The sequence below is a fragment of the Arthrobacter sp. MMS24-S77 genome (genome assembly GCF_054888235.1).
Map to the genome: position 1 here is coordinate 1,309,987 of NZ_JBTZRN010000001.1, position 230,686 is coordinate 1,540,672.

At 64.1% G+C, this 230,686-nt stretch carries 190 protein-coding genes, 1 tRNA gene, 8 pseudogenes and 1 riboswitch (2 of these 200 running past the window's edge); of the genes and pseudogenes, 115 read left to right on the top strand and 84 right to left on the bottom strand.

What is annotated here, in order from left to right; genetic code table 11:
* The 3 genes in view from ACX5I4_RS06010 to galT are tightly spaced (at most 53 nt apart) and all read right to left on the bottom strand, a layout consistent with a single transcriptional unit that may run on beyond the window.
* Positions 1-903, bottom strand: the 5' portion of a protein-coding gene (locus ACX5I4_RS06010; RefSeq protein ID WP_461835868.1) for an acetyl-CoA C-acetyltransferase. 336 nt of this gene lie to the left of the window's left edge; the window shows 903 of its 1,239 coding nt (coding positions 1-903); the start codon lies at positions 901-903; its stop codon lies off the left edge, out of view.
* A gap of 53 nt (positions 904-956) precedes the next feature.
* Positions 957-2,126: a galactokinase gene (gene galK, locus ACX5I4_RS06015; RefSeq protein ID WP_461835869.1), complete on the bottom strand. Its 1,170-nt coding sequence runs from the start codon at positions 2,124-2,126 to the stop codon at positions 957-959.
* Positions 2,123-3,277 (bottom strand): galactose-1-phosphate uridylyltransferase, encoded by a 1,155-nt coding sequence (gene galT / locus ACX5I4_RS06020; RefSeq protein WP_461835870.1) that lies wholly within the window; start codon positions 3,275-3,277, stop codon positions 2,123-2,125. Before galT ends, galK begins: the two co-directional genes overlap by 4 nt.
* 92 nt (positions 3,278-3,369) lie before the next feature.
* On the opposite strand from galT, the gene ACX5I4_RS06025 reads away from it, so the two are divergent.
* The 4 genes from ACX5I4_RS06025 to ACX5I4_RS06040 are packed head-to-tail and all read left to right on the top strand — an operon-like array spanning position 3,370 to position 7,559.
* Entirely contained in the window at positions 3,370-4,320 is a 951-nt protein-coding gene (locus ACX5I4_RS06025; protein WP_461835871.1) for an aldose 1-epimerase family protein, read from the top strand.
* Between the two features lie 41 nt (positions 4,321-4,361).
* Entirely contained in the window at positions 4,362-5,687 is a 1,326-nt protein-coding gene (locus ACX5I4_RS06030) for an AI-2E family transporter (RefSeq protein WP_461835872.1), read from the top strand.
* A gap of 3 nt (positions 5,688-5,690) precedes the next feature.
* Positions 5,691-6,929 (top strand): threonine ammonia-lyase, encoded by a 1,239-nt coding sequence (gene ilvA / locus ACX5I4_RS06035; RefSeq protein ID WP_461835873.1) that lies wholly within the window; start codon positions 5,691-5,693, stop codon positions 6,927-6,929.
* 12 nt (positions 6,930-6,941) lie between these two features.
* Positions 6,942-7,559, top strand: a complete 618-nt coding sequence (locus ACX5I4_RS06040; RefSeq protein ID WP_461835874.1) for a rhomboid family intramembrane serine protease — start codon at positions 6,942-6,944, stop codon at positions 7,557-7,559.
* 122 nt (positions 7,560-7,681) lie between these two features.
* On the opposite strand, the gene greA is transcribed toward ACX5I4_RS06040, so the two are convergent.
* Entirely contained in the window at positions 7,682-8,176 is a 495-nt protein-coding gene (gene greA / locus ACX5I4_RS06045) for a transcription elongation factor GreA (protein WP_461835875.1), read from the bottom strand.
* Positions 8,177-8,329: 153 nt separating this feature from the next.
* A complete protein-coding gene (locus ACX5I4_RS06050) occupies positions 8,330-8,788 on the bottom strand; it encodes a DUF4307 domain-containing protein (protein WP_461835876.1) in 459 nt (152 codons plus the stop codon).
* Positions 8,789-8,902: 114 nt separating this feature from the next.
* Between ACX5I4_RS06050 and mca the strand changes: the two genes are divergently transcribed.
* From mca to ACX5I4_RS06065, 3 genes are all read left to right on the top strand, one after another.
* Positions 8,903-9,808, top strand: coding sequence for a mycothiol conjugate amidase Mca (gene mca, locus ACX5I4_RS06055; protein ID WP_461835877.1), 906 nt, complete (start codon positions 8,903-8,905; stop codon positions 9,806-9,808).
* Between the two features lie 70 nt (positions 9,809-9,878).
* Positions 9,879-10,187 (top strand): hypothetical protein, encoded by a 309-nt coding sequence (locus ACX5I4_RS06060; RefSeq protein ID WP_461835878.1) that lies wholly within the window; start codon positions 9,879-9,881, stop codon positions 10,185-10,187.
* Positions 10,165-12,393 carry a thioredoxin domain-containing protein gene (locus ACX5I4_RS06065; protein ID WP_461835879.1) on the top strand — a complete coding sequence of 743 codons (2,229 nt, stop codon included), beginning with the start codon at positions 10,165-10,167 and terminating at the stop codon, positions 12,391-12,393. Before ACX5I4_RS06060 ends, ACX5I4_RS06065 begins: the two co-directional genes overlap by 23 nt.
* Positions 12,394-12,444: 51 nt before the next feature.
* Here the strand turns inward: ACX5I4_RS06065 and trhA are convergent, their stop codons facing one another.
* Positions 12,445-13,086 (bottom strand): PAQR family membrane homeostasis protein TrhA, encoded by a 642-nt coding sequence (trhA, locus tag ACX5I4_RS06070; RefSeq protein WP_461835880.1) that lies wholly within the window; start codon positions 13,084-13,086, stop codon positions 12,445-12,447.
* A gap of 242 nt (positions 13,087-13,328) precedes the next feature.
* Here trhA and ACX5I4_RS06075 point away from each other — a divergent pair.
* Both ACX5I4_RS06075 and ACX5I4_RS06080 read left to right on the top strand, forming a co-directional pair.
* Positions 13,329-14,089: pseudogene (locus ACX5I4_RS06075) on the top strand (isoprenyl transferase).
* Between the two features lie 372 nt (positions 14,090-14,461).
* Positions 14,462-15,736 (top strand): PhoH family protein, encoded by a 1,275-nt coding sequence (locus ACX5I4_RS06080; protein WP_269993222.1) that lies wholly within the window; start codon positions 14,462-14,464, stop codon positions 15,734-15,736.
* Positions 15,737-15,967: 231 nt separating this feature from the next.
* Here ACX5I4_RS06080 and ACX5I4_RS06085 read toward each other — a convergent pair whose 3' ends face one another.
* Complete coding sequence (locus ACX5I4_RS06085; protein ID WP_461835881.1) at positions 15,968-16,456, bottom strand: GNAT family N-acetyltransferase; 489 nt, start codon at positions 16,454-16,456, stop codon at positions 15,968-15,970.
* Between the two features lie 227 nt (positions 16,457-16,683).
* Entirely contained in the window at positions 16,684-17,454 is a 771-nt protein-coding gene (locus ACX5I4_RS06090) for a hypothetical protein (RefSeq protein ID WP_461835882.1), read from the bottom strand.
* A gap of 59 nt (positions 17,455-17,513) precedes the next feature.
* Between ACX5I4_RS06090 and ACX5I4_RS06095 the strand changes: the two genes are divergently transcribed.
* Positions 17,514-18,095 (top strand): prepilin peptidase, encoded by a 582-nt coding sequence (locus ACX5I4_RS06095; RefSeq protein WP_461835883.1) that lies wholly within the window; start codon positions 17,514-17,516, stop codon positions 18,093-18,095.
* Positions 18,096-18,258: 163 nt separating this feature from the next.
* Positions 18,259-18,732 (top strand): NUDIX hydrolase, encoded by a 474-nt coding sequence (locus ACX5I4_RS06100; RefSeq protein WP_461835884.1) that lies wholly within the window; start codon positions 18,259-18,261, stop codon positions 18,730-18,732.
* Here ACX5I4_RS06100 and ACX5I4_RS06105 read toward each other — a convergent pair.
* The 5 genes from ACX5I4_RS06105 to ACX5I4_RS06125 all read right to left on the bottom strand — a co-directional run bounded on the left by ACX5I4_RS06105 (position 18,720) and on the right by ACX5I4_RS06125 (position 24,081).
* A complete protein-coding gene (locus tag ACX5I4_RS06105) occupies positions 18,720-20,390 on the bottom strand; it encodes an MDR family MFS transporter (RefSeq protein ID WP_461835885.1) in 1,671 nt (556 codons plus the stop codon). The two genes, ACX5I4_RS06100 and ACX5I4_RS06105, sit on opposite strands and share 13 nt — an antisense overlap.
* Positions 20,387-21,055: a TetR/AcrR family transcriptional regulator gene (locus ACX5I4_RS06110; RefSeq protein WP_461835886.1), complete on the bottom strand. Its 669-nt coding sequence runs from the start codon at positions 21,053-21,055 to the stop codon at positions 20,387-20,389. Before ACX5I4_RS06110 ends, ACX5I4_RS06105 begins: the two co-directional genes overlap by 4 nt.
* Before the next feature lie 147 nt (positions 21,056-21,202).
* Positions 21,203-22,639: a class II fumarate hydratase gene (locus ACX5I4_RS06115; protein ID WP_461835887.1), complete on the bottom strand. Its 1,437-nt coding sequence runs from the start codon at positions 22,637-22,639 to the stop codon at positions 21,203-21,205.
* 98 nt (positions 22,640-22,737) lie between these two features.
* Positions 22,738-23,352 (bottom strand): carbonic anhydrase, encoded by a 615-nt coding sequence (locus tag ACX5I4_RS06120; protein WP_461835888.1) that lies wholly within the window; start codon positions 23,350-23,352, stop codon positions 22,738-22,740.
* A gap of 9 nt (positions 23,353-23,361) precedes the next feature.
* Positions 23,362-24,081 (bottom strand): DUF4245 domain-containing protein, encoded by a 720-nt coding sequence (locus tag ACX5I4_RS06125; RefSeq protein WP_461835889.1) that lies wholly within the window; start codon positions 24,079-24,081, stop codon positions 23,362-23,364.
* A 204-nt stretch (positions 24,082-24,285) separates the two neighbouring features.
* Between ACX5I4_RS06125 and glpX the strand changes: the two genes are divergently transcribed.
* Positions 24,286-25,305: a class II fructose-bisphosphatase gene (gene glpX / locus ACX5I4_RS06130; protein ID WP_184736742.1), complete on the top strand. Its 1,020-nt coding sequence runs from the start codon at positions 24,286-24,288 to the stop codon at positions 25,303-25,305.
* A gap of 255 nt (positions 25,306-25,560) precedes the next feature.
* On the top strand, positions 25,561-25,782 hold the full coding sequence (locus ACX5I4_RS06135) for a hypothetical protein (RefSeq protein ID WP_461835890.1): 222 nt from the start codon (positions 25,561-25,563) through the stop codon (positions 25,780-25,782).
* A 32-nt stretch (positions 25,783-25,814) separates the two neighbouring features.
* On the opposite strand, the gene ACX5I4_RS06140 is transcribed toward ACX5I4_RS06135, so the two are convergent.
* Genes ACX5I4_RS06140 through ACX5I4_RS06160 form a run of 5 tightly spaced genes read right to left on the bottom strand, consistent with a single transcriptional unit; the run spans position 25,815 to position 31,489 of the window.
* Positions 25,815-26,750 carry a lipid II:glycine glycyltransferase FemX gene (locus ACX5I4_RS06140; protein ID WP_461835891.1) on the bottom strand — a complete coding sequence of 312 codons (936 nt, stop codon included), beginning with the start codon at positions 26,748-26,750 and terminating at the stop codon, positions 25,815-25,817.
* 3 nt (positions 26,751-26,753) lie between these two features.
* Positions 26,754-28,004 carry a mannose-6-phosphate isomerase, class I gene (gene manA, locus ACX5I4_RS06145; RefSeq protein WP_461835892.1) on the bottom strand — a complete coding sequence of 417 codons (1,251 nt, stop codon included), beginning with the start codon at positions 28,002-28,004 and terminating at the stop codon, positions 26,754-26,756.
* A gap of 57 nt (positions 28,005-28,061) precedes the next feature.
* Positions 28,062-29,714, bottom strand: a complete 1,653-nt coding sequence (locus ACX5I4_RS06150) for an LCP family protein (protein ID WP_461835893.1) — start codon at positions 29,712-29,714, stop codon at positions 28,062-28,064.
* 12 nt (positions 29,715-29,726) lie between these two features.
* Entirely contained in the window at positions 29,727-30,305 is a 579-nt protein-coding gene (gene purE, locus ACX5I4_RS06155) for a 5-(carboxyamino)imidazole ribonucleotide mutase (RefSeq protein WP_461835894.1), read from the bottom strand.
* Positions 30,302-31,489: a 5-(carboxyamino)imidazole ribonucleotide synthase gene (locus ACX5I4_RS06160; protein WP_461835895.1), complete on the bottom strand. Its 1,188-nt coding sequence runs from the start codon at positions 31,487-31,489 to the stop codon at positions 30,302-30,304. The genes purE and ACX5I4_RS06160 overlap by 4 nt, the downstream gene beginning before the upstream one ends.
* Positions 31,490-31,674: 185 nt before the next feature.
* On the opposite strand from ACX5I4_RS06160, the gene ACX5I4_RS06165 reads away from it, so the two are divergent.
* The gene (locus ACX5I4_RS06165; RefSeq protein ID WP_461835896.1) at positions 31,675-32,262 is read left to right on the top strand and encodes a GtrA family protein; all 588 of its coding nucleotides are present in this window, start codon (positions 31,675-31,677) and stop codon (positions 32,260-32,262) included.
* Here the strand turns inward: ACX5I4_RS06165 and ACX5I4_RS06170 are convergent.
* A complete protein-coding gene (locus ACX5I4_RS06170) occupies positions 32,249-32,947 on the bottom strand; it encodes a TIGR03089 family protein (RefSeq protein WP_461835897.1) in 699 nt (232 codons plus the stop codon). The genes ACX5I4_RS06165 and ACX5I4_RS06170 overlap by 14 nt on opposite strands.
* A gap of 364 nt (positions 32,948-33,311) precedes the next feature.
* On the opposite strand from ACX5I4_RS06170, the pseudogene ACX5I4_RS06175 reads away from it, so the two are divergent.
* From ACX5I4_RS06175 to ACX5I4_RS06185, 3 genes and pseudogenes are all read left to right on the top strand, one after another.
* Positions 33,312-33,856 (top strand): annotated as a pseudogene (locus tag ACX5I4_RS06175) (WhiB family transcriptional regulator).
* Positions 33,856-37,200, top strand: a complete 3,345-nt coding sequence (locus ACX5I4_RS06180; RefSeq protein ID WP_461838664.1) for a glycosyltransferase — start codon at positions 33,856-33,858, stop codon at positions 37,198-37,200. Before ACX5I4_RS06175 ends, ACX5I4_RS06180 begins: the two are co-directional and overlap by 1 nt.
* Positions 37,193-38,881, top strand: a complete 1,689-nt coding sequence (locus tag ACX5I4_RS06185) for a DUF5719 family protein (protein ID WP_461835898.1) — start codon at positions 37,193-37,195, stop codon at positions 38,879-38,881. The genes ACX5I4_RS06180 and ACX5I4_RS06185 overlap by 8 nt, the downstream gene beginning before the upstream one ends.
* A gap of 38 nt (positions 38,882-38,919) precedes the next feature.
* Here ACX5I4_RS06185 and ACX5I4_RS06190 read toward each other — a convergent pair whose 3' ends face one another.
* On the bottom strand, positions 38,920-39,438 hold the full coding sequence (locus ACX5I4_RS06190) for a metallopeptidase family protein (RefSeq protein WP_461835899.1): 519 nt from the start codon (positions 39,436-39,438) through the stop codon (positions 38,920-38,922).
* 97 nt (positions 39,439-39,535) lie between these two features.
* Between ACX5I4_RS06190 and ACX5I4_RS06195 the strand changes: the two genes are divergently transcribed.
* The 5 genes from ACX5I4_RS06195 (at position 39,536) to ACX5I4_RS06215 (ending at position 44,586) form a co-directional block, all read left to right on the top strand.
* Complete coding sequence (locus ACX5I4_RS06195; protein ID WP_461835900.1) at positions 39,536-39,910, top strand: DUF3499 domain-containing protein; 375 nt, start codon at positions 39,536-39,538, stop codon at positions 39,908-39,910.
* A gap of 168 nt (positions 39,911-40,078) precedes the next feature.
* Positions 40,079-40,303: a Trm112 family protein gene (locus ACX5I4_RS06200; protein ID WP_461835901.1), complete on the top strand. Its 225-nt coding sequence runs from the start codon at positions 40,079-40,081 to the stop codon at positions 40,301-40,303.
* A gap of 42 nt (positions 40,304-40,345) precedes the next feature.
* Complete coding sequence (gene ahcY, locus ACX5I4_RS06205) at positions 40,346-41,827, top strand: adenosylhomocysteinase (protein ID WP_461835902.1); 1,482 nt, start codon at positions 40,346-40,348, stop codon at positions 41,825-41,827.
* A 121-nt stretch (positions 41,828-41,948) separates the two neighbouring features.
* Positions 41,949-43,253 (top strand): L,D-transpeptidase, encoded by a 1,305-nt coding sequence (locus ACX5I4_RS06210; RefSeq protein WP_461835903.1) that lies wholly within the window; start codon positions 41,949-41,951, stop codon positions 43,251-43,253.
* A gap of 100 nt (positions 43,254-43,353) precedes the next feature.
* Positions 43,354-44,586 (top strand): L,D-transpeptidase, encoded by a 1,233-nt coding sequence (locus ACX5I4_RS06215; RefSeq protein WP_461835904.1) that lies wholly within the window; start codon positions 43,354-43,356, stop codon positions 44,584-44,586.
* Between the two features lie 34 nt (positions 44,587-44,620).
* On the opposite strand, the gene ACX5I4_RS06220 is transcribed toward ACX5I4_RS06215, so the two are convergent.
* Positions 44,621-45,421 (bottom strand): RDD family protein, encoded by an 801-nt coding sequence (locus ACX5I4_RS06220; RefSeq protein ID WP_461835905.1) that lies wholly within the window; start codon positions 45,419-45,421, stop codon positions 44,621-44,623.
* Between the two features lie 191 nt (positions 45,422-45,612).
* Here ACX5I4_RS06220 and ACX5I4_RS06225 point away from each other — a divergent pair, with 191 nt between their 5' ends.
* Together ACX5I4_RS06225 and ACX5I4_RS06230 are read left to right on the top strand one after the other, a co-directional pair.
* Complete coding sequence (locus tag ACX5I4_RS06225; protein ID WP_461835906.1) at positions 45,613-46,605, top strand: stage II sporulation protein M; 993 nt, start codon at positions 45,613-45,615, stop codon at positions 46,603-46,605.
* 146 nt (positions 46,606-46,751) lie between these two features.
* Positions 46,752-47,882: a TIGR01906 family membrane protein gene (locus ACX5I4_RS06230; RefSeq protein WP_461835907.1), complete on the top strand. Its 1,131-nt coding sequence runs from the start codon at positions 46,752-46,754 to the stop codon at positions 47,880-47,882.
* Between the two features lie 3 nt (positions 47,883-47,885).
* On the opposite strand, the gene ACX5I4_RS06235 is transcribed toward ACX5I4_RS06230, so the two are convergent.
* On the bottom strand, positions 47,886-49,532 hold the full coding sequence (locus tag ACX5I4_RS06235; protein WP_461835908.1) for a dolichyl-phosphate-mannose--protein mannosyltransferase: 1,647 nt from the start codon (positions 49,530-49,532) through the stop codon (positions 47,886-47,888).
* 68 nt (positions 49,533-49,600) lie between these two features.
* On the opposite strand from ACX5I4_RS06235, the gene rsmI reads away from it, so the two are divergent.
* Together rsmI and ACX5I4_RS06245 are read left to right on the top strand one after the other, a co-directional pair.
* On the top strand, positions 49,601-50,524 hold the full coding sequence (gene rsmI / locus ACX5I4_RS06240; RefSeq protein WP_461835909.1) for a 16S rRNA (cytidine(1402)-2'-O)-methyltransferase: 924 nt from the start codon (positions 49,601-49,603) through the stop codon (positions 50,522-50,524).
* A gap of 189 nt (positions 50,525-50,713) precedes the next feature.
* Entirely contained in the window at positions 50,714-52,195 is a 1,482-nt protein-coding gene (locus tag ACX5I4_RS06245; RefSeq protein WP_461835910.1) for an NAD-dependent succinate-semialdehyde dehydrogenase, read from the top strand.
* 223 nt (positions 52,196-52,418) lie between these two features.
* Here ACX5I4_RS06245 and ACX5I4_RS06250 read toward each other — a convergent pair whose 3' ends face one another.
* Genes ACX5I4_RS06250 through ACX5I4_RS06260 form a run of 3 tightly spaced genes read right to left on the bottom strand, consistent with a single transcriptional unit; the run spans position 52,419 to position 57,515 of the window.
* Positions 52,419-55,001, bottom strand: coding sequence for a transglutaminase TgpA family protein (locus tag ACX5I4_RS06250; RefSeq protein ID WP_461835911.1), 2,583 nt, complete (start codon positions 54,999-55,001; stop codon positions 52,419-52,421).
* Positions 54,998-56,416: a DUF58 domain-containing protein gene (locus ACX5I4_RS06255; protein ID WP_461835912.1), complete on the bottom strand. Its 1,419-nt coding sequence runs from the start codon at positions 56,414-56,416 to the stop codon at positions 54,998-55,000. Before ACX5I4_RS06255 ends, ACX5I4_RS06250 begins: the two co-directional genes overlap by 4 nt.
* Before the next feature lie 22 nt (positions 56,417-56,438).
* Positions 56,439-57,515: an AAA family ATPase gene (locus tag ACX5I4_RS06260; RefSeq protein WP_461835913.1), complete on the bottom strand. Its 1,077-nt coding sequence runs from the start codon at positions 57,513-57,515 to the stop codon at positions 56,439-56,441.
* A 229-nt stretch (positions 57,516-57,744) separates the two neighbouring features.
* Between ACX5I4_RS06260 and ACX5I4_RS06265 the strand changes: the two genes are divergently transcribed.
* From ACX5I4_RS06265 to ACX5I4_RS06285, 5 genes are all read left to right on the top strand, one after another.
* A complete protein-coding gene (locus tag ACX5I4_RS06265) occupies positions 57,745-58,629 on the top strand; it encodes a TatD family hydrolase (protein WP_461835914.1) in 885 nt (294 codons plus the stop codon).
* A gap of 268 nt (positions 58,630-58,897) precedes the next feature.
* Complete coding sequence (locus tag ACX5I4_RS06270) at positions 58,898-60,043, top strand: transglycosylase family protein (protein ID WP_461835915.1); 1,146 nt, start codon at positions 58,898-58,900, stop codon at positions 60,041-60,043.
* Positions 60,044-60,150: 107 nt separating this feature from the next.
* Entirely contained in the window at positions 60,151-61,032 is an 882-nt protein-coding gene (gene rsmA, locus ACX5I4_RS06275) for a 16S rRNA (adenine(1518)-N(6)/adenine(1519)-N(6))-dimethyltransferase RsmA (RefSeq protein ID WP_461835916.1), read from the top strand.
* Positions 61,029-62,006 (top strand): 4-(cytidine 5'-diphospho)-2-C-methyl-D-erythritol kinase, encoded by a 978-nt coding sequence (locus tag ACX5I4_RS06280; RefSeq protein WP_461835917.1) that lies wholly within the window; start codon positions 61,029-61,031, stop codon positions 62,004-62,006. The genes rsmA and ACX5I4_RS06280 overlap by 4 nt, the downstream gene beginning before the upstream one ends.
* 66 nt (positions 62,007-62,072) lie before the next feature.
* Positions 62,073-63,914, top strand: coding sequence for an ABC-F family ATP-binding cassette domain-containing protein (locus tag ACX5I4_RS06285; RefSeq protein ID WP_461835918.1), 1,842 nt, complete (start codon positions 62,073-62,075; stop codon positions 63,912-63,914).
* A 673-nt stretch (positions 63,915-64,587) separates the two neighbouring features.
* Here the strand turns inward: ACX5I4_RS06285 and ACX5I4_RS06290 are convergent.
* Entirely contained in the window at positions 64,588-65,274 is a 687-nt protein-coding gene (locus tag ACX5I4_RS06290) for a TetR/AcrR family transcriptional regulator (RefSeq protein ID WP_461835919.1), read from the bottom strand.
* 189 nt (positions 65,275-65,463) lie between these two features.
* On the opposite strand from ACX5I4_RS06290, the gene ACX5I4_RS06295 reads away from it, so the two are divergent.
* From ACX5I4_RS06295 to ACX5I4_RS06360, 14 genes and pseudogenes are all read left to right on the top strand, one after another.
* Positions 65,464-65,535 (top strand) — tRNA-Gln (locus ACX5I4_RS06295).
* A gap of 154 nt (positions 65,536-65,689) precedes the next feature.
* Positions 65,690-67,189, top strand: a complete 1,500-nt coding sequence (gene glmU / locus ACX5I4_RS06300; protein ID WP_461835920.1) for a bifunctional UDP-N-acetylglucosamine diphosphorylase/glucosamine-1-phosphate N-acetyltransferase GlmU — start codon at positions 65,690-65,692, stop codon at positions 67,187-67,189.
* Entirely contained in the window at positions 67,186-68,166 is a 981-nt protein-coding gene (locus ACX5I4_RS06305; protein WP_461835921.1) for a ribose-phosphate diphosphokinase, read from the top strand. The genes glmU and ACX5I4_RS06305 overlap by 4 nt, the downstream gene beginning before the upstream one ends.
* Positions 68,167-68,513: 347 nt before the next feature.
* Positions 68,514-69,086 carry a 50S ribosomal protein L25/general stress protein Ctc gene (locus tag ACX5I4_RS06310; protein ID WP_461835922.1) on the top strand — a complete coding sequence of 191 codons (573 nt, stop codon included), beginning with the start codon at positions 68,514-68,516 and terminating at the stop codon, positions 69,084-69,086.
* Positions 69,087-69,204: 118 nt separating this feature from the next.
* Complete coding sequence (gene pth / locus ACX5I4_RS06315; RefSeq protein ID WP_461835923.1) at positions 69,205-69,789, top strand: aminoacyl-tRNA hydrolase; 585 nt, start codon at positions 69,205-69,207, stop codon at positions 69,787-69,789.
* 803 nt (positions 69,790-70,592) lie between these two features.
* Positions 70,593-72,890, top strand: a complete 2,298-nt coding sequence (locus tag ACX5I4_RS06320; RefSeq protein WP_461835924.1) for a helix-turn-helix transcriptional regulator — start codon at positions 70,593-70,595, stop codon at positions 72,888-72,890.
* Positions 72,868-75,627: a LuxR C-terminal-related transcriptional regulator gene (locus ACX5I4_RS06325; protein ID WP_461835925.1), complete on the top strand. Its 2,760-nt coding sequence runs from the start codon at positions 72,868-72,870 to the stop codon at positions 75,625-75,627. Before ACX5I4_RS06320 ends, ACX5I4_RS06325 begins: the two co-directional genes overlap by 23 nt.
* A 212-nt stretch (positions 75,628-75,839) precedes the next feature.
* Positions 75,840-78,626, top strand: coding sequence for a helix-turn-helix transcriptional regulator (locus tag ACX5I4_RS06330; RefSeq protein WP_461835926.1), 2,787 nt, complete (start codon positions 75,840-75,842; stop codon positions 78,624-78,626).
* A gap of 44 nt (positions 78,627-78,670) precedes the next feature.
* A pseudogene (locus ACX5I4_RS06335) lies at positions 78,671-78,976 on the top strand (helix-turn-helix transcriptional regulator); the annotation flags it as partial.
* Between the two features lie 550 nt (positions 78,977-79,526).
* Positions 79,527-81,305, top strand: a complete 1,779-nt coding sequence (locus tag ACX5I4_RS06340; protein ID WP_461835927.1) for a response regulator transcription factor — start codon at positions 79,527-79,529, stop codon at positions 81,303-81,305.
* 549 nt (positions 81,306-81,854) lie between these two features.
* Positions 81,855-83,240, top strand: a complete 1,386-nt coding sequence (locus ACX5I4_RS06345; protein WP_461835928.1) for a nucleotide sugar dehydrogenase — start codon at positions 81,855-81,857, stop codon at positions 83,238-83,240.
* Positions 83,241-83,271: 31 nt separating this feature from the next.
* Complete coding sequence (locus tag ACX5I4_RS06350) at positions 83,272-84,276, top strand: dTDP-glucose 4,6-dehydratase (RefSeq protein WP_461835929.1); 1,005 nt, start codon at positions 83,272-83,274, stop codon at positions 84,274-84,276.
* 191 nt (positions 84,277-84,467) lie between these two features.
* Positions 84,468-86,318, top strand: a complete 1,851-nt coding sequence (locus ACX5I4_RS06355) for an S-layer homology domain-containing protein (protein ID WP_461835930.1) — start codon at positions 84,468-84,470, stop codon at positions 86,316-86,318.
* Between the two features lie 285 nt (positions 86,319-86,603).
* Complete coding sequence (locus ACX5I4_RS06360) at positions 86,604-87,224, top strand: hypothetical protein (protein ID WP_461835931.1); 621 nt, start codon at positions 86,604-86,606, stop codon at positions 87,222-87,224.
* A 202-nt stretch (positions 87,225-87,426) separates the two neighbouring features.
* On the opposite strand, the gene ACX5I4_RS06365 is transcribed toward ACX5I4_RS06360, so the two are convergent.
* A complete protein-coding gene (locus tag ACX5I4_RS06365; RefSeq protein WP_461835932.1) occupies positions 87,427-88,587 on the bottom strand; it encodes a chitinase in 1,161 nt (386 codons plus the stop codon).
* 619 nt (positions 88,588-89,206) lie between these two features.
* Here ACX5I4_RS06365 and ACX5I4_RS06370 point away from each other — a divergent pair.
* Both ACX5I4_RS06370 and ACX5I4_RS06375 read left to right on the top strand, forming a co-directional pair.
* Positions 89,207-90,526, top strand: a complete 1,320-nt coding sequence (locus ACX5I4_RS06370) for a polysaccharide deacetylase family protein (RefSeq protein WP_461835933.1) — start codon at positions 89,207-89,209, stop codon at positions 90,524-90,526.
* Entirely contained in the window at positions 90,523-91,902 is a 1,380-nt protein-coding gene (locus tag ACX5I4_RS06375) for a glycosyltransferase family 2 protein (RefSeq protein WP_461835934.1), read from the top strand. Before ACX5I4_RS06370 ends, ACX5I4_RS06375 begins: the two co-directional genes overlap by 4 nt.
* A gap of 125 nt (positions 91,903-92,027) precedes the next feature.
* Here the strand turns inward: ACX5I4_RS06375 and ACX5I4_RS06380 are convergent, their stop codons facing one another.
* Complete coding sequence (locus ACX5I4_RS06380) at positions 92,028-93,092, bottom strand: hypothetical protein (protein ID WP_461835935.1); 1,065 nt, start codon at positions 93,090-93,092, stop codon at positions 92,028-92,030.
* 430 nt (positions 93,093-93,522) lie between these two features.
* Between ACX5I4_RS06380 and ACX5I4_RS06385 the strand changes: the two genes are divergently transcribed.
* The 6 genes from ACX5I4_RS06385 (at position 93,523) to ACX5I4_RS06410 (ending at position 101,448) form a co-directional block, all read left to right on the top strand.
* Positions 93,523-96,201: a LuxR C-terminal-related transcriptional regulator gene (locus ACX5I4_RS06385; protein WP_461835936.1), complete on the top strand. Its 2,679-nt coding sequence runs from the start codon at positions 93,523-93,525 to the stop codon at positions 96,199-96,201.
* Between the two features lie 122 nt (positions 96,202-96,323).
* Positions 96,324-97,658 (top strand): aminotransferase class V-fold PLP-dependent enzyme, encoded by a 1,335-nt coding sequence (locus ACX5I4_RS06390; protein ID WP_461835937.1) that lies wholly within the window; start codon positions 96,324-96,326, stop codon positions 97,656-97,658.
* Entirely contained in the window at positions 97,655-98,152 is a 498-nt protein-coding gene (gene sufU, locus ACX5I4_RS06395; protein WP_461835938.1) for a Fe-S cluster assembly sulfur transfer protein SufU, read from the top strand. The genes ACX5I4_RS06390 and sufU overlap by 4 nt, the downstream gene beginning before the upstream one ends.
* 68 nt (positions 98,153-98,220) lie before the next feature.
* Complete coding sequence (locus ACX5I4_RS06400) at positions 98,221-98,358, top strand: hypothetical protein (RefSeq protein ID WP_461835939.1); 138 nt, start codon at positions 98,221-98,223, stop codon at positions 98,356-98,358.
* A 541-nt stretch (positions 98,359-98,899) separates the two neighbouring features.
* Positions 98,900-100,462: a polysaccharide pyruvyl transferase family protein gene (locus tag ACX5I4_RS06405; protein ID WP_461835940.1), complete on the top strand. Its 1,563-nt coding sequence runs from the start codon at positions 98,900-98,902 to the stop codon at positions 100,460-100,462.
* Positions 100,459-101,448, top strand: a complete 990-nt coding sequence (locus ACX5I4_RS06410; RefSeq protein WP_461835941.1) for a glycosyltransferase family 2 protein — start codon at positions 100,459-100,461, stop codon at positions 101,446-101,448. Before ACX5I4_RS06405 ends, ACX5I4_RS06410 begins: the two co-directional genes overlap by 4 nt.
* Positions 101,449-101,498: 50 nt before the next feature.
* Here ACX5I4_RS06410 and nhaA read toward each other — a convergent pair whose 3' ends face one another.
* From nhaA to ACX5I4_RS06425, 3 genes are all read right to left on the bottom strand, one after another.
* Positions 101,499-102,806, bottom strand: a complete 1,308-nt coding sequence (nhaA, locus tag ACX5I4_RS06415) for a Na+/H+ antiporter NhaA (RefSeq protein WP_461835942.1) — start codon at positions 102,804-102,806, stop codon at positions 101,499-101,501.
* Positions 102,807-102,987: 181 nt separating this feature from the next.
* Entirely contained in the window at positions 102,988-103,209 is a 222-nt protein-coding gene (locus tag ACX5I4_RS06420; RefSeq protein WP_461835943.1) for an SCO4848 family membrane protein, read from the bottom strand.
* Between the two features lies 1 nt (position 103,210).
* Positions 103,211-103,708 (bottom strand): DUF2505 domain-containing protein, encoded by a 498-nt coding sequence (locus ACX5I4_RS06425; protein WP_345449620.1) that lies wholly within the window; start codon positions 103,706-103,708, stop codon positions 103,211-103,213.
* A gap of 159 nt (positions 103,709-103,867) precedes the next feature.
* On the opposite strand from ACX5I4_RS06425, the gene mfd reads away from it, so the two are divergent.
* Positions 103,868-107,581 (top strand): transcription-repair coupling factor, encoded by a 3,714-nt coding sequence (gene mfd, locus ACX5I4_RS06430; protein WP_461835944.1) that lies wholly within the window; start codon positions 103,868-103,870, stop codon positions 107,579-107,581.
* Positions 107,582-107,588: 7 nt separating this feature from the next.
* A complete protein-coding gene (locus tag ACX5I4_RS06435) occupies positions 107,589-108,392 on the top strand; it encodes a metal-dependent hydrolase (RefSeq protein ID WP_461835945.1) in 804 nt (267 codons plus the stop codon).
* A gap of 10 nt (positions 108,393-108,402) precedes the next feature.
* On the opposite strand, the gene ACX5I4_RS06440 is transcribed toward ACX5I4_RS06435, so the two are convergent.
* The 5 genes from ACX5I4_RS06440 to ACX5I4_RS06460 form a co-directional block, all read right to left on the bottom strand.
* Positions 108,403-109,935: an OmpL47-type beta-barrel domain-containing protein gene (locus ACX5I4_RS06440; RefSeq protein ID WP_461835946.1), complete on the bottom strand. Its 1,533-nt coding sequence runs from the start codon at positions 109,933-109,935 to the stop codon at positions 108,403-108,405.
* Positions 109,932-110,456 (bottom strand): hypothetical protein, encoded by a 525-nt coding sequence (locus ACX5I4_RS06445; RefSeq protein ID WP_461835947.1) that lies wholly within the window; start codon positions 110,454-110,456, stop codon positions 109,932-109,934. Before ACX5I4_RS06445 ends, ACX5I4_RS06440 begins: the two co-directional genes overlap by 4 nt.
* A gap of 1 nt (position 110,457) precedes the next feature.
* Complete coding sequence (locus tag ACX5I4_RS06450) at positions 110,458-111,303, bottom strand: COG1470 family protein (protein WP_461835948.1); 846 nt, start codon at positions 111,301-111,303, stop codon at positions 110,458-110,460.
* Positions 111,304-111,394: 91 nt separating this feature from the next.
* Positions 111,395-111,850, bottom strand: a complete 456-nt coding sequence (locus tag ACX5I4_RS06455) for a hypothetical protein (protein ID WP_461835949.1) — start codon at positions 111,848-111,850, stop codon at positions 111,395-111,397.
* A gap of 231 nt (positions 111,851-112,081) precedes the next feature.
* Positions 112,082-112,981, bottom strand: a complete 900-nt coding sequence (locus tag ACX5I4_RS06460; protein ID WP_461835950.1) for a helix-turn-helix transcriptional regulator — start codon at positions 112,979-112,981, stop codon at positions 112,082-112,084.
* Positions 112,982-113,161: 180 nt separating this feature from the next.
* Between ACX5I4_RS06460 and ACX5I4_RS06465 the strand changes: the two genes are divergently transcribed.
* The gene (locus tag ACX5I4_RS06465; protein ID WP_461838665.1) at positions 113,162-114,370 is read left to right on the top strand and encodes a multidrug effflux MFS transporter; all 1,209 of its coding nucleotides are present in this window, start codon (positions 113,162-113,164) and stop codon (positions 114,368-114,370) included.
* A gap of 52 nt (positions 114,371-114,422) precedes the next feature.
* Here the strand turns inward: ACX5I4_RS06465 and ACX5I4_RS06470 are convergent, their stop codons facing one another.
* The 11 genes from ACX5I4_RS06470 to ACX5I4_RS06520 form a co-directional block, all read right to left on the bottom strand.
* Positions 114,423-114,647 (bottom strand): hypothetical protein, encoded by a 225-nt coding sequence (locus tag ACX5I4_RS06470; RefSeq protein ID WP_268023648.1) that lies wholly within the window; start codon positions 114,645-114,647, stop codon positions 114,423-114,425.
* A gap of 68 nt (positions 114,648-114,715) precedes the next feature.
* Entirely contained in the window at positions 114,716-115,420 is a 705-nt protein-coding gene (gene deoC / locus ACX5I4_RS06475; RefSeq protein WP_461835951.1) for a deoxyribose-phosphate aldolase, read from the bottom strand.
* Positions 115,421-115,554: 134 nt separating this feature from the next.
* A complete protein-coding gene (locus ACX5I4_RS06480; protein WP_461835952.1) occupies positions 115,555-116,457 on the bottom strand; it encodes an FAD-dependent oxidoreductase in 903 nt (300 codons plus the stop codon).
* 164 nt (positions 116,458-116,621) lie between these two features.
* On the bottom strand, positions 116,622-117,968 hold the full coding sequence (locus tag ACX5I4_RS06485; RefSeq protein ID WP_461838666.1) for a patatin-like phospholipase family protein: 1,347 nt from the start codon (positions 117,966-117,968) through the stop codon (positions 116,622-116,624).
* Positions 117,968-118,432, bottom strand: a complete 465-nt coding sequence (locus ACX5I4_RS06490) for a hypothetical protein (protein ID WP_461835953.1) — start codon at positions 118,430-118,432, stop codon at positions 117,968-117,970. The genes ACX5I4_RS06485 and ACX5I4_RS06490 overlap by 1 nt, the downstream gene beginning before the upstream one ends.
* Positions 118,433-118,439: 7 nt before the next feature.
* Positions 118,440-118,922, bottom strand: a complete 483-nt coding sequence (locus ACX5I4_RS06495) for a hypothetical protein (protein ID WP_461835954.1) — start codon at positions 118,920-118,922, stop codon at positions 118,440-118,442.
* On the bottom strand, positions 118,919-119,920 hold the full coding sequence (locus tag ACX5I4_RS06500; protein ID WP_461835955.1) for an acetoacetate decarboxylase family protein: 1,002 nt from the start codon (positions 119,918-119,920) through the stop codon (positions 118,919-118,921). Before ACX5I4_RS06500 ends, ACX5I4_RS06495 begins: the two co-directional genes overlap by 4 nt.
* Complete coding sequence (locus ACX5I4_RS06505) at positions 119,917-120,954, bottom strand: alpha/beta hydrolase (protein WP_461835956.1); 1,038 nt, start codon at positions 120,952-120,954, stop codon at positions 119,917-119,919. The genes ACX5I4_RS06500 and ACX5I4_RS06505 overlap by 4 nt, the downstream gene beginning before the upstream one ends.
* Positions 120,951-122,987, bottom strand: a complete 2,037-nt coding sequence (locus ACX5I4_RS06510; RefSeq protein ID WP_461835957.1) for a hypothetical protein — start codon at positions 122,985-122,987, stop codon at positions 120,951-120,953. Before ACX5I4_RS06510 ends, ACX5I4_RS06505 begins: the two co-directional genes overlap by 4 nt.
* Positions 122,984-125,749 carry a GMC oxidoreductase gene (locus ACX5I4_RS06515; RefSeq protein ID WP_461835958.1) on the bottom strand — a complete coding sequence of 922 codons (2,766 nt, stop codon included), beginning with the start codon at positions 125,747-125,749 and terminating at the stop codon, positions 122,984-122,986. Before ACX5I4_RS06515 ends, ACX5I4_RS06510 begins: the two co-directional genes overlap by 4 nt.
* A gap of 164 nt (positions 125,750-125,913) precedes the next feature.
* The gene (locus ACX5I4_RS06520; RefSeq protein WP_461835959.1) at positions 125,914-126,921 is read right to left on the bottom strand and encodes a LacI family DNA-binding transcriptional regulator; all 1,008 of its coding nucleotides are present in this window, start codon (positions 126,919-126,921) and stop codon (positions 125,914-125,916) included.
* Positions 126,922-127,056: 135 nt separating this feature from the next.
* Here ACX5I4_RS06520 and ACX5I4_RS06525 point away from each other — a divergent pair, with 135 nt between their 5' ends.
* Positions 127,057-128,526 carry a sugar porter family MFS transporter gene (locus ACX5I4_RS06525; protein ID WP_461835960.1) on the top strand — a complete coding sequence of 490 codons (1,470 nt, stop codon included), beginning with the start codon at positions 127,057-127,059 and terminating at the stop codon, positions 128,524-128,526.
* 142 nt (positions 128,527-128,668) lie between these two features.
* Here ACX5I4_RS06525 and ACX5I4_RS06530 read toward each other — a convergent pair whose 3' ends face one another.
* From ACX5I4_RS06530 to ACX5I4_RS06540, 3 genes and pseudogenes are all read right to left on the bottom strand, one after another.
* On the bottom strand, positions 128,669-128,881 hold the full coding sequence (locus ACX5I4_RS06530; protein WP_461838667.1) for a hypothetical protein: 213 nt from the start codon (positions 128,879-128,881) through the stop codon (positions 128,669-128,671).
* Positions 128,882-128,901: 20 nt separating this feature from the next.
* Positions 128,902-129,159 (bottom strand): annotated as a pseudogene (locus tag ACX5I4_RS06535) (recombinase family protein); the annotation flags it as partial.
* Positions 129,160-129,330: 171 nt separating this feature from the next.
* The gene (locus ACX5I4_RS06540; RefSeq protein ID WP_461835961.1) at positions 129,331-130,068 is read right to left on the bottom strand and encodes a GntR family transcriptional regulator; all 738 of its coding nucleotides are present in this window, start codon (positions 130,066-130,068) and stop codon (positions 129,331-129,333) included.
* Between the two features lie 132 nt (positions 130,069-130,200).
* Between ACX5I4_RS06540 and argH the strand changes: the two genes are divergently transcribed.
* The 9 genes from argH (at position 130,201) to ACX5I4_RS06585 (ending at position 137,487) form a co-directional block, all read left to right on the top strand.
* Positions 130,201-131,700: an argininosuccinate lyase gene (gene argH, locus ACX5I4_RS06545; RefSeq protein WP_461835962.1), complete on the top strand. Its 1,500-nt coding sequence runs from the start codon at positions 130,201-130,203 to the stop codon at positions 131,698-131,700.
* Positions 131,697-132,617: an amino acid ABC transporter permease gene (locus ACX5I4_RS06550; RefSeq protein WP_461835963.1), complete on the top strand. Its 921-nt coding sequence runs from the start codon at positions 131,697-131,699 to the stop codon at positions 132,615-132,617. The genes argH and ACX5I4_RS06550 overlap by 4 nt, the downstream gene beginning before the upstream one ends.
* Positions 132,618-132,619: 2 nt before the next feature.
* Complete coding sequence (locus tag ACX5I4_RS06555) at positions 132,620-133,393, top strand: amino acid ABC transporter ATP-binding protein (RefSeq protein WP_332603717.1); 774 nt, start codon at positions 132,620-132,622, stop codon at positions 133,391-133,393.
* Positions 133,394-133,420: 27 nt separating this feature from the next.
* Positions 133,421-134,275: an ABC transporter substrate-binding protein gene (locus ACX5I4_RS06560; RefSeq protein WP_461835964.1), complete on the top strand. Its 855-nt coding sequence runs from the start codon at positions 133,421-133,423 to the stop codon at positions 134,273-134,275.
* Positions 134,272-135,114: a polysaccharide deacetylase family protein gene (locus tag ACX5I4_RS06565; protein ID WP_461835965.1), complete on the top strand. Its 843-nt coding sequence runs from the start codon at positions 134,272-134,274 to the stop codon at positions 135,112-135,114. The genes ACX5I4_RS06560 and ACX5I4_RS06565 overlap by 4 nt, the downstream gene beginning before the upstream one ends.
* Positions 135,101-135,961, top strand: a complete 861-nt coding sequence (locus ACX5I4_RS06570) for a polysaccharide deacetylase family protein (protein ID WP_461835966.1) — start codon at positions 135,101-135,103, stop codon at positions 135,959-135,961. Before ACX5I4_RS06565 ends, ACX5I4_RS06570 begins: the two co-directional genes overlap by 14 nt.
* A 480-nt stretch (positions 135,962-136,441) precedes the next feature.
* Positions 136,442-136,702 carry a hypothetical protein gene (locus ACX5I4_RS06575; protein WP_461835967.1) on the top strand — a complete coding sequence of 87 codons (261 nt, stop codon included), beginning with the start codon at positions 136,442-136,444 and terminating at the stop codon, positions 136,700-136,702.
* Positions 136,703-136,841: 139 nt separating this feature from the next.
* Positions 136,842-137,027 (top strand): hypothetical protein, encoded by a 186-nt coding sequence (locus ACX5I4_RS06580; RefSeq protein WP_461835968.1) that lies wholly within the window; start codon positions 136,842-136,844, stop codon positions 137,025-137,027.
* A gap of 160 nt (positions 137,028-137,187) precedes the next feature.
* Complete coding sequence (locus tag ACX5I4_RS06585; RefSeq protein ID WP_461835969.1) at positions 137,188-137,487, top strand: hypothetical protein; 300 nt, start codon at positions 137,188-137,190, stop codon at positions 137,485-137,487.
* Positions 137,488-137,804: 317 nt separating this feature from the next.
* Here ACX5I4_RS06585 and ACX5I4_RS06590 read toward each other — a convergent pair whose 3' ends face one another.
* The 4 genes and pseudogenes from ACX5I4_RS06590 to nirB form a co-directional block, all read right to left on the bottom strand.
* Entirely contained in the window at positions 137,805-138,683 is an 879-nt protein-coding gene (locus tag ACX5I4_RS06590) for a DUF4158 domain-containing protein (protein ID WP_461835970.1), read from the bottom strand.
* Positions 138,684-138,997: 314 nt separating this feature from the next.
* Positions 138,998-140,157: pseudogene (locus ACX5I4_RS06595) on the bottom strand (uroporphyrinogen-III synthase).
* Positions 140,158-140,167: 10 nt separating this feature from the next.
* Positions 140,168-141,202, bottom strand: a complete 1,035-nt coding sequence (gene cobA / locus ACX5I4_RS06600; RefSeq protein ID WP_461835971.1) for a uroporphyrinogen-III C-methyltransferase — start codon at positions 141,200-141,202, stop codon at positions 140,168-140,170.
* A gap of 5 nt (positions 141,203-141,207) precedes the next feature.
* On the bottom strand, positions 141,208-143,856 hold the full coding sequence (gene nirB, locus ACX5I4_RS06605; RefSeq protein ID WP_461835972.1) for a nitrite reductase large subunit NirB: 2,649 nt from the start codon (positions 143,854-143,856) through the stop codon (positions 141,208-141,210).
* A gap of 280 nt (positions 143,857-144,136) precedes the next feature.
* Between nirB and nirD the strand changes: the two genes are divergently transcribed.
* Positions 144,137-144,508, top strand: a complete 372-nt coding sequence (gene nirD / locus ACX5I4_RS06610; RefSeq protein ID WP_461835973.1) for a nitrite reductase small subunit NirD — start codon at positions 144,137-144,139, stop codon at positions 144,506-144,508.
* A 35-nt stretch (positions 144,509-144,543) separates the two neighbouring features.
* Here the strand turns inward: nirD and ACX5I4_RS06615 are convergent, their stop codons facing one another.
* The 6 genes from ACX5I4_RS06615 to ACX5I4_RS06640 all read right to left on the bottom strand — a co-directional run bounded on the left by ACX5I4_RS06615 (position 144,544) and on the right by ACX5I4_RS06640 (position 152,850).
* Complete coding sequence (locus ACX5I4_RS06615) at positions 144,544-146,292, bottom strand: phospho-sugar mutase (protein ID WP_461835974.1); 1,749 nt, start codon at positions 146,290-146,292, stop codon at positions 144,544-144,546.
* Between the two features lie 267 nt (positions 146,293-146,559).
* On the bottom strand, positions 146,560-148,215 hold the full coding sequence (locus ACX5I4_RS06620; protein WP_461835975.1) for a glycoside hydrolase family 32 protein: 1,656 nt from the start codon (positions 148,213-148,215) through the stop codon (positions 146,560-146,562).
* Positions 148,216-148,320: 105 nt separating this feature from the next.
* Positions 148,321-149,925: a glycoside hydrolase family 68 protein gene (locus ACX5I4_RS06625; RefSeq protein WP_461835976.1), complete on the bottom strand. Its 1,605-nt coding sequence runs from the start codon at positions 149,923-149,925 to the stop codon at positions 148,321-148,323.
* 547 nt (positions 149,926-150,472) lie between these two features.
* Positions 150,473-151,207 carry a YcnI family copper-binding membrane protein gene (locus tag ACX5I4_RS06630; protein ID WP_461835977.1) on the bottom strand — a complete coding sequence of 245 codons (735 nt, stop codon included), beginning with the start codon at positions 151,205-151,207 and terminating at the stop codon, positions 150,473-150,475.
* 115 nt (positions 151,208-151,322) lie between these two features.
* On the bottom strand, positions 151,323-151,925 hold the full coding sequence (locus ACX5I4_RS06635) for a hypothetical protein (protein WP_461835978.1): 603 nt from the start codon (positions 151,923-151,925) through the stop codon (positions 151,323-151,325).
* A gap of 106 nt (positions 151,926-152,031) precedes the next feature.
* Positions 152,032-152,850 (bottom strand): purine-nucleoside phosphorylase, encoded by an 819-nt coding sequence (locus ACX5I4_RS06640; protein ID WP_461835979.1) that lies wholly within the window; start codon positions 152,848-152,850, stop codon positions 152,032-152,034.
* 130 nt (positions 152,851-152,980) lie between these two features.
* Between ACX5I4_RS06640 and ACX5I4_RS06645 the strand changes: the two genes are divergently transcribed.
* The 3 genes from ACX5I4_RS06645 to ACX5I4_RS06655 are packed head-to-tail and all read left to right on the top strand — an operon-like array spanning position 152,981 to position 154,958.
* A complete protein-coding gene (locus ACX5I4_RS06645; RefSeq protein WP_461835980.1) occupies positions 152,981-154,396 on the top strand; it encodes an NAD(P)H-quinone dehydrogenase in 1,416 nt (471 codons plus the stop codon).
* Positions 154,397-154,438: 42 nt separating this feature from the next.
* A complete protein-coding gene (locus tag ACX5I4_RS06650) occupies positions 154,439-154,861 on the top strand; it encodes an LD-carboxypeptidase (protein WP_461835981.1) in 423 nt (140 codons plus the stop codon).
* Positions 154,785-154,958 carry a hypothetical protein gene (locus ACX5I4_RS06655; protein ID WP_461835982.1) on the top strand — a complete coding sequence of 58 codons (174 nt, stop codon included), beginning with the start codon at positions 154,785-154,787 and terminating at the stop codon, positions 154,956-154,958. The genes ACX5I4_RS06650 and ACX5I4_RS06655 overlap by 77 nt, the downstream gene beginning before the upstream one ends.
* 38 nt (positions 154,959-154,996) lie before the next feature.
* Here ACX5I4_RS06655 and ACX5I4_RS06660 read toward each other — a convergent pair whose 3' ends face one another.
* Together ACX5I4_RS06660 and ACX5I4_RS06665 are read right to left on the bottom strand one after the other, a co-directional pair.
* Positions 154,997-155,245: a type II toxin-antitoxin system RelE family toxin gene (locus ACX5I4_RS06660; protein ID WP_461835983.1), complete on the bottom strand. Its 249-nt coding sequence runs from the start codon at positions 155,243-155,245 to the stop codon at positions 154,997-154,999.
* Positions 155,242-155,508 carry a type II toxin-antitoxin system Phd/YefM family antitoxin gene (locus ACX5I4_RS06665; protein WP_461835984.1) on the bottom strand — a complete coding sequence of 89 codons (267 nt, stop codon included), beginning with the start codon at positions 155,506-155,508 and terminating at the stop codon, positions 155,242-155,244. Before ACX5I4_RS06665 ends, ACX5I4_RS06660 begins: the two co-directional genes overlap by 4 nt.
* 183 nt (positions 155,509-155,691) lie before the next feature.
* Between ACX5I4_RS06665 and ACX5I4_RS06670 the strand changes: the two genes are divergently transcribed.
* The 4 genes from ACX5I4_RS06670 (at position 155,692) to ACX5I4_RS06685 (ending at position 159,076) form a co-directional block, all read left to right on the top strand.
* Positions 155,692-157,449, top strand: a complete 1,758-nt coding sequence (locus tag ACX5I4_RS06670; protein WP_461835985.1) for an HNH endonuclease signature motif containing protein — start codon at positions 155,692-155,694, stop codon at positions 157,447-157,449.
* An 88-nt stretch (positions 157,450-157,537) separates the two neighbouring features.
* On the top strand, positions 157,538-157,762 hold the full coding sequence (locus tag ACX5I4_RS06675) for a Cif family virulence factor (RefSeq protein WP_461835986.1): 225 nt from the start codon (positions 157,538-157,540) through the stop codon (positions 157,760-157,762).
* A complete protein-coding gene (locus ACX5I4_RS06680; RefSeq protein WP_461835987.1) occupies positions 157,762-158,157 on the top strand; it encodes a RidA family protein in 396 nt (131 codons plus the stop codon). The genes ACX5I4_RS06675 and ACX5I4_RS06680 overlap by 1 nt, the downstream gene beginning before the upstream one ends.
* A 91-nt stretch (positions 158,158-158,248) precedes the next feature.
* Positions 158,249-159,076: a tyrosine-protein phosphatase gene (locus ACX5I4_RS06685; protein WP_461835988.1), complete on the top strand. Its 828-nt coding sequence runs from the start codon at positions 158,249-158,251 to the stop codon at positions 159,074-159,076.
* A gap of 213 nt (positions 159,077-159,289) precedes the next feature.
* On the opposite strand, the gene ACX5I4_RS06690 is transcribed toward ACX5I4_RS06685, so the two are convergent.
* Positions 159,290-159,538, bottom strand: a complete 249-nt coding sequence (locus ACX5I4_RS06690) for an SCO4226 family nickel-binding protein (RefSeq protein ID WP_461835989.1) — start codon at positions 159,536-159,538, stop codon at positions 159,290-159,292.
* 124 nt (positions 159,539-159,662) lie between these two features.
* On the opposite strand from ACX5I4_RS06690, the gene ACX5I4_RS06695 reads away from it, so the two are divergent.
* Complete coding sequence (locus tag ACX5I4_RS06695) at positions 159,663-160,988, top strand: DDE-type integrase/transposase/recombinase (protein ID WP_461835990.1); 1,326 nt, start codon at positions 159,663-159,665, stop codon at positions 160,986-160,988.
* A gap of 47 nt (positions 160,989-161,035) precedes the next feature.
* On the opposite strand, the gene ACX5I4_RS06700 is transcribed toward ACX5I4_RS06695, so the two are convergent.
* Genes ACX5I4_RS06700 through ACX5I4_RS06710 form a run of 3 tightly spaced genes read right to left on the bottom strand, consistent with a single transcriptional unit; the run spans position 161,036 to position 166,222 of the window.
* Entirely contained in the window at positions 161,036-162,598 is a 1,563-nt protein-coding gene (locus ACX5I4_RS06700; protein ID WP_461835991.1) for an FAD-dependent oxidoreductase, read from the bottom strand.
* Positions 162,595-164,811: a molybdopterin oxidoreductase family protein gene (locus ACX5I4_RS06705; protein ID WP_461835992.1), complete on the bottom strand. Its 2,217-nt coding sequence runs from the start codon at positions 164,809-164,811 to the stop codon at positions 162,595-162,597. The genes ACX5I4_RS06700 and ACX5I4_RS06705 overlap by 4 nt, the downstream gene beginning before the upstream one ends.
* Before the next feature lies 1 nt (position 164,812).
* Positions 164,813-166,222 (bottom strand): MFS transporter, encoded by a 1,410-nt coding sequence (locus ACX5I4_RS06710; RefSeq protein WP_461835993.1) that lies wholly within the window; start codon positions 166,220-166,222, stop codon positions 164,813-164,815.
* A 291-nt stretch (positions 166,223-166,513) separates the two neighbouring features.
* Here ACX5I4_RS06710 and ACX5I4_RS06715 point away from each other — a divergent pair, with 291 nt between their 5' ends.
* Complete coding sequence (locus ACX5I4_RS06715) at positions 166,514-167,923, top strand: MFS transporter (RefSeq protein WP_461835994.1); 1,410 nt, start codon at positions 166,514-166,516, stop codon at positions 167,921-167,923.
* 76 nt (positions 167,924-167,999) lie between these two features.
* Here the strand turns inward: ACX5I4_RS06715 and ACX5I4_RS06720 are convergent, their stop codons facing one another.
* The 9 genes and pseudogenes from ACX5I4_RS06720 to ACX5I4_RS06760 all read right to left on the bottom strand — a co-directional run bounded on the left by ACX5I4_RS06720 (position 168,000) and on the right by ACX5I4_RS06760 (position 180,277).
* The gene (locus ACX5I4_RS06720) at positions 168,000-169,808 is read right to left on the bottom strand and encodes an acetyl/propionyl/methylcrotonyl-CoA carboxylase subunit alpha (RefSeq protein WP_461835995.1); all 1,809 of its coding nucleotides are present in this window, start codon (positions 169,806-169,808) and stop codon (positions 168,000-168,002) included.
* Positions 169,809-169,957: 149 nt separating this feature from the next.
* A pseudogene (locus tag ACX5I4_RS06725) lies at positions 169,958-170,634 on the bottom strand (Maf family protein).
* 331 nt (positions 170,635-170,965) lie between these two features.
* Entirely contained in the window at positions 170,966-173,488 is a 2,523-nt protein-coding gene (locus ACX5I4_RS06730; RefSeq protein WP_461835996.1) for an MMPL family transporter, read from the bottom strand.
* 26 nt (positions 173,489-173,514) lie between these two features.
* On the bottom strand, positions 173,515-174,246 hold the full coding sequence (locus tag ACX5I4_RS06735) for a TetR family transcriptional regulator (protein WP_461835997.1): 732 nt from the start codon (positions 174,244-174,246) through the stop codon (positions 173,515-173,517).
* Positions 174,247-174,350: 104 nt separating this feature from the next.
* Positions 174,351-174,839: a YbjQ family protein gene (locus ACX5I4_RS06740; RefSeq protein ID WP_461835998.1), complete on the bottom strand. Its 489-nt coding sequence runs from the start codon at positions 174,837-174,839 to the stop codon at positions 174,351-174,353.
* A gap of 96 nt (positions 174,840-174,935) precedes the next feature.
* Entirely contained in the window at positions 174,936-176,348 is a 1,413-nt protein-coding gene (locus ACX5I4_RS06745; protein WP_461835999.1) for a dicarboxylate/amino acid:cation symporter, read from the bottom strand.
* A gap of 230 nt (positions 176,349-176,578) precedes the next feature.
* Positions 176,579-178,264, bottom strand: coding sequence for a DUF885 domain-containing protein (locus ACX5I4_RS06750; protein ID WP_461836000.1), 1,686 nt, complete (start codon positions 178,262-178,264; stop codon positions 176,579-176,581).
* 178 nt (positions 178,265-178,442) lie between these two features.
* A complete protein-coding gene (locus tag ACX5I4_RS06755) occupies positions 178,443-178,697 on the bottom strand; it encodes an acyl-CoA carboxylase epsilon subunit (RefSeq protein WP_461836001.1) in 255 nt (84 codons plus the stop codon).
* Complete coding sequence (locus ACX5I4_RS06760; RefSeq protein ID WP_461836002.1) at positions 178,694-180,277, bottom strand: acyl-CoA carboxylase subunit beta; 1,584 nt, start codon at positions 180,275-180,277, stop codon at positions 178,694-178,696. Before ACX5I4_RS06760 ends, ACX5I4_RS06755 begins: the two co-directional genes overlap by 4 nt.
* Positions 180,278-180,487: 210 nt before the next feature.
* Between ACX5I4_RS06760 and ACX5I4_RS06765 the strand changes: the two genes are divergently transcribed.
* From ACX5I4_RS06765 to ACX5I4_RS06800, 8 genes and pseudogenes are all read left to right on the top strand, one after another.
* Entirely contained in the window at positions 180,488-181,378 is an 891-nt protein-coding gene (locus ACX5I4_RS06765) for an SDR family oxidoreductase (RefSeq protein WP_461836003.1), read from the top strand.
* A gap of 47 nt (positions 181,379-181,425) precedes the next feature.
* Entirely contained in the window at positions 181,426-182,334 is a 909-nt protein-coding gene (locus ACX5I4_RS06770; RefSeq protein ID WP_461836004.1) for a biotin--[acetyl-CoA-carboxylase] ligase, read from the top strand.
* Positions 182,327-182,962 carry a PH domain-containing protein gene (locus ACX5I4_RS06775; protein ID WP_461836005.1) on the top strand — a complete coding sequence of 212 codons (636 nt, stop codon included), beginning with the start codon at positions 182,327-182,329 and terminating at the stop codon, positions 182,960-182,962. The genes ACX5I4_RS06770 and ACX5I4_RS06775 overlap by 8 nt, the downstream gene beginning before the upstream one ends.
* Complete coding sequence (locus ACX5I4_RS06780; protein ID WP_461836006.1) at positions 182,952-184,115, top strand: adenylate/guanylate cyclase domain-containing protein; 1,164 nt, start codon at positions 182,952-182,954, stop codon at positions 184,113-184,115. The genes ACX5I4_RS06775 and ACX5I4_RS06780 overlap by 11 nt, the downstream gene beginning before the upstream one ends.
* Positions 184,115-184,870: pseudogene (locus tag ACX5I4_RS06785) on the top strand (PP2C family protein-serine/threonine phosphatase); the annotation flags it as partial. The gene ACX5I4_RS06780 and the pseudogene ACX5I4_RS06785, both read left to right, overlap by 1 nt.
* 144 nt (positions 184,871-185,014) lie before the next feature.
* On the top strand, positions 185,015-185,620 hold the full coding sequence (locus tag ACX5I4_RS06790; protein WP_461836007.1) for a hypothetical protein: 606 nt from the start codon (positions 185,015-185,017) through the stop codon (positions 185,618-185,620).
* Positions 185,621-185,677: 57 nt separating this feature from the next.
* Positions 185,678-187,972, top strand: a complete 2,295-nt coding sequence (ligA, locus tag ACX5I4_RS06795) for an NAD-dependent DNA ligase LigA (RefSeq protein ID WP_461836008.1) — start codon at positions 185,678-185,680, stop codon at positions 187,970-187,972.
* Positions 187,969-188,796: an inositol monophosphatase family protein gene (locus ACX5I4_RS06800; protein WP_461836009.1), complete on the top strand. Its 828-nt coding sequence runs from the start codon at positions 187,969-187,971 to the stop codon at positions 188,794-188,796. The genes ligA and ACX5I4_RS06800 overlap by 4 nt, the downstream gene beginning before the upstream one ends.
* A gap of 53 nt (positions 188,797-188,849) precedes the next feature.
* Here the strand turns inward: ACX5I4_RS06800 and ACX5I4_RS06805 are convergent, their stop codons facing one another.
* A complete protein-coding gene (locus tag ACX5I4_RS06805; protein ID WP_461836010.1) occupies positions 188,850-190,196 on the bottom strand; it encodes an LLM class flavin-dependent oxidoreductase in 1,347 nt (448 codons plus the stop codon).
* Positions 190,197-190,531: 335 nt separating this feature from the next.
* Here ACX5I4_RS06805 and ACX5I4_RS06810 point away from each other — a divergent pair, with 335 nt between their 5' ends.
* Together ACX5I4_RS06810 and ACX5I4_RS06815 are read left to right on the top strand one after the other, a co-directional pair.
* Positions 190,532-191,044 carry a GNAT family N-acetyltransferase gene (locus tag ACX5I4_RS06810; protein WP_461836011.1) on the top strand — a complete coding sequence of 171 codons (513 nt, stop codon included), beginning with the start codon at positions 190,532-190,534 and terminating at the stop codon, positions 191,042-191,044.
* A gap of 57 nt (positions 191,045-191,101) precedes the next feature.
* The gene (locus tag ACX5I4_RS06815) at positions 191,102-191,482 is read left to right on the top strand and encodes a RidA family protein (protein WP_461836012.1); all 381 of its coding nucleotides are present in this window, start codon (positions 191,102-191,104) and stop codon (positions 191,480-191,482) included.
* Between the two features lie 77 nt (positions 191,483-191,559).
* Here ACX5I4_RS06815 and ACX5I4_RS06820 read toward each other — a convergent pair.
* Positions 191,560-192,233, bottom strand: a pseudogene (locus ACX5I4_RS06820) (response regulator).
* Positions 192,230-194,047, bottom strand: a complete 1,818-nt coding sequence (locus ACX5I4_RS06825) for a sensor histidine kinase (RefSeq protein WP_461836013.1) — start codon at positions 194,045-194,047, stop codon at positions 192,230-192,232. Before ACX5I4_RS06825 ends, ACX5I4_RS06820 begins: the two are co-directional and overlap by 4 nt.
* A 226-nt stretch (positions 194,048-194,273) precedes the next feature.
* On the opposite strand from ACX5I4_RS06825, the gene ACX5I4_RS06830 reads away from it, so the two are divergent.
* The 10 genes from ACX5I4_RS06830 to ACX5I4_RS06875 all read left to right on the top strand — a co-directional run bounded on the left by ACX5I4_RS06830 (position 194,274) and on the right by ACX5I4_RS06875 (position 206,798).
* Entirely contained in the window at positions 194,274-195,746 is a 1,473-nt protein-coding gene (locus ACX5I4_RS06830) for a CitMHS family transporter (RefSeq protein WP_461836014.1), read from the top strand.
* A 223-nt stretch (positions 195,747-195,969) separates the two neighbouring features.
* Entirely contained in the window at positions 195,970-196,266 is a 297-nt protein-coding gene (gene gatC / locus ACX5I4_RS06835; protein WP_078105822.1) for an Asp-tRNA(Asn)/Glu-tRNA(Gln) amidotransferase subunit GatC, read from the top strand.
* 4 nt (positions 196,267-196,270) lie between these two features.
* Complete coding sequence (gene gatA, locus ACX5I4_RS06840; protein ID WP_461836015.1) at positions 196,271-197,827, top strand: Asp-tRNA(Asn)/Glu-tRNA(Gln) amidotransferase subunit GatA; 1,557 nt, start codon at positions 196,271-196,273, stop codon at positions 197,825-197,827.
* On the top strand, positions 197,827-199,335 hold the full coding sequence (gatB, locus tag ACX5I4_RS06845) for an Asp-tRNA(Asn)/Glu-tRNA(Gln) amidotransferase subunit GatB (protein WP_461836016.1): 1,509 nt from the start codon (positions 197,827-197,829) through the stop codon (positions 199,333-199,335). The genes gatA and gatB overlap by 1 nt, the downstream gene beginning before the upstream one ends.
* Positions 199,336-199,647: 312 nt before the next feature.
* On the top strand, positions 199,648-200,247 hold the full coding sequence (locus ACX5I4_RS06850) for a DUF5666 domain-containing protein (protein ID WP_461836017.1): 600 nt from the start codon (positions 199,648-199,650) through the stop codon (positions 200,245-200,247).
* Between the two features lie 411 nt (positions 200,248-200,658).
* Positions 200,659-201,696, top strand: a complete 1,038-nt coding sequence (locus ACX5I4_RS06855) for an ABC transporter permease (RefSeq protein ID WP_461836018.1) — start codon at positions 200,659-200,661, stop codon at positions 201,694-201,696.
* Between the two features lie 37 nt (positions 201,697-201,733).
* Positions 201,734-202,675: a carbohydrate ABC transporter permease gene (locus ACX5I4_RS06860; RefSeq protein ID WP_461836019.1), complete on the top strand. Its 942-nt coding sequence runs from the start codon at positions 201,734-201,736 to the stop codon at positions 202,673-202,675.
* A 110-nt stretch (positions 202,676-202,785) separates the two neighbouring features.
* On the top strand, positions 202,786-204,450 hold the full coding sequence (locus ACX5I4_RS06865; RefSeq protein WP_461836020.1) for a type 2 periplasmic-binding domain-containing protein: 1,665 nt from the start codon (positions 202,786-202,788) through the stop codon (positions 204,448-204,450).
* A gap of 72 nt (positions 204,451-204,522) precedes the next feature.
* Positions 204,523-205,581, top strand: coding sequence for a LacI family DNA-binding transcriptional regulator (locus ACX5I4_RS06870; RefSeq protein WP_461836021.1), 1,059 nt, complete (start codon positions 204,523-204,525; stop codon positions 205,579-205,581).
* A 26-nt stretch (positions 205,582-205,607) separates the two neighbouring features.
* Entirely contained in the window at positions 205,608-206,798 is a 1,191-nt protein-coding gene (locus tag ACX5I4_RS06875; RefSeq protein WP_461836022.1) for a Gfo/Idh/MocA family protein, read from the top strand.
* On the opposite strand, the gene ACX5I4_RS06880 is transcribed toward ACX5I4_RS06875, so the two are convergent.
* On the bottom strand, positions 206,795-207,754 hold the full coding sequence (locus ACX5I4_RS06880) for a LysR family transcriptional regulator (RefSeq protein WP_461836023.1): 960 nt from the start codon (positions 207,752-207,754) through the stop codon (positions 206,795-206,797). The two genes, ACX5I4_RS06875 and ACX5I4_RS06880, sit on opposite strands and share 4 nt — an antisense overlap.
* A gap of 114 nt (positions 207,755-207,868) precedes the next feature.
* Between ACX5I4_RS06880 and tdh the strand changes: the two genes are divergently transcribed.
* The 11 genes from tdh to ACX5I4_RS06935 all read left to right on the top strand — a co-directional run bounded on the left by tdh (position 207,869) and on the right by ACX5I4_RS06935 (position 219,218).
* Positions 207,869-208,915 carry an L-threonine 3-dehydrogenase gene (gene tdh / locus ACX5I4_RS06885; RefSeq protein WP_461836024.1) on the top strand — a complete coding sequence of 349 codons (1,047 nt, stop codon included), beginning with the start codon at positions 207,869-207,871 and terminating at the stop codon, positions 208,913-208,915.
* 59 nt (positions 208,916-208,974) lie between these two features.
* Positions 208,975-210,171, top strand: coding sequence for a glycine C-acetyltransferase (locus tag ACX5I4_RS06890; protein WP_461836025.1), 1,197 nt, complete (start codon positions 208,975-208,977; stop codon positions 210,169-210,171).
* A 6-nt stretch (positions 210,172-210,177) separates the two neighbouring features.
* The gene (locus tag ACX5I4_RS06895; protein WP_461836026.1) at positions 210,178-211,578 is read left to right on the top strand and encodes a 6-phospho-beta-glucosidase; all 1,401 of its coding nucleotides are present in this window, start codon (positions 210,178-210,180) and stop codon (positions 211,576-211,578) included.
* Between the two features lie 54 nt (positions 211,579-211,632).
* Entirely contained in the window at positions 211,633-212,103 is a 471-nt protein-coding gene (locus ACX5I4_RS06900; RefSeq protein ID WP_461836027.1) for a pyridoxamine 5'-phosphate oxidase family protein, read from the top strand.
* A gap of 63 nt (positions 212,104-212,166) precedes the next feature.
* Positions 212,167-213,264, top strand: coding sequence for an NAD(P)/FAD-dependent oxidoreductase (locus ACX5I4_RS06905; RefSeq protein WP_461836028.1), 1,098 nt, complete (start codon positions 212,167-212,169; stop codon positions 213,262-213,264).
* Between the two features lie 11 nt (positions 213,265-213,275).
* On the top strand, positions 213,276-214,499 hold the full coding sequence (hutI, locus tag ACX5I4_RS06910) for an imidazolonepropionase (protein WP_461836029.1): 1,224 nt from the start codon (positions 213,276-213,278) through the stop codon (positions 214,497-214,499).
* Between the two features lie 250 nt (positions 214,500-214,749).
* Positions 214,750-215,667 carry an SIS domain-containing protein gene (locus ACX5I4_RS06915; protein ID WP_461836030.1) on the top strand — a complete coding sequence of 306 codons (918 nt, stop codon included), beginning with the start codon at positions 214,750-214,752 and terminating at the stop codon, positions 215,665-215,667.
* Positions 215,668-215,675: 8 nt separating this feature from the next.
* Entirely contained in the window at positions 215,676-216,626 is a 951-nt protein-coding gene (locus tag ACX5I4_RS06920) for an ROK family protein (RefSeq protein WP_461836031.1), read from the top strand.
* Positions 216,623-217,567 (top strand): 1-phosphofructokinase family hexose kinase, encoded by a 945-nt coding sequence (locus ACX5I4_RS06925; protein WP_461836032.1) that lies wholly within the window; start codon positions 216,623-216,625, stop codon positions 217,565-217,567. Before ACX5I4_RS06920 ends, ACX5I4_RS06925 begins: the two co-directional genes overlap by 4 nt.
* Positions 217,564-218,403 (top strand): class II fructose-bisphosphate aldolase, encoded by an 840-nt coding sequence (locus tag ACX5I4_RS06930; RefSeq protein ID WP_461836033.1) that lies wholly within the window; start codon positions 217,564-217,566, stop codon positions 218,401-218,403. Before ACX5I4_RS06925 ends, ACX5I4_RS06930 begins: the two co-directional genes overlap by 4 nt.
* Positions 218,404-218,426: 23 nt before the next feature.
* The gene (locus ACX5I4_RS06935; protein WP_461836034.1) at positions 218,427-219,218 is read left to right on the top strand and encodes a DeoR/GlpR family DNA-binding transcription regulator; all 792 of its coding nucleotides are present in this window, start codon (positions 218,427-218,429) and stop codon (positions 219,216-219,218) included.
* A gap of 4 nt (positions 219,219-219,222) precedes the next feature.
* On the opposite strand, the gene ACX5I4_RS06940 is transcribed toward ACX5I4_RS06935, so the two are convergent.
* Entirely contained in the window at positions 219,223-219,903 is a 681-nt protein-coding gene (locus ACX5I4_RS06940; RefSeq protein ID WP_461836035.1) for a histidine phosphatase family protein, read from the bottom strand.
* A gap of 100 nt (positions 219,904-220,003) precedes the next feature.
* Between ACX5I4_RS06940 and ACX5I4_RS06945 the strand changes: the two genes are divergently transcribed.
* Complete coding sequence (locus ACX5I4_RS06945) at positions 220,004-220,768, top strand: CPBP family intramembrane glutamic endopeptidase (protein WP_461836036.1); 765 nt, start codon at positions 220,004-220,006, stop codon at positions 220,766-220,768.
* Positions 220,769-220,892: 124 nt separating this feature from the next.
* Here ACX5I4_RS06945 and ACX5I4_RS06950 read toward each other — a convergent pair whose 3' ends face one another.
* Positions 220,893-221,531, bottom strand: coding sequence for a VOC family protein (locus ACX5I4_RS06950; RefSeq protein WP_028266517.1), 639 nt, complete (start codon positions 221,529-221,531; stop codon positions 220,893-220,895).
* 249 nt (positions 221,532-221,780) lie between these two features.
* Between ACX5I4_RS06950 and ACX5I4_RS06955 the strand changes: the two genes are divergently transcribed.
* Both ACX5I4_RS06955 and metX read left to right on the top strand, forming a co-directional pair.
* Positions 221,781-223,097 (top strand): bifunctional o-acetylhomoserine/o-acetylserine sulfhydrylase, encoded by a 1,317-nt coding sequence (locus ACX5I4_RS06955; protein WP_461836037.1) that lies wholly within the window; start codon positions 221,781-221,783, stop codon positions 223,095-223,097.
* Between the two features lie 160 nt (positions 223,098-223,257).
* Positions 223,258-223,373, top strand: a riboswitch (SAM riboswitch).
* Between the two features lie 13 nt (positions 223,374-223,386).
* A complete protein-coding gene (gene metX, locus ACX5I4_RS06960) occupies positions 223,387-224,508 on the top strand; it encodes a homoserine O-acetyltransferase MetX (protein WP_461836038.1) in 1,122 nt (373 codons plus the stop codon).
* Positions 224,509-224,529: 21 nt separating this feature from the next.
* Here metX and ACX5I4_RS06965 read toward each other — a convergent pair whose 3' ends face one another.
* A complete protein-coding gene (locus tag ACX5I4_RS06965) occupies positions 224,530-224,919 on the bottom strand; it encodes a hypothetical protein (RefSeq protein ID WP_461836039.1) in 390 nt (129 codons plus the stop codon).
* A 67-nt stretch (positions 224,920-224,986) separates the two neighbouring features.
* Positions 224,987-225,829 (bottom strand): SGNH/GDSL hydrolase family protein, encoded by an 843-nt coding sequence (locus ACX5I4_RS06970; RefSeq protein ID WP_461836040.1) that lies wholly within the window; start codon positions 225,827-225,829, stop codon positions 224,987-224,989.
* Between the two features lie 69 nt (positions 225,830-225,898).
* Here ACX5I4_RS06970 and ACX5I4_RS06975 point away from each other — a divergent pair, with 69 nt between their 5' ends.
* On the top strand, positions 225,899-226,552 hold the full coding sequence (locus ACX5I4_RS06975) for an alpha/beta hydrolase (protein WP_461836041.1): 654 nt from the start codon (positions 225,899-225,901) through the stop codon (positions 226,550-226,552).
* 74 nt (positions 226,553-226,626) lie between these two features.
* On the opposite strand, the gene ACX5I4_RS06980 is transcribed toward ACX5I4_RS06975, so the two are convergent.
* Positions 226,627-226,857: an RNA-binding S4 domain-containing protein gene (locus ACX5I4_RS06980; RefSeq protein ID WP_461836042.1), complete on the bottom strand. Its 231-nt coding sequence runs from the start codon at positions 226,855-226,857 to the stop codon at positions 226,627-226,629.
* 24 nt (positions 226,858-226,881) lie between these two features.
* Between ACX5I4_RS06980 and ACX5I4_RS06985 the strand changes: the two genes are divergently transcribed.
* From ACX5I4_RS06985 to ACX5I4_RS07000, 4 genes are all read left to right on the top strand, one after another.
* Positions 226,882-227,940 carry a DMT family transporter gene (locus ACX5I4_RS06985; protein ID WP_461836043.1) on the top strand — a complete coding sequence of 353 codons (1,059 nt, stop codon included), beginning with the start codon at positions 226,882-226,884 and terminating at the stop codon, positions 227,938-227,940.
* Positions 227,941-228,022: 82 nt separating this feature from the next.
* Entirely contained in the window at positions 228,023-229,408 is a 1,386-nt protein-coding gene (locus ACX5I4_RS06990) for a glycine--tRNA ligase (RefSeq protein WP_461836044.1), read from the top strand.
* 2 nt (positions 229,409-229,410) lie between these two features.
* Entirely contained in the window at positions 229,411-230,385 is a 975-nt protein-coding gene (locus ACX5I4_RS06995) for a GNAT family N-acetyltransferase (RefSeq protein WP_461836045.1), read from the top strand.
* 129 nt (positions 230,386-230,514) lie between these two features.
* Positions 230,515-230,686, top strand: the 5' portion of a protein-coding gene (locus tag ACX5I4_RS07000) for a YibE/F family protein (protein WP_461836046.1). The gene runs 1,262 nt beyond the window's last position; 172 of the gene's 1,434 nt are visible here — the first part of the coding sequence; the start codon lies at positions 230,515-230,517; its stop codon lies beyond the right edge, outside the window.

Genomic DNA, 230,686 nt, shown 5'->3' on the forward strand with positions numbered 1-230,686 from the left:
GGCGCTGACGCCGGTCGAGACGATGCGAGCCAGCGGTTCGAGGCCAAGCTCCCTTGCCCTGAAATCGCTCATGACCACGACGGCGGCAGCACCATCGTTGAGCGGGCAGGCGTTGCCCGCAGTCACCGTTCCTTCCGTGCGGAAGACAGGCTGCAGCGCGCTGACCGCTTCAAGGGTGACGCCGGCGCGGGGTGAATCGTCGCGGTCCACCACGGTGCCATCTTTGCGGGTGTACGGCGTGATCTCGCGGGCATAGAAACCGGAGGCAATGGCCGCCTCTGCACGGTTCTGGCTCTGCACTGCCCACCGATCCTGTTCCTCCCGGCTGATTCCGTGGCTTGTGGCGACGTTTTCGGCGGTCTGTCCCATCGCGATGTAGACGTCCGGCATCCGTCCGCCCATGCGGGGATCCGTCCATGGGGTGTTGGACGCGGCACGGGCGGCCGTGCGGGCACGCGCCGCTTCAAACAGGGGGTTATGCAGGCTGGTGTCCGTTTCCCCTGCCCCGACCCATTTCTGGTAGCGGGACACCGACTCGACCCCGGCCGAGACGAAGGCATGGCCTTCACCGGAGCTGATGGCGTGGAAGGCCATCCGAAGGGTCTGCAGGCTCGAGGCGCAAAAGCGGTTGATCGTGGCCGCGGGGACGGTGTCCAGACCGGCCAGGACGGTCACTACCCGTGCCATGTTCGAACCGGCCTCACCACTGGGTTCGGCGCAGCCCAGATAGAGGTCATCGAGGCCGCGGCCGTCCAGTGCTCCCGGATCGAAAGCCGGAATCTTCGCCAGCGCAGCAGTCACCATCGCCGCCGCGAGGTCATCCGGACGTTCGTCTTTCAGGGACCCTTTGAAGGCCCGTCCAATGGGGCTTCTGGCAGTGGAAACGATGACAGCCTCAGTCATGTCCCCAGCTTACGCCGGGGCCCGCGAGCCGAATGCGGGCGGATGCCCGCGAGTCAAACCAGGCGCGCTGCCCCCGCAGCCGGGGTCACGGTGAAGATATCCGGCGTCGTGAAACCTGCCGCCGCGAAGGCGCGTACGACGGCGTCGCGCACCTCCTGCTCGTGGCCCACCGGAGTGAGCGCGATAGCTGAGCCGCCGAATCCGCCTCCCGTCATGCGGGCGCCGATAGCGCCGTGGGCGCGGGACGTTTCCACCGCAAGATCGAGCTCCGGACAGGAGATTTCGAAGTCGTCGCGCATGGACACGTGGCTGGCGTCCAACAGCAGGCCGATGTGGGCGGGACCGTCCGTGGTGAGGCGCTCCACGGTCTGCAGCACGCGGTCATTCTCGGTGACAATGTGCCTCACGCGCCGGAAAGTCGTGCTGTCCAAAAGCCCGCTGGCTTCCTCCAGATCGCCGATCCCGACGTCGCGAAGGGCTGTGACTCCCAGCACCTGGGCGCCCAATTCGCAGGAAGCCCGGCGGGAGGCATAGCCGCCGTCCGCGTGTGAATGGGAGACCTTGGTGTCGATAACCAGCAGGACGAGCCCGGCATCCTGGGCGTCGAAGGGCACCAGCTGCACGCTTTGGTCGCGGCAGTCCAGGAAGACAGCGTGGCCCGAGGATCCGCGCAACGAGGCTGACTGGTCCATGATTCCGGTCGGGGCGCCCACGAAGTCGTTTTCAGCCTTCTGCGTTGCGAGCACCATGTCTTCGGCGCCCAGGTCCGCGCCGGTGAGGTCGTTGAGTGCCGAGATGACTGCGCATTCGATGGCGTGTGAGGAGGACAGTCCCGCGCCAAGGGGGACATCGGAATCCATGAGCAGATCGAAACCGGGGATATGGATCCCGCGCTGTTGCAGGGCCCAAGCCACGCCGAGGGGATACTTCGTCCAGCCCTTGGCGGATTCAGGGGCCAGCGTGGTGATGTCGGCTTCGACCAAACCTTGCTCGCCGAAAGTGGACAGCAGCCGAATGCGTGAATCGTCGCGGATCCGGACCGCGACTTTCGCGGTCTTGTCGATCGCGAAAGGAAGCACGAAGCCTTCGTTGTAGTCGGTGTGCTCCCCGATGAGGTTCACGCGTCCCGGTGCCTGCCACACGCCGTCGGGCGCTGAACCGAAAATCGCCTCGAAGCGCCCGAACAGGGCGCCCAGCGCGGGGGCGTCGGGAGTGGAGGTCATGCTGTGGCCCCTTCCGGAATGGCCCTGGTAGTTTCCCCACCACGAATCGGGGAATCGCTGGCGACGGCGCGCAGCCGTTCGGCCACGGATTCGGGCGTGGTGTCGTTGATGAAGGCTCCCATGGCCGCCTCGGACCCGGCAAGGTACTTGAGTTTGTCGGCGGCACGGCGCGGGGAGGTGAGCTGCAGGTGCAGGTGGCCGGACGGGCGCAGGGCCGCATCCAGGGGTGCCTGGTGCCAGGCGGAAATGTACGGCGTAGGCGTTGGATACAGGTCGTCCATGCGCTTGAGCAACTCGAGGTAGATGTGGGCCAACTCGTCGCGTTCTTCGCCCCTCAAGGCGGCGAGGTCGGGAACTTGCCGATGCGGTACGAGGTGCACTTCCAGAGGCCAGCGCGCGGCGAACGGTACGTAGGCACTGAAGTGCTCAGCCTCGAGCACCATGCGGCTTCCATCCTGCCGTTCGGCTTTGAGGATCGAGGACGTCAGCGATTCCTGGCCCTTGGAGTCGTCGAAGTGCCGGACTGCGGCGGCGCCAAGGCTTGCTGCCCGCGGGGTGACGTAGGGGTAGGCGTAGATCTGGCCGTGCGGATGGTGGAGCGTTACGCCGATGTCGGCTCCGCGGTTCTCGAACGGAAACACCTGCTGGATTCCCGGGAGGGCGCTCAGGGCCTCAGTCCTGTGTGCCCAGGCCTCGATAACGGTGCGTGCCCTGGTTTCGCCGAGCCCGGCGAAGGATCCAGTGTGGCTGGGGGTGAACGAGACAACTTCGCAGCGGCCGTAGGCTGGCCCCGAGGTTCCCCAAGCGGGCGTGCCGGGGATAGTGCCTACTGCTGGCCCCAGCGAGGGGAAGCGGTTTTCGAAAACCACGACGTCGTAGTCCGGCGCGGGGATTTCCGAAGGGTTCCCGGGGGTGGTGGGGCAGATGGGGCATTGGTCCGCGGGCGGCAGATGCGTGCGGCTTTGGCGGTGCGCCGCGACAGCGACCCATTCGCCGCTCAGCGCGTCATAACGCAACTCGCCTGGATCAGCGCGTGGCGGGAGGTCCCGGTGATCCGTCAGCGACCCGGGTTCACGCTCCGGTGAGCCGGCGTCGTCGAAATAGATCAGCTCCCGACCGTCGGCGAGGCGTGTACTGGTAAGGCGAGTCATGGATTTATGGTGGCACAAGGTGCTCAAAAAGGCAAAATATCTAACAAAATTGAACATTAAGCGATGGGGCCGGGATGCAGTACGGTGGTGCCATGCCTCCCACAACACCGTATTCCGCACCGGGCGAAGAGACCGTATCCCGGCGATTTGCCAGCGGTCGCCAATTCGAAATCCGGCGCGGCGACGCGCTCGCAGTCATCACCGAGCTCGCTGCCGGCTTGCGCATGTTCAGCCGCGCCGGCGTCCAGCTCACGGAAAGCTACGGTGACGATCAACTCCCGCCTGGCGCCACTGGAATCACCTTGGCGCCGTGGGCCAACCGGGTGGAGGACGGGGTGTGGTACCTCGACGGGAAGAAACAGCAGCTGGACATCACCGAGGTGTCCCGCAACAATGCCAGCCACGGTCTCCTGCGCAACGCGTCCTACGCCCTCGTGGAGGAGGACGAGTTCTCCGTAACCCTCGAAGCGGTGATCTTCCCGCAGCACGGCTACCCGTTCCTGGCCCGACATCAGGTCCGGTACTGGATTGATGCCGGGCTCGCGCTGCGTGTATCCCAGACGCTCATCAATGATTCGGTGGCCCCCGCACCGTTCGTGCTGGGAGCGCACCCCTATCTGCGCGTCGGAGACGTTCCGCCTGAAGAGATGGTGCTGACGGTTCACGCGGGCACGAGGCTCGTGGCCGACCAGCGGTTGATCCCGCGCAGTTCGGTGCCGGTCGACGGCGATTTCGATCTTGGCGGCGGCAGGACCGTGGGCAGCCTCGATATCGATGTGGCCTTCAAGGATCTGGAGTTCGACGGCGGCATTGCCCGCCACACGCTGTCTGCGCCCGACGGGCGGAGCGTCAGCTTGGAGCAGGACGAAAATTGCGCCTATGTCCATGTTTTCGTCACCGATACCTTTCCTGGCCGTTCGAAAGCCGTTGCGATCGAGCCCATGACTGGTCCTGCGAACGCCTTTAACTCCGGCGAAGGCCTCCGTTGGCTTGAACCGGGGGAGGCCTTCACCATGAAGTGGGGAATTGTGGGCGCGCTGTAGCCCGGTTTCCTATCCGGCACACCCTGGGGAATTATGGGGGCATGACGCCAGCACAGGACGCCACGCCAGGAACTGCCCCCGTTACAACTGGGCCCGGACCGCTCTCGGAGCACCACATTGCACAGGACATCCCCTACGGGGTCCGGATTGCCGCCGCCTGGGCATGGCGGGTGGGACTGATCATGTTGGTAGTGGGGACTCTCATCTGGTTGTTGGGGAAGGTCAGCTTCCTGATCATCCCGCTGATGGTGGCTTCCCTTCTTGCGGGCTTGCTCCACCCCGTCACCGCGTGGCTCAGGAAGCTCAAGATGCCGCAAGGAGTGGCTGTCGCCATCACGGTTGTGGGGTTCCTCGGAGTCATTGCCGGAGCCTTGGCCTTGGTGGGCAGGCAACTGGCTGTGGGATTCGGCGAATTGTGGCAAGAGGCCCTTACCGGTATCCAGCAAATCCAGACCTGGCTCGCTGAAGGGCCGCTGCATCTGACCGCGGACCAGATCGACAAGTACATCCAAGACGCCAGCTCGGCCTTGCAAAACAACAGCAGCAGCATCCTCAGCGGGGCCCTCTCGTTTGGCAGCACCGCCGGGCATTTTGCCGCAGGCATGGTCCTTGCCCTTTTCATCCTCATCTTTTTCCTCTTGGAAGGATCCAGGATCTGGCAGTTCATGGTGGGACTGCTGCCCCGGAACGCGCGCGCAGCCGCCGACGGCGCGGGCCGGCGCGGTTGGTCGTCCATGGTCAGCTACGTGCGCATCCAGATGTTCGTGGCGTTCGTGGACGCGGTGGGCATCGGAGTGGGTGCCGCAATCATCCAGGTTCCCCTCGCCTTGCCCTTGGCTGTCCTGGTGTTCATCGGTTCATTCATCCCCGTGGTGGGTGCCCTCGTGACGGGAGCCATCGCAGTGCTCCTGGCCTTGGTGGCCAACGGCCCGGTCAACGCCCTCATTATGCTGGGCATCGTCCTTTTGGTGCAGCAGCTTGAGAGCCACATCCTGCAGCCGCTTGTCATGGGCAAGGCTGTATCGCTGCATCCGGTTGCCGTGATCCTGTCCGTCGCCGCCGGTTCGTACCTTGCTGGAATCCCGGGAGCGCTCTTTGCCGTTCCGCTACTAGCCGTAGCAAATACGGCAATTCGCTATATTGCCGCCAGGACGTGGGAACATGATGAAGGACTGACGACGGCGTACGCTGGCGCGGGGACCGCAACACGGGACTCCGATGGGGATCCCACCATCAAGGAAATCCACCTTCCCGCGGCCATGACCGGCGCGCAGTCCAACAGCGGCAAAGGTGCCGCCAGCCAGAACGCGGCTGCGGAACGGACATCCCCCAAGGATGCCGCAGACCACACCAACAAAGGAGAATAACCCGTGAATACCCTCGATACACTGCCCGTCACGCTGGACGATGTCCTTAAGGCGCGGGAGCTGCTCGAGGGCATTATCACCAAGACGCCCATCGAGTCCTCACGGGCTCTGGGAGCGATGGTAGGCGGCCAGGTCTTCTTCAAGTGCGAGAACCTCCAGCGGGCCGGTTCCTTCAAGGTCCGTGGAGCCTACGTCCGGATGGCACGCCTGTCACCCGAGGAAAAGAAGCGCGGCGTCGTCGCGGCTTCGGCAGGCAACCACGCCCAAGGCGTTGCTGTGGCGGCGAAAAGCCTGGGAATCAAGGCACGCATCTACATGCCGCTCGGCGTCGCGCTTCCGAAGCTCGCCGCGACCCGCAGCCATGGAGCCGAGGTGATCCTCCACGGACACAACGTGGACGAGGCCCTCGCCGAAGCGCAGCGTTACGCGAATGAGACGGGCGCGGTCTTCGTCCACCCCTTCGACAACGTCGACGTCGTGGCTGGCCAAGGCACCGTTGGCCTGGAAATCCTGGACCAGGTCCCCAACGTCGACACCGTCCTCATGGGCGTCGGCGGTGGCGGCCTGCTGGCCGGTGTCGCCGTCGCGATCAAAGCAAGGGCCAAGGAACTGGGGCGGGAGATCCGGATCATCGGTGTGCAGGCAGAGAACGCCGCCGCCTACCCGCCGTCGCTGGCCGCCGATGCCTTGGTGCCGCTCAAGAAGGTTTCCACCATGGCGGACGGAATCGCCGTCGGACGTCCTGGCCAGCTGCCCTTCAGCATCATCCGCGAACTTGTTGACGACGTCGTCACCGTCAGCGAGGACTCCTTGGCGCGGGCACTCATCTTCCTGCTGGAGCGGGCCAAGATGGTGGTTGAGCCGGCCGGTGCGGTCGGCGTCGCTGCGCTCATGGATGGCAAGATCGAAAACCCGGGAACAACTGCCGTCATCCTCTCCGGCGGCAACATCGACCCCATGTTGATGCTCAAAGTGATCCAGCGTGGCCTCTCAGCGGCCGGACGCTACATGACCGTCCGAATGATGCTGGATGACCGGCCGGGTTCCTTGGCCACCATTGCCCGTATCATCGCTGAAAACGATGCCAATGTGACCGGTTTGGACCACACCCGGGTGGGCGGAGCGATCAGCATGGGCGACGTCTCCATCACGGTCAACCTGGAAACCAAAGGCCACGAGCACAGCGAGCAGGTCCTGGCGGCCCTTCGCGCCGAGGGCTTCCACCCGATCGTGGTGCACTGACGGGCAGCTGATATGGCGCTCTATACCAACGGAGACGGACGGGCACCCGCAAAGGATTCCCTGGCTACCCGAGCTCGGGGCGGGTTGCTGTTCATGGGTGGCTTCGTGGTGCTGTTGGCGGTGATCGAGTTGGTCAACACCTTGATGATGCACAGCCTCAACAGCACGTTCGGGCTGCGCCCCCGGAGCCTGGACGGCGTTTTCGACATCCTGACATTCCCGCTGCTCCACGCCAATTTCGGGCATCTCCTGTCCAATGCGCTGCCGCTGGTTATCTTCGGTTTCCTGGTGTTCCTCTCCGGCCTCCGGGTGTTCCTGACGGCACTGGCGTTCAGTTGGCTGGGTTCAGGCCTTGCAGTATGGCTGATCGGCGGGGGAGGCGTGACCGTGGGCGCCTCGGGCCTGGTCTTTGGACTCTTTGCCTTCCTGCTGGTGCGCGGTTTTTTCAACCGCAGCTGGCGGCAGATCCTGCTCTCGGTGGTGCTGTTCCTGGCTTACGGCGGCATCTTGTTCGGTGTACTGCCTACCATGATGGGTTTCGTCTCGTGGCAAGCGCACCTCGGCGGGGCCATCGGGGGAGTGGCGGCCGCCGTGCTGCTGCGCCCGCGCCCCTTGGCTCAGCCCAACTGACTGGCAGTTGTTGTCGTTTTGACGCGTCTTAACGACAACAAATGCGAGTCAGTTGGGGGACAAAAGCAAAACGCCGGCCCTCCCGCGAAGGGGAGGGCCGGCGTCGTTGTTTTGCGGGACTGTCAGCCGGCGTACGGCTTGGCGGAAACGATCTCCACCGGGATTTCCTTGCCGTTGGGGGCGACGTAGCTGATCTTGTCGCCTTCCTTGTGGCCCATGATCGCCACGCCCAGCGGAGACTTCTCGCTGAAGACGTTGAGATCGGAATCGCCGGCAATTTCGCGGGATCCGAGCAGGAAGGTTTCTTCGTCACCGGCGATGCGAGCGACGACGAGCATGCCGGGCTCGACGATTCCGTCATCGGCCGGAGCTTCGCCAACCTGGGCGTCGCGCAGGAGCACGGTCAGCTGGCGGATGCGGGCCTCGATCTTGCCCTGCTCTTCCTTCGCGGCGTGGTAACCGCCGTTTTCCTTGAGGTCGCCTTCCTGACGGGCGGCTTCGATCTTCTGTACGATCTCCGCACGGCCGGGGCCGGAAAGGTGGTCCAGCTCTGCCTTCAAGCGGTCAAATGCGTCCTGGGTAAGCCAAGCTGCAGGCGCGCTGTTGGTGGTCGACACGGACTTCTCCTTATGGATCTGACAAGCAAAGACCCCGCCGGTGCAGGCCACTCGTGGAACTCAGCAACCAACTCAGCGGGGTTAAGGTATTGATCCAGTGTAGTCAATCCTGTGGACAAACCCAAGCTCGCTGAGTCGCGGGTCACACCTTTGTTATTTGCCGTTGTCGACAATCCAGCAGTTGTCCACGACGGCGGACACGGCCTCGGACTCAGTGTGCAGGATAGTCCTTTGGACAGTTGTCTGGCCGCCGTCGGCGCCGTCCTTGGGGGCATTCGGGCCGATTTGGACGACCTTCCAGCCGACCACTGCGAACTTGGAGTCCATGGCCTTGACGGCGCATTTTGCCGTGGCATCAGGGCTTTTGGTGACCTGGAAATCGACCTCGGACTGGGTGGCGTCCGTGGAACTGTACCCGAGATCCTTGAAAGTCACGGACGATTGCGAGGAAGAGGTGGTGACCCAAGCCAGGAACCCGATACCGAGGGCCAGCGCGGCGATCACGATGTTGCGTTTGGTTTTCCCGCCGAAGGCGCGCTTTTGGCTGCCGTAGCGATTGGCTAGGCTGGTAGTTGCCGGCAGCGCCGTGCCCGATGGGTCCTCCGAAGTCACCCACCTAGTTTAGTGGGCTTCCGGCACCGGCGTTGCACACAGCGGAAACGCCTGAGCAGCAGCAGCCACCAGCAAGCCCAGAAGAGCATTACCCGGAAAGAGGAACCGTACCGGATGAGCACATCCAGCAGCCCCGACACGCAGCTCCGGCTGCTCGCCGTCCACGCGCATCCGGACGACGAATCAAGCAAGGGCGCGGCAACTATGGCGATGTACGCGGCTTCCGGCATCGAGGTCATGGTGGCCACCTGTACTGATGGTTCGCGGGGCGACATCCAGAATCCGGCCATGGAGTCGGCTCCGCACCCTAAGCGGGACATGGCGGGCGCGCGTCGCCTGGAAATGAAGGAAGCGGCCGCTGTGCTGGGAATCAAACAGCGTTGGTTGGGTTTCGTGGATTCAGGACTGCCCGACGGCGATCCGTTGCCACCGCTGCCTGCGGGCTGCTTCGCGCTTCAGCCCCTTGAGCGGGCGGCCGCCCCGCTGGTCCGGCTGGTCCGTGATTTCAAGCCACACGTCGTGGTGAGCTACGACGAAAACGGCGGCTACCCTCATCCGGACCACATCATGGCCCACAAGGTCGCCGTCGAGGCGTTCCATGCCGCCGGTGACCCAACGCGCTACCCCGGGACCGGCGAGAGCTGGGAACCCAGCAAGCTGTACTACGACCGCGCGTTCAGCCCCGACCGATTCCGTGCCTTGCATTTTGCGCTCGAAGAGGCCGGCCTGCAATCGCCCTACGCGGAACGGCTGGCTGCCTGGCTCGAAGCCGATGCCGAAGGCCATACTCCGCCGAGGCCGATGCACCAGACCACCACGCAGGTGGATTGCGGGGACTATTTCGAGGCCCGCGACGATGCCCTCCGGGCGCACCGAACCCAGATTGATCCGCTTGGCTTCTTTTTCGCTGTGTCCCCGGAGATGCAGCGCAGGGCCTGGCCGTGGGAAGACTACACGCTGGTCCACTCCCGGATCCCGGCCGAACTGCCTGAAAAGGACCTGTTCGCAGGGCTAAGATAGGATCGCCGGCGATTTCTATCACGCGTAGAAGTCGCCAACCGGCTGGAAACTCCCATAGAAGGTTTGAACCGTGCACCACTTTCTCATCGCCCTGGCCACGACTCCGTCGCCTACCCCGACCCCGTCGCTGCGCCCCGGCCTGTCGGAAGACCAGGTGACCCCGGGAACCTGGGGCTTCGTCCTGACTGCCTTCATCGTGGTGCTTACAACCTTCCTGATCGTGGACATGGTCCGCCGGATTCGCCGGGTCCGCTACCGGGCCCAGGTTGAAGAAGCCCAACTGGCCGCAGAGACCGGCGGCGCCGATGACGGCGGCGTCGCCTCGGGCAGGCCCGGTCCGGAAGACTCCGACGGCGATGCCGGCTCCGGAGCCCGCTGACCCGGGCACCACCCGGGAATGGCCGGGGGCATCCAATGCCCTCGGCTCCGAACCGTCCGCTTATCTGCGCCAACACGCGCACAACCCGGTGCACTGGCGGCCGTTCGGGGACGAAGCCTTCGCCTTCGCGGCGGCCCGCGATGTTCCCGTCTTTCTTTCCATTGGCTATGCTGCGTGCCATTGGTGCCACGTCATGGCCCACGAGTCCTTCGAAGACCAGGACACCGCGGACTACTTGAACGGCCACTTCGTGGCCATCAAGGTAGATCGTGAAGAACGCCCGGACGTGGATTCGATCTACATGGCGGCCACCCAGGCCATCAGCGGCGAGGGTGGTTGGCCGATGTCCGTCTTCCTGACGCCCGAGGGCCTGGCCTTCCATGCGGGCACGTATTTCCCGCCGGCACCCCAGCCCGGGCGGCCGTCCTTCCGGCAGGTGCTTGAGGCTGTCCACGAGGCATGGTCGGAACGCCGGGACGCCGTCGAGCAGAATGCCCGGGGACTCGCCTCCGGCATGGCCGACGCCCAACTGGCCACCGCAGTGTCGTTGGACGGACCATCCGAAATCCTGGACAGGAGCCTGCTGTCGGAAGCAGTGCGCGTTCTCGCCCGGTCGGAGGACCTCGACGGCGGTGGCTTCGGCGGCGCTCCGAAGTTCCCGCCGTCGGCAGTTCTTGAGTTCTTGATGCGACATGCTGCCGTGCCGTCGGACACATCCGACGCCGCCCGCGACATGGCCGGGCGCACGCTCGCCGCGATGGCCCGATCCGCTCTGTGCGACCAGCTCGACGGCGGCTTCGCCCGGTATTCCGTGACCGCCGATTGGTCCGTGCCGCATTTCGAGAAAATGCTCTATGACAATGCCCAGCTACTCCGCGCCTACGTCCACTGGGTCAGGCTGCGCGGCGACTGGGTCCTGCCGGCAGGCGAGGCTGCAACGGTGGCGTCGCGGGCAGCGGACTGGATGCTGGATTCGTTGGGCGTGGGCGATCCCGCAGCCCCAGAGGGGCTCGCGTCCTCGCTTGACGCCGATACCGTGGTGGACGGCGTGCATCATGAAGGGGCGTCCTACCTGTGGACCACCGAAAGCCTCGAAGCCGTGCTGGGCCCAGGGGATGTTGCGGTTGTGGCAAGCCTGATGAATGTCGGGGCATCGGGCACAGTCTCGGCGCTTGGATCCCCGCTCCATCCTGGGCGCCAGCTGACCGGGGCCGAATCAAGGTTGTGGAACCGTGTCCGGCCCGCGTTGCGTGCCGCGCGCTCCGCGCGCCCCCAGCCTGCCCGGGACGACAAGGTAGTGGCGGGCTGGAACGGCCTGGCCATCGCCGCGCTGGCCGAAGCCGGAGCAGTTTTGGACAGGCCGGAACTGATCGCCGCCGCGGAAAGCGTGGCCGCGTACCTGGTGCGCGTGCATTGGCGTCCTGCGGCAAGTTCCGGCGGGCCGAGTTCCGGTGCGCAGGTGCTGATCAGGGTCTCGCACGATGGCATTGCGCGAGGGATCAGCGGCCTGTTGGAAGATTATGCGTTTTGTGCCGAAGGCTTCCTGGCCCTCTATGCCGTGACCGGCCACCGCCGCTGGTACCGGTTTGCGGAAGAATTGATCCGCGGAGCCTGCGCGCGCTTCGTGGTGGACGGCACGTTGTCGGATTCCGTGGGGGAGTCGGCCCAGGTGTTCAACGCGCAGGGGCAGCACCCGGGGTTGGACCCCTTCGACAACGCGGCGCCCAGTGGAGCAGCGGCATTTGCCGGTGTGCTGCTGAGCTACGCTGCGTACTCGGGTTCGCACGGGCACAGGGTCATGGCGAGCAACATCCTGTCCCTCCTGCCGCCGATAGCCGGCCGGGCGCCGCGGGTGGCGGGCTGGTTGCTAGCGACCGCCCAGGCGGCCGTGGCTGGTCCTGTAGAGGCTGCTGTATCCGGCCCCGCTGGTCCGATGCAGCGGGAACTCCACCGTGCCCTGCTGGCCTCTCCAAGCCCGGGAATGGTGGTGGCCGTGCAGAGCGGGGAAGCCGGGGAACAGGCCGCCGACGACGGCGCGCTGCCGGACAGCCGCGCCACGGAACCGGAGGTGCCACTGCTTGAGGCCCGCACGGCCGCCGCGGACGGCTCACCGCAGGTGTACTTGTGCCGGGGGATGGTCTGTGACCTGCCGCTGCGCTCGGTCGAGGAACTGGGGCAGCGCCTTGCAGCGATGACGGAGAACTGAGGCTTCCTCGGCTGGGGCTGCCGGGGACCGCAACCACCTCAGGACCGCGAACTAGCTGAGCACGGCAATCATGATTGCGGCAAAATGCGCCGCGAAGGCCAGCACTGTGAGGGCGTGGAAGAGTTCATGGAAGCCGAAGTTCCGGGGGCTGAAGTTTGGTTTCTTGATTCCATAGAAAACCGCGCCAGCGATGTAAAGGGCTCCGCCGACGCAGATGAGGATCGCGGCGGGGGCATTTGCCGCGAAGAATTCGGGCAAATAGAACAAAGCGCCGCAACCCAGTGCAACGTAGATGGGCACGTAGAGCCAACGGGGAGCCGCGGTCCAGAGGACTCGGAACAACACTCCCAACAGCGCTCCGGACCAAATGACCCAGAGCAGGAGCACTGCCTTGGGGCGCTCCAGTAGCGACCATGCCAAGGGGGTGTAGCTGCCCGCGATCACCAACATGATGTTGGTGTGGTCTAGCCGTTTGAGGACCATTCTGGTTTTCGGCTCCCAATTGCCGCGATGGTAGACCGCGGACACTCCGAAGAGCAGTACACCCGTGAAAGCGTAGATGGCTGATGCGATCTTCCGGTCGGTCGTAGGTGCCAACGCCACCAAAGCGATCCCTGCTGCGACGGCGAACGGCGTGGCCACAGCGTGTATCCAGCCGCGCCACCTTGGCTTGATTGTGAGCAGCTCCGACATCGTTAAAGCGTAACCCGGGCCAGGATAAGTTACTGCCGAGTAGTGCCCTTTTCGATCGAGTTTCAAGACTCCGGTGTGCCGGCGGCCCAGCTGGGGAAGGTAGCCTTGGTGGTGCACCTTCGGCCGCGCTCCGGAGGTGGCGACTGTTGTTTGGGTGAGGCTGGCGGCCCACCCGGCCAGCCGCCGTCGTTGTTTGTTTTGCTTGTTAGTTGCCGTTCAAAGGAAGTCAGGTGAGTGTCCGGATGGAGTGGCCCGGCTTCCTCTACGGCTTCTACGAGCGCAAGCTGCTCAGATCGCTCGAGCAGGACAAGATTCCCGGCATATCGGCGTGATGGTGGATGGCAACCGCCGCTGGGCGCGGCAATTCAATGCTCCCACCAGCGAAGGCCACCAAGCAGGGGCGGACAAGATCCACGAGTTCCTGGGGTGGTGCCAGGAACTGGGAGTCAAAGTGGTCACGCTGTACATGCTGTCGACGGATAACATGAACCGCTCCGGCGAAGAACTTGAACTCCTTATGGGCATCATCGCCAACACCCTGGATCGGCTGGATGAGGACGCCGACATCTCAGTGCACGCCATGGGTGCGCCCGAGCTCCTCCCGGACTATCTCGCCGAGCGGCTCAACAAACTTACGGCCCGCACTCCGATCCGCGAGCGGCTGCACGTGAATGTGGCGGTCGGCTACGGCGGGCGGCGCGAGATTGTCGACGCCGTCCGGGAACTGCTGCACGACGCCGTCGCGCACGGCCGCGACATCGGCGAGCTGGCCGATGAACTTTCAGTGGACGACATCTCACGCTTCCTCTACACGCGCGGCCAGCCAGACCCCGATCTCGTGATCCGCACATCAGGCGAGCAACGCTTGTCCGGCTTCCTCATGTGGCAAAGCGCGTACAGCGAGTTCTACTTTTGCGAGGCACTCTGGCCCGCGTTCCGCAAGATCGATTTCCTTCGGGCTTTGAGGGACTACGCGGGCCGCCAGCGCCGCTTCGGTTCCTGACACGGCGTGTTCCCGGTGAGCTCCCGTTTACGGGAAGTTCACATTTTGTCTACACGAATCGCCGTTTGGGCTCACCGGAAATGTAATGGCACGGGAATACGTTAATCCCATCAGTAGGCAAACCGCCTGCTGATCGGGGAGGCCAGTAGATGGAGCGGATCATCGCACCAGTTACGTGGGGGGCCGCGCCCGGCCTTCCGGCCGAGCCGCCTCACGAATAAGCCGGGTTCGCCCGGGGCTGGAGTCGATGTGGCTATTTCTGAGCAACTGCCCGTAGTCGTTTCCGACGGGGAAAGTTCAGCTACCTCTCGCACCAAGCGGGCCAAAAGCGGTGGGACTGCGAAGTCCAACACCCCGACTGGCCGAAGCTATGTGATTGACACTTCCGTGTTGCTTTCCGATCCGCACGCATTGTTGCGCTTTGCTGAGCACGAAGTCATTGTCCCGATCGTGGTCATCACCGAATTGGAAGGCAAACGCCACGATCCCGAGTTGGGCTACTTCGCCCGCAAGGCGCTCAGGCTCCTGGATGACCTGCGCATTGAGCATGGCGGGTTGAATCAACCCATCCCGATCGGATCTGACGGCGGCACGCTGCGTGTCGAGATGAACCACGTCTCCACCGAAGTCCTGCCCGCAGGATTCCGGGGGGCCGACAACGACAGCCGCATTCTGGCCGTCGCCAAGAATCTCGCCAACGAAGGCCACAACGTCACGGTTGTCTCCAAAGACCTCCCCATGCGCGTCAAGGCCTCTGCCATGGGGCTGTTCGCGGACGAGTACCGCAACGAGCTGGTCAAGGACTCCGGGTGGACGGGCATGGCTGAGATCGAGGCCAGCGAGGACGAAATCACCACCCTCTACGGCCACGAACCGGTCTTCATCCCGGCCGCAGCCGAACTGCCGGTCAACACCGGCCTGGTGCTGCTCTCGAACCGTGGCTCTGCCTTGGGACGCGTTGGCGCGGACAAGCAGGTACGCCTGGTCAAGGGTGACCGTGATGTTTTCGGACTGCACGGCCGCTCGGCGGAGCAGCGGCTTGCGATTGATCTGCTCATGGATCCGAGCGTCGGAATCGTCTCGATTGGCGGCCGGGCGGGCACTGGAAAGTCAGCCCTCGCCCTGTGTGCCGGACTCGAGGCAGTCCTCGAACGCCGCGAACATCGCAAAGTGATCGTTTTCCGGCCCCTGTACGCGGTGGGTGGACAGGAACTTGGCTACCTGCCGGGTTCCGAGGCAGAGAAGATGAACCCCTGGGCGCAGGCGGTCTTCGACACCCTCGGTGCACTCGTCAGCCAGGAAGTCGTGGAAGAAGTCATGGACCGGGGCATGCTCGAAGTCATGCCGCTGACCCACATCCGCGGACGCTCCCTCCACGACGCCTTCGTGATCGTGGACGAAGCCCAGTCGCTCGAAAAGAACGTGCTCCTCACCGTGATGAGCCGCATCGGCCAGAACTCCAAGATCGTCCTGACCCACGACGTCGCCCAGCGTGACAACCTCCGGGTCGGCCGGCACGACGGCGTTGCCGCCGTCGTCGAGACCCTCAAGGGCCACCCGCTGTTCGGCCACATCACCCTGACCCGCTCCGAACGCTCGCCGATCGCCGCGCTCGTGACGGAACTGCTCGAAGGGGCTGAGATCTAAGCGCGGCTCGGTGTTGCCCGGAGAGAACCGGTCATCCTCGGCGTGCTAGCTCGTACCTCGCTTTTGACGCACGCTGCCGGATAGCCGGCTCTCTCCGGTGCGAGCGGCATGCCTTTTGGGCAGGACGTGAGGCTTCGCTCGTTCTTGGCTGGAAGCACGACGCTCGCTCACATATGTCGTCTTTCCTGCCGACGCTCGCTCACATATGTCGTCTTTCCTGCCGACGCTCGCTCACAAACCTAGGAACCTTGCCGTGCCTTCGTGGCCCTCTACCTTTAGCTTCCAGTCGGGCCGGATGAACGATTCCGGGGTGAGCCGGACTCTCTGGACGTCCACGACGTCGGTGCCCCAAGTGTGGCGATAGACGCCGTTCGGTTCATAGCCGAGGCTGCTGGAGACGCCAAGGGATTGTCTGTTCCATGCGGCAGCTTCAGATACAGCCACTACTGCGTTCAGGTAGTCGAAGGCGTAACTGAGGGCGGCCGCCCACATTTCCTTGCCGAGGCCTTGGCCCTGCGCGCTCTTCTTGAGCCAGGAACCGGTGGAAACCGTCTTCAACGATGCGAAGTTCTTCGCCTCCATGTCCTGGTAACCAATGAACTCGCTGAGGGCAGCCCTGACGGCCGCGGGGAAATCAGCGTCCCGGATAGGGCGCAAGACCAAGTGGGGCGTAGCCAGGGCAAGACCGAAGGTGGGCCAGATGGTGGTTAGCTCGTTCATCCGGGAAGCCTAACGGAAGGGCCGGGATAGCTTGTCATGTGTCAGCCGGGTCCGCTTTCTCATCAGTTGTGAGCGGGCGTTGGGCTGGAGGGGCCGATAGGTGAGCGGGCGTTGCGCTGGAGGGGCGGATAGGTGAGCGGGCGTTGCGCTGGAGGGGCGGATAGGTGAGCGGGCGTTGCGCTGGAGGGGCCGATAGGTGAGCGGGCGTTTGGTGGGAGGGCCGATGCCTAGGCGCGGGGACCGATGTCCCAGCTGATGTGCTTCCTGACATCGGTGAGGTTCATCGATTCGGCGAGGAACAGATCGTCCAGCATGTACTCGTCCACCCCCAGGATCAGCATCCAATGCCCCTGGCCGGTGGTATCGCCGTCGAGTGATTGGCTCAAAACGCACACGCCCGTTCCCGAGTCCACCCGCAAGAGCGTGCGTCCGGGAAAACAAAGGGGCTTGGCCGCATCCGACGCCACATAACTGTGTCCCTGCGTCGCGATGGTTTCCAGCGTCGGGCGTCCCTCGTGATCCACTTCCCGAATGGGGCCAAGGGCCACGCGGTTGGATTCGGGAAATTCCATGGGAACCGGCGCGTTCCCCGCGAGTTCAACGGGATCCAGGGCGGCCGCTAGCCGTCCGTTGCCGAAGGACGGCTCACCGTATGCCGCCTCGGGGCGTCGACGGACCAAACCACCGGAGTCGTAAACGGGGGTCACCAAATGGGCCGGCAAGAGCCAGGATTTCCGCTTGGAACCAAGGTACAGCCCGTCGCGGGAGTCGTTGATGCCCGTGGTGCTGTGCAGCAGCGTGCCATCCATGGTTTCTAGCCGAAGCGCTCCCGGCCGACGCAGCCAGGCGCGCACGGTGTCTCCTGCGTTCCCTGGCCGGTCCAGGTATTCGAACCTCAGGCTTGTCCATTTCCACGGGGAAGAGCGGCAGAGGTTTCGGAAGATGGAGGACATGTCGGCGTCCGGATTGCCTTGGATTTCTGCACTGTAGCGCCCCATATCCACAGTCTAAGGGTGCGTGACCGGCGCGCGTTTCGGAAACCCGATAGCATCCGAGGGTGATCCGACGACTCGGCGAATTGTGGGGGACCAGTTTCCCGGCCTTCTGGCTGCTTCTCGCAGCGTGTGTTTACTTTGCGATCATGGCTGCCCGCCTCACCGTCATTGACGTCCGGCACCACTTGCTGCCCAACCGGATCGTGTTCCCCTCCTACGCCATCGCGGGAGCGTTGTTGCTCGGCGCAGCGATCGCCGTCGACTTGGGCGGCGGAGCGGCAGGAAACCTTTCCGGCGGCCCAGCTGGAAACGTGCCCGACGGCGGCGCCTCCTTCCTGGGGGTGCCCGCCTTGGGAATCGTGGCCGGGGGAGTTGTGCTGTGGCTTTTCTACTTCATCCTGCGTTTGGTGTATCCGCCGGGGATGGGCTTCGGCGACGTCAAATTGGCAGGCGTTCTAGGCCTGTACCTTGGCTATCTGGGCTGGGCGCACGTCTTCGCCGGAACGTTTGCTGCATTCCTCTTTGGCGGGCTGTGGAGTCTTGGGGTCCTGGCTGCCCGGCGGGGAACCCTGAAATCGTCAATACCCTTCGGGCCGTTCATGCTGGCCGGTGCTGCGGCGGCAATGCTTGCCCTGCCCGCCTAGGGACGGCCGTCCCGGGTGGCGGGAAGGCACCTGCCCGAGCAGCCCCGCCCGCTGTCATTCGGGCTTCGCCAATGGGATACTCGCCCTACCAGCGAGTCCGATCCGGAAGCGAAGGCGATTCTCTTGCTGGTGACAACTGTTTCAACGAAAGCGGGCTAAGGCAGTGGCGGTTCCGGAATTCATCCTGCAAATCCGCGAGAAGATCGGCAACGATCCGTTGTGGCTGCCTGGCGTGCGCGGCGTGGTTTTGGACGACGATAATCGGGTTCTTCTGTGTCAACGGACCGACAACGGCCGTTGGACCTTGATCACGGGAATGCTGGAACCAGGGGAGCACCCGGCGCCGGGATTGATCCGGGAGATCTTCGAGGAAACCGCCGTCGTGGCCGAAACGGAGCGGATCCTGGCGGTAGGTGTGATCGGCCCGGTCACCTATCCGAACGGAGACGTCTGCGACTTCCTGGATATTGCCTTCAAATGCCGTTACGTCTCCGGCGAGGCCCGCGTCAACGACGACGAATCAATCGCCGTCGGATGGTTTGCCCTGGACGAGTTGCCTGAAATCAGCGCTGGCCACCGCGAAACCATCAGGCTCGCGCTGGAACCGGGCACCGCCGTCGCGTATCAGCGCGATTGACGGGTGAGCTCGCCGTCGTGGTCCTCAACGTTCTCGGAGGTCCCGTCGGCAGACGGTTCAAGCCGTTCGGCTTCGAGGCGTTCCGCTTCCTCGCCCCCGACAGCCTCGCCCCGGGCCACCATTCCGGCGGTGTCGGAGAGCGGGATCTGCTTGAGGGTGATGGCGAGCACGAGTGCCGCCACGATGAACGGGATCAGGTACCAGAACACGGGTGCCAGCGAATCGGCATAGGCGTTGATGATGGCGTCCTTGAGCTGGGCCGGCAGTTGGGCCAGGGTCTGCGGATCGAGCTTGCTGGTGGACTGTGCGGCCTGTGCGGCAGAAGCCCCGGCGCCGGTGAATGCCTTGGTGAGGGACTCGGCGAGCCGTGTGGTGAAGATCGAGCCGAAGACCGCAACGCCCAACGAAGCCCCGACCTCGCGGAAGTAGTTGTTGGTGCTCGTGGCTGTGCCGATTTGCTCGGCCGGAACCGCGTTCTGCACCACCAGGACGATGACCTGCATGATCAAGCCAAGGCCTGCACCGAAGATGAAGAGTTGGATGCAGATGACCCAGATTGGAGTTGCCGCAGTGAGCGTGGTGAGCCACAACATCGCAACGATCGTGAGGCTTGCTCCGAGGATCGGGAACATCTTGTACTTGCCGGTCTTGGAGATCCGGATACCGGAGTAGATCGAGGTACCCATCAGTCCCACCATCATCGGCAGCATGAGCAGGCCGGAGACCGCGGCTGAGGTGCCGGAGGACATCTGCAGGAACGTCGGCACGAAGGCGATGGCCGCGAACATGCCCAGGCCCAGGGTGAAGCCGATGGCCGTCGCGTTGATGAAGATCCGGTTCTTGAATAGGCTCAACGGAATGATCGGGTCTTCGGCCTTACGCTCCACGAGGACGAAGAGGAAGGCAGCAAGCACCATGCCGGCGCCGAAGGCCCAAGTGAGCGGGGAGTCCCAGCCTTGGTCCTTCTTGCCACCGAAGTCAGTGAAGAAGACCAGGCAGGCGGTGGCAGCGGACAGCAGCAGCACACCCAGGATGTCGATGCGCTTTTCGGCCTTCTTGTTCGGCAGGGTAAGCGTGAACCAGGCGATGGTGAACGCCGCAATGCCAACGGGGATGTTGATGTAGAAGGCCCATTCCCAGGTCAGGTGATCGACGAAGAAGCCGCCCAGGAGCGGGCCTGCGACGGCGGAGAGGCCGAAGATGGCGCCCAAAGGACCCATGTACTTGCCGCGTTCCTTGGCCGGCACGATGTCGGCGATGATGGCCTGGGACAGGATCATCAGACCGCCGCCGCCCAGGCCCTGGATGGCGCGGAAGATCACGAAACCCCAGAAGTCGGTGGCGAACGCACATCCGATGGATGCCGCGGTGAACAAACCGATGGCCATCAGGAAAAGGTTCCGCCTGCCGAGGATGTCACCGAACTTGCCGTAGATCGGCATGACGATGGTGGTGGCGAGCAGATAGGCGGTGGTGATCCAGGCCTGGTTCTCCACGCCGCCGAGTTTGCCGACGATGGTGGGCATGGCCGTGGACACGATGGTCTGGTCCAGGCTGGAGAGCAGCATTCCGGCGATGAGCGCCGAGAAAATGATCCAGATCCTTCTCTGGGTCAAGAGCAGCGGTGCCGCCGCTTTGGTCTTGAGGGTGGTACTCACAGTTGGTCCTTCTGGGGTTCGACGGGGTTGGTGTCCAGCGGTTGGGCGAAGAGCGCGCGTGCCGCGTTGAGGTTCTGATCCAGCAATTCGCGGTAGGGCCGGGTGTTCTCTTCGGAAAAGAACTGTTGGCTTGTCTTCTTGGTGACCGCGCCGAAGACCGCGGCGGCCATGATGATCTCGGGGTGGTCTGCGGTGAGGCCCTCGCGTGCGGCGATGAGTTCGGCGAACTGGCGCTCGCGGACTTCGCCTTCGCGGGTTAGCCGGCCTAGGAGCTGGGGCTCGGCCGTGACGGCGGCGATGAGCTGACGGATCTCGGACGGACTGACGGTGGACCGCTCAAGGACTGCCAGGGTGAACTGGCGCAGGGCGGACAGCAACGAGCTGGAGATCGTCCCGATGGCACGGGCGGGGTTGCGGCTGAAGGCTTCCAGTGCGTCCTCGGGAAGTTCGTCGGAGAAAGAGCCGATCACCGCGTCTTCCTTTGTATGGAAGTAGTTGAAGAACGTCCGCCGCGATATCCCGGCCTGTTCGCAGGCTTCCTCGACGGTAAAGCCGTTGAGTCCGCGCTGGGCCGTCAAAGACCGCGCGACGGCGGAGATCGCCGCGCGGGTCTGGGCGCGCTTGCGCTCCCGGAGCCCGCCGTCGATAGTTGCACTATTTTCCACAAAGTAAAGTTTTGCACTCTTTTCTAAGAAGTGCAAAAAGCTCTTCGGAGCGGAAACTTCTTCGGAGTGGAAACAACGACGGCGGCCGGCACCTTCCGTGGGGAAGGTGCCGGCCGCCGTCGGACTGGCTTGTTGGACTAGTGGAGGCTAGGCCTTGTGGGCCGGGCGGGTCATGGTGGTGACGTCGAGGGCCTTGTCCAGCTGCTCCTCCGTCAGCTCGCCGCGTTCGAGGTAACCGAGGGAGACCACGGCCTCGCGGATGGTGAGGCCTTCAGCCACGGCCTTCTTGGCGATCTTTGCCGCTGCTTCGTAACCGATGAATTTGTTCAACGGGGTCACGATGGATGGCGACGCCTCGGCCAGGAAGCGGGCACGCTCAACGTTGGCCGTGATCCCGTCGATCATCTTGTCGGCCATCACTCGGCTCGTGTTGGCCAGCAGTCGGATGGATTCGAGCAGGTTGGCGGCCATCACGGGGATGCCGACGTTGAGCTCGAAGGCGCCGTTGGTGCCGGACCAGGCGATGGCGGTGTCGTTGCCGATGACCTGGGCGCAGACCATGATCGAGGCTTCGCAGATGACCGGGTTGACCTTGCCCGGCATGATCGAGGAACCCGGCTGGAGGTCCGGGATGGAGATTTCGCCAAGTCCCGTGTTGGGGCCGGAACCCATCCAGCGGAGGTCGTTGTTGATCTTCATGAAGGAGATTGCGATGTTGCGCAGCTGGCTTGAGCCCTCGATGAGGCCGTCCCGGTTGGCCTGTGCCTCGAAGTGGTCACGTGCCTCGGTGAGTGGCAGGCCGGTGTCGGCGGCGAGGAGCTCGATGACGCGCTCCGGGAAGCCTTCCGGGGTGTTGATGCCGGTGCCGACGGCGGTGCCGCCCAGGGGGACCTCGGCAACGCGGGGGAGGGCGGCATTGATGCGCTCGATGCCGTAGCGGACCTGAGCTGCGTAGCCGCCGAACTCCTGGCCCAAGGTCACCGGGGTGGCGTCCATGAGGTGCGTACGGCCGGACTTGACGACGTCCTTGAACTCCACGGCCTTGCGGTCCAGCGAAGCGGCCAGGTGCTCAAGGGCCGGGATTAGGTCGTTGATCAGGGCCGACGTCGCCGCGACGTGGACGGACGTCGGGAAGACGTCGTTGGAGGACTGGGAAGCGTTGACGTGGTCGTTCGGGTGGACAACTTTGTCGCTCCCGGCGGCAGCGAGGGCGCGCGTCGCAAGCTCCGCGATGACCTCATTGGTGTTCATGTTGGAGGACGTGCCCGAACCGGTCTGGAAGACGTCGATGGGGAAGTCGCCGTCGTACTTTCCGGCGGCAACCTCATCGGCAGCGTCGGCAATGGCCTCGGCGAGCTCGCCGTCGAGCACTCCCAGTTCAGCGTTCGCGAGGGCTGCGGCCTTTTTGACTCGGGCCAGGGCCTCGATGTGTGCGCGCTCAAGCGTCTTGCCGGAGATCGGGAAGTTCTCCACGGCGCGCTGCGTCTGGGCGCGGTACAGTGCGTTCACGGGGACGCGAACTTCGCCCATCGTGTCATGTTCAATACGGAACTCGGCCGTGTTGGATTCTTGAGTGGAAGTCATGGGGCTAGCTTATGGCGAGCGGCCGCTTGACCGAAAACCGGCCCTGCAAAGCTACGGCCGCCGCTTGCCGCCCGTTCGACGGCGTTGCGGGGGCGGGTCTAAAGCTTGCCGATCCCGGAAACCAGCGCCGCACGGCCTTCGTCCAGTTTGTAGGAAAGCCCGACGACGGCGACGCGGCCGTCGTCGATCGCGGCGGAAATCACACGCGAACTGTCCGCCAAGCGACGGGCCGTTTGCTTGACGTGCTCCACCACCATGTCGTTGACGTCCGTCTGCTCGTTGCGCACTGCGGTCAGGACGGACGGGGTGATGCGCTCCACCAGGGAGCGGATGAAACCGACCGGCATCTCGCCGGTCTCCACGGCGGCCTTGGTTGCCTTCACTGCGCCGCAGCTATCGTGGCCAAGGATCACGATGAGGGGGACGTGAAGTTCGGAAATGCTGTACTCAAGCGAACCGAGGACGGCGTCGTCGATCACCTGGCCGGCGGTGCGGACCACGAAGGCATCGCCGAGTCCGAGGTCGAAAATGATCTCGGCGGCCAGGCGGGAATCCGAGCAGCCGAAAATCACGGCAAAGGGATGCTGGTCCTCAACGAGGGAGTTCCGGCGCGAGGCATCCTGGTTGGGGTGCAGGGATTCCCCGGCCACAAAGCGTTCATTTCCTTCGCGCAAACGGCGCCAGGCAAGGGCAGGAGTCAGGTAGGTAGCCACGGCGCTACTTTACGGCGTGGAGGTGGCAGGCTGCGAAACTGTTTCACCAGGCTTCGTGCTTGCGACCGGGGAAGCCGCCGGAGCTGCATCCGCTGCCTTCACAACGGCTGCGGCCAGGGTGGAGAACTCGTCCAGTCCTGCGCTGCCGCTCAGGATGATCGTGGTGCCGCGGTAGTTCAGGACCATGCTGCGGTTGCCCTTGGCCGTGTCGTGGAGCTCCCAGTCGTGGCCCCCTGCGTTACGCGTCCCCGTGACGGGGGCGCTGCCGGTCTGCTGGAAGATCCATGTCGGATTGGCCTTGTGGGTCTGGACAATTCCGATGAACGCTTGCTTGGGAGTAAGGTATCCGACCTCCCAGGTGGGTACGCCGTCGCCGGTCCCGGAGACCCAGCGTGCGTAGTTTGGACTAAATGTGTCGCCGGTATCCGGCGCGACGGGTGTGAAACCCGCCACATCTTTGGCGTTGGCGGCGGTTGCGGCCACATTGACGTTGGGCCGGTAGCCGTTGCTCTTAGGTGCCGGGTTCATGAGCACGATCGGCAGGAATGCCACGACGCAGAGGAGCAACGCGATGAGCATGCCGATCACAGAGGCGTTGGCGCGTTTGGCTGCTTTCGCCGGGATGACGGGCTTGACGATCGGTTGGCCGGTGTCCTCGGTGCCAGCTGCGGTGTTGCCCCCGTTGTCCGAAGGGGCGGCGGCAATTGCTTTGTCCTGCGTATCACTCACGCTTCAATAGTCCCTTATCCAAGCGGCTAATACACATCGGGCCATCCGCGCAAGGGGTATTCCGAGAGTCGGTCATCCCATGACCCGTGTGCCCAGCCCCGACTATGATCTCTTGTAGAGGAATCATCCAGGCCGCCAAGCGTGGCCGTTCCTGGTCCCACGAATCGCATCATCGAAGAAGAGGTTCACGTGTCTCCAGCGCCAATGTCCCAGAAGTATTCCACGATTTCGCCGGCGCTCGCCGTCGGGACCGATGAGCCGGACCGCAACCTGGCCCTCGAACTTGTCCGCGTCACCGAGGCCGCCGCAATTGCCGGCGGTCACTGGGTCGGCTTCGGCGATAAGAACAAGGCCGACGGCGCCGCAGTCGACGCCATGCGCTCGTTCCTCCACACCGTCCATTTCAACGGCGTCGTTGTCATTGGCGAGGGTGAGAAGGACGAAGCCCCCATGCTCTTCAACGGAGAGCACGTCGGCGACGGCACCGGACCGGAGTGCGACGTCGCCGTCGACCCCATCGACGGAACCCGCCTGACTGCCTTGGGCATCAACAACGCCCTCGCCGTGCTGGCAGTGGCCGAACGCGGCACCATGTTCGATCCCTCTGCAGTCTTCTACATGGAAAAGCTCGTCACCGGTCCTGAGGCCGCCGACATGGTGGACCTGCGTCTGCCGGTGAAGCAGAACCTGCACCTGATCGCCAAGGCCAAGGGCGTCAAGGTCAACCAGCTCAACGTCATGATCCTGGACCGCGACCGCCACCGCCCGCTGGTGGAGGAAATCCGTGAAGCCGGCGCCCGCACCAAGTTCATCATGGACGGCGACGTCGCAGGCGCCATTGCCGCCGCACGTTCCGGCACCGGCGTCGACGCCCTGATGGGCATCGGCGGCACCCCTGAGGGCATCGTTGCAGCTTGTGCCATCAAGTCCCTCGGCGGTGTCATCCAGGGCCGGCTGTGGCCCACCAGCGATGACGAGAAGCAGAAGGCCATCGACGCCGGCCACGACCTCGAGCGCGTCCTCTCCACGAACGACCTCGTGACGAGCGACAACTGCTACTTCGCCGCGACCGGCATCACCGACGGCGACCTCCTCAAGGGCGTGCGCTACTCCAAGGACAAGGTCCTCACCCAGTCCATCGTGATGCGGTCCAAGTCCGGGACCATCCGTTTCGTCGAAGGCGAGCACCAGGCCAGCAAGTGGGAGGGCTACGCCCGCAAGTAACTCCTGGCTTAGTGCAAAAGGGCGGCACGATCGCTCGGCGGCTATCTCCTCGTTCCTCGTCGATTCTGACGCCGCTGTCACGATCCCACCGCCCTTTTGCGCGCCCGCAGACTTCCGTCGGGCTAATAGGGAGAAGGGCCCGCGACGGCATTGTCACGTTGTCGCGGGGACTGCGCCTGCCGCTGCACAGCACAGGGACGGTGGCGGAGCATTTACGGGGTTACACCGAGCTCGATCCAGAGTGCTGCCTTAGCCATGGATCCGCGGCGCGGGCTGCCCGAACCCACGCTAAACCACGTCATCTTCAATGAGTGGGGTGCCCCTGCCCTTTGGCCCGATGCCGCTTACGTGAAGGAGCGGATCTCGCTCCAATACCACGGGCGGCTCGGGCCCCGGCCGGAAGTGGTCGCGAAAGTTCGGCGGGCGCTCTGGACAGGCCGCGAGTTGGCAGCAAATGCCCGCAGAATCGGATTTTGAGGGCATTTAATGCCAGTTCGCGCCGAGGAGCCCTAGCGGAGCTTTTCGCGAAGCTTCCGGGCCACTTGGTAGGCGCCGTACCGGAACTTGTTGACGGGAAGGTCCCATGTGCCGGGGTAGGCGATTTCGCGGCCCCCGAAGGACTTCTTGAAGGCGGTGAATCCGGCCCACTTGTGGTCAGGCTCGTCTTCCGGAGCCACGCCCCACAGGTCGACGTGCTTGAGCCCCTTGTCCTTGGCATCCGCCATGAGGGTCACGAGCAACGGGATGCCCGCACTGAGCTTGCGGTGCGTGTCATCGAGTGCCGCGTGGGCGTAGGTACGCGTGTCTGCCGAGTCGTACGCCAGGGCGGCGGCAATGGGCTCGCCTTCTAGTTCGGCGATGAACAGTGTGCCGGCGCCGGCAGGCATGAGGGAACGGGCTACCGAGCTCAGGTAGTCGTCGCTCTGGGGCTTGAAACCGTTGCGTGCCGCTGTCATGTGCAGGAAGTTGAGAAGTATCGAGATCTCTTCAGGATCCTGCGAAGACCGGAAGGTGACCCCCTTTTTGTGGATGTTGCGGTACAGGTTCCGGTTGGTGGGTTTCATGCCCGCAAGGACGTCCTTGAAATCGCCCTCGAGGTCCACAATCCAACTCAGTTCCGGCTGCTGGTTGGACGGCGCGGGCTGCAGGCCGCGTGCCCGCAATATTGCACCGGCGTCGACGGCTTCGAACCCGGCAGTGACGGGTTCCATCCGGACGAACACTGCCCGGCTGCGGCGCGCGATGTCCACAAGCGCCGCAAGAGCCGCGTCAAAGGCCTCCGGCGAATCGGCCACAGGTCCGTACGGCGTGTAGATCACCTTGCCGGCGGGGTTCTTTTCCTCCACGGCAAGGAAACGCCATCCCGGGCCGGACTCTTCGTACACGGTACGGCCGAGGGAACGCTGGAAGGACGCCCAAGCGGGCGTCTGCAGGAAGTACTCCACGGTCTAGTTCCCCAGCCCCGTTGTTACGGCGAAGGCAACGCTGGTTCCGGCTGCCCCGGAAACCGGGTGCACCATGACGGGCTCTTCGGACGCCGGAATGAACGCACTTCCGCCGCGGGCGACGGCGAGTTCGCTCTTGGGGGAGTCGAGCACGACCGAACCCGAGACGACCACGACGACGGCGGGACCGACTTGCGCCAGCGGCACCGGTTCCGCTCCGGGAGCCAACTCGATGCGCTGGAGTTGGAATTCCCTGAACGGCGGCACGTAGAGATCCTGGCCAAAACCGGAGGTCCGCGGCTCGATGCGCGGCACGCCGAGCGAAGCGAACTCGATGGTCTTCAGGAGCTCAGGAACATCGATGTGCTTGGGGGTGAGGCCACCGCGGAGCACATTGTCCGAGGCCGCCATGACCTCCACCCCGAGGCCCTTCAAGTAAGCGTGGACGTTCCCACCCGGGAGGTAAACGGACTCGCCCGGAGCCAGGAAGACAAGATTCAGGAGGAGGGAAATCAGGACGCCGGGATCGCCCGGGAACTCGCTGTTGATGCCCACCAAAGTGGTGAGTTCCGCAGTATGGAGGCCCATCGGTGCTCCCGACCTCAAGACGGAGACCACCTGCTCCGTTGCCGCGGGGACGGCATCCCCGCCGGTAATCAGCCGGGTGAACGCAGCCTTGAGGGCCGCGGACTCGTCAGTTCCGGACAGGTCGGCGATGACCCCCGTGATCACGTCCGGAACGTCGACGGCGGCCAGGTCCAGGAGAGTCGCGAGGTGCTCGAAGACGCGCTGTGAATCGGCCGCTGGACGGAAACCGCACAGCGCCTCAAACGGGGTCAGCGCGAAAATCATCTCCGGTTTGTGGTTGTCATCCCGGTAATTGCGCTCCGGTGCATCGGCTGCCACGCCCGCGGCATTTTCCTTTGCGAAGCCTTCCCGGGCTTGCTGCAGCCCTGGGTGCACCTGCAGGGACAAAGGCTTGTCTGCGGCAAGAAGCTTGGTCAGGAAGGGCAGCCGGGGACCGAATTCGGCCAGGCTGGATTCGCCCAGGAAATGGGCGGGATCTGCGCTGATCAAGGCGTCCAAGGCCACGGAGGACCCATCGGGGCGGGTGGCCTGGGACGGCGAGTCCGGGTGCGCTCCGATCCACAGCTCCGCCTCGGGGCCGCCCGAGGCGGGCCTTCCCAGCAGGGTGGAGATCGCCGTCGTCGATCCCCATGCATACGGTCGCAGAACGTTCTCAAGCTGGTACACGGCAGGGGATCCTTGTCATTACGGGGTACGTTCGGGGTAATTCGGGCGCTAGCCAGCCTACAACGGCCTGCATTGCCCGTTGCTGGCCAGAAGCTGATCCAGCATGGCGTAGTCCTGAGCATCATAAAGGGAATCGAGATACTCTGCCGTGATTGGCTGGCCGTCCGGGCGGGTAGTGACGGGAGTGAAGTCCGCGGGGGAAGGCTGTGCTTCCGCCGGAACTTCGGGGGCCTGCTGGCCACCCGCTTGAAGCCCGACGCCGGTTGCCGGCCGGGTGCCGACCACCGTGTCCGCCGCCTTGGGAGACGCCTGGGGCTTGAGCAATTGCTGCACGCGGTCGTGGATCACGTTGAAGTCCGGCGTGGTGGAGAACGCCGCGTCGAAATCAGGCGGACCGATGGTCAGGCGGGAGACGGGCTGGCTCTTGGACTTGATGGCCAGATCCACAAAACTGCCCAACTGCGCAGACGAAATGTTGGACTCGACAACTTTGGTGCCGGCATTCGCGATGCCCTCGAATTTCGACAGCAGAGTGCCCGGATCCAATTGCTTGAGCATGGCCTGCTGTACGCATTGTTGACGCTGGATGCGGGCGTAGTCGTCGACGTTTTCACGGGATCGGCTGTACCACTGGGCTTGGAATCCGTTGAGCTTCTGTTCGCCGGCCGGGATCCATCCCTGCGGCTTCACATGCCTCGTGTCGCTTCCTGGCAGGAGGTTGCCACTGACAGGCACCCAGCCGCCGGCCTTGATGCGGATGCCGCCCATGGCATCGATCAGTTTAGAGAAGCCGTCCATGTCGACCAGCACATAAGCCTGGACTTTGATGCCCAGCGTGCCGGAGACGGCTTCCAGGGTGGCTTGGGCTCCGGGATCCGTGACGCCGGGATACAGGTCCTTGTGGTTGTTTGTGACATCGGTGTTGATGGCATTGATGAGGCATTCGTTGCCGCAGTTGTAGCCGTCGGGGTAGACCGCGCGCATGGGCGAGTCGGCGCTGAACTGGGCATTCTGGAGGTTGCGGGGGATCGAGATGATGGAACTCTGCCCCGTGGCGGCATCGACGCTGATGACCGAAAGGCTGTCCGGCCTGCGGCCCGTGCGGTCATCGCCGCCGTCGCCGCCGAACATGAGGAAGTTGTAGCGGCCGTCAACGGGGTCGATCGCAGGACCATTGGCAAAAATGTCCCCGATGGCGTTGCGGCCAACGTTCAAGGTATAGGCGAGGTACCCCAGGGTTCCACTGCTGGCGATCAAGGACACTAGCAGGGCGATCCCCACGATAGGGCGCATTCCGGGGGCCAGCAGCACGGGCCGGATGATCCTGAGCGTGTTGATGAACAGGAGGGCCCAGCCTACGGCAAGGGCCACAAGGACCAGGATCAAGGCGAAGGACGCCACGGGATGCGTGGCGATGTTCAGCAACAGGGGCCGGTTGAAGACGGCCAGGAGGAGTGCCCCGATCCCCAAGGCCCAAGCCGTGAAGGTGAAGCGCAGGGCCGTCCGGCCAAGCCTGCGGTTGCCTGCCACCAATTGTGCGCTGCCAGGTACAAACAGGGTCAGGAGGAGGAGCACGAAGGCGCGTTTGGTGCGGAGAGTCGCGCTGGCGCCCGCTGGGAACCGCAAAGGATCCGTCAGGTTCGTCCTGGGCTGGTTCGTCCTGGGCTCGTTCGTTCCGGGCTGGTTCGTCCTAGGCTGGCTATTGGACATTGCAACGCCCTCTTAGCGGCTGCCCCGGGCGGAGACGTTGGCCGTGGAGAACACTTCAGCCACCTTGTCGCGGAGCCTGGCCCCTTTTTCAGTGGCGGTGTTGTTGAGTTCCCGGGCAAACGAGAGCAGGTCGCCACGAAGCTTGACGGCCAGTTCATCGGTTCCGGAAGCAAGGATACGCACGGCCAGAAGGCCAGCGTTGCGGGCGCCGCCGATCGAAACGGTCGCCACGGGTACGCCCGCGGGCATCTGCACGATGGACAAGAGGGAATCCATGCCATCCAGGGTCTTCAGCGGGACCGGGACGCCAATCACGGGCAGCGGAGTGACGGATGCGAGCATGCCCGGCAAGTGGGCAGCGCCGCCTGCTCCGGCGATGATGACGCGGATACCGCGCTCATGGGCGGTCTGCCCGTAGCGGATCATTTCCGTGGGCATGCGGTGGGCGGAGACTACGTCGGCTTCGAAGGGGATGCCGAATTCTGCCAGGGCGTCCGCCGCAGCTTCCATGACGGGCCAATCGGAGTCGGAGCCCATGACCAGGCCAACGATCGGGGCGACGTTCCCGGCATCCATGTTTTCTGCGCTCATGCGGTCTCCTCGGTGGTGGTCTCTGCCGGCATGCGGCCGTCACGGATGATGTCGGCCACAACTGTGGCACGGTGTCGGATGGAATCGACGTCTGCTGTGGAGGTGCCGACGAGGTTCACGTGGCCGATCTTACGGCCGGCGCGCACGGATTTGCCGTAGCAGTGGACCTTCGCGGCGGGCTCGTAGGCGAGGGCTTTGGGGTAGGCGCTGAAGAGATCCTGGTTGGCACCGCCCAGGAAGTTCTTCATCACCACCACCGCGCCCAGGGCATCCGTGGCGCCGAGGGGGAGGTTGAGGACTGCGCGCAAGTGCTGCTCAAACTGGCTGGTGACGGATCCGTCCTGCGTCCAGTGGCCGGTGTTATGCGGGCGCATTGCGAGCTCGTTGACCAGGAAGCCGACACCGACGCCGGGAGTCTCGAAGAGTTCTGCCGCCATGACGCCCGTGACGCCGAGTTCATTGGCGATCCGCAGCGCGGCCTCTTCGGCGGCGGCGGCGACCTCCACGGGAATATCCTGGGCCGGCGCAATGACTTCGTCGCAGACACCGTCCACCTGGACGGTGTGGACAACCGGCCAGGCGCGGGATTCGCCGTCGGGGGTTCTTGCGACGAGTGCGGACAGCTCGCGGCTGAACTCAACCTTCGCCTCGGCCAGCAGCGGGCTCATGGCCTCGAACCAGTCCGTGGTGGTCCGGGCGTCGTCGGCAGAGTGAACGATTCGAACGCCCTTGCCGTCATAGCCGCCGCGGGGGGTCTTCAAGACGATCGGCCAGCCGATCTGCTCACCGAAAGCCACAAGGTCGTCGACGCCGTGGACGGCAGCCCACTCCGGGTTGGGCAGCCCCAGGCGGTCGATCGCGGCACGCATCACCAGTTTGTCCTGCGCGTGCACGAGGGCATCCGGGCCCGGCTGGACATTGACGCCGGCCTCGATCAAGGCACGAAGGTGCTCGGTGGGGACATGCTCGTGGTCGAACGTCATGACGTCCAATCCCTTGGAGAACTCGAGCAGGGCTGCGAGGTCCTTGTAGTCGCCAACGGGAGCCGTTGCCACGGCCTGGACGGCAGAAACGTCCTCGCCTTCAGCAAGGACACGGAGTTCAAAGCCAAGAGCGGTTGCGGCCGGAGCCATCATTCGTGCGAGCTGGCCGCCGCCCACCACGCCAATTACAGGAAAAGTCACAAGGTTCAGCCTACCGAACCAGCAGCCCGTTCCTAGATTCTGCCGGCCGCGCTTGCCTTGCGCGCCTGCCGAAAGGGTTCCCGCGCGGGCCGCCTGCGCGGAACAATTCGGCAAGCTCCAAGGAAACGGCGCTAAAATGGAGACTTCGGCCCATCGGCCCCCTAGAACAACGGCCATGGAGGGTCATGATCAACACACTTGCAGATCGCATCCGCGGGCTTGCCTCGCTCTTTTGGCGCGAAGTAGCCAAGTTCGGCGCTGTCGGCGGTGTTGCGTTCGTCATAGATTCAGCTGTGTACATCTGGCTGTTCTCCGGCCCCATGCACGGCAGCGAGGTCTGGGCCAAGGCTATCGCAACGGTCGTGGCCAGCATCTTTTCCTGGGTTGCCAATAGATTCTGGACCTTCCGTCACCGCAAGCAAGCCAACGTGGTCCGTGAGGCTGTGTTGTTCGCCGTGATGAACATCGTCGGTCTGTTGATCGCCTCGGGCTGTGTGTGGGTCGCCAAGTACCTGCTGGGCCTGAATGACAAGCCCTCGCTCTTCATCGCGGGCAGCGTAGTCGGTTTGATCCTCGGAACGATTTTCCGATTCTTTGCCTACCGGTTCTGGGTCTTCAACGAAGAACTGGACGAAGAGCCGGCCTTCTCGCATGACCACGAGCTCATCGAAGCCCATCACAAGGCCAAGGCCAAGGCCATCCACGCCGCTCACGCGGAGGCTAACGCCGACGCTGGCTCCAAGGAAGGCGAAGAGGCGGTCAAGCGCCGCTGACGCGTTCGTTGTCCAGCAGGTGCCGCGTGATTTCAACGTCGGGGTGAACCAGCACCACGGAGCCGTCTTCCTTCCAAGCGCCCAGCGCGTCTGCCAGGGCCGATTCCAAGCCGTCGGCCGCACGGACCAGCAGCCGAACGCCGGCCTCGTGTTCCTTGGCAAAGCCGTCCAGCAATTCACCGTGCGAGTGTCCGGTTTCAGGGCGGCGCAAGGCCGGCAGTGCGGCGTCCGGTTCGGCGTGGGCCATGAAAACGTCGCCGTGGGAGCGGACTTCCGCCGCGTAGTCCACGACGCCGACCGGCAGTTCTCCGGGCCAGCGCATCGCGAGCGCCGCTAGCGGCACGGCGACGACCGCGTCAAAGTCCGCGCCAGCGCCGACGTCGGGGGTGTCCGTCACAAGGAGATCGGCACTGCCGCCGTCGAGCACCAATTCCATGCCCAGTTGCCAGCCGGCCAGCGCCCACACAAGGGACTTCCAATGGGCCGGCAGGTCCAAGCGCAGGCTCATTCCCGGCTCGGCGTCGAACTCGTCCTGAAGCAGGTTGCTGGTCTTGGCGACCCAATTGTCCAGAACACGGCCTGAAAGTTCCACCCGTTCGGCGTCCGGTCCGTACCAGGTCAGGCGGGGTGACGTGGCGTGCCCGGAACGCAGGGCTGCCATCAGGTTCATTGCGGGGGTGCTCATGGCTACATCTTGCCACGGGCCGCCCGGCCAGCCATGGGAGTATGTGAATTACGCCACACAGGGCTGCCTGGGGTCGATTGCCCGACGTTCCAGCGGCCGCATGATTTCCCTGAAATTCAACGAAAATGCATATTAACTGATTCGGGGCTTCCGTTTTTCGCGGGGACGCGCGGGTGGCGCGGAAAAATCCCGGGCGTGGCGCGGCGGCGGTTAGTACGGAAAGTTGATTATTATCCCGGCGCGGCTTGACGGCTTGGTAGTTACACGCGTGTAATTAGATATCGAACGCCGCTGCGGGAGTATCGGGTACATAACCGAGTACCGAATGAGCACGGCAGCAGCTGCAACATCAGGAAGGGACGCCATGGGGCAAGCGTTGCGTATCCAGGAAGATGCAGTCGTCGCGGAATATGCGTCGGTCAAGTACCGATCGCGGGAGGTTCCGGGGGATTGGTACGTTGACCCGGCGGATCCGCAGGCGGCGGACCGCTATATCGAGACCACTCGCGAGTCGTTGGAAGACCAGGCAACAGCCCTTCTTGCTGCGCACGAGGCTCTCGTCGGGGACGCGCCGGTAGATCCGGAGGACGATCTCGACGATCCTCCCATGGAGTTGCGCCGTCCACTCGACAACCCGGCCCAGCCGGTGTGGATCGGGCTTCCAAGCCAAGGAGACTTCGACGACGAAGGCGAACTCGGTTGGCAGACGGACGCCTTGTGCGCCCAGACGGATCCCGAGGCTTTCTTCCCCGAAAGGGGGGCTCCACGCGGGATGCCAAGAAGGTTTGCGGTGCGTGCAATGTACGGTCGCAGTGCCTTGAATACGCACTCGCCAATGATGAACGTTTTGGTATCTGGGGCGGGCTCTCCGAGCGTGAGCGCCGCAGGCTGAGGAAGCGAGCGGTCTGATTCTCAAGGCAGTACACGTTACCGCCGTCGTCGTCTCGCATGACGGCGGTAACTATCTTCCCAGAACCCTGGCGGCTCTGCTGGACCAGACGCGTCCGGCAGATGCCGCCATTGGCATTGATACGGGCTCCCGCGATAAGTCCGCAGCGTTACTGCGGCGGGCGCTCGGCGAGGGCAATGTCACCAGCACAGGTGAATCCAAAGTAGGCTTCGGCGCGGCCGTCATGGCTGGCCTCGCCCGCTCGGCTCCTTCGAAGGAGCCGGGAACCACGGAATGGATCTGGCTGCTGCACGACGACGCCGCTCCCGCCCCCGAGGCACTCGCCGAGCTGCTTCAGGCAGTCGAGCGCGCTCCCTCAGTGACGGTGGCTGGTTGCAAGCAGCTGGCCTGGGACGCGGAACGCAGGCTCATTGATGCCGGCCTGTCCACGAGCAGCTGGGCTGAAAGACTCACGCTTATCGAGGCCGACGAACTCGACCAGGGCCAGTACGACGGCCGTACCGATACTTTCGCCGTGAATTCCGCGGGCATGCTGATCCGGCGCGACGCGTGGGAGCATTTGGGCGGCTTTGACCCGGCGCTGCCGGGCGTCGGAGACGACGTCGATTTCTGCTGGCGCAACTGGCTTGCGGGCAACAGGGTTGTGCTGGTCCCGGCAGCACGCATGTTCCACGTCGAGCAACGGCCCCACAGCATGGCGACACCCGCTGCGGCCCGCAAGAGCCAGGTCCATTTGAGGCTCACGCATGCCTCGCCGTGGAAGGTTCCATTGCACGCGATCGGCGCCCTGCTCGGCGGCCTGTTGCGGCTGGTCTTGAGCATTCTCGTCAAGGAGCCGGGCCACGGAATATCCCAGCTTGGGGCCACCCTTGCGGCCCTCGGCCGGCCCAGGGCGATTTGGCGTGCCAGGAGCAATGCTGCCCGGACGCGCCGGGTGCGGCGCTCCGTGATTAAGGGCCTGCAGACTCCACGCCGCGAGGTTTGGGCCTACCGCCGCTCCCTCGTAGAGGCAATCGGTGCAGACGATTTCCAGGAAACCCATGATTCCCTGGCTCCGGAGCCGAGCGGCGATGCCGGCGACGATTTCGCAGCCCTCGCCACGAATGAGCGAGGGTGGATCGGTACAGGTGCGGTAGCGGCCGGCTTCGTTGCCTTGGCAGCTTCCTTCGTTGGCTTGCTGGGACTCCTGGGTGCGGGCGGAGTGACCGGCGGCGGACTGCTGCCGGTGTCAACCGCCGCCGACATCTGGCGGTCAGCGTCCAGCTGGTGGATCAGCTTGGGCGCGGGACTGCCCGGGCACGGGGATCCCTTCGCCTACATACTGTGGCTCGTGTCGATGCTCGGGGCAGGCGACTCCAACACGGCCATTGTGTGGCTGTTGTTGCTGGCCATGCCTCTGTCCGGACTAGGTGCCTGGTTCGCCGCCGGCGCGTTGACCACGCTGCGCCGTTACCGCTTCATTGCCGCGCTGGTCTGGGCCGGTGCGCCGGTTCTCCAAGTCGCTGTGAACCAAGGAAGGCTAGGGGCCCTCCTGGCCCATGTAGTGATGCCTCTGCTGGTCCTGGCACTATTGCGCGCCACGGGATCGGCGCTGGGTCGGGGCACTACGTTGGGTCAGCGCCAGAATCAGCTCCAGCTGACCGGCGCTAGCTCAGCAAAGCTGTTGCCGGGGAAGCCGGGCGTCAACGGCACGCCCTCCTGGACGGCCGCTGCCGCCGCGGGACTGGCGCTGGCAGTGGTGACGGCCTCTGCGCCATCCCTGCTGCCTCCCGTTGCCCTCCTTGTTGTCTTTTGCGGTATCGCCCTCGGGCGGCGCGGGCGGACCGTCTGGTGGTCATTGCTTCCGAGCGCCGCGCTCTTTGCACCGTATGTGCTCTCGGTCCTGGAACGGCCGCGCGCCATGCTGGCCGACCCGGGCCTCCCGCTCGGGTTCGAAGCCGCACCGTTGTGGCAGCAGTTGCTCGGCCAACCCCTGAAATTCGATGTCGACGGCGGATTGGCCGGCTTGGCACTGTTTGGCCCGTCGGGCGTGCCGTGGGCGCTGTTGCTTGCTGTGCTGGTTGGTGCGCCGGTTCTCCTGTTATCGGTCGCGGCCCTCTTTGTGCCCGGACGGCGCTCACGCGTCACGCGTTTCCTTTGGACGGGTGCCCTCCTGCTACTGGGCTGGGCCTGGCTCGCCGGCCACGTGGCAACAGCCTCCAACGGCAACATGCTGGTAGCACCCTTCACCGGGCCGGCAGTTTCCGCCGCCGGGTTCGCGGTGTTGGGAGCCGCGCTGATTGGAGCCGAAAACCTCCTTCAGCTCACGGCCAAGGCGGAAGATGGCAGGCCGGTCAGGCGCGCCGCAGTGCGAATCCTCTCTGCTGTGACAACCCTTCTCCTGATTGCCGGACCCCTCGCCAGCATGGGTGTATGGGCAACACAGAACACCATGGCCACTGCGGATGCCGTGCCGTCGGCCAGTGGTGCCCTCGGCACCCCGCGCCTGGTCCAGCCGGCAGGGCCGAACACGCTTCCGGCTACCGCCGTCGACCACGGCCAAGGGCCCGAACAGACCCGCACGCTGGTCATCACCGCCGGTGAGAACGGCGGCTACGCGTCATCCCTGATGCGTGGGGCCGGTACTACCTTGGACTCCCTCTCCACCGTGGCCGCCGCCAGTTCCATCATGGGTTCGCCAGGGCAGGAACGTCTTGCGGCCGACGACGACGCGACCGCGTCCATTCGGAACGCAGTAGCCACTATTGTCGCGGGAACCGGCGTAGACCCGCGGCCCAGCCTTGAGCAACTCGGGGCCGGATTCGTTGTCCTGAAGTCAGCCGACAGCGCTGCCCAACTGACCGCCAGCCGGATAGATTCCGTTCCTGGCCTGGTGGCTGTGGGAAAGACCGATTCCGGATGGCTGTGGCGTGTCACGCCGTTGAACCGGGCCGCGGCAGCGGACGCCGAAACCGCGCATCGGGTCCGGGTGGTCGATGCCAAGGGCGCTGTGGTCGCCCTACTTCCCTCCCTCGGAACCTCTGCTGCGGGTGATATCCCGGCAGGCGGGGATGGCCGCCTTGTAGTGCTCGCTGAGCGGGCGGATGCCGGCTGGAGCGCTTGGCTGGATGGCCGCCGGCTGAGCCCGACCACCTCTGGATGGGCCCAAGCGTTCACCTTGCCGCCTGCAGGCGGGAAGATCGAGATCCGTTACACCACCGTTTGGGAGCCTTGGCTCGGCATTCTGCAGGCTGTAGTCATTGGTTTGACCATTTTGCTGGCCATTCCCATGCCCGCCCGCAGGCCGAAGACCGGCCTCCTGAAGGAACAAAAAACTCTCCGTAAGGAATACAGCAGTGTCTGACAACCAAGACCGTACGTCAGGGACGCCCACCCGGCGGGTCAGCGCGGAGCAGGGCCTCGGGGGGACACGGGAACGCGGCCAACGCAAAGCCGGGAACAACAAGGCCGGGAACAAGAACAAGGGCGTTGTGTTGGGCGTGCTCTCGGCGGCGGTGCTTCTTGCGGCAGGGGCAGGCATGGTCTCCGCGGCATCGATAGTCCCGGCACCGTCAGGGAGCCGGACTTTGGACATGTCCCTTGCCGATGTCCCTGCGGGCAAGGCAACCGCCGTTTGTCCGGCGCCTCCGCGCCTCCCTGAGGGAACTGCCGAGGGCACCGACACCCAGTTCAGCCCCGTCTCGCGTTCAGCCAAGAGTTTCCTGGATGCGGTAGTGCTCAGTGACGCCGCCGGATCTGTTCCCGGAAGCAGCCTCGCCTCCCTGGGCGGGTCCGCGATCGCCGAAATTGCCAAGCCTCCTGCCGCCGTCGAGACCCCCGCGCCAGGGCCTCCCGTCCTTAAAGCAGGCGTCGTGGCCCAGCGGCCTGCGGGTGATGTAACCGTGTTGGGTGCGGATCCCATCAGCGGTCAAAAGGCAGCCATGGCGGGGTTGATGAGCTACACGGCCAACGACGGCGATCTTCGCGGCCTTGCGGCGGCACCCTGCCAGCAACCGGGCAACGATGCCTGGCTTCTGGGCGCCGGCACCGCACTGGGACGAACAGCGGTTTTGAACATCAGCAATGCTTCGGGCACACCGGCTACCGTCAACCTCGAGCTATACGGTGCCCGTGGCCAGATCCACGCCTCGGACAGCCGTGGCTTGCTGGTTTCGCCAGGAACTACCCGCTCCATCAATTTGGCGGGACTGGCCCCGAACGAAGCCCAGCTCTCGGTGCACCTTCGCAGCAGCGGCGGGCCGGTTGCGGCAAGTATCCAGCAGAGCGTTCTCCGTGGCCTGACGGCCGGCGGTGTCGAGCTGATCACCCCGGGTGCTGCTGCCGCCGACTCCCAAGTCATGACCGGTGTGGACCTCCAGGACCCGGCCGCCGTGAAGTCGCTTGCCGACAAAACAGGTTTCTCCGACGTCGTTCCGGCACTGCAGATCACCGTCCCCGGTCCCGCGGATGCGGTACTCGATGTTCAGTTGTTCGGACCGAACGGGCAGCGCGCGCTGCCCGGTGGGGGAGCGGTGACTGCCAAAGCGGGTTCGGTCACCCAAGTGCCTCTCACGGGCGTCCCCGCTGGGATGTACACAGTCAGCGCTACCTCGGACGTTCCCTTCGCCGCGTCCACGCGCGTAACACGAGGACTCAAGGCTGAGGATCCCGTCGACTTTGCCTGGTCTCCGGCCGCGGTCCGTTTGGGCAGCCAGCATGTAATGGCGGTGCCCCAGGGCGGCACCCGCTTCCTCAGCTTCGGCGTGCCGGCAGGGCGCGCTACCGTCAGCTACACGCCGGTCACGTCGGACGGCAAGGTGCACAAAACGGAAACGGTGGAGATCGCCGGGGGAACCACCTCGGTCATCGGGGTTCCGGAGAAATCCGACGGTGCTGCGATCTCCGGCTACATCGTGTCAGCGGCAGGGGACGCGGCCTACGGCGCGCTCGTGCTTGGTCGGGGCGAGCAATCCGGGGTCTCGGTCCTGCCTATCCAAGATGGCGCGGCAGGCCACGAAAAGGTACAGGTCACCCTCGGTTACTGAGCGGCGATTTACCAGATAGCGGCCTGCTGGGTAGCGGTCTACTGATAACGACGGCGGTAGACAGGGTCCAGGGTCTCCGGCGGCACGCCGAGCATCTCGGCGGTGTATTCGACGACGACGTCATGCACCAAGTCCTGGAGGTCCTCACGGCCACCGGTGGTGTGCTCGACGACGCGCCGATAGATGGTGATGACAGGTCCTGCGCCGTGGGCTGCCGGGGTGTATGAGCCCAACGGTGCCGCGGTGCCTTGGGCTACCAGTTCCTCGAGGTTTGGCGGGATCTCGTCGACGGCGAACGAGACGCCGTCGAGCCGTTTGCCCCACATATCCTGCAGCCGTTCGGCGGAATCCAGCACAAGGTCGTCAAACCTTTCCGCACGCGTCCGGTAGCCGGGAACGTTGGGAAGCATGATTTCCCCGCGCAAGCCCCGCCCGTGGCGGTTTCTGCGCCGCTGCCTGAAACCGCGAACGGAGGTGCCCGCCGTCGTCGTTTCCTGGCTGTCCTCGGTATCAGACAAATGGACTGTGAGGCCCGGAACGTGGTGCTGTGACTGCATATATCGACTTTAGACCCGTGCTTGCGCCAACGCGACATAATGCCCGCTAAGAGGCAATGCACCGCGTCGCGGCGAAGTGCGGCTAATCTGGGATGTTGTGGGTGCAATTCGTCAGTGTTCCAGATCAGCTTGCCGCCAATCCGCGGTGGCCACTTTGACGTACGTCTACGCCGAATCGACAGCGGTGCTGGGTCCATTGGCTACGTATGCCGAGCCCCATTCCTACGACCTGTGCGCGCAGCATGCTGAATCGCTGACGGTACCGAGGGGCTGGGAAGTCATGCGACTCGCCATGCCGTCCTCGCCGCCTCAGCCCGGACCGGACGATCTCCTTGCCCTGGCCAATGCCGTACGCGAAGCGGCCTCGGCCCCGGCGCCGGAACAGCGCACCGTCCGCGCCTCCTTTGATGGACCAGCCGCTGCCGAGGGAACAACGCGGCGCCACTTGCGCATCCTGCGCGATCCTTCCTGAACTCCTTCGGGTCCGGGACGAGCGAACGGTGTCTGACTCCGTGTGCCGCTGCCGGGGTTAGTGACGGAACTTCATGACAACGTCCGCTGCGCCGCCGGGTTGTACTCTGGAAGCTGCATATCAGTCCAAAGCGGCGCCTGTGATGGTGCCATCCAGGGAGCTTCAACCATGCCAAAGGTCAGTCCTGAATTGTTGTCCATCCTGCGTTGCCCAGTCACGGGGTCCCCGCTGGAGCAGGACGGTGAGGAACTTGTCTCGACGACGGCGGCCGCCTCGGGTGAAAAGGTCCGCTACGCCATCCAGGACGGGATCCCCTTGCTGCTGCCTCCGGAGCTGCTGGCCGCCGCCAACGCCGCTGCCTCGGACCAGCACGACGGACCCCGCCGCGCCTAAGCCCCACCTGACTTCAACCATTCGGTACTTCTAAGGACTTCCATGACTTTCGACTACAAGGTTGCCGACATCTCCCTGGCCGAAGCCGGGCGCCACCAGATCCGCTTGGCCGAGCACGAAATGCCGGGCCTCATGTCGTTGCGCGCCGAGTTCGGTCCGAGCCAGCCGCTCAAAGGAGCACGCATTGCCGGCTCCCTGCACATGACAGTGCAGACCGCGGTTCTCATCGAGACGCTGACCGCCCTCGGCGCCGAGGTCCGCTGGGCCTCGTGCAACATCTTCTCCACGCAGGACGAGGCTGCTGCCGCCGTCGTGGTCGGCAAGGGGACTGCCGAGGATCCCCAAGGGGTTCCCGTGTTCGCCTGGAAAGGCGAGACCCTCGAGGAATACTGGTGGACCGCGGAACAGATCCTCAGCTGGCCCGGCGCGGACTCCAACCCGGAGTTGGGCCCCAACATGATCCTCGACGACGGCGGCGACGCCACGCTGCTGGTCCACAAGGGCGTCGAGTTCGAAGCCGCTGGTACGGTGCCGACCGCCACGGAAAGCGATCCAGAAGAGTACGCACTCATCCTGGATGTACTGCGCAAGAGCCTTGCCGCCGACCCGAAGAAGTGGACCCGGATCGCCGCCGGCATCCGTGGCGTGAGCGAGGAAACCACCACAGGCGTACATCGCCTCTACCAACTCGCTGAGCAGGGCAAGCTGCTCTTCCCGGCCATCAACGTCAACGACTCCGTGACGAAGAGCAAATTCGACAACAAGTACGGAATCCGCCACTCCCTGCCGGATGGCATCAACCGTGCAACGGATGTCCTCATGGGCGGCAAGGTCGCCGTCGTCTGCGGCTATGGCGACGTCGGCAAGGGCGCCGCCGAGGCACTCCGTGGCCAGGGTTCACGCGTCATCGTGACCGAGATCGACCCCATCTGCGCACTGCAGGCAGCCATGGACGGCTACCAGGTAGCCAAGTTGGAATCGGTGCTGGAACGAGGCGACATCTTCGTCACCACTACGGGCAACAAGGACGTCATCATGGCCTCCGACATGCTCCGCATGAAGAACAAGGCGATTGTGGGCAACATCGGCCACTTCGACAACGAGATCGACATGGCCGGACTGGCAAAGGTTCCGGGTGTCCAGAAGGTCGAAATCAAGCCGCAGGTGCACGAATGGGTTTTCCCCGCTGCGGATGGCCGGGACGAGCGGTCGATCATCGTCCTCTCCGAAGGACGCCTCCTGAACCTTGGCAACGCGACCGGCCACCCGTCGTTCGTCATGAGCAATTCCTTCGCTAACCAGACAATCGCCCAAATCGAGCTATGGACCAAGAAGGACCAGCCCGAAGGCGAGCGTGAATACTCGAACGAGGTTTACGTGCTGCCGAAGATCCTCGACGAGAAGGTCGCACGTCTCCATTTGGACGCCTTGGGAGTGGAATTGACCGAGCTCAGCAAGGAACAGGCCGAGTACCTGGATCTTGACGTTGCCGGGCCGTACAAGCCCGAACACTACCGGTACTGAGGACATCGGCTGGGAGCGAGCTGACCGGCGGGCTCCCAGCCAATATCAAGCCACGCCCCTTAGGATGCGGCTGTGAGGCGTGAGTTTATTGGGGGGCGTGAGTTTCTTGGAGAAATCAAACATGGGTCTTAATTCTGACAGCGGGCACACGGACGCTTCTGAGCACTGGGACGCTTTCGAGCATGCCGACCCGGGGCCCGTGGACGCGAAGCGAACCAGGTTCCGGAAGGTGGCCTGGATCGTGGTTGTCTGCCTCATTGCCGCATTCAGCGGCACTTTCGCTGCGGTGGCACCGCATGCGGCCAGCGCAGCGATCGAGTCCGAAGGATCGTCCGGTGAACGCAGCGAGGCGGGTGCCGTGCTGCCCGTCGTGAAGCCCGCCACGGTGGTTGCCTCACCTGCGAGCGGAGCCAAACAGGTGAACCCCGCTGCCCCGGTCACCATCGCCGTCAAGGACGGAACCCTCGACCGGGTCTCCTTGACGAGCACCAAGGGAAAGACCATTGAGGGCGCGTTGACCCCGGATGGCCTTAGCTGGACCGCCACTACGCCCCTCGAATTCAACACTTCATACACTTTCAACTACACGGTGGCGGATTCGGCTGGCCGCGCCACGTCGAAAACCCAGTCGTTCGCGACGGTTTCCACCCAGAACGAGGCCGACGCCGCGATGTACCCCCTGGACGGGTCCAAAGTAGGCGTGGCGCAGCCACTCCAGATCACTTTCAGTGAGCCCGTGGTCAACAAGGCCGCCGTCGAGAAGGCCATCAAGGTCACGTCCACGTCAGGCCAAGTCGGGGCTTTCCACTGGTTCAGCGACACCATGGTGCGCTACCGGCCGGAGAACTTCTGGGCGGCGAACAGCACCGTGACAGTGGATCTCAAGCTGTTCGGGGTGGACTTCGGCAACGGGCAGATCGGCAACTTCAACAAAACGGACTCGTTCAAGATCGGAGACAAGAAGGTTGCCGTAGCTGACGCGGTTGCCCACACGTTCACGGTCAGCGTCAACGATCAGCAGGTTGGCCAGTGGCCGGACACCATGGGCGACACCAGGTTCCCTTCAGCGCGCGGCTACTTGGTGCTCATGGAAAAGTACCGGGTGGAGCACATGGACGCCTCCACCATCGGCCTCAAGCCGGGGGATCCCGCCTACTACGGACAACTTGACGTCAACTACGCGACGCGACTGACGCCCAGCGGGGAGTTCATCCACCAGGCCACGGACACGGCCATGCCGTATGTCGGCGTCACGAACCTCTCTCATGGTTGCATCGGTCTGGGGCCGGACGGGGCGAAATGGGTATTCGACAACATGGGCACCGGAGACGTCGTCCAAGTGGTCAACACCGAGGGAGACTACGCCAACTACGACGACGGTTTTGGCGACTGGAACATCCCCTGGGCACAGTACGCCAAACGATAGCTCGACGCCGGCAGCACTGCCCGGAGCGCACCACTCGTCCCGCTAGAATTGACGGGTCGGTCTTGGGGACTGGCCTTCTGCCGGGGGATGTGGAGTTGCTATGGCGCGTCAAGGGAAACGCAAGACCGGGAAAATTCTCGGAGTCATCGGGATTTGTGCTGGCGTTGCGGCCGGAGGTATCGGTGCAGCCACCGCGCCTGCGTGGCTCGGCACAGTCGTGGAGTCCGAATCGGGATCACCACAGCGCACCGACGCCGGATTGGCTTCCGCCGTCGTCAAGGCGGTGGAACTGGGCATCATGCCACTGGATGGTGCCCGCGAAGTGAACCCCGCCGTCGGGCCTTCCGTCAAGGCTGTGCACGGCACGCTAAGGGACGTTGAACTGGTACCGGTCAAAGGCGGCACAACCGTCAAGGGAACCATCAGCGCTGATGGCAGCACCTGGTCCACCCTGCAGCCCCTGGAGTTCAACACCGAGTACCGTTACGGGTTTACGGTTGTTGACCGCGCCGGCCGGGAGACCCGGAAGACCCAGACCTTCACCACGGTGTCCACACCCAACGAGGCCGACGCCGCAGTGTTTCCCCGCGACGGGTCCACCATGGGTTCCGGTCAGCCCATCGAAATCAACTTCAGCGAGCCAGTGGCTGACAAAGCAGCCATGGAAAAGGCTGTCAGGATCAGCGTTTCCTCAGGCCAGGACGTGGCCTGGCGCTGGTATTCGGACCGGAAAGTGCGCATTCGCCCGGAGGAATTCTGGGCGGCCAACATGAGCGTGTCCGTTGACATGCCACTGTTCGGCACGGATTTCGGCAACGGCATGATCGGCAACTCCAACGTCAAGGCCACCTTCAGGACGGGTCCGCAGCGGATAGCGGTGGTGGACGACACTACCAAGACCATGAGCGTGTTTATCGACGGCGCACTCGTCAAAACGGCTCCGGTCACCCTTGGCAGCCCGGACTGGCTCTCGCCTACCGGCTTCGCCGTGATCATGGAGCAAGAACGGCACTCAAAGTTCAACGCGGGCAGCATCGGGCTCAAACCCGGCGACAAGGGCTACTACGCGCCGCTCGTCGTGGAGCACGCCAACCGGCTCACTAACTCGGGTGTCTATGTGCACCAGGCCCTTCCCTCAGCCTACGGAGCTGTTGGCGCGTACAACGTCTCGCACGGGTGCGTCGGCTTGCTCCCCGCTGACGCCGCCTGGTTCTTCAACAACATGCGAACGGGGGATGTGGTGCAGGTCCTCAACACCGGCGCGCCGGCAGTGGAGCCCCTTGAAGGCTTCGGCGACTGGAACATTCCCTGGGCCAGTTACGCGAAGCGCTGAGCGCCGTCGGAAGCGTTCGACGTCGGCCGCTCGCCTAGCGCGTGAACGGGAGCCTGTTGAGTCGAGCGCCAACTATTGCGCTGCGATGCTCTGCGCGGCGCAATCGTTCCAGGTCCCGGTTCCGCCGTTCGCACAACACTGCGTGCAAATAGTCTTCCGGCGTCGTCCCGGGCGGCGGCGGTGGGGCGACGTACGCTGCCAGTTCGGTGGCGAGGGCTCCAGCCAGCCTGGTGCGTGATTCCGGGGCCATCCGGGACGCCTGCTGGATGAATTGTGAGGCGCGCCGCGCCGTGCCGTCCGGCACCCTGCCGATATCCGCGATTCCCACCCAGGACTGCAGGTGGGGCGGCGCGTAGGGGAGGATCTTGCGCTCGGCGGGAACCCGCTGCCTGAGCGAATAAGTTCCTGCCACGACGTCTCCAAGCCTCTTCGACTTGTCGTTGAACAGGGCCACGGCAATGGCCAATCCGCCGAATGTCGCGTAGATCTCCAGGAAACCGATCAACCCGCGGATCACCGCGTGCCGGAAACGGATGGATCCGCCGTCGTCGCGCACGATCCTGAGCCCGGTAGCCAGCTTGCCCAGCGAGCGGCCGCGGCTCAGCGTTTCCACCGCAACGGGGAGGACCACGAGGCACAGCACCACGCTGGACAAGGCCATCGCGCGGCCCGCGGCCACGTCCACATCCGGAGCCGCCACGCTCAGTAGAATCAGCAAACCGAAAAGCAGCAGGACATGCACCACGACATCGAGCATGAGCCCGAGGGCCCTCGCCCCGAACGATGCCGGCCGCAGTTCAAGGACCACGGCCTCACCAGTAATGATCGAACTCAAGCCGTCCCCCGAAAACTGCCACGCACTCCGACGATGTAGGCGGGACCGGTCGGCTCCCGCTGGATCGAGTCTAGCCGTGGAGACAGCTGCGTAGCAGAGGTTGCTGTGGACGTTGGCACTGCTTTGGAAGCGTTGGCACTGCTTTGGAAGTGTTGGCACTGCTTTGGAAGCGTTGGCACTAGGGTAGTGCCGTGGACATGGACGCCTTCTCCGCCGTGAACGGGACCAAATGGTCCCGCTTGCACGAGCTCGCGCACAAACGGCGCCTTGACGGCAGCGAAGCCGACGAGCTCTTGCGGTTGTACCAAGTGGTGTCATCACACCTGTCCCTCATCCGATCCGTGGCCCCGGAGAGCGCGCTGTCCGCGTCCCTCTCGGCGGCCCTGGCCCAGGCCCGCACCCGATTCACCGGGGCGAGATCGAATTTCATGGAAGACCTCGTGCGTTTTTTCGTTGTGTCCTTGCCCGCCGCGTTCTACCGGTTGCGCTGGCTGACGGTGTGGTGCGGGGTCTTCTTTTGCCTTGTGGCTGCTGGGTACACGCTGTGGATCGGGACATCGCCAGAGGCGTTGAGGGCCCTGGGAAGCAGCAGTGCCGTGAAGCAATACGTCGACCAAGACTTCGTTGGCTACTATTCGGAGAACCCCGCTGCGTCCTTCGCCGGGGCAGTCTGGACCAACAATGCTTGGATCGGGGCGCAGTCCGTAGCTTTGGGCATCACCGGCTTCTGGGTGCCATACATGCTGTTCTCCAACGCCCAGGGCGTAGGGATCGCTGCTGGCGTGTTTGCCGCCACCGGCAAGATGGACGTGTTTTTCAGCTACATCCTCCCGCACGGCCTCATGGAGCTAACCGCCGTGTTCATCGCGTCCGCGGGCGGTCTGCGCATTTTTTGGGCCATGGTTTCACCTGGCCCGCGCCGCAGGATGCAGGCCGTCGCGGACGAGGGGCGCGCGCTGATCACCGTGGCTCTGGGGCTGGTGATCGTCTTGTTCGTTTCCGGACTCGTTGAGGCTTTCGTGACGCCGAGCCCGCTTCCTGTGTGGGCCAAGGTACTGATCGGTACGCTCGTTCTCGCGGCATACTGGGTCTATGCCCTGGTGCTGGGCGGGCGGGCCTTCCATGCCGGCGCCACAGGTGACCTGGACAGCAACGACGCCGGCTACCGCGAGATAGCTGCCTAACGGCACGTCGGTCCGGTTGCAATCCGGCGTTCGCCGGGGTGGCTCCTCGTCTCTCTGCGAGGGCGGACTGTAGGCTCGAAGACAGAGAAGATTGCCAGCGGACCGTTCCCGCGCCGGCATGTGAATCCTACGGAAGTGAAATTGAAGTGACCGAGAAGAGCCCGATCCCCCAAGAGCCGGACGCGGATATCCATAACGACGGCGATGAGCCGGCCTTCGATTGGATGAAGCCTGCCCCCACATCCGCGGCTCCGGACGCACGCCCGGCTCCGGACGCACGCCCGGCAACGGCTGCTGACGGAGTCCCGGACTCTTCGACGAAGCCGGTACCAGAGGGCAAGCCCGCGGCTGAATCCGTGCCCGGTCAGCCCGGGAGCCGGGCTGACCGCAAGGCCGCCGAGGCCGCCGAAGCCGGGCCGGAACCGGCGCTCTTCGCCGAGCCCCTGCCGACGTCGGCCCTTCAGGTCCGCCCTCCGGATTCCGAAGTGGAACGCCGCAACCACGAGCGCGAACAGGCTGCCAACGCCAAACCCGTGGCACCGCGCATTTTCCAGGTCCTGTTGGCCGTCTTCTACCCGGTGGTCCTCCTGGTGCTGGCAATCCGCGCCGTGGCCAGCCCCTTGTTCTTGTGGGTGGAGTACTACCGGCCGGGGTTCCCGGGCGACGGTTATGGCTTCAATGCCGATGACCGGATGACCTATGGTTCCTATGCGGTGGACTACCTCAGCAACTGGTCCGGTCCGCGCTACTTGGGCGAACTGGTCAACCGGAACGGCGAGAAGCTGTTCAAGGAGGGCGAAGTCTCCCATATGGCCGACGTCAAGACTGTGATGCTCTCCGCATTCGGTGCCGGCGCGCTCATGATCATCATTGGCATCATCGCCATGCTGTACCTGCGTAAGCGCAGCATTGGCGGAATCCGCCGCGGCCTGTTCGCCGGTTCGATCGTCACCCTCGTGCTCATTCTCGGGCTGGGCACGCTTGCCGCCCTTGGCTGGCAACAGTTCTTCACGGAGTTCCACCAGATCTTCTTCGCGAACGGCACCTGGACATTTTCGCTCGACGACACCTTGATCCGTTTGTTCCCTGGACAGTTTTGGATGGACGCAGGAATAGTGATCGGCGCCTTGGTATTCGTCGCCTCCCTGCTGACGCTCATCTTCACGTGGCCCACCCGCCGTCGTCGTGGTCTGCCTGCCAAGGACCAAGCCGCCGCTACCGAAGTCCCCGCGGATGTGAAGGCAACCTCCTCGGAGGACGGCCCGCTCGAAAAGTAGTGGCTAGATCCAGGACGGCATCCACATGCGCATGCGCCAGTCCTGGTAGCTGATCACTTCCGCCGTCCACACCGGATAGAAGAACGCCGACAGCAGCACGGCAAGAACCACCACGAGCCCCACGACGTAGAGCCCGGAGCGACGGCGCCATGGGGGAGCGTCGCTCTTGCCCAAGGCAAGTCCCAACCCGTAGACGAGAGCCAAGACCAGGAAGGGTTCGAAGGAGAGGGCGTAAAAGTAGAACATGGTGCGTTCCGGATACATGAACCACGGCAGGTACCCTGCGGCGACCCCTGCCAGGATGGCCCCGGCCCGCCAGTCGCGCCGCCCGGCCCACCAGAAAAGCACCACGAAGAGTGCGATCGTTGCACCCCACCAGACCACGGGGTTGCCCACGGACAGGATTGCGGAGGTGCAGCTGGAGAAGTCGCAACCGGACGTTCCCTGCTTGGGGGACTCGTAATAGAACGACGTGGGCCGCCCCATGACCAGCCAGCTCCACGGACTCGATTGATAGGGGTGGGGCGAGCTGAGGCCCTGATGGAAGTTGTAGGCCTCCAAGTGGTAGTAGGCAAGTGAGCGCAACGGTCCGGGAATCCATCCCCAGGTGGCGGAGGGATTCGTATCCGCCCAATGCCGGTAGTAGGCGTCCTTCGAAAGAAACCAGCCGGTCCACGTAGACAGGTACACGGCTCCGGCCATGGGGATCATGGTGAAGAACGCCGGAATGCCGTCCTTGATGATCCCGGCGCTGGGCCAGCTCCGGATCCCCGCAATGCGCCGCGCGCCCATATCCCAGAAGACCGTCATCAGGCCGAAAGCAACAACGAAGAACAGGGCCGACCACTTGGTGCCGACCGCCAGGCCGAGGCAAACACCGGCCGCCAGGCGCCACCATCGAAATCCGAGCCACGGCCCTGAGGCGAGCTGCGTAGGCGTTGGCCGGCCGTCCTTCGATGTGGCCGCAAGCGCGGCGAGCCGTGCCGCTAAGCGGCGCCGGCCGTCGTCGCGGTCCATCAGCAGGGCACCGAACGCCGCGAGCAGCCAAAACATCAGGAAGATGTCCAGCAGGGAAGTGCGCGACATGACCAGGTGGTGGCCGTCGACGGCGAGCAGCAGCCCCGCGACCGCGCCCAGGATGTGGGAACGGAAGAGCTTCAGGGCGATCAGGGCGATCAGGAAGATGGAGAGGGTGCCCGTCAGGGCCGCGGAAAACCTCCAGCCGAAGGAATTGTCCGAACCAAAGAGCCACATCCCGAAGGCGATCATCCATTTCCCTACCGGAGGATGTACCACGTACTCGGGGGAGTTGAGCAGGACGTTGGGGTTGCCCGCATTGAAGGCATCGTTGGCCTTGTCCGGCCAACTGCGCTCGTATCCGCTGACCAGGAGGGAATAAGCGTCCTTGACATAGTAGGTCTCGTCGAACACGAGGCTATGCGGGGCGTCGAGGCGGACAAAACGCAGGATCCCGCCGATCACCGCAGTGATGGTGGGGATCAACCAGAACCACAGTCTCAAAGACGGCGGGTAGTCCCGCCAACTCTGGATGCCGCCAATGAGCCGTGTACGCAGGGCCCCTGCGGCGAACGCCTCACGAGGCCGTGTCAACCAGGTTTGCGGGGCGGGGCGCACGGAGGTATCGATCACTCAGCCCATGCTACCTTTTGCCCCCGATAGCTCCCTGGAAGCAGCATCCGGGGCATTAGGCTTGTTGGGTGACTGAACAGCTGAGCTCCCCGGATGAAACTACCCTTCCTGACTCGGCGGAGTCCCTTGAGGCGGAGGCGCTTCCCGCCCTGCCCGACGGCGTGGGCCGGATTGTGCTGGCCGCGACTCCCATCGGGAACGTCGGTGATGCCTCCAGCCGGCTGATCGAGTTGCTGCAGACCGCCGACATCGTCGCCGCAGAGGACACACGACGCTTGCATCGGCTGGTCCAGTCGCTCGGCATCACTGTGTCCGGCCGAGTCATCAGCTACCACGAGCACAACGAAGCCGCCAAGACCGAGGAACTGCTGGACCACGTCAGGGCAGGCAAGACCATCATCATGGTGAGCGACGCCGGGATGCCCGCAGTGTCCGACCCCGGCTTCCGCCTCGTCGAGGGAGCGGTGGCGGCCGGGCTTTTCGTCACCGCCTTTCCAGGGCCGTCCGCCGTGTTGACTGCTCTGGCGCTTTCGGGGCTGCCCACGGACCGGTTCTGCTTTGAAGGATTCCTGCCCCGCAAAGCCGGTGAACGCAGCTCCCGGCTTGCAGACCTCGGCAACGAACGCCGAACGATGGTGTTCTTCGAGGCACCGCACCGGCTTGAGCCAATGCTCCGAGCCCTCCACGAGCGGTTCGGCTCGGACCGTCGCATCGCTGTGTGCCGCGAATTAACCAAGACTTATGAGGAAGTCATCCGGGGAACCGTCCGGGAACTGCTCGAATGGGCTGAAAACAACGAGGTTCGCGGCGAGATTGCGGTAGTGGTGGCCGGCGCACCCGAACAGGCACCAGGCAAGCCTGAAGACCACGTCGCCGCGGTCAACGAACTGATGGCCAAGGGCATCAGGCTCAAGGAAGCGGTGGCAGCGGTGGCCGAAGAGGCCCGCATCAGCAAGCGTGAGTTGTACTCTGCTGTACTCGCGGCGCGTTAGGGCGGTGCTCTCCCCGCGGCCGCTTCGGGGCTGAACCCGGGGGCTGTGCAACTGCACAAACTCTTGCTATTGCGGCAGTGCGCGAAGGCGTAGACACTGCTTCGCGGCGGGCAGTACCGTGGCAGTAATTCCACAAAATCAAGTGTTGGTGCATCTCTACAACGTGCACCAACTGACGAAGGAGTCACTGTGACTGTTACCGCCGATCGCGAAAGCGAACTTCTCGCCTCCGTTCCCACCGGGCTGCTCATCAACGGCCAGTGGCTGCCTGCGGCATCCGGGAAGACGTTCGACGTCGAGGATCCCGCCACGGGCAAGGTGCTTGTGAGCATCTCCGACGCCGGAGCAGAGGACGGCGCCGCGGCACTGGACGCTGCTGCGGCTGCCCAGGCCTCATGGGCCCGTACCGCTCCGCGTGAGCGTGGCGAAATCCTGCGCCGCGCCTTCGAACTGGTCACTGCACGAGCCGAAGACTTCGCGCTGCTCATGACCCTGGAAATGGGCAAGCCCCTGGCCGAAGCCCGCGGCGAAGTAGCCTACGGAGCCGAGTTCCTGCGCTGGTTCTCCGAGGAAGCCGTCCGCGTCAGCGGCCGCTACTCCGCAGCCCCGGACGGCAAGAACCGCATCCTGGTCCAGAAGAAGCCGGTAGGTCCCTGCCTGCTGATCACTCCGTGGAACTTCCCGCTGGCCATGGCTACCCGGAAGATTGCCCCCGCCGTCGCGGCCGGCTGCACCATGGTGCTCAAGCCCGCCAACCTGACCCCGCTGACCAGCCTGCTCTTCGCCCAGGTCATGCAGGAAGCCGGCCTCCCCGCAGGCGTGCTCAACGTCATCCAGACCTCCACGGCAGGCGCAGTCACCGGGCCCCTCATCAAGGACGACCGCCTGCGCAAGATCTCCTTCACCGGTTCTACCGCCGTCGGGCAGGCCCTCATGCGCGAAGCCGCGGACAAGGTCCTGCGCAGCTCCATGGAACTCGGCGGCAACGCACCGTTCGTGGTGTTCGAGGACGCTGACCTGGACAAGGCAGTCGAAGGTGCCGTGGCTGCCAAGATGCGCAACATGGGCGAGGCATGCACGGCAGCCAACCGCTTCATCGTGCACGACTCCATCGCCGATTCCTTCGCCGACAAGTTCGCCGCCAAGATCGCTGCACTCAACACGGCCCGAGGTACCGAGCCGGACTCCACAGTCGGCCCGCTGATCGACGGCAAGGCCCGCAACGGCGTGCATGCCCTGGTGTCCGACGCCGTTGCCAACGGCGCCATCGCCGTCACCGGAGGTGCCCCCGTGGATGGCCCGGGCTACTTCTACCAGCCCACCGTGCTCAAGAACGTGTCCGCGGACGCCCGCATCCTGAAGGAAGAAATCTTCGGACCGGTGGCCCCGATCATCACCTTCAAGAGCGAAGACGAGGCCATCAAGCTGGCCAACAACACCGAATACGGGCTGGTCGCCTACGTCTACACCAAGGACCTCAACCGGGGCCTGCGCGTCAGCGAAAGGATCGAGACCGGCATGCTCGGCCTCAACGCCGGCGTCATCTCCAATGCCGCGGCACCTTTCGGTGGCGTGAAGCAGTCCGGATTGGGCCGTGAAGGCGGTTTCGAAGGCATCGAGGAATACCTCACCACCCAGTACGTCGGCATCGCGGACCCCTACGCCGACTAGCAAATCCTTCGGCAGACCTCTCGCAACGGGGACTTGCCGTTGAGTGAAGGCAGGGCACCGGAACCCCAGGGTTTCGGTGCCCTGCCTTTGTCGGTTTTGGCCCAACTAACTGGCAGTAGGTGTCGTTTTGAGCCCTAATAGCGACACCTACTGCCTGGGCCCACGCCGCCAGGGTTCCCTGGCCGAGCTTGCGAGGCGAGGGTGGCGGTGGGGATCAGTTGGGTCAACGCCGCCAGCGGATGGAGCCGAACAGGCTTTGCCAGGATGCCGCCGCCCGGCGTGCTACCGCCACCGAAATGCCGCCCAGCCAGCGGAAAGGCGTCCCCACGAGCTGGAACCACCGGGACATCAACGACGGCGGGAACCAGTCCGCACGGAAGGCTGCGAACCACGTGGCATTGCGCCGCAGTGCGGCACGGAGAGCGGCGATCCTGCCGGCAGCTGTCGCGTTTGCTTGCTCCGTTGCGCCGTTCGTCGCGGGATCCGTCGGGGGACCGTAACGCTGCCGTTCGAAGTCGCCGGTGAGGGAAGCGACCGCCCGCTGCCCGGCGTCGTCGGCGGCAGTCCCGTCAGCGGCTCCCGACGGCGGAGCGGCCGCTCCGAGGACGGCCGAGTTGCGCAATCGAGCCGCGAAGTGCCGCGGCGTTTCGCTGGGCACGGGTGGTACGCCGTAGTCAGTGGCGAGGTCCTGAAGCTCGGCCCACGCCAGGACAGGACCGTCCCGGGGAGCCGCCGGTCCGGCGCCGCCTCGGGAACCGATCTGCCCGGCCCTTGGCGGCTTCAGGCGCCGCGCCCTGATGCCGGAGCGGACCAGCCGCGGAGAAACCGCCAACACCACCAGGAGCAGAGCCCCGGCGACGACGTACAGGACCGTTCCGAAGCCGGCGGCCGTGCCCGCACCAGTGCCGGGCCCCGCAAGCGGCGGCACGGCCGACGCGCTCGGCTGGGGAGTCACGGATCCAGGGGTCAGGTTCTCGTCATGCAGGTTGGTGCTCGGGCCGCCCGCCGACGTCGGTTCGGCCGCGTACGGTGGGACCACCCCGCGCGAAGGGGTCGGTTCAAAGGCGACCCAACCCACTCCTTCGAAATAGAGTTCAGGCCAGGCATGGGCGTCCCGGGCATCCACCTCGAACTCCGGCAGGGGTTCCTGCCCTGCGACGGCAACGGTAGCGCCGGTGGAGTGGCCCGGCGCGTAGCCCACGGCGATGCGGCTCGGGATTCCCGACAGCCGCGCCATGACGGCCATGGCCGAGGCGAAGTGGACGCAGTAGCCGCTCTTCTGCTCGAGGAAATCCGCCAGCACGGACAAGCCGTTGCCGTCGTAACCGCCTTGGACAGGTGCCTGCAGGGAGTAGCTGAACTGCGGCGAGCGTAGATAGCTTTGGATCGCCATCGCCTTGGCGTAGTTGCCATTGGTGCCTGCGGTAACGGTCTTGGCCGTGTTCTTCACGATGTCCGGAACGTTGTTCGGCACCTGGATGAAATCCTGCGATATGGACGTGGGCCGGGCATTGTCCTGGCTCAACGTCGCGGAGGTCAGAGCTGGAAGCGCCGAATACACCGTGTACTGCTGGTTCCTCGTGTTGGTATCCTCGGCGCGGACGCTGAGGGTTTCGGGATCCCAGGACCAGCGTCCGCTCAGCCCGTTCACGGCCGTAGGAGCATACGGAACCGGCAGATAGGGGCTCGTGAACTGACCGGTATCGATCACCGTCAGTTGGCGCACCAAATCGGACGGAAGCGGGTAGTCCGGTGCCATGCGTCCCGGTCCGAGGCGCCGGGACGCTTCACGGTCGTCCGGGGCCCAGGTATCGCCGTCGAACCTGTCAATGGTGACAGAACGCAAGTACACGGGGGCTGTGGAACTCGTGGCGTAGGTGATGCGGCCGTCGCCAGTGGGATTCCGCAGGCTGTTGCCGAGCGTGATCATCGGGTTCAAGCCGTTGGAGACGCCCCAGGGGTTCAGGCGCGAGCCCACCGGAAACGTTCCGCGCTCGAAGCCTGGAATCGTCAGAGGCAACAGCAGCCCGAGGACCAGGGCCACGGCACCGATCACCATCGACCGTTTGAGCTGCCCGGTGCCGCGCGGGTTGTCGGTCTGTAGCCGCGCATCCGGTGCGAACCACTGGCTACACCCCAGGATCAGGATGAATCCGACGGCAGCGGCAAGGAATCCGAGCAGCCCCGCGCCTTGTGGCTTGATGGAGGCCGGGAAGACGAGGACGGCCAGCAGGCCCAAACCGCTTGTGGCGGGCATCCCGAGCGGCACCGCCAACGCGTCAATGAGGACAACCACCAGGCCCAGGCTCGCGCACGCGACAAACACGATTCCGGCGTTCGGGGCAACGGGAGCAGTCTCCGAGACGACGGTTTCCCCCGCGCGTTTCAGGAACTTGCCGAGCTGGTCATATGTCCCACCGGATGGGATGAAGCCCGCGAGGCTCTGTTGGCGGAAGAAGGTGAAGGTCAGGATGAACGCCAAGGAGACGAACCCGCCCAAAGTGGTGAGGAGCGAATGCGCCCTCAATGCACGGAGAACAGCCAACGTCATTGCGACCGTACACACCGTGGTGATCGCAGGAACAAACCAGGCCCAGCCCCTGAAGACTCCATTGAGCGAGAGCGCTGTCCCGAGTACGGCGATGGCGATGGCCGCGGACATCGCCCACGGGTAGGCTCCCGGCCCGGGCTTTCGCGTGCGGGGTACCGTCCCCGGACCGCGGGAGGAAGCTTCTCCCTCGCCGGTGCTTGTCGACACCGGACGCGGGGTCCGTCCTGGATTCGCGTGCCGGGAGGTGGTTGTCATCGCGGCACCGCCGCTCCGCGCCTGACGTCCATCGCCGCGGCAGCGGCCGCGAGAATCTCTCCTTGATCGAAACCGGCCCATGCAGCGGGAAGATCCGTTCTCGAGCTGACGGCGACGGCCCGCCAGCCGCCCAGTTTCAAGGCTTCGATGATTGGCTGGGCATGGTGGGGATGGTCCGTGACCACCAGCGCGAAGGCATTGGCTCCGTAGCCCGCGGCGGGCGCCAAGGCACGGGCCTCGGCGAGCGGCATGTTGCCGAGCAATGCGAGGACGGGGCCACGCAGCCGGTGTGCCGCCAGCTTGTCCATCAGGTGGTCGTCGAAGGGCGCGTCAGCACCGTCGACGACGCCGGCGGCCTCCTTGCGGCGCTCCCCATGGACATGCCGTGCGCCAGTGAGCTGAATCGCGGCAAGGCTCTCGGCAATGGATTGCAAGCCGCCCAAACCGCTGAATTCTTCGGTTTCGGGATCCGGGGCCGAGTGGGAACTACGGAACGCAGGATTCCCGGCGGCGTCCAGGAACCTCAACGAGTAGTTCCGATCGGCAAGGTGGGCGCTGATCGACATGGCCGCCGTCACGACCCACTCGAAGTTGTCGCTGCTGACGAGTTCGAAGGAGTCTTCGTGGGCCGGGCCGAAGGTGGCCCCCGATCCAGACACAAAGGCGGAATAGCGCTGGTCCATGATGATGGTCGCCTCGGGCGTGGTGACGGATTCTTCCTGCCGCACCATGAGCTCCCCGTGCCGTGCGGTTGCTGCCCAGTGGACGCGCCGCATGGGATCGCCATGGCGGTATTCGCGGGTCATGACGTCGTCGTCGCTGGGATTCGCCCGGATTCGGGTGGCGGTCACGCCGTCGTTTCCACGTGCGCCCGCGAGGCCTGTCGCGGGGAGTTCGACGGCGGCAGGCGTCACGGTGAGGATGTCGCCGTCGTCGATCGCGTGCCGGTGCAGCGACAAGCCAAAGGGATCGCAGAACTCGGCGGTGACCGGACCGATCCTGAACTGGCCGCGCTTGCCCGAGCGCAAATGGTATTCGTACCGGCTCGTGCCGCCGGAAGCGGTACGGGCGGGAAACCGAAAGGCGGGAGGTTCGCCGAAGCGGGGCGGCAACTGCTCCTCCATGATCACCGGGCCCGTGGCCGCTCCGGTCCGTGCCACGGCCAGCCGCACTGTTGCCGTGGAAGACGTTTCAACGGAAGACGGGTTGAATTCGCGGAAAACCTGAAAGCGCGGCTTGAGGACGCGAACCCCGGCAAGGGATACCAGCGGCAGCACTATCAGCAAAATGCCGAGGGCCAGCAGGTCGCGCCTGCCCATGATTTGTGCGAGGAGCAGGGAACCCGCTCCGCTGGCCAGCAGCCCCCAGCCACGGGTGGTGAACAGATGCTTGGGAAGTAGATCCATCAGTGCCATGCGTTCCCCTCCAGACGCCCGCTTAGCTGCCGCGGCGTTCCGCGCCAGCGTCCTGGCTTACGGGGAGGGAGGCCAGGATCGCCCGGATGATGCTCTGCGGAGTGTCACCGGAACTTGCGGCCTTGCGGTCAAGGATGATGCGATGCGCCAGCACCGATTCGGCCACGGAAATGACGTCGTCCGGAAGGACGAAATCCCGTCCGTCAAGAGCGGCAGTTGCCTTGGCGGCCCGAAGTAGTTGCAGCAGGGAGCGCGGGCTGGCTCCGAGACGCAGGCGCGCACTGTCCCGTGTGGCCCGCCCCAAGGCAACCGTGTATTCCTTGACGGCTTGGGAGACGAAGACCTGCTGCACCGTGGCGATCATGGCGGCGACATCCGAGGACGTGACCACGGGGGTGACTTTCGCGAGGGGTGAGACCGCCTGATGCGTCTCGAGCATCTCGATCTCGGAAAGCTTGTCCGGGTAGCCCATCGAGATTCGAGCCATGAACCGGTCCCGTTGGGCCTCCGGCAGGGGATAGGTGCCTTCCATCTCGATGGGGTTCTGCGTGGCAACCACCATGAACGGCTCGGCCAGCTCGTAGGAGTGGCCGTCCACCGTCACCTGGTGCTCTTCCATGCATTCGAGCAGGGCGGACTGGGTCTTGGCGGAGGCCCGATTGATTTCGTCCCCGATCACGATGTTCGCGAACACAGCGCCCATCCGGAACTCGAACTGCCGTGATGACTGGTTGTAGATGGAGACGCCCGTGACATCCGAAGGAAGAAGGTCCGGGGTGAACTGGATCCGGCTGACTTTGCAATCGATGGTGCGCGCGAGGGTTTTTGCGAGCAGCGTCTTGCCGACGCCGGGCACGTCCTCCACGAGCAAGTGGCCCTGGGCAAGGAGCACGGTCAGGGCAAGCTTGGCGGCCTCGGCCTTGCCGTCGATGACTTTGTTGATTGCCGCCAGGATTTTCTCGCTCGCAGCGTGGAATTGCGCGGGATCCAGGACCGGCGGCTTGTGGCCGTTGAAGGTCTCGCGTTCGGGTGGCAAGGCGACAACAGCCTCGTCCCGCAGCAATGGCTCATCAACGGTACCGTGTCGCTTTGAATCCATGGACAACCCCTCAGCCATGACAGAACCCCTGCCGGGCCGCGGTGCCCTGGCCGGGATATACCGCCTTTTGTACCAGACTACCCAGCCTAGGCCCGCCGCAGACAGAGGTAGATCCCGCAGGGAGAGATGCAGAAGGGATGCAGGAGGGATACAGGAGGGATCAGGGCGGATCACGGAGCGATGAGGGAAGGACCAGGAGGGGTCCAGGAAGGAAAGATAGGGTGGGAACATGTGCAATTCCCTCCCACCGGCTCCCTACCGTGCGCCTGAAACCAGCGACTCCCGCAAGGAATACCCGCCGGCCCCCGAGCCGTTGCCGGTCCCGGTGATGGACAACCACACGCATCTCGACTTCCGGCACGGCCTGCTGGAAGTAGCCGTCGCCGATGCTTTGGACGCGGCCGAAGCCGTAGGTGTCCAGGGTGCCGTGCAGGTGGGCTGCGACCTTGGGTCTTCGCGGTTCACAGTCCAAGCGCTGGACGCGGACCGGCGGCTCCTCGGGGCAGTCGCTATCCACCCCAACGACGCTCCCGCCTACGCGGGCCGCGGAGAGCTGGAATCCGCGCTCGCGGAAATCGAAGAACTGGCGGCCCACCCGAGGGTCCGTGCCATCGGCGAGACCGGGCTTGATTTTTTCCGCACCCATGGAGACGGCCTGGTGCACCAGCGCCATTCGTTCCGCCGCCACATCGATATCGCGAAGAGGCTGGACCTCACCCTCCAGATCCACGATCGTGACGCCCATGACGACGTCGTCCAGGTCCTCCGCGAAGAGGGCGCCCCGGAGCGGGTGGTATTCCATTGCTTCTCGGGTGACGCGGAATTGGCGCGGATCTGCAACACGAACGGCTGGTACATGTCCTTTGCAGGAACCATGACCTTCAAGAACGCCGCAAACCTGAGGGACGCCCTTGCCATCGCAGACCCGGAACTCGTGCTCGTCGAAACCGACTCGCCGTTCCTGACGCCGCATCCGCATCGAGGCCGCCCCAACGCAAGCTACATGGTGCCTTACACCGTTCGTTCCATGGCTGAAGTGACTGGAACCGAGCTCTCCGCCTTATGTTCCCAACTGGCCCAAAACACGGTGGCAACCTACGGATCGTGGGACTGAGCTGCAATTGCCTTGCATACCCGGTATGTAAAAATCTTGGTCACTTTATAACGCTTCGGTTACAGTGGGTAACCAGTAGCCGGGGTCGGGGAAGGCCTTCGGACAACTAACTCCGTTCGCAATTGGTGTTTTCAGTTGAATTGAGTGTGGCGGCGCACAACTCCGCTGCAGTCCTCTGGCATGGTTTCGGCCTGCGCTCAAGGACCGCGGCAGGAGGCCCCTGTGCGCTTTTCCCCGTGCCCGGATGGTCCAAAAGTTACGGGCAAACATGGTTAAGTTCTTCACCACGGACGGCAAGTTCAGTTTCGTCAAAGTCGGTGCGCAGCTGCTGGTGCTTTCGGCACTGGTGCTCGGTGTGGTTGCTTTTACAGGCAACAACAAGTCAGTCACCCTCAACGTCGACGGCAAAGTGAGTTCCGTCCAGACCTTCGGCAACACCGTTGACCAAGTGGTCAAGGCAGCCAAGGTCGATCTGAAGGCTGAAGACCGGGTCTCCCCGGCTTTGGATACCTCGGTGCAGAACGGCTCCATCATCAACGTCAACCTGGCCAAGGCCGTCACCGTCAGCCTTGACGGCGCACAGCGGACGGTCAACACCACGGCCCCCAACGTCGAGGGGCTCGTCTCCGAACTCGGCGTCGCGAGCGCTTCAGCTGTCTCCCAGCCCAAAGACACCCAGCTGGCAGTTTCCGGATCATTCGTCTCGATCATGACCCCTAAGGCGATCAGCCTGATCGTGGATGGGCAGAGCTCCGCTAAGACCACGACAGCGGCCGACGTTGCCACCGTCCTCAGCGATGCCGGCGTCGTGCTCGGCCCGAACGACCGCGTTTCGCAGCCCAACTCGGCCCCCGTCGTCCAGAACATGGTGATCAAGGTTTCCCGTGTGGATACCAGCAAGACCGCCACTGAGACGGAGAACGTTCCCTTCGATACCGTCACCACGGAAGACCCGGCCCAGTTCACGGACCAGAAAACCGTGACCCAGGAAGGCGTCCTCGGGCTTCTCAGCAAGAAGTTCAAGCTTGTCCTGGTGGATGGCCGTGAAGCATCCCGGACCCTGGTCTCCTCGGATGTCACGGTCAACCCTGTTTCCGCGAAGGTGACAGTCGGAACGAAGGAGCGCCCCAAGCCTGCCGCTGCGGTTGCCTCCGGACCTACCGGTGCACCGAACGAGGCCATGTGGGACAAGATTGCCCAGTGCGAGTCCGGTGGAAACTGGGCCATCAACACCGGCAACGGCTACTACGGCGGCCTGCAGTTCGATATCCAGACCTGGATCGGCTCCGGCGGCGGCGCCTACGCTCCCAACGCAAGCCAGGCCAGCAAGGCCCAGCAGATCGACATCGCCAACCGCGTCTACGCGCAGCGCGGCCTTTCCCCCTGGGGCTGCGGCTGGGCTGCTTCCCGCTAAGCATCGATGAAATTGGCCGGGTCCGGAAATCTCCGGGCCCGGCTTTTTCGCGTCCTGAAGATGGCGGAGGGCGTCGTCGTGAGTCGGGCAGACGATACGATACCTAGGTGACTGAACCGAATTCCGAACACGCCGCCGTCGCACCCCTTCTGGGAGCTGCGGACATCCGACGGCTCGCCGAAGAAATCGGTGTCCGTCCGACCAAAACCCTGGGCCAGAACTTTGTGATCGACGGCAACACCATCCGGAGAATCGTCTCGGCCGCCGGTATTGACCCCGAGGAAACCGTCTTGGAGGTCGGGCCCGGCCTGGGTTCTTTGACGCTAGGCCTGCTGGACGCCGCCAAAACTGTTGTCGCCGTCGAAATCGACCCAGTCCTCGCTGGCAAGTTGCCTGAGACGGTTCGCGCCTGGCGCCCCGACGCGGTGGATGATTTCCACCTCGTCCTCTCCGACGCCATGAAAGTCACTGAACTTCCTGTGCAGCCAACCGCCCTCGTGGCCAATCTGCCCTACAACGTCGCAGTGCCCGTGGTCCTGCACCTGCTCCAGCATTTCCCGAGCCTGCAACACGGGCTCGTCATGGTCCAGGACGAGGTGGCAGACCGGCTGGCCGCAGGTCCGGGTTCCAAAATCTACGGCGTCCCTTCGGTCAAGGCTGCTTGGTACGGCCGCATGCGCAAGGCCGGCGTGATTGGCATGAATGTCTTCTGGCCGGCCCCGAAGATCCACTCCGGACTGGTGTCCTTCACGCGCGGCGCGCCGCCGGCAACGCACGCCACCCGCGAGCAGGTTTTCGCGGTCATTGATGCCGCGTTTGCACAGCGCCGCAAGACGCTCCGGGCCGCCCTCGCAGCGTGGGCAGGAAGCGCGGCGGAGGCCGAGCGTTTCATTGTGGCTGCCGGCGTTGATCCGACTGCCCGCGGAGAGGTCCTCGATATCAACGCGTTTGTGCGCATCGCCGAGGCCCGCCACCCCCTGGACGCATGAATTCGGCAATCAGCGGTATAAACCGCGGCCGCTTCGTCGCACGGACAGTACGGGTCCGGGCGCCCGGCAAGGTGAACGTCTCCCTCAACGTCGGCCCGTTGCGGCCGGACGGCTACCACTCGGTAGCCAGCGTGTATCTCGCGGTGTCCCTCTATGAGGAAGTAGCCGCTACGAGCACTGAGGGGCCGGGAATCACGGTCAGCATCAGTCCGTCAAGCACCCTGGACCTCGACGGGCTGGACATACCCCTGGATGAGCGGAACCTGGCGTACAAGGCCGCTGCCATCATGAGGGACGTCTCGGAGAAGGCCACGGGGGTGCACTTGGAAATCACCAAGCGCGTCCCGGTCGCGGGAGGCATGGGAGGCGGCTCCGCTGATGCAGCGGCCACCCTCCTGGCCTGCGATGCACTCTGGAACAGTGGCTTGTCACGCGAAGAACTTGCCCATCTTGCGGCTGAGTTGGGCGCGGACGTGCCGTTCTCGCTGCTTGGAGGCACCGCCGTCGGGCTTGGCGTCGGCGACGAACTCTCACCGGCACTCGCGAAAGCGCAGATGGACTGGGTCCTGGTCTGCGCCGACTACGGACTCTCCACTCCCGAGGTCTTCCATGCGCTGGACAGGCTTCGGAACACGGAAGGACTCGACATCCCCGAACCGCTCGAGGTCGATGCCAAGATCCTGCAAGCGCTGCGCAACGGAGACCCGGACGCCCTGAGCAAGCTCCTCATCAACGACCTCCAGCGCGCCTCGATCGAGTTGGCTCCGCAATTGCGGGACACCATCGGGCTAGGGGAGTCGAACGGCGCCCTCGCGGGGATTGTTTCCGGTTCGGGCCCCACTGTGGCTTTGCTCGTGCACAACCCGTCCGCCGCCCAGGGGCTCGCCGACGACCTGCGGCATCTGGGGCACAACGCCCTTGCTGTTCACGGACCGGTTCCCGGTGCCCGGATCATCTCCGATACCCTCCTATGACAACTCGCCCTGAAAACTTGACCAGTGGCGATTTTCCTGTCTATTCCCACCAGAAAGTAGTACCCAGTGGCCCACCTGCTCGGCGGTGAAAACCTCACCGTTTCGTTCGCAACCCGCACCATCCTCGACGGCGTCACCCTTGGTTTGGAGGACGGCGACAGGATCGGCATGGTCGGGCGCAACGGTGACGGCAAATCGACGCTGATGCGCTTGCTGGCATTGCGCTCGACGCCGGACTCCGGCCGCGTGACCAAGCGTGGCGACGTGAATGTCGGCTACCTCGACCAGTCCGACGTGCTCGACGGCGACCTCACCGTGGGGGCCGCGATCGTCGGCGACCAAGCCGACCACGAATGGGCCGCCAACCCCAAAATCCGCGAAATCATGGGCGGACTCGTGGCCGACGTCGACTGGCACGCAAACGTGCACGCCCTCTCCGGCGGACAAAAGCGCAGGGTCGCCTTGGCCAAGCTGCTCATCGAGGACCACGACGTCATCATGCTCGACGAACCCACCAACCACCTCGACGTGGAAGGCGTCGCCTGGCTCTCCCGGCACTTGAAGACACGCTGGCGGGCCAACCAGGGCGCGTTCCTTGTGGTGACCCACGACCGTTGGTTCCTCGACGAAGTCTGCAACCGGACCTGGGAAGTGCATGACGCCATGGTGGACCCGTTCGACGGCGGCTACGCGGCCTACGTGCTGGCCCGCGCCGAGCGCGACCGCACCGCATCCGTCGTCGAAAGCAAACGGCAGCAGCTGGTCAAGAAGGAACTGGCGTGGCTGCGTCGCGGCGCCCCGGCCCGGACGTCGAAACCCAAGTTCCGTATTGAGGCCGCCAACGAGCTGATCGCCGATGTTCCCGATCCGCGCGACTCCGTGGCCTTGAGCAAGATGGCAACCGCCCGGCTCGGCAAGGACGTGCTGGACCTTGAAGGCGTCTCTCTTGATTTCGTGGGCGGCGACGCCAGCCAGAAACTCTTCGATAACGTCACCCTGCGCCTCGCGCCGGGGCAGCGGCTTGGACTGGTGGGCGTCAACGGTGCCGGAAAGTCCACGCTGCTGCGGCTGCTCAATGGCGAGATCACTCCGAGTTCAGGCAAGGTCAAGCGCGGCAAGACTGTTGTCACCGCGGTGCTCAGCCAGGACGTCAAGGAGCTCGACGACGTCTCTGACCTTCGCGTGATCGAGGTCATCGAACGCGAGAAGCGCTCCTTCAGCGTGGGCGGCAAGGAATTCACGGCCGGCCAGCTTGTGGAGCAGCTCGGGTTCACGAAGGAAAAGCAATGGACGCCCGTCACCGACCTTTCCGGTGGTGAGCGGCGCCGCCTGCAACTCTTGCGCCTGCTGGTGGGCGAGCCCAACGTCCTGATGCTCGACGAACCCACCAACGACCTCGATACCGACACCCTGGCCGCCGTCGAAGACGTCCTGGACGGCTGGCCCGGCACGCTCGTCGTCGTCAGCCACGACCGCTACCTGCTGGAACGCGTCACGGATTCCCAAATGGCACTGCTGGGCGACGGCAAGCTTCGCGGGCTTCCAGGCGGAGTGGACCAGTACTTGGAATTGCGCGAAGCCGCGCTTGCGAGCGGTGCAGTCTCCGGCGGCGCGTCGAGTGGGAGCACTAGCCCGACGGCGGCAAGTGGCTCGGGTGCCGCCGCGGCCCCTTCCGGACCGAGCGAGGCAGAGAAGCGCGAAGCCCGGAAGGACCTGAACAGGATCGACCGCCAGCTAAGTAAAATCGCCCAGCAAGAAGAGAAACTCCACGTCCAAATGGCCGCCAAGTCCCAATCCGGCGACTTCGACGCCCTCGGCGAACTGAACACCAAGCTCCAGGAACTGCTCGAAGAAAAGGAAGGCCTGGAGTTGGAGTGGCTGGAGGCGGCGGAGGTCCTGGGGGAGTAGGCGGGCTGGGACGGGCGCCCGCGTCTTTTGCGTGGTTGCCTTTGGTGCCTGAGCCGGCCCTTCCGCGTCGCTTAGACACGGCCCATGTGTGGGCCTTCGGTCGCTGAGCGACCTCCGGCCCACTATGCGCCGCGATGCGCTCCTTTCGGAAGAACCGCCTCCGGCGGGGAAGTCACCTCGCGGGGGTGGACTGCCGGCGTCGTCCGCCAGCGGATTCCGGTGTCGACAGGGATTTTGCGCGTCGGCAGGGCACATCTGCGTCGGAGGTCCGGGCGCGGGTCGGAAGCGGTTGCTTGGTGAATCGTGGGCGATTCTCGACACCGAAATGTGCCCTCGACTCGGGACGTGGATTTCGATGCGCGGATTCCGGTGTCGACAGGGATTTTGCGTGTCGACGGGGCATCCGGCGTCGAAACTAAGGCGCGCCAAACGGAAGATTGGCAGGAGCGGTGCTGCGGGCCTTCGGGTAGGAGCGCATCGCGAGGCATCGGGCACTGGAGGTCGCTCAGCGACCGCAAGTGGCCATTTGCCTCGTGTCTAAGCGACGGCGAAGGGCCGTTGCGCCGCGGAGGCGAGCACGGACGACGGACGAAGGGCTGTCGCGCCGCCAAGGCGACCACGGACAACCGCGAAGGGTGACCGAGGCACAGCAAGCAAAAGCCAACCTGAGCCCCTACACCTCGCTCCGCAGCTCCGGTTCCTTTTGCAGGCCTGTCAGTCCGTTCCACGCCAAGTTAACCAGGTGCGCGGCTACTGCGCGTTTGTCGGGCTCGCGGTGGTCCAGCCACCATTGGCCGGTCATGGCCACCATGCCTACCAGCATCTGGGCGTACATGGCGCCGTCGGCTGCGCTGAATCCGCGCCGGGAGAATTCGTCGGCGAGCAGGTTCTCCACGCGATCCGCCACGTGGGAGAGCAGGGTGGAGAAAGCTCCTTCGGGCTGGGAGGGAGGGGCATCCCTCATGAGGATCCGGAAGCCGTCGCTCCGCTCTTCGATGTAGCCAAGCAAGGCAAGGGCCGCCTGTTCAACGAGTACGCGTGGTTTGGCTTCGGCCGCGAGGGACTCGTTGATGGCCTCCAGCAGGATCCGGAATTCGAACTCCACAACCTGTGTGTAGAGGCCCTCCTTCGAACCGAAGTGCTCGTAAATCACGGGCTTGGACACGCCTGCGGCGGCTGCGATTTCATCAATGGTTGTGGCGTCCAGGCCGCGGGCGGCGAAGAGGCCCCGGCCTATTTCGATGAGCTGGGAGCGACGCTGGGAGCCTGTCATCCGCGCACGCGCAACCTGGCCTGCGGGCGGGTGGTTGATCACCCGGGAACCCGTCGACTGCCGGGGAAGTCCTGTGCTGTTGCTCACGCATCTATCATGCCTTATGGCAAGCGTGAAGAGGCCTCGGAAGGGCCTGTCAGCGCCGCTGAAAAGGACTCGGGGATGCGCCAAGTCGCGAACACCGCAATGGTCATGGCAAACTAGATTCTTGTGTGTGCGACCCGGTCAATCGGGAACCCCGCGGGCCTTGCGTCCGCAAGGGCCACGCGTACACGGTCCGCTCTGGTGTAATGGCAGCACCCCGGCCTTTGGAGCCGTGGAGTATAGGTTCGAATCCTATGGGCGGAACTTGTCGGTGATCTGCCGGCACCGCCTCTGAAGGCACTGTCTCTCCCGAAGCTGTCCATTGGCTGCGCGGAAGGCTGTGAATCGGCAAGAGTAGGATAGAGCAGATGCCGCAGCCGGGTTCGCCCGGACGTAACCGAGCAAGGAGAGCGACTTCGTGAGCCCCGATACTACTGGCCCCGCCGCTGTAATCGTCCTAGCTGCCGGAGCCGGTACGCGCATGAAGTCGCGGACTCCCAAGATTCTCCACGAAATAGGTGGACGTTCCATGGTGGCGCACGCCATCCTCGCGGCACGCTCCATTGAGCCCCGGCAACTGGCCTTGGTGGTCCGCCACGAGCGGGACCTCGTCGCCGCGCACATTGAGCTGATCGATCCCGACGCCGTCATTGTGGACCAGGACGACGTTCCTGGAACCGGGCGTGCCGTCGAAGTAGCTTTTGACGCCCTGGATGCGAAGGCCGAACTCACCGGAACGGTAGTGGTCACGTACGGCGATGTTCCTTTACTGACCGGTTCCCTCCTCTCCGAGCTTGTCGCCACGCACGAATCCGAGGGCAACGCCGTGACGGTCTTGACCGCGATCCTCGACGACGCCAACGGTTACGGCCGCATCCTTCGTGGCGAGGACGGCACAGTGCTGGGTATCCGCGAACACAAGGACGCCAGCGACGCCGAGCGCTCCATCCGCGAGGTCAACTCCGGTATCTACGCTTTTGACGCACGCGTTCTCCGCGACCAGCTTCACAAAGTGACCACCGAGAACATCCAGCAAGAAAAATACCTCACCGACGTCCTCGAACTGGCGCGCGATGCCGGTGGCCGGGTTTCCGCCGTCGTCACCGAGGACCGCTGGCAGGTGGAAGGCGCCAACGACCGCGTCCAGCTGGCCGCGCTCGGAGCCGAGCACAACCGCCGCATCATCGAAGCCTGGATGCGTGCCGGGGTCACGGTCGTTGACCCGGCCACCACCTGGATCGATTCCACCGTCACCCTGGACGAAGACGTCCGCCTCCTGCCGAACACACAGCTTCACGGCTCCACCACTGTGGCGCGCGACGCCGTCGTCGGCCCCGACACGACCCTCACCGACGTTTCGGTGGGCGAAGGTGCGAAGGTGATCCGCACCCACGGCTCAGGCTCCACGATCGGTGCCAGGGCCAGTGTGGGTCCCTTCACCTACCTGCGCCCGGGCACAGTCCTGGGGGAGACGGGCAAGATCGGCGCCTTCTACGAAACCAAGAATGTGACCATCGGCCGCGGCTCCAAGCTGTCCCACCTCGGCTACGCCGGCGACGCCGAGATCGGCGAAGACACCAACATCGGCTGCGGCAACATTACGGCCAACTACGACGGCGAGAAGAAGCACCGCACGGTGATCGGCTCCGGCGTGCGCACCGGTTCCAACACGGTCTTCGTAGCTCCCGTGACGATTGGTGACGGCGCCTACAGCGGCGCTGGCGCCATCATCCGTAAGGACGTTCCCGCCGGAGCCCTCACCCTGAGCGTCGCCCCCCAGCGCAACGCCGAAGGCTGGGTCATCGCCAACCGCCAGGGCAGCAACTCGGCCCAGCTGGCGCAGGCTGCGCTGGGCTCCGCTGCCACCCCCGATTCCTCAAGTACTCCGGCAACCACAGAAGAGGGCACACAGGCATGAGCGAAATTACCGCACACGGCGAGAAGAAACTAGTTCTCGCCGCGGGACGGGCGCACCCCGAACTGGCGCAGGAAATCGCCAAGGAGCTGGAAACGGAACTCCTGCCTATCGACGCCTACGACTTCGCCAACGGTGAAATCTACGTGCGCTCCGCGGAGAGCGTCCGCGGCACCGACGCGTTCGTCATCCAGGCACACCCGGCCCCGCTGAACAACTGGCTCATGGAGCAGTTGATCATGATCGACTCGCTGAAGCGCGCATCGGCCAAGCGGATCACCGTGGTCTCTCCGTTCTACCCCTACGCCCGCCAGGACAAGAAAGGCCGCGGCCGCGAGCCGATCTCCGCCCGCCTGGTGGCGGACCTCTACAAGACCGCCGGTGCGGACCGGATCATGTCGGTTGACCTGCACACGTCCCAGATCCAGGGGTTCTTTGACGGCCCGGTGGATCACCTCATGGCGATCCCGCTGCTGGCCGACTACATCCGCACCAAGGTTGAAGCAGACAACATCACCGTTGTTTCGCCCGACACCGGCCGCGTCCGCGTCGCAGAACAGTGGGCCGAGCGCTTGGGCGGTGCGCCGCTGGCGTTCGTCCACAAGAGCCGCGACCTCACGGTGCCGAACCAGGCTGTCTCGAAGACCGTCGTCGGGCAGATCGAGGGCCGTACGTGCGTCTTGATCGACGACATGATCGACACCGGTGGAACGATCTCCGGCGCCGTCCAGGTCCTCAAGAACGCCGGTGCCAAGGATGTCATCATCGCGTGCACGCACGCAGTGTTCTCCGAACCAGCGGCGCAGCGTTTGGCGGATTCCGGTGCCCGCGAGGTTGTTGTCACCAATACGCTGCCCATTCCTGCGGACAAGCGCTTTCCGCAGCTCACCGTGCTGTCGATCGCACCATTGATTGCACGCGCCATCCGCGAAGTGTTCGACGACGGCTCCGTCACCAGCCTCTTCGACGGCAAGGCTTAACACGCCAAACCCTGGGTCCCCACCCAACTGACTGGCAGTTGATGTCGTTTTCAGGGCTCAAAACGACAACAAATGCTAGCTACTTGGGTTGGGCCGGGGCCGTTTTCCCTTTGGCGGGACGCGGCTGCTAAACTCTTGGGGATACCTTGGCGAGGGAGAGCACATCCGGGCTAACACCGGATTGCGGGTCTCCGTTATCGACTGGGTCTGAATCTCCTTCAACGAAGGCGGACCGGCTGCTCCTGCGGCTGGCATTCCGCCGGGCGTGGAAGGTCACCACAGACCTCCGCCCTTGCTGATCGACTTGCCTGGCATTTTGCCGGCGCCACAGTAATCAAGGAGTACACATGTCTGAGCAGAAGCTCGCAGCAGAACTGCGCACCGAATTCGGCAAGGGTTTCGCCCGCCGTGCCCGCTCGGCCGGCCAGATCCCGGCCGTCATCTACGGTCACGGCGCAGAGCCCATCCACATCAACCTCCCGGGCCGCGCTACCACCCTGGCCGTCCGCGTTTCCAACGCCCTGCTGTCCCTGGACATCAACGGCGAAGAGCACCTGGCCTTGGTCAAGGACATCCAGCGCGATCCGATCAAGCAGATCATCGAGCACATCGACCTCCTGACCGTCCGCAAGGGCGAAAAGGTTACCGTTGACGTTTCCGTCCACGTTATTGGTGAAGCAGCCATCGGCGCCGTCGCCAACCAGGAAGCCACCACGGTTTCCCTCGAAGCCGAGGCTACGCACCTGCCGACGTTCGTCGAAATCAGCATCGAAGGCCGCAAGGCCGGCGAGCACGTCCACGCTTCGGACATCGTCCTGCCGAGCGGTTCGGCTTTGCTGACCGATCCCGAGACGCTCATCATCAACATCTCGGAGGCCGCTTCGGAGGCCGAAGAAGAGGCAGCTCCTGCCGCTGAGTAGTCCTTTTGTTGAGTAGTCGTTCCGACTACTTGCGGCGCAAGCCTTTGCGAGTGGCCGGGTCCCTTTGGGTCCCGGCCACTTCTTTTCTTTCAACCTTTTGATTCCCTAGGATGACTCCATGACAGACACTTGGCTTATTGTCGGCCTTGGCAATCCCGGCAGTGAATACAGCCACAACCGCCACAACGTCGGCCAGATGGTCCTGGACGAACTTGCTTCGCGCATGGGCGGAAGTTTCAAGGCCCACAAGTCGCGGGCGCAAGTAGTGGAGGGCAGGCTCGGGATAGGCGGGCCGAGGGTGGTGCTGGCCAAGCCAATGAGTTACATGAACGTTTCCGGGGGGCCGGTTTCCGGCCTTGCCAAGTTCTTTGATATCGCTCCGGACCGTGTGATTGCGGTGCACGACGAAATTGATATTCCCTTCAACACCGTCAAGTTGAAGATCGGCGGTGGAGAAGGCGGCCACAACGGCTTGCGGGATATCTCCAAGGCTCTGGCAACCAAGGACTACTTGCGGGTCCGTGTGGGCGTCGGCAGGCCGCCGGGCCGGATGGACACCGCGGACTATGTCCTCAGGGATTTTGGATCCACGGAAAAGAAAGAACTGCCGTTCCTCCTGGATGAGGCGGCAGATGCCGTCGAAGTATTGGTGACGGAGGGGCTGCATGCCGCCCAGCAGAGATTCCACCCCGTCAAGGCCTAGCCCCACCACCTCCCTTGCCTCTCTTCGTTCGGCCAGGGAACCTCCCCGCTACCTCCCCTAACTCGCACGCTCGTTTGGGGCCCCTCGGTAGCGTGGGCCCAGGCGGCGTGGGCCCAGGCGGCGTGGGCCCATCCACCGGAGCCTGGAAGACGCCAATCATGGCACCACGGACGCGAGGGGATTCCTGGTTGCCCAGTTGATTCGCAAGTACTCAATTCAATTGTTTAACAAGTACCCTGATGGTTCGCGGGCTGACTAATTGATTCGGGGGGATCGCTATGATACTTTGCAAATCACTGCTGGGGCTGAAGGGAAATACGAAAGCAAACGACCCGCTGAACGTCACGTCCGCCAGAGCTACGAAGGTAGCGTGATCTAAATTGCGAGCAACACCGGAATCTGAAATAGGGCGGCACCCAACGGAGCGGCAAGCCCTTGGCGCGGCGGAACGTCGGAAATGGTCGTCGCTGGTCCGGCAGGATCTTCAGAACACGGTTATAGAGGCGCTCGGCGAACCTTCTTTGTACGGAGTGGTGGTAGTTGGAGCACCGGGCGTTGGCAAAGCGACGTTTGCCCGTTCCGTAGAGGCACGGCTCACTCCAAAGACACACGTACTGCACTTCCACGGTTCAGCGGACACCACAACTCCCTTCGGGTCGCTGGCACATTTGGTCGCCCGACTGCCCGTTGACGTTGGAGATTCCCCGGGGGCGATCATCCACGGCATATCGCACATGATAAGTTCGGACGCTGCGGGGCGCGAAGTACTGTTGGTCCTTTCGGAACTTCCTGCTTTGGACCGCATGAGCACGGCCGTTCTTGTGCACTTGTTAATTAGCGGTACCGCTAAAGTCCTCGTTACTGTCCGCCAAGTCACCGACATGCCGGAAGACCTGATTAGGTTACTGAAGGACGGACTGCTGCACGAGGTTCAGCTCCAGGTTTTTTCCCGCGCGGAAGTAGCCAAATTGCTCACGGGCGTCTTGGGGAAACGAGTGACCGCAACTGCTGCAAGCGCCCTGCATGCATCCAGCGGCGGAAATCCCTTGGTGCTCCAAGCCATCGTCACCGAGCAGCTCCGCTCGGGCAATCTGCATCTAGCCGGTCAGGTTTGGGCGATGAAAGGCGAAATCCATCTTTCGTCCGCGGAAGTTCTGACCGATCTGGTCCGTTCCCGCCTTGCCCGGGAGAGCCCCGCGGTCCAGGAGGCGCTGGAGTTGCTTGCCCTCATCCGCACGGCCCCACTCGCCGTGCTGTTGGACGTCCTGGAACCCGAAGTGGTTGCCGAGATGGAGTGGTCCGGCTATCTTCGCATCGAACCGTCAGGCGCCCGCCGTGTGGCGCTGCGCGACGAGTACATGGGCGAGGTCATTCGAGGCTGGATGGACCTGCCACGACGGAATGAACTGCGCCAGCTAGCCGCCGGGGTTATCGGCGGCATTACCCAGGACCTCGACGCCGAGGCCCTCCTGGGGTTTGCGTCCTCCACGCTGAACGTACGCGAAACGCTGGAACCCACCGTGGCCCTGGCCGCTGCGACGGCCGCGAACAGGCAATTCGATCCTTGGTTCGCCTTGGAATGTGCCCGGCAGATTGGGAGGGAAGACAAGGAATGGGTGGCCGCCGCCCAGCAACGTTGTGTTTCCCACGTCATTCTGGCCGAGCACGAGGCTGCGGTCGCGGCTTTGAAGGATGTGACGCCCGAACAACTTCGGCGCCTTTCGGCGTATGACTACGCGGACTATGTCCAGGAGCTCTGCAGCGCGCTGTTGTGGATTCCGGGTGGGCACCTTCAAATTCCAGCTCTGGTCTCCGATGCCGAGGAAGACCTTGCCCGCCGATCACAAGATGGCGGCGCTGACGCCGCCGAACTTGGGCGGGCACGTGGGATGCTCAAGCTCGCCAGTTTCGAGCTTCAGGTCCATCAGGGCGAGTATTCGGAAGTTGCTGAAGCGCTGGAGCAGGAATACCGGGATGGCAGCGATCTCCAACAAAGGTTGAGTTGCGGAAGCCTGCTGACGATGGCCTGGGCGGTGCTTGGCAGGGAAATGGAGGCAATCGAACTGGCGCGCGAGCTGAAGCACAAAATACAGCGCGCAAAGGCACGGCCGCGGTTGCACAACTGGTTGTCCGAAGGCCTGTTTGCCGCCCTACTGTGCAGCGGACAGTGGGAAGAACTGGCCCGGATGCTGACGGCGACACTCGACCAGCAGCCGAAGAACATCCATTACCTTGGCGGTGCGGCCGAGCTTGCCTTGGGCGTTTCCTACACGTACGCCGGGCGGGCCGCAGTGGCGATTGATACCCTGCTGGGAGCCCAAGCGCAGTTGGAGATCAGGCGCAATTACTATGGACCCGCACTGGCCTACTCTGCGTTGGCCTTTGCCTATGCGCAGGCCGGCGACGTCAAGGAATCCCGGACGTTTCTCGAATTGGCGGAAAAAGGGCAAGGGGAGACGGCCTGGTTTCCCGCGTGGATGGCCGAGTTCTGCGTCAAGATGGCACGGCGGTGGTTGAAGGATCCCGGGGCGAAGCAGAGCCTGATCGAGTCGGCCAACCGGGACTTGGCGAAAGGACGGACCACAACGGCGTCCATCAGCCTCTTCGGGGCCACCGTTCACGGTACTGACGAGGAGCTTCTGCTTCTGGAACAGGTTTCATCGCGCCGCCAAGGCAAGATGGCGGCCGTGAACCGGATGGTGGCCGAAGGAAGCCGAAAGAAGGACCCGAAGACCCTGCTGCTTGCCGCTTCCGTTGCCCAGGAGCTGAAGTTGGATGCGGTGGAGTCGCGGTGCGCCGTCCTGGCGCTGGACATCGCCCGGGAAGCCGGCGATTCAGCGTCCGCTAGGCTCGCCCAGCAACGGTTGGACCGCCTGGTCGGCACCGTGCCCGTACTGCCCCTGACACCGCATACTTTCGGACCCGAACTGACAGAAAGGGAGCGGCAGGTTGCAAAGATGGCCAGTCAAGGGTTGAGTAACAAGGAGGTGGCCAACCAACTGCAAGTTTCCGTCCGAACAGTTGAAGGCCACCTCTACCAGATCTTTACGAAAATGGGCATCTCATCAAGGAGCGAGCTTGAAGGAACCGCGCAGGCATGACAACGCTGCGGCGGTGCATGGTCCTGTCGGAGGAAGCGGTACCAGGCCGCTTGAACCTTGGCTGGACTATGGGCACTTGCTCCCCGGAATTACGGCCGCAATCCGTGCGGATGACTGTTCGGCAGTCTTTATCGTGGGCGATTCCGGCCTCGGCGCGTCGTCCCTTCTAGCTCAGCTCGGGAGCATCTTTGGCGCGGATCTTGCGGTAGTCCCGATTCACGGAAGCCCATCACTTACGGCCGTCCCTTACGGGGTTTTGGCCCCGTATCTCGCCCAACTTTCCGTTGCCGACATTTCCTCCCGCGTCGCCGTGCTGCGCGCCCTTTGGGCTCACCTTGAGAGCATCCGCGTAGGTACAGGACCAGCTTTGCTCCTGGTCGATGATGCCCACTACTTGGACGATGCCACGTGCGGGATGCTCACTGAGCTTGTTCAGGCAGGATGGGCCAAAATCGTGGCCGCATGCGTCCCGCGGCCAGGGGTCCCGGGACCCCTCTTGCGCTTGTGGCACGAGGGAAGCGCCGAGTGGTTTGACTTGGAGCCGTTGACGGCTGAGCAAGCCCACGAACTGTGCGAAGCCTTGTTGGAGGGAATCGTCCTGAACAGCACCAGCCATGGATTCTGGACAGAGGCCGGAGGCAATACCCTGCTGTTGAAGACCCTTGTTCGGGAAGCCGAAAGCTCAGGTTCGCTTGTCCAGCGGCACGGTGTTTGGCTCAAGACAGCGGCAACACCCGTCCACACTGTGAAGCTGGAAGCCGTGGTCAAGCTTCAGCTGATGCGCATTTCGGCTGCGGGCAGGGATGCGCTGAGCTTGATTGCACTGGCCGAGCCTGTGGACGAGAAGCTGATCAACGTTGTCGCCGGTGAAACGGCGGTCCAGGAGTTAGTGGACCAGCATTTGATCAAGCCCTCGGGCAACGGGTTGCCAACCCTTCGGCTCGTCTCTCCGGTCTACGGAGAGGTACTTCGCAGCGTTGTCCCGGCTGCCCAGAGCCTGCAACTGCACCGGCAATTGATTTCCCGGATGGATGTTTTGGAGGACAACCCGGACTCCCTCCTCCGGATGGTGACATGGTCCCTTGACTGCGGGGCAGACGTGCCCGACCGTCTCTTGATCAGGGCCGCGGTCCTAGCCGGGCGGCTCCTTCAAAGCGAGACGGCATTGCGCATGGCGAGCGCTGTGCAGGATAAGCAGTGGCAAACGGTTGCTCAAGCCGTCATGGCCAGATCGTACTTCAATCTTGGCCGTCGCGACGAGGCCGCGGCAGCCCTGTCCCAGGAAACATTGGACGCCGACGCCGGACCTTCCCACCTGATATTCGGCAGCCTGCTTCGTGCAGTCACGCGTGCCGCTGTGGGCCAACCGGCTTCCTTGATCCTGGCCGATACTGAGGTTTTCCGTGAATGGGGCGAGCAGCAGCCGGGCCTCCAGGGGCAACAAACACCGGACGCGAAAGCCGCGGTGCCACTAGCAGTTGCCCTCATGGGACTGGTTGCTGGTTCCTTGGACGGTGAATACCGCCGGATGGGCCCCGAATTGGAACGCGTCCTCCTTCAGCACCGATCTGTGGAAGGTAATTCGGCGGTACTGTTCAAGGCCTTGGCGTTGTCCCTGAAGTCGGAGCGGCTCTGCGCCCTCGGCTTCGGGCGCCAGGGGAAGCTGCTGGCGTTGGAAGCCGCCGCAGTGGCACAGCCCCAGGAGAACGACATATTCTTCATCCCGGAGTTCATCGCTGCCCGCCACGTCATTTGCGCCTTGGCTGCCGGGGACTGGGCCGACGCTCAAATGCTCCTCGACAGCTACTACGAATCGTCAGGTGTCGCCACGGCTTCCTTTGGCGGGGCAGCTTACGTAGTGCTCGGCTATATTGCCATCAGGGAGGGAAAAACCGGCGATGCCTTGCCGCTGCTCACTGCCGGCCTCGAAGCCCTGAGGGACAGCGATCCGCAGAATCTCTTCGGTCTGTGTGCCGCCATGGCATTCTATGCAGCAGCCGGGGCCGGGCTGCCCGAAGCTGAACGGTTCAGGGCGGACTACAAGTCCTGGGGGCACCATGGCATGCATCTTCTTTCGGCCCAAGCCAGCAACTTTTTCGAAGCCGCGATTGAACTCCTCAAAGGTGACGGCTCCGGCGTCGAAGGGTTGTATGGCAACGCGGACGATGCGGCGAAAGAAGGTGCCACGTTCCTTGAACTGCACGCCTTGGAACTGGCGCTTGGCTTGGGCGACACCAGCAGGCTGGACCGGTTTTGCGAAACTGCGGCCGCAACTGAGGGCGCATGGGCCCAGGCCCTCGCTGAGTACGGAATGGCCCTCAAATTCGAGGGTGCTGCCCGGTATCTGGCCGCGGGGGAGAAGCTCCAATCAGCAGCCGTTTACCACCTGGCCGCGAGGGCATACAGCTTGGCCCTGGATGCCCCGGATCGCGGCCGTACCAAAGAGCTCACGGCGGCGGCGCGGGCGGGGTTGGCGCGCTGCAACGAAGAATTGGGTCAGGGAGGCGAGGAATCACAGCACGAGTCGGTTTCTCCAAGACTGACCAAGAGGGAATGGGACATTGTTACCCTGGCGGTCCAGGGCCTCAGTGACCGGCAGATTGCGGACACACTGCTTATCTCGGTCCGTACGGTCGAAGGGCATCTGTACCGGTGCTACTCGAAATTGGGGATCACCGGCAGGGATGAACTCGCCGGAGCTGTCGCCGTCGTACAGGGCACGCCCGAGGCCGGCTGAACCGGGGGAAGGACGCAAGGCGGTAGTAGCGCACTCTCGCTTCGCGGGAACGCCACTGCCGGCGCCGAGTAGCCACCACCCGTGGTAGGGGTACTCGTACCCGCATACGAGTATCGGGCGGTATGAAAGTCGAGTACTCACTACTGGTGTAGGGCTGACGCCTAGCTGGTTAATTGGGGGGTGTCACCACTCGATCACTGGGGGTCTCGCTCATGTTGACAGCAGGCAGTGCATCTACGGTCCATGCCGTTCGGTCCGGAAACGGCTCGCGGTACCAGGCATTCGACGCATCTTCGTCTCCATCCTCGCAGGAGGGCGGCGAGGGCAAGTCGGTAGTTTCGATGGCATGGCCGCCGATTGGACCCAGAGCCACTGTTGACGACATCGCACTTGCGCTAGCGGCATCCAAGGGTGGCGTACTCGTGACGGGGCCGTCCGGGAGCGGCAAGAGCTACTTGACCACCCGCGCAGTGAACGAAATTCGCGGACGTTCATTCGTCGTCGTCATCCGTGGCAGCGCAGCGCTGGCGAGATCACCGTACGGCGCCCTCAATATTCTCTTGAGTGATCTCGATCCGGGGTACCTGGCCCATCCTGTCCTGGTGTTGTCAGCTCTCACCGCCTTGCTCCGTGAGCGTGCCGAAGGAAAGCCGGTCTACCTGGTCATTGAAAATGCGGCGGAGCTGGACGAGCTGGCAGCGATGACAGTGGCCCAACTCGCGCGGAACGGTACCGCACAGCTTGTCCTGACCTGCACCGATCCGCAGCGGCTCTGTGGCGAGATTACGCGGCTCTGCGGCGATGGCTTCCTGAGCCGGATAGACCTCAAACCATTGACTTTCCAGGAATCCCTCACCTGGCTCGAGGCAGGGCTGGGAGCAAAGGTCTCGCCGTCGGGTGCGCATGCCCTTTGGGCAGCCAGCGGCGGCAACCCCCACTACCTCAAGATGCTCGCGGCGGAGCTCGCCGAATCGGGCGCGCTTCTGAAGCGCGACGGCGTCTGGGTACTGACGTCACGGAGCGAACTCCATGGCCGGGCAATCACGGATCTCATTACTACCCGCCTTGGCCGGATGGGCACCGGTGAGCGAAAAGTCCTGGAGATCCTCTCACTGGCAAAGGCCGTCCCCCTGGAAGCCCTGCTGGCGCTCGCGTCGCCGGACGATGTGGATTCCCTTGAAAAAAGGGGCGTCCTTGTGGTCGATGATTCGCTGCCCAGGATGGCCAGGCTGCAAAGCCAACTTGTGGGTGATGTGGTCCGGGCAAACGTTCCTCCCGGCCGCAGCAACGAACTGCGGGACATCTTGACCGAAGCGACGAATCCGTCTGTTGGCCGGCGCTCGATGTTGCTGCACATGGCTGCCTGGGCATTGGACTGTGGAGCCAAACTCGGCACGGAAGAAGCGCTTGAAGCTGCCGTGGTGGCGAATCGTCAACTTGATGCGCGGCTGGCCCTGCGCTTGGTCCGGTCCATTCCAAACCACTCCCGGTTGCCCGGGGCAGTGGCCGAGGAAGCCCACGCATTGATGACCCTGGGGGAGGTGACCGATGCCCGGAGCGTCTTGAAGCATCACCAGGAAGCATCCGGGGACGAAGCCACCCTGTCCGAATGGGTACGGCTCAAACTCGCCGAGAGCTCGGTCCTTCTGGCCCGGGCCGAAACCACGGCCCAGGCCTGCGAGACTCTGGCACACGTCCGACGGCGCCTCGAAGACGGAACCGAGACAGCCGGTGGAGGGCTTGATATCGCCGGACTTCGGGAAGAACTTGTCCTGGCCGAATCCCAGGCAGCCAGCTATTCGGGATCCTACGCGGAGATGGCAGCAAGGCTGGAAGAAGTACTTCAAGACTTTGAGTCCCACGGCGTGGAATTCCGTCTCCTCGCCGGAAGCTGGCTGTGCGAGGCGTGGGCCCTGACGGGACGGCAAACCGAGGCGGCGGACATGGCAGAACAGCTGATGGCCGACTGTCACGATCCTGCTGTTTCGGTCGCGGCAGCCCGCCGCGCGACATCGCGCCTCAGGTTCGCCTTCGTACTTGCGGGAAGGTGGGATAAGGCAGGGGAAATGGTCCAGCCGGACGACGACGTCCTGGTTTCGTCGGCCGAGGCACTCCCTACGGCCATTGATCTTCCCAAAGCCATCTTCCGCTGCCTGCAGGGACGGGCCCAGGACGGCATGGATGCGCTCATCCCCGTGATAAGCCAGCTGCGTGTCCAGGATAACGAAGGAATGCTGGATGTCGCCTGCACTGCGGCGGCATACGCCTCCGCCCTTCAGGGTGAGCACGACCAGGCCATGCGCTACCTGAAGGAAGCGTCCACTCAACAGCGCCGTCCGACGTGGCGGAAAGAGCGGACGCAAAAGTACCTCGCGGCGTTGGCTCGGGAGCGCCTGGAAGGGTCCGGAACGGCCATCGAGGAACTTCTCCGCCTGGCCGACGGAGACCGGAACGAGGGTGCTCCCGGTCACGAGATATTTTGCCTCAGTTCGGCCGTTCGGCTGGGTGCTGTTGCGGTCGCTCCTCGGCTGCTGGACTCGGCACTCAGTTGCCAGGGACGATTCGCCGAACTGTGCGCCGCGTATGCGCGGGCGATGATATCGGGCAGCGCAGAGCTTCTTCTTGAGGCAGCGCGGTTGGCCGAAGACATGCAGAACGACAGGTTCGCCTTTGACATCGCCGAGACCGTGTTGCACCTGGAACAGGTCCAGTTGGATAAGACGGTTGTTCGGAAGGCACGGCAGCTCGCGGAGACCTGCCGGCAGCGCTTGCGCACGCCGCAAAGCGGCCACCAAGAGGGACTGAAGCTGACTGCGCGGGAGTTGGAGATTGCCAAACTGGCGGCGAAACGGGAGAGCAACAAGGGGATTGCCGCGAAGCTCCACGTTTCAGTACGCACGGTAGAGGGCCACCTCTACCAGATCTTCGGCAAGCTGAAGATCGTAGAGCGCTCGGAACTGAGCTTCGCCCTTGGCAGCGTTGAAGGTGGTGCGCAATGACTGAGATGGTTTCCACCGAACCATTGGTCGGACGATTCAGCGTCATGGCCGCCGTCGTCGATTGCCTTCTTGATGTCAACGGCCCGGGTGTACTGCTTTTCGGCGACGCAGGCATCGGCAAGACGGCGTTGATTAACGAAGTGGTCCATGAACTGGGCCACCGGGTCCGCCCCTTCAGGGTCTTTGCCGGACCGACTCTGGCGTCAGTACCTTTTGCGGCCTTGGCACCACTGCTGACCGCCCTGACCCCGGGCCAGATCAACGAACCGCTGTCTGTCCTCAGGGCCGTCGTCGCGGCATTGAACCCGGCGGGACAGCCGCACCCGGCACCGGCCGTCCTGATCGTCGAGGACGCGCATCACATTGATGACAGCAGCGTGGCTGTCCTGGCGCAGCTGGCGGCAGCGGAAGCCGCCAAAGTCGTGTTCTTGTGCCGTCCGTATCCTGCGCCGCCAGCAGAGGTTTTCTCGATGTGGTCCGAGGGACTTGTGGACCGATTTGATTTGCAGCCCCTCAACGAACAGGAAGTCAACCAACTGTGCGCCCAGGCCTTGGACGGGCCGGTCGTCCAAGGCACCAGTGCCGTCCTCTGCAAGTACTCCGGCGGAAACCCGATGTTCCTGCTGGAGCTCATTGACCACGCCAAGTCACTTGGCCAGTTGGTCTGCCGTAACGACGCCTGGATGCTTTCGGGCGAGCTTCGCGGAACCAGTGTGCGCTTGATGGACCTGGTGAGGAACCAGATCCTCCTCCTGGGACCCGAACAGCGTGAGACCCTGGAGACCGTGGCATTGGCAGAACCCGTTCCGCTGAATGTAGTGCAACAGGCAAGCTACTCCAACGCCGTGGACGAACTGCAGGAACTCCATTTCATAGAGATCGCGTCCGACCCCGCACGGCATGTTCCGGCTGGCCCAGCCGCTGGTCGGCGAAGTGATCCGCCAGCTGGTCCCCACTGCCCACGGCATGACCATCCGCCGGCGCATCGTGGACCTGATGGAGGCCAAACCGCAGACCATGGACGGCCTGCTGCGGTACGTCTCATGGGGGTTGGAATCGGGCACCAAGGTCCCGGATGCCGACATCCTGGAAGCCGCCCAACTAGCCAACCGGCTCTTCATCCCCAGTTTCGTGGAACGGGTGGCGGGCGCGATCAAGGATCCGTCCCTGAGGCTTGCCGCCCAGGTGGAGGTGGCCCGGGCCAAATGGTACCGCGGCGACATCCGGGGATCGGTGTCGTCCCTAGCCGGGGTGGTGGACCGGACCAATGATCCGCGGACGGTCCGGCACGCATCGATGTTGGCGGCCCAACTTGCCGGGCGCCAAGGCGTCGGGCCGAACGCCATCAAGCAGGCAGCCTACGAATGGCAGGCGGCCCTCGCTAGGCTCGCTGAGGGTCCGCAGGGCATCGACCATGGGGAACTGGAACGCGGAAAGCTCGGAAGCAGGCTCCTTTCGCTGCAAGGCCTGCAAGCGGAAGGCCACTATGTCGAGACGGAGCGTGAGCTCCGCCAGATGTGGAATGAAGCCGACGACGACGAGTCCCGCCTGGTGGCCGGAGCCCTCCTCGCGGAGGCCATGTCGGTTACGGGCCGGCCCGTCTCTGCCCTCCAGATTCTGATGGGGATCCAGGAGATGGTCGCCACGAGCGGCGATTGGAGCCTCCAGTACGCAGGCTTTGTCATGCGCCGCTACATCCTGGCGCTGCAGCAAGCGGGTGAGTTTGACGTTCTTGACGCGTTCCTCAGGAACCATGTTTCCCAAGCACCGAACTCGCTGATCTATTCGGGCGGGATGCTCCATCTGACGGCCGGAATGGTGGACCTCCGCCGGGGAGACCTGGGGGTTGCGCTGCCACGGCTTCGGCAAGCGGTCAGCATGCTGCGGGTCTCAGACATGGGTAGTGACCTGCCCGACGCCGTTGCTGCCGCCGCGTACGCGGCGTCGATCCTGAAACGTCGCGACACCACTGCGTCGTACTTAAGCGAGTACGACGCAATGATCCGGGAGGGTGTCCATCCGTCGTTGCTGGCCCAAGGCCATGCGGCAGTTGCGAGGGCCGAACAGACCGGCTCGCAAACGGCGATCGCGAGGCTCATGTCCCTGGCGGATTCGGCGGCCGCGGACGGAGCAATAGGTGCTGAGATTGACATCCTGATGTTGGTCCTGAGACTGGGAGACCCGAGTGTGGCGCGGCGGCTGACCGCGGTAGCCGAGGGCAGTGAAGGCCGGACTGCGGAGTTTGCGCTGAGTGTCGGGCTGGCCCTCGCCCACAAGGACGCGGATCGACTCATTGAGCTGAGCGAATCGGCCGCCAGGGAGGGCCTCGAACTTGCCGCAGCCGATTGCGCCGGCCACGCCCTCCGGATCCTGGAAAGCAGGGGGGACAAAGCACGCCAGCTTGAAGGACAGCGGCTTCTCAAGCGCCGCACCGCCGCCCTCGACAAGGCGGGCCCGGCTATTGAGGGGGGCTCACCCGATCTCCAGAAGCTCACCCGGCGCGAGCAGGAAATCGCAACGCTTGTGCAGTCGGGATCAAGCAACAAGGACATTGCGCTCAGTTTGGGGCTGTCATTGCGCACCGTTGAAGGCCACCTCTACCGGATGTTTGCCAAGCTGGGCATTAGCCACCGTGAAGACTTGATGAACGGCGCCCATGGTATGGAGAACCTGGGCTAGCCGCAGGCGCGACTCCTCGGCCGCTCCACTGCGGTGACCGCTTCGCGCCCGTCTCCTTCCGCCGTCGTCCGCGGTTCCCAACTGAGGACCCTTGGTACACCCTGCGGTGATGCAGGTCCGGTCCGAACCGCACTGCGCGGGATCAGCGGGCATGAGGGCCAAAAACGAGTACTGAATCGAGTGGTTAAAAGTGCTCGGACGGGTAGTCGACGGCCTCGGGCGGCACGGCGCATCCAAAGACGGGTAGAGCCCACTCGCGCCCGCCCTAGGGGTTGGTTAATACGCTCTTTCTTGATGGCAACCGCCACTCAATTGGGGATAAGTGGGTCTCGAGATGAAACGCAGGAAGAATTCTTTGCTACAGGAAAACCACCCGGTAATCCGGCGAGAAATCAGCTCCGATGCGACCGGTATCCCGCATTCAGCGGGTACCCCCACAAGCGAGCCGGCGGCGGGCGGCCATGTGCCCTCTGAGACCAGGGCACATCCCGTTTCGTCGCCGGCTTTTTTTCACACTGGAGACAACAGGCACCGGGAGGCCGACTGACCATGGCACCGAACACGAAGGTAAAGACCCTCAAGGCAGAGCACAACGGGAGCTCACAGTCCTTGCACGCGCCCGCAACGACGTGGCCGGAGGGCGGCGCAACGCCGTCCGCGATCACGCAGGACCAGACATTCACTTTCGACGTGGCGATCGTAGGCATGGGCTATGTAGGCCTGCCTACGGCCCTGGCCATCAACGCCTCCGGCCGCCGCGTTCTGGGCCTGGACGTGTCCGATGCCCGGCTGGCCGTGATCCGCGAGCAACGGGCAGATCTTCTGGATTCAGACAAGGAACGGCTCAGCAACGCACTTCTGGACCCGACGTTCATGTTGAGCAGCGATTTGTCATTGCTTGCCCACGCGGCGGCAGTGGTTGTTTGCGTTCCCACCCCGGTTGACGAGTACTTGGTCCCGGACCTCGGTATTCTCCGGGCGGCCTGTGCCTCCGTGGTCGACTTTGCAACCACTGGCCAACTGTTGATGCTGACCTCCACAACGTACGTGGGATCCACGCGTGACCTCCTGGCGTTGCCGTTGGCCGCCAAGGGCCTCATCCCGGGCAGGGACGTGTTCGTCGCATTCTCGCCGGAACGCATCAACCCTGGCGTGGACTCCTTCTCCCACGAAGACGTTCCCCGGGTAGTCGGCGGCGTGACCCCGGCCTGCGGTGAAGCTGCCGAGCGGCTTCTGAGCGCAAGCACCAAGTTGGTCCACGTAGTCCCGTCCGCGGACGTCGCCGAAATGACCAAGCTGGTGGAAAACACCTTCCGGGCCGTCAATATCGCCTTGGCGAACGAGTTCGCTGATATCTGCCATGAACTCAACATGGAGGTCATGGACGTCATCGATGCGGCCTCCACCAAGCCCTACGGGTTCATGCCGTTCACCCCTGGGCCTGGCGTCGGCGGACACTGCATTCCCTGCGATCCCCACTACTTGCTTTGGCAATTGCGCAAAGCCCGCTTGACGGCACCAGTGATCGAGCAAGCGATGGCAGGAATTGCGGGCAGGCCCCACCAAGTGGTGGAAAAGGCCCGCCGCATCCTGTCGGACCGAAACCACGGTGTTGCCGGCGCCCGCGTGATGGTGCTCGGGGTTGCCTACAAGCCCGATGTCGAAGATCTTCGGGAATCCCCGGCGTTGGAGATCATCGCAGCCTTGATCGCCGACGGAGCGGAAGTCGCGTACTCCGATCCCTGGTGCCAGACGGCGCCCGACGGCCATGGCGGGACACTCCAATCCGAGCAATCGCCTGCTGACTGGGGTGCGGATCTGGTGATCCTGCACACGAGGCACAGTCAAGTGGAGCTCGACTGGCTGGCCGGAGCATCAGCCGTCCTGGACACGACGTACCGCTTGCCCAAAGCCGACAACGTAACCCGGCTCTAGATCCACCAGGTTTTCGACGGAAGCAGGAGTAATGAAAACAGCAATCACCGGTGGTGCCGGATTCATAGGCAGCCACCTCGTTGAGCATTTGTTGGCGGCCGGCGACGAAGTAGCAGTCTTGGACAACTTGTCGACGGGACGCCTCGAGAATCTCAAGGGCGTGATCGGCCACAGGAACTTCCACTTCGTGGAGGGCACCATTCTCGATCGGGACGCCGTGGACAAGGTCGTGGCGGGTGCCGACAGGGTGTTCCACCTGGCCGCCGCCGTTGGCGTGAATCTGATCGTCGACCACCCCCTGGAGAGCCTCCGCACGAATATCCATGGCACGGAAGTGGTCCTGGATTCCGTCCTGGAGTCGGGTGCCTCGCTGTTGCTGGCATCCACGAGCGAGATCTACGGCAAGAACACTTCGGACAGTCTTTCGGAGGAAGCCGACCGCATCCTCGGATCCGCGCTCAAGTCGAGATGGACCTATGCTGCGGCCAAAGGCATTGACGAGGCATTTGCACACGCATACTGGCGCCAGTTCGGCTTGCCGGTTGCCATCGTGCGGCTCTTCAACACGGTAGGACCTCGCCAAACAGGCCGCTATGGAATGGTTGTTCCCCGACTTGTACGGCAGGCCCTCGTCGGTGAGCCCTTGACGGTGTATGGAGACGGCCAGCAGACCAGGTGCTTCTCCTACGTCGGTGACATCGTTCCCGCCATCACCCGTATTTCCGAGGAGCCTCTTGCCTACGGGAATGCGTTCAACCTCGGTGGCAGCTACGAGATTTCCATCCTGACGCTGGCCGAACGGATCGTCGAACTCCTCGGGAGCGAAAGTCCCATCACCCTGGTTCCTTATGAGCAGGCCTACTCCGAGGGGTACGAGGACATGCGCCGGCGGGTTCCGGACAACAGCAAGTCCCGGGAGCTTGTTGGCTTCGACCCGAAGACCACCCTCGATGAAATCATCCTCAACGTCGCCGCCGACTATAAACCGGCAAAGGTCCTGGATCCCTCGGGCTGGAAGGTCACCCTGGCTTCCTGATGCGCGACAAAAAGGTGCCGCGTCGGCTGGGGCGGCGTCGTTCAACTGAACAAGTACCTTGGAAGGAAAGGTTGAGCTCAATGCAACATTTACAGGGAAAGGTCACGGTCTCGGCTCGACCTCGTCACAAGGCTGAACGCTTGCGGCACACAGGCACGTCGCGTTGGCTTGCAGGGGTTGTGGGCGTGCTGATGTCAACGTCCGTCTTCGGAATTGTGGCACCAGCCGCCCACGCGGCCCCGAACACCATCATTACCCTGACGTTTGACGACGCCAACCTGGACCAGGTGGCGGCTGCGGGAATCCTCAAGAGCAACGGGCTGAAGGGCACGTTCTTTACGCCGTCTGGCTACCTTGATGCCCCGAACTACATGACCGTCCAACAGGCGCTTGCGCTTCAGGCGGACGGAAACGAAATCGGCGGCCACACGGTCACCCACCCTGACCTGGCCCAAATGGGTGCGGACGAAGTCACGCGGCAGGTCTGCAATGACCGGGTCAACCTTTACAATATGGGCTTCCACAACGTCACGAGCTTCGCGTACCCCTTCGCCTCGCTCACCCCTGCGGTGGAGACCACCGTTGCGGGCTGCGGATACAACAGTGCCCGGGGGCTCGGTGACTTGGAAAGCAAGGTGGCCGGAAGCGCCGGGCTCGGCTTTGCCGAAACTCTTCCTCCTGCAGACCTGTTCGACACCAAAGCTCCGGACGAGGTGGACAACACGTGGACCCTGACTGACCTGCAGAACCTGGTCACCAAGGCTGAGCCGGGCGGCGGCTGGGTACAAGTGACGTTCCACCACATCGGCACCGGCATCGATCCAGGCTCGGGCATCGCAGATCCCCTGACCGTGTCCACTGCGCTCTTCACACAGTACGTGCAGTGGCTGGCGGCGGAAAAGGCAGCCGGCCGGATTGCCGTCCAAACAGTCCAAGAAACACTCGGTGGGGCAACCAAACCGCTTGTCCCCGGGCCGGCGGCACCGCCCGCGGTCACCGCGGGGAACCTGATCAAGAACGCCAGCCTGGAGACCGCGGGGCCGGTAGCCTCGGGCCTGCCACAGTGCTGGGCGCAGGGCAATTACGGCAGCCACACAGCCACGTTCACCTCGGCAACCCCCGGTCATGGCGGTACTACCGGTACACACGCTGAGCAGCTCGTGATGTCCGCCTATGTCAGTGGAGATGCCAAGCTCCTGCCCACCCTCGACTTGGGCGAGTGCGCGCCGAGTGCAACCCCTGGCCACACCTACGACATGAAGGCTTGGTACACCTCCACAACCACGACCCAATTTGAACTGTATTACCGCACGGGTTTGGGCACGTGGCAGTACTGGACCGCCAGTCCGTTCTTTGCGGCGTCCACCGCCTGGAGTCAGGCCACTTGGACTTCACCGGCGTTACCGGCCGGCGCATCGGCCATCAGCATGGGCCTGAACCTGCTCGGCAACGGAACGCTGAAGACGGACGATTTTGAACTTTACGACACCGCCGGCATCAAGCATTTCACCGACGTCACTCCCACCACGGCGTTCTACAACGAAATCAGCTGGCTATCCAACAACCTGATCACGCAAGGCTGGCCTGACGGCACCTTCCGTCCCCTCACATCCATTACCCGCGAGGCCATGGCAGCCTTCCTCTACCGGTTCTCCGGAAGCCCTGCGGTTCCGGCGAACGCACCGACGTTCTCCGATGTGCCGGCGGGTGCACCGTTCTACAACGAGATCCGCTGGCTGGCTTCCACGGGCATCACTACTGGTTACCCGGACGGAACCTACCACCCCGGTGAAGCCGTGAGCCGGGCGGCAATGGCAGCCTTCCTCTACCGTCTCAAGGGCAAGCCTGCGGTGCCGGCGAACGCTCCGACGTTCACCGATGTGCCAGTGGGCGCACCGTTCTACAACGAGATCCGGTGGTTGGCTTCCACAGGCATCACCACCGGTTTCCCGGACAATACGTACAGGCCGACCACCGCTATCAACCGCGACGCCATGGCCGCTTTCCTGTACCGCTACAACATGTATTTCCCTAAGGGCTGACGGCGGTAGCAGTCCTTAGGGGAGAGTGGGCGGCCGGTCTCCGAAGCATTTTGAAGGAGATTGACCGCCCACGGCCACGTACACTGCGAGAAGCACTGAAGCCAGGTCTCAAGGGAGTGAATGGTGAACACGGCGAAGTCCACGGATAAGCGTCGAAAACGCGCGATTGCCGGGCTTGCCTTTTGCCTGGCCCTGTTGACCGCAGCGTGCACCGGACCGGCACCAGCGCCGGGACCAAGTCCATCAACCACAGCCGCCAGGCAGTATCCCTGGCACACCGGAATCGTGGCAACAACCTTTTGGGTCGGCGAGATCTTCGATCCCAAAGCGGCAGACGGCAGCCAGGTGGTGTCCACGTACGATTCCCAGTGGATGCAGAGCTATGGAGGCTGTGACGGTGTCATCACCAACGGCTGCACCACCGAGGCGAGAACGCCGGCCAAAGGATTCGCGCCGACCAGCATGACTCCGAAGGAGAACCCCTTTTACCTGGATCTTCCCTATGACGACGTCAACGATGCCACAGCTTTTGCCGAACGAGCCAAGGTGATTCCCTGGGCCAACGATCCCGGCTTTGCGGGCAATGAGCAGAACCGTTCCTTCAGCTACATGAAGAACCAGTGGGTCAGGATCCGCAAGGACGGCCACGAATGCTACGGACAAATCGAAGACGCCGGCCCCGGCCAGTACCACGACAAGAACTACGTTTTTGGCTCCAACGACGCCCGTCCTGTCAACACGAATTTCAACGGGGCCGGCATGGACGTCTCTCCGGCGCTCAATGGGTGCCTTGGTTTTTCCGAACTCGACGGTGAATCGGACAAAGTCGATTGGCAGTTCGTTCCGCGGGACCAGGTTCCTTCGGGGCCGTGGCTGGACATCGTCACGGTGAGCCAAGTGAAGTAGGCCCCTCTGCCGGGCCGTCCGAAAAAATCCGGGAGGGGGAATCCCCTCGAACAATCCCTCGAAAACTGGAGGTATCCATGGAATGGCTTAAGAGGCTGTTTCGGCGCGGCAACGGCCGGCATCTTGCTCGCCCAGCCGAAGCTAAAGACCGGGCCAGGACGGAACATCCTGGCCTCGCGTGAACCTTTGTTGAGCGGCAGGCTCACGGCAGTTTGCCTTGGAATCCTGCACCCAACACATCAGAGAAGCGTTGGCTTCCTTGGTTGATCCCGCTGCATACGTGGCTGGCCGGCCCTTCCGGGGTGTCCTGCGGGCAGGACGTGTCCCGGTTCAGGGACCACATGGACACCCGTGTCACTCCCTTGCTGAGGGCAAAGGAGTTCAACCCGCGCGCTGCATCCAGGTCAAACACTTCGCCCGGGAGATCATTCCGGCCGATCATGGGGGTCAACCCCATCTTCTTCCAGATCTGCTCGCTGTTGAGCGTGAGTCCTGCACGCTGATAGATAATGCTGAGCTGCTCGTGGGTGGCCTGGGCTGCTGAGGTTCCGGCATCAAGCATGCTCTGCGAAGCGCTCCGGCTTGAGCCGTAGTTCATCGTCATGATGTTGACGCCAGCCAGCTGGACGCCGGCGGCGAGCATTTGATCGACGGCGGACGTTCCGGCGTCGGTCAACCCTTGCGGCGTGACGGGAAGAGTCAGCCAAACCGACAGGGCGTGTCCCTCTTTGCTTCGCTCCTTCTGCAGTGCAGCGACAACTGCGGCGCGGCGCTGCCAGGCGGCGCCGTCGGCCAGATTGTTGCCTTCGATATCAAAGTCGATGGTTGCCGGGTTGTAGCGCTCCAGGACAGCCCGATAAGCCCGTTCCAGTTCCGCGGCGTTTTGGCAGGAGTTGGCGAGCTCACTGTTCACCGAGCCGCCGAAGGACACAGCGATCGCCCCGCCGTTTGACCGTAGCTTGGCGATGCGTTCCTCGAGCTTGAGCGAAGTCTTCGCGGCATCGAGGCTGTAAGTGCTACCCCAACTGGGTGTGCAGGCCTGCCCGGCGTTTGCCACCACAAACGCCAGCGTGACGTTCTTGGTTGCCTCGCCCAGGGGTGCATCGAAGGGGTACTGAGGGACCACTGTGACATCAACGTAGCCGGAAAACCACGGCGGCTGGAACGCGCCGTTTGCGTCCGTGGCTACGCGCCACACCAGAAAACCCCCGGCCCCCGCCACCACCAGGGCTGCGGCAATGCAGACCCGTGCGAGGGTTGACAGCCGGCGGCGTCCTCGGGGTTGCCCGGACAGGCCCCGGACGACCCGCCCGCTGCCTGCCTCAGCCGCAACGGACGTGCCGCTTCGCTGTTTCTTGGACACTCTTTTCCGCCATCCTTTGATACCCGCTCAGAAAACCCCGGCTGCCCTGATGCACCATTTGACCACGAACAGATCGGATTCGCCCGTGCTTCCGCCCTGGTGTTCGATCCGGTGGATTCGGTATGTGGCGCACGAGTAGCGGCGTAGTCCGGACGCCAAAGATTGAGTGTAAAGACGGGTAGGGCCTACTCGTGTCCGTCGTCGCCCGGCTCCTTACGCTGAAGGTGTCAGTTGGTTGAGGGCAACGGGGGAAAGACAGGTCTCACAATGGAAAAGAACGCTCTGGTCCGAGCGGCATCAGAACCCAATGGATTCATCCGAGAAGGCGTTTGGCTCGGATTCGAGTCTGTTCTCCGAGGTTCCAGCATGTTCCCTTCCAATGACCCATCGCTAATTGACCGTGCCGCCTCTTGGCGGCGCGCCCTCATAGAGGGGGCCCCTGAGCGGGGGCCGGTGGTGAATAAGCCTTTGAGACCGAGGCTTCCCCCAGTCGCCACCGGCCCCTTCAGGAACCAGCGTACTGAGGCTCTGCGATGAGCTCCGGGGGAAGGACTTTGCGTCCGGACCGGTCCGCACGTCCAGGAAACGGCTAGGCCTGTGGGCCGCCTCGTGGGTCTCGGTGTTGCTCCTGCTGACGGGCGCAACGTCGCTGCTCAACGGAAACCAGACACCGGCCGGCTCCCAGCCTGACGCCACGGCTTCTGCCGCTCCGCTGTCTTCCGTCAGCCTGACGTTTGATGCAGGCCGGGCAAGCCAAATGGAGGCGGCCCGGATCCTGAAGGACCATGGACTTCGCGGCACTTTCTTCATCGATTCAGGATTTGTGGGCGCACCCGATTACATGACGGTCGACGATCTCCACCGCCTGACTACTGATCAAAATGAAATCGGAGGCCATACCGTCACCCTTGCCGATGTGACCGCGGTGGAACCCGATGAAGCCTCGCGGCAGATCTGCAACGATCGGGCGAACCTCACGGATTGGGGATTTAAGGTCACCTCCTTCGCCTATCCCTTTGCGGCTTCAACGGCGAAGTCGGAGGAACTCGTTGCCGGCTGTGGCTATAACAGTGCCCGGGGTCTCGCTGAGATCCACAGCCCCTTTGACTGCGCCACCTGTGCCCAGGCAGAAACTGTCCGTCCCGCCGACCTGTTCCGGACTCGGGCAACGTCCGAGGTCGGCAGCGGCTGGACGTTGGCCGACCTCCAGGCCACGGTGGTGCAAGCCGAACAGGCCGGGGGATGGTTGCAGCTGACGTTCTACGACATCGACACCAGCGGCAGTCCCCGTTCCGTCAGTCCCGCGTTGTTCGAACAGTTCGCCACCTGGCTGGCAGCGAGAACCCAACAAGGGACCATGGCTGTACGCACGGTGCATGACGTGATTGGCGGCGTGGCGAAACCCGTGGTGAACGGTCCGGTGGCCACACCGGCAGCACCGGGCAAGAACGCACTTCGCAACCCGGGGCTGGAAACCGCTGGAAAGTACGGCTTGCCGCAATGCTGGCAGGTTTCGTCCTACGGCAAGAATGCGGTGGTGCTGAGCACCTTGAACCCGGGACACAGCGGTGCGGTGGCCCGTCGCCTGGACGTGACCGAATACTCCTCCGGTGACGCCAAATTGCTTCCCGTCCTCGACCTTGGGGCATGCGCCCCGAGTGTCACGGCCGGCCACAGCTATTCACTCCGTGCGTGGTACCAGTCCACTGCGAAGACGCAGTTTGAACTGTATTACCGCAACAAGCTGGGCACGTGGACCTACTGGACAGCCAGTCCCTGGTTTGCGGCAAACACCAGCTACGAACAGGCAATCTGGGAAACGCCGCCCGTTCCGCCCGGGGCAGAAGCCATCAGCTTTGGTATGAACCTCTTCAGCGATGGCCAACTTGCTACCGACGATTACGAAATGTTCGACACAGTTGGAGCTCCGTCGCCGTGATAGTTCTTTCAATCGTTTTGGTTCTGGGGATCAGCACGATTTTCTGGTCCTTTGCCGGGCTCTTGCGCTTGGCGAGTGAGCAGTCCTGGAGGATCCAGGTATGGTCCAACCGGATCCGTGGGTGGATTTCCTTGCTGCGGGGCGGCGGGGTACCGGCCCAGCGACGGCAACGGGCCCGCCATCGTTCGAAAGGAGTCCGAATCTACCCGTCGAATGTCGCGGTCCTCGTAGCCGCCCACAATGAGGCGCTCGTCATCAGGGAGACCATCCTTGCCGCGTCAGTTTTGGTCCCTCGGCGCAACATCCACATCATTTCGGACATGTCCACGGACGACACCGCAGCTATTGCGCGGGCCGCAGGAGTAAAGGTCCTCGAGCTCGAACCGAATCGGGGCAAGGCAGGCGCGCTCGCGGCGGGAATCGCCCATTTTGACCTGTGCAAGAGGTTCAAGGTGGTCATGCTTCTGGATGCGGACACCCGCCCGACCCCGGATTACCTCGAAACGGGGCTGCCGCTGTTTTCCGACCCCACGGTGGTCGCTGTCGCGGGACGCGCCAAATCCATCATGAGTCCGCCATCTCCGACAGCGATTGGCCGCTTCCTGGTGGCCTACCGGGAGCGCCTTTACATCGTGGTTCAACTGCTGCTCAAATACGGCCAAGCAGCCCGGGGCGCCAATGTTGTTTCGATCGTTCCGGGATTTGCCAGCATGTATCGGACCAGCGCGCTCGCCGAAATACAGGTCCTGGCGCCGGGACTGGTGATTGAAGACTTCAACATGACGTTTGAAATCCATGCGAAGAAACTGGGACGGATCGCATTCCATCCATCCGCCGCTGTTGCCTACACACAGGATCCGGACAATCTGAAGGACTACATCAAGCAGGTGCGGCGGTGGATCCTTGGCTTCTGGCAGACGGTCAGGCGGCATGGACTGCAGTTCGGCAGGTTCTGGTTTGTCCTGGGACTATACATCGTCGAGCTCGTCGCCAGCTGCATCTTCTTCGTGCTGCTGGTGCCCGCCTTCCTGCTATCGTCTATCGCTGCTGTCGAGGTCTGGATCCTTGGCAATCGATCGGACGTGTTCGTTTTCCTGTCCGGTGTCCTGCGGCCCCAGGACGTTCTCATCGGAGTCTTCCTGCCGGACTTCTTCCTGACGATCCTTGCCGCCATCACGATGCGCAGTCCGCGCCTTTTGTTGATGGCTCCCTTGTTTCCCCTGATGCGGATCCTGGATGCCATCATTTGCCTGCAGGTGTTGCCAAGGGCGTACTCTGCACGTTCATCGGGAGTTTGGGTCAGCCCTGTCCGAAGGATCCAACGCCCGTCACAGGAAATGAGTGCGGCCGGACCGCCAGTGGCACGGGTCGGCTAGGGCTAGGGACAGCTGGGGTGACAAGTCCCGGACGCACGGACGCCCATGCCACGCAGCCATGACGGCTGGGACATGGGCGTCCGCCCGGTTCCAGGGATCAAGAGGCCTGGAAACGCGTGTTGATCTTAGTTGGTGACTCCCGCAGTGGTGACAACAGTGAGCCACGGGCCGGCGGGGACGCTGGCGCGGTCCACGAAGCGCCACGAGACGTGGTCGTTGTCGCCGTCCAACTCAGCGAAGCCGAGGCAGCCGTTCAGCGCCGGGGACACGTCCATGCCTGCGCCCTGGCTCGGGTCGCCGGAGAACTGCTTGTTGGCGGGACGGGCGTTGTTTGCGCCGAACACGTAGGCGGAGTCGTGGTAGAGGGAGCCGCTGGAGGGGCCGGCATCTTCAACTTGTCCGTAGCAGACGCTGCCATTGGGGCCGGTGATCTGGACCCAGGCGTTCTTCATGTAGCTGTAGTTCGAGTCCGCGCAATGGTTGACGCCGGTTGCGGCGTTGTCTGCGGCGGCCCACGGAATCACCTTGCAACGCTCGGCAAAAGCGACGCTGTCATTGACGTCGTCGTAAGGCAGGTCCAGGTAGAACGGGTTTTGCAAGGGCTTGGGCTGGTGCAACGGGAAGTACCCATTGCTCGCCACGCGCTTTTCAGTGACGCACTTGAAGCTCGTGCCGGTGCCGGAGCTGACACCGTCGCAACCGCCGTAGGGGCTGCCGGGGCAGCCGCTCGCGCTCATGGGCGTCGTTCCGAGGTTGACGCCGGTGTGCTGGAGGGCCCACTGGCCGTTGAAAGTTGAGCAGACCTGCGAGCCATCCGAGAGGCTAGCGTTGAAGATTTCGCCAACCCAGAAGCTGGTGCTCACGATGTTGGTGTGGAGCGGGTAGGTCCCTGTGACGGGCAGGGGCGCCGCCGTTGGGGCGGGTGCGCCGGCGGCCGTTGCGGTCGGGGCCGGCGTGGCCGGGGCGGGCTGGCTCGACGGCGTTGAGGCCGGAACGTTGTTAGGCGTCGGCGTCGGCGTCGGTGTCGGCGTCGAAGTTCGCCTGGGGGTGGAGGAGGCGGAAGGCGTCTTTGAAGAGCGGTCGCCACCCCAGGATGAGGTGTTGTGTGACGATTGGACGGCTGAGATGGTCGCTATCCCGCCGAAGGCAAGAAGCAACACGGCGATGAGTGCTGTGAACAGGTGTTTCATATTTTGGGTGACATATCTGTTGGGGACATAGACATATGAGACCGAGGCAATCGGGTAAGGCGATCTGCAGGCGAAAATGCCGCAGGGTCGTACACGGCCAAATGGTGTGTCACGACAGAGTTGTTACGAAAATAGGCTGCGCTTCAACTCCCCAGAAGTAGCCAGCCTGAACTTACTCTTGCGGGTCCAGCTTACACAGTCAGATCACAGGAGGGTAACAGCGGGTACAAATCCGGCCTCCAAACGAGGCGAGGGCTCCCCTTCACAAGCCTGCGTGGAGGGCCAGGATTTCATGCAAGTAGCCCCGGAAAACCAAGTAGTTACCACTCAATCCAGGACGGAAACCCGCGGGTAACGTTTGGAAATGACACCGGTCCGTGCCGCGGCCGTCAGGAACACGTGTCGGGCGGCCCGAAGATGAGACAGGACCATGGACGATACTGAAGGGACCCACACCTCGCCCCCGATCATTCGGGCAGCAGAGCTTCAAGAGATTGTTATTGCCTTGTCAGGGGCGGAACCGGCCGGGGTAGTCATCTCAGGCGCGAGCGGTTCGGGAATGACCACTCTCTTGGACGCTGCGGCTTCAGTACTGCGCGGATCGTTCAGCGTGATCGCCCACAACGTCTCCGAGTCATTCGCGGATATCCCGTTTGGAATCGCCATGGCACTTGTTCCGGACCTGCCGGCCCGCGCCAAGGTGTGGCCGGGTTCCATCGTTGCGGCTTGCCGGAAGGCGGTGCGCGGCGCCTCAACAGCCGGATCCTCGGCCTTGCTGGTACTGGACAACATCGATTTCCTGGACGACATGTCCCTTTGGCTCTTGAGCCAGCTCCTTGTTGAACCGGACATCCGCATGATCGCCACCCACCGCTCAGACCGGCCACTGAGGATGGAACTGATGGAATCCGTCGTTTCGCGGCAGCTTTCGGTGGTGACCCTTGATGACCTCACGCAGGACCAGCTTCGCGAATTCCTCGATGACCGTCTCGGAGGACACGCCGCGCGCAGCCTGGTCCGGGACATCCATGCCGCCACCGGAGGTAACCTGCAGGCCGCGAAATTGCTTCTGGACGAAACCGCAGCGCGTGGCGAGATCGTGGAGCAGGCTGATTCCTGGATATTGTCCGGACCGATCCGCCTGGACGGTTCGCAAGCGCTTGAGCTGACCCGGCACCGGCTTGAGGGATATTCAGTGCCGCAGCGTCAGGTTGTGGATCTTCTGGCGGCGGGGGAGCCGATACCAATGGCCGTCCTCGAACAGCTTGTCCAAAAGCGGGCCATGGAAGCGCTCAGGGGCGACGGAACGATCCGTGTGCAGAACGACAACCAGGGGACAGTTTCCCTCAGCCACGCCATCGAGGGGAGGCTGGCCCGGCAGCAACTGGGACCTGCGCGGATCTTGGAGCTTCGCCGAAGCATCTACAAGATCTCCGTCCCGGTTGCGGAAGACTCACTCTGGACGCTGTTCCGTCGGGTGGACCTGGAACAGGAAAGCGGATTGCCGGTGCCCGACGCTGATCTTCTGGCCGTGGCCATTGCGGCGAACGACGTTCACGATAGTCGGCGGGCCAGGCGGTCCGCGGATGCGGTGCGGGCGCCGGAACTTGGACTGGTCGCAGGGGTGGAGCTGGCAAGGGCCCTGTATCAAACGAGGGATTTCCCCGGAGCCGTCACGGTCCTGAAAGGTTTGGTGGCAAATACCCCTGACGTCTTGACTGTGGATTTCGCCCACGCCGTGTGGCTGCTGTTGCAAGCCCTTTTGCCGACTTCGCCGGGGGCAAATGTGCTTCAGGCGGTCCTGCAGGAAGCCCGACGGCGGCTGGAGACTGCCGCCGTCGGGGTCCAGCCGGGCGAGCCCGCCTACCTTGGCCAGACGGCCGTCCGGGACGAGCTGGATGTTCTCCAGCTGTATCTGGACGCGCAGAACGGCAGCTGGCCTTCAACCGGTGGTGAGTTGTTCCAAAGGCTTTGCCGTAGCCAATTGGTCGACCCTGGACTGCGTTCGGAGGGCCAGCCCCCACCGCCTACCCAGGCCGGCGTGCTTTTGATGGCGCTTGTCTCCCAAGGGTTGGCTGTCAGCGGGCGGTTCGCGGACGCCGTCGCTCTCTCAACGTCGGCCCTCGAAGTTTTGGGGAGGCTGCCTCGGAGCCCTGTGGACTTCCATTCCACTGTGTTGACCATCCACGGATCGAATTTGATCTGGCGAGGGCAATGGGGTGGCTCCGAAATGTTTTGCGCCGGCAGTTCCAGTTTCAGCAACCGGATGAGCTATTTCGGCGGGTCTGCCCACCTCTACAGGGCGCTTGTGCTTGCAAGGCAGGGGAGCCTGGAATTGGCTTGTGAACAGTTCCGCCAGGCCAAGGCCCGGCTGGATGAAGCCGACCCCGACGGGCTCCTGCCACCGGCCCTCGGAGGACTTGCCGCGGCTGCGTGGTTGCTCGGCGATGTCAACCAGGTACGCCGCGCATTGGCGGCCTACGATTCGCGCCGCAGTTCAGGAAACTACCTGGCATCACAGCTCGCCGAAAGCTATTCATCCGCAGCACGGTCAGTGCTGATTGGTGCAGAACATTCACACAGGAAGCTCCTTCAACTTGCAGGTTCGGCTGCCAAGAAGGGACACCGGGCCCTTGAAATGCTGAACCTGGGCTTGGCCGCGCGTACCGGCAGCCGCGGCTACCGGCAGGTGGGGCCAGGGGTGTCCGAGGTTGTGTGGAGTGTCGAGTCCGGAGTGCCCTCGGGACAGGAAGCAGGTCAGGAAATGGGACAAGGACCAGGACTGGGAACAGAAGAAGCCGTAACAGGCGAGCCTCAAAAAGACCAGGCTTATGAACAGGAAGAGGTGTTTGCCTTTGACGAACCCGGCCCGGAAGGTCCTGAGTCCAGGCCCTCTACCCTTCCTGGGATCGTCAAGCTCTCCCAGCGCGAACGCGAAGTGACTGCCTTGGTCGCTTCCGGGCTGAGCAGTGCGGAGGTAGCCGCTCGTTTGGGTATCGCCGTAAACACTGTCAACGCGCACCTTCAGCGGGTTTACGGGAAGCTTGGAGTCTCGCGCAGGCAAAAGCTTTCAGAGCTGTGGGACGAGTTGGCGAAGCCGGAGGAGTAGGCCGGGTAGCTCCGCGGATGAGGCAGCGAAGCCAAATGGTGGGACAATTACTAGGTGACGCCGCCACTCCTGGCGGTCAGCTTCTGGCGATTGCCACGTATTCCTAACAAGGAGCACCGGTTTTGACGATGGTTTCCACCCCCGCGTGGGGAGATGCCCAGGTTTCCGCACTCGATGACGATGAAGTCCGTCGCATCCGTAATGATTTCCCCGTTCTTGCGCAGGAAATCAATGGCAACCCCCTGGTCTATCTGGATTCGGGTGCCACCTCGCAGAACCCTCGAAGTGTCCTGGAGGCGGAGCAGGAATTCTATGAGCAGCGAAACTCCGCTGTCCATCGGGGTGCCCACCACCTCGCTGTAGAAGCGACGGACTCTTTCGAAGACGCACGTGCCACCGTGGCACGTTTTGTGGGCGCGCAGGATGACGAGCTGATCTGGACCGCGAACGCCACCGCTGGGCTGAACCTTCTGGCCTATTCATTTTCGAACGCCAGCGTGGGCCAAACGGGTGCAGAAGCCGCGCGCTTTGCCCTCAAGCCGGGCGACGAAGTGCTTGTCACCGAAATGGAGCACCACGCCAACCTGATCCCTTGGCAGGAGCTGTGCCGGCGGACCGGCGCTACCCTCAAGTACATTCCCGTTGACGACGCCGGTGCGCTGCGCCTTGAGGAAGCAGCGCGACTGGTGACCGGGCGCACCAGGATCCTGGCCTTCACCCACACGTCCAACGTGCTCGGCAACATCAACCCGGTGGAGATGTTGGTCCGGATGGCCCGGGAAGTGGGTGCCTTGGTGGTCCTGGACGCCTGCCAGTCCGCGCCGCACCTCCCCTTGGACTTCAAAGCCCTGGACGTTGACTTCGCCGTATTTTCCGGGCACAAAATGCTGGGACCTACGGGAATCGGTGCGGTCTACGGCCGCAGCGAACTGCTCAACGCGATGCCACCCTTCCTGACTGGTGGTTCCATGATCACCACGGTGACGATGGAACAAGCCCAGTACTTGCCCTCTCCCCAGCGTTTCGAGGCCGGAACGCAGCCTATTTCGCAGGCGGTGGCCCTGGCTGCGGCAGTGAACTACCTCAGCGAAACAGGGATGGAGCGGGTGGCCCTTCGGGAGGCGGAGCTTGGCCAAAGGCTTGTCGCAGGCCTTAGTGCCATCGATGGCGTGCGCGTGCTGGGACCCGGTCCAGGGGAAGAACGGACAGGGCTTGCCGCGTTCGACGTCGCGGGAGTGCACGCTCACGACGTCGGACAGTACCTTGATGATCTGGGGATCGCCGTCCGGGTGGGTCACCATTGCGCGCAGCCCCTGCACCGCAGGCTTGGCCTGACTGCCTCCACCCGGGCCAGTACCTACCTGTACACGACGTCCGAGGAAGTCGACCTGCTGGTTGAGGCAGTTGCCAAGATTCGGCCCTATTTCGGGATAACGGCTTCTGGAGTGACGTCATGAGTGGCCTGGACTCCTTGTACCAACAGCTGATCCTGGAGCACTCCAAGGCCCGCAGCGGGGGAGACCTGGCTGGGCTGCCGGCCGCCGCAGCAGGTACGGCCGGCACGGGGCAGAGTCACCAGCTCAATCCCATCTGCGGTGACGAAATCACCCTGCGACTCAGCGTCGGCACCGCCGGAGACGGACAGGCCGTCACTGATATCCACTGGGATGGCGACGGCTGTGCAATTTCGATGGCGTCGGCGTCAATACTCAGTGAAATGGCGCCAGGCATGTCCCCGGCGTCCCTTCGACGGACCATTGATCATTTCCGCGAATTGATGCGCTCGCGCGGCAAGCTGGAAGCGGACGAGGAACTCCTCCAGGATGCTGCCGCGCTGGCCGGAGTTGCCAAGTATCCCGCCAGGGTGAAGTGCGCCATGCTCGCATGGGTAGCGGCGGAAGACGCGCTACGCCAGGCCGAGGCCAGCCAAGGGGTGTCCCCGGCTCTCTAGCGCGGCGAGTCCTAGGTCGAGTAGCGTCCACTCTATTGCGGACTCGCGGCCGGATTTAGCCTCGAAACATGATCACCTTGGAGAGCAGGCGCGAATGGCGCCGGAGCCAGCATCGGGTCCGCCGGGCGGAATTTGTGATTGTGGGATTGTTGCTCGCCCTCGTAGCCGTGACGATTCTTGCCGCCCTTATGGGTGCGATCCGCTGAAGGTCGTAGGGCATAACGCAGTCACGCTGCGGCGATGACGGCTGGACTTGGCCTCGCAACATTGGAAACGTAGGCGACAAAGAAAAGCTCGGACCCGCGAAAACCGGTCCGAGCTTTTGTGTACCGTTGGCATCGCCACCGCATCATTTGGGTACCGCTGCGATGAGCACCGAAATCGACATGAGACCGAGAACCGCCCACACAAAGAACAACGACCAGTTCTTCGCTTGGGCCTTCCTGTGGGCCCCATGCCACACTCGTTCCATACTATTCGCGTCCATAGCAGCAACGTATTCCTGCCAATCGGGCTCAAATAGCGTGCCAACCACCCCACTTGCAGGCGGCAATACTCCATTTGAAATGTCGGCTACTCGGATGGCTGCACATCACCGGGACACTCCGGGGCGGCAGGTCTCAAAACTGCAGGGACGCGGCACAGTTCGGTGTCCGCAGGGAAGGACGATAGGCTGTTTCAGCGCATCCGGAAGTGGTTAAGCGTCTAGTCGACGCAACCGCTGCGTGCTTGTTAGGGAAGGACCGAGTGTTGAAGATTCTGGTGCAAGGCGATCTGGGCCAGGTGGCCTATCACGTGGGCGATGAGGCGATGGCAATCGCGGCGGCCGATGAACTTCGAGCCCGATTGCAGGCCAAGATCGTCCTCCTTACCCGCGACCCGGGACAAACCAGGGACCTCTATGGCATGGACGCGATAGACACTTTGGTGTTCCCGTGGCCGCCGGCGGAGCGGAGCAACCACCTGGAACTTGTGCGCCGCGCAGCCCGTGGAGACCGGACCGCCTTACCGGCCCATGATTCCGTGTGGCGGGTCATTGACGAGGTGAAGTCGGCAGACGGTGTGCTGATCGCCGGCGGCGGCAACATGAATTCCTTGTATGGATGGCTGCTCTACGAACGTGCTGCGCTGGGCCTTATCGCGAAGGAACTGGGCAAGCCCCTCGTTGTCAGCGGACAGACCTTCGGTCCCACCCTGTTGCCGCAGGATCAGCAGGTTCTCCATGAGCTGTTGGACTACTCTGCGTTGGTGGGCGCCCGGGAGCGATCGTCCTACGCGTTGGGCTTCCAGATGGGCCTGGGGTCGGAGAAACTGACCAGGGTTCTGGACGATGCCAGCTTCCTTGCCTCCCCGGGATCCGCCTCGCCGGGATCGGCCTCTCCGGGATCGGCTTCTCCCGAATCGGCAGGCGCGAACGACGCGGCCTGGGATGGGTTCGAGTTTCCGGCCGGGCCGTTCATCGCCGCGACGTTTGGTCCTGAATCCTGGCGAGATGGAACCCGAAGCCTTGCAGAGCTGGGCAAAGTATTGGACCGGGCCACGGAGCTAACCGGCCTTCCCATCTATTTGATCCCCCATGTGGGTCCTCTAGGCCAAGAGGGCGGGGGCGGAGACCACGAGTCCCATGAAACAGTTTTGGCGCACTCCCAGAGCGGCCGGATTCACGCTTGTCCGGTGCTTCCTGCGCCGGCGGCTGCTGCGCTCACGGTGGCAGCGGAACTGGTGCTGACAAATCGCTACCACCCTGTTGTCTTTGGCCTGGCCGCAGGAGTACCGGTGGTTTCCCTGGCCAATGACGCCTACTCCGATGTGAGATTGCACGGAGCCATGGACAACTGGGGCGTGGAAGACTGGGCCCTGCCGCTGAGCAGCCTCGCCGGCGGAGGTTTCGACCGGGCGGTCGCTGAAGCCTGGGCCAGGCGCGGGGAAATCCGTGAGCACCTTGATTCGCTACGTCCCCGGATACGCGCCGTTCACGAGAACTGGTGGGACGCCGTCGCAAGCATCTTCTCGGCGACCGGTACCGAAACAGCAAAGGGGCTGGGGGACGTCGTGACGCTCGAGTCGGACTCGGAGTGGGCCAGGCAGGCCAGGGAGCAACGCGTTCAGTTCCGCGCCTTGAGCGGGGGAATCGCGAGCCTCTGGACGGAGTGGGACGATGTCCGTTCTCAACGCGATCTGCTGGTGCCTGAACGGAATGCAGCCCTGGACGAAAGGGAACGAATCTTGGGATCGCGGTCATTCAGGGTTGCTTCGTTGTTGCGCCGGAGTGCCGGGGTGCTGCGTCGTGTTGCCGGAGGTCGCCGATGAACGCCGTGGCACGTGTCGCGATCGTCGTACGCACAAAAAACCGGCCGGTGCTCTTGCGGCGGGCGCTCGAGGACATATTTGACCAAGCGTTCGAGGATGTTGCAGTAGTCGTCGTGAACGACGGCGGGGATCCCGTTCCCGTCGATGCGCTGGCCAGGACCTGGGAGCACCTTCCCGTTGGCAAGCTGACAATTCTCCACCACGAGACCAGCAAAGGCATGGAAGCGGCATCCAACGCAGGAATCCAAGCTTCCGCCTCTGAATTCATCTCCATCCACGACGACGACGACCGTTGGCACAAGGACTTCCTGAAGAAGACCGTGGGCTTCCTCGAGGAGCACCCCAACGCCCAGGGTGTGGCTGTCAGGACGGACATCGTCTATGAGGAGATCCGTGGTGGAGTCATCGTGCAGACCGGCTCCTTGCCGTACGAGCGTGAGCTCAACGCGATCACTTTGACGGACATGCTTCGCAGCAATCGGATCGTGCCCATTTCCATCCTCTATCGCCGCGCTGTCCACGAACGCGTGGGCAACTACAACGAGGCCTTGGACGCCGTGGGCGATTGGGAGTTCTACTTGCGTTTCCTGTCGGCATTCCCCATCGAGCTACTCGACGGTGAAGCGCTTGCGTTCTGGTGCCAGCGCCTGACGGCGAACGGGGACATGGGGAACAGCGTCATTGCCGGCGCCGACGACCACCAGAAGTTCGATCGATACGTGCGTGATGCGTTCCTGCGCGAAGAGGCAGGCAAGACGGGGTACGGAACCCTGCTCTATTTGGCCCAGATGCACAGCCAGCAAGAAAGTGCGATCCGTGAGTTGCGCGATCTGACGGAGCGGGTCAATTCAAGTGTGGACGAGCTCGGCCGAAGGCTGGCGTCCCTGGAGGAAACCGTCCGGCACAGGACCAGCTTTACGGACGTCGCCAGGCGGCCGGCACGGCTGGCCGGCAGGATCGTCCGCTCACTGCGCGGCAATCGATAACAGCCGGCCTATCGCCCAACGACTGGCCCCGGGCGAACACGGGACCTATCTTAGGCGCGGGCAAAAACGTCAGGCACGCCGTCGCCGTCGTCGTCCCTTTGCTCCTCCCGTGCCACGCGCCGGTAGTGCCCGTTACGGGCTTTGAGTACGACGGCGGCAAGCACCGCAGCGGCTAGGGAACCGGCCAGGATGGCCACTTTCGCGTGGTCATCGTGGGGCGAACCGGTGCCAAAGCCTAGCTCGGCGATCAAGAGGGAAACAGTGAAGCCGACACCCGCCAGCATGGCCAGTCCTGCGACGTCGATCCACGCGAGGCCGTCGTCGAGGCGCGCGCGAGTGGTCTTGGTGATGAGGAACGTGGTGCCGAAGACGCCCGCCGTCTTGCCCACCACCAGGGCGAGCACGATGCCCACAGCCACCGGATCCCGCAAGGCAGCGCCCAGTCCCTCGCCGCCGCCTAACGCCACGCCGGCGGAGAAGAAAGCGAACACGGGCACGGCAAAGCCAGCCGACAAAGGACGCAGCCGGTGTTCGAAGCTTTCCGCGAGTCCGGCTGCGGGCTCGCCTTTCTTTCCCGAGGCCACCACGGGCACGGCGAAGGCGAGCAGGACCCCGGCCACGGTCGCGTGGATGCCTGATGCATGGACGAAGGCCCAGGTGGCCGCAGCAAGGGGGAGCAGCAGGTACCAGCTGTGGACGCGCTTCTGGACCAGGAAGGCAAAGAGGGCAAGCGGCACGGCGGCCGCCAGCAGCATGAGCGGCTCGAGGCCACTCGAATAGAAGAACGCGATGATGCCGATGGCGATCAAGTCATCCACCACGGCCAGCGTCAGCAGGAAAGTGCGCAAGGCCGCTGGCAGATGCGTATTGATGACGGCGAGGACGGCCAAGGCGAAGGCGATGTCCGTGGCCGTGGGGATCGCCCAGCCATTGAGCGTTTCCGCGCCGGAGCCTAGATTGAGGACCACGTAAATGAGCGCGGGAAGGGCCACTCCGCCCACCGCTGCCGCTACCGGGACGATCGCTTTTGCAGGCTTTCGCAATTCCCCTGCCACGAATTCGCGCTTCAGTTCCAGCCCGGCGATGAAGAAGAACACGGCCAGGAGCCCGTCCGACGCCCAGTGGCCCAGGCTCAGTTCCAGGTGCCACGGGGCGTAGCCGATCTTGACATCGCGCAGGGCAAAGTAGCCATTGGCAAGCGGTGAGTTGGCCCAGACCAGGGCGGCCACCGTGGCGGCGAGCAGGAGCGCACCACCAACGGTTTCGGTGCGAAGGATGGCCAGGATCCGTTGGTACTCGGGGAAGCTGGAGCGGCTGAAAACCCTGGAAGGGGCACCGGGGTACGGGCGGTTCGCCATGTGGCTCCTTGGGAAGCTTGGGGTCGACAAAACTGTTGCCGACCAGACTTCCCGGCGCACCTGTGATCAATTTTAGCCGAGGCGCCCAACTCCGCCGAGGCGCCCAACTGACTCGCAGTTGTTGTCGTTATGAGCCCTCAAAACGACAACAAATGCGAGCTAGTTGGGCTCGGAAGGGGCGTTAGGCGAGCAGCCCCGCGACGCCGATGACCGCCGTCGCGAGTCCGAGCACCATGGAGATGGTGACCAACACGACGTGGACCGTCAGGAACTTCGTGGCCTTCCCGTTGGCGTCGCGGGCACGGGCGTCCGACATGACGCGGCGCAGGAACTGCGGCCAAACAATCAGTGACCATGCCCCCGCTACGATCAGCACAATCGACAGCCCGGCTGCCAGCTTCACGCTAGTGGCTTTCGAGCCAGGCCTGGGCCTGCTGGGACTGGATGTTCAACGCCTTGCCCACCATCGGTTCGGCTGCGTCCGCGATCTTGCCGCCGAGGAACGGAACCGACGACGTGACGGCACCTTCGAGCTCGACGCGCGTGTTGCCGCCGTCGGCCACCAGGCGCTGCGCTGCGGTGACATCCAGCGGGGCGCCGGAGATCTTCAGGGAGATGTTGCTGGTCCGGGAGCCGTCGGCCGTCGGGGCGTCCCACTTCTCGGTCTGGGTGACGGTGAGCTTCTCGCCCACGAACTTGCGGGCGATCTCCGGGAGGCGCGTGGTGGGCAGGGTGCGGACCGTGATGGTGGTGAATGCTCCGGAGGTGTCGCCGTCGATCTGGAATGATTCCAAAGTGCCGCCGACATACTCGCTCGTGTGGCGCAGGAAGTCTTCGTCAATGAAAGTAGCGGCTACGCGGTCGACGCCGTAGGGCAGGGTGGTGGATGCGTTCAGGGCCATGGGGGTCCTCCGTGAATATCTCGGTTGAAAGCTCTTGCGGCTCCCAAACATCCTACGGTGTTGGCGGGGTAGGCTAGGAACGCCCCGGGATTCGAGAGAATTTCGGGTTTTCGTGTTGCCTTCCCCCATCCGACTTACCTCTTCCGAGGAGTGCCATCCATGAGTTCCAAAGGCCAGCCGTCAGCGGTCAACTCCGGAATCAGCCACCCTGGCGCTGTCGCGTCACTTGACGGATTGCGGCGTGCCCTGGGCGAGGACCGGACGTTCGCGCGGGTCAGGCCCGAGGCGGCACGCGCGTTTAGCGAGCGCAGCAGCGACTACCAGATCAGCGCCCCGGCAGGTTTGAGGGCGGCGCTGTTGGCGGAAATGGCCGATGGCCTCGCCTCCCAAAATAGTGAAGACACTGCGGTGGTTTTGGCCGTGACGGCCACGGGCCGCGAAGCAGAAGACCTGACAGCGGCATTGGCGTCCTATCTTCCAGCTGATTCGGTGGCGGCCTTTCCCAGCTGGGAGACGCTGCCGCACGAAAGGCTCTCTCCGCGCTCGGACACGGTGGGCCGCAGGCTCTCAGTCCTGCGCCGCCTGGCCCACCCGGAGAGTTCGACGGCGGGTCCCCTGCGGGTGGTCGTGGCCCCGGTTCGCGCTGTGGTCCAGCCGCTCGTGGCGGGCCTGGGAGAACTGGTCCCCGTGACGTTGAAGGTAGGGCAGGAAATGCCCTTCAGCGACGTCGTACGCCGCCTTGCCGACGCTGCCTACTCGCGCGTGGACATGGTTACCCACCGGGGCGAATTTGCCGTCAGGGGCGGTATTTTGGACGTCTTCCCACCCACCGAGGACCACCCCATCAGGGTGGAATTCTTCGGCGACGAGGTGGACCAAATGCGCTGGTTCGCGGTGGCTGACCAGCGTTCGCTCTCCGGTCCGGCCGTGCACCACCCTACCGAACTGCACGCCCCACCCTGCCGGGAAATCCTCATCACGCCGTCGGTCATGTCCCGGGCCGCCAAGCTTAAGGTGGACATGCCTGCCGCCGCGGACATGCTGGAAAAGATCGCAGGCGGCATCGCTGTCGAGGGCATGGAGTCCCTCGCTCCAGTCCTGGTGGACGCCATGGTGCCTTTCGTGGACCAGTTGCCCGCCGGTTCGATCGGTGTGGTCATCGAACCGGAGAAAGTCCGCACCCGCGCGCACGACCTCGCGGCCACCAACGAGGAGTTCCTTGAGGCGGCATGGTCCACAGCGTCCGACGGCGGGAGGGCGCCTTTGGACTTGGGTTCCCAAGCCGCCACCGACCTGCACGCGGCCAGCTTCCAATCTTTGACGGACACCCGGAGCGCGGCCCTGGCCCATGGTGTCTCCTGGTGGTCCATCACGTCTTTGGCGACGGACGAAGAGTTGGTTCTCGACATTGACGTCCTGAACCTGCACGCCCGCGAACCGCGCGGCTACCAGGGCGACGTCGCGGAGATGCTCGAATTCATCGGTTCCCACGTGCGCGACCAGTGGCGCATTGTGGTGGCCACGGACGGGCCCGGACCGGCCCAGCGTCTCGCCGAGTTGTTCCATGACGCCGACATCCCGTGTTCCCGCGTCGAATCCCTGGCCCACGAACCCCAGGCCGGCATCATCGAGGTGACCACCGCCGCCGTCGGACGCGGGTTTGTCCTGGACGGCCTCAAACTGGGACTGCTCACGGAAGCGGACCTCCTGGGCCGCACCTCGGCCGGGTCCACGAAGGACATGCGACGCATGCCCTCCAAGCGTCGCAACGCCGTCGACCCCCTCCAGTTGCACGCCGGTGATTTCGTGGTGCACGAACAGCACGGAATCGGGAAGTTCGTGGAGCTGATCCAGCGCAAGGTGGCTGGCTCCTCGGCCGGTCCGTCAGGGGGAGATGCCGGCCTGCGCGAGTACCTCGTGCTCGAGTACGCGGCGTCCAAGCGCGGCGCCCCCGGCGACCGGCTTTTCGTCCCCACGGACCAGCTGGACCAGGTGACCCGGTACGTCGGGGGAGATACGCCGTCGTTGAGCAAGATGGGCGGGGCGGACTGGGCGAGCACCAAGTCCAAGGCCCGCAAGGCTGTCAAGGAAATCGCGGGGGAGCTCATCCGGCTGTACTCGGCACGCATGGCGTCGCGCGGACATGCCTTCGCTCCGGACACCCCGTGGCAGCGCGAGCTCGAGGAAGCTTTCCCGTACGTGGAGACGCCGGACCAGCTGACCACCATCAACGAGGTCAAGGCCGACATGGAACGCGAGATACCCATGGACCGGCTGGTCTCGGGCGATGTCGGGTACGGAAAGACCGAGATCGCCGTGCGTGCCGCGTTCAAGGCCGTGCAGGACGGCAAGCAGGTGGCGGTCCTTGTTCCCACCACATTGCTCGCCCAGCAGCACTATGAAACCTTCACCGAGCGGTTCTCCGGGTTCCCCCTGCGCGTCAAGCCGCTGTCCCGGTTCCAAGGTCCGAAGGAAGCCAAGGAAACCATGGAGGGAGTCAAGAACGGCTCCGTGGATGTGGTCATTGGCACGCACCGCCTGCTTTCCAAGGACTTCGAGTTCAAGGACCTTGGCTTGGTGATCGTCGATGAGGAGCAGCGCTTCGGTGTGGAGCACAAGGAAGCCCTCAAGAAGATGCGCACCAACGTGGACGTCCTCGCCATGAGTGCGACGCCGATCCCGCGTACGCTCGAGATGTCCCTCACGGGCATCCGCGAAACGTCCACGCTGGCCACGCCTCCGGAAGAGCGGCATCCGGTTCTAACGTACGTGGGGCCGTTCACCAACAAGCAGACCTCCGCGGCGATCCGGCGTGAGCTCATGCGCGAAGGGCAGGTGTTCTTCGTCCACAACCGCGTGTCTTCGATTGAGCGCATCGCCGCGCAGATCCGGGAGCTCGTTCCGGAAGCACGCGTTGAGGTGGCTCATGGGCAAATGTCCGAGAGTCGCTTGGAAAAGATCATCGTGGACTTCTGGGAGAAGCGCTTCGACGTCCTGGTCTGCACCACGATCATTGAGACCGGCCTGGATATTTCCAATGCCAACACGCTGATTGTGGACGGGGCGGACAAGTACGGCCTCTCCCAACTCCATCAGTTGCGTGGCCGTGTGGGCCGTGGCCGCGAACGTGCCTACGCCTACTTCCTGTACCCCTCGGAGAAGCCGTTGGGCGAAGTGGCGCTCGAACGGCTCAAAGCCGTTGCGGCCCACAACGAGCTCGGCGCGGGCATGCAGTTGGCCATGAAGGACCTCGAAATCCGCGGCGCCGGCAACTTGCTGGGCGGGGAACAATCCGGGCACATCCAGGGCGTTGGCTTCGATCTCTACATCCGCCTGGTGGGTGAAGCAGTGGCCGAATACCGTGGCGAGGCCGAAGAGAAGGCCGCCGACATGAAGATCGAGTTGCCCGTCAATGCCCACTTGCCGCACGACTATGTGCCTGGTGAACGCCTGCGCCTGGAGGCGTATCGGAAACTGGCTGCGGCCATCACCAACGAAGCCATCGACGAGGTCCTGGCCGAACTCGTGGACCGTTACGGTGAGCCGCCGCTGCCCGCGAAGAACCTGATCGCCGTCGCCCGCTTCCGGGTGGGTGCCCGCGAAGCCGGGCTGTCCGACGTCGCGCTCCAGGGCAACTTCATCCGCTTCTCGCCCGCCCAGCTGCCCGAGTCCAAAGTCATGCGCCTGAACCGCATGTACCCGGGTTCGCAGACCAAGCCGGCGCTCGACGCCGTGCTGATCCCCAAGCCGAAGACGGCGCGGATCGGCGGCCGGGACCTGCAGGACGCCGAGATCCTGGAGTGGGCCAACACGGTGATCGAAGCCATCTTCGCGGTTTCGCCCGCTTCCTCCGCTTCGCAGACCGGAGGCTAAAGCGGTGATGGGAGGACACCACGCCGCGTCCGGGGCCGCGGCGTGGATAGCTATTGCGTCAACTGGCCCCTACGCCTTGGGCTGGTACCCGCTGGACGCCACCGGAATCCTCATCGGAGCGATGACGACGGCGGGGACTGCTTTGGTGTGCGATTGGGACCACCGTTCGAGCACCATCGCCCACTCGCTGCCGCCCTTGTCGAACGTGATCGCCGTTGGGATTGAGAAGGCCAGCGGCGGACACCGGCAAGGAACTCATTCCCTGTTGGGCGCCTCGGCTTTTGTGGTGCTCGCGGCCATGGCTGCCCAGTTCCAGCTGGATACCCCGGTAGGCCGGTTATCCGTGGGTGCCGGGCTGCTGTGCATGTTCATGATCAACCTTGCCGCCAAGGCCCTCAAGCTGTTCCCGAATTCCGGCTGGATCGCCAACTGGGTGTTCGCCCTTGCCATGGCTGGGCTGGTCACGTGGTTCGCTCCGCACCAGTGGAGCTGGCTACCCTTGTCCATGCTCGCCGGGGTGGTGGTCCACATTGTGGGCGACATGATCACCACAGGGGGAGTGCCACTACTGTGGCCGATCGTCATCAAGCCGCCGAAGTTCTGGCGCAAACTCCCCTTGGTCAGCGGGATCTGGCGGGCCAATGGTGCATTCTCCATTCCCCTTCTTGGCAAAGCCGGTTCGCGGCGGGAATGGCTGGTCCTGATTCCGGTGAGCGGTTACGCCATGGTGGGACTAGGCTTGGCGGCCTGGACACTGGTCCGTAACCAGTGGCCAGCCGTCCAAGCCCTGATGCTGGGCCTGGGCGGCTGACGGTGGATTCCTAGAATCCGGTGGCGGTGCCAGCAGTGAAGGTACCTGTCATGGGGTTGCCTGCAATGTCCGCTGCGCCTGCCGGTGGAGTGTAAACCGGCTTGCTGGGCAGGACGTTGTCCCCGCGGGTTCCGTTCGTGCCGCCGTCGTTCAGCGTGATCACGAGCGTCCCTGTGGATTTCGTCCAGGTCATGGTAGCTGAGTACGTCCGGGCCTGGCTGGCGTGGGTGTTGTAGTCCCCGTTGAGGAGAACGCTTCCGAATGCGGGTGCCGTGCAGCTTCCGCTCGTCAGTGTCAGTGTGTCATTGACGGCGCTGATGCTGACAGTTGCCGACGCTGTTTGACTGGCCGATGTGTTGTTCCAGCTGCTGCAGAGGGTGCTCGCGTTCATGTCGCCCGAGTAAACGAGCGTCAGCGTGTCGCCACTGCTTGCGCGTCCTGCATTGCCGCCGCCGCCGTTGTTGGCCATGGTGATGGACGAAACCGTGGGAGCCACAGTGTCCTTGGACAAGGTGATGGTGGTTGCCTGGCTCGTGTTGCCGGCAGCGTCCTTGGCCACGGCGCTGTACGAGATGGCTCCGTCGTTGAGACTTATGAGACTTAGGCCGCTGGTGCTCCAGACGCCGGATCCGTCGGCGATCACGGTCTGTGTGGCAGTGTCTACCGGCACTCCGTCCGTGACGGTGAGAACTACTGAGGCCCCGGCCTCTGCCGTTCCGGTGACGGGAACATTGCTCTTGTTCGCGTTGTTCACCCAGGCCGGTGCGGAGATCGCTGGAGAACCCGGCGCCACGGTATCGATCTTGACCGTTTGAGCCTGGGGAGTGCTGGCGTTCCCTGCGGCGTCCGTGGCGAAGTAAGACACCGTGTGGGTACCGTTCCCGCTGACATTCACTGCCGCTGTGGCCGCGTTGACGGTCACCGTGCTGCCGCCGTCGAGCGTGTATCTGATGCTCGCGACGCCGGAGCCGCCTGTGCTGTCCACCGCGCTGACGTTCACGGTCACCGGACTGGTGTTGTTGAAACCTGCGCCATTCGGCGTCGGGGAAATCGAGGTGACGCTGATGGTGGGCGGGGTGGTATCGATGGATACGGCTGCGCTCCGTGCGCTTTCCGTACCTGTCCACAGGGAGATAACGGGTGTGACCGCGTAGTACCACGTTCCGTCAGGCACGCTTTGCTCTGTGCAGCTGAGTCCGGACACCGTCCCGGCGCAGCCGCCTCCCGCGGCCACTCTGGTGCCACCCGAAGAAGAGGAGTAGCGGGCGATGGTGTAGCCCGCTACTGCGCGTCCGCCTGGTGTGTTGACGGCCGCCCAGTTGACCGCGACATTTGTGCCGCTCAACGACGCGGCAGGAGTATTGCCTTGCGGCATGGTGTCAGCCTTGGCCGCCCCGAAATTGCTGCTGCTCAGCGATTGCCAGAAGGCGTTGGCTGCCGGCCCGCCCCAGGAGATGAAAAGCACAGCCAGGAGCGTCCACATCACGCGACTGCGGAACGCCCGCTTGTGTCCGTGGCTTGCAGCGTGCTGGGGCTTGTTCATTTGCGGACCGCCATTGTCACTGGAAGGTGGAATACAGCGCCTTGGCAACTGGATTGTGAGGCCGTCGACATTGATGCGGCCCCGGGCAGGGTGATCAGGACAGAGGAATTGGCCGGTATGGACACTGTTGGCGTCAAAGGAGCGGCCGGGGCGTTGAACGTCACGCCTGTGGTGGTGCACAGCGGGTGGGATGCGTCCGCCGTGGCGGCTCCGTTGGAAGTGAAACTGTACACCTGGACCGCGAAGGCATTTGGATTACTTGCCCGGACGATCACGTCGGCGCTACCTCCGGGAACGAGCGTGGTTGCGGGAGAGTCCCCGGCCACGAGGGCGTCCACGGTGACAGTCTGCATGGTCCCGTTGGTTGCTGCGCCGCTGCCTACGCCGATGGTGGCCCAGTAGGCGTAGGCCGTTCCAACACCAAGGACCAGGCTCAGCAGGACGGCCGTTACGGCCGCTTTGGCTGCGGCCAAGGAGCCGGCCTTCATCCACCTGTTCGCTTTCATTACAGTTGCCCGCATTTCAGTTACCTTGTCCCGTTCCGGAGTAGGAAAGCTGGAGGGTGGCGCCTTTGCAGCCGTCCTGGTTGAGCGAGCTATTCAGCATTTTTATCTGCGGCCATTGGGCCGCCGGAATTCCACTCCCCGAGAGCGAGGAATTGCCCGGCGGAGCACTGAACGGATAGCTGCCGCTGAATTGTGTCACCGCATAGTCCGAAGGAGTGCATGGCAGGTTCTTCGCCACAGCCTGGGCAGTCCGGGTGACTCCCGTAATGGAAACTGTAAGGCCCGTGACATTGAGGCTGGAATTTCCCGGGTTCGCCAATTGAAGATTAATCGACACGGCGTTGCCCGGTGCCAGAAGCCCGGTGGGGCCGCCTGAGATGGTGAACGGCTGGTGCTGACCCGCGGTCACCGTCAGGGAAACGACGACGACGGCGGACTGTAGCGTCCCGCTGGTGCCCTTAAGGCTCAGGGAGTAGGTCCCAAGAGGCGTGGCGGAAGTAGTGGACACGTCGAGGGTTGCCGACGCTGAGCCGGGCCCGACGGCGACGCTTGCGGGCGAAAATGATGCGGTGGCGCCCGCCGGCAGCCCCGAGGCCGACAGTGAAACATTCCCGGAAAACCCGCCTGAAGGCTGGACTACGACGTTGTAGCTTGCCGACGTTCCCTGGGTGGCGGACCTGCTGGCAGGTGCAAGTTGCAGGGTGATGCCTTTTGGGGTGTTTTGGTTTCCGTTGCCATTACTGCTGGCGGCGAGTACAACCCCTGACGTAAAGATCACCAAAAGAAGGCCTGCCACGAGAACTTTGGCTCCCGCACGGACGGTGCGAAGTGGCGAGCGGAATAGCTCCGGAATGCTTGGCACCTGTGCCTCCTCTGGATCTTCGTACGTGGATATTAGGGTGTCCGGACAGGGACAAGCTGGTGGGCCAATGACTGGCCCACCAGCTGGACGGTTAGACGCTGCCGACCGTGATCGTCACCGTGGCGCTCTTGCAAGCGTCCTGGTTTGCGGCGTCATTCTTGAAGGTGAGAGTTCCGCTACCAACCGAGGTGCCGGTTGAGTTCGGTGTGACGGCGGAATTCGACGTCACCGCGGTGACATCGAACCAGGTAGCAAGGCAGTGCGTGGGGTCGCTCGTGGATACGGTTGCCGAGAGCGCTCCCACCACCGTTCCAGTGTTGCTGCCGTTGTCCGCCGTGTATGCGACAGATGTGGAGTTGCCGGGGGCCAGTCCCGCCGCGAAGGTCGCGTGCAGGGTAACCGTTCCTCCGCCTGTCGAGTTGGCCGCCGTTCCAGAGCCGGTACCGGTGGTGGTCCAGTAGGCGTAGGCTGCTCCGCCGCTTGCTGCTACGAGAGCAATTGATGCTGCTGCCGCGTAGATCTTTCCTTTTTTGCTCAATTTACGCATGATGAGACTCCTTGTTAATTGGTATTCCCCGGAACAGGCGAACAGTGGCTAGGAATTCGCAATTACCAATCCTGCTTGGACTGCCCATTCATTCGATGACCAAATGTTGGCATGCAGGGTGTTTAACTAACAACGAGTGGTACTACTTGTTTTTGAGTCGCCGCGCGCATGAAATGCCCAATTTGGGAGCCCGGCTACTTGGGCGGCTCTCGGCGGCATCGTGGTTTGTGTTCAGGGCTGACGGACGCCATGTGGCCGGGTTGAACCGGCGAGGTCCTGGATTCTCTCGGTCGCGGCCCAGCTGGCAAGCAAGCGGAGACGTTCATCGGACGGGGATCCAGGTACTGCCGGATAGACCGTAAGTTTGAAGCCAGGGTCTTCGGCAAGGTCCATGGATTCGTAGGCGAGCTCAAGTTCCCCTACTACCGGGTGGTGGAAATACTTGACTCCGGCGTAGTGGCGGCGGACGTTGTGGGCGGCCCAGCGGGTCCGGAATTCTTCGCTGCGCACGGAAAGCTCTCCGACGAGGTCGGCAATGCGTTTGTCAAACGGATTGCGCCCACTCTGCGTGCGCAGGATCGCCACGTTGGTATCGGCTGCCTGTTCCCAATTTGGGTAGAAATCCCTGGCCTTGGGGTCGAGGAAAATGAACCGGGAATGGTTGGCGGGCCGTGCTGGTCCTCGGTACATCTCCGAATACAGGGCAAAGCCGAGTTGGTTGGCCGCGACTATGTCCATGTGGCCATTGCCGATGAAGGCCGGCGACGTGGTGATCGAGTCGAGCATGAATTGGAGGGTTGGCCGGACAGTACCGCTTTGGAGGGGGCGCCGCCGGGTCTTGCCGGACGGGGTGGCGGCACGGGCAAGGTTGTAGAGGTGGTCCCGCTCGGCGTCGTCGAGCTTCAACGCCCTGGCGATCGATTCGAGGACGCTTTCGGATGTGCCCGCGAGGTTCCCGCGCTCAAGCTTCGTGTAGTAGTCCACACTGACTCCCGCAAGCATTGCAACCTCTTCGCGGCGCAAGCCGGGGACCCGGCGTCGGCCCCCTATGAACGTCAGCCCGGCCATTTCCGGAGTGATTTTGGCGCGCCTGGAGGCGAGGAATTCTCGCACTGCCGTCCTGTTGTCCACTCATTCACGCTACACCGGGCATTGCGCGGTAGGGAGGTACTGCCAGAACCCGGATAAGCAGGGCTCTCGCTAGGGATGGTTTCCTTCGCTTCCATTGAAGGCGAACCATAAGCGCGCCCACAGCCTGGGCCGAGCCATGACCACTAGAACGGAGTCAGCGTGACCGTCATCCACACCCAGATGCCCGAGCACGTACAGATCGTCGGCCGCCCGCTCGCGGCGGTGCTCGGTCTGCTCACCATCTTCGGTCCGATTTCCATGGACCTGTACCTGCCAGTCCTTCCAGCCCTCACGGCCCAGCTTCAAAGCACGACGTCGGTGGCCCAGCTGACAATTACCGCTTGTTTGCTTGGTCTCGCCATAGGCCAGGTAGTCGCCGGGCCCCTCTCGGACCGCCTTGGACGCCGGGCGCCACTGCTGATTGGCGTCCTTGCCTACACCGCGACGTCGGCACTGTGTGCGCTTGCCCCGACTGTCGAAACACTCATTGCCGCGAGGTTCGTCCAAGGCCTGGCGGGCGCCGTGGGCATCGTGATTGCGCAAGCCGCTGGCAGGGATGTCTATTCGGGCGGCAAGCTGCTCCGCTACTACGGACGCCTCACGGTGCTCGGAGGACTGGCCGCTATTGTCGGCCCGGTGATTGGCGGCCAACTCGCTGCAGTCGCAGACTGGCGGGGTGTCTTCCTGTTTCTCGCGGCCGTCGGCGTAGCCATCCTAGTGGCCTCCTTGGCGGTTTTCCGGGAGACCCTGCCAGCAGGCCGGCGCATCACAGGGGGTCTTGCCCACACGGTCAAGGACTTCCGCCGACTGCTTGCGGACCGGGTTTTCGTTGGGGCCGTCCTGATCACCGGCTTCACGTATTCGGCGATTTTCGCCTACCTGAGCGGGGCAACCTACATCCTCCAAGGCATGTACGGGCTCTCCCCGCAGGGCTACTCGCTCGCCTTCGGCTTGAACTCCCTGGGCTTCATGGTCTTTGGATTCGTTGCCGGACGCCTTGCTGAACGTTGGGCCGAGAAGGCAACCCTCGTCCTGGGCCTGCTCATGACGCTCTCCGGCGCCCTAGGCCTGCTCGCCACTGCACTCCTGCACCTGCCTTTGATCGCCATCGTCCTGTCCCTTTTCACCATGGTCAGCGGAGTGGCCGTAACCAGCCCGCCAGCCACGTCGCTCGCGCTGAAGGACTACCCGGACCTGGCAGGCACGGCGTCGTCGCTCCTGGGCTTGGCCCGGTTCGCTTTCGGCGGCCTCGCAGCACCCCTGGTCGGCATCGCGGGCGCCAACAATCCGGTTCCCTTCGGCATCGTCGTCTTCGTCGCGGCTGTGGCTGCTGCATTCAGCCTGGGATTGATCAGGGGACGCGTAGTGCACCGGCTTGATCACACCTAAACAGCTGTGGCCCCGGACCAAAGTCCGGGGCCACAGCTTTGCAGTTGGTTTCTTAGCTTTCGCCGGCCGAGTTGGAGCGGCCGAGGATGGTCTGCGGAATCCAGAATGCGAGCGCGAACAGGCCGAGGCACACGGCCATGGGCCACGGGTTGCTCAGCGTCAGGAAGGACAGCGAATACATCGCGCCGAGGAACAGGACCATGATGACCGCGAAGATCAAAATGCTCTGGCCCAGGTTGTTCTCTTTTTCGATGGGCTTGCTGGCGTTCTGGGACATGCTTTCCTCCTCGGCCCCTGGGGGCTCAAAAACTTTGGCGGCTGCCGGACTACCCAGTACTGGGTAATTCAGTAAGCGGATGAACCTTGTTCACCTTTGACGATGGCAATTCCGGAGCTCGCACCGATACGTGTTGCACCAGCAGCAATCATAGCCTGTGCATCAGCCAGGGAACGCACTCCACCGGAGGCCTTGACGCCGAGGTCCGGGCCTACTGTCTTGCGCATGAGGGCAACGTCTTCCACCGTGGCGCCGCCACCGTTGAATCCGGTTGAGGTCTTGACGAAGTCCGCGCCGGCTTCCACGGAGGCCTTGCAAGCGAGGACCTTCTGCTCGTCATTCAGCAGTGCGGTCTCGATGATGACCTTCAGGATGGCCCCGCCCGCGTGGACTGCCTCGGCCACCGCCGTGATGTCATCCACCAGTGCGCCCTTGTCCCCGGCCCGGGCGGCGGCGATGTTGATCACCATGTCTATTTCATCCGCACCGTCCAACACGGCACCACGGGCTTCGAAAGCCTTGACGTCGCTGGGGGTGGCACCCAGCGGGAACCCGATCACCGAGCAGGTGAGCACTCCGGAACCCTTGAGGGCTGTCGTGACCGTCTTGACCCAAATCGGATTGACGCACACCGATTTGAACTTGTACTCGGCTGCCTCCGCACAGACCTGGCGCACTTCGGCCTCGCTGGCCTCCGGCTTGAGAAGAGTGTGGTCGATGTATGAAGCGATGCTTGCACTATTGTCCAGTGCGGTGGAGGCTTCGTTGCTCATGGAGGTCCTTCCGTGGCGGGCCCGGCGGCTTCGTGCCGCAAGGGTCGCGGCTCGTCAAATGACCATCTTGCCACACCGCCCGGCCGCCGTGGAGGCCACCCTGAAACCGGGTGGATACCGGGTGCCGGGCCGCCTCAGGCGGCGGCGACGGAGGAATGCGCGGGCTGCGGACGCCTCGGGGCACGGAACCTGGCGTCCTCTTCAAGCCGGGCGGCGCAATGGGCCGCTGCGGCATCGGAAGACAAGACGAGGCCCAAGCGCATGCCGTCCCAGGAGGCGGCGTCGCCGATCGCCCAGATGCCTGCCACGGAGGTGGTGAAGTCGCGCCCCACCCTGATGCCGCCGTCGGGAGCTGTTTGCAGGCCGGCACTTTCGGCGAGCTCGTTGCGGGGGAGCCGTTCCTCGGCGAGCACCACAAGATCGCCGTTCATGCTGCTGCCGTCTTCGAAGACGATCCCGGTGGCCGGGAACACTGAACCGGCAACGGAAGGCATGACTGAAGCGGGTCGCAAGGTGGTGCGGATGGGCCTGACGCCGCGGGCCCTCAGCACAGCCTCGGCCTGGCCGGCTGCCGGACCGGTGCCCACCAGGATTCCCAAGGGGCGACGGCCAAGGACCCGGGTAATGTCGTTGACCGCGGTGCCGATCTGCTCGGCGTCGTCAATGGTGGAGTAGCTCAAGCCGCGCGCAGCGCCCTGGACCGGCGGAAGCATCGGCGCGGAGCCCGTGGCGATAACCAATTGATCGTACGGGAACTCCATGCCCTCGGTGGTGGTCACTGTGCGGGCCTGGGTGTCAATGAAGCTCGCGGCCTGGCCGAAGCGAACGGAGACCTGGGGGAGGGCAGCTAGCTCCAGGAGCGCATCGGAGCAATCGTCGCGGTTGCTGAGGACGGTAATGGTGCCGTGGAAGGCTGCGGTTCCCGGCTGTTGCGAAGCTGCGCTGACCCCTGCCAGACGACGGACGAGGGCCTGGGCTGCGGGGCCGGCTCCTGCGATGACGAGGTGGATGGAGTCTGCGGACGGGGTGATGGACATGGCGGGTCCCTTCGCTGGTTGACCTGTGGGTACGTGCCTGTGCCCAGCGTAGGCGTTGGGTTTTTCGGTAGTGTTTCCCCGTTGTTGCCATTTGGCAGTCGCCTGTTCCCTGATGGTTACCCACCGGTAATGAGCTGTGTCACATGGCGGAACGGTGCTGTTAGTCAGTACCGCTGCAGGAGCTCCCGGAGCCCATTGGCGACGAAGGTCTCCGCGGCCTCGGCCCGGTCAAGGAAGCCGTGCGCACCCACCGGTTCCACCGAGGCGATCAGCCCTGCGGCGTCGCCAAGGCTCATGCGGACTTCGGTATCGAGCCGCCCCTCCACTACCAAACGGGCGCGGCGGGAGTCGGACCACGCGTCGGGTCCGGGGTCATCGTGGAAGGTGCGGGTCACCGACACGTCCCGCCAGTCGCCGTCGAGCTTCACGCGTGCCCGGTAGCTGACGGTTTCCCCCTGGGTTTCAATGCGCCCGTCCGCGAGGAACGCCCGGGCTCCGAACGGCCGGTGGTCAAGGAAGCCGGACACCTGAGGCGCGGCTCCTGCGTCGGCGGATGGCAGCACCACGGTGGCAGTCAGCGTCAGCGCTTCGCCGTCTGCTTCACCGCGGAGGGTGTCGTTGAAACGGACGCCCGCGTGAGGTTCCATCATTGCTGTGCAGGAGGAGTCCTTGGCCACTCCGTCGCTGGTCATAGAGTCCAGGTATTTCCGTGCGTCCCGGTAGCCCATGCCGATCAAGGTGTCCGCGTTGATCCGGTCCAGATAGAACTCGGGATCGAGGGGGAGGGGATGTTCCGGACGGACCACGTGGAGCACAAAATCGCGTCCGGTGGCCTTGGCCGCCTCGAAATCCGCAAGGAGCGCGCCCATGGCACTCATTTCGATCATGTGGACGTACTGCTCCAGCGGGCCGTCGCCCCAATAGGGGGAATTCCCGATGCACCAGATCAGCCAGATTTCGTCCGCACCCCGGCGCAGCGCTTCCTGGACGTTGGCGTCCCGCACCCACACGGCATCGGTCCAGATCTTGCCGTCCCTGCGCAGCGGTGTCAGGAAGATGGGCAGCGACATCCCGGCGGCCATGAGCTCCGGATCGATCTCCGTCGCATCGATCGGGTGGCAGCGTTTTTCCACGAACTCCACCACATTGAAGGAGCCCTCGACGGCGCCCGGTTCCGCCGCGCGGCGACGGATCTCGGCGGCGTCGATCCCCAACGCCGGGAACACCTTGTTGAGGAGGCCGTCGGCGTCGCCAATGGCGGGCAAGGACCACGGTCCCTTCAGGTAGTCGCCCGGGGGGAGGGCCGAGCCGAAATCCTTGACGTTGACGCCGGACCAGTTGCTGCACATGTCCGCCGGGGACACCCCGGAGAGCATCATCCCGGCCGTCAGGATCCCGCCCGAGGTCCCGTCTACATGGCCGAACGTCAGCCCTTCCTCCGCGAGCGCCCGCACCACTCCGGCCTGCCAGGCCACGCGCATGCCGCCTCCGGCCAGCACCAGGGAGCGCATCACGTACTAACCCTTTCCGCGGCAGTAAGGCCGCGCCAATAGATGAAGCAGAGCACCGCCGTCGCAAGGTCAAAAAAGGCAACTGTCAGCGCCAGTGGCGCGAAGACGCCGTTCAGTACTCCGATCCCGACGGCGGCAAAAGCGCCCGCTTTTTGCACTCCGGACCACAGGACTACTTCGTGCGAAGCCACGGGGTTGAGCAGGGTGTGCAGGAGCAGTCCTCCGACCACCACCATGAACATCCCCACGGTGCCGAAGAGTTGGTGTGCCTCGGGCGTCGGCTCCGCCCCGATCAGTTGCAGAATGGCCGCACCGAAGGGAATCTGCGCGGCCCCTGAAAAGACCGTGATGATGGCGATGGCGGCCAGGACGGCGCGCAACGGATCGGCCGCGGCCCAATTGAGGACTCCGGGCGCGTGTTCCTTGCGCGGGTGCGGACGCGGATGCGGCTGTGCGGTGCTCATGGGAATCTCACGAGTAGCTTGCCAGCAGCCTGCCGCGGTCCACGAGCAACCAGACCATGGACAGCCAGGTGAGGGTGGAGACGTAGAAGCGGATGTCGTTGAGGAACATCCAGCGCAGCAGCAATTGTCGGAGTTCGGCGTCGTCTTTGAAATCGCCGCCGCGGATCCTGATGTTGATGGGGATGATGATTCCTTGGCCGACCACCGTCAGCGCGATGATGCCCAGCAGGCAGATGATGGCGGGGATGACCCGGATGCTGCCCCACTCCGTCCACACCAGGATGGCCCCGGAGACAAACATGATCGGTACCACTACCGTGAAGAATTTGGTGGCCGCGCGGGTGGGGATCCCGAAGTGCATGTCCACGTTGCCGCGTTCCAGGGACCGCCAGGTGGGGTAGAGGAACCATTTGAGGACCCACATGGTGCCCACGTACATGGTGGATCCGAAGAGGAAGTACAAAGCGTTCAGGAGGAGCAGCCAGTTCATGATGCCCGTCCTGGGCCGGAGGGCGCCTGCTGCGCCTGATCCGCCGATTGCCGTACGCCTGGGCGGGAACGGTCCGGAGGTGCCAGCCACTCCTCGCTCTGGCCAAGGTCCACCACGCTGTCCATCATGTCTCCGCCGCGGAGGTCTGCAGCTTCCGCTTCCGTTGCGGCCGTGAGGAACCACGCTTCGTAGTGGTCGTCCAACACTCCATGCGCTTCGGGAAGCCACGCGGTGAACAAGGGCTTGCTGCCCACCTGCAGGGTCTTGAGGGGTGCGACGCCGGGAGCGTCACCCAGGACAAGGCGCGCCTTGGCCTGCCTGCCGAAGGCGACATTCGCCGTGGCCTCGAAATAGATGTCCGATTTCCAGAGCATCCCACGGAAGGCGCAGTAGTTGGAGGCCGCGAGCCTCACCGGGAGCCCGATGGGAGCGGGCTGTTCGATTTCGATGTAGCAGCCCAGCATTCCGTCCTGGTCATACTGGGCCGAGACGGTGGTGTCCGTGACGACGAAGTCGAGGTTGGCCTGATGCTTGGGCATGCCCCAGATCCCCTTGCCGCCCTTGACCGAGATTTCGGTGCTGACAGGCAGGTCGACCACGAACTGGCCCAGCTTGAACGTCTTCTGGAAGATCAGCGGCAGGATCGGCGGGACGGGCCGGCTGCCGTGGGTGATGGCGACGGCCAGGGAGTATTCAATGTATTTGCCGATGTCCGTTGACTTGTAGTTGACCACCGTGACCACCAGCAGGCCCTTGCCGCCCAGGCTGAAAGGCCGCATTTCCTTGCCCGGGAGCAGTGCGGCGGCGGCGCGTTTGTTAATGGGGAAGGCCGCCATGAGCACGGGGGAATCGTCCGAATTGACCGGCATGACGTACTTGATGCCGTCCACCTTGGCGTACTGGCCGGTGAGTTCGACTTGGCGGCGGGGAACCGGGGAGGGGAGGATCCTCTGGAGGGATCTGTGCAGCGCTGCATGCAGTTGGGCGAAGTTATTCATGAGTTCAGCTCCTGGACGATGATCGGGAAGGTATCCCGCCACGCCCGGGCGCCGAAGAAGACGTCCAGGTGGCCGTAGCCGGGAATGATATGCAGCGAATCCTTGCCAGGCCTATGGGCTTGGAAGAACTCGAAGGTGCGCTCTTGGCTCTCCGGCAGGAAACAGAGGTTGTCCTTGCCCGCCATGAAGACGAACCGCGCATCGGTCTGTGGAGCCTGGGCCACGAAGTTCTCCGGGAGCTCGGGGTGGTTGCCGGCTGCCACCATGTGCCCGGCCTTGATGCTGCGGCCCATCTCCTCGAAGAAGCTCACCGGGACCTCGGCAAACTCGCCCTTGAGCCATTCGTGCGTGACGTCGTCGAGGTTTTCATGGGACCACAACGCAGGCCTGCCGCTGCCGTAGGTGAAGCTGACCATCTTGCAGACCGTGTTGTTGCATTCGTGGTGGCCGGCCTTGACCAGGAAACGGATGAGACGGGTGAAATAGCCCTCGGACCTGTAGGCCCACGACGGCGACAAATAGGGAGTGAACAGCTTCACCACGGGCGTCAGGTAGTCGATCTTGAGCCGCGAAAACGCCGGAACCACCGGATGCAGGGACACCGCGTTGGAGATGATGGTGTCCACGCGCGGCAGCAGCCCCGCCGCGGCAGACATGGCGAACGACGTGGAGCCCTGGCAGTGGATCACCGCTTTGAGGGTCTCGGCACCGGTCGCCCGGAGGACGTGCTCGACGGCGGCGGGATGGTCGTACACCGCGGCGTCGCCTAGCGTCCAGGAGAGGGGGTCGAGGTCGATCGAGGCGCGCCAGTTGAGCATCCAGACGTCCCAACCGTCCTCCAGGAGCACATCGACCACCGTGGTGGGGACCGGCGGACGAAAGAGTTCGGCGCGTACCCCGGATCCATGGACCAGCAGCACAGGCCCCTTGCTGGGGTTGATCGGAGAACTGACGTGCACAAGGCTCAGCGGTGTGTCGTCGCGTGCCCGGAAGGGGATGACCTCGGTGTGCTGCTCGGCCCGGGTGACTGTCATGGTGAAATTCCTTCCCGGGAGATGGTGATGGGCGTTTCAAGCAGCCGGACCGCCGGGAGCCCGGCGGCAGTGCCGCCGTTGGCTGGCACTGGACTGGCTGGAATCGGACGCGTGCCGCCGTCGGCCGTGGTTTCCAGTGCCCAATCGCGGCAGATTGCATCGATGGCCAGCGGGTAGACCGTGAGCGTGCCGTCGGGGGCCAAATGGATGCGCAGGAAACCCTTGTGGTCCTCCACCGACTGGCCGGACATCATCCAGGACGCCACCTCACCGCCGCGGGTACCCAGGATGAAAAGGGCAAAGGCCTCACTGCCGAGGACCCAGCCGCTCGCGAAGGTGACGGCGAGGGCGAAAAGGGCCCCCAGGAATTGCGGCCAGCCGGGAGGCCAGTGCAGGACCGCGACGACCACCAGGCCCACTCCCATGGCTGCAAGTTGGTACAGCACTCCACGCAGGAAGGTGACAAGGCCTTTGCGGTCCCGGATCACGGACGACGTGCCGAACAATTTCCAAAACAGTGCCAGCGCGCCGAGCAGCACAAGCGGTCCCAACACGCCGAAGATGAACGGCCGGGCCAGCCCGGCCCCTTCAAGGGAACCCAGGGTGTCCATGAGCGACTGGCCGCGGAAGCTGCTGAAGACAGTCCATCCGGCCAGGAAGAAAAGCACGTGGATCAGCCCCAGAAGCGGTCCGAAGCCTGGATTCCGGGCAGGAAGCCAAAACGGTGAGAACGGGTTGGCGAGCCGGCGCCGCATTTTCCGGCCGTCGTCGCAGCTGGGGTAGCTGACGGGCGTCCGGCTGAACCGGCGGCCGGCGGAGCCGACGTCCGGCGTCGGGAGTGACGCCGAAATATCCGGCGAGGTGATGGGCGTTGGCAGGACGATTTCCTCGGGAACTTCGGACGTGTCAGCGAGGTAGGCGCCGCCGAGCCCGCACGTGACAAGCTGCGTCCTCAACCCGTCCGGGACTGCTCCGCGTCCATCGCCGGGCACGTCTTGCTCGAAGCGCGAGTAATGGTGCAGGTCTCCGCTGAGCCAGAGACGGACCGTGGCGCCGGTGTCCTCGAAACGGCCCGTCATCGGGTTGAAGCGGCGGCGCAAATAGTCCTGCTCGAAGAAATTGACTTGGCGGAAGGCGCTCGCCGACGGGGAATCGGAGTAGACCCAATACGGCGACGCCAGGCACAGAATGATGGCATCGCCCGGCTGTAGTTGCGTGGTGACGTTCTTGTAGAAGTACTCCAGCTGCGGCTCATCGATGTACTGGCCAAGTTGGCTGTCCAGGCCCAGAACCCACCAGCCCGGGCTTCCGGGGCCGCCGGTGAGCCGCACGCCGAAGTAGCTGCGGCTCTGGACTGTTCGCCATGCTCCGATGCTGCGCTGCCTCGTGAACAGCCGGATGAAAGAGGTGAGTCCGTCGTACCAGTCGTGGTTGCCGGGCAAAGCAAGCATGAGGGTCGCAGGCGGACAGGTGCTCGGTGGCGGAGCTTTCGAGTCGTTGGGCGCGGGAGCAGGGAACGCCTTGCGATAGGGACCCACCATCTTGTCCTCGTAGCGTTCCGGCGAAGCCACGGGATAGACTTCGTCGCCGCCAAGCACCAAGACGTTGCCGCGCGGCAGAGTGTGCCCATCCACCTCCAGCCTGTCCTGGGCGAGGAGAAGAGCCACCGAATACGTCGCGTCGAAGCCGTCGCCCAGGTCGGCGGTGAAATCGAGCCACAATTCCTTGGCCTGCGTTCCGGCCACCTGTGCCAGCGCTTCGTCCCGACTCCGCAGTTCGTCCGGTGCGGGCAGGCCTTTGTCCAGGACGGCAGGCTGGGCCGCCTGGCCAGGCAACGGGAGCCGATCAAGGTAGAGCGGCTCACCGGGGAGTCCGGCTTCGAGCTCGCGTTTGTCGCCGAAATCGGCGAAGAGGGTTGCGGCAGCGACTTTGAGTCCTGTGCGGCCCAGGGCGATGGGCGAGAGCCAGCGGACAGCATCGCGGGGCGTGAACCCCAGCTCGGCGCTGTGTTTTGCCAGCTCCCAGTGCTTCATGATCGGGGCCGGAAGGGGTACGGAATCCTGGGGACAGCGCGCCCGTAGACCTGCCAGAGTTCGCCCAGGAACAATTTCCCGAACGCCGTGAGCCCAGCCGTCGGAGCCGGGCCCACGGCCCTGAAGGTTGTGAGCTGCCGGGCGAAGTCCAGCGGCCTGATGTGCAGTATTCCGGCGCCGACGACGGCGGGATCGTCGCCGTCGTCGTCCTTCCTCGCCGCTGCGGCCGGGTCCGGCGGCGGAACATGTCCCCGCAGGATCGTGGCATACAGGATGGTGGTGTCCGGCCAGACGTCGAAGCCGGCGTCGTTGCGGATGAGCTTGTAACCGGTGAACGTCAGCGGGGTGCCGCCCGGATCGCGCAGCCAGAGCCGGTACAGCATGCGCCTGCTCGGTGCGCCGTCTGGAGACTCGTCTTCTACGAAGAGGTTGAACCAGCCCCTCTCCACCGGCAATCGTCCACCGAACTGGTCGGCCAGTACATATCCTTCGGCCGCGGCCGGGTGGGCCGGATCTGCGACGAAGGCATCGATGTCCTTCGCCGTGATGGTCAGCTCAAACATCATCCGCCGCCCCCGGTCGCGGCCCAGGCTGCGGCCCTTTTCGGGATCGGACACGCCAGGGCTGAACCAGCCGTGCATCTGCTCCGTGAAGCTGACGGAGGTGAAGCTGACGGAGGTGGCGTTGCCTCCGGCTGTGCCCTCCGTTGTGAGTTCTCCGTGTGGATCCAGCCCACGAACCTGCTGGGTTGTGGCGGATGCCGGGGCCGGCTTTTCCTTGCGGCCCGAGATGCCTTTGGTCGCATCGGGGGCAAGCGAACGGGGCGCGGTTTCGGCATGGTCGACGACGGCGGCCGCTGCCACGGGCGGGCCCTGCACAGGCAGGCCTTGGACGGGCGCGCCTTGGACGGGCACGCCTTGGGCGGGCACGAGGCCTCCGCGCTGCCCGGAGCTTGCACCGGCTCCGGTGGCGCCCGGCCGGCTGTCCGCCTCAAGGATGCGCCGGCACGCCCGCTCCGCGAAGGCCGCGATGGTGAGGGAAGGATTCGCCCCCACGGGCCCGGGCATCGCGGCACCGTCCACCACGTGAAGGCCGGGGTAGCCGAACACTTCGCCGTATTCGTCGCACACGCCCTCGGAGGCATTCCTGCCGGAGGGGGAACCACCGATGGGATGCACCGTGATAACCCTTTTGGCCCACCACAGGGGATTGTCCACGAAGTTCCCATCCAGTTGCCCTGCGATGTCCTCCATCGTTTTCTGCACCCTGCCGAAGTAGCTGTTGGACGTGGACAGGGTCCAGTCGATGGCGAGCCTGCCGTCCTGCAGGCTCATGACGCCGTCGGGGATGTCACGTCCCATTCCCAGCAACGGAACCGAACTGCTGGACAGGCGTCCGTCACCGAGCGCCGCGGCCAGGTCGGCGGAGATGTTGGAATGGTGGCCTTCAAACAGCCGGTCCTTGAGGATTTGCGCGGCCACCCTGGCGGTGCGGCGGGCCACTTGACCGAGCTGGGCGGTTTCGATCAACCAGTTGATGAAGGCCGGATATCCGGCATCCTCCACGTAGTACCCGCGGCCGGAACCGCCGTCCACCGTATCCGGAATGCGGATGGCCGTGGTGATGACCGGGCCGCGGCTGCCCGAGAGCGTCCGGACTCCCGGTGTGCCGCCGTGACCGTTCGGCGGCCCGGCCTCCCCGGTCTTCGCATCCATGATGAGGGTCAGGAGGTCACCGTTGCCGCTGAACCTCGTGCCCAGGGTTTGGCTAAGCCCCGGCAGGGAAGCCCGGTTGCGCAAGAGCAGGAAGTTGCTGCCGAATGTGCCCGCCCCGAGGACCAGGCGACGGCAACGGATGAACCGCTCGCGCAGCAACGCTCCCGGTTCCTGGGGATCGTGGACCACATAGCGGACTTCGTAGCCGGCGCGCTGAAATCCGTTACCGGGTAGCGGGCGGATACCGCGTACATCGTGGAAGGTGCGCAGATCTGCTCCTGCGCGTTTCGCCGCCGACAGATAGGTATGGTCCAGGGTGTTCTTGGCGCCGACGTTGCAGCCGATGTCGCACTCGCCGCAGAGCAGGCACGTGGTCCTGACGGTGCCATCGCCGTGGACGCTGCCATAGGGAGCGGCGGGCAGCGGCTCGTTGCTGCGGGGCTCGGCGCCGGGACCGGTCGCGAACGTCACGGCGATGGGAGGCCGTGTGATCGCCAAACCCAGGGCCGCGGCGCTCGCCTCCATGGCGTTGGTCTTGGGGGTGTCCCGGTAGGGATAGGGAACCGGTTGGAGCATTTTTTCGGCGTCGCCATAGAACGGTTCCAGGTCCTCATAGCTGAACGGCCAGTTCTCATAGCCGCCGCCAGGCACCGGCGATTCCTTGACGAACCACTTGGGGTCTTTGCGCAGCAGGACGTTGGCATAGATGAGGGAGCCGCCGCCCAATCCGCTGGACACCAGGCCCTCCGTTCCGCGGAACGTCCAGGCGTCGAACAATCCGTAGAGGCCGCGGTCCGGGTCCCAGAAATTGCGGCCCATTTCCGAGGGAGTGCGGGCGAAGCTCCCCGGTGGATAAGCCCTGCCGCGCTCCATGAGGACTACGGATTTGCCGCCTTCTGCCAGCCGCAGGGCAGCAACAGATCCGCCGAAACCTGAACCCACCACCACGGCGTCGACGGTCTCGATACCACCATCTCCGTGGCGCAGCGGATCAGGAGCAGGCTCGGAACCCGCATCCCCACTTTCCCTGGTCCCCAGACGAACCATGGCCGTTCCTCTCACAGGAGAGCTGACCTGGAGTCACCCGGACGTAGCCGGATGATGCCTCCGCGGACTATGGCCCCATGTTCCCACCGGGCAGGGAATCTGTCCATGATCTGGAGTAATTGGGTCCGCACGTTTTCGCCGGAATAGGCTCTCGTGAAGCCCTTCTATGTGGCGGGAGCCGTTGAGTAGCGGACTACCAACTCAGGCGTGAGGCACTTGTCCACCACGGGACCATCTGGATTGTTGAGCCGGTCCATTGCCACGGCTCCGGCGATGCGTCCCAGCTCCGTCGCATGGAGATCCACCGACGTCAGGTCGATGCCGTGGAGCCGGCCGGTCCGTGAATTGTCATAGCCGACCAGCGAAAGGTCCTTTGGAATGGCCAGGCCCCTGGCATAGGCGGCCTCGCGTGCCCCCAACGCGAACTGGTCGTTGTGGGTGAAGATGGCCGTCGGACGGTCCGCAGCGTCAAGCAATTCAGCCGCGGCGCGCTGCCCGGCATCTTGTGTGAAATCGTGAGCCGGAAGCGTCCAGGGAACCAAGCCGGCGTCGCGCATTGCCTTCTCGTAGCTTCTTCGACGGACCGTGTGGCCGTCGTAATCGGGTCCGGCGAGATGGGCGATCCGGGTGTGCCCGAGGCTGAGGAGGTGTTCGGTGGCAGCCCGGGCACCGGCGTCGTCGTCGGAATACACGCTGTCGACGCCCGCCACTGGCCGCATGACGCTGACGATCGGTGCTATCTGCGCCAGTTCCCGCACGCTTTCGTCGGAATCCAACAGCGTTGCGGCGATGATGATCCCCACCCTTGCCTCGATCAGTGAATCGACGGCACCAGGGTCCACGCCGTCGATGGACCGGGAGACGCTGAGGATGAGTCGGTTGCGGGCCTGGGGGAGTGCCACCCGTACGCCGCTGAGGATGTCCGCATAGACCTCGTTGCGGATGTCCATCAAATAGAGCCCGACGGCGGAGCGGTGCTTGCGTGCCAGATCGGCGGCAGCCGCGTTGGGCCGGTAACCGAGACGTTTTGCCGCGTCAAAGATGGCCTGCTTGGTCTCGTCGCTGACACCCGGGGCATCGCGGAAGGCGAAGGACACCAGCGTGCGGGAGACACCGACTTCGCGCGCAACATCGCTCTGAGTTGCGGGACGGAGCTGTCGGTCAAGACCCATGGCCTTATCTTCCCACGACGAAGAAACCAAAATTTAGTCATTTGTTAGTTTGACCTTACATTTAAGCCTTTCGCGCGTTAGTCTAGTGTTTCAGAGCGGGCGTATGACCCGCATCACCAAGACAAAGGAGTCCTGATGTCTGCTACGCAAAGTCACAGGGGAGGCGTCAGCGCAGTCGCGCTTCCTCCGCTGACCAACGGCCCACATCGTAAGCGCCTTGGCCTGGTCGCCCTGATCGCCACGTTCGGTGGCCTGCTGTTCGGTTATGACACGGGTGTCATCAATGGCGCCCTGAGGCCAATGACGGCCGAACTCGCCCTCACGCCGTTCACCGAGGGCATCGTTGCAAGCTCGCTTGTCTTCGCCGCGGCGATCGGCGCGCTCTCGGGCGGCCGCATCTCCGATGGGTGGGGGCGCCGCAAGACGATCATTCTGCTGGCGGTGCTGTTCTTCGTTGGCACCTTGGTGTGCGTGTTCACACCGAGTTTCGGCGTGCTCGTCGTCGGCCGTATCCTGCTCGGTCTCGCCGTGGGCGGCGCCTCGGCAGTGGTCCCGGTGTTCCTGGCGGAGATGGCCCCGTATGAGATCCGCGGCTCCCTGGCTGGCCGCAACGAGCTCATGATCGTCGTCGGTCAGCTGGCGGCCTTCGTCGTCAACGCCATCATCGGCATCGTATGGGGCGACATCCCCGGCGTGTGGCGCATCATGCTTGCGGTCTGTGCGTTGCCGGCGATCGCGCTCTTCGTCGGCATGCTCCGGGTGCCCGAGTCGCCGCGCTGGCTCGTGGAGAAGGGCCGGCACGATGAGGCCCTCGCCGTGCTGCGGTCCGTCCGCTCCGAGGACCGTGCCCTTGCGGAGCTCGGTGAGGTCGAGAACGTGGCCAAGGAGGAGCAGGAGAGCCGCCAGATCGGCTGGCGTGCGGTCTTCAGCAACAAGAACCTGTTCCGTATTCTGCTCGTGGGCATCGGCCTGGGCGTCGCCCAACAGCTGACCGGCATCAACTCGATCATGTACTACGGCCAGACGGTGCTCGTCGAGTCGGGCTTCAACGAGAGCGGTGCGCTCATCGCGAACATCGCGCCCGGGGTGATCGCCGTGATCGGCGGCGTCATCGCCTTGACCTTGATGGACCGGATCGACCGTCGCAAGACCTTCATCCTCGGCCTCACACTGACCACCAGCTGCCACCTGCTCATCGGGTTCGCCTCAATGATGTTGCCCGTGGGCAACCCGATCCGCCCGTACGTGATTCTCTTCCTGGTGGTTGCCTTCGTCGGGTCCATGCAGACGTTCCTGAACGTCGCGGTGTGGGTCTACCTGTCGGAGGTCTTCCCGCTGCACATGCGCGGCTTCGGTACCGGCGTCTCGATCTTCTTCCTCTGGGTCGTAAACGGTTTCCTTTCGCTGTTCTTCCCGTCGCTGGTCGCGGGGGTCGGGATCACCGGCACCTTCTTCCTCTTCGCCGCCGTCGGGGCGTTGGCCCTGGTCTTCGTCGTCAAGCAGGTCCCCGAAACCCGCGGCCGCACCCTGGAAGCACTCGAGGAAGACGTCACCACCGGTGCCATCTACCTGGTGCACAAGAACCAGGCGCCGGTCGGATCGTAGCGTTAAGACGCTCGCTCACCTATGGGCCCAAATCGCCGGACCTCTCCTGCACATTTGAGGCTCCGAAGCGAAACCCTCCTTCACATTGAACTGGTCCCCGGAAGTTGGACTGAGAAATTCAGTCCAACTTCCGGGGAGCGGTTCATCGTTGAAGGAGGGTTCGTCGTTTGACCCAAAGATCTGCAGGAGGATCGGCCGAAACCGCCCCAAAAGGGGTCTCGTAGTATTCGGGATAAATCGGGCGGATATGGGCACGGTGTGACCGGCGCGTTGTCAGCGGAGAGCTAGCCGTGGACGCTGCACGCTGGATCGCGCGGTAAACGGTGGAGCGGGCGACGCCGAAGAGTTCGGCGATCTCGGTCGTGGTGTGTTTCCCTTGCGGGTGAGCTCGTCGGCGATGTCCCTCGCGTCTGGCAGCGAGCGGTCGAGGCGGTCGAGCTTGGTCACCACGAGTGTGTCGCCGTCGCGGCGCGCGGCCAGGGCCTTACCCAGTCCGGGGCGGTCGCGCTTGGTGCCGGTGAACCCGTGGGCGACGTGGATCGCCTCGGGGTTCACGCCGGCGGTCAAGAGGGCATTGCGCTGGGCGGTGAGGTCCTGAGAGCTGGTCGAGCAGCGAGCGTAGCCGATGGGCATGTTTTGGACTGTCGCGGATAGGGCCCCCACGAGGGCGGAAATCGGTTCCCCGAGTGCCTTTCCCGGGGCCCTGAGCGCGCCAAAGGAGCCGGAGTTTCCCTTCACCCTTGACAGAAACCGTTCGGAGTGCGGAGCTTGACGGGGCTCAGCCGGCCAGCTCGTCGGCTGGCATCACGATGGGGTCTCCTCCGGCAGTTGACGATAGGCTGCGGCGAGAAGAGTGTCGATGTGCGCATTGCTCAACCGGCGGGCCTCTTCCGGGTTCGGTTCGAGGAGTGCCGTGACCAGCCGGAGATACTCCAAGTACATCTTCTCGGAGTCCTGGAGTCGCCAGTTGATGAGGTCTTCGAGGAGAAGCGTTCCAATCGCGAGGTCGTGCTCTGCATGCTCTAACTCCTGCGTGCCTGCGAGCCCGACTATCGCGACGTGCAGTTCGATATCCGCCATGGCCGCAGCGTCACGCCGATCGGCGACCGACTCACGGACATAGGTGGCGAACGCCTCGCGAAGCCGGGTGCGGGCGTCCTCGGACGCGCGGTCGCATCGACCGGCCGCATAGCCCTCGAGTAGTCGGCGGGCTTCCAGGATGTTGGCGACCTCGCGGGTCGAGTAGGACCGCACGCGGGCGCTCTTGTACGGCTCCTGGTCGAGATACCTTTCGGCGACCAGCAGGTTGAGCGCATCGCGCACGGTGGGTCGGGAGACATCAAACCGCTCCGTCAACCACTTCTCGGTGACCGGCGCACCAAGGGGCAGCTCGCCGTTGAGGATCAGCTGCTTCACCGTGTCTGCCAGGAACCGGGAGGCTGGCGGACCAGCCGCGAGGCTCTTCCGTTTTGCCGCGACCCGCCGGGGCACGTGAATGCGCCCGTCCGCACCGCTCACAATGCCCTCCGTTGCGTTCGCCATCCTGACCTCACCATCCATGTCCGAAAAAGGCTCTTGCGTCAATGACCAAGCAATGACTCGATCGCGTTGCAATGCTACACGGCAACTCGTGATGTCACACATTGCCATACACTTCAGATTGTATGATAATTGGTGTTGATTATCGATCTGATGATCCAAGTGATCTCAAGGAGGAGTTCAGCTGTGACGAGCCGAGACATTATGGGCGGCGTGCACGACGCCGGCAAGCTTTGGGGAGGTCGTTTCATACACGGCCCCGACTCCGCGCTGGAGCGGATCTCCCGGTCGCCAGCGCAGTTCTTCGCATTAGCACCTGAGGACATTCGTGGTTCGGTCGCACACCTTGGCGAGCTGGAGCGGTGCGGCCTAGTCACGGCCGAGGAGCGGGCCCTTCTAACCTCAGCGCTGCAGCAGATCGGCGCCGATCACGAGGCTGGCCGCATCGCACCCTCCCCGAAAGACGAGGACGTCCACGGCTACCTCGAGCGTGTCCTTCTCGACCGGGTCGGTCCGATCGGCGGCAAGATCCGTGCCGGCCGCTCCCGCAACGATCAGACCTCGAACGATCTGCGGCTCTGGCTCCGTGGGCGCATCGACGTCATCGCCGAACAACTCGAGCAACTCATAGAGGTGCTGATCATTCGGTCCGAGGACGCTGGTGATGCGATCGTGCCCGGCTTCACGCATTTGCAGCCCGCCCAGCCGGTGTTGTTCGGCCACCAGTTGCTGGCCCATGCGCAGACCTTGGCGCGCGACCTCGTGCGTCTCGGCGCCGCGCGCGAGGCGGTCTCGCTGTCGCCGCTTGGCGCTGCGGCGCTGGCCGGCAGTTCCTTCCACGCCGATCAGCTCGCCATGGCCCGCGAGCTTGGCTACCGGGACGTCGTCGCGAACTCGATCGACGCAGTCGGAAGCCGCGATCACGTGATCGACTTTCTCTATGCGGCCGCGTCCATCGGCACGAATCTTTCCCGGCTCTCGGACGAGTTGATTCTTTGGGGGTCGCAACAGTTCGGCTGGATCCGCTTCGACGACGCCTTCTCCACTGGGTCGTCGATCATGCCGCAGAAGAAGAATCCCGATATCCCCGAGCTCGCCCGGGGGAAGGCGAGTCGCCTCCATGCGGACCTCCTGGGCATGCTCGGTGTCATGAAATCGGTGCCTTTCTCCTACAATCGGGACTTCTCGGAGGACGAGTTCTTCCCGTTTGACGCCTCCGAGGTGCTCGATCAGGTGCTGCCCGCCATCACGGGATTCGTCCGCACGATGCGACTCGTGCCGCAGCGCATGCTCGAGCAGGCCGCGCAAGGCTTCACTCTGGCGACAGAGCTTGCCGACTGGCTCGCCGAGCAGGGGCTCCCGTTCAGCGAGGCGCACGACATTACGGGACGCGCAGTCGTGTTCTGCGAGGAGCGCGGCATTGGGATCGAGGTGCTCAGCGGAGAAGATCTTGCCGGGATAGACCCCCGGATCACCGCGGATGTTCTCGACCGACTGACCCTCGAGTCCGCCGTGGCCCGTCGGTCGGGAATCAACGGAACCGCGCCGTCTCGACAGGACGGGCAACGAGAGCGGCTGCGGCGCGAGGTCGCCGACCACATGAACGCGTTCGGCGCGAAGGCAGCACTCTCATGACCGGCCTGCACCACTCGGAGTACCGGGTCGCCAATCTGAACCACTCGGAGTACCGGGTCGTACATCTGAAGCATGTCGGCCGCTACCTGGCCGGGGCGATCACGATCGCCGTGTTCGCGGCGATCGTGATCGCCTTCGCGCGCGGCCAGATCGACTGGCCCACGGTCGGCCAGTACTTCACGGCCCCTTCGATCCTCGCTGGCTTCGTCCTCACGATCATCCTCACCATCGTCTCTATGTCGATCGGTATCGCGCTCGGTGTCCTGGTTGCGGTGATGCGGTTGTCGCACAATCCGGTCCTCTTGGGGATCTCGTGGCTCTACGTCTGGATCTTCCGCGGGACACCGGTGTACCTGCAGCTGCTTCTCTGGTTCAACATCGCGCTGTTTGTTCCGTCCATGGGGATCCCTGGATTGTTTGAGGCGCGCACCGTCGATCTCGTCACCCCGACAGTCGCGGCGATCGTCTGTCTCGGTCTCAACGAGGCCGCGTATATGTCCGAGGTGGTTCGGGGCGGTATCCTGTCGGTCGACGAGGGACAAGCTGAGGCCGCCAAGGCGTTGGGCATCAAGGGCACGAAGACGATGAGCACGATCGTGCTCCCGCAAGCGATGCGCGTGATCCTGCCACCGGTCGGCAACGAGGTCATCGGCATGCTCAAGACGACCTCGCTGGCCTCGGCGATCGGGGTCTCCGAGATCCTGAACGAGGCGCAGCACGTCTATCTCGTCAACAACATGATTATGGAGTTGCTGCTCGTCGCGGCGACCTGGTACCTCATCGCCGTCTCAGTGCTCTCGGTGTTCCAGTACTACATCGAGCGCTACTTCGCACGCGGCAGCACGACTGCGTCGCTTCCACTTACCCCGATCCAGCGGGCCAGGCGATTCTTCGGCATCCCGGGAGGGATCAAATGAACATGTCATCGGCACTCGTGCAGTTGCGGGACGTCCGCAAATCATTCGGTCTCCGCGAGGTACTCAAGGGCATCGACCTCGACGTCCGGAAGGGTGAGGTCGTCTGCATCCTCGGTCCGTCAGGATCGGGCAAGTCCACATTGTTGCGCGCGATCAACTTCATCGAACGCCCCACGTCCGGGTTCGTGCACGTCGGCGACCAGGTCATCGGGTTCCGCCGCGACGCCCGCGATCCCAAGTTGCTCCGGGAACTCCCGGAGGACCGGATCGCGGAGCAGCGCGCCCGGATGGGCATGGTGTTCCAGCGCTTCAACCTGTTCCCACACATGACGGTGATGCAGAACATCACGCACGCGCAACGCCTGGTCAAGGGCGCACGGATCGCGGACGCCGAGCGGATCGCTCAGGGTCTGCTCAACCAGGTCGGCCTCGGCGACCGCGCCGCCTCCTACCCGCGTCAGCTCTCGGGCGGGCAGCAGCAGAGGGTCGCGATCGCCCGTGCGCTTGCGATGTCGCCCGAGCTCATGCTGTTCGACGAGCCGACCTCGGCGCTCGACCCCGAATTGGTCGGCGACGTGCTCTCGGTGATGAAGGAGCTCGCGCGCGAAGGACTCACCATGATCGTCGTCACCCACGAGATCGGCTTCGCCAAGGAGGTCGCTGATCGTGTCGTCTTCATGGACGATGGCGTGATCGTTGAACAAGGACCTCCGTCCGAGGTCATCGACAACCCGAAACACGAGCGCACGCGCGCCTTTCTCTCACGCGTCCTATAGTCCCTGCAATCACAACGAAGGAAGAAAATGAGAACAACGAAGTTCATTGGTTTCGTCGCCGCTGCTGCCACGATCGCCCTCCTGGCCGGATGCAGCACGTCCGCCGCCGGCGGGAGTCCCAGCACCAAGGAGGCAGCGTCAACGATCACCAAGGGCACCCTGACCGTCGGCCTCTCGCCGGACTTCCCGCCCATGGAGTACCTCGACGGCGACAAGCTCGTCGGCGCGGAGCCGGAGGTCATCGCGGAGGTCGCCAACCGGATGGGCCTGAAGATTTCGTTCGTGCAGCAGAAGTATGATCAGCTGATGAACTCCGTGCGCACCGGCCGAGTGGATGTGCTGGTTTCCGGCGTCTCCGACAACGTTGACCGCCAGAAGACCTTGGACATGGTCGACTACTACGACTCCACGGCGCGCTTCTTCACGACTCCGAATCAAACGGGAAACTTCAAACAGGACACGGACGTTTGCGGCGCGACTGTCGCGGTCGCCTCCAACGACGACTACTATCCGGCGGTGCTGGAACACAGCAAGAAGGTGTGCGAGTCCGCGGGCAAGCCTGCGATCAAAGTCCAGGGCACTGACTCGGGGGCGACGGCGCGGCTGCAGCTCGAACAGGGCCGGGCGGCGCTTGCAGTGCAGGGCGCCGAGAACATTGCGTTCTTCAAGCAGAAGACGCCGGGCAAGTACGAGATCGTTCTCGGTGTGCTGTTGAAGCAGCCGTTTTCGGTGGCCCTGAAAAAGGGCAACACGCCACTCGGCCAGGAGGTCCAGAAGGCCATTCAATCGATGTACGACGACGGTACCCTTGAGAAGATCCTCACGAAGTACGGCATCAAAGACGGACTGCGGAAGCCGGTAATCAACGAGGTCACCGGGTGATCGAAGCTACCGCGACGGCCCGGACGGAGTTCACCTCCGCTCGGGTCGTCTTGGCCTTCGATCTCGACGGCCCCACTGATGAGGCTCTGATCTCGGGGGAGATCTGGCGGCGGCCCGGGTACTTCACGTTCTGCGCATCCGGACCCCATCGCGGAGTTCCGCGCATCCTCGACGTGCTTCGCGATAAGGCTGTGCAAGCGACGTTTTTCACCCCTGCATGGGTCGTTCGTACCTGGCCTGACCTTTGCCGGCGAATCGTCGAGGAGGGACACGAGATGGCCGGACACGGCGACAGGCACGAGACCTTCTACGGTCTCGACAGGGAGACCCAGGCCGGCATCTTGCGGCGGAGCCAGCGGACCTTCACCGACATACTGGGGCAGCCGGCGTCGGGATTCCGTGCACCGTCGGGAGACCTTGCGCCCGAGACGCTCGAGCTCCTCGTAGAGGCCGGCTATACCTACTCGAGTTCGATGCGCAGCGGCGACCGTCCGTACCGGCACGCACGCGTCGCACTGACCGAGATCCCCGCCAAATCCCTGTTCGACGACTATGCGGCGTTCGCCTATCATCGCGCACCCGACTTCCCCCGCGGTCTCGATCGCATCGCACCCTACGCGCCGGTATTCCGGAGCTGGATGGCCGAGATCGACGCGGCGGCCGAAGAAGGGCTGACGGTCCCCACGATTTGGCATCCCGAGATCATCGGCACCCCCGGCCGCACCGTCCTGATGGACGAATTCATCGGCCACCTCGCTGGACGCGCGGACGTGCGCATCCAACGAGCCGACGAAGTCGCAGCCGAGTACGAGGCGGAGGTACTCCGTGATCTGGCCTGACGGTGCCTTCGCCGTCGTCCTCACGGTCGACGTCGACGGCGACCTCCCGCTTCTGGCCGACGACCCGTCGAACGTCGACCGTATGAAGTCGCGTTCGGCCGGCCTGTACGGACCCGAGCACGGCGTTCCGCGACTGCTCGCGCTGCTGACCGACCTAGGTGTCGCGGCGGACTGGTTTTTCCCAGGGGAAATTGCACGGCGGTATCCGGACGCGGTGCGAGCGGTGCACGCAGCCGGGCATGGCATCGGCGTGCACGGAAACCGGCACCTAGATTTCGACCGACTCGAACTCGCGGACCAGATCGAGGAGATGCTGTCGGGTCGCGCCGCGGTCCAGCAAATCATCGGAGAGACACCATCCGGGTTCCGCACTCCGGCCGGCGAATGGGCATCCGGGTTCCCGGAGGCGATGCAACGAGCAGGCTTCACATGGTCCTCATCTTTGCCCTCCGACGAGATGCCCTTCCACCTCACCGGGACCGATCTTATAGAGATCCCGTTCCGCTATGAGCTCGAAGACCTGCAGTACTTCGGCTACAACCTCGACCCGCCCTTCCCACCCGGTCAAGCGCGCATCGCTCCGCTCGAGTCAGTCGAGGCCAACTGGTGGTGCGAGGTCCGGGGCGCCGAGAGATACGGCACGTTGTTGCACTTGCGAGTCAACGCGGAGGTCATGGGCGTCGCCAGCCGCGCGCGGATGCTTAAGCGGTTCCTGCAGGAGGTGCGGGAAGGGACCAACGCCTGGTTCACATCATGCACCCAGCTCCACGCGCTCTTCGTCAATCGCGAGCCGGATACTGCGCACCCCTACGCACTCTTCGTCGGTCTACGGCCAAAGGAGATTTGACGGCCGGATATCCTCTCGAATCTACCCGGCGCACAGAAGCCGGGGATCGCAAGGGGGCATCACCGTCACTTCAGGCCGGTCTTCGGACCTGGAAAGAATTGGCAATCTCTTGCGCCACGTTGGCGGACAAAACGCCGTTTGGAGGCCCTTCGCAGCTGAGCATGGTTGGTCTGTGGGCCCGGCAGGGGCCGACTTACGGTCGGTGTTGTTGAGACCGAAGACCGGGCTGCCGGGGCCCGGAGAACGTGGCCTTGGAAGTCGCTGTTTCGTATTCGGCTGCGTTGACCCGGAGGTGCGCCCAGGCTGGTAGAGCCGCAGGGACGAACCCGCCCGGAACTCCCCTTCGGGCGTACCAAGAGCACTTTCAAAGACCATCACCCTGAACAATCCGAAGGACAGATCGATGACCACCACCACCTCCGACCGGGCCCCACGGTCACCGCCGCCCACCGTGGTGCTAGAAAAGAAGCTTTCGCGCACATGTCGCGGGACGAACCCCTGGCCATGATTCCGTCGTTGATCCTCGAACTTTCCGTCAAGATCAGCCGCCGGGTTGCGCTCCTGGAGGCGTCGTCGAGGGACCCGGCTCAAAGCTCCGACGACCTGGCTGCCCTCGCATGGATCTGGCAATCCCTGGAAGACATTGAAGCCACCATTATTGGGCTGTCGGAAGTAAATCGGTGTCTTTCCGCCGCGTTCCACGTTCCGGTCCCTTGTTCTGCCGGACGCCTGGTTCCCTAGGTTTCGCTGGGAGCCAGCCGGCCGCTTCGATCAAGGCTCCTGCTGACCATGCCGGCGGCTACCGCTCCTCCCCTCGACGCCAGAACATCTGGCGCGTCCACAGTAGGTATCACCGGCCTGAGAGTAAGGATTCATCACCATGCACACAGCACCCGAATGTCTCCGCATAGCCGTTCAGACCCGAAAAGAACTGGACGCCGCCCTGGATGAAGCGGTGGACCTCCTGAAGCCGGCGGCGATCACTAAACAGGTCGGCATCTCGGTGACGCGGCTGGCGCCTGGCCGCTATGAAGCGCGTCTGAACAGCAACGTTCCCCGGGCCTGACAATCGAAAAGTGGGGGAACGAGCAGCGATGAGCGGGCGGCAGAGAGTCGTCTCGGGCGCGCCGGCGGGCAGCGTGTTTAGTATGGTCTGCCCGGCTGCCCGCCGAGCTGGCTGCTCGCTGCGCACGGCGGCTCTCCACGCAGGGCCGAGGAAAAACGGGTTGAAAGAGTCGCTGACGGAATGCGAAATCGAAATTTTCCTCTCCCTTGCCCGCGGCCACCGCATCGCCGTGAGGGATCACGAAACCGGGGCATTGTGGCGCGGGCGGGTTGACATACCTTTTCCCGACCACGGATTTGTCTGGGTTATCACGGACGTCGGTGAGCGGAAGTTGCTCGATATTGGCGTGCACACAATCTGGCGGCCGGAGGAGTCCGGAGCCTGCGGCAGCGTTCACCGGGAAGCCGGTCACCTTGAGGATGACGGGGCTCTGACCACTGACATCAGCCCCGGCGACTAGTCATCCTCCAAAGCGTCCCGCAAGCCGGTCCTCCCGCCGCTACATGTGCAGCTACTCATCACGCTGCAACCCCCATCTTTCAGGGGTGAGAAGGTAAGCGGCCGGGTCCGAGTACCGCCGTGAACCCGGGACGAGCACGTCTCCGGTGCGCAGCCCGTCACGCAAAGCCAACAAAGTGCACAGCTCCCAGTAATGCCGGTACGCGCTCGTGTTCCCGGACTCGGCTGCATATGAACCATCCAAGGCCGCGAGGTGTCCATGATCACGCGGCAGAGGAGGCAACCCGGCCGACTGCCCGGAGCGGAACCGATCCCACCCTATCCGGCCACCACGAATGAGGCCTCCGATTTCCTCATCCGGAACGGCCGGATCGGCGACAATAGCCAGGATAGCGTCCAGAAGTGACTGTCGATCCTCGCCGGCCCTTGCCGTTCAGCGAGATAGTCGCGCATCCTGTGTAAGGCTCTACTTTCCCGCGCTGAGAGGGACTGATCAAAGAGCTGCACGACCTCGTCCAGAACCTCAGTCCCTGACTGCACTAACAACGTCAGCAGGATCGGGTAGCGGCGCTCCGGCTCACGCCGGGCCAACGATTGCGCGGTCATTCGACGGCCCATCGTTGCCAGGAATCGACGCCGCTCGGCCGGTAGGACTGACAAGTCCAGAGCAGGTGCGCCCAGACCGCGCAGGAACTTCAGCTTCTCGATCTCGGTCTTCACCGCCGGAGGCGAGGCTTCCACCGGCCCCTTGTTCAGCCACCGCAGACGCGTCATGCCGATCTTCGGGTCGGTCACCAGCAGACCATCCAACCCGGTACGGGGTTCGTCACTGAACTCAGGCGCCAACCGATCGAATGTCTCCAGCCGTGCGATCTCACGGGCATGGGCAACAGCCTTCGCCAAAGTCACCGGCCCTGGCCGGATAACCCGAGCCGTGATCAGGTACTCACACCCCAACCGGAACAGCAGCGTCGGCGAGTCATGCTCCATCGCACGGGCCAACAAGAACTCATCCAACTCCTTGAACTCCAGCGTCCGCGGCAACCGCCACCCCAAATACTTCGCCGCTAAAGTCCTTTGATCAGTACGGGTCTTCGCCCGCCGACCATAGAACTTCAGCTGGCCCGGCTCAACACCGATCTGATCAGCTAGCCGCGCGACCGCCACCTGCGGCGCTGACGACACCTCATCCGGCACAAACCCAAGCTACGGCAATGTACACAGCGCTACCGCGAGGCCAAGCCTGCCCGAGGCACCTCTTCCGTGACCAGGATCAACAAACGCAAGATCCGCCGCCGACAGGGTAAAAACCGGAACAACTCATCCCTGCCGATCTCAGGGAACCCCCGGAGCCGTTCCAACTCCTCGTCTGTGAATATCTGAACAACCACTCAGCACGCCCTCCGACCACCACCACAAATCTCTTGGTCAGGAGCATACCCAAGCCATATCCGCCCGATTTTTCCCGGATACTACCTCTACCCCCAAAAAAGTGAGCGAGGATCGTAGGCCTAGACGCGGAGCCGGTAGCCCCGTTTCACCACGGTTTCCACGAGCGTTCCGTCCGGAAGCGAGGACCGCAATCGGCTCACTGTCATGTCCAGGGCGTGGACCGAGCCCCGCAATTCCAGGAGGTCGGAGAGTGCTTCGCGGGACAGCACGGCGCCGCCTGCCCCCAGGAGCGCACGCAGCAGGAGCAGCGGAGCCGGTGCCAGTTCCACCACGGAACCATCGATCCTCAAGCAGCGGCCCCGCAGTTCAATATGGCCTGCGGGGGTGTCGAGCCGGCGGACATGGTTCAGGGCCAGATGTTCGGTGACTAGCCGGATGAGCGCACCCATGCGGTAGCGGTCCGGGATGAGGGGGACAGCCCGGCGTCGATCAGCGGTTGTGCGGTGACGGGCCCGACGGCGGCGACGGTCACCTGGGTCTTGAGGGCCTCGATCAGTTGGCGGTACATGCCCATTTCGTGGGCAGTGCTCCACATGGCGTCTACCGCCGGCGCGCTCGTGAAGGTGAGCACGTCCAAGTCTCCACTGCAGGCGGCTTCGATCAGGCGCGGCAGCTTGTCTTCGCCGTCGGGCTTCACCCAACGGTACGGCGTGACGGTGAGGACCGTCGCGCCGGACATGCGGAGGCGCTCGAGCTGGCGGACGTCGGTGTAGCCGTGCAATTGCACGGCGACGGTCTTTCCCCGGACGCCTTCGTGAAGGAGCATGTCCACCAGCGTGGCGGTGGTTTCGTCACTGCTTATCCCGACGTCGGCAAGGCCGGCCGCGCGGACGGCACCGCGGGCTTTTGGTCCCCGGACGAACATGCGGCAGGCCGCCAAGACGTCGAGAAGCTGCTCGCCGATGCCGAAAGAGTCCGCGGCCTCGCACCAGCGCCGCATTCCGTAGGCAGTGGTGGCGATGCAGATATCGGGCTTGGCCGCGATGATCTTCTTCGTGTCCTCGATGAGCGTGATGTCTTCCTGGACCGGTGCGATTTTCAGGGCAGGGGCATGCAGCACCGAGGCACCGCGCCGTTCGAGGGCCTCGATCAGGTCCCGCGACCGCCGGTGGGAAGTCACTCCGATGCGGAAACCGTCCAGCGGCGCATCGTCGTTTGGTCCAGGGGTGGCCAGGGGCGAGCCTGCATCGATGGAATCAAGGGCGTTCAGAGCGGTCATAGGGTTTCCTTCAGGCTTCAAGGAGCGAAGCCGCGAGCCGGCTCAGTTCTGCGGAGGCTTCGGCATGATTGCGGTTGGCTTCAGCCACCCGGACCACCTCGCCGATGACCAGGACGGCCGGGTTGGTGCAGCCTGCGGCCGCGGTGACGATGGTGCCAAGGTCGGCGATGGTAGTGCGTTGTCCGGGCCGGTAGCCGCGTTCGACGACGGCCATGGGCATTCCGGCGTCCATTCCAGCCCGGCTGAGCCCGGCTGCCAGTTGGGGGAGGGTCCCGATGCCCATCAGCACCACGATGGTCCCGCCGAGGCCGGCCAGATGAGTATGTTCCTTCTCGGTCAACGGTGCGTGGCCCGAGACCACGGTGAACATGTGGCTGACTTCGCGGTGGGTGACGGGGATGCCGGCGGCTGCGGGGACCGAGATGGCGCTCGTGACACCGGAGATGACGCGGACGGGAACGCCTGCCTGGGTGCAGGCGGCGACTTCTTCGCCGCCGCGGCCGAAGACGTAGGGGTCACCGCCCTTGAGGCGGACAACGTTTTTGCCTGCCAGGGCGGCGTCGACCATGAGTTTTTCGATGTCGCCCTGGGCTACTTTGTGGTGGCCGGGGCGCTTGCCGACGTCCACCAGTTCCGCGGACGTGAGGCGCACCAGTTCCTGGTAGGGGGCGAGGCGGTCGTAGAAGACGACGTCGGCGTCCCGTAGCGCGTTGACCGCGCCGACGGTGAGCAGATCCAGGGCGCCGGGGCCGCCACCGACCAGCGTGACGTGACCAGGCTCGCCGGCGGCCGGTTCGGTGGCGATGGGGATCCCGGCTTCCCGGCAACGCTCGAGCAGCGGCTCCCAACCGGGCTCGCCGTCGTCGACTGCTGCGACGAGGAACGGGCGCTCTGGCAGCGGGCCGTCGCCTTCGGCGCCGTCCGGCGTGCTGAGACGGTAGACGATGGCGCCGGCGGCTTCGTAACGGCGGACGGCTTGCCGGGCGGCGTTGGCCGAACCCGTGACCAGAACGTCGCGGCCGGTGAGATCAATGGTGAGCTGCATGGTTGTCAATTCCCTTCGCCTGCGGATTCGTTGCCGGACCGGATGGGGATGCTTGCGGAGGCGATGAGCACGCCGCCCTTTTCCTCGGTGGTGGCGGGCCGGATCTGGCCGCGTTCGGGGACGAAGGCGATGGCTTCGTCTTTCTGGTCGGGAGCGTTGACGAAGGAGCGGAAGCGGCGCAGGCGCTCCGGGTCCTTGAGGGTTTCGGCCCATTCGTCCTGGTAGGTGTCGATGTGCCGGGCGATGGCGGCTTCGAGGTCCTCGGCGATGCCGAGGGAGTCGTGGATGATGACGTCCTGGATGTGTTGGAGGCCGCCGTCGAGTTCTTCCTGCCAGCGGGCGGTGCGCTGGAGGCGGTCGGCGGTGCGGATGTAGTACATGAGGTAGCGGTCGATGTACCTGATGAGGGTGTCGTCGTCCAGGTCCTGGGCGAGGAGCTGGGCGTGGGCGGGTTGGAAGCCGCCGTTGCCGCCGACGTACAGGTTCCAGCCCTTGTCGGTGGCGATGACGCCGACGTCCTTGCCGCGGGCTTCCGCGCATTCGCGGGCGCAGCCGGAGACGCCCATCTTGAGTTTGTGGGGGCTGCGCAGGCCCCGGTAGCGAAGTTCCAGGTTGATGGCCATCGCCACGGAGTCCTGGACGCCGAAGCGGCACCAGGTGGATCCGACGCAGGATTTCACGGTGCGCAGGCTTTTGCCGTAGGCCTGGCCGGACTCGAAGCCGGCCTCAACCAGTTCCTTCCAGATGTCCGGGAGTTGTTCGAGGCGGGCGCCGAACATGTCGATGCGCTGCCCGCCGGTGATCTTCGTGTACAGCCCGTATTTCTCGGCCACGCGGGCGATGACGCCCAGTCCCTTGGGGGTGATTTCGCCGCCGGCGATGCGGGGGACCACGGAGTACGTGCCGTCCTTTTGCATGTTGGCCAGGGCGCGGTCATTGGTGTCCTGCAGGGTGCCCCGGCCCGCGCCCAGTACGTACTCGCTGTTCTGGGAGGCCAGGATGGAGGCGATGGTGGGCTTGCAGATGTCGCAGCCGGCACCGGTGCCGTATTTGGCCAGGATGTCTTCGAAGGAGTCCAGTTCCAGGACCCGGATGGCGTCGAAAAGTTCCTGGCGGGAGAGGCTGAAGTGCTCGCACAGGGCCTTGGAGACCTCGATGCCGGACTTCTTCAGTTCCCCTTCGAGGAGCTTCTTGAGCATGGGCACGCACGAACCGCACTGGGTGCCGGCCCGCGAGCAGGTCTTCAGTTCGCCCAGTTCCTGGACCGGGGCGTTGCCCTCGCAGGAGCCGCAGCCGTTGATGGCGTCGCGGATGGATCCGGCGGGCACGTTGTTGCACGAGCACAGGATCGCGTCGTCCGGAAGTTCGGTCTCGGGGGCTTCCCCGCCGCCGGCGGCGGTGAGGTAGGCGCCGGGTTCGGCGGGGAGCTCGCGGCCGAGCAGGGGGCGCAGGCTCATGTAGGGCGTGGCGTCGCCGACGAAGATCCCGCCGAGCAGGGTCTTGGCGTCGTCGGTGGTGACGATCTTCTGGTACACGCCCCGGGCGGGGTCGGCGTAGACGATCTCCAGGGAGTGTTCGGTCTTGGCGAACGCGTCGCCGAAGCTGGCGACGTCCACGCCGGAGAGCTTGAGCTTGGTGGCGGTGTCGAAACCGGGGAAGGTCGCCTGCCCGCCGTGCAGCCGGTCCGCCACGATCTCGGCCATGGTGTTCGCCGGAGCCACGAGCCCCAGGCACATGCCCTCGAAGTTCGCGACCTCACCAATGGCCCAAATGCCGGGGACTGGTGTGGCGCAGTGGTCGTTGATGACCACGCCACCCTTCTTGCCCAGTTCGAACAGCTGTTCTGTGCCATCAGAGGTTTCCTCGCCGGCACGGAACAGCTCGTCGCGGGGACGGATGCCGATGGACGCAATGACCATGTCGGCCGGGATGATGCGGCCGTCCTTCATGAGGACGCCGGTGACCTGGCCGTCGTCGGACAACACTTCGGCGGGGTAGGTTCCCGTAAGAACTTCCAGTCCCTTGGCAGTAACGAGCCGGCCCAATGCCTGGCCTGCGCCTTCATCCAGCTGCGCGTTCATAAGCCATCGTGAACCGTTGATGACGGTGGCTTGCGCTCCGAGCTCCATGGTGCCGGCTGCTGCTTCCAGGCCGAGGAGTCCGCCACCGATGGTCACGGTCCTGACAGGGCGGCCGAGCTTCTCCGTGAGTTCGGAAAGGGTTTTGTTGATGGCCCAGACGTCGTCGAGCGTGCGGTAGACGTGGGCGAGTTCGCTGCCAGGGAAGGGGAGTTGCGCGGCGTCCGAGCCGGTGGCAACTACCAGGTGGTCGTAGGGATAGCTGTTGCCGGCCGCGGTTTCCACCGACTTGGATTCGGTGTTGATCTTGACCACACGCTCGCCCGTGCGCAGGTCCAGGGCATCGTGATCCCACATCGACGCGTGGCCGAGCGTGAGATCGTAGTCCACATCCGTGAGCGCCTTGCTCAGCGTGACCCGGTCATACGGGAGGTGGGCCTCCTCGGCCAGGACCGTGACGTGCCAGCCCTCAAGACCGCGGGTGTGCATGGCGTCGGCAAAACGGTGGGCAGCAGGGCCTCCACCGGCGACAACAATACGGCGCAGGTTTTCTGGGGTGGAAGTGTGTCCGGTCACTGGTGGCCTTTCGCATACGCCGCAGAACGTGCTCCGCAACTTGTCACTTCAGACTACGGACGGGCAGTTTCGCCTCAGTTTCCCTTTTGTTTCGTGGTCTTAACTTCTGGGTCACGATTGGATGTCGTTGCGTGTGAGGTCTCTTTTACGCACCGGACACATTGACTGCATTCCGGTGAAACACTCCCGGCCTACCTTGAAAGTGTGGCCGCTCGGCGGCCAACGCCTGAAAGGAAAGGACAGCATCTGTCCGGCCGCAGGCATAGCGAGAGGGGTTGACATGACCGTCATTCTGGAACGGGAAGAACAACTGATGGATGCGCCGGCGGCGTCCGGCTGGCACCGTGTATGCCCGTTGGACGAGCTTGAGTTGGCCTGGGGCGAGGCAGCCCTGATTGACGGCGTGCAGGTGGCGCTCTTCCGCGTCGACGTCGACAGGGTTTACGCAGTCGCCCAGCAGGACCCCGCAACACTCGCCAACGTCATGGCCCGCGGCATCACCGGTTCCCGGGGATCACGCCCCACCATCGCCTCTCCGTTGCACAAGGAGGTCTACGATCTTCAGACCGGCGAGTGTTATTCAAACCCCGGGTTCCGGCTTCCTGCTTTCAAGACCCGCATGGTTGACGGCTTCATCGAAGTCGAACTGTAGCTTAGAGCCCCAGCCGCGCACCGCCGTCGTCAGCCTCAGAGTCCCAGCGCCTCGCGGACGTCCGCGAGTATGTGGTCCAAAGTGGTCCGCGCGGCGTGCCGGGTTTCTGCGAGTTCCGCCGCCGACCCGACCGACTTGATGACCTCCAGGTAGCATTTGAGCTTTGGTTCGGTACCGCTGGGCCGGATGATGACGCGGCTTTGGTCTTTGGTCAGGTAGAGGAGGCCGTCCGTGGGCGGCAGTTGTTCACTTCCCGCGGCCAGATCCACAAAAGTCTCGATGGCGGAGCCGCCGAACGACTCGGGCGGGTCCGCCCGGAGCCTGTTCATCATGGCGTCCAGCAAGCCAAGATCCGCCACCCTGATGCTGAGTTGATCGCTCGCATGCAGGCCGTGCACCAAGTAGATCTCGTCCAAGGTGTCGAAGATCGTTTTTCCTTCAGCCTTGGCCGCCGCAGCCAGTTCCGCGATGAGCAAGGAGGCGGAAATGCCGTCCTTGTCCCTCACGAGCTCCGGCGCCACACAGTACCCCAAGGCTTCCTCATAGCCGTAGACGAGCCCAGGCACGCGCGAAATCCACTTGAATCCCGTGAGCGTTTCCTCGTGGGCGAAGCCGGACGCCGCGGCAATGCGGGAGAGCAGCCGGGACGAGACGATCGAGTTGGCAAAAACCCCGCGGGTGCCTTCGCTTTGCCGGGCGTCAGCGGCATGGCGGGCCACCACGTGGGCGCCCAGCAGGGCGCCTACTTCGTCGCCCCGCAACATCCGCCAAGCACCCGTATCGGGGTCCTTTGCCGCCACGGCCGCGCGGTCGGCGTCGGGGTCGTTGGCCAACACAATGTCGGCACCCGAACGCGCTGCCGCAGCCAGAGCCAGATCCAGTGCGCCGGGTTCTTCCGGGTTGGGGAAGCTGACGGTGGGGAAGTCCGGATCCGGTTCTGCCTGCTCTTCCACGAGTGAGACGTCCGTGAAGCCGGCCGCGTTGAGAACCGAGACCGCGGTTTCACCGCCCACGCCATGCATCGGCGTCAACACAATCTTCAGCTCCCGTGCCGGGAAATTCTCGACGTCGGCGAGGCCGGCCATCGCGGCCTCGTACTCTCCCGTGATGGAAGCGGGCAGTTCAGTCCAGCCGGACTCGGCCAGTTGGATGGATTCCAAAGGGCCCACGGCTTCGATGCTTGCGGCGATCTGCGCATCGTAGGGTGCCACGATCTGGGACCCCCGGCCACTTTCCTCCACAGCCCGGCCACCCAGGTACACCTTGTAACCGTTGTCCTGCGGCGGGTTATGGCTCGCTGTGACCATGACACCGCCGTCGCAATCAAGCGAACGGACCACGTAAGCCAGCAACGGGGTGGGAAGCGCCGAAGGCATCAGAAAGGTATCGATTCCCGCAGCCGTGAAGATGGCGGCAGTTTCCAGCGCGAAGACATCCGAGTTGTGCCTCGCGTCATAGCCGACGACGGCGCGCGGCCGAGTTCCGGGGGAGGCCGCCTCAACGGCGTCTTTCAGGAAGGCCGCCAAACCTGCCGCTGCCCGCCGAACCACCACGCGGTTCATCCTGTTGGGGCCCGGACCGAGCGCCGCACGGAGTCCCGCGGTACCGAACTGCAGCGTTCCACTGAAGCTGTCTTCAAGCTGTTGACGGGCTGCGGCGACGCCGCTGGAGGCGAGTCCGGTCAGTTCGGACAGTGCTGCTGCCGTGATCGGGTCCGGGTCTTGGGCTGCCCACTTGACGGCGTCGGATATCAGCTTTTCAAATTCGGCATCGCTCGATGTCATAGGGATAAAGCTATCGTCAAAGAGAATGAATGCCGAGGTCACCGGCTATGTCAGCCGTCACAGTCCGGTGGCCCCATCCCAACTGACTCACATTAGGTGTCGTTATGAGGCGTCTAAACGACAACTAATGCGGGGGCCCACGCCGCCAGGGTTCCCTGGCCGTGGGGCCACACCGGCGAGGGGCCCGGCCTGAGCTTGCGAAGGCTGGGAGCCGGTGGGGACTTGCGAGGCGAGGGTGGCGGTGGGGACTAGTTGGGCTGCACAGCGTCAGGGTTGCTGCCGCGTGCTGGTGAGTACGAAGCTCGCCGCGCCGCCTGCGCTGAAGGCGGCCGCGCCCGTGTTGCCCCAATGCGGGAAGAAGATGTCCGAGATAACCGCCGCTCCGTCTTGTGTGAAGACCTCCACGGACGAGGAATCCAGGAGGATGCGGAGGCGGACCTTGCCGTCCTTCGTGGGCACGAAGGTTTGGTGGTAGGGGCTGAACTTAGGCGAGAAGTTGGAGGTTCCGGCCGCGGAGCGGTCCACTTTCAGGGTCTGGCTTGCCCGGTTGTACGAGATCCGGAGGCCTGCCTTCCCGTCCGCGGAAGCCCGTAGAACCAATCCGGCCTCGGCTGAGCCTGCAACGTCCATTTCGGCGTCAATGAGCTGGGTTCGGGCCCCGAAGTCGCTGCCGAGGGGTTCCGTTGAATCCGTGACGGTGAGGTTTTTGCCATGTACTTCACTGGTCTTGGTGTTCGTCAGGGTATCCGCGGCAGCCTGTGCGATGCTCGAATGGAGCTCGAAACGGCCACCCGAAGCTACGAGCGTGAGCTGCCGGGGGATGGCCATGGATCCGCGCCACGGGGTGCTCGGGACGGACTGCGCATAGTCCCAATTCCCCATCCACCCCAGAAGCACCGGCTTTCCACCAGGAGCCGCGGTGATGGTGTTGGCCGCATAGAAGTCCGCTCCATGGTCCAGCCACTGCGACGCCGTCAGCGGGTCGCCCGGCTTTGCAGCGTTTTCCGCCGTGAACCGTGTGCCGTCGAAATCGCCCACGAAGTACTGCATGCCGGAGCCTCCCGCGATGCCTCCCGGGTTGATGCTCAGGATCATGACCCACTTCTTCAGGCCGTTGCCGCCGTCGACGTCCATCTGGAGCAGCTCGGGAACTTCCCAGAGCCCGCCCTGGGCGCCCACTCCCGAGAAGTCGCTGAGGAAGTTCCAGTGCAGCAGGTCCGTGGATTTGAAGAGTTTCACCACCTGGGCGTCAGCAACCACCGTGGTCATGACCCAGTATTTGCCGGGCTCGTACCAGGTGATCTTGGGATCCCGGAAGTTGTTCGACGCCGGCTGCAAGCTGAGCACCGGGTTGCCTTTGTACTTGGTCCAGGACTTCCCGTGGTCCAGGCTGTATGCCACGGACTGGGCCTGGCTGCCCTTGGGCGGCGCCCCGCCGTCGCCGTATGAGCTGGTGTAGAGGGCTACCAGCGGCGGGTTTTCAGCGGTGCCCAGGCCGGAGGCGTTCTTGCTGTCCGGAACGATGGCGCCGGAAAAGATTTCCTCGCTGGCGGAGCCTTCCATGGCTACCGGCTGTTGGGTCCAGTGCACCAGATCCGTGCTGGTGGAGTGGCCCCACGACATGTCTCCCCAGAAGTTGCCGTGCGGATTGTGCTGGTAGAACGCGTGGTAAGTGCCGTTTTCGTAGACGAGTCCGTTGGGATCGTTGATCCAGTTTTGCGACGCCGTGAGGTGCGCGGCGGGCCGCCACGGGTCCGCTTCGGATGGTGCGGGGGCAGCCATCCCGACGGCGGTGCCGCCGGCAGATGGCGACGCGTCCGGCGTCGGGGTGCAAGAACTCGCGAACACCGCCAGGAGGACGGCGACGACGGCGAGTGCCGCCTTGCGAGCGGGCCGGAACGGGCGTTGGGGAGAGTGGAGCATGGGACTTCCTGGGTTGTGGAGCAGGGCGCCCGGGGAGAACCGGGCGCCCCATGTTGCCGGGCAGGCAGCGAATCCTCTGCCTGCCCGGCTGTTTTTGACTGTGGCCTACTTGTAGAGGCCTTCCCCGCCGACGCGGACGTTGGTGGGGAGGTAGCCGAACGGGCCGAGGCCGTTCTTGCCGAAGCTGCGGTCAACCTGCGTGATGCCACCGGCGAAGTTGATCTTTACCGTGGGGGAGAGGGACCCTCCACGGACGCCGTCAACGTTGTCGATGAAGGACTGCACCAGGCCGCCCGGCTGCACGTAGTGCGAGTAGGCCTGGAACTGGCGGCCGTTCTGTTGTGCCGACTGGGTGCCGCTCGGGTTGTTCGCCGGCAGGTTCAAGTCGGTCGGCGAGCCGAGCGCGAGGCCCGAGTTGTTCACCGGCTGGAAGTCCGAACGGACACCGTTGCCAACAAAGCCGTAGACGCCGTCGGGACCACGCATGCCATCGGCGTAGGTGAACTGGTGGCTGATGGTGAACAGGTAGTACTTGTTCTGGCCGTTTTCATTCTGGATGAAGATCTGCGGGCGCTCGGTCTGGTCGTTGACGCAGTTGGCGGACAGGATCGGCGGCAGGAAGTGCCACTGGGTCAGGTCCTTGTTGTCTGCGACGGCCAGGCCGACACTCGCGGTCTGGAACCAGGAACCAGTAGTGGTGTTGACCGTATTGGTGTTTTCGGCGTGGGGATCGCCGGGGCGGTAGCCAAGGTCGGCGTCCGTGCACTTGTAGTCGCCGCGGTTACCTGCGGTGTTGCCTTCGAAAACCATGTACGTCTTGCCCGGGTGCGCCGGGTCTTCGAAGGTGTACGGGTCACGGAAGGCAAAGCCGGCGTTCTGGGCCTTGGACTGGTACAGCTTGCCGTCCGGCTCGAGCAGCTTGGTGTGCTGGAAGCCGTCGAAGGTCACACCGTTCTGGTCGGCATGGATGTTGCCCAAAGCCTTGGCGATGACCGCATCCGGAGCGATGCCGCCGCCGCCCGCGTTGCGCTCTGCACGGTCGTAGAACGTGGTGGCCGTGTAGAACACGTTGACGTGGTCGCCCTGCATGAGGCGCGTGGAACCGGACCATTCGGTGTTGCCGATGGAGGTGTTGTCCAGGAACAGGTGTCCACCGTAGTTCCACTTGTCCTTCGCGGGATCTGCGTTGGTCTTGCGGAAGAAATAGCCGATGCGGGCGTTCCAGTGGCGCTGGTCGAAGCCGTAGCCTGCGTGGCGGTCAGCGACGAGGGAGAAGATGACGTCCCAGCCCTTGTAGCTGATCTGGTTGGCGTTCTGGTCCGTCAGGGACCACGTATCCCAGACCCAGACGTCGTCGTTCATCGCCGGGAAGTCCTTGGGGATTTCCGGCATGGTGACGTTGGGGCTCATGGAGTTCTGGCCGGGGGCCACGTTCGGGTTGCTCTGGGCCATGACCTGCTTGGCATCCGCCCGCGTCCACTTGGACGTGAAGGCTGCTGCGGGATCAAAGGCTTCCTGAGTGTGGACCGTCGGCAGCGGGAATCCCGGCGTCGGGGCCGGCATTGTGGTGGCCGGCTTGTCGGCAGGCAGGTTTGCCTGGGCTGCCGGGGATGCCATGAGCACCGTGGCAGCCACACCGGCAGCGGCCGCAAAGGCGGCCGCTGACCGCAGGCGTCGGCGCGGCCTGTTGGGGGTTGAGTGAGATTTCATGCTTGCTCTTCTCGCGGAGGTTGGACTACGTGGAATGGGCGCAAGCCCTGTCCGCACTCCGGCGTTCCCGGTAACACCAATGGCGTCGTCAGGAACGCCATCGTGTCGGGTGGATGGGGGATTCTTAGGAAGCCCCCATCCTTCGGTCCGGCACGTCGACTTGCCGGGACCGTTCAAAGCTTGACGCGCGCTGGATGCGGTTGCAAGCCGTGTTTCGAGCGGGGTGGGAGCCCATCGACCACATGTCAGACATATGTGCGCAAGCGTTTACATTTTTACACCGCGCGCGTGCCATGGAAAGCGCTCCGGGTCAAATGTTTCTGAATAAATCTGATTTATTCGAAAAGTTCACACGCCATTAACACTTGGGCGAATTGACTTGACGGGGGATGGAAAATTGGCGTGACGAGATCTGTCGCGTGATGGTTAGGTGGCGGCGTGAACTCGCCGGCAACCCTGGACCGCTCTTGCCATCTCGCTTCAGGGGAACGCAGAACTGCCCGCGCCGGGACCCGCGCGGGCAGTTCGGTTGTTCTTGGCGGATCGGCTAGCTGGCTTTGTTCGAGCGCGTGCGGGCCAGGGCGGTCACGCCCGCGGCCAGGCCGATGAGGCCCGCCGCCAGGCCGAACCAGCCGGCCGTGGATCCGGCGTCGTTGGATGTCGTCGAGGCGGCAGCTGACGGTGCCGGGGTCACGGATGGGGAGGACGTGGGTGCCGCCGATGCGGCGGAGTCACTGGCAGTGGTCACGAACGAGGGAGCAGGGTGCTCGGGCTCGGGCTGGCCCTCGACTGTCTTCTCGTCCCACTTGACCACGGTGCCGTCGGTGTACGTCTGGGTTGCCGGCAGGGTGATCGTGGTGCCGGCATCCGGCAGGACACCCACCGAGATCGAGAACGCCTGGTATTCGTCTTGCCCGATCTGGTGAGCGGTATCAGCGGTCCACACCACCGACGTGACGGCCCTGGTCACTGTTGCTCCCGCGACCGTGACCGGTTTTGGCAGAGTGGAAGTGATGAGTTCGGCTTTCCAGCCCTCGAGGGGTTTCACGGACACCGAGTTGAACGGAGTGTCGGTGGGGAGTGACACTTCGAGTTTGTCGGTTTTTGCCGTGGGCGACTCGTTAGGCACGTTGAAGGTCAGGTGCGTGTAGCCGCCGGCCGCCGGGTCGTCGGGGTCGACATGGACGTGCGCGGAAGCGGCTGAAACGCCGAACGCGAGCAGCCCGGCGGCCATCGTGGCAGCGCAGGCGGTCTTGAGGGTACGGCGGTGGGAGGTCTTCATGGCAATAGTGCCTTTCACAAAGGAAATGCGGTTGGGGGCCGGGCGCGGACGGAGGTCCGGACCGGTAAAGGCAGCGAGTTGCCGCCTGTCCCTGCCCGTAGGTGAAAGGGGAGTCTTAGGCGGCGGGAACCAGGGCGGGCGGACCGCGCCGGGAGGGAAGCAGGAGGCCGCGAAGTCCTCGGGGAAGCACAGCGGGGGCCGCGCAGGGGGCGGGGCCGCGAGCTGGCTGGAAGAGTGTTGGGGCGGGTAGCTGCACCAAGGGGCGCAGCCATGCCGCCAGTGCCCAAAATGCCTGTTCCCCACGTGCGAGCAGCAATGCTGTGCCCAGGGTCGCCACCGCGTGGGCGGCGAACATTTGCCAGTCGTTTGCAGCGGCATGTGCGGGCAACGCGGCATTTGCGGTCCCGGGGAGCAGAGCCGAGATATGTCCTGCGTGCCCGGACGGCAGGGGTGCCACGGATGAAACCCCGGGCGACAGGGCGCAGAACGCCCAGTGAAGCCAAAACTGCCCGGCGCCCAAGAGGCTTGCCAGAAGCGGCATGGGGAGGCGGAACCGCGTGAGTATGGCCACCGGCAGAATCGTCAGGGCACACAGCGCCATCAGGATGGCTGGCTCGGGTAGCTTACCGCCACCGGCCAGGTGCCCACCCGAGGCCAAGCCCAGAATGATTGAACCGATCAGACCCGTCCGCAACAACCGAAAAGGCGCGGGAGTCATTATCGGCGGTCCTTTCCGGTTGAAGTGCTCGGTGGAGAGTCACTCAAATTCTACTGGTGCCGCCAACGCCGGATAGCCGGGGAGCCTCGATTCCCCGGCTCCTGGATCAGAGCTTGGCGATGATGTCCGCCAGGAGTCGCGAAATGCGCGCGCCGGCCGTCTGGCCTGCCTCGATGACTTCCTGGTGGCTCAGCGGTACCGGGCTGATGCCGGCGGCCAGGTTGGTCACCAGGGAGATGCCGAAGACCTCCATGCCTGCGTGGCGTCCGGCGATAGCCTCCAAAGCAGTGGACATGCCCACCAGGTCAGCGCCGATTCGCTTGGCGTACTGGACCTCGGCAGGAGTTTCGTAGTGTGGGCCGGTGAACTGGGCATAGACGCCTTCGTCGAGTGTCGGATCCACCTCGCGGGCCAAGCCGCGGATGCGCGAGGAATACAGATCCGTGAGGTCGACGAAGGTGGCGCCTTCAAGAGGGGACGCCGCCGTCAGGTTGATGTGGTCGCTGATCAGCACGGGAGTGCCGGGGGACCAAGCTTCGTTCAGGCCACCGCAGCCGTTGGTCACCACCAGGGTCTTGCATCCTGCGGCCGCAGCAGTGCGCACGCCGTGGACTACCGCACGAACGCCTTTGCCTTCGTAGTAGTGGGTACGCGCGCCGAGGACAAGGGCCCGCTTGCCCTCCTTGGTCAGGACCGAGCGGATGGTGCCCACATGCCCCTCAACCGCAGGAGCGTGGAAGCCGGGAACTTCCGACGCCGCGAGCGTCGCCGTCGTTTCGCCAATGAGATCCGCGGCCGCGCCCCAGCCTGAGCCGAGCACGAGCGCGACGTCGTGGGATTCGACGCCGGTCTCCGCCGCGATGTAGTCGGCCGCAGCTTTGGCGGCTTCGAATGGGTCTGTGTTGATCAGCTCTGTGTTACTCACTGGTACAAGCTACAGTGCCGCTCGCGCTGTTGAACAGGGCACTGTTCGAGACGGACAACGAGCCCCCTGCGGGCGTGCTCAGGTGGGGCTTAGTGGCAGTGCCGCCCGCAATACGTAACAATTGACCATTGTGACCATGCATCCTGACTTCAGCTCACCACGAATCGCGATCCTGGGCGGAGGTCCAGGCGGATATGAAGCGGCCATGGTCGCAGCGCACCTGGGAGCGCGGGTCACGCTCATCGAGCGCGCCGGGCTCGGCGGCTCAGCCGTCCTCACCGACGTCGTGCCTTCCAAAACCCTGATCGCGACGGCGGATCTCATGACCCGCGTCGGCGAGGCGGGGGAGCTGGGAGTCAAGTTCGCCGTCGACGGCAGCGATGTAGCGCCGGGCATGCGCGCGGATCTGGGCCACATCAATGACCGCGTCCTGCACCTCGCGCGGGAGCAGTCCGACGACATCCGGGTGGGCCTCGAGCACCTTGACGTGGAAATCCTGATGGGCTCGGGAAGGCTCTTGGACAACCACACCATCGAGGTCATCACCTCGGACGGCACCAAGACGATCACTGCCGATGCCATCCTCCTGGCCGTCGGTGCGCATCCCCGCGAACTGCCCACGGCCAAGCCCGACGGAGAGCGCATCCTGAACTGGGCGCAGATCTACAACCTTGAGGAACTTCCGGAAGACCTGATCGTTGTGGGTTCCGGCGTCACGGGGGCCGAGTTCGCTTCCGCCTACAACGGCCTTGGTTCCAACGTCACGCTCATTTCGAGCCGCGACCAGGTATTGCCAGGCTCGGACACGGATGCCGCCCAGGTCCTTGAAGGTGTCTTCAAGCGCCGTGGCGTGCGCGTTCTGTCCCGCTCCCGCGCGGAAGCTGTGGAAAGGACCGACGCTGGCGTCCAGGTCACCTTGGGCGACGGTTCCGTCGTGACGGGCAGCCATTGCCTAGTCTGTGTGGGTTCCATCCCCAACACCGCCGGAATCGGGTTGGAAGAGGCAGGTGTCGCTGTCACGGAGTCCGGCCACATCAAGGTGGACGGCGTTTCCCGCACCACGGCGCCGAACATCTACGCTGCGGGCGACTGCACGGGGATCTTGGCCCTCGCCTCTGTCGCGGCCATGCAGGGCCGCATTGCTGTTGCGCACTTCCTGGGCGACGCTGTCATGCCGATCAAACTCCACCAAGTCGCCTCCAACATTTTCACCTCACCGGAAATCGCGTCTGTGGGCGTTTCCGAGGCCGACCTCGAATCGGGCAAGTACCAGGGCGACGTTGTCACGCTCTCCCTGCTGAGCAACGCCCGCGCCAAAATGCGCAATACCAAGGACGGTTTCGTCAAGATCATCGCGCGCAAGGGTTCGGGCACTGTGATCGGCGGCGTCGTCGTCGGGCCGAACGCTTCTGAACTGATCTTCCCGATCGCCGTTGCCGTGAAGCAGAAACTGCACGTCGACGACGTCGCGAGCACCTTTACGGTGTACCCGTCGCTGACTGGGTCGATCTCGGAAGCGGCGCGGCGGCTGCACGTGCATATGTAGGTCGTGGCTCTTGCCGGCGTCGCGTTTGCTAGCGTCGACGGCATGCGATCTATCTACCCGCCCAAATTCCGTCGCGGTGACTTGGTGCGCGTTGTTGCGCCTGCCCTGAGCCGCGCCGTGGTCATGGAGCACGACAACACCAGCCACATCGGGAGGCGCTTCGCCGAGATGGGTCTGCGGCTCTCCTTCGGGGAGCATGTCGACGAGATGGACGGCCTCCTCTCGTCGTCGGTGCGGTCACGTGTCGATGATCTCCACGCAGCATTCGCGGATCCGGAGGTGGCGGGAATCTTGACCGTGATCGGGGGATTCAGCAGCAATGAATTGCTCCCGTACCTCGACTGGGATCTCATCGCGGCGAACCCGAAGATCCTCTGTGGCTATCCGAATGACCAAGGATCTACTGGCCCTGATCGTGGCCAAACAATCCGTTCTTGCGGGCTTGCCGGTGCTGGCCAATGCTGATTTTGGCCACACTTCGCCAATCTTGACGTTCCCGATTGGCGGCGAGGCCGAAGTTTCTGTCGGTGAATCGAGCACTTTGAGGATCACGCGCCACTGATGATTCGGAAAACGCCTCTGTAGCCGGATCTAGTCGCGTTAGATCTCGCGGCGATGGCCGGCCTGAACGACGACAATGACTAGTCGGCCGTCGTCGATCCGATAGAGCACCCGATAATCTCCCGTGCGGACCCGCCACTCGACCCGCCCTGTCAGCTTCTTGGCGCCAGGCGGACGCGGTGTCTCAGCCAGCAACTCGATGGCTGCCTGGACCCGGCGGCGGGCCTCGGGTGGAAGCTTGCGCAGCTGCCGAAGGGCCGCTGGCAGGACCGTGATGTTATAGCTCACGTCAGGCCCAGATCGCGCTTGACGTCCTCCCAAGGGATCGGAGTCTCACCGGTTTGCTTCATCTCTTCCCATGCCAGGTCCACGGCTCGGATGTCTTCAAGTTCTTCCGCGGCTTCGCGAAGGCGCTCCAGCTCGGCGGAATCAATCACTGCCGCGACCCGAATTCCGCGACGAGTCAGGAATACCGGCTCGCGCTCGCGATGTGCCGTATCAACAATGGTTGCCAGATGGTTCCGGGCTTCGGTGATGGCTATGTCGGTCATGCACTCGATGTTACGGCAAATGCGGCAAAATGTACGTAGCGTACAGAACCGCCGACAACGTTCGTGCGATGGTGGCCTCGTAATGCAGTTCACGGTCCACCAATCGGCGAGTTCTGAGGGATCACGCGCCACTGACGCGAGTGGGCGGGCTATTTTGTCGGTGCCTGCTGGCAGAGTGTTTCCATGGACGCGATCGGACAACTCACCACTGGCCAGGGCGCTTTGCCCGGCGGCCGGTTCGTCGTGTCCCATAAGGTGCGCGAGCCGCGGATGGTGACTACGCCTCGGCAAGGGCCGGGGCTGCGCCGACTCTCTCTGGCGGATCCGCGCGAGCATCGCGCCGGTGATCGCGGTGGTCCGCAGCAGGTTTTGGAGAGTGCTCTTGCGGCGTTGCGGTCGCTGGCACGGACGGCGATTGACGACGTCGGGTCGCTGGGGTTGCAGGACTCCGCTGAGTTTGCCTCGGGCGTGGAGGAGCTGTCCCGCACCCTGGAATATTTGCAGATCGTCGCGGCGGGGCAGTTGCACCGGGTGCGGCAGCAGGAGCCGGCCGGTGAGACCGGCTGGATGACGGGCTGGGGGGCCGAGGCCAGAGCAGGTGGTTCCAGCAGCCCCGGAGCGGATGTTGAGGCTGCCGGTACCTGTACCGGTGTCGAAGACGGCGGCATCGGTGAGAGGGCAGCCCATGCCGGGTTCCGGGAGTTCAGGAACACCGGTGAGCACATGCGCTCGCTCCTGCGGATCAGCGCTGCCGAGGCCCGCCGGCGCGTTTCCCTCGCGGAGGATCTGCTTCCCGGCCGATCACTGACGGGCCAAAGGATACAGCCGCGATATGGGGAAGTGGCCGCGGCTCTGGCCTGCGGTAGCATCGCTTCCCGCCCGGCCACCACCATTACCATGGCTCTCGAACGCGTCCGGCCCCTGTGCAGCCCCGAGACAGCCGCGGAGATGGAACACGCGCTGACCATGACGGCGGCCGAGAACGACGCCGATTTCCTGGCCAGGCTCGCCCGCCGCTGGACCGACGCGATCGACCAGGACGGTACCGAGCCCGGCGAAGAAGCCCTGCGTCACCTCCAGGGCGCCTTCCTCCGGAAACCCAAGCATGGGCTGCAGCATCTGGAAATCTTCGCCACCCAGGACCAATACGAGCACCTGCTTACCGTCATGAACACCGCCACCAATCCCCGGACCCGCACGTCCCGGGAGCCCGGACCCGGGGACAATACGGTGGACGCGGGATGCGGGGGCGAGCTGACAAACGCTCGGGCGGAAGGTCTACCGGGTGGTTCGCGCGATGATGCCGCGTCCTTGGACCGCCGCACGAGGGCGCAGAAACTCCTGGACGGGTTGCTTGGCGCCTGCAAGATTGCCCTCGCCACCGGGGCGATGCCCGCGGCCGGAGGTCAGCGCCCCCAGATCATGGCCACCATCGACCACCGCGACCTCCTGTCACCGTTCAAAGAAACTGGGCAGCCATACCGGCTGCCGGCGCTGGTCGGCCAGTCACGGCCGCGACAGGGCACGGGGAGCCTTACGTTCACCGGTCCGGTTCCGGCGGCGACGCTGCGGAAGATCGCCTGCGATGCTGACATCATTCCCGTCGTCCTTGGCGGCGAAGGCCAAGTGCTGGACATCGGCCGGGCCTCCAGGATCTTCCCCGCCCACATCCGCAAAGCCATCACCGCGCGGGACAAGGGCTGCGCGTTTCCTTCGTGCACGATGCCGGCCCCGTGGTGCGAAGCCCACCACATCGAGTACTGGTCCCGGGGCGGATCCACCAGCACCGACAATGGCGTCTTGCTCTGTAGCCACCACCACCATCTGATCCACAAGGAAGAGTGGCACATCCAAGTCCAAGCAGGCGTGCCCTGGTTCATCCCGCCACCCCACATCGACCCGCGCCAACAACCACGCAAGAACCGCTACTTCGACGTGTGACCAGGGGCCTCGGTGCGACGTGCCTCTGTGCGCGTACGGCGCTGTGCTGCGTAGTCGTCGTCCTCAACTGCTGTGCAAGAGTATGGGGATGGAGATGCACAACCGGGAAGGCCTCGTCGATGAACTCACAGCTGTGATGCGAGGGTACGCGGCAGCCAACAACACGCACGACATCGAGCAGGTTCTGCCGTACATTGCCAAGGACGCAACCTATTGGTTTTCAGACGGATCTTATGAGGGCCGCGAACTGGTCCGGGCAGCCATCGAGGCGCCGTTGCCCGATCAGCTATTCAAGGGAGAGCCGACGCGCTGATGCCAAACCATTACTTCAGCACACGTCTTTATCAGTCCGCTGCACCCTTTTCGCACTTTGTCGAAAACGCCGGCAGCGGCTTCACGGCGGGCATCATCGGCCAACGCAGGGACGATGGCCTTCTGGTTTCCAATGACGTCGCAGAGCAATGCGAGGCCATGATGGACAACCTGAAAACGCTACTTGAAGAGCTGGACCTGGGGTTTTCGGATCTCGTGCGAACCACCATCTATTTGACGGATTACAAGGATTTTGACGTCATCAACTCGGTCTATGCCAGACATCTGACCGAACCATTTCCGGTCCGAACGACGATTCAGGTGGCAGCTCTGCCGCTGGGCGCCAAGGTGCAAATAGACACCGTCGTGGCTGTTAGGACGGGTGAAACGCGGTAGCCAGATCCCACGCTTGCTTTGGGAATTGGTGACTCCGAACAAGCCCAACGGGTAAGCACGCTCTGGTTTACTAGGGGGCATGGGGGACCTGATGAAAACCGAAGATCGCAAGCTCAAAGTGGACGGCTTGGTCAACGGACGCGACCTCGGTGGTCTACGGCGCGCAGATGGGACGGTCACGCCAAAGGGCGTGTTCTTCCGGAGCGAGAACGTCGATTGGGTCACTGGGAACGGATGGCAACAGATCTATGATGCCGGGATCCGCACGGTGGTCGACCTCCGTCAGCAAGGGGAACGCACCACAGATACCCGGGAACGGCCTAGCTGGCTCACCACGATCCATGTTGACCTTGACGGCTTGGAAAACAAAGAGTTCTGGGCTGACTACTGGGACAACGGCCTAGTGGGCACAGCGCTCTACTTCCTCCCGCACCTTGCAGCGATGCCCGAACGGTCCGGCGCCGCTATATCCGCTGTGGTCAACGCACCTGCAGGAGGGGTTCTCTTCCATTGCATGGGAGGCAGGGACAGGACGGGCCTACTTGCCATGGCTCTGCTTCGTGCAATCGGCACCGACTCCGAATGCGTCGTGGACGACTATCTGGAAACCGTCAAGTTGGGTGATGTGCGGGCGGCCAGCAGCAAGCGAAACAACGCTGAACCCATGCTCGAGGAACTGTGCCGGAAACACGGCACAACAACCGAAGGCGCGTTCCGGGATGTCTTGGCACAATTCGATCTCAAAGCCTTCCTCGACGCCGCAAAGCTCACCCACGAGGACCGAGAGCGCCTTTTCACCTGGCGCGGCGCGATCACACCCGCAAACCCGGAACAGGGTGGCAATCATGGAAACCGCGGCAGTCAAAGTCCGCGAAGCAACCGCCGAGGACACAAAGACACTCTAGGCGGCCTGCTTTGAAGCGGCGAATAGGCGCAACTCGTCCGGTTCCGTTGGGAAGGGTCCAACCGCGTGTTGCCGTCGGACCCTTTGTCGTTTCGTGGTGGTTGGTGAGCAGGGACTGATCGCCGCTAATTCCGGACTTTCCCGGTTTGTTTAGCCCAACCGGCACGGGACCGCTGACCTTTAAGTGGCAGCTTGGCCCGCTCCGCAGTCCTGGGTGGCGGTAGGCACTTACACCGCGAGTGGAACGGGATGCACCTCGTCCGCAGGGTGACCCGTGCGTTCATGAATGCGCCTCACAGCGTCCGCGGAAGGGGCTTCAGACAGGCAATACACAACGCCTGCCTCCGGGTCAGCCCATGCGCTCTTGAAAACGACGTTTTCCTCGTCCTGAATGGCAAGATCGGCATCGTGCGCCGCCTTCAGATCCTCCTTGGTTAGCCCCTTCATGTTGTGATGAACGTCCATAAATTCAGGCATGACAATGCTCCTCAATCGTGGTCGATATTGACGGCGGCGGTGTAATGCAGACGCTAGACGCGTGGGTATCAGTTCGTCAAGAGTCCGAGTTGACTCGTAAAAAACCTCCGCGAAGGGGCATACGTTGCCTCATAAGTATTTCTCCGGCTGGTTCGGGGTTGCCGGGCGGGCGGTGGCGGGTTACGCAGGGTGGATGGGACTGACGATGGCCGAACGCAAGGCCGTGACGAAGCAGCTGGCGAGGACCTACCGGGCCGGTGATCGGGTCCGGAAGGGCAGGATCCTGGACGAGGTGGTCGAGCTGACGGGCTGGCACCGGGACTATGCGCGGGCGGTGCTGCGGCATGCCCTTGATCCGCCCAGGCCGCGTCCGGTGCGGGCGGGCCGGGCTCCGGTGTACGGGGCGGATCTGCAGCCAGGCCTGGTGCAGTGCTGGGCGGTGCTGCGGGCACCGGCCGGACGGCTGCTGGCGGCGGCGATGCCTGAACTTGTTCCGATGCTGCGGGACGAGGGAGCGCTGCAGGTCACGGATCCGCAGGCGGCCCTGCTGGCGCGGATGAGCGCTGCAACGATCGATAGGCGGCTGGCCGGGGAACGGGCCAAGCTGCTGCCCCGGGGGCGCTCCCACACCAAGCCCGGGTCCTTGCTGAAATCCCAGATCCCGATCCGGACCTGGGCGCAGTGGGATGATGCCGTGCCCGGGTTCGTGGAGATCGACCTGGTCGGCCATGAAGGGTCCAATAACTCCGGGCAGTTCTGCTTCACGCTGACCGTCACCGACATCGCCACGGGTTGGACGGTGAACAGGTCCGTGCCCAACCGGGCGCAGAAGCACGTCTTCGCTGCCCTGCAGCACGTCCTGTTGGTGTTTCCCTTTCCCGTGATCGGCATCGATTCGGACAACGGCAGCGAGTTCATCAACAACCATCTGTTCGATTTCTGCCTGGAACACCACATCACCTTCACCCGCTCCCGGTCCGGCAACAAGAACGACGGGGCCCACGTGGAGCAGAAGAACTGGGCCAGGGTCCGTGAACTCGTCGGCTACCTGCGCTACGACACCGCCGCGGAACTGGAGCTGCTGAACCAGATCTGGGAACTGGACCGGATCTTCACCGACTACCTGCTGCCCCAGCAGAAGCTCATCGCCAAGGTCCGCGTCGGAGCCAAGGTCACCAAGAAGCACGACGCTCCCGCGACCCCGCACAGACGCACGAAAGCCGACCCCGGCGTCTCACCCATGGCCGTACTCCGCATGAACACCGAATACAAGAAGATCAGACCCGCTGCCCTGTCCCGGCAGATATTGTCCCTCACGGGCCGGCTCGAAACCCTCGCCACGGCCAAGCAGCCCGCACCCGTGAAACCCCCCGTCAACGAGGACTGGAACCGCCGACCCAACCGGAGATATTCAACTGAGGCGACGAATGCCCCTTCCCGGAGGTATTGACATGAGGTAGCAGGGAGTCATGTCTGGACGCCCGGGTTCAGCACTGGCTACACCGCAACCCCCTGGAAGTGCTTCTCGATAATCCCCTTGATGTCCCCATGGCACCCGCCGCACCCAGTCCCCGCACGGGTCGCCTTGGAAACCTCCGGTACGGAAGAGCAGCCATCCAGCACGGCTTCCTCGATGCTCGCACCGCTGACGCCCGCGCAGCGGCACACTGTGCGCTGCGGATCATCATTCGAAGCAGAAGAATCCAGCTGGTCGGGGCCGTCCAGGCGGAGTAGGAGCGAACGGTCGGCGGGCAGTTCGGAGCCGCGTTCGAACAGCATCACAAGCTCTGCGGCCGTGCGCGGCATGCCCACGGTCACGAGTCCTTCGAGCGCGCCGCCCCGCGTCGTCATTTTGACGTAGCGGCCATGTTCCGGATCGGCCCATTGGGCCACTTGGCGCCTCGGCGTTCCCTCGGAGACACCGACGGACAACAGCTCGTCATCCCAGGGTTCGGCGCCGTTGTCGCCAGCGACGGCCAAGTTGATGCCGCGTGCCTTCAGGACCACCACGCCTGGCTTCTCCTGCGGGAGGGGTGCCAGCGTGTCGGCAGCGTCCTGGCCGCCCTCGGCAAGGAGGATCAGGTACTCGGCGAGCCACTCGGCTTGGCGCCAGCCCGGACCGACTAGGCCCGAAGGACCAAGTGCGGTGCGGCATTCGGAGCACTCGGCATCGGCACAGCGGACCTCGGCGCAGTCACCGATCGCGAACATGTGCGGCTCGTGGTAAGTGCGCAGGCGGTGATCCACCAGGATGCCCGTGGCCGCGGGCAGTCCACAGCCTTCAGCTAGTTCGATCCGCGGGCGCACACCACAGGAGAGGACCAGCAGGTCGCCCTCGATCCTTGACCCGTCGTTCAGTACAAGGGCCGAGAACATGCCGTCCGGGCCATTGTGCTCGACGGCTGTGGAACGGGCGTTGCCTACCATAGTGATCCCGCTGTTGCGCAGGCTTGCCGCAAGAACGGCGCCGCCGCCGCGGTCTATGTTGCGGCCCAGCGGGAAGGAACCGTTGTGAACCACCGTGGTCCGGGCGCCTTCTTCTGCGGCGGCGAGGGCAGTTTCAAGGCCCAGCACGCCGCCCCCGAGGACGATCAGGCGCTTTCCGGCAACTACGGCGTCGCGCAGTTGCGCGGCATCACGGAGGTCACGGAGCGCGGTCACACCCGGCGGGAGCACCGGGTGGGAAGGATCTGGGTTGATGCCTGTGAGGTTGGGAATGACGGGCCGCGAGCCGGTGGCGAACACCAGTCGGTCGTAGCCGGGAGTGGTCCCGTCCGAGAGGATTACCTGCTGGCGGGCACGGTCGATGCGTTTGACCGTGACGCCCAGCCGGACCTCGACGCCGTCGGCCGCCAGATCCGTGGCGTCCGCCATCGCGAGCGCTTCCGCGGTGGTCCGGCCTACGCCGAGTTCCGCCACCATGACGCGGTTGTACGCGGCTTCGCTTTCCTGACCGACGACGAGCAGCTGGACCAGCCCGCTGCGAACGGCGGGCAACAACTCGTCCACCAGCCGGGCCGCGACCGGCCCGAATCCGACCACCACAATTCGCTCGCTCACGATGCCTCCTTGACGTGCATTGACAACCCGGCTGCCGCTGGAACGGCAAACTCCGGTTCGACTTCCGGTAGTGCCGCCTTCCGGACCCAGACCCTGCTGGTCTTGAACTCCGGCATGCCGGAAATCGGATCCGTGACCGCCTCAGTGAGCCGGTTGGCGCTGCCCAGCCCAGGGAAATGGAAAGGCAGGAAGACCGTGTCCGTCCGGATGGAGTTGCTGAGCTCCACCCGGCACAGGACCTCGCCGCGCTCATTGGAGACCCGGACAAAGTCTCCGCCGGAAATTCCCCTGACGGCCGCCGTCGCGGGGTGGATCTGCAAAAGCGCCTCCGGCTGTGCGGCCGCGAGTTCGGCCACACGGCGGGTCTGGGCGCCCAACTGGTAGTGCTCCAGCAGGCGCCCGGTGACGAGGGTCAGGGGATCGGGATCGGAGAGGACGACGGCGGAACGCCGGGACCGCCTCTGCGGCACCACCGGGACCATCACCGCGAGCCCGTCGGCGTGCGCGAAGCCGTCCAGGAAGAGGCGCGGAGTTCCCGAACTTCCGGCGGGATAAGGCCAGTATGCGGCTTCTCCGCGATCCAGCATGGCGTAGTCGATTCCGGAGTAGTCGGCCAAACCGCCGGCCGAAGCGAGCCGGAGTTCCTCAAAGACGGTCTCGGGATCGTCGCTGAACGTGGACGGAGCATCAAGGGATTCGGCGAGCCGGGCCATGAGCCACAGTTCGCTGCGGACACCCGGCGGAGGGGTGAGGGCTTTCCGGCGGCGGAGGACGCGCCCCTCGAGGTTTGTCAGGGTGCCTTCTTCTTCGGCCCACTGCGTGACGGGGAGGACGAGGTCGGCCTCAAGCGCAGTCTCGGACATGAAGAAGTCGCAGACCACCAGGAAGTCCAGGCTGCGCAAGCCCTCGATCACGGCGCTGGCGTCCGGTGCGGACACCGCCACGTTGGCGCCGTGCACGAAAAGGCAACGGACGCCGTCGGGCTGTCCCAAAGACTTCAACAGCTCCACGGCCGGCAGGCCGGGGCCGGGGATGAGGGACTCGTCCACGCCCCACACTTTGGCGACGTGGGCACGGGCGGCAGGATCGGTGATCTTGCGGTATCCGGGGAGCTGGTCGGCCTTTTGGCCGTGCTCGCGGCCGCCCTGGCCGTTGCCTTGGCCAGTCAGCGTGCCGTAGCCGCTGCGGGAAGACCCCGGCAGGCCGAGGAGGAGGCTGAGGTTGATCGCGGCCGTGGCGGTGTCCGTGCCGTCCACGTGCTGCTCGACTCCACGGCCGGTCAGGATGTAGCTTCCACCGCGCCGGGCGCCGTCGGCAAGGCGGCGTGCGGTCTCACGGATAAGCGTGGCGGGCACGCCGGTGATCGATTGAACGCGCTCCGGCCAGAAGGCTGCGAGGCTGCGAACGATCGCCGGGTACCCGGCGGTGCGGCTTTGAAGGTATTCAGTGTCGGCGAGGCCTTCATGGACCACCACATGGGAGATACCCAGGAGCATGGCAAGGTCCGTACCGGGGGTCGGCTGCAAGTGGATGCCGCCGCCGTCGCCGGTGAATGCAGCGGTCGCGGAACGCCGGGGATCGGCCACGATCAGGCCGCCCGAATCGCGCGCGCCTTGCAGGTGCTGGACGAATGGCGGCATGGTCTCGGCAACATTGGAACCGAGAAGGAAGATGACGCTTGCCGAATCAAGGTCCTCCACGGGGAAGGGGAGACCGCGGTCCACGCCGAACGCGCGGTTTCCGGCGGCCGCAGCTGAGGACATGCAGAAACGGCCGTTGTAGTCGATGCGCGAAGTTCCCAGCGCCAGGCGGGCGAACTTGCCCAACTGATAGGCCTTCTCATTGGTGAGTCCACCGCCGCCGAACACGCCGACGGCGTCGGGCCCGTACTGTTCGCGGGTCTGCTTGACGGCTCCCGTGACCAGCATGAGTGCCTGGTCCCACGTGACCGGTCGATGGACGCCGTCGGACCCCTTGAGCATGGGTTCCGTGACTCGTCCGGTGTGGTTCAACAACGACGCCGATGTCCAGCCCTTGCGGCACAGCCCGCCCCGGTTGGTGGGGAAGTCGCGGCCGGACACTTCCATTAGTGGAAGTGCCTTTGCCGCTGGAGCGGGGTCTGACCCCGGCCGCGCCGAGGGCGCCGCCGGGGTCAGAGTCATGGCGCACTGCAGCGCACAATACGGGCAGTGGGTGTTGGCGCCATTGGGCATATTAGATGTGTCCCATCGCTTTGCGGTTGGCCTTGCGGAGGTAGCAGACCCAGCAGACGATCAGCATCAGCACGTAGGCGCCGACGAAGCCATAGAACGCGGGGGTGTAGGAACCGGACGCGGTGGTGGAAGCGTTCAGCACCTGGGGGATGACGAATCCACCGTAGGCGCCGATCGCCGAGATCAGGCCGAGGGAGGACGAAGCCAGGCGTGCCGTGCTAGCGGTGCTGGCCCCGGAACGCGCGGCCCGGCTGGAGGTGGCGAAGATGACCGGAATCATGCGGTAGGTGGCGCCGTTTCCAAAGCCGCTTGCCGTGAAGAGGAACAGGAAGAGGACCAGGAAGAGCCAGAAGTTCTTGAGCGGAAGGGTCCAGATCATGGTCAGGGTGATGATCGCCATCGCTGCGAAGGAGGTGACGGTCATCCGGGCCCCGCCCATGCGGTCAGCCATGCGTCCACCGTAGGGGCGGGCCAGGGAGCCGACCAGCGGGCCGAGGAAGGCGAGTGAGAGAGCCACTGCACCGAGGTGCATGGAGGAGAAAGCCGGGAAGTAGTCCTTGATGAGCTTGGGGAAAACGCCGGAGAAGCCGATGAACGAGCCGAAGGTGCCGATGTAGAGGAAGGCCATGATCCACAGGTGCGGTTCCTTCAACGCGGCGATGGAGCCTGCCACGTCGCCCTTCGCGCTGGTGAGGTTGTTCATATACTTCCAGGCGCCGAATGCGGCGACAAGGATGAGCGGGATCCAGATGAGGCCTGCCATGGGCAGACTGACGGTACCGGCGGCCAGGAGAGTGACGGCGATCGGCACAACGAGCTGCGCGACGGCGGCACCGAGGTTTCCGCCCGCGGCGTTCAGGCCCAGCGCCCAGCCCTTTTCACGGGCAGGGTAGAAGAAGGTGATGTTTGCCATGGAACTGGCGAAGTTGCCGCCACCGAAGCCGGCGAGTCCGGCCATCAGCAGCATGACGCCGAAGGGGGTGCCGGGGTTGGAGACGCACAGCGCAAGGCCGGCTGTGGGGATCAGCAGCAGGAGGGCCGAGACGATGGTCCAGTTGCGGCCACCGAACTTCGGCACCATGAAGGTGTACGGAATGCGCAGGGTGGCACCGACCAGGCTGGGGATCGAGATGAGCCAGAAGATCTGGTTGGTGTCGAACTTGAAGCCCGCGGCCGGGAGCTGGACGACCACGATCGACCAGAGCTGCCAGACGACGAAGCCCAGGAACTCGGCGAAGATGGACCAGTACAGGTTGCGCTTGGCAATGGCACGGCCGGCGGCCTCCCATTGCTCCTTGTTCTCTGCATCCCAGTTGGCAATCCAGCGGCCAGGGCGGTGTTCGAGCTCGGGGACGAGGGCTGTGGGCGCCTGCTCGTTAGTGAGGATTTCGGTGCTTCGGTCAACTGTCACGGAGTGCCTCCTTTGTGGGGACGTTGTACTTATACGGTAGGTACGGCGCGTTTCGCGGACCGTCGCGGTTTGTAAACGTGCTGTGACATTTGCCTATCGGAGGGGGTCACCACTGCGTGAGATGGCGGTGAGGTTTTTGTGTCGCAGACCACAGAATGAGACTTTTCGGGGCGTCCGCATCTTGGACTTGATTGTCCATTTGTTGGATACCGGGAACTATTATTGAACTCTCAATAATCTTTGCCGGCAGGCTCAGCGACGCCGGGCCGGCTGAACGAAAGCATCCATCACATGTCTTCCATCGCTGAATCCAAGGAAAGCGAGTCGGCCAAGCCGGTGAACTCGCGGGGACGGGTGATCTTCGCCAGCCTCATCGGCACGTCCATCGAGTTCTACGATTTCTACGTCTATGCCACGGCGGCCGTGCTCGTCTTTCCCAAACTGTTCTTCCCGACGGCGGACGAGACCACTCAGCTGCTGAGCTCCTTCGCAGTGTTCGGTGTGGCCTTTGTCGCCCGGCCGCTTGGCTCAGTGGTTTTCGGCCACTTCGGTGACAAGTTCGGTCGCAAGGGAACCTTGGTTGCGTCCCTGCTGACCATGGGCATCGCCACGTTCCTGATCGGCTGCCTCCCCACGGCGCAGGTCCCGGGCTGGACCTTCCTTGCCCCCACGTTGCTGGTGGTCCTGCGCTTCGCCCAAGGCCTCGCCCTCGGCGGTGAGTGGAGCGGTGCCGCGCTGCTCGCAACGGAGAACGCACCGGCCAACAAGCGGGCCATCTACGGAACGTTCCCGCAAATGGGTGCACCGATCGGCTTCATCCTGGCCAACATCATCTTCCTAGCCTTCAGCTACACCCTGACCCCGGAGGCCTTCGCCGCCTGGGGCTGGCGCGTGCCGTTCCTGCTCAGCGCCCTCATGGTGATCCTCGGCCTCTATGTGCGCCTCAAGCTCATTGAAACACCCGCATTCACCAAGGTGCTGGAGTCCAACGAAGTGGCCAAGCTGCCCATCGGACGCGTGTTCAAGTCCAGCTGGCGCCCGCTGATCCTCGGCACGTTCATCATGCTCGCAACGTACGTCCTGTTCTACCTGATGACCACGTTCACGCTGACCTACGGCACCAAGCCCACCTTGGCGGGCGCACAAGCCGCCGCGGTGAAGGCCGGAAAGCCGATGACCGAAGCGGCCGCCGCGGCGTTCGTCCCGGGCTTGGGCTTCAGCCGGAACGACTTCCTCTGGATGCTGATTGCCGGCGTCGTCTTCTTCGGCATTTTCACCCTGGTAGCCGGTCCGCTGGCCGAAAAGTACGGCCGCCGGAAGATGCTCCTCGCCGTAACGGCCGGCATCCTGGTGTTCGGCTTGCTGTTCGTGCCCCTGTTCAGCGGCGGCTTCGTGGGGACCATGGCGTTGCTGATCATCGGATTCACGCTGATGGGCCTCACGTTCGGACCGATGGGCGCATTGCTTCCGGAACTGTTCCCCACCAACGTCCGGTACACCGGATCCGCAGTCAGCTACAACATGTCCAGCATCCTCGGCGCAGCGGTGGCCCCGTTCGTCGCAGTATGGCTTTGGGAATCGGCCAAGGGCAGCACCGTCCTGGTGGGCATCTACCTCAGTGCCATGGCAGTGCTGACGCTCGTGGCCTTGTTCCTGTCCAAGGAAACCAAGGACACGGACTACGAGAACAACGTGGCCTGATCCTGTATTAACTGACTCCCGTTAACTGGCTCCGGCCCCGCACTAATGGTGCGGGGCCGGAGCTGCTTAAGTCTGTTTAGTCTTCGATCGTCGCGATGACGGCGCCTGCGGAGACGGTTTCGCCTGCCTTGGCCACCAACCCGTGGATGGTGCCGGCCTTGTGGGCGGTAAGGGGCTGCTCCATCTTCATGGCTTCGAGAACCACGATCAGATCGCCTTCGGCAACCACATCGCCGGCAGCCACTGCTACCTTGACGATCGTTCCCTGCATCGGCGAGGTAAGGGCGTTGCCGCCTGCCACAGCGGCCGTGGCTCCCGCGGAGCGGGAACGCTTCTTGACCTTCGCGCCCTTGGCGCCCGTGCTCGCAACTGAGGAGACGGAACCCAACGTCGCCGGAAGGACAACTTCCAGCCGCTTGCCGCCAACCTCGACGACGACGCGTTGCCGCTCACCGGCGTCGGCGGCTTCTGTTCCGCCTCCGGTGGGCGTCCACGCCGGGATGTTGTTGACGAACTCGGTCTCGATCCAGCGCGTGTGCACCTTGAACGGGCCTTCGGCCGGAGCGAACGCGGGATCGGTCACTACTGCGAGGTCGAAAGGAATCACAGTGGGGATGCCTTCCACCACCATTTCCTCGAGGGCGCGGCGTGAACGCTGGAGGGCCTGTTCGCGGCTGGCGCCGGTGACAATCAGCTTGGACAGCATGGAATCGAAGTTTCCGCTGATGACGTCGCCCTGCTCGATGCCGGAGTCGATGCGGACGCCCGGACCGGTGGGGTTCTTCAGGGTGCTGACCGTTCCGGGCGCAGGCATGAAGTTGCGGCCTGGGTCTTCGCCGGTGATGCGGAATTCGAAGGAGTGGCCGCGGACCACAGGATCGCCATAGCCGAGCTTTTCGCCGCGGGCGATGCGGAACTGCTCGCGGACCAGGTCGATGCCCGTGACTTCCTCGGAAACACAGTGCTCCACCTGAAGGCGGGTGTTGACCTCGAGGAAGGAGATGATGCCGTCCTGTCCCACCAGGAACTCGCAGGTTCCTGCGCCCAGGTAGCCGGCTTCTTTCAGGATGGCCTTGGAGGACTCGTACAGGCGCTCGTTTTGCTCGGCGCTCAGGAACGGCGCCGGGGCTTCTTCCACGAGTTTCTGGTTGCGGCGCTGGAGGGAGCAGTCGCGGGTGGAGACTACAACCACGTTTCCGTAGGCATCGGCGAGGCACTGGGTCTCGACGTGGCGCGGGGAATCCAGGAAGCGCTCGATGAAGCACTCGCCGCGGCCGAAGGCGGCAACGGCCTCGCGCACTGCGGACTCGAAAAGCTCAGGGATTTCCTCGATGGTGCGGGCCACCTTGATGCCGCGGCCGCCGCCACCGTAGGCAGCCTTGATGGCTACGGGCAAGCCGAATTCCTTGGCGAAGGCCAGGATCTCGTCAGCGGATTCCACGGGGTCGGCCGTGCCGGGAACCAGGGGAGCGCCAACCTTTTCTGCGATGTGGCGCGCCTGCACCTTGTCGCCCAGCGCAGAGATGGCCTCTGGGGACGGGCCGATCCAGGTGATGCCGGCGTCGATGACCTTGGTGGCGAACTCGGCGTTCTCGGCGAGGAAGCCATAGCCGGGGTGGATGGCGTCCGCACCGGACTGCTTGGCGACCTCGATCAACTTGTCCATGACAAGGTACGACTCGGCAGCAGTGTTGCCACCCAGGGCGTACGCCTCGTCTGCCAGCCGGACGTGGAGGGCGTCCCGATCGGGGTCTGCGTAGACGGCCACGGAGGCGATGCCTTCGTCCCGGGCTGCGCGGATAATGCGGACCGCGATTTCGCCTCGGTTGGCAATCAAGACCTTGGTGAGAGGGCTGGAAATGGGCTGCGCCGGATTAGCTGACAAGTTGACTCCTTCTGTCCTTCAGGGAGCCTAGCGTGATTTTGAGGGTTCCGCCCATATTGATGGGGGATTCCGTGTGTGAGACGGCCTGTCTTTGTAGGGTTGCTACAAAGTCGGGAAACCCGCAGCGGGGCTGGCGACTCGGACCGCTTCTATTCGCCGATCGCTTCTGAGCCGTTCTGGGTCCAAAGTTCGGTGATTCCCACGTTCGCTTGCCCGAGCAGATCGCGGAGGGTCGAGATGGAGAGCCCGACGACGGCGTGCGGGTCGCCGTCGACCTTGCGAATGAAGGCCCCACCGAAGCCGTCAATCGTGAACGAACCCGCGCAATGCAAGGGCTCGCCCGTCGCGATGTAGGCGTCGATGTCCTTCTCGCTCATCTCCGTGAAGTGGACTTCTGCGCTGGATACAGCGCCGACCGTTGCGCCAGTACCGTCGGCCGTCCCGCCGTCGTCGTCCATGTCCGCTGCGGTATCGCGGCAGTCCACCAGCCAGTGCCCGGTGTGGAGTACGCCCTTGGAGCCACTCATGCGCAGCATCCGTTCCTTGGCCACGTCAACCGTGTACGGCTTGCCGTGCGATTCGCCGTCGAACTCGAACACGGAATCGCAGCCGATTACCAGAGCGCCCTCGGCATCGGGCAGGGAGGCGACGGCCTCGGCCTTGGCGCGGGCCAGGAGGAGTGCGGTGTCATGGGCGTCGGTGACCCCATACCGGGCCTGCACGGCGTCCTCGTCCACGTCCGAGACGAGTACCTCGTGGTGGATGCCGGCTTCCGTGAGGAGCTTGGTGCGGGCGGGGACTGGGAAGCCAGGATCAATCGGGTCACGGCTCAAGCGTAGTACGCGGCGCCACCCCCCGACGCTCGCTCACTTATGTAGGTGTTTGGCCGGACGCTCGCTCACGTATATCGGTGTCTAGCAGGACGCTCGCTCACTTATATCGCCCGTGCGGTCAACCCTCGTGGAGAGATGACCCCAAGGTGGACATGTTCCTTGAATTCAGGTGAGCGAGCGTTTGGGAAGAGCGCGTTATAGGTGAGCGGGCGTTTGGGAAGAGCGCGTTATAGGTGAGCGAGCGTTTGGCGGAAAGGCGCTATAGGTGAGCGGGCGTCGGTTCTGGACACAGAACCGACGCCCGCTACGAACCAAGCCAGACGCTTAGTGGACCAGCTCCCTGGTCCCGCCCGCCGCCGTCGTCCGCTGGAGGTTGGCACCTTCGACGTCGACGTCAGGAAGGATGCGGGACAGCCAGCGCGGCAGCCACCAGGCTTTTTCGCCCAAGAGGTACATCACGGCCGGAACAATGGTCATCCGCACCACGAACGCATCCACGAGCACGCCGAACGCCATGGCGAAACCGAGCGGCCGGACCATGGTCAGGTGGCTGAAGATGAAGCCGGCAAACACGCTGACCATGATGATGGCGGCGGCCGTGACCACAGCGGCGGCATGGCTGAAGCCGCTCCGGACGGCCTGCTTCGCGCTCTCGCCGTGCATGAACGATTCGCGCATGCCGGAGGTGATGAACACTTGGTAGTCCATCGCCAGGCCAAACAGCACACCGATCAGGATGATCGGCAGGAAGCTCAGCACGGCTCCGGGGTTGGCGACGTCGAACACGGTGCCCAGCCAGCCCCACTGGTACACGGCCACCACGGCGCCGAACGCGGCCGCGAGCGAGAGCAGGAAGCCGCCGGTGGCCAGCAGCGGGACGACGATCGAGCGGAACACCAGGAGCAGGAGGACCAGCGAGAGCCCGACGACGATCGCCAAGTATGGGGGCAACGCGGCGCCGAGCTTCGCGGAGACGTCGATGTTGCCGGCCGTCTGCCCCGTCAGCCCGATGGTGGCCCCTGTGGCTTGCTGGATTTCGGAACCTTTGGCGCGCAGTTCCGAGACCACTTGGACTGTGCTGGCGCTGGCTGGCCCGTCCTTGGGGATGACCTGGAAAACGGCGGTGCGATGGTCTTGGCTGAGGGCAACCGGAACGGCGGCCACGACGTTGTCGACGCTGCGCAGCTTGTCCGCGACGTCGAACTGCTTGGTCTTGGCCTGGTCGTCGCTGAGCCCGTCAGGGAACGTGCCGACAACCACAATGGGACCGGTCATGCCCTCGCCGAAGCTCGTGCGGGTGAGGTCATAGGCCTTGAACGCTTGCGAATCCACGGGTTCCGAGCCGCCGTCGGGCAAAGCGAGGCGCAGCTGGGAGGCCGGGAGGGCCAGCACCCCGAGAAGCACGACGCCGGCAAGCAACGAGACCACCGGGTGCCGGGTCACGAGCCCGCCCCAGCCACGGCTGCTCCTGCGCTGGTCCTCAGCGCGATCTGCCGAGGCGTGGTCCGGCTCGGCGTTGTGGCGTTGGGCTTTGGCCCAGGCCCGCTTGGAGATCAGTTTGCGGCCCACCAGTGAGAGGATCGCCGGGGTCAGCGTCAAGGAGACGACGACGGCGACTGCCACGGTCGCGGCGGCCGACAGGCCCATGACGGCCAGGAACGGGAGCCCGGGAACCACCAATGCGGCAAGAGCGATGACGACCGTGAGGCCGGCGAAAAGAACCGCATTGCCTGAGGTGCCCGTTGCGAGGGCTACGGATTCCTCAGCGTCCATCCCGGAAAGCAGTTGCCCGCGGTGGCGGTTGACGATGAAGAGCGAGTAGTCGATTCCGACGGCGAGGCCCAGCATGAGCGCGAGCATCGGGGAAATGGAACTCATGTCAATGACGCCGGTGAGGGCAAAAGTTCCGCCGACACCCACGGCTACGCCAATGATGGCCATGAGGAGGGGCAGGCCTGCAGCGACGAGGGTTCCCAGCATCACGATGAGGGCAATGGCCGCCACGGCGATGCCGATGATTTCCGAGACGCCGAACAGTTGCGAGACGTCCTCCGTGATTTCCTTGCTTGCTAGTGCGGTAACACCCGCTGAGGAGACTCCGTGGACGATGTCCTGGACCTGCTGCCGGACGGCGGGGGTCAGGCCGTTGATGGAGGTCTTGAACTGGACCTGCGCGATCGCGGCTTTGCCGTCTTGGGAGACGAATCGCATGCCTTGGGAAGCTGCCACCTGGCGTTTGGCCAGTGCAAGTGCTGCTGCTCCATCGGTGGCCTGCTTCTCGCCTGCTTCGAGCTTCTGGCGCCCGGTGAGCAGTTCGGCCTTCTGCGAGGCAAGCTGGGCCTCGATTTGCGCTGCGGGCATCCCGGCAGCAGTCATTTGCTGCTCGGCGGCCTTGAGCTGGGCATCACCGGCGTCGAGTGTGGCCCGGGCTTTGTCCAAATCGGCCTGCCCGGCGGCGGCCTTTTGTTCGCCGGCTGCGAGCTCGGACGGTGCGTTGTCCAGCTGTGCCTGTGTTGTGAAGGGATTGACGGTGGATTGCACGTCCGGCAGTTTTTCCAGCTTGGCGAGGGCCGACGCAATGGCGTCCTTGCCCGCTTGGTTGAATCCGCCGTCGCCGGCTTCGAAGACGATCCCGGCGGAACCACCCGAGGACGCCGGAAGATCCTTCTTGAGTTTGTCCAGCATCTGCTGGGTCTCCGTGCCGGGGATCTGGAAGTTGTTGGACATGGTGCCGTGGAAGGCAGCCGCGGAGCCGCCGACGGCCACGAGCACGGCCAGCCAGAGGGAAACCACCAGCCAGCGGTGACGGTAGGAAAACTTGCCAAGACGGTAGAGCAGGAGTGCCATATCGGAACCGATCTGTCGGTGAGTGGTTATGCCGAGTGTTGGGTGTCAGCCGGGGGCTGTGCGGTGTGGGAGGCCGGATCTTGAGGCGCGGGGCCTTGATCGGCCGGATCTTGAGAGGCCGGATCTTGAGGGGCGGGTGCCGCAAAGCCCGAACCGAGCAGGCCAATCGCGTCGATCAGGTGCTGCCGCAAGCTCGCCAACGATTCGGCGGAAAGATCCGGACCACGTTGTTCGAACCACACGCTCATGGCTGCCTTGCCGCAGGAAATGATGGATCCGGCCAAAGCCCGCAAGTAGAGCTCATTGGCATCCGGCCCCAGGCGTTGCCGGGCAGCGTCGATGATCTGCGTAGTGCAGTGGTCCCAGGCTTCGAGTTCCGAACGTGCCAAGGCCCGGTTGTCCTGGGTCAGGCTGAAGAGCTCGGCCATGGGGGAGACCGTCATGGGGTCAGCCAACGCCATCAGGGCGGCGCGGGCGGACTCGAGGATAGGTTCACCGGACGGGCGCAAGCGGAACTGTTCCAGTGCATGGTCCAGGAAGCCCTCAGTCACGGAAGCCAAAGCGGCTTCGAGGCTGGGGAAATAGTTGAAGAAGGTGCGCCGGGAGACACCGGCTTCCTCCGCGATGTCCTCCACCGTGAAACTTCCAATGCCCCTGCTGCGCAACACAGTGAGGGCTGCGTCCGCGATCGCGCGGCGAGTGGCCAGTTTGTTCTGTTCCCGGCGTGAGAGGAGGGCAGAGGTATCGAAAGCAGTCACATACTTACACTAAGTGCAACTTTGCACTCTGAGCAAGTTAAATCGTCGCGCACAGAAGCAAACGGCCGGAGACGCTTGTGCGTCGCCGGCCGTCGTCGTCCGCCTTACTGCTGGAAAGGTTGCTGGGGTGAGTGCGAAGCAGGGAACTGTCCGGGCGCCGGTGGTGCCGTTTGTTCCTGGGGTGCAGCCGGCGTCGTGGGCTGCTGGGCGGATTGCTGGCCTGCGGCGCTGGTCAGGTAGATCGATTGGCCGGTGGCGCCGGGCTCGCCTTCGCCCAGGGGGATGGCGAAGACCGCTGTTCCGTAGGCGCAGACTTCGGTCCAGTTGCCGCCCATCTCGGATGTGTCGAAGCGCATGGCCACGATCGCGTTGGCACCACGTTGCTGCGCCTCGTTGACCATGCGGGCCATGACTTCCTGGCGGCTTTCATAGAGGGCCTTGGTCATTTCGGGCAGCTCGCCGCCGCCGAGGGAGCGGAAACCGGCCAACATTTGGGAGCCGATATCCCGTGAGCGGACGGTGAGGCCCATGACTTCGCCAAAGACGGCGTCGATCCTGTGGCCCGGAATTTTGTTTGAGGTGACGATCAGCATGGACAGAGCCTATCCAGAATTCACCGTCCCTCACCGTTAAGGACAAATCCCCGGGGCGTTCCCCGGGGATTTGTCAGTGCGACGATAGGCCGGCGTTTAGGCCTTGGCGTCAGCGAGCTCGCGAGCCTCGTCAGAGACCTCGGGAGACTCGGTCTCGGCCGCGAACGCCTTTCCCTTGCGAGGCGCGTTGTAGAGCGATTCGTCCAGGATGCCCTGGCGCTTGGCGACGATGGCGGGAACCAACGCTTGTCCGGCAACGTTGACAGCCGTACGGCCCATGTCAAGGATCGGGTCAATCGCCAGGAGAAGTCCGACGCCGGCGAGCGGCAGCCCCAGCGTGGACAGGGTCAGGGTGAGCATGACGACGGCGCCCGTGGTGCCTGCAGTTGCCGCGGAACCAAGGACGGAAACCACCACAATCAGCAGGTACTGGCTGATGTCCAGGTTGACGCCGAAGAACTGGGCCACGAAGATCGCGGCAACGGCCGGGTAAATCGCTGCGCAACCGTCCATCTTGGTTGTGGCGCCCAGCGGCACGGCGAACGAGGCGTAGCCCTGGGGAACTCCGAGGTTGCGCTCCGTGACGCGCTGCGTGAGCGGCAGCGTGCCGATCGAGGAGCGCGAGACGAATGCCAGCTGAACGGCGGGCCACACGCCCGAGAAGTACTGCTTGACGGACAGCCCATGGGTCGTGACCAGGATGGGGTAGACCACGAACAACACCAGGGCGAGGCCAACGTAGATTGCCACGGTGAACTTGCCGAGCGAGCCAATGGTGTCCCAGCCGTAGACGGCCACAGCGTTGCCGATCAGGCCGATGGTGCCCAGCGGGGCGATCCGGATGATCCACCAGAGGACCTTCTGGATGACGGCCAGGGCTGAGGCGTTGAGGTTCAGGAACGGTTCGGCCTGTTTGCCGACCTTGAGGGCCGCGACTCCGACGGCGATGGCGATAACCAGGATCTGCAGCACGTTGAAGCTGACCGAAGTGCTGGCGACGCCGTTTGTGACGGTGGTGTTGGCGCCCAGCCCCAGGAAGTTCTTCGGGAACAGGCCGGTGAGGAATGCCCACCAGTCGCCGGTGCTTCCGGCATACTCGGCCTTCTTGGTGATGCCCGTACCGGCCCCCGGCTGCAGGAGGACGCCTAGTCCGATGCCGATCAACACCGCGATGAGCGAAGTGATAGCGAACCAGAGCAAGGTGTTCCACGCCAGTTTCGCCGCATTGGACACTTGGCGAAGGTTCGCGATGGAACTCACCACGGCGGTGAAGATCAAGGGCACGACGGCGGTCTGCAGCAGCGAGACGTAGCTTGAGCCGACGGTCTGCAAGGTGGCACCGAGCCCGTTGGGAGCCGCCTTAGTGCTGCCGGTGGCCTTGGCCAAAAGACCGAGCGCCAAGCCGATCACCAGGGCCGCGATGATCTGGACGCCGAAGGACGTTGCCCACTGAGGAAGCCGGGACGCAGTCTTTCCGGCGGAAGTCGAAGTGTTGGATGAATTGCTCACCGGAATAAACTAGGCCCGCACAAATACCACCGCGACCCGAGGTTGAGAAATGTTACGAGAACAATTTCGACCCACTATCAAAGAAGCCCGCGAATTCGCCGTCAATCCACCCATTTATGAAGTTATTCCCGGACGGAATGTGGGGAATGTCTCGCGCGGCCCAAGCCATCTAACTCGCATTTGTTGTCGTTTTGAGCCTCCAAAACGACAACAAATGCGAGTCAGTTGGGTTACCCCAGCAGCGCCCGGCGAAGCGTATCCAGACCAACAGAGCCGATGTTCAGCGCATCCGTGTGGAAGGACTTCAGGTCGAATCCGTCGCGGCGTTCGAGTTCAGCCCGGATTTCTTCCCATAGCCGCTGCCCCACTTTGTAGGACGGAGCCTGGCCCGGCCACCCGAGGTACCGGGTGAATTCGAACTGGAGCTGGCCTGCGCTGATGGGAAGGTTGGCCTTGAGGAATTCGAAGCCCTTTTCCGAGGTCCAGGTGCCGCTGCCCCAGCGCTCCGGTACCTGCAGCTCGAGGTGGACGCCGATATCGAACACCACTCGGGCCGCACGCATGCGCTGCATGTCCAGCATGCCCATGTGGTCGCCCGGATCCTTGAGGTAGCCGAGTTCCAGCATGAGCTTCTCGGCGTAGAGGGCCCATCCTTCGCCATGTCCGGAGACCCAGCAGACGTTGCGTCGCCAGTTGTTGAGGAGCTCGCGACGGTAGACGGCGGTGGCCACCTGGAGGTGGTGACCCGGCACCCCCTCGTGGAAGACCGTGGTGGTCTCGGCCCAGGTGGTGAAGGTGTCTTCGCCTGCGGGGACGGACCACCACATGCGGCCGGGCCGGGAGAAGTCGTCAGAGGGACCCGTGTAGTAGATGCCGCCTTCGTCCGTGGGCGCGATACGGCATTCGAGCGTCTTCATGATGTCCGGGATCTCGAAGTGCACGTCGGCCAATTCGGAGACTGCTCGGTCTGAGAGTTCCTGCATCCAGGCTTTGAGGGCGTCAGTGCCCTTGATTTGCCGCGCGGGATCGTTGTCCAGGATCGCTTTGGCTTCCTCGATGGACGCGCCCGGCTTGATTTGCTCGGCTACCCGTTCCTGTTCGGAGATGAGCCTGTCGAGTTCCTGCACGCCCCAGTTGTACGTTTCTTCCAAGTCCACGGTTGCTCCGAGGAACAAACGTGAGGCCAGCGCGTAGCGTTCGCGGCCCACGGCGTCCTTTTCGGGGGCGAAGGGCAGGAGCTCTGTTTCGAGGAAGGCGGCCAGGCGCGCGTAAGCGGAACGCGCGACGGCGGCACCGGCGTCGAGCCTTTCCTGCAGTGCCGCCGGCAGGGGCTGGCCATCGATGGCGGCTTCGGAGGCAAGCTTGGCGAAGAAGCCGTCTTCGGCGGCGTATTTGCTGGTCTGTTCGATGACGATCTTGACTTGGCGGACGGCGGAGACCTTCCCTGCGTCCCTGGCGGAACGAAGGGAAGCGATGTACCCGTCGATCGCTTCCGGGACGTTGGCCGCGCGGCCCGCGATGTGCTCCCAGTGTTCGGCGGTGTCGGTGGGCATGAGGTCGAAGATCGCGCGGATGGTTTGGGCGGGAGACTCGATGTTGTTCAGGTCCGCGGCGTCCCAGCCGGTCCCGTGGATCTCGAGCGCCAAACCGAGCCGTTCGCGCATCGCGTCAAGGGTGATGACGTCGGAGGCATCCACGGGCTCGAGCGTGGCTAGCTCGTCGAGGGTATCGCGTGCTGCCTTGGCGAATGCCGCCGCGCCCACGGGCGAGAAATCCTGGTACTCGGTTTCGTGTCCGGGCAGGCCGAGGGTGGTGGCGAGGCTCGGGTTAAGGGCAAGGAGGGTGTCCGTATAGGCGTCGGCGACTGCATCGATGGCAGTCTGGAGGCGTGCCGGAGCTGTGTTAGGAGTAGTCACCCCACGAGCCTAACCGCGACAGCACTCTTGTGAAAGGGTTGTTGCAGAAGGCCCCCACAGTAGGGGCCTCCGCCTGGGCCCATGCTACCGAGGGGCCCCAGACGAGCCTGCGAGTCTGGGGAGGTAGTGGGGAGGGTTCCCTGGCCGAGCGGAGCGAGGTTAGGGAGGCGGTGGGGATTTAGCCGCGGCTGCGCTTCCAGGCGCCCGGCCCCGGCGTGGGTTCCAGGCGCAGTTGCTGCCGCCGCAGCCAGTGGCGCGTGCTGGGTGGCGCGGTTTCGGCTTCCTCCGGCGCTTCGAGGGAGGCGACGACGGCGGCAAGCGCCGCGAGCTCTTCCGGCGTCGGGTTTCCCTTGACCACCGAAAGCAACGGCTCGGCTGGCCCCACGTCAGTGGAATCAGGCCCGGAGTCTGAAACGTTCTGTTCGGCGCTCACAGGGGGATGTTTCCGTGCTTCTTGGTGGGCAGGCTTGCGCGCTTGTCGCGGAGGGCGCGGAGACCCTTGATGATCTGAAGCCGCGTCTCCGACGGCGCGATGACGGCGTCGACGTAGCCAAGCTCGGCTGCTTGGTAGGGGTTGAGGAGTTCTTCCTCGTACTGGCGGATGATCTCGGCACGCTTGGCTTCGACGTCGCCGCCGGCCTCGGCGACGGCGGCAAGATCGCGGCGGTACAGGATGTTGACAGCGCCTTGGGCTCCCATGACGCCGATCTGTGCCGTCGGCCAGGCCAGGTTGAGGTCGGCGCCGAGCTTCTTGGAACCCATCACGATGTACGCTCCGCCGTAGGCCTTGCGGGTGATAACCGTCAGCTTGGGCACGGTGGCTTCGGCGTAGGCGTAAAGCAGCTTGGCTCCGCGGCGGATGATGCCTTGGAATTCCTGGTCCTTGCCGGGCAGGAAGCCGGGGACGTCTACCAGAGTGATGATGGGAACGTTAAAGGCGTCGCAGTGGCGGACAAATCGGGCGGCCTTTTCCGAAGCGGAGATGTCCAGCGTGCCGGCGAACTGCATCGGCTGGTTGGCCACGATGCCAACTGTGTGGCCCTCGACCCGGCCGTAGCCGATGATCACGTTGGGGGCGTAGAGCGACTGCATTTCGAGGAAATGGGCGTCATCAACGATCTGCTCGATGACCTTGCGCATGTCGTAGGGCTGGTTGGCGGAATCCGGGATGAGCGTGTCCAAGGCGAGGTCGTCGTCGTCGAGCTCTAGTTCTTGCTCGTGCTCCAGGACCGGGGCTTCGGAGAGGTTGTTGGACGGCAGGAAGTCCAGGAGTTCGCGAACGAATTCGATCGCGTCTGCTTCGTCGCTGGCGAGGTAAGTGGAAGTGCCGGTGGTGGCGTTGTGCTGGCGCGCCCCGCCAAGGGTTTCCATGTCCACGTCTTCGCCGGTGACGGTCTTGATGACGTCCGGGCCCGTGATGAACATGTGGGAGGTCTTGTCCACCATTACCACGTAGTCGGTGAGGGCGGGGGAGTAGGCCGCGCCGCCGGCGCAGGGGCCCATGATGAGGGAAATCTGGGGGACGACCCCGGAGGAATGGACGTTGTTGCGGAAGATGTCGGCGAACATGGCCAGCGAGGCAACGCCTTCCTGGATGCGCGCGCCGCCGCCGTCGTTGATTCCCACCATCGGGCAGCCATTGCGGAGGGCGAATTCCTGGACCTTGACGATCTTCTCGCCGTTGACCTGGCTCAGGGAACCGCCGTAGACGCTGAACTCCTGGCTGTAGATGGCGACCAGGCGGCCATCAACGGTGCCGTAGCCCGAGACGACGCCGTCACCCAGCGGCTTCTTCTTCTCCATGCCGAATGCTGTGGAGCGGTGGACGGCCAACGCGTCGAACTCTACGAACGAGCCCTCGTCGAGGAGCATGTCGATGCGTTCGCGGGCTGTGTTCTTGCCGCGGGAATGCTGCTTCTCGATGGCTTCGGGGCCGGATGGTTGTTCTGCACGGGCCTGGCGGTCGCGGAAGTCTGCAATCTTTCCCGCTGTCGTTGTCAGATCGTGGCTCATCAATGTCTCCGGCTCTGTAGCTGATTTACGCTGGCACTGCTTCGTTAGGCATGCGCTCTTAAGTAGCATCCGTACAAAGTGCGGGCCCTGTTGGCTAGTCTAATGACGCAAAAGCCACAGACCGCTGTAGAAACCCTACAATTTTCCGACTTCAAGTCGAGCATCAAGCAATGTTACTCGCGAGTAACATAGTTGGGCTACAGTGTCCTCATGACCTCAAGCAACGACGCTTCTGCAAACCCTGCCCTTCCCTACCAGGCACGTGGATCGCTGAGTGGCCGCACCATCCTGATGTCCGGCGGCAGCCGAGGCATCGGCTTGGCAATCGCCACCCGCGCGGCCCGCGACGGCGCCAACATCGTTCTCATGGCCAAGACCGGAGAACCCCACCCCAAGCTGCAAGGTACGGTCTTCACGGCTGCCGAGCAGCTGGAAGCAGCCGGCGGCCAAGCGCTGCCGCTCGTCGGGGATGTCCGCAACGACGGCGACGTTGCCGCGGCGGTGGCCGCCGCCGTCGAACGCTTCGGCGGGATCGACGTCGTGGTCAACAACGCTTCGGCGATCGATCTCTCCCGTACTGATGCGATTGACATGAAGCGCTACGACCTCATGCAGGACATCAACGTCCGCGGCACGTTCCTGCTGTCCAAGCTCGCATTGCCCGCCTTGCGGACGTCGGGTAATGCCCACATCCTGACGCTTTCCCCGCCGCTGAACCTTGATCCGAAGTGGGCCGGCATGCACCTTGCCTACACCATGGCCAAGTACGGCATGAGCCTGACCACCCTTGGCCTCGCGGAGGAATTGAAGAACGACGGCGTGGCGGTCAACTCCCTGTGGCCCTGCACCCTGATCGACACCGCCGCCATTCGAAACATGCCTGGAGGGGAACAAATCGTCCAGGCGGCCCGGGGCCCGGAAATCATGGCCGACGCGGCCCACGCTGTCCTGACTGGATCGAATCTGAGCGGGGATTCAACCGGCAAAACGGGCAACTTCTACACCGACGAACAGGTACTCACGGCCGCAGGGGTCACAGACTTCACGCCCTACAGCCTGGGTGCCCCGGAGGAGAAGCTCGTGGCTGACATCTTCCTGTAAGCGGACATCTTCTTCCGGGACCAGCGTGGCTGGATAGGATTCTGTCTATGGACGTCGAACAGCCTGCAAGCAGCGAACCACGTGACCCGCGTTTGGGCCTGGACCGCGATGCCCTGATTCACCCCGACTTCCTCGCGGCCGCTGGTATTTCGCAATTGAAGATTGTCGAGACCACAGGTTCCACCAATGCCGATCTTCTGCGTGCCGTCACCACGGAACCCAAGGAATGGGCAGACCTCGCAGTCCTCACCGCAGAGCACCAGACAGCGGCGCGGGGCAGGCTCGACCGCCACTGGGAGTCTCCGGCCCGCTCGGCGATTTCCGTCTCGATCGTCCTGCGTCCCGTCAACGCCCAAGGCCTGCCCGTCGCGACCCAGAGCTACTCCTGGCTCTCCCTGCTGGGTGCGCTCGCCTTGCGGGAGACGCTCCTGGAAACGGCTGGCGTTCCCGCCGAGATCAAGTGGCCCAACGACGTCCTGGTCCGAGGCAAGAAGATCGCCGGTATCCTGGCCCAGATGGGGCCGATGGGGGACGGATCGGTTCCCGCCGTGATCCTGGGTACCGGCCTCAATGTGACGCTCGGCGAGGATGAATTGCCTGTCCCCACGGCGACGTCCCTCCTGCTCGAGGGCGCCACCACCACGGACCGCACCGTCCTCCTCCAGAGCTATTTGTCCCGTTTCGCAACTCTGTACCGCAGTTTCTGCAATGCCGACGGCGACCCCACGGCCGGATTGGCCGGCGGCTCGTCCCTCCACAAGCGGGTGGAAGCTGTCATGGTCACCTTGGGACGCGAAGTGAAAGCCCATCTGCCGGGCGACCATGAGTTGGTGGGGCATGCGTCCAGGTTGGATGAGTATGGTTCCCTTTTGGTGGTGGACCATGGTGGCCGCGAGCACGTGGTGACCGCCGGCGACGTCGTCCACCTGAGGGCTACAGAAAGCGGTTATGCGTAGAGAGCTCCTGCGTGGGGAGCAAGTCATCGTGATCACGCGGCAGCAGCCAAGGATGCTCTTTGGTCCCATCCTGGCATTCATACTGGTCCCCGCTGTGACGGCCTTCGCCTGTGCCTGGATAGTCAAAGGCGGACCGGGCAAGTTGCTTCCCGTCATTACAATCGAGTGGACCCAATGGCTGGTGGGCGCGTGCCTGGCCATTGGGGCGATCGTGCTGCTTGGTTACAGCCTCCCCGCATTCATCCGCTGGCGGGGCATTCGGTACATCCTGACCAGCGGGAGGATAGCTGCCCGATCTGGAATGCTTCGCCGGGGCGACTGGCAGGTGCCCCTGGCTGCGGTGCGCAGCGTGGGGATCAAACAATCGCTGCTCCAACGGATATTGCGCTCCGGGAATATATCCTTGGATACCGGGCACCCCGGCGATGCCGTTCTCGCGGATGTCCCGGAGGTCGGCAAGTTCAGGAGTTTCATCCTGGAAGCCATGGCCGAGCTTCCGGCGAGCATCAGGTTCGGTGATGGAGCCGTGACGGGAGCCGGCGAGTATGACGATTTTGATGGGCCTGGCGGTTACCCGCATGAAGCGTTGCCCTGGGATGTGAGAGAAGGTGGAAGAGATGAGCGTTGACGAGCAGGAACCTGAGTACATGGACCACGAGCCCGACGCCGTGCCCGAACCTTCCGTAGACCCCGCACCTACGGGGGTCCTTCCCGTCGTGTCCCCGCACACCGGGGCCCTGTCATCCGAGCGACTGGCCATCAAGGCGCTCGAAAGCAGGCTGCTGGGCGGCGAACGCAAACTCCGGCGACGTGAAGTTGCTGCCGGCGCAGGTGTCTCCCTGCTGTCCGCCCGCAAACTGTGGCGCGCGCTTGGCTTCCCCAACTTCGGAGACCAGGACGTAGCGTTCACGGAGCGCGACCTCGCCGCGCTGTCCACCATTCTTGACCTTGTCCGTGCCGGAAAACTCACGGAGGAAGCCGCCATTTCCGTGACCCGCGCCATCGGCCAGATGACCGACCGCATGGTGGTGTGGCAGGTGGAGGCGTTGATCGAGGACATGGTGGTGCAACAAGGCATCCCCGACGCCGTTGCACGCAAACAGTTGGTCAATGAACTGCCCAACCTCGTGGACGCCATGGAGGAGATCCTCTTGTACTCGTGGCGCCGCCAGATGAACGCCGGCGTGCAGCGCTTGGCCGTCCGCGCCGAAGCCGGCTTGCAGGCCAGCGAGGCGGGCCGCGAAGGCGATGAAGACGATGCGCCGCTGCCGCTGGCGCGCGCCGTGGGCTTTGCCGACCTTGTCTCCTATACGAGCCTCTCCCGCCGCATGAACGAGAAAACCCTGGCCCAGTTGGTCCAGCGCTTCGAGAACAAATGCGCGGAAATCATTTCCATCGGCGGTGGACGCCTGGTCAAGACGGTCGGCGATGAAGTCCTCTACATTGCCGAGACACCCGCCGCGGGCGCTGAAATCTCCTTGGCGCTCGCCCAGGCCTTCACCGAAGACGAAATCCTGCCCGAAGCCCGCGTGGCCATGGTCTGGGGACGCATCCTTTCCCGGCTCGGTGATATCTACGGCCCCACCGTCAACCTGGCAGCCCGCCTCACCGCGTTGGCGGAACCGGGAACGGTCCTGGTTGATGAGATGACGGCGGCGGCCCTGGGCCAGGACGAACGTTTCGTCCTGGTTCCCCAAACCGCTGAAAACGTCCGTGGCTTCGGGGAAATCCTCCCCGTCCGGCTTGCGCGCGGCCTTGGCAAAGGCCTGGTTCTCGACTGATGAATTCACCCTCCGCAGCGACCGCCCCTGAGCCAGGATTCACGTTGAGCTGTGGCTACGGGACGGACCGTGGACTGATACGCGAGATCAACGAAGATTCGTTGATTGCGGTGGACCGGGTTTTCGCGGTGGCTGACGGCATGGGCGGGCACGAGGCAGGCGAGATCGCCAGCGGGTTGTGCGTACGTACTCTTGGCAGCATGCCGCAATTGGCGCCGGGCGTGCGATCGGTGACGGCCGTCGCCCTGCAGGAGTGCATCGTTGCCGCCGACTCGCGGATCCGGAATGCCACGGGTGGCCGGGCGGGCACCACGCTGTCCGGCGTCGTCGTCGTCGAGCAAATGGGCGTGCCGTATTGGCTGGTCATGAACATCGGTGATTCGCGGACCTACCGCTTGAGCCGGGGGGATTTTAGGCAGGTCAGCGTGGACCATTCGGAGGTCCAGGAGCTCGTGGACGCCGGCAGCATCACGCGTGAAGAGGCCACTGTGCATCCGCGCCGCCATGTGATCACCCGCGGATTGGGTACCGGAGATGCCACCGAGGCCGACTTCTGGTTGCTGCCCATTCTGGACGGGGACCGGATCCTGGTGTGCTCGGACGGTCTCAGCGGAGAGCTGGACGATGAGCATATGTCGCAGATCCTCAGTGCGGTGGCCCACCCCCAGGAGGCTGTAGATGCCCTTATCCAGGCGGCCCTGCGCAGCGGCGGGCGGGACAACGTCACGGCGATCGTGGTGGATGCCAGGATCACGTAGAACGACGCCGGCGGTGCCGGTACTCGCCCATGCCGGCAACGCTTTGGGGGACGGAATTTGCGACACGCCCGGACTTTGTAGGAAGATTCCCGTCAATACCACCCCAACTCCGGGCGGCTGTGCCGTCCTGCAGAGGTAAACATGACCCAACGCTCCTCCGCGCACTCTGGCCGCGCGACCCGTGCCGCTGTGCGACGCCCGTTCTCCGTTGCCCTCGCGGGCATTGCCATGGCCATGGTGATGTGCGCCTTCCCGTTGCTTTCGGCCCACGCTGAGACCATCTTGATTCCTGGCCAGGGACAGGTCACGCCCACCTCCCCGGCCCCCGCACCGACCGAGCCGACGCCGACGCAGCCCAAGGTGGCAGATCCAGTCCCCACCAAGCCACCCGTCGTCGCACCGGCGCCGCCCGCGCCAGCCGCACCCGCGCCCGCGCAGGCCCCCGTTCCACAGATGACCATGGAAACAGAACCCAGCGTCGCGCCGTCGGAGGCTCCGGCAGCTTCCAGCCCGGCGAGCCCTTCGGCAAGCCCGACGACGAGCACCGCTTCGCCGTCGGCGTCGTCCAATTGGGATACTCCTATCCAAGATGGGCAGCTCAAGGCCACCCAGGCGGCTGCGGTCAGCGGCGCCAAAGGGCCGGGTTCGGACATGTTCGGCGTGATTGCCATCATGGGCGGTGTGCTTTTGGTTGCGGCAGGCGGCATAGCCTTCGCCCTGTGGAGCCGGAACCGGTTCTCGCACTGATTCCTGGTTGTCCTCGAGCGGCCTTATTTTGTCGCCGCTTTACGGCAAGATAGGTACGTGAGCACAGCAGAGAGCGAAACCGCAGTTCCAGCCGAATCCGTACGGGAAGAGTACGAAAACCTGGCAGACCTCGTCCGCAAGTATCGCTACGCGTACTACCAGGAAGATGCGCCGACGGTCTCGGATGCCGAGTTCGACTCCCTGTACCGCCGCCTTGAGGAACTCGAGGCTCTGCACCCCGAGCTCGTCTCCAACGATTCCCCCACACAGGAAGTGGGCGGCGAAGTCTCGGCCGCGTTCGCCGCCGTCGAACACCTTCAGAGGATGTACAGCCTGGAGGATGTCTTCTCGCTGGACGAGCTCGAAGCGTGGGTCCGCAAGGCCGAAGCTTCCGTGGAGAAGCTGGGCACAACGGCTTCCCGCATTGCGTGGCTGACCGAGCTGAAGATCGACGGCCTGGCGGTGAACCTGCTCTACCGCGACGGCAAACTGGTTCGTGCCGCCACGCGCGGAGACGGCACCACGGGCGAGGACATTACCCACAACGTGCTGACCATCAAGGAGATCCCGCGCCAGCTCAGCGGCAGCGGATATCCGTCCGAGGTGGAGATCCGCGGCGAAGTCTTTATTCCGTCCAAGGCTTTCGCGGAATTCAACGAGGCCCTGATCGAGGCCGGCAAGGCACCGCTGGCCAACCCCCGAAACGCCGCGGCCGGCTCCCTGCGCCAGAAGGATCCGGCGGAAACGGCCAAGCGTCCGTTGCGGATGTTCGTCCACGGCATCGGCGCGCGCGAAGGCCTCGATTCCACCAGCCAGTCCGAAACATACAAGCTGCTGGAGGAGTGGGGCCTGCCGGTCAGCCCGTACTTGAAGGTCTTGGACTCCTTCGAGGAGGTCCTGGATTTCATCAAGCATTTTGGTGAACATCGGCACGACCTCCTCCATGAGATCGACGGCATCGTGGTCAAGATCGACGACTTCGCCACGCAGCGTGCCCTCGGCTACACCTCGCGCGTGCCTCGTTGGGCCGTGGCCTACAAATACCCGCCGGAGGAGGTCCACACCAAGCTGCTGGACATCCAAGTCAACGTTGGCCGCACCGGCCGCGTGACGCCTTACGGGGTGATGGTACCGGTCAAAGTGGCCGGCTCCACCGTGGAGATGGCCACCCTGCACAACCAGGATGTGGTCAAGGCCAAGGGCGTCATGATCGGCGACATCGTAGTGCTGCGGAAGGCCGGCGATGTTATTCCGGAGATCGTCGGGCCCGTCCTTGCGCTGCGCGATCAGCAGGATCCTCCGGTACGTGAGTTTGTGATGCCGACGGAATGCCCGTCCTGCCATACGCCCCTGGGTCCGGCCAAGGAAGGCGACGTGGACATCCGCTGCCCCAACGCCAAGTCCTGCCCATCCCAGCTGCGTGAGCGTGTCTTCCATGTGGCGAGCCGCGGCGCCTTCGACATTGAGGCCTTGGGATGGGAAGCAGCCATCGCGCTCACCCAGCCCGCGGAGCCGGAGACCCCGCCCCTTCGTAGTGAGGCAGCCCTATTCAGCCTCAACGCGGAGGACCTCGCAGAGGTACGCATCCGGCGTGAGAAGCGCTCCAAGGGCGTAGGCACGGGAACCTTCGAATTGGTGCCATATTTCTACTCCAAGGCCACCGCGAAGACGCCCTCAAAACCCACGGCCACCACGGACAAATTGTTCAAGGAACTCGAAAAGGCGAAGACCCAACCCCTCTGGCGCGTCCTGGTTGCCTTGTCCATCCGGCACGTGGGACCCACGGCGTCGCGGGCGCTGGCTACGGCCTTTGGGAGCATGGAAGCCATCCGGGCCGCCTCCGAGGAAGAGTTGGCCAATGTTGACGGTGTCGGACCCACCATTGCCGCTGCACTCAAGGAATGGTTTGCCGTGGACTGGCACCAGGAAATCGTCGACAGCTGGGCAGCCGCCGGGGTTCGCATGGTTGACGAACGCGACGCCGGCGTCCAGCGGAACCTGGAAGGCCTCACCATCGTGGTGACGGGATCGCTGCCCACGCTGAGCCGCGACGAAGCCAAGGAAGCCATCATCATCAGGGGTGGCAAGGCGGCCGGTTCGGTATCCAAGAACACCAGTTACGTGGTTGCGGGGGAGAATGCCGGCTCCAAGCTGGACAAGGCTGAACAGCTCGGCATTCGCGTACTGGACGAGGACGGCTTCAGGGCGCTCCTCGACGGCGTGCTGGAACCCGCCGGTAGTGCCGGGGACGCTGGGCCGGACGAAGACGCGGAAGATTCAGCCCTTGCAGCAGTGGAAAATGCTGCCGCAGCAGAAAAAGCGTCCGGGTCGGACACGGAAGCTTCCGAATGACGGCCGACGTTTTGGAGCTTCTCGCCGTCGCCCGCGCTGCCGCTGAGGCCGGGGCAGAGGTACTTGCCCGCCGGCCGGCCGGCGGTAACGCAGCAGGGAGTCTCGGCGTCGTCAACAAGGGCGACGCCGGTGACTGGGTGACCTCTTTCGATGTCGCGGCGGAGAACGCGGTGCGGGGCGCCATTACCGCGGCTCGTCCGCACGACACCATCACCGGCGAAGAGCACGGGACTACCCGTCCCGAGCAGCCCAGTGGCTACCGATGGTCCATCGATCCCCTGGACGGCACCACCAACTTCATCCGGAACATTGTCTATTACGCCACGTCCGTGGCCGTTGCGGATGCCGACGGCGTGTGGCTGGCCGGGGTGGTCAACGCCCCGGCCCTCGGACGCGTCTACTCAGCCGCGCGCGGCCACGGAGCATGGCTTGAGGAAAAAGGCCAGCGCACCCAGTTGAGCGGTCCGCTACTAGGCCGGACAGGGCTGATCGTGGCCTCCGGGTTCAGCTACGATCCCGCCACGAGGGCCGAGCAGTTCGCCGGACTCGGGACCCTTATGGAAGGCTTCGCCGATCTCCGCCGGCTGGGGTCCGCCGCGCTGGATCTCTGCCTCGTAGCCGATGGAACCCACGATGCCTTCGGAGAACGCGGGCTCAACGAACACGACTACGCGGCGGGTGCCCTGATCGCCGAGGAAGCCGGTTGCTGGGTCCGCCGCCCGCGGTTGACCAGTCCGCTGGACGGCGGACCCACGGACGCGGACCGCTTGGAGGCTTGGACGTGCGCGGGAACCTTGGAACTTTCAGGCAAATTCCCGCTCTAGCTCCTGCCTTCCCTTGAGGCACCGGACTCCCGGTGTCAGGCCCCGGCGAGCGGTCAGGCCCCGGCGAGCGACCCCACCTCCGAGAAGCGATTCACAGGGCGCTCCAAGCCGTAGTGTTCCCGCAGCGTGTTGCCGCTGTACTGGCTGCGGAACAGACCCCGCCGGCGCAGCACCGGCACCACGTGGTCAACAAAGGCCTCAAGGCCTGAGGGCAACACCGCGGGCATGATGTTGAAGCCGTCGGCCGCGCCGTTTTCGAACCACAGCTGGATCGCGTCGGCCACTTGCTCCGGAGTTCCCGCGAAAGTCAGGTGGCCGCGGCCGCCTCCGAGCCTGCCGATCAGTTGGCGCACCGTGAGCTTCTCGCGGCGGGCAAGCTCCACAATGAGGGTGTAGCGGCTCTTGGCGCCTTCGATCGAATCCTCGTCCGGAAGATCCGCTGGAAGTTGGCGGTCCAACGGCAGGTCCTCAGGAGCCACGCGGAGCGTCTTGGCCAGCTCGGCCCTCGCGTATTCGGGCCGGATGAGCTCGTCCAATTCGCGTTCCAGGCGCAACGCTTCGGCCTGGGTAGAACCGATCACAGGGACAATTCCGGGCAGGATCTTGATGCTCTCGGCCGCTCGGCCAAGTGCGACTGTCCGAGCCTTCAGGTCGCCGTAGAACTCCTGGGCATCTTCCAAGGTTTGCTGGGCAGTGAACACGGCCTCGGCGTACCTGGCAGCCAAACCCTTGCCGTTCTCGGAGGAGCCTGCCTGGACGATCAGGGGGTGGCCCTGGGGAGAGCGCGGCACATTGAGCGGTCCGCGGACCCGGAAGTGCTTGCCGACGTGGTCGATCGGCCGGACCTTGGCTGAATCTGCCCAGACCCCGGCCTCCTTGTCGGCAACCACGGCATCGTCCTCCCAACTGTCCCACAGCTTGGCGGCCACCTCCAGGAATTCGGCTGCACGCTCATAACGCGTGGCATGGGCGGGCTGATCGTCGATGCCGAAGTTCCGGGCGGCCTCCGGCCCGGCCGTGGTCACCACGTTCCAGCCGGCCCGTCCGCCACTGACGAAGTCCACCGAGGCGAAGCGCCTGGCCAGGTTGAAGGGATCGTTGTACGTGGTGGACGCCGTGGCGATGAGGCCGATCCTTTCGGTGGCAGCCGCAATCGCAGTGAGCAGCACGGTTGGTTCCAGCTTGCCCGCGGGACGGCGTCCGACGTCGCCGAAGATCACGGGGGAATCGGCAAAGAAGATGGAGTCAAACGTGCCGCGCTCTGCAATCTGCGCGAGGTTTTGGTAGTGCCGGATGTCGGTGCTGGCGCGCGGATTGCTCTCGGGCAGCCGCCACGAAGCCTCGTGGTGCCCGGTGCTCATGAGGAATGCGTTCAGGTGGAGTGTGCGTTGGGGGCTCATGCGGGGGTCCTTTCGTTGTGTCCTGGGCGCTAATCAACCACGCGACACCCGCCCCGCGCCAGCATCGCGAAACGTTCCCGCAACAGCAGGAAACCGGGCTTCACAGCTGGAAACCGGGCTCAATCTGGCGCCACGCGAAGCAATGTTCTGGAGCCGCCCGCGACGCTCGCTCACCTATGTGGGGGTTTCCCCCAACGCTCGCTCACTTATGTGGGGTTTTCCCCCAACGCTCGCTGACTTATATCTGAGCGTGCGTTGGGGTCAAGGGTGATAGTTCGGTCACGGAAACGGCGCTTTGGCACCCCGGCCACTGCGGACCCGACTACCATGGATCAGTGCATTCGCAGATTACCGTCCGTCCCGCCCTGCCCGAAGACTACGACGCCGTAGCTCGCATTACGATGGCCTCCTACGTGACCGCTGGCTACTATGGCAGCCCGGACCACCCGTACCTTGAGAAGCTGCGGGATGTGGCAGGCCGTGCCCGGCATGCCGACGTTTTCGTCGCCGAGCGCGACGGCCGGGTCATCGGTTCTGTCACGTCGGCCAAGGCAGGCGGCGACTTTTCGGACATTGGCCTTGAGGACGAGCTCGAAATGCGCACCTTGGTGGTTGACCCGGACGTGCAGCGCTCCGGCGCGGGACGGGCACTCGTGCAGGCAATAGTCGACCAGGCCCGGTCCACGGAAGGCATCAACGCCGTTTCCCTCACCACGGGGGCGACATGGGAGAGCGCCAACGCGCTGTACGCCAAGACCGGTTTCGAACGCGAGCCCAACCGCGATTGGTTCGTGCCCGGGACCGACATAAAGCTGTTCGTTTACCGGCAGGATGTCCGCCGGCCATAAAGTTTCCTCGTAAACCCCGGCTATCGGGCCGGGTGCGGAAACTGAGAAAGGCGCGGCATGCGCAAGACATTCGGCACGGGCTCGGTCTGGGAACAGACCCTTGGTTACTCCCGTGCGGTCCAGGTGGACAACACACTCTTCATTTCGGCCACGGCGGCGTCCGGGCCTGATGGCATAGTCGGCAACGACTTCTACTCGCAGACCAAATACATCCTCGAAAAACTGGGTGCGGTCCTGGCCGACGCCGGTTTCTCCTACGAGGACGTCGTGCAGTCGAAGCTGTACCTGACGGACATCAGCAAATGGGAAGACGCCGGCCGCGCCCACGGCGAGGTCTTCGGAGAGATCCGTCCCACGCTTTCCCTGGTCCACGTCCTTCCGTTCCTTGACCCGGAAATGCTCGTCGAGATCGAACTGGTAGCCCAGAAGAGCGCCTAGGAAGCCCAACTGACTCGCAGTAGGTGTCGTTTTGACGCCTCATAACGGCATCTACTGCCAGCTACTTGGGTGAGCAGCTACTTGGGGGAGAGCCGCGCGGGGACGCCGTAGCGATGTTCGGGGCGGCCCGTCGTGCCGTAGCGCAATTGGATTTCGACGGCGCCGTCGTCGGCCAGCGAGGACAGGTACCGTTGCGCCGTGGCGCGTGAGACACCCACACGTTCCGCCACTTCCGCCGCGGAGTATTGTTCCCCGGCGCCAAGGACTCCAACACGGACGCTTCGGTCGCCGAGCGCGGCTTTCCCGACGGCGCCACGTCGCCGGCGATGAGTGCCCGCTTGGCCCGTTCGATGGTCTCCTGGTCTACGGCGTGCTGTTGACCGAGGATCCGCCGGTAACGGGCATAGGAACGCAGCTGCTGCGACAGTGATTCGGCGGTGAACGGTTTCAGGAGATAGGCCAAGGCTCCGCGGCGCAGGGCTGTCCTGATGGACACGGCGTCGGAAGCCGCGGTGAGCATCATGGCATCCACATCGAGTTGCCCCAGGAGGTCCAGTCCCGAACCGTCCGGCAGATAGACGTCCAGCAGCAGGAGATCGGGCCGGAGACTGTGGACGGACTGCAACGCCTGAGCCGTGGATCCTACCGGAGCCAACGCCAGGAAACCGGCAACGGAATCCACATAGGCGGCATGGAGCTTGGCGACGTGGAAGTCGTCATCCACAATCAACACCCTGAAGTCTTCGCTCATTGGTGTCCTTCCTTGGGTTCGGTTGCTGCGGGTGGTTCGGCTGCTGCTGAGGGTTCCGCTCGCGGGGCGTCGTCGGGCGTGCCGGTCACCTTCGGCATCGTGGCCATGAAGACGGCGCCTGGACCGCCGGGCGAGCCCGGTTCCAGGACGCGCACATCGCCTCCGCGACGCCGCACGAGCTGCCGGACCAGGGCGAGGCCGAGCCCCTGCCCACCTGCCCTGGCGGTCCCGCCGTCGGCGGCCTCCGCCGTCGTGAATCCTTCCACGAAAACCCTTTCGGGCTCGATGCCGCCGAGGCCGTCGCCGGAGTCCGCGACGACGATGTGCAGCGTGCCGCCGTCGGGCCCCGGTTCGTCGAGCAGCTCAAGCTCCACCCAGCGTTCCGTCGAAGAGCCGGCGACGGCGGCGTTGACGGCGTTGTCGATCAGGTTGCCAAGCACCGTGGTGACATCCTGCGGCTCGGTGACGTGCTCCCGCACCAGGGTCTCCGGACCGATCCGCAAGGCCACGCCTCGCTCGTCCGCTTCCACGCTCTTCGCGCCAACGAACGCCTGCAGATAAGGATCCTGCAGGAGCTCGGCTTGCTGCACGGGAAACTTCAACGGCCCGGTGGCGGAGATCCTGGCGAGATAGTCCTTGGCCTGGCCGTGCTGGCCGATGCTCATGAAGCCGGCGATCGTATGCAGCTGGTTCGCGAATTCGTGGCGCTGGGCCCGCAGCGCGGCCGACATGGTGCCCACGGCGTCGAGCTGGCGTGTCAGCTGCTGCAGCTCGGTGCGGTCCCTGAGCATGACCACCCAGCCGAGATCCTCCTTGCGGTGCAGTGCCTTGCGGGCGTTGGCAACCAAGACCCGGCCGCCCGCAACAATTTCCACGGCTTCGGCGTCGTGCGCAGAGGGTTGAGTGAGGGCCTTGAGCTGGGCGGGGACGGCGGCCTCGGCCCAGTCGGTGCCTGTCCAATCGGTGCCCGGCAGGACATGTCCGTTGGTGTCGCCCGTTTGCGCGGGGGAGCCGGAGGGTCCCGATGCTTCCGGCATGCCCAGCAGCCGTCTCGCCGCGGCATTGAAGACAGTGATGCGGCCATCGGCGGAAATGCCGATCACGCCGTCGTCCACGCCTTGAAGCACGGCCACCTGGTCATGTACGAGGGTGCTGATTTCTTCGGGTTCGAGGCCCAGCGTCAGGCGTTGCAGGCGGCGGCGCAGGAGGAAGGACGCCAAGACGCCGGCAATCAAGGAGCCCGCCGCGGTCAGGGCAATCGGGACGATGTCCTCGGCAAGGCTTTGGCCGAGCGACTCCATGGAATAGCCCACACTGACTTCGCCAACCACCGTCGCCACGGAACCCGGAGCGAAAACCGGGACCTTGGCGCCCGCGGATGGTCCCAGAGTGCCCGTGTTCCGGGTGGTGACTTCCTTCCCGGACAAGGCATCCGATGGATCCGTGCTGACCCGTTCGCCGAGCCGGACGAGATCCGGGTGAGCCAGCCGCAAACCGGTCTCGTCCGTGACCACCACGAACAAGGCACCAGTGCGGTTTCTGGCAGCCTCGGCAACTGCTTGGATGGGTCCGGCCGCGAGCACCGCAGGAGGCGGGGTTCCCGGCTCGTTGCTGATGGCTTGGACCTGGGATCGGATCACGGGATCCGAGGCCACGGTGCGCGCCAAGGTCAGCGCCTGGTTCTCCGCTTCCGTGCCGATCCGCCCGTAGACGAGCCACGCATGGACGGTGCCGCTGAGCAGCACCACCAAGAGGACGACGCCGAGCTGCAGGAGCAGTGTCTGCGTCGAGAACCGCAGGGCAAGCCTGGGCATGCTGCCTCCTTCCGGCGGGGATTGGCCGGCTGGAGCGGGGCAGCAGCGGCGCTGTACTTCTACGTCTACCTCTCCATTGAAGCACTGAGCACAATGAGCAAAATGCTCTCAATCAGCAGTATGTCCATCAAATCCCACAAACGCCTTGCTGTGAGCGTCGCCACTATAGGTTCTGTATCGCGCATCACATCGACGTGATGCCGTTCACTGTAGTAAGGAGCCGGCTGTGCTGGTATTGCTTGGATTCGCAATGATTGCGGTGTTCATGGTCCTGATCATGACAAAGAAGTTGACGCCCGTTCTGGCGCTGATCATCGTTCCCACCATCTTCGGTTTGTTTGCCGGCGCAGGCCTTGGCATCGGGCCAATGGTCATGGATTCGATGAAGTCCATGACGTCTACGGCCGCACTCCTGATGTTCGCGATCGTGTACTTCGGACTCATGATCGACGTCGGACTGTTCGACCCACTGGTCAAGTTCATTCTCCGCAAGCTGGGCAACGACCCCGCCAAAGTGGTTCTGGGCACCGCCATCCTCGCGGCCGCTGTTTCGCTCGACGGCGACGGCTCCACCACCTTCATCCTCACCACTGCGGCGATGCTGCCCGTCTACCTCCGTTTGAAGATGAGCCCCGTGGTCCTGACCTGTGTTGCCGGTCTTGCCAATGGCACCATGAACATCCTGCCGTGGGGTGGCCCCACAGCCCGCGCGGCCACTGCCCTCAAGATCGATGTCAACGACGTTTTTGTTCCGATGGTTCCGTCCCTCATCGTGGGCCTCGTCGTCGTCTTCGTGTTCTCCTGGCTCCTGGGCCTGCAGGAACGCAATCGCCTCCGCGCCACGGCCCCCGAGATCTGGGGCGACGTCGCCGACGCAGGTGACGTGTCCGACGGCGGCACGCGCCGCGGCGGTACCGGCACCGGCTCCTCGGGCCGTGGTTCCAACACGGCCCCCACCGCAGCTAACCCTGGCACCGGCGGAGGCGCCGCCGTCGGACTCCTGGAAAGCACCGAAACCCTCGTGGAGCTCGCCGACACCGGTTTGACCGCCACCGCACTCGATCCCAACCGCAAGACCCTGCGCCCGAAGCTCTTCTGGTTCAACCTCGGCCTCACCGTCGCTGTCATGGTCATGCTGGTGGCCAACCTTGTGCCGCTGCCTTACGTCTTCATGGTGGGTTCCGCCATTGCGCTGCTGGTGAACTTCCCCAAGGTCAAGGAACAAGGCGCGCAGCTGGTGGCCCACGCACCGTCCATCGTGGCCGTCGTCAGTATGGTCATGGCCGCAGCTGTTCTCACGGGTGTCCTCAACGGCACCGGCATGGTCAAGGAAATGTCCGCGTGGCTGGTCCACATCATCCCCGCCGAGATGGGTCCGTTCATGGCCGTCATCACCGGCCTGCTCAGCATCCCGATGACGTTCTTCATGAGCAACGACGCCTTCTACTTCGGTGTCCTCCCGGTCCTGAGCGAGACCGCCGCGCACTACGGCATCAGCGGCGCAGAAATGGCCCGCGCCTCCATCACCGGCCAGCCCTTCCACCTGCAGAGCCCCCTGGTCCCCGCGATCCTGCTGCTGGTGTCCTTGGCCAAGGTAGAACTCGGCGACCACCACAAGAAGGTCCTGTGGCGCACAGCAGTCATCTCGATCGTCATGCTCGCAGTAGGCATGCTGACGGGAGCCATCGGCATCGGGTAGCCCTACTAACTAAACAAACGAGACAGCAGAGTGCGAATGGTTCCTCGCTCTGCTGTCTCGCTTTGTTGTGGGGTAACTGAGACGCGGAACAGGTATCCGGAAGCGTGCGTCTAAGCGAGGAACGAGCGAGCACGCGGAGGATGCGTGTTTTGCGTCGCCCGGGGGCAGGCGCAACCAACGTAGACTAGTCCGGAAAACCATTTGAACTTTGCAGGGGAGATCCATGGCTGCGATCAACCGTGACGACGTCGCGCATCTTGCGCGTCTGGCTCACATTGAAATGAGTGCCGAAGAGCTGGACAGGATGGCCGGCGAGCTCGCCGTCATCGTGGATTCGGTGAAGTCCGTCAGCGAAGCGGCCGGGGACGATGTCCCGGCTACGTCCCACCCGATTCCGTTGAGCAACGTGTTCCGCGAGGACGTCGTGGGCCACACGTTTACGGCTGAGCAGGCGTTGTCCGGGGCTCCGGATTCCTTCGAGGGCCGCTTCAAGGTTCCGGCAATCCTGGATGAGGACTAAGCGAATGACTGAATTGAACAACTCCGAACTCATCCGCCTGTCCGCGGCACAACTTGCCACCAAGCTCGCCGCGCGTGAGGTCACGTCCGTCGAAGTCACCCAGGCGTACCTGGATCGCATCGCGGACGTTGATGGGCAAGTCAATGCGTTCCTGCACGTCAACGCTGAAGAGGCGCTCGCTGTCGCCGCCGAAGTGGACGCGATCCGCGCCGCTGGCGGTGCTGAAGCCGAAGCGTTGCACGAACTCGCCGGGGTACCCATTGCCGTCAAGGACCTCATCGTGACGATCGGGCAGCCCACCACTGCCGGTTCGAAGATCCTCGAGGGCTGGCACAGCCCCTACGACGCTACCGTCATCAAAAAGCTGCGCGCGGCGAAGATGCCCATCCTGGGCAAGACCAACCTGGACGAATTCGCCATGGGTTCCTCCACGGAACACTCGGCCTACGGCCCTACCCGCAACCCATGGGACCTGGACCGCATTCCGGGTGGTTCGGGCGGTGGCTCCGCGGCCGCCGTCGCAGCTTTCGAAGCTCCGCTGGCCCTCGGCACTGACACCGGCGGATCCATCCGCCAGCCCGGCGCCGTCACCGGCACGGTTGGCATGAAGCCCACCTACGGAGCTGTTTCCCGCTACGGCGCCATCGCCATGGCGTCGTCGCTGGACCAGATCGGTCCGGTTTCGAGGACCGTGCTGGACTCGGCCTTGCTGCAGGAAGTCATCGGCGGCCACGACCCCTTCGACTCGACCTCCCTGACGGACCCCTTCGACACCCTTGTCGCAGCAGCCAAGACGGGCAACGTCACGGGCATGAAGATCGGCATCATCAAGGAACTCCACGGCGAGGGCTACCAGGCCGGCGTCGAGACCCGTTTCAACGAGTCCCTTGAGCTGCTCAAGGAGGCCGGCGCGGAAATCGTCGAGGTTTCCTGCCCCAACTTCAAGTACGCGCTGGGCGCCTACTACCTGATCATGCCCTCCGAGGTATCCAGCAACCTGGCCAAGTTCGACGGCGTCCGCTACGGCTTGCGCGTCCTGCCCGAGGACGGCCCCATGACGATTGAACGCGTCATGGCCGCTACCCGCGCCGCCGGTTTCGGTGACGAGGTCAAGCGCCGCATCATCTTGGGCACCTACGCCCTGAGCGCCGGCTACTACGACGCCTACTACGGTTCGGCCCAGAAGGTCCGCACGCTCATCCAGCGTGACTTCGACGCCGCGTTCGCGCAGGCCGACGTCCTGATTTCGCCCACCGCTCCCACCACGGCCTTCAAGCTGGGGGAGAAGCTCGACGATCCGCTGGCCATGTACCTCAACGACGTCGCCACTATCCCGGCAAACATGGCAGGCATTCCCGGCTTGTCGCTCCCGGGCGGCCTGGCCGACGAAGATGGACTGCCCGTAGGCATCCAGCTGTTGGCACCTGCCCGCGAGGACGCCCGCCTGTACCGCGTGGGTGCCGTCCTTGAGTCCTTGCTCGAAGAGAAGTGGGGTGGCCCGCTGCTGGCGAAGGCACCCGTTCTCGGTTCCAGTTCCACCATCGCCGGAGGTTCCAACTGATGTCTACCGACGCCATCCTCAGCTTCGAAGAGGCCATGGAGAAGTACGATCCCGTCCTTGGCTTCGAGGTCCACGTGGAGCTCAACACCAAGACCAAGATGTTCTCCTCCGCACCCAACGTCTTCGGCGACGAGCCGAACACCAACGTCAACGAGGTTGACCTTGGCATGCCCGGGGTCCTGCCTGTGGTGAACAAGACGGCAGTGGAGTCCTCCATCAAGATCGGCCTTGCCCTGAACTGCAAGATTGCCGAGTCCTGCCGCTTTGCCCGGAAGAACTACTTCTACCCGGACACTCCCAAGAACTTCCAGACGTCCCAGTACGACGAGCCCATCGCCTACGACGGCTACCTGGACATCGAACTCTCGGACGGCACGGTTTTCCGCGTCGAGATCGAGCGCGCACACATGGAAGAGGACGCCGGCAAGCTCACTCACATGGGTGGTGCCACGGGCCGTATCCAGGGTGCCGACTACTCGCTGGTGGACTACAACCGTTCCGGTGTTCCGCTCGTGGAAATCGTCACCAAGCCGATCGAGGGTGCCGGCAGCCGCGCACCTGAGCTCGCCAAGGCGTACGTGGCCGCTGTCCGCGAGATCGTCAAGAACCTCGGGGTTTCCGACGCCAAGATGGAACGCGGCAACGTCCGTTGCGACGCGAACGTTTCGCTGCGCCCGCATGGCCGCGAACGCTTCGGGATCCGTTCGGAGACGAAGAACGTGAACTCGCTGCGCGCCGTCGAGCACGCCGTCCGTTACGAAATCCAGCGCCACGCCGCCGTCCTGGACTCCGGTGAGCCGGTCATCCAGGAAACGCGCCACTGGCACGAGGACACGCGCACGACGACGTCGGGCCGGGCAAAGTCCGACGCCGACGACTACCGCTACTTCCCGGAGCCGGACCTCGTTCCGGTCCTCGCGTCCCGCGAATGGGTCGAAGAACTGCGCGCCACGTTGCCCGAGCCGCCCGCGGCCCGCCGCAAGCGGCTCCAGGCTGATTGGGGCTATTCGGACCTGGAGTTCCGTGACGTAGTGAACGCCGGTGTGATGGACTCCATTGAGGAGACCATTGCTGCCGGCGCCAACGCGTCCGTTGCCCGCAAGTGGTGGATGGGCGAGATCGTCGGGCGTGCCAAGACGGCCGACGTCGATCCCTCCGAGCTCGGCGTCACCCCGGAGACCATCGTGGAGCTCAACAAGCTCGTCGAGGGCGGCAAGATCAACAACAAGATGGCTTCCCAGGTGCTGGACGGCGTCCTCGCCGGCGAGGGCACCCCGGCCGAGATCGTCGAGAAGCGCGGCCTCGCCGTCGTGTCGGACGACGGCCCCTTGCTGGAAGCGATCGACGCCGCACTGGCGGCCCAGCCGGACGTCGCGGAGAAGATCCGCGGCGGCAAGCTTCAGGCCATTGGTGCGATCGTTGGCGGTGTCATGAAGGCTACCCGTGGGCAGGCCGACGCCGCACGTGTGCGCGAGCTGATCCTGGAGAGGCTCGGCGTCGAAGGCTGACAGCCCGACCCGCCACCCGCGCCTCACCCAACTAGTCCCCACCGCCACCCTCGCCTCGCAAGTCCCCACCGGCTCCCAGCCTTCGCAAGCTCAGGCCGGGGCCCTCGCCGGTGTGGCCCCACGGCCAGGGAACCCTGGCGGCGTGGGCCCCCGCAGTTGTTGTCGTTCTGAGCCGTCAAAACGACAACAACTGCGAGTTAGTTGTGTCTGGATCCACAGCAGGTACACAGCTTTAAGGCACATTATGGAGTCATCAGTTCTTTGCTGCCCGCCCCTTGCCGGTTCGGGGAGGAGCGGAGGAAGGATTCGGCCATGCCCACTATGACTCCGGGCCTGCGTAAGGCCCTCATCGCCGGCGGCATCGCCGTCGTCTTGAGCGGCGGTGGTGTGGCCGCAGTCTGGGCTGCCGGCCAGATCATCCCTTCGTACGTGGTGAGCGCGACGCCTACGAGCTCGGCGTCACCCGGAACAACATCACCCGCCACCCCGTCACCCGGCAATGCCAAGCATTTTCCCGTACTTCCGCGCGGCTTCGCCGGCCCGGGAATCCACGGTGAGTTCACTGTCAAGAACAAGGACGGCACGTTCACGACCATGGTGACGCAGCGTGGCACCGTGCAGTCGGTCAGCGATTCGAACATTTCCGTGAAGAGCGATGACGGCTTCACGCAGAGCTATGCGATCACGTCGTCAACCACCATCGTCAAGATCGCTGCTACCGGAACGGGTGTGCAAGGCCGGAAGCCAGCGACTCAGACCATCAAGGCCACTGACCTCAAGGCGGGCGACACCGTCGCGGTCTCCGGTACGAAGAGCGGCACCGCGGTCACGGCAACCCGAATCATTTCCGGTACCCTGCCGGCAGTGCCCAATGGCAGCGGACGGCGGCTGGGCTACGGAGGCAGCGTCTAGGAAGCGGCCGCCGCGAGCCGGTCCCGCACGGGCTGGAGCATCATGGTGACAGGCGCCCACGGCACCAGTTCGCCGTCGCGCACGAAGCCCTTCCGCCAGGCCCTCAAGCGTCTTCACGATGCGTCCCCGCCAAAGCAGCAGCAACTGTTCCACGACGACGGCGCGGGCAGAGTCCCGCTGGGATGCTCGCGCTTGGTTCTGTCGCGCATGCGACGCTGTCGCAATGCCCGTGCCCGGTGACGAAATCTGATCTTCTGGTCAAGTTTCAATCATGATCTTGCAAAAAGAGATGGGCGTCACTTATGGTTTGTTAAACGGTTAACGAGCGTGGCCGACATCACATGGCCCATTCGAAACGTTGCCCGGTTCCGAGCGAACCCACCACGCGCCACCAAAACACGAGGAGAACGCATGAACTCGACGACGGAAGAAGCCCCGGCGCTGCCGGATGCAGACCGCGTCCCGGCCCATGCCGAAGGGAAGCGGCTGAGCAGAGGCAGGCTGAAACGGAGCAAGCCTCCCGTTCCGGTGGCACAGTCTGTCAGGTCCCGCCTGCGCCGCGACAAGCAGATGCTTCTGATGATGCTCCCGGGCATCGCGTTCCTGCTTTTGTTCTTCTACGTTCCCATCCTGGGCAATGTGATCGCGTTCCAGGACTACCAGCCCTACCTCGGGATCGGAGACAGCCTCTGGGTAGGTTGGCAGAACTTCGTGGATCTGTTCGGCAACCCGGACTTCGTCCACGCCTTCTGGAACACGCTCTACCTGGCCGCCTGGCAACTGGTCTTCTTGTTCCCGGTGCCCCTGGTGTTGGCGTTGATCGTGGACTCACTGGTGAGTGCCCGGGTGCGGAAGGTGTTCCAGAGCATCGCGTACCTGCCGCACTTCCTGTCCTGGGTGCTGGTCATCGCTTTCTTCCAGCAGATGCTCGGCGGCGCGGGGTTCGTGAACAACACCTTGCGGCAGTTCGGCATGGAAGCTGTGCCATTCATGACGAACCCCGAGTCTTTCCCCGTTCTGGTGGTCGCCCAGATGATCTGGAAGGACGCCGGCTGGGCCATGATCATCTTCCTGGCCGCTCTCGCCAGCATCGATGCCTCGCTGTATGAGGCAGCAGCGGCCGACGGCGCGGGCCGCTGGCGTCGCATGTGGCACATCACGCTCCCCGGGCTCCGTCCTGTCATCGTCCTGCTTCTCATCCTCCGGATCGGCGACATCCTCTCGGTGGGCTTTGAGCAGTTCATCCTGCAGCGCGACGCAGTCGGGGCCGGAGCCGCGGAAGTCCTGGACACCTTCACGTATTACACCGGCGTCATCGGCGGCGGATGGAGTTCCGGCGCCGCCGCCGGACTCGCCAAAGGAGTGGTCAGCGCCCTGCTGATCTATGCAGCCAACAAACTTGCCCACCGCTTCGGCGAAGACGGAATTTTTGCGAAGAAGGTCGGCTAGCCCCCGGCTAGCCCGGATTTCGCACGAGGAGAACACTATGGCAACCACACTGACCGCCAGAAAGCCCCTTGCCGCCCGCAAGGTCAAGGAACTGAGCTACAACCCCAAGCGGCCTGTCTGGAAAGAGCGGCCCTCGCCCCTCTACCAAACCATCAAGGCGCTGGTCCTGATTGTTTTCAGCGTCTCGATCCTGACGCCCATCCTGCTGGTCGTGTCCACCTCCTTGGCGGACAACGATCAGCTCATGCGTGCCGGTGGATTCGTCCTGTGGCCCGAGCGGCCAACCCTGGACGCCTACGTCACCATCTTCAAGGGCCCCATGGTCATCCAGTCACTCGGGGTGTCCCTGTTTGTCACCGCGATCGGCACCGTCTTGGCGCTCTTCGTTACCATCACCATGGCCTATGCCACCAGCCGTACTGTGCTGTTTGGCCGGCCGGTGATCCTCGCGGTGCTGTTCACGCTTCTTTTTGCCCCCGGGCTCATCCCATCGTTCCTGATGATCCGCCAGCTGAACCTCTTGGACTCCTTGTGGTCCCTGATCCTGCCCGGCATCTTCGGTGCCTTCAACTTCGTGGTCATGAGGTCCTTCTTCATGAACATCCCCGGTGAACTGATCGAGAGTGCACGGATCGACGGCGCCACCGACTGGCAAATCCTGTGGCGCATCGTGATGCCGCTATCCAAAGCCGTGATCGCCGTCGTCGGGCTGTTCTATGCGGTGGGATTCTGGAACTCATTCTTCAACGCGCTGCTCTACATCAACGATCACAGCAAGTGGCCCATCCAATTGCTCCTGCGCAACTTCGTCGTGCAGGGCAGCGGCGCCGCGGACCAGCTGGGAATCACCACCGCGCCGCCACCGCAATCCATCCAGATGGCCGTAGTGGTGGTGGCGCTGGTCCCCATCCTCATGGTCTACCCGTTCCTGCAGAAGCACTTCGCCAAGGGCGTCATTACCGGCGCGGTCAAGGGCTAGCCCCGCCCGCCGAGCCCCGCCCGCCGAGCCCCGCCCGCCGAGCCCCAAGCCACCACGAACCAAACCATCGCACACTGCACCACCCACACCACCTCAGAAAGGGTTCTGCCATGACCAGTACCATCCCAGGCACTTCCGGCGTCAGCCGGCGCGGATTCCTCGGCCTCGCCGGGTTGACTGTCGCTACCGTTGGGCTCGCCGCTTGTGGCGGAGGAGCCGGCGGCGCCGGAAACGGGGGCGCCGCTGCCTCCGCTTCCGTCAAACTGCCGACGTACAAGGAGTTCACCGGCCTTACCCCGGACCTCCCCGGCAACGCCAAGGGCTTGCAGTCCGCCTACTTCAAGCTCCCCACACCCGTTCAATCCGTCACCTCCGCTCCGCTCAAGGGCAAGGTCACCGGCCTGACCGAGACTTTCGACACGATGAGCCCGGGCATGAAGGACAACGCCTTCTGGCAGCGCCTCAATGCCAAGCTCGGCGGAGACCTCGAGCTGCAGATCGCCGAGGACATCGGTGATGGCTATCCCGCCAAGTTCGCCACCGTCCTGGCAAGCAACGATCTCCCGGACATGATGTGGGTTCCGCCGAACCAGGGCATCCCCAATGTCGGTCCCATGCTCGAAGCAAAGTTCCAGGACCTCACCAAGTACCTCTCCGGCGATGCGGTTCTTGAGTACCCCAACCTCGCGGCGCTCAAGCCCGATTCCTGGAAGACCGCCGTCGTGAACGGAAAGATCTGGGGCGCTCCGATCCCGAGCACTCCCTTCGGCCAGGTCTACCTCGGCAACCACGCGACGTGGGACAAAGTGGGTGGGTTCAGTGCCAGCAATGCCGAGGAGTTCCTCGTGAAGGCCAAGGAAATCACGCGTCCGGGGGAGCAACGCTACGCCCTTGAACCGGCGTACATCAATGCCCTGCACATGGTCACCGAGTGGTTCGGCGCACCGAACGGTTGGGCGGTGGGCAAGGACCGGACCCTGAAGCACCTGTATGAAACGGATGCCTACGCGGCCGGCGTCGAATTCACGGCGAAGATGTTTGCCGCTGGAGTCTTCTACCCGGACACCAAAGCCACGGACATCCGCAACCGGGTGGTCAACGGCACAGTCGGCGCACAGGTCATCGTTGGGCCGCATGGCATGCGCCAGTACCGGGCCCTGAGTGAAACGGCGAAGTTCGACATCCTGGTGCCGTTCAGCGCCGACGGAAAAGCCAAGCCGACATATGACATGGGCTACGGCACGGTCGGATTCACGCCGTTCAAGAAGGCAGACGAAAGCAAGATCCGCGAACTGCTGGCCCTGATCAACTACTTGTCCGCCCCGTTCGGCACTGTCGAGTACATGCAGAAGAACTACGGTGAGCTGGGCAAGGACTACACCCTGGACCAGAAGGGCAGCCCGCAGATGACCGAGTCCGGAAATACCAATATCCCAGGTCTTGCCTCGGCCTTGAACATCATGTCCAGCCCCGAGAACGTCATCTTCAACCCGGGCTTCGACGAGGACACAAAATACATCATCGAGCAGGAACAGAAACTCCTGGACCTGGCGTGGCGTAATCCGACCAACGGCACCTACTCGGACACCAACTCCAAAGTCGGGGCGAAAATCCAGGCGCCATTCCGGGACAAGGTGGTGGACATCATCACCGGACGCGCCAAGATGGACGAATTGAAGGACGCGCTGAAGCGCTGGAAGTCCGACGGCGGCGACAAAATCCGTGACGAGTACCAGGCGGCATTGCCGTCCGACGTCCCCGTCTTCGGCGCCTGACGGGGCCAGACTTCTAGGAAATGATCGCCAGCGGTGGCGGCATGATTGCCGCCACCGCCGAAAGGGGGAGACATGGTCAAGGCCACGGGCGCCGGAGTGCGTCCCACGATCCGCATGGTTGCGGCAGAAGCAGGGGTCTCCACGGCCACGGTGTCCTACGTGATGTCCGGACGTCGCGGTGAGAGCGGGCCAGGCGTGTCCGATTCGACCGCTGAGAAGGTGAAGTCGGCCGCTGAGCGGCTCGGCTACCGCCCCAACCAGGCGGCCCGGGCCATCCGCACGGGGCGGACCAACACGGTCATCCTGTCCCTGACCATGCTCTCCGATCCGTGGTCCTTGTCCGTGATCGAGGCCGTACAGCGAGCCGCCGCCCCGCTGGGCATCACCCCCATGATCCTCGGCGACGCGGATTGGGGGCGGGTCCTGCAAAGCCACGACGCCGACGCGGTATTCGTGGACGCCGTGCGCGAAAAGGACCGGGGCGCCCTTGAGGAACTCGCCGGACGCGGTACCACCCTGGTGGTTTTCGACGAGGTCCTTGAGCCTGCGGGTTTCGACGTCATTCGATCGGTTGCCGGTCCCGGCTGCAAGCTTGCCGTGGAGCATCTCCTGAACGGCCACCGTGAGGTGGCGTGCCTGGTGCCCGCGCATGCCGGGCGGCCCCCGGGTGGGCCGAGGTACGGCGCCTACACCTCGGCGTTGGAAGAGGCCGGCATCCCCCTGAACGGGGACTTCGTGGGAACCTTCGACGGCACCACCCTCGGTGCCTATGCCGCCACTATGCGCCTGCTCAGCTTGAAAGACAGGCCAACCGCGGTCTACGCGGTGACAGACTTTGCCGCCGTCAGTGCCATCAACGCCGCGCAGCGCCTCGGACTGACCGTCGGCCGGGACGTGGACATCATCGGTGTCGGCAACACCATTGAGGGCGAGCGGATGTCGCCCTCCCTCAGCACGGTGGGTCCAGTGGACTTTTTCGACCGGATTGCGCGCCTTCTCTTGAAGCGAGCCGTCGACGGCGGTGCTTCCCGCGGCGGAGCAGCTTCCGGTCCGGCGGTCATGGACTTCCCTTGGCAACTGTTCGTGCGGGAATCGGCCCCGCATCGCACTGCCGCAACACGACTTTTTTGAGAACCAACAGAAGGATTCACCAGCAAATGGAAACGGTTGACATGAAGATTGGCCTGGTGGGCTTCGGCCTGCGCGCGGGGCTGTGGCGCCACGCCCACAAGCCCGGCCAAGGCTCGGAAGTCACCATCGTGTGCGACACGAGCGAACGTGGCCGCGCGGATGCGTCCGAACGGATTCCCACGGCCCGCGTGACGGCCGATCTTGAGGAACTCCTGAACAGCGGCATCGACGCCGTCCTGGTCCTTACTCCGGACAACCAGCACGCCGCCGTCGCGGTCCGTACCCTCAAGGCAGGAATCCCGACTTTCTGCGAGAAGCCCCTTGATGTCACCATCGAGGCCGCGGACCAGATCCTGCGGACCGCCTACGAAACCGGCACCAGGCTCTACGTCGGCCACAACATGCGGCACATGCCCGTGGTGGTCCAAATGCGCGAGCTCATTGAGGAAGGCAGGATCGGCGAGGTCAAGGCCGTGTGGTGCCGGCACTTCGTTGGCCACGGCGGAGACTACTACTTCAAGGACTGGCATTCCGAGCGCAAGAACGTCACCTCGCTCTTACTGCAGAAGGGGGCGCACGACATCGACGTCATCCACTGGCTCGCCAAGGGGTACACCAGGCGCGTGTCCGCCGTCGGGGACCTGGCCGTCTACGGCTCGGTGTCCAAGCGCAGCGACAACAGCGGCAAGCGCATGGGTGACTGGTTTTCGATCGGCAACTGGCCGCCCACCGAGCAGCAGGACCTCGCGGAGACCATCGACGTCGAGGACATTTCGATGATGAACATGGTCCTCGACAACGGTGTGCTCGCGTCCTACCAGCAGTGCCATTTCACGCCGGATTACTGGCGGAACTACACCGTGATCGGAACGAAGGGCAGGATCGAGAACTTCGGCGACGGCCCGGGCGAACTTATCAAGGTGTGGACCACTCGCACGAGGGGTTTCGCTGAGCCGGATGACGTGATCGAGATCCAGGACGGCGAAGGCGGCCACGGTGGTTCCGATCCGCTCCTGATCGCGGAATTCCTCCGCTTCGCTTCAGAGGGTGGCCAGACCCAGACCAATCCGATCGCGGCCCGCCAGGCGGTTGCTGCCGGTGTCCTGGCCGCGGAGTCGTTGCGCGGCGACGGTTCCGCCCGCGACGTTCCGGCCCTGCCTCATGACCTCGTGGAGTATTTCGAAGCCGGCCAGCCCGCCTTGGTCCGGGAACCTTAGCGTCCGGGCTGGGAGGCGCCAGGTGAGGTGCCCCCCGCGAGTTCGGTCATGACGGTCTGCAGCGCTTCGCAGACGGTCATGACCGACTTCCGTTTCAGGGTTTCCGGCCTAGCCAGGATGTCGATCTTTCGCACCGAATTGACCCCCGCCAGCGGACGCAAGACCACGCCCGCATCCAGCACGCGCCGGGCAGTGAACCGCGGGAGCAAACCAATCGCTCCGCCGGCTGCCACGAGCGAGGCCACCGTGGAGTAGTCGTTGATCCGGTGGAGGACTTCCGCGGGGCGTCCGCTGACAGCGACGACGGCGGCCAGCACGTCCGCGGGGGAGTAACCGGCGCGGCTGGTCACCCAAGGCTGCCCGACGACGTCGGCCGGCCTGAGTTCGCGGCGCGCCGCGAGCGGGTGCCCGGCGGGCAGCGCCACGTCGAGTGGTTCGTCTGCGAGCGGGATCACAGCCACCTTGTCGGTGGGCCACTCGGGACTGTGCTCCATCCGATGCGCGAGCACCAGATCGTACCGCGCCGCAAGTCCAGGAAAATCTTCCTGTGCGACGTCCTCGTCGGCGAGCTTCAAGCGGGGGACGCCGCGTTCCGGACCCGCGCTGCCGGCGGCGGCCAGCAAGGCCGCAAGCGGAGCGAACAGGGCCTGCCCCGCACTGTGGAAGGCGCTCACGGTCACGGTGGAACCAGGGGAGTCGTGGTAAGCGCCGATCGCCGCCCGGGCGTCCGCGAGCGCGTTCACGACGGCGGCTCCGGCGTCGGCGAGGACCCTGCCTGCATCCGTGAGCACCAAGGCGCGGCCTTCCTTGCGCGTCAGGGGCACGTCGACGGACTTCTGCAAGAGCGCGAGCTGCTGGGAGACGGCCGATGGTGTGACCATGAGCGTCTCCGCGACGGCCTTGACACTGCCAAGATCTCCTAGTTCCCTGAGCATCTGGAGCTGGTGTACTTCCATTTAGTAAATGCTAAATCGTTGATTGAGAAAAACCTAGTTGTGCTAAACCGTTCGTGGGGCTTCAATGAAGTGAAACGGCACACAAGCGGCCCACCCCTTGAGTTAGGAAGACCCATGAAGGCTCTGTACAAGTCCGGCGCACACGCCGGTTTTGAACTCGTCGAACGTCCCGAGCCGGAGGCCGGTCCCAGCGACGTCAAGATCCGTGTCATGACCACGGGTATCTGCGGAACGGACCTGCACATCCAGTCCTGGGACGCCTGGGCACAGAGCATCATCGAGGCGCCGCTGATTGCGGGCCACGAGTTCTACGGTGAAGTGGTGGCCGTAGGCGAGGACGTCCGCGACGTCAAGGTGGGTGACCGCGTCTCCGGTGAAGGCCACGTGGTGTGCGGCATTTGCCGCAATTGCCGTGCCGGTCGTCGGCAGATGTGCATCCACACAGTGTCCGTCGGCGTCCAGCGCGATGGCGCCTTCGCCGAATACGTCGTCATCCCGGAGACCAACGTCTGGGTCCACCACGATCCCTCCGTCACCCCGGAGCTTGGCGCCATCTTCGACCCCTTCGGCAACGCCGTCCACACTGCGCTGAGCTTCCCGCTGGTCGGCGAGGACGTGCTCATCACCGGTGCGGGCCCCATCGGACTCATGGCAATCGCCGTCGCGCGCCACGCCGGTGCCCGCAAGATCGCCATCACGGATGTGTCCGCCCCGCGGCTTGAGCTGGCCCGGAAGATGGGCGTGGACCTCGCCGTCGATGTCTCGAAGATGCGAGTCAAGGATGCCCAACGCGAGCTCGGCATGCGCGAAGGATTCGACATCGGCCTGGAAATGTCCGGGCACCCCACGGCCCTGCCTGAGATGATCAACAACATGAACCACGGCGGACGCATCGCCATGCTTGGCTTGCCCAGCCAGTCCATCGATATCGACTGGGGCAAAGTGGTCACCCACATGCTGACCCTCAAGGGCATCTACGGCCGCGAGATGTACGAAACCTGGTACGCCATGAGCGCCATGCTGTCCTCCAATCCAACACTGCACCGGAACATTTCCGCCGTCGTCACGGACAAGCTGTCCGCAACCGACTGGGAAAAGGGCTTCGAGATCGCCCGCGCCGGCTCAGGCGGCAAGGTAGTCCTCGACTGGACCGAACTCTAGAACGCCGAAATCTAAGACGCCGTAAAGTCCTCCCCAAGACCCAGTACCAGGAGCCACCAATGTACTCAAGCATCAAAGACCAGCTGCAGGGCGAACTGGAAGAGATCCGCACCGCAGGACTCTTCAAGACCGAACGCCACATTGACTCGCCGCAGGCCAGCCACATCTCCGCCGGCCAGCTCGGCCAGCCCGCCAACACCGTCTTGAACTTCTGCGCCAACAACTACCTTGGACTGGCGGACCACCCGGACATCATCGCCGCCGCCAAGTCCGCCATGGACGAGCGCGGCTTCGGCATGGCATCGGTGCGCTTCATCTGCGGCACCCAGGACCTGCACCTCGAGCTCGAAGCTCGGGTCTCCGAGTTCCTGGGAACCGAGGACACCATCTTGTTCTCCAGCTGCTTCGACGCCAACGGGGGAGTCTTCGAGTCCCTGTTCGGGCCTGAGGACGCCATCATCTCCGATTCCCTGAACCACGCCTCCATCATCGACGGCATCCGGCTCAGCAAGGCCAAGCGCTTCCGCTACGCCAACCAGGACATGGCCGATCTCGAAGCCAAACTGCTTGAAGCCGCAGGTTCCCGACGCAAGATCATCGTGACGGACGGCGTCTTCTCGATGGACGGGTACCTCGCCCCGCTCGAGGCCATCTGCGATCTCGCGGAAAAGCACGATGCACTGGTCATGGTGGACGACTCCCACGCCGTCGGCTTCATGGGTGCCACAGGGGCCGGAACCCCGGAACACGCAGGCGTGTCCGACAGGGTCGATATCTTCACCGGCACGTTCGGCAAGGCCCTCGGCGGCGCTTCCGGCGGTTACGTCTCCGGCCGCGGCGAAATCATCGCCATGCTGCGCCAGAAGGCCCGCCCGTACCTGTTCTCCAACTCCTTGGCTCCGGCCATCGTTGCAGCCACCATCAAGGCGATCGAGCTGGTCCAGGGTTCCCGCGAACTCCGCTCCAGGCTCTTCGAGAACGCAGCCCTGTTCCGCCGCCGCATGAACGAGGAAGGCTTCGAGCTGCTCGACGGCGAACACGCGATCATCCCGGTGATGTTCGGCGACGCCGTTGTTGCCGCGAAGGTAGCCGACGAGATGCTCCACCACGGGGTCTTCGTCACGGCGTTCAGCTACCCCGTGGTACCCAAGGGCGCCGCTCGGATCCGCGTCCAGCTTTCGGCTGCGCACAGCTCCGAGGACGTCGAGGCGTGTGTCCAGGCCTTCGTGAAGAGCCGCGCGGCCGCGGGGCTCTGAGTTCCCATGATCCTCACCATCCTGGGCGGCGGGGGATTCCGGGTACCCCTGGTCTATTCAGCTTTGCTGTCCGACCATGGGCCCGGCCGCGTCACCGAACTCAGGCTGTTCGACGCCGACCCCGCACGCCTGGGCGTGGTGGCCAGGGTCCTCGCCGACATGGCCGAGGGGGTCCCCGATGCACCGGCAGTCCGGACGTTTACGGACTTGCCGGAGGCGTTGCCAGGCAGCGACTTCATTTTCTCCGCCATCCGGGTGGGTGGCCTGGAGGGGCGCGCCGCGGATGAGCGGATTGCGCTTGAGCATGGGGTGATCGGGCAGGAGACCGTGGGCGCAGGGGGGATTTCCTACGCCCTGCGGACCATTCCCGTGGTCCTGGACATCGCTGAGGCAGTGAAGAAGCACGCACCGGACGCCTGGTTCATCAACTTCACCAATCCGGCAGGCGTCATCACCGAGGTCATGACGCGAGTCCTTGGCAGCAAGGTGGTGGGGATCTGTGATTCGCCTGTGGGGCTGGCCCGGCGATCGCTGGCTGCGGCAGGATTCCACCGCGGTGCGGCAGCCTTTCGCGACGGCTCCGTCGACATCGACTACATCGGGCTGAACCACCTGGGCTGGCTGCGTGGGCTGGTGGTCGATGGTGAGGACGTCCTGCCGCGCCTCCTGGCCGACGCAGCCGCCATCGAGTCCTTTGAAGAGGGCCGGCTGTTCGGCGCTTCGTGGATCCAAGCACTTGGCGCGGTTCCCAATGAGTATCTGCACTACTACTACTTCACGCGGGAAGCGCTCGACGCCGATCGCCGTGCCGCGAGCACCCGGGGCGCCTATTTGGCGCGGCAGCAGTGGTCCTTTTACGGCGGGCTTGGGGAAGCAAACGACGGCGGCGCGGAGCCCACCACGAGGGACCCGGCGTCCAAACCTGCCCTCCGGCTCTGGGAAAAGACCAAGCTGGATCGCGAAGAGACCTACATGCAGAGCAACCGGGACGCGGCCGGCACCTTCGAACGCGATGCCGAGGACCTGGTGTCGGGCGGCTACGAGACCGTTGCGTTGGCCATTATGCGGGCCATCAGTCAAGGGGAAACGGCCCGCTTGATCCTGAACGTCCCCAATAAGGGCACCTTGGCTGAGCTCGACGCCGACGCCGTCATCGAGGCACCCTGCGTGGTGGATGCCCATGGAGTCCGCCTGCTCCCGGCCAAGGCCCTTCCGGACTACGCCCGGGGACTCGTCATCAACGCGAAGGCTGTGGAACGCGCCACGATCGACGCGGCGCTCACTGGTTCCCGGCGTTCCGCCTACAAGGCGATGGCCATGAACCCGCTGGTGGATTCGGTCAGAGTGGCAGAAGCGCTCTTGGACGACTACATCAGCCACTTCAGTCAGCTCCAATACCTGCGCTGAACCCATTCGCCTAAGCCCTGTCCCGAGAAGGATCAGAGGCCTAGGATCGGCAGCATGGACAAAGATGCAGCACTACCTCGCACCGAGGTGTTGGATTCCCAGCAATGCTGGAATCTCCTCAGGGGCGTGTCCGTCGGCAGGCTGGCGGTGTGGCTCGGAGACCACCCCGACATTTTCCCCATCAATTACGCCGTGGACCAGGGGACGGTTGTCTTCAGAACCGGCGCGGGCACAAAGCTCTCCGCAGCCATGGGCGACTTCCCGGTGGCCATGGAGGTAGACGGCGTCGACCCGGACACCGGAGTCGCATGGAGCGTCGTGCTCCATGGCAAAGCAGCGCCCATCAAACAGATCGACGACGTCGTCAACTCGTTCGCGCTGCCCCTGTTTCCCTGGGAAGCCGGCCGGAAGGACCACTTCGTCCGGATTCCTGCGGACTCGATCTCGGGGCGGCGCTTTACCGTCACGGCGCCCCTGACCTGGTGGACACCGTACAGCGGAATTAAGCCGTCCGCGGTGGAATAGCGCCGCTGGGCCCACGCGCCGAGTCTCTTCGCAAGTTGGCCCCCGCGCTGACAGGATGGAGTGATGGCTGCAAACTATGACGTGGTAATTGTCGGCGGCGGCATCGCCGGATTGTCCCTCGCCTCGGCGCTGGCCGGCCAATGTTCGGTGGCCCTCGTGGAGGCCGAACAAACGCTGGCCTACCACACGTCGTCCCGCTCGGCCCGGCAGTTGATTCCGAGCTATGGACCCGCCGTCGTGCAGGAACTCACCGTACGGACACTGGAGCTGTTGGCAGCCCGCGACGCCGAGTTGCCGGTGCCGGTGCTGGCACCGCGCTCGTTCATGTTGGTGGGCGACGAAGCAACGGTCAAGGCGGAAGCCAGCGGTCATATGCACCCCATCACCCACGCGGAAGCCCTTGAACTGTGCCCGGCCCTCAACCCTGGATCTTTCACGGCCGCGGGCCTGGATACCGGATCTTTCGCCTGCAATGCGCCCGTGTTGCTGGAGGACCATCGGCAGCGTGCCGAAGCTGGCGGAGTGGACATCGTCACCGGCGCCCGGGTCCATTCGGCCCAACGCCTCGGCTCTGGCTGGCAACTGGGCGCCGGGCTGGAAGGCTTCCAGTCCGCCGTCGTCGTCAATGCCGCAGGTGCCTGGGCCGACGAACTTGCGGTGCTCAGCGGTGTTGAGAAGCTCGGATTGCAGCCGTTCCGCCGCACGGCGGCGATTGTCGACGTCGAACGCCCCCTTCCGCCGGGAAGCCCCATGGTGGCGGCAGCGGATGATTCGTACTATTTCCGGCCCGAAGGCGAACAAGTCCTGATTTCACCGTCGGAGACAGTGCCGAGCGGCCCGGAGGACGCCCGGCCGCGGCCGGGGGACGTGGAAGCACTCGTGGCGCGGCTGAACTCGCTGACGTCGATGGGCATTCGCTCCGTCGCCAAGGCCTGGACCGGGTTGCGCACGGAGGCTGCCGACGGCGTCCCGGTGGTGGGATTCGACGCCGAAGCTCCCGGCTTCTTCTGGCTTGCAGGCCAAGGCGGCTATGGTTTCCAGACCTCCTCCGCCATTGCCGAGCTGGCGGCCGCCGAGATCCTGGGCTCCGTATCCGGCATCAGTCCGGTATCCCGGACACCGGGGTCGCTCGCGGCCACCCGTTGGTCCATCCGCCGTTGAACAATAGGTTCATGAGCGGGCACACGAGCACACTGATCAGCAACATCGGCGAATTGATGACCCAGGATGCTGAGCATCGCGTCCTCAAAGACGCCGCCGTGGTGATCGAGGGTGAGCGGATCTCCTGGATCGGCTCCGCATCCGAGGCTCCCGCCGCTGACGAGCACGTGGACGCTGAAGGCCGCGCCGTGCTTCCGGGCTGGGTGGATTCGCATTCGCACCTGATTTTCGCCGGAGACCGCACTGCCGAATTCGAGGCCAGGATGGCCGGCCAGAGCTACAGCGCCGGCGGGATCGCCGTCACCACCGGCGCCACGCGCGCCGCGAGCGACGAGGAACTGACGCGACTCGCTGCCGGGCGCGTGGCCGAAGCCGTTTCCCAGGGCACCACCTACCTTGAGAGCAAGACCGGCTACGGGCTGGACCTTGAAAACGAGGCCCGCAGCGCACGCATCGCGGCAGCGACCGTGGACGAAGTCACCTACCTCGGCGCGCACTTGGTCCCGGCCGGAGCCGACGCCGAGGAATACACGGATCTCGTCTGCGGTCCGATGCTCGACGCCGTCCGCCCGTATGTCAGCTGGGCCGATGTCTTCTGCGAGCGCGGTGCCTTCACCGAAGAACAGTCGCGCCGCGTCCTGACCGCGTGCCGCGATGCGGGCCTGGGCCTGCGCGTCCACGGCAACCAGTTGGGTGAAGGACCTGGCGTCCAGTTGGCTGTGGAGTTCGGCGCGGCCAGCGTCGACCACGTCAACTACCTTTCCGAGGCCGATATCCGGGCGCTCGCGGGGACGTGGAGCGGCTGGGATGCCTCCACCGGAACGGGCGCGCGCGGCACGGTGGCCACGTGCCTGCCTGCCTGCGATCTCTCCACCCGGCAGCCGCTCGCGCCGGGCCGCGCGTTGATCGACGCGGGGGTGCAGATTGCCTTGGCCGCGAACTGCAATCCCGGCACCTCCTACACAAGTTCTATCGCCTTCTGCGTCACCACGGCGGTGCTGCAGATGCACTTGAGCGTCCACGAAGCCGTCCGGGCGGCCACCTACGGCGGGGCGCTAGCGCTCGGCAGGGAGTCGGGCAACGACGTCGACGGCGAACGGGCGGTGGGCTCGATCGCCGTCGGGCACCGTGCAGACCTCCACATGCTCAAGGCGCCGTCGGCCACGCACCTGGCCTACCGCCCCGGTATCCCGCTGACTTTCGCGGTGTGGCGGGCCGGCGTCCGCGCGCTGTAAAGCCGTCTCTGCAACACCAGGCAGGGCCTTTCCATATGGAGGGGCCCTGCTTTTGCTTGTGCACTCTAGCGACGCCAAAGCGGGGTTCTTCCGTAGGGGTGGTCATTCCCATTTGCCCGGCGCGCCAGAGCTCCCAGCGATCCTTGTGCGATTGAAAATGATCGTTTAGTGTTTATATGGATCATAAAACGTCAAATCATTGAGTGTTGCAGAGTGCGTCGAAGAAGCGCGGACAGGAATGGTAAGTGCGATGAGTAACAACACCCTCGGGGCCTTCATGGAAGAAGAGCTTGTTTCGCAGCCCGAGGTCTGGCAGCGGGCCATCGATCAATCCAAGGCTGAGCATGTGCTGCCTGCTGATGGCGAGCGGATCGCCGTCGTCGGCTGCGGCACCTCATGGTTCATGGCGCAAAGCTATGCAGCTGCCCGCGAAGCCGCGGGCAAGGGCGTCACGGACGCGTTCGCAGCGTCGGAAGCCTTCCTCAATCACAACAGCACCGGGCGCCAGTACGACGCCGTCATCGCCATCACCCGCTCCGGCACCACCACGGAGGTACTTGAGCTCCTGGAAGCCTTGCGCGGAAAGGTCAGGACGGTTGCGCTCATCGGCGACGTGGATTCACCCATCACCACCCTGGCCGACGCCGTCATCGGGCTTCCGTACGCCGACGAGAAGTCGGTGGTCCAGACCCGCTTCGCCACCACCGCACTGGTGTACCTTCTCTCGAGCCTGGGCATCGAACTCGGCACCGCCATCGAGCACGCACGTACCGCAGTGACGGACCCTGTTTCCCAGGAGTTGCTCGACGCCGAACAGTTCACCTTCCTCGGCACCGGCTGGACCGTTGGCCTGGCCCACGAAGCCGGCCTCAAGATGCGCGAGGCAGTGCAGGGGTGGACCGAGTCCTATCCGGCGATGGAATACCGGCACGGTCCCATTTCCATTGCTGCGCCCGGCCGGGTCACGTGGCTCTTCGGGGTGCAGCCTGAGGGATTGGATGCCGATATGGCCCGGACCGGTGCCCTGTACGTCAACACCGGCAAGCACCCGCTCGCCGAGCTGGCCCGGGTCCACAAGGTCACCTTGGAGCGGGCGCGCGTGCGCGGCCTCAACCCGGATCTGCCGCGCAATCTCACGCGCTCTGTCGTCCTGAACGCCCCGGCCTAGGTCTTCCCATGGTTCTCGGAGCCGCTGAATCCGCAGTCCTGGCCTTCGACGTCGGCGGGACGGACCTGAAGGCCGGTCTTGTCGACGCGGCCGGGAATGTCCTGGGCCTGCGCCGCGTCGCGACGCCACGGGATCCCTTGCGGCCGGGCGACGCGATCCTGGACGCCATTGCCGCACTGGCTGCTGAGTTTGCCGCTGAATTCCCCGGACACCCGGCGAAGGCAGCCTGCATTGTTGTTCCGGGAATCGTGGACTCTGACACCGGAGTGGGGGTCTACTCGGCGAACCTGGGGTGGCGCAACTTTCCCTTTGGCGAAAAAGCCACGCAGCGACTCGGACTACCCGTCTCTTTCGGGCACGATGTCAGTACGGCGGCCGAGGCCGAATTCCGTTTCGGAGCCGCCCGCGAGTTTCGAAACGTCGTGGTGATGGTGGTCGGCACCGGGATCGCCGCGGCTGTCATCTCCGATGGCTACCCGGTGCGCGCGGGTGGCTTCGCCGGAGAACTGGGCCACGCCCTCGTTCCAGACCCCGATGGTCCCGGCCACACGATCCTCGAGGGGGTTGGCTCCGCCGGAGCGATCGCCCGGCGCTACAGCGACAAGGCCGGAACCCCGCGCGCCGGCGCACGTGAAGTCCTGGAGCGGGCCAAAGCGGGCGACGCGCTTGCGGCGCGGATCTGGGCTGACGCTGTGGACGCCCTCGCGTTCAGCCTCAGCCAGTGTGTAAGCATCATCGGCACGGAAGCGGTGGTGGTGGGCGGCGGTCTTGCCGAAGCAGGGGAAGGACTCCTGGAGCCGTTGCGCTCGCGCCTTGACGAGCTGCTCGACTTCCAACGCCGGCCGATCATCATGCGCGCCCAACTTGGCCAGGACGCAGGGTTGCTTGGTGCTGCGATGAGGGCCCGGGCCCTGCTTCCTGCGGCGAAGGCCGCGTCTGGGACGGGGGCCAGGCCATGAAGCGGGTCATCACGGTCACGCCCAATCCGGCCATCGACCTCAGCTACCACGTCGCCGGGATAACTCCCGGCGCAAGCCATCGCGTAGCTGCGCCCCTCAGCCGCGCAGGCGGAAAAGGCCTCAACGTTGCCCGGGTAGCGCACCAGCTGGGCCACCCGGTGCTGGCCCTCGCCCCTTCGGGCGGCGCCGCCGGCGCGGAATTCGCCGCAGAGCTCCGTAGCAGCGGCGTGCCCCATCGCTTGGTTCCGGTTGCCGCGGAAACACGACGCAGTATCGCCCTCGTGGACACCGTGGGTGGCGAAACCTCCATTTTCAATGAACAGGGGAGCCCCCTCCAGCCAATCGAATGGCAGGCACTGGCTGCCGCCGTCGTCGAGGCGCTGGACGGGCAAGGCGCCGGAGTGCTTGTCGGCTCCGGCAGTTTGCCGCCGGGCGCGCCGATGGACTTCTACCCGGCGCTGGTGCGTCTGGCGCACGACGCCGGGATCCCCGCCGTCGTCGATACCTCGGGTCCCGGAATCATCGCCGCCGCGCGGGCCGGGGCGGATTTGCTCAAGCCCAACAACCACGAACTCCTCGAGGCAACGGGGGAGAGCAGCCTGGAGGCTGCCGCACGGCAATTGATCGCCCTCGGTGCCAAGACGGTCCTGGTCAGTGCCGGGGCCGAAGGCATGCTTGCTTTCCACTACGAGGCCCCCGGCGGCTACTGGAGTGCACGGCTCCCGGAGCCACTGAGCGGCAACCCCACCGGAGCCGGCGACGCCGGAGTGGCGGCGGCCGCCGTCGCACTTGCGAGCGGAGTCTCCGACATTCCCACCATCCTGCGCAGGGCCACGGCCTGGTCCGCCGCCGCGGTGCTCATGCCCGCCGCCGGTGAGATCTCGCCGCTCTATGCGGACCTCGAAAATCAACTCATTCTCAGCTGGAAGGAGACCCTGTGACCCTCGTCAGCACACGGGAACTCATGGACACCGCCACCGCCAACGGCATCGGCCAAGGCGCTTTCAACGTCATCCACCTCGAAACCGCAGAAGGCCTGGTTGCCGGAGCGGAGGCGGCAGGGGTCCCGTTGATCCTGCAAATCTCGGAGAATTGCGCCCGCTTCCACGGCGGACTCGTGCCGATTGCCCGGGGCGCAATGTCCATCGCCCGGGACGCTTCAGTTCCCGTGGCTTTGCACCTGGACCACGCCGAATCCGAAGAGCTGGCCCTGCAAGCCGTTGACCTCGGCTTTGGTTCCGTGATGTACGACGGCGCGCACTTGCCTTACGACTGGAACGTTGAAGTCACGCGACGGGTTGCCAAATACGCAAACGAGCACGGTGTCTATGTTGAGGCCGAGCTCGGAAAAGTCGGAGGCAAGGACGGCGCCCATGCCCCGGGAGTCCGGACGGATCCGGCCGAGGCCCGTTCCTTCGTGGAAGCCACCGGAGTCGATGCCCTTGCGGTGGCGGTCGGTTCATCGCACGCCATGACGGAACGGAGCGCCACCCTGGACCTGGCGCTGATCACCCGGCTGAAGCAGGCGGTCCAGCTGCCGCTCGTCCTTCATGGTTCCTCGGGCGTAGCAGATGAGACCCTGGTGGCGGCAATCCGGGCCGGTATGACTAAGATCAACGTATCCACACACTTGAACGGGTTCTTCACCCGCGCCGTCCGTGAGTACCTGGATGCCAACCCCTCCGTGGTGGACTCCCGCAAGTACATCAAGGCCGGACGGGATGCCCTCGTGTTGGAAACCGCACGTTTGCTGACGCTGTTCGCGAAAGTGGATTAGCCTCAATTTCCGGAAGGTTCGTGATGACCCGCAACGATCGACTGACAGCCATCCTTGATCTCCTCGCCGAGTCAGGGCATGTTGAGGTCGAGGATATCGTGACCCGCCTGGGTGTCTCACCAGCCACGGCGCGCCGTGATCTCGACAGCCTCGCCAAGCAACGGCTCCTGAGCCGTACCCGCGGCGGTGCAACCACGGGATCCGTGGCCTACGAGCTCCCGGGGCGGTACAACAGGGATGATCACGCGGAGGCGAAGCAGCAGATTGCCCTGGCCGCTTCGGAGCTCATCATGCCCGGGGCTGTGATCGGACTCAGCGGGGGGACCACCAATACGGCCCTGGCCCAGGTCCTGTCCACCCGTGAGGACCTCAACGCACCCTCGAACCGGCCCATGCTGACGGTGGTCACCAACGCCATCAATATCGCGGCCCAGCTTGCCGTGCGCCCCAACATCAAGATCATGGTCACCGGCGGCATCCTGAACCCGCGTTCGTATGAACTTGTGGGGCCCTACACCGATGTCATCATGCAGAAGGTTGCCCTGGATATCGCCTTCATCGGCGTCAACGGAGTTGATCCAAAGATCGGCCCCACCATCACGGACGAGGGCGAGGCCATGGTGAATACCGTCATGGCACGCCGTGCCACGGATTCCTATGTCCTGGCCGATTCCACGAAGATCGGCAAGCGCGCCTTCGCGGCGATGGCGGGCTACGATTTCCGCCGTCTCATTACCGATTCCGGGATTACCGCCGAGGACAAGGCCGCATTCGAAGCAAGCGGCACCCAAGTGATCGTGGCCAAGGACGCCTAGCAGCTTAGAAGACCATCGGGGGAGCATTCAGGACGGTTTCGTCCGTGCTGCGCTGTACCCATTGGCTGAACGGTGTGTCGAGATCGTACTTATCCTGATCGTTGCGGATAAGTGTCCGTAGCGCCGCGTTGCCCGGGTTGTTGAGGGACTCGAAGTACTCCACCGACCAGTGGAACCACCGCATGCAGAAAAGACGCATGGTGAGACCGTGGGTCACCAGCAGGGTGTTGGGCGCATAATCGGGTTTTTCCCAATGCCGGTACAGGGTTTCCATGAAGGACGAAATGCGGTCGTAGACATCGGAACCTGATTCGCCTTCCCGGAACCGGTAGAAGAAATGGCCGTAGAGGTTGCGAAGCTCCTTTTGGTCTCCGATGTCTCCGGCGATCTGGAAGTTGGCCCAGTCCTGTTCGCGCAGCCGGGGTTCCTCGATCACCCTTTCCGTGAGGTTGCCCAGGTTCAGTGCCTCGAGGGTTTGGTAGGCACGGAGGTACGGCGAGACGTAGACGCACACGGGCTCGCCGTCGAGCTTCTTACGCAGTTCCCGGCCCGCGGCCCGGGCCTGCTCGACCCCGAGCTCCGTCAGCGGGATGCGGTAGTCGGGGACACGGTTGTAGATGGACGTGTCGGCGTTGGCGGCGGACTGGCCGTGCCGGATCATGAAGATTCGTGCTGGCGCGCTCATCCCACTAAGCATAGGGTCCGCTGCCGCCCGCGCCGTGCAGGCCAGTCTCGGAGAATGAACTCCCGGGAAAACATCAGCCAAATGCAGGCAAGATAGGAGCATGCTCCTTGCCTCAACGCGCCGGCTGCGCGCCGAAGTGCTGATTGTCCTTGGCCTGTCCTTGGGCCAATCGGCCGTGTACTCCGTGGTGCAGTTGTTGGACAAGATGACCCGGGCGCCCCTGTCCCAGGCAACGTCCACCCTCAATCGTTCCCAGAGCACCCGCGAGTACTTCGATCTCACCTACCAGTTGCTCGATATTGCCTTCGCACTGGTCCCCGTGGTGCTGGTGTTCTACTTCCTGTCGATGCATCGCCAAACGGCGGATGGTCCCTCGGGATTCACCCGGCTGGGCTTCAACTTCGCCCGCCCGGGCCGCGACGCGCTTCAGGGACTGGGGCTCGCCGCCTTGATCGGGATACCGTCGTTGGGCCTCTATGCGGCCGGCCGGGCCGTGGGAATCACGACCGCGATCATCCCCAGCGGCCTGGACTCCTACTGGTGGACAGTGCCGGTGCTGGTCCTGTCCGCGGTACGCCATGCCGTCGTCGAAGAAGTCATCGTGGTGGGCTACCTCCTGGACCGGTTCGGGAAGTTCGGATGGAGCACTCCGCTGGCGATCGGGCTTAGCGCGCTCCTGCGCGGCAGCTACCACCTGTACCAAGGTTTTGGACCCTTCATCGGCAATGCCGTCATGGGTGTGGTGTTCGCCTGGATCTACACGAGGACCAAACGGGTCATGCCACTCGTGGTGGCGCATGCACTCCTGGATATCGTGGCGTTCGTCGGCTTCAGCATCTTCGGCAAGGCAATCGGGCTGGGGTAGGAACAACGCCGTTAAAAGGTTTCGGCCGCCATCGCGGGGTGACGTCATTGGCACCCGCATATGGCGGCCGAAGTTTTCCGGGCCTCCTCGCCCGATGGTCCGTCAGGTGGTGACGGCTGGTCTGTCAGATAGTGACGGCTCCGTTGGCGGTTTCGAACGTTACCGACATGATTCCCGGTGTTCCGTGCGGAGCCATCCATTGGACTGCAACGTCCTCAAGCGGTTTCTCCACGGGTTCCCCGAGCCATTCAGTGACGCGCTCTGCCGAGCCGGCAATGGTGAGGCTGGACATCTTGACGTCGCTTGGGTAGACGAGGGACGGGTGAAGCGCGGGGTCGCCCTCCCAACGGAGCAAGTAGGGTACCTGGGGATCGGCGATGAGTCCCAGGATGCCGATTTGCGACCAGACGAGTTCGCGTCCGTCCGGAAACTTGCGGTTTCCGGGGACGGCGGCGCGTCCCAGCCGTTGTTCGAAAGGGCTCAGGTCGTCAACAGCGACGCACCAGCCCATCCAGCCACCTCCTGCAGCGGAGCGTGCACGGACGGCTTGTCCAAAAGGTGCCTTGTCGGATGCCGGGTGGTCAAGGACCTCGACAACTTCCAGGTATTTGTGGTCAGCAAGGGGGATGATCATGTTCCGGGTACCGAAGCGCGGGTGCACTCCGCCCCGGACTGCGTCCACTCCCAATGCTGCGGAAATCCGCTCGGTGGTGGCCAAGAGGCCATCTCGTTCACAAGCGTAAGAGACGTGATCCATGCGCATGGCTTCATCTTGGCACTTTGTGATGGAGCTCTCAGCTAAGTCAAGCCTAACCAAGATGGGATGTATCGAAGGGGCAGCTCAGAGTCACTTCAGGACGCGCCGGGACCGAAAACTACTGCGTTCGTCACAAAGCTTCCGGAGCCCGCGATGCCGTCCCTAGACTGGCCGCAACCGAACGCCGACAGGCTGAACACAGCAGGCCGGCAGGCTGATTCACGGCCGAGAGTCCCCACGAACGAAGGAGTCCGCATGTCCCAAGGATGGTCATTCGAAACGCGCCAGATCCACGCCGGCCAGGAGCCGGACGCCGCCACCGGGGCCAGGGCGCTCCCCATCTACCAGACCACCTCGTTCGTCTTCCCCAGTGCGGAAAGCGCGGCGAACCGCTTCGCCTTGGCCGAGCTGGCGCCCATCTACACCCGGATCGGCAACCCCACGCAGGACGCGGTGGAACAGCGCATAGCGAGCCTTGAAGGCGGTCTGGCGGCGCTCCTGCTGAGTTCCGGCCAGGCAGCGGAGACGTTCGCCATCCTCAATGTTGCCGAGGCCGGCGACCACGTGGTCGCCAGCCCGAGCCTTTACGGCGGCACCTACAACCTGTTGGCCCACACGCTGAAGAAATTCGGGATCTCCGTGACCTTCGTCGAGGACCCGGACAACCTGGACCACTGGCGGGACGCGGTGCAAGCAAACACCAAGCTGTTCTTTGCCGAGGTCGTGTCCAACCCCCGTCAAGACGTGCTGGACATCGAAGGCGTTTCCCGGACCGCGCACGAGGCCGGGGTCCCGCTTGTGGTGGACAACACCTTGGCCACGCCCTACTTGATCCGGCCCATCGAGTGGGGTGCGGACATCGTGGTGCATTCGGCCACCAAGTACCTGGGTGGGCACGGGGCCGCGATCGCCGGCGTCATCGTGGACTCCGGCAACTTCGATTTCGGCAAGGAACCTGAGCGCTTCCCCAATTTCAACACCCCGGACCCTAGCTACAACGGCCTGGTCTACGCCCGGGACCTGGGCAAGGACGGCGCGCTCGGCGCCAATCTCTCGTACATCCTCAAAGCCCGGGTCCAGCTCTTGCGCGACCTCGGTTCGGCCGTTTCCCCGTTCAATGCCTTCCTGATCTCCCAGGGGATCGAGACCCTCAGCCTGCGGGTGGAACGCCACGTGGAGAACGCCACCAAAGTGGCGCAATGGCTCGAAGAGCGCGACGACGTCGAATCGGTCGCCTACGCGGGCCTGCCTTCCAGCCCCTGGTTCGAACGCGGCCGGAAGTACGGGCCCAGGGGCACCGGAGCAGTCGTGTCCTTCACCATCCGCGGGGGGATCGAAGCAGGCAAGCGTTTCGTGGACGCCTTGGAACTGCATTCCCACGTGGCAAACATCGGCGACGTCCGTTCCTTGGTGATCCATCCTGCGTCTACGACGCACAGCCAACTGACGCCTGAACAGCAAGCGGTGGCGGGAGTGACCCCGGGCTTGGTGCGCCTCTCGGTCGGGATCGAGCATATCGACGACATCCTCGCGGACCTTGAGGCAGGATTCCGGGCAGCGAAGGGCGCGTAGGGTTCCCTGGATGGTTTAGGAGGCCGGCTGGCGATACAGAATGAATCTTCGCCAGCCGGCCTCGCTGCACCCGCTTGCATGAACAAAACGCGGCCAAGTGTCACATAGATGTCATAATCTTCGTCAGAAGGGGTCCGGTTTTCCTAGACTCTTTGTATTAGGTCATGAGTGCCAGTGACAGCCCCGGCTTGCTGGCCGGCAACCCTCCTCTCGCGGTGGGGTGCCCCGGGTGAGGACCTGGCCCTTCGCTTTGTTGGCGGCGGGCAAGCGCGATGTGAGGTGTCAACGAATGACAATTGCTGCAACAGCCATACCCCGTTCCGGTACCCAGGACGGAACGCTCAAGTATGTTTCCGTGGGCGGACTCGAACTGGAAGCCGGAGGTTTTCTCCCCGACGTCGTTCTTGCGTACGAGACGTGGGGGCGGCTCAACGCCGATGCTTCCAACGCCGTGCTGGTGGAACATGCCCTGACCGGCAGCACGCATGTGGCCCGCGGCGAGAGCGACGAAGAAGGTTGGTGGGAGCAACTCGTTGGGCCAGGGGCAACCATTGATACGGACCGCTATTTCGTGGTCTCCGTCAACATCGTGGGAGGCTGCTACGGCAGTACCGGGCCGTCGTCGTGCGCTCCAGATGGCAAACCGTGGGGTTCCCGCTTTCCGCTGGTGACGCTGCGGGACAGCACCGCGGCGGAAGCCCGGCTGGCCGACGCCTTGGGGATCCGCAGCTGGCACACCGTGGTAGGCGGATCCATGGGCGGGGCACGTGCCTTGGAATGGGCGGTCACTTATCCGGACCGCGTGAAGCGATGTGCCGTGATTTCGATCGGGGCGTACAGCACTGCCGAGCAGATCGCGTTCGCCCAGGCGCAGACGCTCGCCATCCGGCAGGACGCCGACTTCAACGGTGGTGACTACTATGGCCGGCCCGCGCCCGAGGCGGGATTGGCCCTCGCCCGGCGGATCGCCCACATCACCTACCGCTCGGCGGAGGAACTGGATTTCCGCTTCGGCCGGAATGCGCAGGGCAGCGAGGCGCCCCTCCAGGCATCCGCGTTGGGGGACCGGGGCCGCTACCAGGTGGAGAGCTACCTCGACCACCAAGGAAGCAAGCTGGTCCAGCGCTTCGACGCCAACAGCTACATCGCCATCACGGAGGCGTTGATGAGCCACGACATCACCCGTGGCCGGGGTGCCCTGGCGGATGCGCTTTCCGTGGCCACAGCCACGTTCTTTGTCGCCGCGGTGGACTCGGACCGGCTCTACTTCCCGGAGCAATCCCACGAACTGGCCAAGGCCTTGCCCGGTCAGGTATCCGTGCACGTCATCGAGGCACCCATCGGGCACGACGGTTTCCTCACGGAGATCGGCCAGCTCGGCCCCCAGCTGCGCGAAGCTTTCTTCGGCTGAGGCGCGCCTTCTTCGCCTGAATCAGCCGTTCATGATCTCCTGGCGGAGCTTCATGTAGTCTTCCATGGCAATTTTCCCGTCGCTGTACTGCTGGTCCAGTTCGGCCAGTTTCCGGGCCCGGTAGCCTTGGGGCGCGGCGTCCGGTTGGGGAGTAGTCAACGACGGCGGGGCGGCCTGTGGTGCGGGCGTCGCCACCGGAGGCTGCGGCTCAGCGGGGATGATCACGGGAGGCTGTGCCGGGTATCCGTACGGGTAATTCTGCCCAGGGTAGTTCTGGCCGGGGTAGTTCTGACCCGGGTAGTTCTGCGGCGGGAAGTCCCGGAGCCTGCGTTGGCGCGAACGGTTGTACATGCGGATCCCCATGGGAATCAGCCAAGAGCAGACGATGATCCAGAAGATCAGATTGTTCACGGTGGAGGCCTCCTAGGTCTTCCTCCAGCTTAGCCCCGGCCCCTGTGTCAGGCGTCGTGGTCCTCCGTCAGTTTCGAGGCAAAACGGGGTCGGCCGGACCGAAGACGGGTCCCGGCGTCGGGCGTTTTGGCAGGATTCCGTCGCCGGAGGACTGGTGCCGGATCCGGCGGATGACCCACGGGACAAAATACTCGCGGGCCCACACGAGGTCGCCGGAGCGGGCTTCGCGCCAGCTGCGCTGTGGCAGTGGCTTGGGCAGGAGTGGCTCGAGATTATGCGGAACGTTGAGGGAATCGAGGACCATGGTGGCGATGGTGTGGTGGCCAAGCGGCGAGAAATGCAAGCGGTCTTCATCCCACATCTGGGAGTTGGAAAGCTGCCGCAGGGACCACATATCCGCCACCACCGCGTCATGGCGGGCGGCTACGGTTCGCAGGTTCTCGTTGTAGATCGCAACCTTGCCGCGGATCCGCCCAAGAACTGACGAGACGGTGTCGGGGCCGTTGAAAAGAACCACGGTGGCGCCTTCGGAACTCAGGGCCTGTACCGTGGCGTCGAGTTTCTCGGCCAGGGCATCGGGATCGCCACCGGGGCGGATAAGGTCGTTGCCGCCTGCGGAGATGCTGACGAGGTCCGGCTTGAGGTCCATGCACGGGCCAAGTTGTTCGTCCACGATCTGCTGGAGCAGGCGTCCCCGGATTGCCAGGTTGGCGTAGGCGAAATCGCTGTGGCCGCGGCTCAGTTCCTCGGCCACCCGGTCAGCCCAGCCGCGATGTCCGCCAGGACTGTTCGGCTCGGGGTCGCCGATGCCCTCGGTAAACGAATCACCCAAGGCCACATAGCGGGTCCACGGATGAATCCGCTCATCCGCGCCCTGCTTCACCGAGGGATCAGTGTCACTCACGTCCATATCCTGCCTTTTGCTGCAACGCTACGCGCCCGTAGCTTGTTACTCATGGGTAACTGTAAGAATAGTCCCATGAGTCAAGCTTCCGCCTTTCCTGCCCCGGTCGTTTTGTGGTCCCACGAAGAGGAGGAACGGGCTGGAAAGCCATTGCTGGTCCTGTTGCACGGTTATGGATCCAATGAGCAAGACCTTTTTAGCCTCGCAAGCCTGCTGCCCCGAGAGTTCGTCGTCGCCTCGCTCCGTGCCCCGATCGCCACGGGCCCGGGCTTCACCTGGTTCCCGCTCACGGCGTCCATCGACTACTCGCTCGACGCCGTCAAGAACGCGGCCGAATATGTGTTTTCCTGGTTGGATTCGTTCAAGTCCAACCACAGCTCGGTGACCCTCCTCGGGTTCTCGATGGGCATGGCCATGGCCACCTCGCTGCTCCGGCAGCGGCCGGCGGACTTTGCCGCCGTCGTCGGGCTTTCAGGCTTTGCCGTCGACGCCGATGCCGACCCCACGTTCCGCGACGCCGAACTGGACGGTTCCGTGCCGCTCTTCTGGGGACGGGACCAGCAGGATCCCGTCATTACCCCGGACAAGATCGAATACACCATGGGGTGGGTGCGAAAGCACACGGACCTTACCAAGGTGCTCTACACGGGTATGTGGCACGGCATCAACCAGCAGGAAATCGGCCACGTGGGCGAATTCCTGGAGCACAAGGTCCTCACGTCCGTCTGAAATGCAAACGCGGGGTCACTTACGGCCCATTCTGAGGCACGTAATGGGCCGTAAGTGACCCCGCGTCGCCAAAACTAGGACTCCTTGGTGATCCGCACGGTTTGTCCGTTGACGGTCACGGTATCGCCGGAATGGAGCTGGCGCCCGCGTCGTTCGTCGATCTCTCCGTTGACTTTGACCAACCCGTTTTTGATGAGCTCGGTTGCCTCTACGCCGTCCTCCACCAGGTTGGCGAGCTTCAGGAGCTGGCCAAGGCGGATCATGTCGTCACGGATGGGGATTTCTTGAATTTCCGGGTTGCTCATACAAGCAATGATGCCTGAAGTAGGGTGGTGAAAGTGCCGCAATCGTCCCGCCCCGCATCCCGAACTCCTCTTCCCTTGCTCACCGGTCTGATCATGGCCGTGGCCACCGGACTCGTGATTCCGCTTCAGGGCCGGATCAACGGCGCGCTGGGAGCAACGCTCGACGACGGCATCGCGGCCGCCGTCGTGAGCTTCACCACCGGACTGGTTCTGATCGCCGCAATCGGGCTGGCGCTGCCGAAGGGCCGCGCTGCCCTGCGACGGATCCTGCCTGCCCTCAAGGAACGCAGCTTTCCGCGGTTCTACGTCCTGGCTGGCGGGATCGGCGCACTTTTCGTGTTTGCCCAATCGTTCACCGTTGGATTGCTCGGTGTGGCCCTGTTCACGGTTGCCGCGGTGACGGGCCAGACCCTCAGCGGGCTCCTCGTGGACCGGCTCGGTATCGGGCCCGGCGGAAAACGCTCGATCACCGGGGTCCGCATCCTTGGCAGCGTCCTGACGATTGCCGCCGTCGTCTGGGCCGTCTCGCCGCGCCTTGGGGCGGCCACCGACGTCGGATCCTTGCTCCTCCCCATCCTGCTGCCCGTCGTGGCGGGCTGCCTCATGAGTTTCCAACAAGCCATGAACGGCACCGCAACGGTGCACTACGGCAGCCCCATCGCCGCCACTCTGGTGAACTTCGTGGCGGGAGCAGTCATCCTCTGGATCGCCTGGCTCATCAAACTGCTGTTGCTCGGTCCCGGCCACGCCATGCCTGCTCAATGGTGGTACTACCTGGGCGGCCCCATGGGCTGCGTCTTCATCGGCTTGGCTGCCTTGCTGGTCCGCAGCCTGGGTGTCCTGGTGACGGGACTGGGGATGATCGCCGGGCAGCTGCTCGGATCGCTCGCGCTGGACCTGGTTCTCCCGGCACCCGGAACAGTGGTGGGCTTGCCCACGGTCCTTGGCACCTTGTTGACTCTGTCCGCCATCATCGTGGCCACCTTGCCTTGGCCGAAGGGTGCCCTCGCTTCCCGCGCTTCCGTCCGGGGGCAGGCAGGCCAGTCCCGGAGGAAGGACAGCGGCCAAAGGCCGGTAGGCTAGGACACGCAGCTTCCTGCACAGCACCACCTTCGCGCACAACCGCGGACCGCACCCAGCGGCCCTGTAGAACATTGGAGTACCCATGGCAGCAAAATCCGTCCTCGACCAGGTCATTTCCCTCTCCAAGCGGAGGGGCTTCGTGTTCCAGGCCGGTGAAATCTATGGTGGCTCCCGCTCTGCGTGGGACTACGGCCCCCTGGGTGCCGAGCTGAAGGAAAACATCAAGCGCCAGTGGTGGCAGAGCGTGGTCCGCGGCCGCGAAGACGTGGTGGGCCTGGACTCCTCCGTGATCCTGCCCCGCCAGGTATGGGAAGCCTCCGGCCACGTCGAGGTGTTCTCGGACCCCCTGGTCGAGTGCCTTTCCTGCCACAAGCGTTACCGCGCCGACCACCTCGAGGAAGAGTACGAGGAAAAGAAGGGCCGTCCCGCCGAAAACGGCCTCAAGGACATCGCTTGCGCCAACTGCGGCACCCGCGGCCAATGGACTGAACCGCAGGAATTCTCCGGCCTGCTCAAGACCTTCCTTGGCCCCGTGGCCAGCGAAGAAGGCCTGCACTACCTGCGCCCGGAAACCGCGCAGGGCATTTTCGTGAACTTCAGCAACGTGCTCACCACATCCCGCAAGAAGCCGCCGTTCGGCATCGGCCAGATCGGCAAGTCCTTCCGCAACGAGATCACGCCGGGCAACTTCATCTTCCGTACCCGCGAGTTCGAGCAGATGGAAATGGAATTCTTCGTCGAGCCCGGCACGGACGAAGAATGGCACCAGTACTGGATGAAGGAACGCATGTCCTGGTACACCGGCCTGGGCATCAAGGAAGAGAACCTGCGCTTCTTCGAGCACCCATTGGACAAGCTCAGCCACTATTCCAAGGGCACCACGGACATCGAATACCGCTTCGGTTTCCAGGGCTCCGAGTGGGGCGAACTCGAAGGTATCGCCAACCGCACGGACTTCGACCTGTCCACGCACGCGAAGGCATCGGGCACGGACCTGAGCTACTTCAACCAGGCCACCAACGAGCGCTACACCCCGTACGTGATCGAGCCCGCGGCCGGCCTGACCCGTTCCTTCATGGCGTTCCTGATCGACGCCTACACGGAAGACGAGGCACCCAACGCCAAGGGCGGCGTCGACGTCCGCACTGTCCTGAAGCTTGACCCGCGCCTCGCTCCCGTCAAGGCAGCCGTGCTTCCCCTGAGCCGCAACGAGGACCTGTCCCCGAAGGCGAAGGACTTGGGTGCGCAGCTGCGCAAGAACTGGAACATCGACTTCGACGACGCCGGCGCCATCGGCCGCCGCTACCGTCGCCAGGACGAGATCGGTACTCCGTTCTGTATCACCGTGGACTTCGACACGCTCGATGACCAGGCGGTCACCATCCGTGAGCGTGACACCATGAGCCAGGAACGCGTCTCCCTGGACAAGGTTGAGGGCTACCTGGCCGCACGACTGATCGGCGCTTAAGCGTGTCAATCGAGTACCGCGAATGGCGTGATGGCGACGACCTGGCGCTCCTGGAAATGTGGGGTGGGCCCGAAACCCTGCCTGCACAGCAGTTCCGGGCGGCACTTGCGCCATCGAGCAACAGCGGCCAGGGCCAGCCTTGGCGCCGGTGCATCGTGGCAGAAGACGTGGTTGACGGCATCGGAATCCCCGTGGCTGCGGGCGTGGTCCACGAGGCTTCCTTGCATCCGGAACGTCTCTGGGCCTACATCGAGGTTGCCAAGGATCACCGCCGGAGCGGGATAGGGGCGACGCTCCTCACCATGCTGCGGCGCGAAGCCGAGCGGTCGCCGTCGGGGGTTACCAAGCTGCGCAGCAAGGTGGAGCCCGGCACCTCCGGAGCCGCCTTCGCCGAGTGGGCTGGCCTCGCGCCCATCCAGCGCTCACAGCTTGTGGTGGTGGATCCCGAGCCGCTGAGGCTTCCGGTGTTTGGCGACGGTTCCGAGGAAGCGGCCTCCGAGCAGGTTGAAGACCTCGCCACCGGATCCGTGGAACTGAGCGACGTTGTCGGCCGGTACTACACGGCCGTGCACCATTGGGACAGCCCGGGCGAACTGGCCATCCCCGCGGTGCAGCGGCTGTTCCTTGACGAGCTGACGGGTGCGCACGGTGCACTCGTGCTGCGTGCTCCGAAGGCCAGTGCTTTTGGTTCGGGAGTTCCGGCCACCCGCAAGGGCAAGTTGCAGGCCTTCGCCATCAGCTATGCCCAGGGCAGCTCGGACGAACCCTCGGAAGTGTTCCTCGGTCACGAACCGCGTTTGCAGGATGATGAGGCACGCGAGGCAGTCCGTGACTTGCTGGCGCTCATTGCCTACCAGCACCCGGTGATCCTTGAAGTGGACGATTCCATGACGGCTGTGCGCTCCGTCGTGGATCCGCTGCTGGAGATGGGCAAAGCAAAGCTCCGGGGTGCGGACACTTTGGTGGTCAGCGACTAGCAGTCAGCTGGCCCAACTAGCTCGCATTTGTTGTCGTTATGAGCGCTCATAACGACAACAACTGCTAGTCAGTTGGGTGGGACGCCGCGCTGGCCCACGTAGGCTTGTAGGCATGAGGTTTTGCAGCTAATGGGTCACGGCCATTCACACGGACACGCAGAGCATTTCGAGCCAAGCCCGCAGGCGCTCGCGGCGCGCAAGCGGGCCAATTGGCTCCTCGTAGCCGTGCTGGCTCCGATTGCCGTGCTCACGATCGTTGCCATGCTCGTCATGTGGCCGTCAGGGAGCAAGGAAGGCATCA

Excerpts from the sequence above, each read along its gene's own strand:
- ACX5I4_RS06865 (WP_461836020.1), top strand. The coding sequence starts at position 202,786 with ATGACCAGTACCATCCCAGGCACTTCCGGCGTCAGCCGGCGCGGATTC.
- ACX5I4_RS06920 (WP_461836031.1), top strand. The coding sequence starts at position 215,676 with ATGGTTCTCGGAGCCGCTGAATCCGCAGTCCTGGCCTTCGACGTCGGC.
- ACX5I4_RS06970 (WP_461836040.1), bottom strand. The coding sequence starts at position 225,829 with ATGGACGTGAGTGACACTGATCCCTCGGTGAAGCAGGGCGCGGATGAG.
- ACX5I4_RS06280 (WP_461835917.1), top strand. The coding sequence starts at position 61,029 with ATGAATTCGGCAATCAGCGGTATAAACCGCGGCCGCTTCGTCGCACGG.
- ACX5I4_RS06635 (WP_461835978.1), bottom strand. The coding sequence starts at position 151,925 with ATGACTCCCGCGCCTTTTCGGTTGTTGCGGACGGGTCTGATCGGTTCA.
- ACX5I4_RS06760 (WP_461836002.1), bottom strand. The coding sequence starts at position 180,277 with ATGAGCCACGATCTGACAACGACAGCGGGAAAGATTGCAGACTTCCGC.
- ACX5I4_RS06465 (WP_461838665.1), top strand. The coding sequence starts at position 113,162 with ATGCCCGAGCACGTACAGATCGTCGGCCGCCCGCTCGCGGCGGTGCTC.
- sufU (WP_461835938.1), top strand. The coding sequence starts at position 97,655 with ATGAGTGGCCTGGACTCCTTGTACCAACAGCTGATCCTGGAGCACTCC.
- ACX5I4_RS06880 (WP_461836023.1), bottom strand. The coding sequence starts at position 207,754 with ATGGAAGTACACCAGCTCCAGATGCTCAGGGAACTAGGAGATCTTGGC.
- nirD (WP_461835973.1), top strand. The coding sequence starts at position 144,137 with ATGACCGTCATTCTGGAACGGGAAGAACAACTGATGGATGCGCCGGCG.
- ACX5I4_RS06025 (WP_461835871.1), top strand. The coding sequence starts at position 3,370 with ATGCCTCCCACAACACCGTATTCCGCACCGGGCGAAGAGACCGTATCC.
- ACX5I4_RS06150 (WP_461835893.1), bottom strand. The coding sequence starts at position 29,714 with ATGTCCAATAGCCAGCCTAGGACGAACCAGCCCGGAACGAACGAGCCC.
- ACX5I4_RS06355 (WP_461835930.1), top strand. The coding sequence starts at position 84,468 with ATGTCAACGTCCGTCTTCGGAATTGTGGCACCAGCCGCCCACGCGGCC.
- ACX5I4_RS06040 (WP_461835874.1), top strand. The coding sequence starts at position 6,942 with ATGGCGCTCTATACCAACGGAGACGGACGGGCACCCGCAAAGGATTCC.
- gatB (WP_461836016.1), top strand. The coding sequence starts at position 197,827 with ATGTCTACCGACGCCATCCTCAGCTTCGAAGAGGCCATGGAGAAGTAC.
- ACX5I4_RS06715 (WP_461835994.1), top strand. The coding sequence starts at position 166,514 with ATGTCTTCCATCGCTGAATCCAAGGAAAGCGAGTCGGCCAAGCCGGTG.
- ACX5I4_RS06495 (WP_461835954.1), bottom strand. The coding sequence starts at position 118,922 with ATGAACTGGCTGCTCCTCCTGAACGCTTTGTACTTCCTCTTCGGATCC.
- mca (WP_461835877.1), top strand. The coding sequence starts at position 8,903 with ATGAGCACATCCAGCAGCCCCGACACGCAGCTCCGGCTGCTCGCCGTC.
- ACX5I4_RS06915 (WP_461836030.1), top strand. The coding sequence starts at position 214,750 with ATGAGTAACAACACCCTCGGGGCCTTCATGGAAGAAGAGCTTGTTTCG.
- ACX5I4_RS06665 (WP_461835984.1), bottom strand. The coding sequence starts at position 155,508 with ATGACCGACATAGCCATCACCGAAGCCCGGAACCATCTGGCAACCATT.
- ACX5I4_RS06210 (WP_461835903.1), top strand. The coding sequence starts at position 41,949 with ATGGGTCTTAATTCTGACAGCGGGCACACGGACGCTTCTGAGCACTGG.
- ACX5I4_RS06625 (WP_461835976.1), bottom strand. The coding sequence starts at position 149,925 with ATGAAATCTCACTCAACCCCCAACAGGCCGCGCCGACGCCTGCGGTCA.
- ACX5I4_RS06900 (WP_461836027.1), top strand. The coding sequence starts at position 211,633 with ATGGACAAAGATGCAGCACTACCTCGCACCGAGGTGTTGGATTCCCAG.
- ACX5I4_RS06215 (WP_461835904.1), top strand. The coding sequence starts at position 43,354 with ATGGCGCGTCAAGGGAAACGCAAGACCGGGAAAATTCTCGGAGTCATC.
- ACX5I4_RS06525 (WP_461835960.1), top strand. The coding sequence starts at position 127,057 with ATGTCTGCTACGCAAAGTCACAGGGGAGGCGTCAGCGCAGTCGCGCTT.
- ACX5I4_RS06250 (WP_461835911.1), bottom strand. The coding sequence starts at position 55,001 with ATGACAACCACCTCCCGGCACGCGAATCCAGGACGGACCCCGCGTCCG.
- ACX5I4_RS06385 (WP_461835936.1), top strand. The coding sequence starts at position 93,523 with ATGGACGATACTGAAGGGACCCACACCTCGCCCCCGATCATTCGGGCA.
- ACX5I4_RS06345 (WP_461835928.1), top strand. The coding sequence starts at position 81,855 with ATGGCACCGAACACGAAGGTAAAGACCCTCAAGGCAGAGCACAACGGG.
- ACX5I4_RS06825 (WP_461836013.1), bottom strand. The coding sequence starts at position 194,047 with ATGCCCAGGCTTGCCCTGCGGTTCTCGACGCAGACACTGCTCCTGCAG.
- ACX5I4_RS06260 (WP_461835913.1), bottom strand. The coding sequence starts at position 57,515 with ATGGATTCAAAGCGACACGGTACCGTTGATGAGCCATTGCTGCGGGAC.
- ACX5I4_RS06990 (WP_461836044.1), top strand. The coding sequence starts at position 228,023 with ATGGCAGCAAAATCCGTCCTCGACCAGGTCATTTCCCTCTCCAAGCGG.
- ACX5I4_RS06085 (WP_461835881.1), bottom strand. The coding sequence starts at position 16,456 with ATGAACGAGCTAACCACCATCTGGCCCACCTTCGGTCTTGCCCTGGCT.
- ACX5I4_RS06740 (WP_461835998.1), bottom strand. The coding sequence starts at position 174,839 with ATGCTGATCGTCACCTCAAACAAAATTCCGGGCCACAGGATCGACGCC.
- ACX5I4_RS06875 (WP_461836022.1), top strand. The coding sequence starts at position 205,608 with ATGGAAACGGTTGACATGAAGATTGGCCTGGTGGGCTTCGGCCTGCGC.
- ACX5I4_RS06550 (WP_461835963.1), top strand. The coding sequence starts at position 131,697 with ATGACCGGCCTGCACCACTCGGAGTACCGGGTCGCCAATCTGAACCAC.
- gatC (WP_078105822.1), top strand. The coding sequence starts at position 195,970 with ATGGCTGCGATCAACCGTGACGACGTCGCGCATCTTGCGCGTCTGGCT.
- ACX5I4_RS06980 (WP_461836042.1), bottom strand. The coding sequence starts at position 226,857 with ATGAGCAACCCGGAAATTCAAGAAATCCCCATCCGTGACGACATGATC.
- ACX5I4_RS06455 (WP_461835949.1), bottom strand. The coding sequence starts at position 111,850 with ATGCGTAAATTGAGCAAAAAAGGAAAGATCTACGCGGCAGCAGCATCA.
- trhA (WP_461835880.1), bottom strand. The coding sequence starts at position 13,086 with ATGTCGGAGCTGCTCACAATCAAGCCAAGGTGGCGCGGCTGGATACAC.
- galT (WP_461835870.1), bottom strand. The coding sequence starts at position 3,277 with ATGACTCGCCTTACCAGTACACGCCTCGCCGACGGTCGGGAGCTGATC.
- ACX5I4_RS06305 (WP_461835921.1), top strand. The coding sequence starts at position 67,186 with ATGAGCGAAATTACCGCACACGGCGAGAAGAAACTAGTTCTCGCCGCG.
- ACX5I4_RS06780 (WP_461836006.1), top strand. The coding sequence starts at position 182,952 with ATGAGCGTTGACGAGCAGGAACCTGAGTACATGGACCACGAGCCCGAC.
- ACX5I4_RS06030 (WP_461835872.1), top strand. The coding sequence starts at position 4,362 with ATGACGCCAGCACAGGACGCCACGCCAGGAACTGCCCCCGTTACAACT.
- ACX5I4_RS06190 (WP_461835899.1), bottom strand. The coding sequence starts at position 39,438 with ATGCAGTCACAGCACCACGTTCCGGGCCTCACAGTCCATTTGTCTGAT.
- ACX5I4_RS06540 (WP_461835961.1), bottom strand. The coding sequence starts at position 130,068 with ATGGCGAACGCAACGGAGGGCATTGTGAGCGGTGCGGACGGGCGCATT.
- ACX5I4_RS06555 (WP_332603717.1), top strand. The coding sequence starts at position 132,620 with ATGTCATCGGCACTCGTGCAGTTGCGGGACGTCCGCAAATCATTCGGT.
- ACX5I4_RS06860 (WP_461836019.1), top strand. The coding sequence starts at position 201,734 with ATGGCAACCACACTGACCGCCAGAAAGCCCCTTGCCGCCCGCAAGGTC.
- ACX5I4_RS06165 (WP_461835896.1), top strand. The coding sequence starts at position 31,675 with ATGATCAACACACTTGCAGATCGCATCCGCGGGCTTGCCTCGCTCTTT.
- ACX5I4_RS06265 (WP_461835914.1), top strand. The coding sequence starts at position 57,745 with ATGTGCAATTCCCTCCCACCGGCTCCCTACCGTGCGCCTGAAACCAGC.
- ACX5I4_RS06500 (WP_461835955.1), bottom strand. The coding sequence starts at position 119,920 with ATGAATAACTTCGCCCAACTGCATGCAGCGCTGCACAGATCCCTCCAG.
- ACX5I4_RS06090 (WP_461835882.1), bottom strand. The coding sequence starts at position 17,454 with ATGGGGCGCTACAGTGCAGAAATCCAAGGCAATCCGGACGCCGACATG.
- ACX5I4_RS06895 (WP_461836026.1), top strand. The coding sequence starts at position 210,178 with ATGATCCTCACCATCCTGGGCGGCGGGGGATTCCGGGTACCCCTGGTC.
- ACX5I4_RS06340 (WP_461835927.1), top strand. The coding sequence starts at position 79,527 with ATGTTCCGGCTGGCCCAGCCGCTGGTCGGCGAAGTGATCCGCCAGCTG.
- ACX5I4_RS06320 (WP_461835924.1), top strand. The coding sequence starts at position 70,593 with ATGAGCACGGCCGTTCTTGTGCACTTGTTAATTAGCGGTACCGCTAAA.
- ACX5I4_RS06935 (WP_461836034.1), top strand. The coding sequence starts at position 218,427 with ATGACCCGCAACGATCGACTGACAGCCATCCTTGATCTCCTCGCCGAG.
- ACX5I4_RS06200 (WP_461835901.1), top strand. The coding sequence starts at position 40,079 with ATGCCAAAGGTCAGTCCTGAATTGTTGTCCATCCTGCGTTGCCCAGTC.
- ACX5I4_RS06480 (WP_461835952.1), bottom strand. The coding sequence starts at position 116,457 with ATGTCCATCACCCCGTCCGCAGACTCCATCCACCTCGTCATCGCAGGA.
- ACX5I4_RS06925 (WP_461836032.1), top strand. The coding sequence starts at position 216,623 with ATGAAGCGGGTCATCACGGTCACGCCCAATCCGGCCATCGACCTCAGC.
- gatA (WP_461836015.1), top strand. The coding sequence starts at position 196,271 with ATGACTGAATTGAACAACTCCGAACTCATCCGCCTGTCCGCGGCACAA.
- ACX5I4_RS06445 (WP_461835947.1), bottom strand. The coding sequence starts at position 110,456 with ATGCGGGCAACTGTAATGAAAGCGAACAGGTGGATGAAGGCCGGCTCC.
- ACX5I4_RS06170 (WP_461835897.1), bottom strand. The coding sequence starts at position 32,947 with ATGAGCACCCCCGCAATGAACCTGATGGCAGCCCTGCGTTCCGGGCAC.
- ACX5I4_RS06790 (WP_461836007.1), top strand. The coding sequence starts at position 185,015 with ATGACCCAACGCTCCTCCGCGCACTCTGGCCGCGCGACCCGTGCCGCT.
- ACX5I4_RS06520 (WP_461835959.1), bottom strand. The coding sequence starts at position 126,921 with ATGGGTCTTGACCGACAGCTCCGTCCCGCAACTCAGAGCGATGTTGCG.
- ACX5I4_RS06685 (WP_461835988.1), top strand. The coding sequence starts at position 158,249 with ATGAAAACCGAAGATCGCAAGCTCAAAGTGGACGGCTTGGTCAACGGA.
- ACX5I4_RS06630 (WP_461835977.1), bottom strand. The coding sequence starts at position 151,207 with ATGAAGACCTCCCACCGCCGTACCCTCAAGACCGCCTGCGCTGCCACG.
- ACX5I4_RS06065 (WP_461835879.1), top strand. The coding sequence starts at position 10,165 with ATGCCGGCTCCGGAGCCCGCTGACCCGGGCACCACCCGGGAATGGCCG.
- cobA (WP_461835971.1), bottom strand. The coding sequence starts at position 141,202 with ATGCAGCTCACCATTGATCTCACCGGCCGCGACGTTCTGGTCACGGGT.
- ACX5I4_RS06655 (WP_461835982.1), top strand. The coding sequence starts at position 154,785 with ATGACCAAGGATCTACTGGCCCTGATCGTGGCCAAACAATCCGTTCTT.
- ACX5I4_RS06440 (WP_461835946.1), bottom strand. The coding sequence starts at position 109,935 with ATGAACAAGCCCCAGCACGCTGCAAGCCACGGACACAAGCGGGCGTTC.
- ACX5I4_RS06730 (WP_461835996.1), bottom strand. The coding sequence starts at position 173,488 with ATGGCACTCCTGCTCTACCGTCTTGGCAAGTTTTCCTACCGTCACCGC.
- ACX5I4_RS06505 (WP_461835956.1), bottom strand. The coding sequence starts at position 120,954 with ATGACAGTCACCCGGGCCGAGCAGCACACCGAGGTCATCCCCTTCCGG.
- ACX5I4_RS06870 (WP_461836021.1), top strand. The coding sequence starts at position 204,523 with ATGGTCAAGGCCACGGGCGCCGGAGTGCGTCCCACGATCCGCATGGTT.
- ACX5I4_RS06705 (WP_461835992.1), bottom strand. The coding sequence starts at position 164,811 with ATGCCCAATGGCGCCAACACCCACTGCCCGTATTGTGCGCTGCAGTGC.
- ACX5I4_RS06470 (WP_268023648.1), bottom strand. The coding sequence starts at position 114,647 with ATGTCCCAGAACGCCAGCAAGCCCATCGAAAAAGAGAACAACCTGGGC.
- ACX5I4_RS06400 (WP_461835939.1), top strand. The coding sequence starts at position 98,221 with ATGATCACCTTGGAGAGCAGGCGCGAATGGCGCCGGAGCCAGCATCGG.
- ACX5I4_RS06515 (WP_461835958.1), bottom strand. The coding sequence starts at position 125,749 with ATGGTTCGTCTGGGGACCAGGGAAAGTGGGGATGCGGGTTCCGAGCCT.
- ACX5I4_RS06890 (WP_461836025.1), top strand. The coding sequence starts at position 208,975 with ATGTACTCAAGCATCAAAGACCAGCTGCAGGGCGAACTGGAAGAGATC.
- ACX5I4_RS06805 (WP_461836010.1), bottom strand. The coding sequence starts at position 190,196 with ATGAGCCCCCAACGCACACTCCACCTGAACGCATTCCTCATGAGCACC.
- ACX5I4_RS06255 (WP_461835912.1), bottom strand. The coding sequence starts at position 56,416 with ATGGCACTGATGGATCTACTTCCCAAGCATCTGTTCACCACCCGTGGC.
- ACX5I4_RS06135 (WP_461835890.1), top strand. The coding sequence starts at position 25,561 with ATGGATCCGCGGCGCGGGCTGCCCGAACCCACGCTAAACCACGTCATC.
- ACX5I4_RS06650 (WP_461835981.1), top strand. The coding sequence starts at position 154,439 with ATGCGATCTATCTACCCGCCCAAATTCCGTCGCGGTGACTTGGTGCGC.
- galK (WP_461835869.1), bottom strand. The coding sequence starts at position 2,126 with ATGACCTCCACTCCCGACGCCCCCGCGCTGGGCGCCCTGTTCGGGCGC.
- ACX5I4_RS06940 (WP_461836035.1), bottom strand. The coding sequence starts at position 219,903 with ATGAGCGCGCCAGCACGAATCTTCATGATCCGGCACGGCCAGTCCGCC.
- deoC (WP_461835951.1), bottom strand. The coding sequence starts at position 115,420 with ATGAGCAACGAAGCCTCCACCGCACTGGACAATAGTGCAAGCATCGCT.
- ACX5I4_RS06560 (WP_461835964.1), top strand. The coding sequence starts at position 133,421 with ATGAGAACAACGAAGTTCATTGGTTTCGTCGCCGCTGCTGCCACGATC.
- ACX5I4_RS06580 (WP_461835968.1), top strand. The coding sequence starts at position 136,842 with ATGCACACAGCACCCGAATGTCTCCGCATAGCCGTTCAGACCCGAAAA.
- ahcY (WP_461835902.1), top strand. The coding sequence starts at position 40,346 with ATGACTTTCGACTACAAGGTTGCCGACATCTCCCTGGCCGAAGCCGGG.
- glpX (WP_184736742.1), top strand. The coding sequence starts at position 24,286 with ATGTCCCAGAAGTATTCCACGATTTCGCCGGCGCTCGCCGTCGGGACC.
- ACX5I4_RS06425 (WP_345449620.1), bottom strand. The coding sequence starts at position 103,708 with ATGGCCCTGAACGCATCCACCACCCTGCCCTACGGCGTCGACCGCGTA.
- ACX5I4_RS06975 (WP_461836041.1), top strand. The coding sequence starts at position 225,899 with ATGAGTCAAGCTTCCGCCTTTCCTGCCCCGGTCGTTTTGTGGTCCCAC.
- ACX5I4_RS06775 (WP_461836005.1), top strand. The coding sequence starts at position 182,327 with ATGCGTAGAGAGCTCCTGCGTGGGGAGCAAGTCATCGTGATCACGCGG.
- hutI (WP_461836029.1), top strand. The coding sequence starts at position 213,276 with ATGAGCGGGCACACGAGCACACTGATCAGCAACATCGGCGAATTGATG.
- ACX5I4_RS06485 (WP_461838666.1), bottom strand. The coding sequence starts at position 117,968 with ATGCGCTCCCTGGTGCTGGCCGGAGGCGGCATGCGCGTGGCCTGGCAG.
- ACX5I4_RS06490 (WP_461835953.1), bottom strand. The coding sequence starts at position 118,432 with ATGAGCACCGCACAGCCGCATCCGCGTCCGCACCCGCGCAAGGAACAC.
- ACX5I4_RS06350 (WP_461835929.1), top strand. The coding sequence starts at position 83,272 with ATGAAAACAGCAATCACCGGTGGTGCCGGATTCATAGGCAGCCACCTC.
- ACX5I4_RS06270 (WP_461835915.1), top strand. The coding sequence starts at position 58,898 with ATGGTTAAGTTCTTCACCACGGACGGCAAGTTCAGTTTCGTCAAAGTC.
- purE (WP_461835894.1), bottom strand. The coding sequence starts at position 30,305 with ATGAGCGCAGAAAACATGGATGCCGGGAACGTCGCCCCGATCGTTGGC.
- ACX5I4_RS06945 (WP_461836036.1), top strand. The coding sequence starts at position 220,004 with ATGCTCCTTGCCTCAACGCGCCGGCTGCGCGCCGAAGTGCTGATTGTC.
- mfd (WP_461835944.1), top strand. The coding sequence starts at position 103,868 with ATGAGTTCCAAAGGCCAGCCGTCAGCGGTCAACTCCGGAATCAGCCAC.
- ACX5I4_RS06510 (WP_461835957.1), bottom strand. The coding sequence starts at position 122,987 with ATGAAGCACTGGGAGCTGGCAAAACACAGCGCCGAGCTGGGGTTCACG.
- ACX5I4_RS06410 (WP_461835941.1), top strand. The coding sequence starts at position 100,459 with ATGAACGCCGTGGCACGTGTCGCGATCGTCGTACGCACAAAAAACCGG.
- metX (WP_461836038.1), top strand. The coding sequence starts at position 223,387 with ATGACAATTGCTGCAACAGCCATACCCCGTTCCGGTACCCAGGACGGA.
- ACX5I4_RS06850 (WP_461836017.1), top strand. The coding sequence starts at position 199,648 with ATGCCCACTATGACTCCGGGCCTGCGTAAGGCCCTCATCGCCGGCGGC.
- ACX5I4_RS06770 (WP_461836004.1), top strand. The coding sequence starts at position 181,426 with ATGGACGTCGAACAGCCTGCAAGCAGCGAACCACGTGACCCGCGTTTG.
- ACX5I4_RS06680 (WP_461835987.1), top strand. The coding sequence starts at position 157,762 with ATGCCAAACCATTACTTCAGCACACGTCTTTATCAGTCCGCTGCACCC.
- ACX5I4_RS06380 (WP_461835935.1), bottom strand. The coding sequence starts at position 93,092 with ATGAAACACCTGTTCACAGCACTCATCGCCGTGTTGCTTCTTGCCTTC.
- ACX5I4_RS06765 (WP_461836003.1), top strand. The coding sequence starts at position 180,488 with ATGACCTCAAGCAACGACGCTTCTGCAAACCCTGCCCTTCCCTACCAG.
- ACX5I4_RS06955 (WP_461836037.1), top strand. The coding sequence starts at position 221,781 with ATGTCCCAAGGATGGTCATTCGAAACGCGCCAGATCCACGCCGGCCAG.
- tdh (WP_461836024.1), top strand. The coding sequence starts at position 207,869 with ATGAAGGCTCTGTACAAGTCCGGCGCACACGCCGGTTTTGAACTCGTC.
- ACX5I4_RS06950 (WP_028266517.1), bottom strand. The coding sequence starts at position 221,531 with ATGCGCATGGATCACGTCTCTTACGCTTGTGAACGAGATGGCCTCTTG.
- ACX5I4_RS06670 (WP_461835985.1), top strand. The coding sequence starts at position 155,692 with ATGGACGCGATCGGACAACTCACCACTGGCCAGGGCGCTTTGCCCGGC.
- ACX5I4_RS06620 (WP_461835975.1), bottom strand. The coding sequence starts at position 148,215 with ATGCTCCACTCTCCCCAACGCCCGTTCCGGCCCGCTCGCAAGGCGGCA.
- ACX5I4_RS06905 (WP_461836028.1), top strand. The coding sequence starts at position 212,167 with ATGGCTGCAAACTATGACGTGGTAATTGTCGGCGGCGGCATCGCCGGA.
- ACX5I4_RS06330 (WP_461835926.1), top strand. The coding sequence starts at position 75,840 with ATGTTGACAGCAGGCAGTGCATCTACGGTCCATGCCGTTCGGTCCGGA.
- ACX5I4_RS06575 (WP_461835967.1), top strand. The coding sequence starts at position 136,442 with ATGTCGCGGGACGAACCCCTGGCCATGATTCCGTCGTTGATCCTCGAA.
- ACX5I4_RS06115 (WP_461835887.1), bottom strand. The coding sequence starts at position 22,639 with ATGACTTCCACTCAAGAATCCAACACGGCCGAGTTCCGTATTGAACAT.
- ACX5I4_RS06800 (WP_461836009.1), top strand. The coding sequence starts at position 187,969 with ATGACGGCCGACGTTTTGGAGCTTCTCGCCGTCGCCCGCGCTGCCGCT.
- nhaA (WP_461835942.1), bottom strand. The coding sequence starts at position 102,806 with ATGGCGAACCGCCCGTACCCCGGTGCCCCTTCCAGGGTTTTCAGCCGC.
- ACX5I4_RS06690 (WP_461835989.1), bottom strand. The coding sequence starts at position 159,538 with ATGCCTGAATTTATGGACGTTCATCACAACATGAAGGGGCTAACCAAG.
- ACX5I4_RS06435 (WP_461835945.1), top strand. The coding sequence starts at position 107,589 with ATGGGAGGACACCACGCCGCGTCCGGGGCCGCGGCGTGGATAGCTATT.
- ACX5I4_RS06615 (WP_461835974.1), bottom strand. The coding sequence starts at position 146,292 with ATGACATCGAGCGATGCCGAATTTGAAAAGCTGATATCCGACGCCGTC.
- ACX5I4_RS06815 (WP_461836012.1), top strand. The coding sequence starts at position 191,102 with ATGCGCAAGACATTCGGCACGGGCTCGGTCTGGGAACAGACCCTTGGT.
- ACX5I4_RS06675 (WP_461835986.1), top strand. The coding sequence starts at position 157,538 with ATGGAGATGCACAACCGGGAAGGCCTCGTCGATGAACTCACAGCTGTG.
- ACX5I4_RS06855 (WP_461836018.1), top strand. The coding sequence starts at position 200,659 with ATGAACTCGACGACGGAAGAAGCCCCGGCGCTGCCGGATGCAGACCGC.
- ACX5I4_RS06310 (WP_461835922.1), top strand. The coding sequence starts at position 68,514 with ATGTCTGAGCAGAAGCTCGCAGCAGAACTGCGCACCGAATTCGGCAAG.
- pth (WP_461835923.1), top strand. The coding sequence starts at position 69,205 with ATGACAGACACTTGGCTTATTGTCGGCCTTGGCAATCCCGGCAGTGAA.